210 protein-coding genes, 4 tRNA genes and 2 pseudogenes (2 of these 216 running past the window's edge) are annotated in these 230,686 nt (G+C 70.9%); 128 read left to right on the plus strand and 88 right to left on the minus strand.

The genetic code is table 11. From position 1 onward, the window contains the following. From BJ998_RS20370 to BJ998_RS20385, 4 genes are all read left to right on the plus strand, one after another. Positions 1–528, plus strand: partial view of a hypothetical protein gene (locus tag BJ998_RS20370; protein ID WP_184863913.1) — the 3' portion only. Its footprint begins 186 nt before the window's first position; the window shows 528 of its 714 coding nt (coding positions 187–714); its start codon lies beyond the left edge, outside the window; its stop codon occupies positions 526–528. Between the two features lie 21 nt (positions 529–549). Beyond that, positions 550–1,140: a TetR/AcrR family transcriptional regulator gene (locus BJ998_RS20375; protein ID WP_184863915.1), complete on the plus strand. Its 591-nt coding sequence runs from the start codon at positions 550–552 to the stop codon at positions 1,138–1,140. A 148-nt stretch (positions 1,141–1,288) separates the two neighbouring features. Beyond that, the gene (gene purB, locus BJ998_RS20380) at positions 1,289–2,722 is read left to right on the plus strand and encodes an adenylosuccinate lyase (RefSeq protein WP_184863916.1); all 1,434 of its coding nucleotides are present in this window, start codon (positions 1,289–1,291) and stop codon (positions 2,720–2,722) included. Further along, on the plus strand, positions 2,719–3,561 hold the full coding sequence (locus BJ998_RS20385; protein WP_184863919.1) for an MOSC domain-containing protein: 843 nt from the start codon (positions 2,719–2,721) through the stop codon (positions 3,559–3,561). Before purB ends, BJ998_RS20385 begins: the two co-directional genes overlap by 4 nt. On the opposite strand, the gene BJ998_RS20390 is transcribed toward BJ998_RS20385, so the two are convergent. Then, complete coding sequence (locus BJ998_RS20390) at positions 3,536–3,973, minus strand: hypothetical protein (RefSeq protein WP_184863921.1); 438 nt, start codon at positions 3,971–3,973, stop codon at positions 3,536–3,538. The two genes, BJ998_RS20385 and BJ998_RS20390, sit on opposite strands and share 26 nt — an antisense overlap. A 93-nt stretch (positions 3,974–4,066) precedes the next feature. On the opposite strand from BJ998_RS20390, the gene BJ998_RS20395 reads away from it, so the two are divergent. Continuing rightward, a complete protein-coding gene (locus BJ998_RS20395) occupies positions 4,067–4,933 on the plus strand; it encodes a phosphoribosylaminoimidazolesuccinocarboxamide synthase (RefSeq protein WP_184863923.1) in 867 nt (288 codons plus the stop codon). A 65-nt stretch (positions 4,934–4,998) separates the two neighbouring features. Continuing rightward, a complete protein-coding gene (locus BJ998_RS20400; protein ID WP_184863925.1) occupies positions 4,999–5,712 on the plus strand; it encodes a DUF2334 domain-containing protein in 714 nt (237 codons plus the stop codon). Here BJ998_RS20400 and BJ998_RS20405 read toward each other — a convergent pair. Then, positions 5,683–6,324 (minus strand): MBL fold metallo-hydrolase, encoded by a 642-nt coding sequence (locus BJ998_RS20405; RefSeq protein WP_184863927.1) that lies wholly within the window; start codon positions 6,322–6,324, stop codon positions 5,683–5,685. The two genes, BJ998_RS20400 and BJ998_RS20405, sit on opposite strands and share 30 nt — an antisense overlap. A gap of 31 nt (positions 6,325–6,355) precedes the next feature. Then, positions 6,356–7,354, minus strand: a complete 999-nt coding sequence (locus BJ998_RS20410) for an NAD-dependent epimerase/dehydratase family protein (RefSeq protein WP_184863929.1) — start codon at positions 7,352–7,354, stop codon at positions 6,356–6,358. A gap of 232 nt (positions 7,355–7,586) precedes the next feature. Here BJ998_RS20410 and purS point away from each other — a divergent pair, with 232 nt between their 5' ends. From purS to purL, 3 genes are read left to right on the plus strand one after another with little or no spacing between them, the layout of a single operon-like run. Next, positions 7,587–7,826: a phosphoribosylformylglycinamidine synthase subunit PurS gene (purS, locus tag BJ998_RS20415; RefSeq protein WP_116172073.1), complete on the plus strand. Its 240-nt coding sequence runs from the start codon at positions 7,587–7,589 to the stop codon at positions 7,824–7,826. Then, positions 7,823–8,500 carry a phosphoribosylformylglycinamidine synthase subunit PurQ gene (purQ, locus tag BJ998_RS20420; RefSeq protein ID WP_184863931.1) on the plus strand — a complete coding sequence of 226 codons (678 nt, stop codon included), beginning with the start codon at positions 7,823–7,825 and terminating at the stop codon, positions 8,498–8,500. The genes purS and purQ overlap by 4 nt, the downstream gene beginning before the upstream one ends. After that, entirely contained in the window at positions 8,497–10,788 is a 2,292-nt protein-coding gene (purL, locus tag BJ998_RS20425) for a phosphoribosylformylglycinamidine synthase subunit PurL (protein ID WP_312890238.1), read from the plus strand. Before purQ ends, purL begins: the two co-directional genes overlap by 4 nt. Before the next feature lie 100 nt (positions 10,789–10,888). Here purL and BJ998_RS20430 read toward each other — a convergent pair whose 3' ends face one another. Together BJ998_RS20430 and BJ998_RS20435 are read right to left on the minus strand one after the other, a co-directional pair. After that, positions 10,889–11,746, minus strand: coding sequence for a lysozyme (locus BJ998_RS20430; protein ID WP_184863933.1), 858 nt, complete (start codon positions 11,744–11,746; stop codon positions 10,889–10,891). Between the two features lie 247 nt (positions 11,747–11,993). Beyond that, on the minus strand, positions 11,994–12,803 hold the full coding sequence (locus tag BJ998_RS20435) for a lysozyme (RefSeq protein ID WP_376775879.1): 810 nt from the start codon (positions 12,801–12,803) through the stop codon (positions 11,994–11,996). A gap of 108 nt (positions 12,804–12,911) precedes the next feature. Here BJ998_RS20435 and gad point away from each other — a divergent pair, with 108 nt between their 5' ends. Both gad and BJ998_RS20445 read left to right on the plus strand, forming a co-directional pair. Next, entirely contained in the window at positions 12,912–14,312 is a 1,401-nt protein-coding gene (gene gad / locus BJ998_RS20440; RefSeq protein ID WP_184863935.1) for a glutamate decarboxylase, read from the plus strand. 68 nt (positions 14,313–14,380) lie between these two features. Then, the gene (locus BJ998_RS20445; protein ID WP_184863937.1) at positions 14,381–16,699 is read left to right on the plus strand and encodes a CapA family protein; all 2,319 of its coding nucleotides are present in this window, start codon (positions 14,381–14,383) and stop codon (positions 16,697–16,699) included. Here BJ998_RS20445 and BJ998_RS20450 read toward each other — a convergent pair. Then, positions 16,696–17,556 carry an aldo/keto reductase gene (locus BJ998_RS20450; protein WP_184863939.1) on the minus strand — a complete coding sequence of 287 codons (861 nt, stop codon included), beginning with the start codon at positions 17,554–17,556 and terminating at the stop codon, positions 16,696–16,698. The genes BJ998_RS20445 and BJ998_RS20450 overlap by 4 nt on opposite strands. A 108-nt stretch (positions 17,557–17,664) precedes the next feature. Here BJ998_RS20450 and BJ998_RS20455 point away from each other — a divergent pair, with 108 nt between their 5' ends. From BJ998_RS20455 to BJ998_RS20465, 3 genes are all read left to right on the plus strand, one after another. Continuing rightward, positions 17,665–18,549, plus strand: a complete 885-nt coding sequence (locus BJ998_RS20455; protein ID WP_184863940.1) for a LysR family transcriptional regulator — start codon at positions 17,665–17,667, stop codon at positions 18,547–18,549. Between the two features lie 241 nt (positions 18,550–18,790). Beyond that, positions 18,791–19,579, plus strand: a complete 789-nt coding sequence (locus BJ998_RS20460; RefSeq protein ID WP_184863942.1) for an SAM-dependent methyltransferase — start codon at positions 18,791–18,793, stop codon at positions 19,577–19,579. A gap of 41 nt (positions 19,580–19,620) precedes the next feature. After that, positions 19,621–21,726 carry a putative bifunctional diguanylate cyclase/phosphodiesterase gene (locus tag BJ998_RS20465; RefSeq protein WP_312890240.1) on the plus strand — a complete coding sequence of 702 codons (2,106 nt, stop codon included), beginning with the start codon at positions 19,621–19,623 and terminating at the stop codon, positions 21,724–21,726. A gap of 38 nt (positions 21,727–21,764) precedes the next feature. Here BJ998_RS20465 and BJ998_RS20470 read toward each other — a convergent pair whose 3' ends face one another. The 3 genes from BJ998_RS20470 to BJ998_RS20480 form a co-directional block, all read right to left on the minus strand. Next, a complete protein-coding gene (locus tag BJ998_RS20470) occupies positions 21,765–22,814 on the minus strand; it encodes a glucose 1-dehydrogenase (RefSeq protein ID WP_312890241.1) in 1,050 nt (349 codons plus the stop codon). A gap of 10 nt (positions 22,815–22,824) precedes the next feature. Beyond that, positions 22,825–23,406 carry a type VII secretion system-associated protein gene (locus tag BJ998_RS20475; protein ID WP_184863946.1) on the minus strand — a complete coding sequence of 194 codons (582 nt, stop codon included), beginning with the start codon at positions 23,404–23,406 and terminating at the stop codon, positions 22,825–22,827. Positions 23,407–23,543: 137 nt separating this feature from the next. Further along, complete coding sequence (locus tag BJ998_RS20480; RefSeq protein ID WP_184863948.1) at positions 23,544–26,180, minus strand: glycoside hydrolase family 2 protein; 2,637 nt, start codon at positions 26,178–26,180, stop codon at positions 23,544–23,546. Between the two features lie 108 nt (positions 26,181–26,288). Between BJ998_RS20480 and BJ998_RS20485 the strand changes: the two genes are divergently transcribed. From BJ998_RS20485 to arfB, 5 genes are all read left to right on the plus strand, one after another. Next, entirely contained in the window at positions 26,289–26,669 is a 381-nt protein-coding gene (locus BJ998_RS20485) for a sterol carrier family protein (protein ID WP_312890242.1), read from the plus strand. Between the two features lie 107 nt (positions 26,670–26,776). Next, positions 26,777–27,130 (plus strand): hypothetical protein, encoded by a 354-nt coding sequence (locus BJ998_RS20490; protein ID WP_184863950.1) that lies wholly within the window; start codon positions 26,777–26,779, stop codon positions 27,128–27,130. A gap of 132 nt (positions 27,131–27,262) precedes the next feature. Continuing rightward, on the plus strand, positions 27,263–28,795 hold the full coding sequence (purF, locus tag BJ998_RS20495; RefSeq protein WP_376775880.1) for an amidophosphoribosyltransferase: 1,533 nt from the start codon (positions 27,263–27,265) through the stop codon (positions 28,793–28,795). A gap of 32 nt (positions 28,796–28,827) precedes the next feature. Further along, entirely contained in the window at positions 28,828–29,898 is a 1,071-nt protein-coding gene (purM, locus tag BJ998_RS20500; protein WP_312890243.1) for a phosphoribosylformylglycinamidine cyclo-ligase, read from the plus strand. A gap of 40 nt (positions 29,899–29,938) precedes the next feature. Next, a complete protein-coding gene (gene arfB, locus BJ998_RS20505) occupies positions 29,939–30,367 on the plus strand; it encodes an alternative ribosome rescue aminoacyl-tRNA hydrolase ArfB (RefSeq protein WP_184863954.1) in 429 nt (142 codons plus the stop codon). Positions 30,368–30,416: 49 nt separating this feature from the next. Here the strand turns inward: arfB and BJ998_RS20510 are convergent, their stop codons facing one another. Genes BJ998_RS20510 through BJ998_RS20525 form a run of 4 tightly spaced genes read right to left on the minus strand, consistent with a single transcriptional unit; the run spans position 30,417 to position 35,559 of the window. Then, positions 30,417–31,934, minus strand: coding sequence for a hypothetical protein (locus tag BJ998_RS20510; protein ID WP_184863956.1), 1,518 nt, complete (start codon positions 31,932–31,934; stop codon positions 30,417–30,419). A 23-nt stretch (positions 31,935–31,957) separates the two neighbouring features. Then, positions 31,958–33,016: a hypothetical protein gene (locus tag BJ998_RS20515; RefSeq protein ID WP_184863958.1), complete on the minus strand. Its 1,059-nt coding sequence runs from the start codon at positions 33,014–33,016 to the stop codon at positions 31,958–31,960. A gap of 43 nt (positions 33,017–33,059) precedes the next feature. Beyond that, the gene (locus BJ998_RS20520) at positions 33,060–34,547 is read right to left on the minus strand and encodes a CoA-acylating methylmalonate-semialdehyde dehydrogenase (RefSeq protein WP_184863960.1); all 1,488 of its coding nucleotides are present in this window, start codon (positions 34,545–34,547) and stop codon (positions 33,060–33,062) included. A gap of 16 nt (positions 34,548–34,563) precedes the next feature. After that, positions 34,564–35,559 carry a LacI family DNA-binding transcriptional regulator gene (locus BJ998_RS20525; RefSeq protein WP_184863962.1) on the minus strand — a complete coding sequence of 332 codons (996 nt, stop codon included), beginning with the start codon at positions 35,557–35,559 and terminating at the stop codon, positions 34,564–34,566. 133 nt (positions 35,560–35,692) lie between these two features. Between BJ998_RS20525 and BJ998_RS20530 the strand changes: the two genes are divergently transcribed. The 10 genes from BJ998_RS20530 (at position 35,693) to BJ998_RS20575 (ending at position 45,563) form a co-directional block, all read left to right on the plus strand. Continuing rightward, positions 35,693–36,697, plus strand: coding sequence for a Gfo/Idh/MocA family protein (locus BJ998_RS20530; RefSeq protein ID WP_184863964.1), 1,005 nt, complete (start codon positions 35,693–35,695; stop codon positions 36,695–36,697). After that, positions 36,694–37,581 carry a TIM barrel protein gene (locus BJ998_RS20535; protein ID WP_312890244.1) on the plus strand — a complete coding sequence of 296 codons (888 nt, stop codon included), beginning with the start codon at positions 36,694–36,696 and terminating at the stop codon, positions 37,579–37,581. The genes BJ998_RS20530 and BJ998_RS20535 overlap by 4 nt, the downstream gene beginning before the upstream one ends. A 29-nt stretch (positions 37,582–37,610) precedes the next feature. Further along, positions 37,611–38,606, plus strand: a complete 996-nt coding sequence (locus BJ998_RS20540) for a sugar ABC transporter substrate-binding protein (RefSeq protein WP_184863966.1) — start codon at positions 37,611–37,613, stop codon at positions 38,604–38,606. Further along, complete coding sequence (locus BJ998_RS20545) at positions 38,603–39,649, plus strand: ABC transporter permease (RefSeq protein ID WP_184863969.1); 1,047 nt, start codon at positions 38,603–38,605, stop codon at positions 39,647–39,649. Before BJ998_RS20540 ends, BJ998_RS20545 begins: the two co-directional genes overlap by 4 nt. After that, a complete protein-coding gene (locus BJ998_RS20550; protein WP_184863971.1) occupies positions 39,646–40,425 on the plus strand; it encodes an ATP-binding cassette domain-containing protein in 780 nt (259 codons plus the stop codon). Before BJ998_RS20545 ends, BJ998_RS20550 begins: the two co-directional genes overlap by 4 nt. After that, the gene (gene iolC / locus BJ998_RS20555) at positions 40,422–41,369 is read left to right on the plus strand and encodes a 5-dehydro-2-deoxygluconokinase (protein WP_312890245.1); all 948 of its coding nucleotides are present in this window, start codon (positions 40,422–40,424) and stop codon (positions 41,367–41,369) included. The genes BJ998_RS20550 and iolC overlap by 4 nt, the downstream gene beginning before the upstream one ends. Then, complete coding sequence (locus BJ998_RS20560) at positions 41,359–42,249, plus strand: Cgl0159 family (beta/alpha)8-fold protein (RefSeq protein WP_184863973.1); 891 nt, start codon at positions 41,359–41,361, stop codon at positions 42,247–42,249. Before iolC ends, BJ998_RS20560 begins: the two co-directional genes overlap by 11 nt. Beyond that, the gene (gene iolB, locus BJ998_RS20565; protein WP_184863975.1) at positions 42,246–43,133 is read left to right on the plus strand and encodes a 5-deoxy-glucuronate isomerase; all 888 of its coding nucleotides are present in this window, start codon (positions 42,246–42,248) and stop codon (positions 43,131–43,133) included. Before BJ998_RS20560 ends, iolB begins: the two co-directional genes overlap by 4 nt. Further along, complete coding sequence (iolD, locus tag BJ998_RS20570) at positions 43,130–44,974, plus strand: 3D-(3,5/4)-trihydroxycyclohexane-1,2-dione acylhydrolase (decyclizing) (RefSeq protein ID WP_184863977.1); 1,845 nt, start codon at positions 43,130–43,132, stop codon at positions 44,972–44,974. Before iolB ends, iolD begins: the two co-directional genes overlap by 4 nt. Positions 44,975–45,137: 163 nt before the next feature. Then, on the plus strand, positions 45,138–45,563 hold the full coding sequence (locus BJ998_RS20575; RefSeq protein ID WP_184863979.1) for a hypothetical protein: 426 nt from the start codon (positions 45,138–45,140) through the stop codon (positions 45,561–45,563). Between the two features lie 63 nt (positions 45,564–45,626). On the opposite strand, the gene BJ998_RS20580 is transcribed toward BJ998_RS20575, so the two are convergent. Continuing rightward, positions 45,627–45,815, minus strand: coding sequence for a DUF3073 domain-containing protein (locus tag BJ998_RS20580; protein WP_184863981.1), 189 nt, complete (start codon positions 45,813–45,815; stop codon positions 45,627–45,629). Between the two features lie 184 nt (positions 45,816–45,999). Here BJ998_RS20580 and BJ998_RS20585 point away from each other — a divergent pair, with 184 nt between their 5' ends. Beyond that, a complete protein-coding gene (locus BJ998_RS20585) occupies positions 46,000–46,893 on the plus strand; it encodes a DUF8083 family protein (RefSeq protein ID WP_184863983.1) in 894 nt (297 codons plus the stop codon). Positions 46,894–46,990: 97 nt separating this feature from the next. Here the strand turns inward: BJ998_RS20585 and BJ998_RS20590 are convergent, their stop codons facing one another. The 4 genes from BJ998_RS20590 to BJ998_RS20605 form a co-directional block, all read right to left on the minus strand. Further along, positions 46,991–47,560, minus strand: coding sequence for an RsiG family protein (locus BJ998_RS20590; protein ID WP_184863985.1), 570 nt, complete (start codon positions 47,558–47,560; stop codon positions 46,991–46,993). Between the two features lie 52 nt (positions 47,561–47,612). After that, the gene (locus BJ998_RS20595; protein ID WP_184863987.1) at positions 47,613–48,467 is read right to left on the minus strand and encodes a beta-keto acid cleavage family enzyme; all 855 of its coding nucleotides are present in this window, start codon (positions 48,465–48,467) and stop codon (positions 47,613–47,615) included. Between the two features lie 105 nt (positions 48,468–48,572). Continuing rightward, positions 48,573–49,580 (minus strand): CAF17-like 4Fe-4S cluster assembly/insertion protein YgfZ, encoded by a 1,008-nt coding sequence (gene ygfZ / locus BJ998_RS20600; protein WP_312890246.1) that lies wholly within the window; start codon positions 49,578–49,580, stop codon positions 48,573–48,575. Then, a complete protein-coding gene (locus BJ998_RS20605; protein ID WP_312890247.1) occupies positions 49,577–50,023 on the minus strand; it encodes a Fur family transcriptional regulator in 447 nt (148 codons plus the stop codon). Before BJ998_RS20605 ends, ygfZ begins: the two co-directional genes overlap by 4 nt. Positions 50,024–50,064: 41 nt before the next feature. Between BJ998_RS20605 and BJ998_RS20610 the strand changes: the two genes are divergently transcribed. Beyond that, a complete protein-coding gene (locus BJ998_RS20610; RefSeq protein ID WP_184863989.1) occupies positions 50,065–50,907 on the plus strand; it encodes an aminodeoxychorismate lyase in 843 nt (280 codons plus the stop codon). A 44-nt stretch (positions 50,908–50,951) separates the two neighbouring features. On the opposite strand, the gene BJ998_RS20615 is transcribed toward BJ998_RS20610, so the two are convergent. From BJ998_RS20615 to BJ998_RS20655, 10 genes are all read right to left on the minus strand, one after another. Beyond that, on the minus strand, positions 50,952–53,519 hold the full coding sequence (locus BJ998_RS20615) for a glycosyl hydrolase family 18 protein (RefSeq protein ID WP_184863991.1): 2,568 nt from the start codon (positions 53,517–53,519) through the stop codon (positions 50,952–50,954). 58 nt (positions 53,520–53,577) lie between these two features. Then, a complete protein-coding gene (locus tag BJ998_RS20620; protein WP_184863993.1) occupies positions 53,578–54,444 on the minus strand; it encodes a 5-oxoprolinase subunit C family protein in 867 nt (288 codons plus the stop codon). After that, the gene (gene pxpB / locus BJ998_RS20625; protein ID WP_184863995.1) at positions 54,441–55,055 is read right to left on the minus strand and encodes a 5-oxoprolinase subunit PxpB; all 615 of its coding nucleotides are present in this window, start codon (positions 55,053–55,055) and stop codon (positions 54,441–54,443) included. The genes BJ998_RS20620 and pxpB overlap by 4 nt, the downstream gene beginning before the upstream one ends. 3 nt (positions 55,056–55,058) lie before the next feature. Next, positions 55,059–55,688 carry a heme-binding beta-barrel domain-containing protein gene (locus BJ998_RS20630; RefSeq protein WP_184863997.1) on the minus strand — a complete coding sequence of 210 codons (630 nt, stop codon included), beginning with the start codon at positions 55,686–55,688 and terminating at the stop codon, positions 55,059–55,061. A 296-nt stretch (positions 55,689–55,984) separates the two neighbouring features. After that, positions 55,985–56,296: a DUF1416 domain-containing protein gene (locus BJ998_RS20635; protein ID WP_184863999.1), complete on the minus strand. Its 312-nt coding sequence runs from the start codon at positions 56,294–56,296 to the stop codon at positions 55,985–55,987. Position 56,297: 1 nt separating this feature from the next. After that, positions 56,298–57,140: a sulfurtransferase gene (locus BJ998_RS20640; protein WP_184864001.1), complete on the minus strand. Its 843-nt coding sequence runs from the start codon at positions 57,138–57,140 to the stop codon at positions 56,298–56,300. Between the two features lie 36 nt (positions 57,141–57,176). Next, positions 57,177–57,605 carry a DUF4395 domain-containing protein gene (locus BJ998_RS20645; RefSeq protein WP_184864003.1) on the minus strand — a complete coding sequence of 143 codons (429 nt, stop codon included), beginning with the start codon at positions 57,603–57,605 and terminating at the stop codon, positions 57,177–57,179. Positions 57,606–57,684: 79 nt separating this feature from the next. Further along, on the minus strand, positions 57,685–57,852 hold the full coding sequence (locus BJ998_RS49575) for a putative leader peptide (RefSeq protein WP_376775881.1): 168 nt from the start codon (positions 57,850–57,852) through the stop codon (positions 57,685–57,687). Between the two features lie 4 nt (positions 57,853–57,856). After that, entirely contained in the window at positions 57,857–58,270 is a 414-nt protein-coding gene (locus tag BJ998_RS20650; protein WP_184864005.1) for a thioredoxin family protein, read from the minus strand. Next, positions 58,267–59,127: an LmeA family phospholipid-binding protein gene (locus tag BJ998_RS20655; RefSeq protein ID WP_184864007.1), complete on the minus strand. Its 861-nt coding sequence runs from the start codon at positions 59,125–59,127 to the stop codon at positions 58,267–58,269. The genes BJ998_RS20650 and BJ998_RS20655 overlap by 4 nt, the downstream gene beginning before the upstream one ends. A gap of 174 nt (positions 59,128–59,301) precedes the next feature. Between BJ998_RS20655 and BJ998_RS20660 the strand changes: the two genes are divergently transcribed. From BJ998_RS20660 to pstB, 6 genes are all read left to right on the plus strand, one after another. After that, positions 59,302–60,066, plus strand: a complete 765-nt coding sequence (locus BJ998_RS20660) for a winged helix-turn-helix transcriptional regulator (protein WP_184864009.1) — start codon at positions 59,302–59,304, stop codon at positions 60,064–60,066. An 18-nt stretch (positions 60,067–60,084) separates the two neighbouring features. Next, on the plus strand, positions 60,085–60,966 hold the full coding sequence (mshD, locus tag BJ998_RS20665) for a mycothiol synthase (protein WP_312890248.1): 882 nt from the start codon (positions 60,085–60,087) through the stop codon (positions 60,964–60,966). 222 nt (positions 60,967–61,188) lie between these two features. After that, positions 61,189–62,310: a phosphate ABC transporter substrate-binding protein PstS gene (pstS, locus tag BJ998_RS20670; RefSeq protein WP_184868824.1), complete on the plus strand. Its 1,122-nt coding sequence runs from the start codon at positions 61,189–61,191 to the stop codon at positions 62,308–62,310. A 100-nt stretch (positions 62,311–62,410) separates the two neighbouring features. Continuing rightward, positions 62,411–63,376, plus strand: coding sequence for a phosphate ABC transporter permease subunit PstC (gene pstC, locus BJ998_RS20675; protein WP_184864011.1), 966 nt, complete (start codon positions 62,411–62,413; stop codon positions 63,374–63,376). Beyond that, complete coding sequence (gene pstA, locus BJ998_RS20680) at positions 63,373–64,284, plus strand: phosphate ABC transporter permease PstA (protein WP_184864013.1); 912 nt, start codon at positions 63,373–63,375, stop codon at positions 64,282–64,284. Before pstC ends, pstA begins: the two co-directional genes overlap by 4 nt. Positions 64,285–64,292: 8 nt before the next feature. Continuing rightward, on the plus strand, positions 64,293–65,069 hold the full coding sequence (pstB, locus tag BJ998_RS20685) for a phosphate ABC transporter ATP-binding protein PstB (protein WP_184864015.1): 777 nt from the start codon (positions 64,293–64,295) through the stop codon (positions 65,067–65,069). Positions 65,070–65,181: 112 nt separating this feature from the next. Here pstB and phoU read toward each other — a convergent pair whose 3' ends face one another. The 9 genes from phoU to lysA all read right to left on the minus strand — a co-directional run bounded on the left by phoU (position 65,182) and on the right by lysA (position 74,782). Continuing rightward, complete coding sequence (gene phoU, locus BJ998_RS20690) at positions 65,182–65,850, minus strand: phosphate signaling complex protein PhoU (RefSeq protein ID WP_184864017.1); 669 nt, start codon at positions 65,848–65,850, stop codon at positions 65,182–65,184. Between the two features lie 84 nt (positions 65,851–65,934). Then, on the minus strand, positions 65,935–68,778 hold the full coding sequence (locus BJ998_RS49200; RefSeq protein ID WP_184864019.1) for an LCP family protein: 2,844 nt from the start codon (positions 68,776–68,778) through the stop codon (positions 65,935–65,937). A gap of 220 nt (positions 68,779–68,998) precedes the next feature. Next, a complete protein-coding gene (locus tag BJ998_RS20700) occupies positions 68,999–69,814 on the minus strand; it encodes a GGDEF domain-containing protein (protein ID WP_312890249.1) in 816 nt (271 codons plus the stop codon). Positions 69,815–69,968: 154 nt separating this feature from the next. Beyond that, entirely contained in the window at positions 69,969–70,400 is a 432-nt protein-coding gene (locus BJ998_RS20705; protein WP_184864023.1) for a hypothetical protein, read from the minus strand. Then, positions 70,393–71,526 carry a tRNA dihydrouridine synthase DusB gene (dusB, locus tag BJ998_RS20710; RefSeq protein WP_184864025.1) on the minus strand — a complete coding sequence of 378 codons (1,134 nt, stop codon included), beginning with the start codon at positions 71,524–71,526 and terminating at the stop codon, positions 70,393–70,395. The genes BJ998_RS20705 and dusB overlap by 8 nt, the downstream gene beginning before the upstream one ends. Before the next feature lie 88 nt (positions 71,527–71,614). Further along, positions 71,615–72,103: a toll/interleukin-1 receptor domain-containing protein gene (locus BJ998_RS20715; RefSeq protein ID WP_184864027.1), complete on the minus strand. Its 489-nt coding sequence runs from the start codon at positions 72,101–72,103 to the stop codon at positions 71,615–71,617. 45 nt (positions 72,104–72,148) lie between these two features. Continuing rightward, positions 72,149–72,736: a Pycsar system effector family protein gene (locus BJ998_RS20720; RefSeq protein ID WP_184864029.1), complete on the minus strand. Its 588-nt coding sequence runs from the start codon at positions 72,734–72,736 to the stop codon at positions 72,149–72,151. 159 nt (positions 72,737–72,895) lie between these two features. Further along, on the minus strand, positions 72,896–73,384 hold the full coding sequence (locus BJ998_RS20725) for a macro domain-containing protein (RefSeq protein WP_184864031.1): 489 nt from the start codon (positions 73,382–73,384) through the stop codon (positions 72,896–72,898). A 60-nt stretch (positions 73,385–73,444) separates the two neighbouring features. Beyond that, the gene (gene lysA, locus BJ998_RS20730) at positions 73,445–74,782 is read right to left on the minus strand and encodes a diaminopimelate decarboxylase (protein ID WP_184864033.1); all 1,338 of its coding nucleotides are present in this window, start codon (positions 74,780–74,782) and stop codon (positions 73,445–73,447) included. A gap of 193 nt (positions 74,783–74,975) precedes the next feature. Here lysA and BJ998_RS20735 point away from each other — a divergent pair, with 193 nt between their 5' ends. Both BJ998_RS20735 and BJ998_RS20740 read left to right on the plus strand, forming a co-directional pair. Beyond that, the gene (locus BJ998_RS20735; RefSeq protein ID WP_312890250.1) at positions 74,976–75,569 is read left to right on the plus strand and encodes a PadR family transcriptional regulator; all 594 of its coding nucleotides are present in this window, start codon (positions 74,976–74,978) and stop codon (positions 75,567–75,569) included. Then, positions 75,566–76,753, plus strand: coding sequence for an FAD-dependent oxidoreductase (locus tag BJ998_RS20740; protein WP_184864035.1), 1,188 nt, complete (start codon positions 75,566–75,568; stop codon positions 76,751–76,753). The genes BJ998_RS20735 and BJ998_RS20740 overlap by 4 nt, the downstream gene beginning before the upstream one ends. 57 nt (positions 76,754–76,810) lie before the next feature. Here the strand turns inward: BJ998_RS20740 and BJ998_RS20745 are convergent, their stop codons facing one another. From BJ998_RS20745 to BJ998_RS20790, 10 genes are all read right to left on the minus strand, one after another. Continuing rightward, positions 76,811–79,294, minus strand: a complete 2,484-nt coding sequence (locus tag BJ998_RS20745; protein ID WP_184864037.1) for a DNA gyrase/topoisomerase IV subunit A — start codon at positions 79,292–79,294, stop codon at positions 76,811–76,813. A gap of 35 nt (positions 79,295–79,329) precedes the next feature. Then, a complete protein-coding gene (locus BJ998_RS20750) occupies positions 79,330–81,381 on the minus strand; it encodes a DNA gyrase/topoisomerase IV subunit B (RefSeq protein ID WP_184864038.1) in 2,052 nt (683 codons plus the stop codon). A gap of 72 nt (positions 81,382–81,453) precedes the next feature. After that, positions 81,454–82,380 carry an endonuclease/exonuclease/phosphatase family protein gene (locus tag BJ998_RS47595; RefSeq protein WP_184864040.1) on the minus strand — a complete coding sequence of 309 codons (927 nt, stop codon included), beginning with the start codon at positions 82,378–82,380 and terminating at the stop codon, positions 81,454–81,456. Continuing rightward, entirely contained in the window at positions 82,377–84,113 is a 1,737-nt protein-coding gene (locus BJ998_RS20760; RefSeq protein ID WP_184864042.1) for a helicase-associated domain-containing protein, read from the minus strand. The genes BJ998_RS47595 and BJ998_RS20760 overlap by 4 nt, the downstream gene beginning before the upstream one ends. Before the next feature lie 9 nt (positions 84,114–84,122). After that, positions 84,123–84,959: a carbohydrate ABC transporter permease gene (locus tag BJ998_RS20765; RefSeq protein ID WP_184864044.1), complete on the minus strand. Its 837-nt coding sequence runs from the start codon at positions 84,957–84,959 to the stop codon at positions 84,123–84,125. Next, positions 84,956–85,825: a carbohydrate ABC transporter permease gene (locus tag BJ998_RS20770; RefSeq protein WP_184864046.1), complete on the minus strand. Its 870-nt coding sequence runs from the start codon at positions 85,823–85,825 to the stop codon at positions 84,956–84,958. The genes BJ998_RS20765 and BJ998_RS20770 overlap by 4 nt, the downstream gene beginning before the upstream one ends. Next, positions 85,825–87,117 carry an ABC transporter substrate-binding protein gene (locus tag BJ998_RS20775; protein ID WP_184864048.1) on the minus strand — a complete coding sequence of 431 codons (1,293 nt, stop codon included), beginning with the start codon at positions 87,115–87,117 and terminating at the stop codon, positions 85,825–85,827. The genes BJ998_RS20770 and BJ998_RS20775 overlap by 1 nt, the downstream gene beginning before the upstream one ends. Before the next feature lie 20 nt (positions 87,118–87,137). Continuing rightward, positions 87,138–87,788, minus strand: coding sequence for a ThuA domain-containing protein (locus BJ998_RS20780; protein ID WP_184864050.1), 651 nt, complete (start codon positions 87,786–87,788; stop codon positions 87,138–87,140). Further along, positions 87,785–89,203, minus strand: coding sequence for an aldehyde dehydrogenase family protein (locus tag BJ998_RS20785; RefSeq protein ID WP_184864052.1), 1,419 nt, complete (start codon positions 89,201–89,203; stop codon positions 87,785–87,787). Before BJ998_RS20785 ends, BJ998_RS20780 begins: the two co-directional genes overlap by 4 nt. A gap of 49 nt (positions 89,204–89,252) precedes the next feature. Beyond that, the gene (locus BJ998_RS20790; protein WP_184864054.1) at positions 89,253–90,422 is read right to left on the minus strand and encodes an ROK family protein; all 1,170 of its coding nucleotides are present in this window, start codon (positions 90,420–90,422) and stop codon (positions 89,253–89,255) included. Between the two features lie 83 nt (positions 90,423–90,505). Between BJ998_RS20790 and BJ998_RS20795 the strand changes: the two genes are divergently transcribed. Beyond that, entirely contained in the window at positions 90,506–92,719 is a 2,214-nt protein-coding gene (locus tag BJ998_RS20795) for an ATP-binding protein (protein ID WP_184864056.1), read from the plus strand. A 49-nt stretch (positions 92,720–92,768) separates the two neighbouring features. Here the strand turns inward: BJ998_RS20795 and recD2 are convergent, their stop codons facing one another. Beyond that, entirely contained in the window at positions 92,769–94,961 is a 2,193-nt protein-coding gene (gene recD2 / locus BJ998_RS20800; RefSeq protein WP_184864058.1) for an SF1B family DNA helicase RecD2, read from the minus strand. Between the two features lie 54 nt (positions 94,962–95,015). Here recD2 and BJ998_RS20805 point away from each other — a divergent pair, with 54 nt between their 5' ends. Together BJ998_RS20805 and BJ998_RS49705 are read left to right on the plus strand one after the other, a co-directional pair. Further along, the gene (locus BJ998_RS20805) at positions 95,016–95,234 is read left to right on the plus strand and encodes an RNA polymerase subunit sigma-70 (RefSeq protein ID WP_184864060.1); all 219 of its coding nucleotides are present in this window, start codon (positions 95,016–95,018) and stop codon (positions 95,232–95,234) included. Beyond that, positions 95,234–95,770: a Clp protease N-terminal domain-containing protein gene (locus BJ998_RS49705; RefSeq protein WP_184864062.1), complete on the plus strand. Its 537-nt coding sequence runs from the start codon at positions 95,234–95,236 to the stop codon at positions 95,768–95,770. The genes BJ998_RS20805 and BJ998_RS49705 overlap by 1 nt, the downstream gene beginning before the upstream one ends. Positions 95,771–95,958: 188 nt before the next feature. Here the strand turns inward: BJ998_RS49705 and BJ998_RS20815 are convergent, their stop codons facing one another. Then, on the minus strand, positions 95,959–96,924 hold the full coding sequence (locus BJ998_RS20815; protein ID WP_184864064.1) for a helix-turn-helix transcriptional regulator: 966 nt from the start codon (positions 96,922–96,924) through the stop codon (positions 95,959–95,961). Between the two features lie 274 nt (positions 96,925–97,198). Beyond that, positions 97,199–97,274, minus strand: a tRNA-Lys gene (locus BJ998_RS20820). A gap of 287 nt (positions 97,275–97,561) precedes the next feature. Between BJ998_RS20820 and BJ998_RS20825 the strand changes: the two genes are divergently transcribed. From BJ998_RS20825 to BJ998_RS20860, 8 genes are all read left to right on the plus strand, one after another. Then, on the plus strand, positions 97,562–100,270 hold the full coding sequence (locus tag BJ998_RS20825) for an ATP-binding protein (RefSeq protein ID WP_184864065.1): 2,709 nt from the start codon (positions 97,562–97,564) through the stop codon (positions 100,268–100,270). A gap of 58 nt (positions 100,271–100,328) precedes the next feature. Continuing rightward, a complete protein-coding gene (locus tag BJ998_RS20830; protein ID WP_184864067.1) occupies positions 100,329–101,183 on the plus strand; it encodes an alpha/beta hydrolase family protein in 855 nt (284 codons plus the stop codon). 81 nt (positions 101,184–101,264) lie between these two features. Next, positions 101,265–102,959 carry an MGDG synthase family glycosyltransferase gene (locus tag BJ998_RS20835; RefSeq protein WP_184864069.1) on the plus strand — a complete coding sequence of 565 codons (1,695 nt, stop codon included), beginning with the start codon at positions 101,265–101,267 and terminating at the stop codon, positions 102,957–102,959. Beyond that, entirely contained in the window at positions 102,956–103,666 is a 711-nt protein-coding gene (locus tag BJ998_RS20840) for a polysaccharide deacetylase family protein (RefSeq protein ID WP_184864071.1), read from the plus strand. Before BJ998_RS20835 ends, BJ998_RS20840 begins: the two co-directional genes overlap by 4 nt. Positions 103,667–103,697: 31 nt before the next feature. Continuing rightward, a complete protein-coding gene (locus BJ998_RS20845) occupies positions 103,698–104,612 on the plus strand; it encodes an ornithine cyclodeaminase family protein (protein WP_184864073.1) in 915 nt (304 codons plus the stop codon). 163 nt (positions 104,613–104,775) lie between these two features. After that, positions 104,776–106,278 carry an LCP family protein gene (locus BJ998_RS20850; RefSeq protein ID WP_184864075.1) on the plus strand — a complete coding sequence of 501 codons (1,503 nt, stop codon included), beginning with the start codon at positions 104,776–104,778 and terminating at the stop codon, positions 106,276–106,278. Positions 106,279–106,403: 125 nt separating this feature from the next. Next, positions 106,404–107,621: an MFS transporter gene (locus BJ998_RS20855; protein ID WP_184864077.1), complete on the plus strand. Its 1,218-nt coding sequence runs from the start codon at positions 106,404–106,406 to the stop codon at positions 107,619–107,621. A gap of 52 nt (positions 107,622–107,673) precedes the next feature. Further along, a complete protein-coding gene (locus BJ998_RS20860; protein WP_184864078.1) occupies positions 107,674–108,639 on the plus strand; it encodes an alpha/beta hydrolase in 966 nt (321 codons plus the stop codon). Here BJ998_RS20860 and BJ998_RS20865 read toward each other — a convergent pair. After that, positions 108,636–110,690, minus strand: coding sequence for an EAL domain-containing protein (locus BJ998_RS20865; RefSeq protein WP_184864080.1), 2,055 nt, complete (start codon positions 110,688–110,690; stop codon positions 108,636–108,638). The genes BJ998_RS20860 and BJ998_RS20865 overlap by 4 nt on opposite strands. 175 nt (positions 110,691–110,865) lie before the next feature. After that, the gene (locus BJ998_RS20870; protein WP_184864082.1) at positions 110,866–111,309 is read right to left on the minus strand and encodes an SRPBCC family protein; all 444 of its coding nucleotides are present in this window, start codon (positions 111,307–111,309) and stop codon (positions 110,866–110,868) included. A gap of 233 nt (positions 111,310–111,542) precedes the next feature. Between BJ998_RS20870 and BJ998_RS20875 the strand changes: the two genes are divergently transcribed. Next, positions 111,543–113,393: an AfsR/SARP family transcriptional regulator gene (locus BJ998_RS20875; RefSeq protein WP_184864084.1), complete on the plus strand. Its 1,851-nt coding sequence runs from the start codon at positions 111,543–111,545 to the stop codon at positions 113,391–113,393. Here the strand turns inward: BJ998_RS20875 and BJ998_RS20880 are convergent. The 10 genes from BJ998_RS20880 to BJ998_RS20925 all read right to left on the minus strand — a co-directional run bounded on the left by BJ998_RS20880 (position 113,276) and on the right by BJ998_RS20925 (position 131,818). Next, a complete protein-coding gene (locus BJ998_RS20880; protein ID WP_184864086.1) occupies positions 113,276–114,427 on the minus strand; it encodes a glycosyltransferase in 1,152 nt (383 codons plus the stop codon). The two genes, BJ998_RS20875 and BJ998_RS20880, sit on opposite strands and share 118 nt — an antisense overlap. 64 nt (positions 114,428–114,491) lie before the next feature. Continuing rightward, positions 114,492–115,331 (minus strand): alpha/beta fold hydrolase, encoded by an 840-nt coding sequence (locus tag BJ998_RS20885; protein ID WP_184864088.1) that lies wholly within the window; start codon positions 115,329–115,331, stop codon positions 114,492–114,494. Position 115,332: 1 nt separating this feature from the next. Beyond that, positions 115,333–115,635, minus strand: coding sequence for an acyl carrier protein (locus tag BJ998_RS20890; RefSeq protein WP_184864090.1), 303 nt, complete (start codon positions 115,633–115,635; stop codon positions 115,333–115,335). Next, positions 115,632–119,666, minus strand: a complete 4,035-nt coding sequence (locus tag BJ998_RS20895; RefSeq protein ID WP_184864092.1) for a beta-ketoacyl synthase N-terminal-like domain-containing protein — start codon at positions 119,664–119,666, stop codon at positions 115,632–115,634. Before BJ998_RS20895 ends, BJ998_RS20890 begins: the two co-directional genes overlap by 4 nt. Before the next feature lie 5 nt (positions 119,667–119,671). Beyond that, positions 119,672–126,352, minus strand: a complete 6,681-nt coding sequence (locus BJ998_RS20900) for a type I polyketide synthase (RefSeq protein ID WP_184864094.1) — start codon at positions 126,350–126,352, stop codon at positions 119,672–119,674. A gap of 317 nt (positions 126,353–126,669) precedes the next feature. After that, positions 126,670–127,023 (minus strand): nucleotide pyrophosphohydrolase, encoded by a 354-nt coding sequence (locus BJ998_RS20905; protein ID WP_312890252.1) that lies wholly within the window; start codon positions 127,021–127,023, stop codon positions 126,670–126,672. A 41-nt stretch (positions 127,024–127,064) separates the two neighbouring features. Continuing rightward, complete coding sequence (locus BJ998_RS49205; protein WP_184864096.1) at positions 127,065–128,354, minus strand: DUF2786 domain-containing protein; 1,290 nt, start codon at positions 128,352–128,354, stop codon at positions 127,065–127,067. Positions 128,355–128,394: 40 nt separating this feature from the next. Then, positions 128,395–130,212 carry a glutamine--fructose-6-phosphate transaminase (isomerizing) gene (gene glmS, locus BJ998_RS20915; protein WP_184864098.1) on the minus strand — a complete coding sequence of 606 codons (1,818 nt, stop codon included), beginning with the start codon at positions 130,210–130,212 and terminating at the stop codon, positions 128,395–128,397. Positions 130,213–130,221: 9 nt separating this feature from the next. Then, a complete protein-coding gene (locus BJ998_RS20920) occupies positions 130,222–130,497 on the minus strand; it encodes a hypothetical protein (RefSeq protein ID WP_425558884.1) in 276 nt (91 codons plus the stop codon). A 175-nt stretch (positions 130,498–130,672) separates the two neighbouring features. Continuing rightward, complete coding sequence (locus BJ998_RS20925) at positions 130,673–131,818, minus strand: L,D-transpeptidase (RefSeq protein WP_425558885.1); 1,146 nt, start codon at positions 131,816–131,818, stop codon at positions 130,673–130,675. An 802-nt stretch (positions 131,819–132,620) separates the two neighbouring features. Here BJ998_RS20925 and mihF point away from each other — a divergent pair. Continuing rightward, the gene (gene mihF / locus BJ998_RS20930) at positions 132,621–132,932 is read left to right on the plus strand and encodes an integration host factor, actinobacterial type (RefSeq protein ID WP_184868828.1); all 312 of its coding nucleotides are present in this window, start codon (positions 132,621–132,623) and stop codon (positions 132,930–132,932) included. 99 nt (positions 132,933–133,031) lie between these two features. On the opposite strand, the gene BJ998_RS20935 is transcribed toward mihF, so the two are convergent. The 5 genes from BJ998_RS20935 to BJ998_RS20955 form a co-directional block, all read right to left on the minus strand. Next, positions 133,032–134,297 (minus strand): ADP-ribosylglycohydrolase family protein, encoded by a 1,266-nt coding sequence (locus BJ998_RS20935; protein ID WP_184864102.1) that lies wholly within the window; start codon positions 134,295–134,297, stop codon positions 133,032–133,034. A 1-nt stretch (position 134,298) separates the two neighbouring features. Further along, positions 134,299–135,171 (minus strand): YbaB/EbfC family nucleoid-associated protein, encoded by an 873-nt coding sequence (locus BJ998_RS20940; protein WP_184864104.1) that lies wholly within the window; start codon positions 135,169–135,171, stop codon positions 134,299–134,301. Between the two features lie 180 nt (positions 135,172–135,351). Further along, positions 135,352–136,515, minus strand: a complete 1,164-nt coding sequence (locus BJ998_RS20945) for a L,D-transpeptidase (RefSeq protein ID WP_184864106.1) — start codon at positions 136,513–136,515, stop codon at positions 135,352–135,354. A 233-nt stretch (positions 136,516–136,748) separates the two neighbouring features. Further along, the gene (locus tag BJ998_RS20950) at positions 136,749–138,422 is read right to left on the minus strand and encodes an NAD-binding protein (RefSeq protein WP_184864108.1); all 1,674 of its coding nucleotides are present in this window, start codon (positions 138,420–138,422) and stop codon (positions 136,749–136,751) included. 146 nt (positions 138,423–138,568) lie between these two features. Beyond that, positions 138,569–138,886, minus strand: a complete 318-nt coding sequence (locus tag BJ998_RS20955; protein ID WP_184864110.1) for a hypothetical protein — start codon at positions 138,884–138,886, stop codon at positions 138,569–138,571. 1,234 nt (positions 138,887–140,120) lie between these two features. Between BJ998_RS20955 and BJ998_RS20960 the strand changes: the two genes are divergently transcribed. The 16 genes and pseudogenes from BJ998_RS20960 to BJ998_RS21025 all read left to right on the plus strand — a co-directional run bounded on the left by BJ998_RS20960 (position 140,121) and on the right by BJ998_RS21025 (position 154,754). Next, on the plus strand, positions 140,121–140,360 hold the full coding sequence (locus BJ998_RS20960) for a hypothetical protein (RefSeq protein ID WP_184864112.1): 240 nt from the start codon (positions 140,121–140,123) through the stop codon (positions 140,358–140,360). A gap of 559 nt (positions 140,361–140,919) precedes the next feature. Further along, positions 140,920–140,992 (plus strand) — tRNA-Glu (locus BJ998_RS20965). A gap of 16 nt (positions 140,993–141,008) precedes the next feature. After that, positions 141,009–141,082, plus strand: a tRNA-Asp gene (locus BJ998_RS20970). A gap of 31 nt (positions 141,083–141,113) precedes the next feature. Continuing rightward, positions 141,114–141,187, plus strand: a tRNA-Phe gene (locus BJ998_RS20975). 488 nt (positions 141,188–141,675) lie between these two features. Next, positions 141,676–143,184, plus strand: a complete 1,509-nt coding sequence (locus BJ998_RS20980) for a sugar transferase (RefSeq protein ID WP_184864114.1) — start codon at positions 141,676–141,678, stop codon at positions 143,182–143,184. 34 nt (positions 143,185–143,218) lie between these two features. Beyond that, positions 143,219–143,995, plus strand: a complete 777-nt coding sequence (locus tag BJ998_RS20985; RefSeq protein WP_184864116.1) for a glycosyltransferase family protein — start codon at positions 143,219–143,221, stop codon at positions 143,993–143,995. A gap of 136 nt (positions 143,996–144,131) precedes the next feature. Further along, positions 144,132–145,088: a glycosyltransferase family 2 protein gene (locus tag BJ998_RS20990; RefSeq protein ID WP_184864118.1), complete on the plus strand. Its 957-nt coding sequence runs from the start codon at positions 144,132–144,134 to the stop codon at positions 145,086–145,088. A gap of 59 nt (positions 145,089–145,147) precedes the next feature. Next, positions 145,148–145,927 (plus strand): Wzz/FepE/Etk N-terminal domain-containing protein, encoded by a 780-nt coding sequence (locus BJ998_RS20995; RefSeq protein ID WP_184864120.1) that lies wholly within the window; start codon positions 145,148–145,150, stop codon positions 145,925–145,927. Further along, positions 145,924–147,249 carry an O-antigen ligase family protein gene (locus tag BJ998_RS21000; protein WP_184864122.1) on the plus strand — a complete coding sequence of 442 codons (1,326 nt, stop codon included), beginning with the start codon at positions 145,924–145,926 and terminating at the stop codon, positions 147,247–147,249. The genes BJ998_RS20995 and BJ998_RS21000 overlap by 4 nt, the downstream gene beginning before the upstream one ends. Continuing rightward, a complete protein-coding gene (locus BJ998_RS46610) occupies positions 147,246–148,199 on the plus strand; it encodes a glycosyltransferase family 2 protein (RefSeq protein WP_221338078.1) in 954 nt (317 codons plus the stop codon). Before BJ998_RS21000 ends, BJ998_RS46610 begins: the two co-directional genes overlap by 4 nt. Next, complete coding sequence (locus BJ998_RS21005; RefSeq protein WP_221338079.1) at positions 148,196–149,014, plus strand: glycosyltransferase family 2 protein; 819 nt, start codon at positions 148,196–148,198, stop codon at positions 149,012–149,014. Before BJ998_RS46610 ends, BJ998_RS21005 begins: the two co-directional genes overlap by 4 nt. Continuing rightward, on the plus strand, positions 149,011–150,474 hold the full coding sequence (locus tag BJ998_RS21010) for a lipopolysaccharide biosynthesis protein (protein WP_184864126.1): 1,464 nt from the start codon (positions 149,011–149,013) through the stop codon (positions 150,472–150,474). The genes BJ998_RS21005 and BJ998_RS21010 overlap by 4 nt, the downstream gene beginning before the upstream one ends. A 130-nt stretch (positions 150,475–150,604) precedes the next feature. Further along, positions 150,605–151,360 (plus strand): WecB/TagA/CpsF family glycosyltransferase, encoded by a 756-nt coding sequence (locus BJ998_RS21015; protein WP_246488631.1) that lies wholly within the window; start codon positions 150,605–150,607, stop codon positions 151,358–151,360. Between the two features lie 9 nt (positions 151,361–151,369). After that, complete coding sequence (locus BJ998_RS21020; RefSeq protein ID WP_184864130.1) at positions 151,370–152,500, plus strand: glycosyltransferase; 1,131 nt, start codon at positions 151,370–151,372, stop codon at positions 152,498–152,500. Positions 152,501–152,843: 343 nt separating this feature from the next. Further along, positions 152,844–153,329, plus strand: a pseudogene (locus tag BJ998_RS49590) (GNAT family N-acetyltransferase); the annotation flags it as partial. A 78-nt stretch (positions 153,330–153,407) separates the two neighbouring features. After that, positions 153,408–154,754, plus strand: a complete 1,347-nt coding sequence (locus BJ998_RS21025; protein ID WP_376776004.1) for a glutamate-1-semialdehyde 2,1-aminomutase — start codon at positions 153,408–153,410, stop codon at positions 154,752–154,754. Between the two features lie 375 nt (positions 154,755–155,129). Here the strand turns inward: BJ998_RS21025 and BJ998_RS21030 are convergent, their stop codons facing one another. Then, on the minus strand, positions 155,130–155,948 hold the full coding sequence (locus BJ998_RS21030) for a hypothetical protein (RefSeq protein WP_184864135.1): 819 nt from the start codon (positions 155,946–155,948) through the stop codon (positions 155,130–155,132). A 273-nt stretch (positions 155,949–156,221) separates the two neighbouring features. Between BJ998_RS21030 and BJ998_RS21035 the strand changes: the two genes are divergently transcribed. Further along, positions 156,222–156,803, plus strand: coding sequence for an RNA polymerase sigma factor (locus BJ998_RS21035; RefSeq protein WP_312890254.1), 582 nt, complete (start codon positions 156,222–156,224; stop codon positions 156,801–156,803). A 234-nt stretch (positions 156,804–157,037) separates the two neighbouring features. Here the strand turns inward: BJ998_RS21035 and BJ998_RS21040 are convergent, their stop codons facing one another. Further along, positions 157,038–158,201 carry a pyridoxal phosphate-dependent aminotransferase gene (locus BJ998_RS21040; RefSeq protein ID WP_184864139.1) on the minus strand — a complete coding sequence of 388 codons (1,164 nt, stop codon included), beginning with the start codon at positions 158,199–158,201 and terminating at the stop codon, positions 157,038–157,040. Positions 158,202–158,355: 154 nt separating this feature from the next. Between BJ998_RS21040 and BJ998_RS21045 the strand changes: the two genes are divergently transcribed. Next, complete coding sequence (locus tag BJ998_RS21045) at positions 158,356–159,555, plus strand: DUF445 domain-containing protein (RefSeq protein WP_246489396.1); 1,200 nt, start codon at positions 158,356–158,358, stop codon at positions 159,553–159,555. A 4-nt stretch (positions 159,556–159,559) separates the two neighbouring features. On the opposite strand, the gene BJ998_RS21050 is transcribed toward BJ998_RS21045, so the two are convergent. Then, entirely contained in the window at positions 159,560–160,102 is a 543-nt protein-coding gene (locus BJ998_RS21050; RefSeq protein ID WP_312890255.1) for a CGNR zinc finger domain-containing protein, read from the minus strand. A 105-nt stretch (positions 160,103–160,207) separates the two neighbouring features. Here BJ998_RS21050 and BJ998_RS21055 point away from each other — a divergent pair, with 105 nt between their 5' ends. The 3 genes from BJ998_RS21055 to BJ998_RS21065 are packed head-to-tail and all read left to right on the plus strand — an operon-like array spanning position 160,208 to position 163,751. Beyond that, positions 160,208–160,732 carry a PadR family transcriptional regulator gene (locus tag BJ998_RS21055; protein WP_184864142.1) on the plus strand — a complete coding sequence of 175 codons (525 nt, stop codon included), beginning with the start codon at positions 160,208–160,210 and terminating at the stop codon, positions 160,730–160,732. Further along, complete coding sequence (locus tag BJ998_RS21060) at positions 160,729–161,424, plus strand: ABC transporter ATP-binding protein (RefSeq protein WP_184864144.1); 696 nt, start codon at positions 160,729–160,731, stop codon at positions 161,422–161,424. Before BJ998_RS21055 ends, BJ998_RS21060 begins: the two co-directional genes overlap by 4 nt. Further along, entirely contained in the window at positions 161,421–163,751 is a 2,331-nt protein-coding gene (locus BJ998_RS21065) for an FtsX-like permease family protein (RefSeq protein ID WP_184864146.1), read from the plus strand. The genes BJ998_RS21060 and BJ998_RS21065 overlap by 4 nt, the downstream gene beginning before the upstream one ends. A 28-nt stretch (positions 163,752–163,779) precedes the next feature. Here BJ998_RS21065 and BJ998_RS21070 read toward each other — a convergent pair whose 3' ends face one another. The 3 genes from BJ998_RS21070 to tgmC all read right to left on the minus strand — a co-directional run bounded on the left by BJ998_RS21070 (position 163,780) and on the right by tgmC (position 167,508). After that, on the minus strand, positions 163,780–165,765 hold the full coding sequence (locus BJ998_RS21070) for an NACHT domain-containing protein (RefSeq protein ID WP_184864148.1): 1,986 nt from the start codon (positions 165,763–165,765) through the stop codon (positions 163,780–163,782). A gap of 107 nt (positions 165,766–165,872) precedes the next feature. Then, the gene (locus BJ998_RS21075; RefSeq protein ID WP_184864150.1) at positions 165,873–166,310 is read right to left on the minus strand and encodes an RpiB/LacA/LacB family sugar-phosphate isomerase; all 438 of its coding nucleotides are present in this window, start codon (positions 166,308–166,310) and stop codon (positions 165,873–165,875) included. Between the two features lie 46 nt (positions 166,311–166,356). Further along, positions 166,357–167,508 carry an ATP-grasp peptide maturase system methyltransferase gene (tgmC, locus tag BJ998_RS21080; protein WP_184864152.1) on the minus strand — a complete coding sequence of 384 codons (1,152 nt, stop codon included), beginning with the start codon at positions 167,506–167,508 and terminating at the stop codon, positions 166,357–166,359. Between the two features lie 106 nt (positions 167,509–167,614). Between tgmC and BJ998_RS21085 the strand changes: the two genes are divergently transcribed. The 5 genes from BJ998_RS21085 (at position 167,615) to BJ998_RS21105 (ending at position 170,344) form a co-directional block, all read left to right on the plus strand. Next, a complete protein-coding gene (locus tag BJ998_RS21085; protein ID WP_184864154.1) occupies positions 167,615–168,028 on the plus strand; it encodes a helix-turn-helix domain-containing protein in 414 nt (137 codons plus the stop codon). A gap of 5 nt (positions 168,029–168,033) precedes the next feature. After that, positions 168,034–168,648 (plus strand): hypothetical protein, encoded by a 615-nt coding sequence (locus BJ998_RS21090; RefSeq protein WP_184864156.1) that lies wholly within the window; start codon positions 168,034–168,036, stop codon positions 168,646–168,648. 83 nt (positions 168,649–168,731) lie between these two features. Beyond that, the gene (locus BJ998_RS21095; protein ID WP_312890256.1) at positions 168,732–169,028 is read left to right on the plus strand and encodes a DUF2516 family protein; all 297 of its coding nucleotides are present in this window, start codon (positions 168,732–168,734) and stop codon (positions 169,026–169,028) included. Beyond that, entirely contained in the window at positions 169,025–169,783 is a 759-nt protein-coding gene (locus BJ998_RS21100) for an alpha/beta fold hydrolase (RefSeq protein ID WP_184864158.1), read from the plus strand. The genes BJ998_RS21095 and BJ998_RS21100 overlap by 4 nt, the downstream gene beginning before the upstream one ends. A gap of 9 nt (positions 169,784–169,792) precedes the next feature. After that, positions 169,793–170,344, plus strand: coding sequence for a YbaK/EbsC family protein (locus BJ998_RS21105; protein ID WP_184864159.1), 552 nt, complete (start codon positions 169,793–169,795; stop codon positions 170,342–170,344). A 10-nt stretch (positions 170,345–170,354) separates the two neighbouring features. Here BJ998_RS21105 and purU read toward each other — a convergent pair whose 3' ends face one another. The 3 genes from purU to BJ998_RS21120 all read right to left on the minus strand — a co-directional run bounded on the left by purU (position 170,355) and on the right by BJ998_RS21120 (position 172,631). Then, on the minus strand, positions 170,355–171,230 hold the full coding sequence (purU, locus tag BJ998_RS21110) for a formyltetrahydrofolate deformylase (RefSeq protein WP_184864161.1): 876 nt from the start codon (positions 171,228–171,230) through the stop codon (positions 170,355–170,357). Positions 171,231–171,309: 79 nt separating this feature from the next. Further along, positions 171,310–172,122 carry a class I SAM-dependent methyltransferase gene (locus BJ998_RS21115; RefSeq protein WP_184864163.1) on the minus strand — a complete coding sequence of 271 codons (813 nt, stop codon included), beginning with the start codon at positions 172,120–172,122 and terminating at the stop codon, positions 171,310–171,312. Next, a complete protein-coding gene (locus BJ998_RS21120) occupies positions 172,122–172,631 on the minus strand; it encodes a DUF2505 domain-containing protein (protein WP_184864165.1) in 510 nt (169 codons plus the stop codon). The genes BJ998_RS21115 and BJ998_RS21120 overlap by 1 nt, the downstream gene beginning before the upstream one ends. Between BJ998_RS21120 and BJ998_RS21125 the strand changes: the two genes are divergently transcribed. Together BJ998_RS21125 and BJ998_RS21130 are read left to right on the plus strand one after the other, a co-directional pair. Then, positions 172,618–173,748, plus strand: coding sequence for a UDP-N-acetylmuramate dehydrogenase (locus BJ998_RS21125; protein WP_184864166.1), 1,131 nt, complete (start codon positions 172,618–172,620; stop codon positions 173,746–173,748). The genes BJ998_RS21120 and BJ998_RS21125 overlap by 14 nt on opposite strands. A gap of 109 nt (positions 173,749–173,857) precedes the next feature. After that, the gene (locus tag BJ998_RS21130) at positions 173,858–174,859 is read left to right on the plus strand and encodes a chymotrypsin family serine protease (protein WP_184864168.1); all 1,002 of its coding nucleotides are present in this window, start codon (positions 173,858–173,860) and stop codon (positions 174,857–174,859) included. Positions 174,860–174,867: 8 nt separating this feature from the next. Here BJ998_RS21130 and BJ998_RS21135 read toward each other — a convergent pair. Both BJ998_RS21135 and BJ998_RS21140 read right to left on the minus strand, forming a co-directional pair. After that, positions 174,868–175,775: pseudogene (locus BJ998_RS21135) on the minus strand (IS5 family transposase). A 119-nt stretch (positions 175,776–175,894) separates the two neighbouring features. Further along, entirely contained in the window at positions 175,895–176,632 is a 738-nt protein-coding gene (locus tag BJ998_RS21140; protein ID WP_184864170.1) for an SDR family NAD(P)-dependent oxidoreductase, read from the minus strand. A 137-nt stretch (positions 176,633–176,769) separates the two neighbouring features. On the opposite strand from BJ998_RS21140, the gene BJ998_RS21145 reads away from it, so the two are divergent. From BJ998_RS21145 to BJ998_RS21205, 13 genes are all read left to right on the plus strand, one after another. Then, complete coding sequence (locus tag BJ998_RS21145) at positions 176,770–177,933, plus strand: L,D-transpeptidase (RefSeq protein ID WP_312890257.1); 1,164 nt, start codon at positions 176,770–176,772, stop codon at positions 177,931–177,933. 49 nt (positions 177,934–177,982) lie between these two features. After that, the gene (locus tag BJ998_RS21150; protein ID WP_312890258.1) at positions 177,983–178,792 is read left to right on the plus strand and encodes an alpha/beta fold hydrolase; all 810 of its coding nucleotides are present in this window, start codon (positions 177,983–177,985) and stop codon (positions 178,790–178,792) included. 1 nt (position 178,793) lies between these two features. Next, entirely contained in the window at positions 178,794–180,080 is a 1,287-nt protein-coding gene (gene mshA / locus BJ998_RS21155; protein ID WP_184864176.1) for a D-inositol-3-phosphate glycosyltransferase, read from the plus strand. Between the two features lie 17 nt (positions 180,081–180,097). After that, on the plus strand, positions 180,098–180,604 hold the full coding sequence (locus tag BJ998_RS21160) for a type III secretion system chaperone family protein (protein ID WP_246489401.1): 507 nt from the start codon (positions 180,098–180,100) through the stop codon (positions 180,602–180,604). A gap of 163 nt (positions 180,605–180,767) precedes the next feature. Further along, positions 180,768–181,562 (plus strand): DUF4349 domain-containing protein, encoded by a 795-nt coding sequence (locus tag BJ998_RS21165; RefSeq protein ID WP_184864178.1) that lies wholly within the window; start codon positions 180,768–180,770, stop codon positions 181,560–181,562. A gap of 392 nt (positions 181,563–181,954) precedes the next feature. After that, on the plus strand, positions 181,955–183,520 hold the full coding sequence (locus tag BJ998_RS21170) for an AMP-binding protein (protein WP_184864180.1): 1,566 nt from the start codon (positions 181,955–181,957) through the stop codon (positions 183,518–183,520). 358 nt (positions 183,521–183,878) lie between these two features. Beyond that, the gene (locus BJ998_RS21175) at positions 183,879–184,631 is read left to right on the plus strand and encodes a class I SAM-dependent methyltransferase (RefSeq protein ID WP_184864182.1); all 753 of its coding nucleotides are present in this window, start codon (positions 183,879–183,881) and stop codon (positions 184,629–184,631) included. Positions 184,632–184,805: 174 nt separating this feature from the next. Further along, entirely contained in the window at positions 184,806–186,413 is a 1,608-nt protein-coding gene (locus BJ998_RS49210; RefSeq protein WP_221338081.1) for a PP2C family protein-serine/threonine phosphatase, read from the plus strand. Then, positions 186,410–187,474: a cobalamin B12-binding domain-containing protein gene (locus BJ998_RS21185; RefSeq protein WP_184864184.1), complete on the plus strand. Its 1,065-nt coding sequence runs from the start codon at positions 186,410–186,412 to the stop codon at positions 187,472–187,474. The genes BJ998_RS49210 and BJ998_RS21185 overlap by 4 nt, the downstream gene beginning before the upstream one ends. Before the next feature lie 329 nt (positions 187,475–187,803). Next, positions 187,804–189,231 (plus strand): rifampin monooxygenase, encoded by a 1,428-nt coding sequence (gene rox, locus BJ998_RS21190; protein WP_184864186.1) that lies wholly within the window; start codon positions 187,804–187,806, stop codon positions 189,229–189,231. 90 nt (positions 189,232–189,321) lie between these two features. Continuing rightward, entirely contained in the window at positions 189,322–189,816 is a 495-nt protein-coding gene (locus BJ998_RS21195) for a GNAT family N-acetyltransferase (protein ID WP_246489404.1), read from the plus strand. A gap of 17 nt (positions 189,817–189,833) precedes the next feature. Next, a complete protein-coding gene (locus BJ998_RS21200) occupies positions 189,834–190,127 on the plus strand; it encodes a YciI family protein (protein ID WP_246488633.1) in 294 nt (97 codons plus the stop codon). A 223-nt stretch (positions 190,128–190,350) separates the two neighbouring features. Next, positions 190,351–190,551, plus strand: a complete 201-nt coding sequence (locus BJ998_RS21205; protein ID WP_184864190.1) for a hypothetical protein — start codon at positions 190,351–190,353, stop codon at positions 190,549–190,551. Positions 190,552–190,571: 20 nt separating this feature from the next. Here the strand turns inward: BJ998_RS21205 and BJ998_RS21210 are convergent, their stop codons facing one another. Next, positions 190,572–191,726 carry a hypothetical protein gene (locus BJ998_RS21210; protein ID WP_184864192.1) on the minus strand — a complete coding sequence of 385 codons (1,155 nt, stop codon included), beginning with the start codon at positions 191,724–191,726 and terminating at the stop codon, positions 190,572–190,574. Between the two features lie 72 nt (positions 191,727–191,798). Between BJ998_RS21210 and BJ998_RS21215 the strand changes: the two genes are divergently transcribed. Beyond that, positions 191,799–192,536, plus strand: coding sequence for a phosphoglyceromutase (locus BJ998_RS21215; RefSeq protein WP_184864194.1), 738 nt, complete (start codon positions 191,799–191,801; stop codon positions 192,534–192,536). Between the two features lie 27 nt (positions 192,537–192,563). Here the strand turns inward: BJ998_RS21215 and BJ998_RS21220 are convergent, their stop codons facing one another. Continuing rightward, entirely contained in the window at positions 192,564–193,226 is a 663-nt protein-coding gene (locus tag BJ998_RS21220; RefSeq protein WP_184864196.1) for a helix-turn-helix transcriptional regulator, read from the minus strand. A gap of 58 nt (positions 193,227–193,284) precedes the next feature. Here BJ998_RS21220 and BJ998_RS21225 point away from each other — a divergent pair, with 58 nt between their 5' ends. The 8 genes from BJ998_RS21225 (at position 193,285) to BJ998_RS21260 (ending at position 201,298) form a co-directional block, all read left to right on the plus strand. Beyond that, complete coding sequence (locus tag BJ998_RS21225) at positions 193,285–194,154, plus strand: oxidoreductase (RefSeq protein WP_184864197.1); 870 nt, start codon at positions 193,285–193,287, stop codon at positions 194,152–194,154. A gap of 212 nt (positions 194,155–194,366) precedes the next feature. Beyond that, positions 194,367–195,638: a sensor histidine kinase gene (locus tag BJ998_RS21230; RefSeq protein ID WP_376775885.1), complete on the plus strand. Its 1,272-nt coding sequence runs from the start codon at positions 194,367–194,369 to the stop codon at positions 195,636–195,638. After that, positions 195,635–196,315: a response regulator gene (locus BJ998_RS21235; protein ID WP_043721293.1), complete on the plus strand. Its 681-nt coding sequence runs from the start codon at positions 195,635–195,637 to the stop codon at positions 196,313–196,315. The genes BJ998_RS21230 and BJ998_RS21235 overlap by 4 nt, the downstream gene beginning before the upstream one ends. An 85-nt stretch (positions 196,316–196,400) precedes the next feature. Then, a complete protein-coding gene (locus BJ998_RS21240) occupies positions 196,401–197,387 on the plus strand; it encodes a Ppx/GppA family phosphatase (protein WP_184864198.1) in 987 nt (328 codons plus the stop codon). Further along, the gene (locus BJ998_RS47605; RefSeq protein ID WP_246488634.1) at positions 197,384–198,688 is read left to right on the plus strand and encodes an Rv0497 family membrane protein; all 1,305 of its coding nucleotides are present in this window, start codon (positions 197,384–197,386) and stop codon (positions 198,686–198,688) included. Before BJ998_RS21240 ends, BJ998_RS47605 begins: the two co-directional genes overlap by 4 nt. Further along, the gene (locus tag BJ998_RS21250) at positions 198,689–199,480 is read left to right on the plus strand and encodes a sugar phosphate isomerase/epimerase family protein (RefSeq protein WP_221338084.1); all 792 of its coding nucleotides are present in this window, start codon (positions 198,689–198,691) and stop codon (positions 199,478–199,480) included. Positions 199,481–199,529: 49 nt separating this feature from the next. After that, positions 199,530–200,456 carry a proline dehydrogenase family protein gene (locus tag BJ998_RS21255; protein WP_184864199.1) on the plus strand — a complete coding sequence of 309 codons (927 nt, stop codon included), beginning with the start codon at positions 199,530–199,532 and terminating at the stop codon, positions 200,454–200,456. Continuing rightward, complete coding sequence (locus tag BJ998_RS21260; RefSeq protein ID WP_184864200.1) at positions 200,453–201,298, plus strand: thioesterase family protein; 846 nt, start codon at positions 200,453–200,455, stop codon at positions 201,296–201,298. Before BJ998_RS21255 ends, BJ998_RS21260 begins: the two co-directional genes overlap by 4 nt. Here BJ998_RS21260 and BJ998_RS21265 read toward each other — a convergent pair whose 3' ends face one another. Next, a complete protein-coding gene (locus tag BJ998_RS21265; RefSeq protein ID WP_184864201.1) occupies positions 201,299–202,516 on the minus strand; it encodes an erythromycin esterase family protein in 1,218 nt (405 codons plus the stop codon). A 114-nt stretch (positions 202,517–202,630) separates the two neighbouring features. Between BJ998_RS21265 and BJ998_RS21270 the strand changes: the two genes are divergently transcribed. Further along, a complete protein-coding gene (locus tag BJ998_RS21270) occupies positions 202,631–203,314 on the plus strand; it encodes a TioE family transcriptional regulator (protein WP_184868835.1) in 684 nt (227 codons plus the stop codon). A 2-nt stretch (positions 203,315–203,316) separates the two neighbouring features. On the opposite strand, the gene BJ998_RS21275 is transcribed toward BJ998_RS21270, so the two are convergent. Both BJ998_RS21275 and BJ998_RS21280 read right to left on the minus strand, forming a co-directional pair. Then, positions 203,317–204,456: an RNA polymerase sigma factor gene (locus BJ998_RS21275; protein ID WP_184864202.1), complete on the minus strand. Its 1,140-nt coding sequence runs from the start codon at positions 204,454–204,456 to the stop codon at positions 203,317–203,319. Next, positions 204,453–204,857, minus strand: coding sequence for a YciI family protein (locus BJ998_RS21280; protein ID WP_184864203.1), 405 nt, complete (start codon positions 204,855–204,857; stop codon positions 204,453–204,455). Before BJ998_RS21280 ends, BJ998_RS21275 begins: the two co-directional genes overlap by 4 nt. A 112-nt stretch (positions 204,858–204,969) precedes the next feature. On the opposite strand from BJ998_RS21280, the gene proC reads away from it, so the two are divergent. From proC to BJ998_RS21310, 6 genes are all read left to right on the plus strand, one after another. After that, a complete protein-coding gene (proC, locus tag BJ998_RS21285; RefSeq protein WP_184864205.1) occupies positions 204,970–205,779 on the plus strand; it encodes a pyrroline-5-carboxylate reductase in 810 nt (269 codons plus the stop codon). Between the two features lie 239 nt (positions 205,780–206,018). Beyond that, on the plus strand, positions 206,019–206,237 hold the full coding sequence (locus BJ998_RS21290) for a helix-turn-helix domain-containing protein (protein ID WP_184864206.1): 219 nt from the start codon (positions 206,019–206,021) through the stop codon (positions 206,235–206,237). Positions 206,238–206,417: 180 nt separating this feature from the next. Then, positions 206,418–206,519 carry a 30S ribosomal protein bS22 gene (locus BJ998_RS21295; RefSeq protein WP_015105422.1) on the plus strand — a complete coding sequence of 34 codons (102 nt, stop codon included), beginning with the start codon at positions 206,418–206,420 and terminating at the stop codon, positions 206,517–206,519. Positions 206,520–206,731: 212 nt separating this feature from the next. Continuing rightward, positions 206,732–207,775, plus strand: coding sequence for an NAD-dependent epimerase/dehydratase family protein (locus BJ998_RS21300; RefSeq protein WP_184864207.1), 1,044 nt, complete (start codon positions 206,732–206,734; stop codon positions 207,773–207,775). 17 nt (positions 207,776–207,792) lie between these two features. Next, a complete protein-coding gene (locus BJ998_RS21305; RefSeq protein ID WP_184864208.1) occupies positions 207,793–208,770 on the plus strand; it encodes a lysophospholipid acyltransferase family protein in 978 nt (325 codons plus the stop codon). A 58-nt stretch (positions 208,771–208,828) separates the two neighbouring features. After that, entirely contained in the window at positions 208,829–209,317 is a 489-nt protein-coding gene (locus BJ998_RS21310) for a dirigent protein (protein ID WP_184864209.1), read from the plus strand. Positions 209,318–209,321: 4 nt separating this feature from the next. Here BJ998_RS21310 and BJ998_RS21315 read toward each other — a convergent pair whose 3' ends face one another. Further along, on the minus strand, positions 209,322–210,281 hold the full coding sequence (locus BJ998_RS21315) for an NAD(P)/FAD-dependent oxidoreductase (RefSeq protein WP_312890260.1): 960 nt from the start codon (positions 210,279–210,281) through the stop codon (positions 209,322–209,324). Between the two features lie 72 nt (positions 210,282–210,353). On the opposite strand from BJ998_RS21315, the gene BJ998_RS21320 reads away from it, so the two are divergent. Then, positions 210,354–210,815: a YbjQ family protein gene (locus BJ998_RS21320; protein WP_184864210.1), complete on the plus strand. Its 462-nt coding sequence runs from the start codon at positions 210,354–210,356 to the stop codon at positions 210,813–210,815. Positions 210,816–210,887: 72 nt separating this feature from the next. Here BJ998_RS21320 and BJ998_RS21325 read toward each other — a convergent pair whose 3' ends face one another. The 3 genes from BJ998_RS21325 to BJ998_RS21335 all read right to left on the minus strand — a co-directional run bounded on the left by BJ998_RS21325 (position 210,888) and on the right by BJ998_RS21335 (position 213,563). Then, positions 210,888–211,742 carry an HAD family hydrolase gene (locus BJ998_RS21325; RefSeq protein WP_184868837.1) on the minus strand — a complete coding sequence of 285 codons (855 nt, stop codon included), beginning with the start codon at positions 211,740–211,742 and terminating at the stop codon, positions 210,888–210,890. 101 nt (positions 211,743–211,843) lie between these two features. After that, the gene (locus tag BJ998_RS21330; protein ID WP_184864211.1) at positions 211,844–212,860 is read right to left on the minus strand and encodes a DUF5667 domain-containing protein; all 1,017 of its coding nucleotides are present in this window, start codon (positions 212,858–212,860) and stop codon (positions 211,844–211,846) included. 100 nt (positions 212,861–212,960) lie between these two features. Then, positions 212,961–213,563 carry a sigma-70 family RNA polymerase sigma factor gene (locus BJ998_RS21335; RefSeq protein WP_184864213.1) on the minus strand — a complete coding sequence of 201 codons (603 nt, stop codon included), beginning with the start codon at positions 213,561–213,563 and terminating at the stop codon, positions 212,961–212,963. Positions 213,564–213,730: 167 nt separating this feature from the next. Here BJ998_RS21335 and BJ998_RS21340 point away from each other — a divergent pair, with 167 nt between their 5' ends. The 14 genes from BJ998_RS21340 (at position 213,731) to BJ998_RS21405 (ending at position 226,543) form a co-directional block, all read left to right on the plus strand. After that, a complete protein-coding gene (locus BJ998_RS21340; RefSeq protein ID WP_184864216.1) occupies positions 213,731–215,215 on the plus strand; it encodes an AMP-binding protein in 1,485 nt (494 codons plus the stop codon). Between the two features lie 35 nt (positions 215,216–215,250). Then, complete coding sequence (locus BJ998_RS21345) at positions 215,251–215,469, plus strand: glutaredoxin family protein (protein ID WP_184868838.1); 219 nt, start codon at positions 215,251–215,253, stop codon at positions 215,467–215,469. Further along, on the plus strand, positions 215,469–215,936 hold the full coding sequence (locus BJ998_RS21350) for a hypothetical protein (RefSeq protein WP_184864218.1): 468 nt from the start codon (positions 215,469–215,471) through the stop codon (positions 215,934–215,936). The genes BJ998_RS21345 and BJ998_RS21350 overlap by 1 nt, the downstream gene beginning before the upstream one ends. Positions 215,937–215,993: 57 nt before the next feature. Then, entirely contained in the window at positions 215,994–217,205 is a 1,212-nt protein-coding gene (locus BJ998_RS48650) for a cytochrome P450 family protein (RefSeq protein ID WP_184864220.1), read from the plus strand. Positions 217,206–217,329: 124 nt separating this feature from the next. Then, positions 217,330–218,847: a molybdopterin-dependent oxidoreductase gene (locus BJ998_RS21360; RefSeq protein WP_184868839.1), complete on the plus strand. Its 1,518-nt coding sequence runs from the start codon at positions 217,330–217,332 to the stop codon at positions 218,845–218,847. A 150-nt stretch (positions 218,848–218,997) separates the two neighbouring features. Continuing rightward, a complete protein-coding gene (locus BJ998_RS21365) occupies positions 218,998–219,720 on the plus strand; it encodes a redox-sensing transcriptional repressor Rex (protein ID WP_376776005.1) in 723 nt (240 codons plus the stop codon). A 43-nt stretch (positions 219,721–219,763) separates the two neighbouring features. Continuing rightward, on the plus strand, positions 219,764–221,092 hold the full coding sequence (locus tag BJ998_RS21370; RefSeq protein ID WP_184864222.1) for a glutamyl-tRNA reductase: 1,329 nt from the start codon (positions 219,764–219,766) through the stop codon (positions 221,090–221,092). Continuing rightward, the gene (gene hemC / locus BJ998_RS21375) at positions 221,089–222,027 is read left to right on the plus strand and encodes a hydroxymethylbilane synthase (RefSeq protein ID WP_184864224.1); all 939 of its coding nucleotides are present in this window, start codon (positions 221,089–221,091) and stop codon (positions 222,025–222,027) included. The genes BJ998_RS21370 and hemC overlap by 4 nt, the downstream gene beginning before the upstream one ends. Before the next feature lie 14 nt (positions 222,028–222,041). Further along, on the plus strand, positions 222,042–223,574 hold the full coding sequence (locus BJ998_RS21380; protein WP_184864226.1) for a bifunctional uroporphyrinogen-III C-methyltransferase/uroporphyrinogen-III synthase: 1,533 nt from the start codon (positions 222,042–222,044) through the stop codon (positions 223,572–223,574). A gap of 90 nt (positions 223,575–223,664) precedes the next feature. Next, positions 223,665–224,639: a porphobilinogen synthase gene (gene hemB / locus BJ998_RS21385; protein WP_184864228.1), complete on the plus strand. Its 975-nt coding sequence runs from the start codon at positions 223,665–223,667 to the stop codon at positions 224,637–224,639. Beyond that, positions 224,636–225,148: a hypothetical protein gene (locus BJ998_RS21390; protein ID WP_184864230.1), complete on the plus strand. Its 513-nt coding sequence runs from the start codon at positions 224,636–224,638 to the stop codon at positions 225,146–225,148. Before hemB ends, BJ998_RS21390 begins: the two co-directional genes overlap by 4 nt. A gap of 174 nt (positions 225,149–225,322) precedes the next feature. Next, entirely contained in the window at positions 225,323–225,775 is a 453-nt protein-coding gene (locus BJ998_RS21395) for a hypothetical protein (protein WP_184864232.1), read from the plus strand. Next, positions 225,772–226,194: a transport-regulating membrane protein Mce1N gene (gene mce1N / locus BJ998_RS21400; RefSeq protein ID WP_184864234.1), complete on the plus strand. Its 423-nt coding sequence runs from the start codon at positions 225,772–225,774 to the stop codon at positions 226,192–226,194. Before BJ998_RS21395 ends, mce1N begins: the two co-directional genes overlap by 4 nt. Before the next feature lie 13 nt (positions 226,195–226,207). Then, positions 226,208–226,543, plus strand: coding sequence for a hypothetical protein (locus tag BJ998_RS21405; RefSeq protein ID WP_184864236.1), 336 nt, complete (start codon positions 226,208–226,210; stop codon positions 226,541–226,543). On the opposite strand, the gene BJ998_RS21410 is transcribed toward BJ998_RS21405, so the two are convergent. Continuing rightward, entirely contained in the window at positions 226,540–227,166 is a 627-nt protein-coding gene (locus BJ998_RS21410) for a TetR/AcrR family transcriptional regulator (protein WP_184864238.1), read from the minus strand. The genes BJ998_RS21405 and BJ998_RS21410 overlap by 4 nt on opposite strands. Positions 227,167–227,265: 99 nt before the next feature. Between BJ998_RS21410 and BJ998_RS21415 the strand changes: the two genes are divergently transcribed. The 4 genes from BJ998_RS21415 to BJ998_RS21430 form a co-directional block, all read left to right on the plus strand. Continuing rightward, the gene (locus BJ998_RS21415) at positions 227,266–228,426 is read left to right on the plus strand and encodes a substrate-binding domain-containing protein (RefSeq protein WP_184864240.1); all 1,161 of its coding nucleotides are present in this window, start codon (positions 227,266–227,268) and stop codon (positions 228,424–228,426) included. 141 nt (positions 228,427–228,567) lie between these two features. Then, positions 228,568–229,872, plus strand: coding sequence for an efflux RND transporter periplasmic adaptor subunit (locus BJ998_RS21420; protein WP_221338085.1), 1,305 nt, complete (start codon positions 228,568–228,570; stop codon positions 229,870–229,872). 15 nt (positions 229,873–229,887) lie between these two features. Continuing rightward, a complete protein-coding gene (locus tag BJ998_RS21425; protein WP_184864244.1) occupies positions 229,888–230,619 on the plus strand; it encodes an ABC transporter ATP-binding protein in 732 nt (243 codons plus the stop codon). Further along, positions 230,619–230,686, plus strand: partial view of an ABC transporter permease gene (locus tag BJ998_RS21430; RefSeq protein ID WP_184864246.1) — the 5' portion only. Its footprint extends 1,162 nt past the window's final position; only the first 68 of its 1,230 coding nucleotides appear in the window; it begins with the start codon at positions 230,619–230,621; the stop codon falls past the right edge of the window. Before BJ998_RS21425 ends, BJ998_RS21430 begins: the two co-directional genes overlap by 1 nt.

The raw sequence follows: 230,686 nt of genomic DNA on the forward strand, positions 1-230,686 counted from the left end.
AGGCCGTTCGGTGGCAGCGAGTCGAGCACGGTGTCCGCGGACGGACCGGCGTCGCCGAACGCGACCTCGCCGATGTCGTTGAACCCGAACTTCAACACCAACGACGCCGGCCCCGGCGGCGGCAAGGCCGCGCCGAACAGCCCGGACGTCGGAGGCGGGGTCACCTGCGGGCCGCCCGACCAGGGCCTGGCCGCCGCGCTGGTGACGGAGCTGCCGATCATCACCGGCACCGAGCCGATGGCCGCCGACGTCGGCTGCCCGACCGGCTCGACCGGCGTGTTGTTCCAGCTCACCGACGGCTCCAACTCGGGCAAGCTCGAACTGGTGCTGGTGCCGCCGTCCGTGCCGAACGACCCGGGCACCGGCGCCAAGCCGGCGGTCCGCGTGGCCAAGGGCAACTCGGTGACGGTGAAGACCCGCAACGGCGGCGCGCTGACCCTGGCCAGCCTGCCGATGAACGGCTCGCCGACCGGCCCGTACGTGAACCAGCTGGGCGACATCGCGGCCCGGCTCGCGGCGCGCTACTGAGCACTGGCACCATCGCTGGGCATGACCGCCGCCAGCACCCCCAAGGGGGAGCGCCGCCGCCAGGAACTGGTCGCCGCGGCCGCGGCACTGCTCACCGAGGGCGGCTTCGACGCCGTCCGGCACCGGGCCGTGGCCGAGCGGGCCGGCCTGCCGCTGGCCTCGACCACGTACTACTTCGACTCGCTGGACGAGCTGGTCGAGGCGGCCGTGGAGTACAACGGCCGGGCCGAGCTGGACGCCGGCCGGGAGCGGCTGGCCAAGCTGCTGGCCGGCGAGCCGATGGACGTCATCGAGTTCGCGCTGGACCTGTTGGTCAAGGACAGTGACAGCCAGGCCGTGATGCTGCGCTACGAGCGGCTGGTCGGCACCGGCCGCCGGCCCTACCTGCGGCCGCTGATGCGCCGGCTGGGCACGGAGCTGCAGCAGCTGCTGCTGGACATCCTCACCGCGGGCGGCTTCCGGATGGACGCCGAGCGGGTCAACCAGCTGATCTCGGTGGTGGACGGGGCCGTGGTGAACGCCCTGATCGAGTTGCACCCCGACCCCCGGGCGGCGGCCCGGCGCATGTTGTTGTCGGTCATGCCGGACCTTCGGCAACCGGGCAGCGATTGATCGCCGGATATCGCGAGGCTGCGCCGGTCTCTGGAGCCGCGGGCCGGGAAAATCGCGTCTGTTCAGCGATTTTTCCGGCCAAGGCGAAGAGACCGGCTTTGGAGCAGCCTCGCCCCGCCCGGAACGGGCGGCATTAAACTCAGTCCACGTGACGTCGAAGCCGCTCATCCCCAACGTGCTCGCCGGCCGCTACGCGTCGGCCCAGCTGGTCGGCCTCTGGTCGCCGGAACACAAGGTCGTGCTGGAGCGGCGGCTGTGGCTGGCCGTGCTCAAGGCGCAGGCGGAGCTGGGCATCGACGTGCCCGCGGGCGCGGTCGCCGACTACGAGCGGGTGCTGGAGCAGGTGGACCTGGCCTCCATCGCCGAGCGCGAGCGGGTCACCCGGCACGACGTGAAGGCCCGCATCGAGGAGTTCAACGCCCTGGCCGGCCACGAGCAGGTGCACAAGGGCATGACCTCCCGCGACCTCACCGAGAACGTCGAGCAGCTGCAGATCCGGCAGTCGCTGGAGTTCATCCGGGGCAAGGTGGCCGCCGTGCTGTCCCGGCTGGCCCGGCTCGCGGTCGAGCACGCCGACCTGGTGATGGCCGGCCGCTCGCACAACGTGGCCGCGCAGGCCACCACCCTGGGCAAGCGGTTCGCGACGGCGGCCGACGAGCTGCACGTGGCGTTCGGGCGGCTGGAGGACCTGGTCGAGCGGTACCCGCTGCGCGGCGTGAAGGGCCCGGTCGGCACCGCCCAGGACATGCTGGACCTGCTCGGCGGGGACGCGGCGAAGCTGTCCGAGCTGGAGCACCGGGTGGCCGAGTTCCTGGGCTTCCGCCGGGTGCTGACCAGCGTCGGCCAGGTGTATCCGCGGTCGCTGGACTTCGACGTGCTGTCCGCGCTGGTGCAGCTGGCGGCGGCGCCGTCGAGCCTGGCCAAGACGATCCGGCTGATGGCCGGGCACGAGCTGGTCACCGAGGGCTTCAAGCCGGGCCAGGTCGGCTCCAGCGCGATGCCGCACAAGATGAACACCCGGTCCTGCGAGCGGGTCAACGGCCTGGCCGTGATCCTGCGCGGCTACCTGTCGATGACCGGCGAGCTGGCCGGCGACCAGTGGAACGAGGGCGACGTGTCCTGCTCGGTGGTGCGCCGGGTCGCCCTGCCGGACGCGTTCTTCGCGCTGGACGGCCTGCTGGAGACGATGCTGACGGTGCTGGACGAGTTCGGCGCCTACCCGGCGGTGGTGGCCCGCGAGCTGGACCGCTACCTGCCGTTCCTGGCCACGACCAAGGTGCTGATGGCGTCGGTGCGGGCCGGCGTCGGTCGGGAGACCGCGCACGAGGCGATCAAGGAGAACGCCGTCGCGGTGGCGCTGGCCATGCGGGAGCAGGGCGCGGAGCGCAACGACCTGCTGGACCGGCTGGCCGCCGACGAGCGCATCCCGCTGGACCGGGCCCAGCTCGACGAGCTGCTCGCGGACCGGCTGTCGTTCACCGGCGTGGCCGGGGCCCAGGTCGACGCGGTGGCCGCGGAGATCGCGAAGACGCTGGAGCGGTTCCCGGACGCCGCCGGCTACGTGCCGGAGCCGATCCTGTGAGCGTCCAGGTCTCGACCCTGGTCAGCTACCCGATCAAGGGCTGCGCCGGCACGACGACGCCGACCACCGAGGTGACGCCGACGGGACTGCGGCACGACCGGGCGTGGATGGTCGTCGACGGCGACGGTGTGTTCCGCAGCCAACGCAACGAGCCGAAGCTGGCCGTGGTGCGGCCCTCGGTCGTCGACGGCCGACTGCGGGTGTCGGCCCCGGACATCGAGGACCTGGTGCTCGACGTCGTGCCGGACGGTCAGCGCCGGCCGGTTCGCGTGCACAACTGGGACGGCGTCGGCGTCGACCAGGGGCAGGCGGCCGCGGACTGGTTCAGCGAGGTCCTCGGCGAGCCGTCCCGACTGGTCGGCCTGCCGCCGGAGCACGTCCGGCCGTCCACCGGCGAGCACGAGGGGCTGACCGGTTTCGCCGACGCGCACGCGCTGCTGGTGACCTCGCTGGCGTCCCTGGACGGCCTGAACGGGCGGATCCTGGACAAGGGCGCGGAGCCGGTGCCGATGAACCGGTTCCGGCCGAACATCGTGATCAGCGGCTGGCCGGAGCCGCACACCGAGGACCGGGTGCGCCGGATGGCCATCGGCGACGCCGAGTTCGGCTACGCCAAGATCTGCGTGCGCTGCGCGGTGCCGATGGTCGACCAGGCCACCGGCCGCCGCGCCGGCCCGGAGCCGATCCGCTCGCTGGCCCAGTACCGGCGCGACCCCGGCGGCGGGGTCACGTTCGGCATGAAGGCGGTCGTGCTGCGGCCCGGCACGATCTCCGTCGGCGACGCCGTGACGGTCGGCCGCTGGGCGGACGTGTCTAGCTTCGCAGGCGAACCCGCCTGACCCGGTAGTCCGGCGACAGCGTCAGCTCGCGGCCGCCGCGCAGCGAGACGTGCAGCAGGTCGTCCGGGGCCGGCCGCGTCTCGGCGACCTGCGCGGCCGGCCCGATGCCGCCGTACGGGCGAAACCAGTCACCGGGTCGGAGGTCCGAAGCGGGCACGGAATCCAGGTTCACGGCCGGTGAAGACGGCTGCACGTAACGGATCCACACCTGCCACAGCGCGAAACCCGCTGCGGCGCACGGAAACGGCAGCCACGGCACGTCGAACGGCAGCGCCATCAGGCCGAAGGCCGCCGCCGGCCAGATCCCGGTGCTGATCGGGACGCGGCCGACCTGGAGCCAGCCGGTCGTGCGGACCATGCCGTCGGGACGGAAACCACGCGGCACCCTGCCGTCCGGGAGTCGCGCGGTCATGCGGGGTGAATACGCCATCGCCGGAGGGCCGTTTCGCCGCTCTCGCCGGGTTCACTCGAACGGCCGGGTGACCGAACACGTAGGCTGCCCGTCGTGCCCGCTCTCACTGACTACGCGCAGATCGCCGCCGGCAAGGTCCGCGAGCTCTACCGGGTTGACGACGAGCTGCTGCTGCTGGTCGCGTCCGACCGGATCTCCGCCTACGACTGGGTGCTGCCCACCGAGATCCCGGACAAGGGCGCGGTGCTCACGGCGATGAGCGTGTTCTGGTTCGAGGCGCTGGGCGACATCGTGCCCAACCATCTCGTCTCCGACGACGACCCCCGGATCCCCGCCGAGGTGCGTGGCCGGGCGCTGCTGGTGCGCAGCCTGAAGATGATCGAGTTCGAGTGCGTGGCCCGGGGCTACCTCACCGGCTCGGGGTTGATCGACTACAACAACACCGGCGCGGTCTGCGGTGTGCGGCTGCCGGCCGGCCTGGTCGAGTCGTCCCGGCTGGCCGAGCCGATCTTCACGCCGGCCACCAAGGCGCCGCTGGGCGAGCACGACGAGAACATCACCTTCGAGCAGATGGCCGCCGGCGGCGCGGAAACCGCCGCCGAGCTGCGGGACCTCACGCTCGCCGTGTACAAGCGCGGCGCGGAGATCGCGGAGAAGGCGGGTCTCATCCTCGCTGACACCAAGCTGGAGTTCGGCCGCGACGCGAACGGCCGGATCGTGCTGGGCGACGAGGTCCTCACGCCGGACTCGTCCCGCTACTGGCCGTTGGACGGCTATCAGGCCGGCCGCGTGCAGCCCTCGTACGACAAGCAGTACGTGCGGGACTGGCTGACCTCGCCGGAGTCGGGCTGGGACCGCAAGTCCAACACGCCGCCCCCGCCGCTGCCCGACGACGTCGTCGCGGCCACCCGCGCCAAGTACGTGGAAGCGTACGAAAAGGTCACCGGCCGACGGTTCTGACAGGGTTCGCCGACGCGTCACCTCACCGTCAGGCCGGGGCCATGCCGGTGCGGCGCACTTAGTGGGTGAGCTCCCGGCTGGTCGTCTCGCTGTCCGGCATCAACGCCCGAACGCTCGCGCAGGCCACCGGGCTGGCCGCCGAGCTGGATTCGCGCGGGGTGCCGCTGTCGCTGCTGGTCGCCCCGAGGGTGGGCCGGCACTCGGCGGACTCGCCCGCACTGCGGTGGGTCCGCAGCCGAGCCGCCGGCGGCGACGCCGTCGTGCTGCACGGCATCGACCACGACCTCGACCCGTGCCGCCGGCCCCGCATCATCCGCCGGCAGGCCGAGTTCGCCGCGCTGCCCGCGCACGAGGCGAACCTGCGCCTGGTCGCGGCCCGGGCCCTGCTCGAACGGCTGGACCTGCGCACCGACTACTTCGCCCCACCGCGCTGGCTGGCGTCCAACGGCACGCTGATCGCCTTGCGCCGCCACGGTTTCCGGCTGTGCGCGGACGTGACGGCGGTGCGGGACCTGTTCAGCGGCGCCGTGATACCCGGTCGCGTGCACGGGCTGGCCCGCACCGAGCGCGGCGAGCAGTGGCTGTGCTGGGCGCTGGTGCTCGGCGTCGCGCGGGCGGCCCGCCGCGGCGGGCTGGTGCGCGTCGCGGCGGACGCCAACGACCTGCACCGGCCCGGGCCGCGGCAGGCGGTGCTCGACGCGATCGACATCGCCCTGCACCACGGCGCCGAACCGATGACCTACGCGGGGCTACACCTTCGTCGCCTCGCCGTGAGCTAGCCGCACGATCTCGGTGCCCTCGGGCTTGGTCTGGTTGAGCCAGTTCTCCGCGAGCATGTGGCCGAGGTCGTTGTGCAGCCCCTCGTGGATCGGCACGCCCACGCGCGGCTTGACCGCCTTGACGTAGTCGAGTACCTCGGCCAGCTTCAGCCACGGCGCCGACTCCGGCACGCCCAGCACGTCCACGTCCCCCGCCGGCCGCGCGAACGAGTCGCCGGGGTGCAGGAACGCGCCGCCGTCGACCAGGTAGCCGACGTTGGTGATGCCGGGCAGGTCGCCGTAGATGCTGGCGTGCTGGCCGCCGATCACGTCGACGGTGGCGCCGGCCAGCGTCAGCTTGTCGCCGGCGTTCGCGACGGTGTGCTCGAGGCCCAACTCCTTGACGATGCCCGCGGAGTCCGGGTCCACCACGAGTTTCGCGCCCGGATTGGCCGCGAGCAGCGCCGGCAGCCGGTCCCGGTCGAGGTGGTCGAAGTGCTGGTGGGTGATCAGCACCGCGTCCAGGCCCTCGGTCTGCTCGAAGCCGGTGGCGAGCGTGCCCGGGTCGATCAGCAGCCGCGCCGAGCCCGTGTCGAGCAGCACGCATGCGTGTCCGAAGTGGACGATTTGCATCGATGGCTCCTTCGCTACGTGTGCCTCCACCCTATGCCTGGAGCCGGTCCAGCACCTCGGTTTCCTGTGCGGCGGTGAGGCCAGCCCTGCGTTCCCGGTCGAAGCCCAGCTCGTCCTCCACCGCCAGCGCGCCGCGCACCGCGTCGGCGAACGACCGGATCTTCAGCCCCGCCGCGATGGCCGGCTCCGCGTCGTGCGCCGTGAAGCCGTAGTCCTCCGGCGGCACCCACAGCGGCAGCGACTTCGGGCCCGCCCAGTAGCCGACCTCGTTGTCCCGCAACTGTTCCTCGCTCGCCCACACGATCTCGGTGTCGGCCGGCGCGACGACTTCCCTGATCTCGTCGAGGAGTTCGGTGAGCGGCCGGGCCGGCCCGATGCCGTCGTACACGCCGGCGATGCCCTGCTCGCCCGCGTCCACGAACCACGACGCCAGGTCGCGGACGTCCACGTGCTGGGTGAGCTGCCCCTCGGCCGCCGGCGCCAGCACCCGGCCGCCCCGCGCGAACCGCCCCGGCCAGTACCCGAACCGGTCGCTGCGGTCACCCGGGCCGGTGATCAGACCCGACCGCACGACCAGCGCCCGGTCGGCCAGGTGCGCCAGCACCTCGTTCTCGCTGGCCACCTTCACCGCGCCGTACAGGTCCGGGTCCGCCGCCGGCGTCGACCCGTCCTCCTGCCTCGGCTCCAGCAGCGGCGCCCCCACCGTCTGCCCCGGCGTCTTCGTGTCGGCATACACGTTGATCGAGGACACGAACGTCCAGTGGCCCGCGTTCGGCCCCAGCACCCGCACCGCGTCGCGGACCCACGGGTAGGAGATGGTCGCCACGTCCACCACCGCGTCGAACCGCTCGTCCGCCAGCGGCGCCAGCGCCTCCGGGTCGTCGCGGTCCAGCTTCAGCAGCCGCGCCCCCGCCGGCACGTCCCCGCTCGTTCCCCGGGCCACACAGACCACCTCGTGACCCCTGCCCAGCGCCTCCGCCGCCACCGCGTGGCCGAGGAACACCGTCCCACCCAGAACCAGTAGTCGCATGGCTCACACCCTCGACCGGCCGCCGGCCCGCCGCCACCGCTCTCGCGCTGGGCGAACGCCCGAGGCGGGCCGGGCCGGGCGTGACGGAAATCATCGACCTGGACAAACCCGGTCACGACGGCGTGAAACCGGTGCTCGCGTTCACCCGGCGTTCGGCGGGTGTCCATCGACTTCACCCAGGTCAGGTAGGCTTTGGCGGTACCGCGACCCTTCCACACCGGGAGCATCCTCAGTGGCCCGAGTCGTCGTCGACGTCATGCCCAAGCCCGAAATCCTCGACCCGCAGGGTCAGGCGGTGGCCAACGCGCTGCCCCGTCTCGGTTTCGACGGCATCGGCAGCGTCCGCCAAGGCAAGCACTTCGAACTGGACGTCGACGACTCGGTCGACGACGCCACCCTCGCCAAGATCGCCGAGACCTTCCTCGCCAACCCGGTCGTCGAGGACTGGGTCGTGCGGCGGGTGGAGTCGTGACCGCGCGCATCGGGGTCATCACCTTCCCCGGCACGCTGGACGACGTGGACGCGGCCCGGGCGGTGGACCGGTCGGGCGCGCAGTCGGTGGCGCTGTGGCACGCGGACGCCGACCTCAAGGGCGTGGACGCGGTGGTGGTGCCGGGCGGCTTCTCCTACGGCGACTACCTGCGGGCGGGCGCGATCGCCCGGTTCGCGCCGGTGATGTCGGAGGTCATCGCGGCCGCCGCCAAGGGGCTGCCGGTGCTGGGCATCTGCAACGGCTTCCAGATCCTGTGCGAGGCGGGCCTGCTGCCGGGCGTGCTGATCCGCAACAAGGGCCTGCACTTCGTCTGCCGCGACCAGTGGCTGCGGGTGGACAACACGTCCTCGGCCTGGACCAGCCGGTTCGACCAGGGCGCGGAGATCCTCATCCCGCTGAAGTCGGGCGAGGGCTGCTACGTGGCCGACCAGCACGTCATCGACGAGCTGGAGGGCGAGGGCCGGGTGGCATTCCGCTACGTCGGCGGCAACCCCAACGGCGCGCTCAACGACATCGCCGGCATCACCAGCGCCAACGGGCGCGTGGTGGGCCTGATGCCGCACCCGGAGCACGCGATCGACGCGCTGACCGGCCCGTCGGACGACGGCCTCGGCCTGTTCCTGTCCGCTCTCGACTCCCTGGTGGCGGCGTGACGACGACTGAGCATCTGATCGACACGGTCGAGCACGCGACGGCGACGCCGGACAACGCGCAGCCGTACCGTGAGCTGGGCCTGAAGGACGACGAGTACCAGCGCATCCGCGACATCCTCGGTCGCCGGCCGACGGACGCCGAGCTGGCCATGTACTCGGTGATGTGGAGCGAGCACTGCTCGTACAAGTCGTCCAAGATCCACCTCGCCTACTTCGGCAGGACCACGACCGACGAGATGCGGGCCAAGATGCTGGCCGGCATCGGCGAGAACGCCGGCGTGGTCGACATCGGCGACGGCTGGGCGGTCACCTTCAAGGTGGAGAGCCACAACCACCCGTCCTACGTGGAGCCCTACCAGGGCGCGGCCACCGGCGTCGGCGGCATCGTCCGCGACATCATGGCGATGGGCGCCCGCCCGATCGCGGTGGTGGACCCGCTGCGCTTCGGCCCGGCCGACGCCCCGGACACCCGCCGCGTGCTGCACGGCGTGGTGGCCGGCGTCGGCGGCTACGGCAACTGCCTCGGCCTGCCCAACATCGGCGGCGAGCTGGTCTTCGACGCTTCCTACGCCGGCAACCCGCTGCTCAACGCGGGCTGCATCGGCGCGCTGCGGGTGGAGGACCTGCACCTGGCGCATGCCTCGGGCACCGGCAACAAGGTCATCCTGTTCGGCGCGCGCACCGGCCTCGACGGCATCGGCGGCGTCTCGGTGCTGGCCAGCGACACGTTCTCCGGCGACGAGGGCGGCTCCGGCCGCAAGAAGCTGCCGAGCGTGCAGGTGGGCGACCCGTTCACCGAGAAGGTGCTCATCGAGTGCTGCCTGGAGCTGTACCGCGAGGGCATCGTGGTCGGCATCCAGGACCTCGGCGGCGCCGGCCTGTCCTGCGCCACCAGCGAGCTGGCCAGCGCCGGCGACGGCGGCATGCACGTCTGGCTGGATCGGGTTCCGTTGCGCGCCAAGGGAATGACGCCGGCCGAGGTGCTGTCCTCGGAGTCCCAGGAGCGCATGATGGCCGTGGTGAAGCCGTCCGATGTGGACGCCTTCATGCGGGTGTGCAAGAAGTGGGACGTCATCGCCACCGAGATCGGCGAGGTCACCGACGGCGACCGGCTGGTCATCACCTGGCACGACCAGGTCGTGGTGGACGTGCCGCCGCGCACCGTCGCGCACGAGGGCCCGGTCTACCACCGGCCGATCGAGCGGCCCGCGGACCAGGATGCCTTGCAGGCCAACGGTCCCGAGTCGCTGCCGCGGCCCACGACGGCCGAGGACCTGCGGGCGCTGCTGCTGCGGATGATCTCCTCGCCGAACCTGGCGTCCAAGCGCTGGGTGACCGAGCAGTACGACCGCTACGTGCGCGGCAACACCGTGCTGGCCCAGCCGTCCGACTCGGGCATGGTCCGCGTCGACGAGCAGACCAACCGTGGCGTGGCCCTGGCCACCGACTGCAACGGCCGGTTCTGCAAGCTCGACCCGTACCAGGGCGCGCAGTTAGCGCTGGCCGAGGCGTACCGGAACGTGGCCTCGACCGGCGCGACGCCGCTGGCGGTCACCGACTGCCTGAACTTCGGCTCGCCCGAGGACCCGGCGGTGATGTGGCAGTTCGAGCAGGCCATCAAGGGCCTGGCCGACGGCTGCGCCCAGCTGGGCATTCCGGTCACCGGCGGCAACGTCAGCTTCTACAACCAGACCGGCAGCACGGCGATCCTGCCGACGCCCGTGGTCGGCGTGCTCGGCGTCATCGACGACGTCACGCGGCGCATCCCGACCGGCTTCGGCACCGAGCCCGGCGAGACGCTGCTGCTGCTCGGCGACACCCGGGACGAGTTCGGCGGCTCCGAGTGGGCGCACGTCGAGCACGGCCACCTCGGCGGCCGGCCGCCGCAGGTCGACCTGGAGCGGGAGCGGCTGCTGGCCGAGGTGCTGGTCGCCGGCTCGCGGGACGGCATGCTGTCCGCGGCGCACGACCTGTCCGACGGCGGCCTTGCGCAGGCGATCGTCGAGTCCTGCCTGATCGGCGAGACCGGCGCGCGGATCATCCTGCCCGAGGGCGTGGACCCGTTCGTGCAGCTGTTCTCCGAGTCCGCCGGCCGGGTCGTGGTCGCGGTGCCGCGCAGCGAGGAGCTGCGGTTCACCGAGATGTGCACGGCGCGTGAGCTGCCGTGGGTGCGCATCGGCGTGGTGGACAAGGAGTCGACCGAGCTGGAGTTCCAGGGCGTGGCGACCTACTCCCTGGACGAGCTGCGCACGGCCTGGGAAGGCACCTTGCCCGCCCTGTTCGACTGAGTTTGTGCCTTGCGCTCTCCGGGACTGAGGGCTCTCAGTCCCGGAGAGCGCAAGGCTTAGAGAGGCCGAGCCCCGCACGGAACGCGCGGCATGGGCGCTGTCAGCCGTTGGCCAGGGCCTGTAGGCGGTCGTAGCTGCCGTTGAACTCGTCCTGGTCGCCGGGGAAGGTGCCGGAGTCGGCGTACTGCCAGAAGGTGTAGACGGTCCAGGCGTACGGCAGGACGCCGACGCTGCTGGCGTAGCGGGCGACCCACAGCGGGTTGGTGGAGGTGAAGTCGCCGCGGTTGCCGGTGCAGTCCTGCCACCACTGCTGCGCGGTGTAGATCACCGGCCACACCCCGGCGCGGGCGTGGTAGGTGTTGCTGAAGTCCAGGATCCACTGCACCATCCCGGCCTGGGACAGGCCGTAGCACTCGGCGCCGGACGGGTTCCACTCGATGTCCAGCGCACCGGGCAGGGTCTTGCCGTCGCGGGACCAGCCGCCGCCGTGGTCGACGAAGTAGTTGGCCTGGGTGGTGCCGTTGGTGGTGTTGGGTGTGGCGAAGTGGTAGGCGCCGCGGATCATGCCGACGTTGTAGGAACCGTTGTACTGCTGGGCGAAGTACCCGTTGATGTAGTACGTGCCCTCGGTGGCCTTGACGTAGGCGAACCGGCCGCCGTTGTTCCACGCGGTCTGCCAGTCGACGTTGCCTTGATAGGAGCTCACATCCATGCCGTACACGACGGCGGCCGGCCCGAACGCGGTCGGCTTCTCGGCGGTGCGGTGGCCGAGGTGCCGGGCGACCTGCGAGCCCATGGTGTGGTTGTGCTGCGCGTCCTGCACGGAGTCGGGGGGATTTCCGCCCGAAGTGGCGGCGCCGGCAGGGGTGGTGGCGCCGAAGGCTACGGACAGGATCATGGCGGTCAGTGCCGCCGCCAGCCGGCGGCCGCGGCCCGCCGGACGTAACCGAGTGTTCATGGTGGAACCTCTCGATCTGCTCGCAGGGAAGCGGATCACGTGGAACTTCCACGTTGCGTGAAGTGTGAACGAGGATTCACGCTTCGGCTAGATTGACGGTGATTTTCTCACGTATACGGAGTAGCGGTATTACGTCGTAGGGGTGAATATCGTTGGCCTGGCGGCCATGTGGCTCGGCCGCTCGTGGTTAGTCTGCGCCTCCTGTCAACTCTGACACCACACAACTAGTTGGTGGGTAACGAGTTGATCAGCCAAGTGTGAATGCGTGAAGCCGGTCGGCGTTGCCGTTGAAGCGGTTCTGGTCGCCGGGGAACACGCCCTTGTCCGCGAACTGCCAGATCGCCTGTGTCGTCCAGCCGCCGGGCAGCGTGCCGACATCGGTGCCGTAGCGCGGAATCCACAACGGATTCCCCCGCAGCAGGGTGGTGTTGCCGGTGCACTTCGTCCACCACGTGTAGCTGGTGTAGATCGTCGGCGGAATGCCGGTGCGGCGCCACATCTGGTCGCTGAAGGCCTTGATCCAGGCGGTCATCTGCTCCGGCGTGAGCTTGTAGCAGGTGTCGCCGTACGGGTTGTACTCGATGTCCAGCGCGGGCGGCAGCGTGCGGCCGTCCTTGGACCAGCCGCCGCCGTGGTCGACGAAGTAGTTGGCCTGGGTGGCGCCGTCGGAGACGTCCGGCAACGCGAAGTGGTACGCGCCGTGGGCGAGGCCGGCGGCGTAGGAGCCGTTGTACTGCTGGGCGAAGTTCGGATTGGTGTAGGTGATGCCCTCGGTCGCCTTGGCGTACGAGAACTTGCCGCCGTTGCGCGCGACGGTCGCCCAGTCCACGTCACCCTGATGGCTGCTCACGTCCAGGCCCAGGGCGTCGTCGTCGGCCTTGACGTCGAGCAGCGGCGTGCCGCCGGTGCCCTCGTGCCTGGCGATCTGTGACCCGGCGTAGTCGTCCTGGGGGTGGGCCAGCGGCTGCGCGGACGCGGGCGTCGGGGCGGTGATCATCGCCGTGACGAGCACGCCGGCCAGCAACGCCCGCACGCCTGTTCGTGTCTTCGACTCCATGGGCGAATTCCTTCCCCGCTGGGGATCGAACGGAGTATCACACTAGACCGATCGGCCTAACTTCTCGCGTTGAGCGGGCCCGCGTGTCCGGGACTAGCGTTGGCTGCCATGGGTCTCAGGCATCCGGCCGACGACAGGGGCCGGCACTCCGACGTCACGGTCAATCCCGTGTTCACCCGCGAGCCGGTGCGCATCCCGCGCGATGTGCTGCCGGCCGATGGCCTCGATCCGGAGCTGGCCTACCAGGTCGTGCACGACGAGCTGATGCTCGACGGCAACGCCCGGCTCAACCTGGCCACGTTCGTGACGACGTGGATGGAGCCGCAGGCGGCGCGGCTGATGTCCGAGACGTTCGACAAGAACATGATCGACAAGGACGAGTACCCGCGCACCGCCGACCTGGAGTCGCGCTGCGTGCGCATGCTGGCCGACCTGTGGCACGCGGAGGATCCGGCGCGGGCGGTCGGCTGCTCGACCACCGGCTCCAGCGAGGCGTGCATGCTGGCCGGCCTCGCCCTCAAGCGCCGCTGGCAGCATCGCCGCCGGGCCGAGGGAAAGCCGACGGACCGCCCGAACGTCGTCATGGGCATCAACGTCCAGATCTGCTGGGAGAAGTTCGCCAACTACTGGGACGTCGAGGCGCGGCTGGTGCCGATGGAGGGCGACCGGTTCACGCTGTCCGCGGCCGAGGCGGTGGCCCGCTGCGACGAGAACACCATCGGCGTCGTCGCCATCCTGGGGTCCACCTTCGACGGCTCGTACGAGCCGGTGGCCGAGATCTGCGCGGCGCTGGACGAGTTCCAGCAGCGCACCGGCCACGACATCCCGGTGCACGTGGACGGCGCCTCCGGCGCGATGGTCGCCCCGTTCTGCGACCCCGAGCTGGAGTGGGACTTCCGGCTGCCGCGGGTGGCGTCGATCAACACCTCAGGTCACAAGTACGGGCTGGTCTACCCCGGTGTCGGCTGGGCGGTCTGGCGGGACGCCGACGCGCTGCCCGAGGACCTGGTGTTCCGGGTGAACTACCTGGGCGGCGACATGCCGACGTTCGCGCTGAACTTCTCCCGTCCCGGCTCCCAGGTGATCGCCCAGTACTACAACTTCCTGCGGCTGGGGTTCGACGGCTACCGGCGGGTGCAGCTGTCCTGCCGGGAGGTGGCCACCTGGCTGGCCGGGGAGATCGGCAAGCTGGGGCCGTTCCAGCTGCTGACCAGCGGCGACCAGCTGCCGGTGTTCGCGTTCACGCTGTCCGAGGAGATCACCCGCTACTCGGTGTTCGACGTCTCGGCGGCGCTGCGGCAGGCGGGCTGGCTGGTGCCGGCCTACACGTTCCCGGACAACCGGACGGACCTGGTCGCTTTGCGCATCGTGGTGCGCAACGGCTTCGGCCGCGACCTCGCGGAGTTGCTGCTGGACGACCTGCGTCGGGCGCTGCCGGTGCTGGAGCGGCTGGACCGGCCGCTGCACGGCCCGGAGTCCGCGGGCTTCGAGCACGGGCAGCATCGCTGACGGCGTCTTGACGAATCGCCGAGAGCGCTCTCAATATTAGGAAAGTTTCCTAACTAACGGGAGCGTCCGTGGCGGCTGTCGGCAAGCGGTTGAGCCTGTTCCTGATCGTCGTTCTGGTCGTCGGCGGCGTGGCGATCGTGCCCAACCTGGTCGGCGGCTGCTTATGGCGCTGCCCACCCGACGGCGAGGTCACCGCCGCCGGGGCTGTGCCGGCGGTGACCGTCAGAGTCGTGGACGAGGTCGGCAAGCCGCTGGCCGAGCCGCAGAAGGTGCAGCTCGGCAACGGTCCGGTCATGACGGTCGCCGCCGCGCCGGGGCACATCGCCGAGCCGGTGATCCTCGGCCTTGAGGACGCCGGCCGGACGATCGACGTCCGGCTGCTCTCCGACAACGGCGGTAAGCGGTTCGTGGTGAACGCCGCCGGCGACGTGATGTTCGGCCGCCGCTATCAGAGCGGTGCTCTCATTCCGGCCAACGACGCCGCCGCTGGTGCCCGCTCCGTGGTGGACGCGGTGGCGCCGGCATTCCGGTTGGCCGACCTGAGCACCGTGAACCTGGAGACGGTGGTCAGCAGCGCGGCGTCGACCAACGCGTACCCGAAGAAGCGGTTCATCCTGGAGTCCCCGCCGGCCAGTGTCGACGGCCTGAAGGCGCTTGGCGTCACCGTGCCGCTGCTGGCCAACAACCACACCCGAGACTTCCTCGACGGCGGCGTCGCCGACACGGAGAAAGCGCTCTCCGCGGCCGGTTTCCCCGTGGTCGGCACGACCGTCGGCGACGAGCCGGAGAAGCCGTTCCAGGCCAAGGTGCACGGCACCGACGTCGCCGTCCTGGCCTACACCAGCGTGGACGGCTCCTACGTCAACGACTCGTACCCCAAGACGGGCGCGCCGACCAGCGACGACGACGCCTGGCAGTACCAGCCCCGTTCCTGGGGCTACGGCAGGATCCCGACCGAGGACCGGACCATCGGCCAGGCCTGGACGTTGTACGAGAAGCTGGCCCGGGCCGACCAGGCCGCCGCCTGGGACTCGCTGACCCGGGTCTACCCGGAGATCCAGGACTGGGTGGCCCGCCGCGGCCACGGCGGCGCGGCCCGCTGGGACGACACCGCGTCCCCGGCGCAGATCAACGCCGTCGCCAAGCAGTCGCAGCTGACGATCGTCGAGATGCACACCGGCTTCCAGTTCCAGTCCGCCTCGGCCAAGGACACGCGGGCGATGGCACGGGCGGCCATCGACGCCGGCGCGGACATCGTGATCTGCCACCATCCGCACGTGCTGCAGGGCTTCGAGTTCTACAAGGGCCACCTGATCGCCTACAGCATGGGCAACTTCGTGTTCGACCAGGACTTCATGTCCACGTTCTCGTCGGCCTTCCTGCGCACGGTCTGGGACGGCGACCGGCTCGTGGAGGCCCGGCTGGTGCCGGTGGAGATCGACGGCTACCGGCCGGAGCTGGCGTCCGGCGCCGCGGCGCGCAGGACCGTGCTGGGCGTGTGGGCGGACAGCCGGCGGCCGGTGCAGACGCAGCGCGGTCCCGGCGGCGCGGTGCTGACCGTGCCGACCCCTCGGGACGCCGACACGCAGCCGGCGCAGTTCCAGGCCGACCACGGCACGGCGTTGATCACCGCCGACGCGCCGAAGCCGACACCGGTCAAGGTCGAGGCCGGCCCGCACGCCGTCACGAAGATCGGCTTCGACGGCCTGATCGATCCTCGGCAACCGGTGAAAGACCTCGACCTCGGACGGGACCTGTTCGGCTGGGGCAGCTTCGAGGACAACACCGTGAACGGCCGTCCCGACGGCGACACGCACTGGTCGAGCGACGTGGTCGGCAACGGCGCCCTGGGCCAGGCCGGGTATCTCCGGGTGGAGGGAGCCGGCGGCGCGGAGAAGCTGGACCGCCCGGTGGCGAGGATCCCGCTGCCCCGCCATCGCGAGGAGAACGCCGACGGCACGCCGCTGGATCCGGAGCCGACGTACACCCTGCGGGCCAAGGTCCGAGCCGTGAACGGCGCGACCCCGCTGATCAGGTTGACGCCGTACCACTTCGACGACTCCGACCCCACCGAGGATCCGGAGTCGACGCCGCTACGGGACGTGAACCGGCCGTTGTCCGTGCCCTCGGACGGCCAGTGGCACGAGGTGTCGGTCGACCTGAAGCCGGCCGACCTGGGCGAGAAGGGCAACATGGTGCTGCTGCGCCTCGGCCTGGCGGCCACCCGCGCGGGATCGGTGGCCGGCCAGGCCGTCGACTTCGACGATGTGTCCTTTGTGGAGTGGCGACCGGCCGCCACCGTGCCGGACGAGGCCAGCGCCTACGACTTCGTCCGCAACGGCGGCAACGAGCCGGTCGCCCTCACCTTCAACGGCTACGCCTACTAGGCGGCGTCCAGCCGGGCCATCTCCTCGGCCGTCAGCTTGACGTCGACGGCGGTGGCGGAGTCCTGGATCGTCTCCGGCCGGCTGGCGCCGGGGATCGGCACGACCACCGGCGACTTGGCCAGCATCCAGGCCAGCGTCAGCACGTGGGGGCTGACGCCCTTGTCGGCGGCGATCTCGGCGAACGGAGCGAACCGGTTGCCCAGCTCGGCGGCGCGCTGGATGCCGCCGAAGGGGCTCCACGGCAGGAAGGCGATGCCCATCTCGTCGCACAGCTCCAGCTCCGGCTCGCTGGACCGGAAGGCCGGCGAGAACTGGTTCTGCACGGACACCAGCCGGCCGCCGAGGATCTCGTCGGCCAGCTTGATCTGCTCCGGGTTGGCGTTGGAGATGCCGGCGTAGCGGATCTTGCCGGCGTCCAGCAGGTCCCGGATGGCGCCGACGGAGTCGGCGTAGTCGACCTGGGGGTCGGGCCGGTGGAACTGGTAGAGCCCGATGACGTCGACGCCGAGCCGCTTGAGCGAGGCGTCGGCGGCCTGCTTGAGGTACTCGGGGCGGCCGTCCAGCGTCCAGCTGCCGTCGCCGGGGCGCAGGTGCCCGCCCTTGGTGGCGATCAGCACGTCGGACGTGTCGCCGCCCCAGCTGGCGACGGCCCGCGCGATCAGCGTCTCGTTGTGCCCGACCTCGGGGCCGCCCAGCGAGTAGGCGTCGGCGGTGTCGAAGAAGGTGATGCCGGCGTCGAGGGCGGCGTGCACGGTGGCGATGCTGCGCGCCTCGTCCGGCCGCCCCTCGATGGACATCGGCATGCCGCCGAGTCCGATCGCGCTGACCTGGGCGTCGCCGATGCGGCGAGTCTGCATCGTGGTCCTTTCGTCGGTGCGGTGTTGACCTGGCTCTACCCTGCTGACACGGTATTAAGCTGTCCAACAGAAGAAAGTGATTCGCTCGATCACCCGGGATGCTCAATCGTGGAACTGCGTCAGCTCGAGTACTTCGTCGCGGTCGCCGAGGAGTGCCACTTCACCCGCGCCGCCCAGCGCATGCACGTGGCCCAGTCCGGCCTGTCGGCGTCCATCCGCTCGCTGGAACGGGAGCTCGGCGCGACGCTGTTCCTGCGCAGCACCCGGCAGGTGGAGCTGACCGAGGCGGGCCGGGCGCTGCTGGTCGAGGCCCGGCGCGCGCTGACCAACGTGGCCGCGGCCAAGGACGCCGTCGCCGCGGTGCAGGGCCTGCTGCGCGGCCGGCTGGCCGTCGGCACCATCCAGTGTCTGTGCACAGTGGACCTGCCCGGCGTACTTGCTCGATTCAGCCGAGCCCATCCCGGCGTGGACATCCAGCTCCGCCACGACAGCTCCGGCGCGCTGGTCGAGCAGGTCCGCGCCGGCCGGCTCGACGTCGCCTTCGTGACGAGGCCGCCGCGCATTCCGGACGAGGTCATGGTGACCCCGCTCGACACCCTGCCGATGATGCTGGCCTGCGGACCTGAGCACCCCTTCGCCGAGCGCGACAGCGTCGACCTGCGGGAACTCGACGGCCTGCCGTTCGTGGACTACCACCCCGACTGGGGCACCCGGGACACCGTGGACCGGCTGCTCGCCGCCAACTGCCTGGACCGGCACGTGGCGCTGGAGGTCAACGACGTGCACTCGCTGCTCGACCTGGTCGGCAACGGTCTGGGCGTGGCCATCCTGCCCGGCAACTTCGTGCACAAGGGATCGCGGGCCCGCTTCGTGCCGCTGACCGGCCCGGCCCCCACCTGGGAGACCGCGATCGTCACGCCGGCGTCGCACAGTGCAGCGGCCAGCGTGCTGTTGGACATGGTTGCCCCGCGGAGCCGGCTGCAGCCTGTGTGATTGGCCTCAAGCTGACACCATGTCCGCCGAACGAGTGGTCCACTGGAGCGCTGCGGTCGCGGCACCGGGGGGAGGAACGCGTGACGCCTGGTTTTCACTGTGAAGGCGGCCAGTGCGCCTGGCACCGGGTGTCGGCCGGTAGCAGGGAGAAAACGTGACGTTAGACGCCCGGCCTGCCCGGTCGTATGCTCGCCACCGGTCCTACTCGGGTGGAGAGACGCCGAGGACGAGAGGTGGCCGCGTGGAGCGCCCGGAGATCGACCTGCGCAGCGCGAGCGTGGCCAGGATCTTTGACTACTACCTGGGTGGCGCGCACAACTTCGCCGTCGACCGCGTCCTCGCCGACGCCGCCGCGAAGCTGATGCCCGAGCTGCCGCAGATGATGCAGTTGCACCGCCGCTTCCTCGCGCGCGCCATGCGGTACCTGGTCGGCCAGGGCGTCACGCAGTTCCTCGACCTCGGCTCGGGCCTGCCCACCGCCGGCGGCTCGGCCGAGTTGGCCCGCCGGCTGGAGCCGTCCAGCCGGGTGGTGCTGGTGGACAACGATCCGGCGGTCATCGCGCACGGCAAGCACCTGCTCGACTCGGCCAACACCGCCGTGGTGCTGGGCGACATCTGCGAGCCGGACGTGGTGCTCGACCATCCCGAAACCCGTCGGCTGCTCGACTTCGACCAGCCGGTCGGCCTGCTTCTGGTGGGAGTCCTCGACTTCGTCGGCGACGTCGACCTGCCCGCGGTGATCGCCCGCTACCGGGACCGGGTCACGGCCGGCAGTCACATCGCGCTCACCAACTTCTCCGTGGAGGGCGGTCTCGAGGACTACCAGCGCACCGAGCAGCTCTACCGGGACAACACGACCATCGATTTCCACCCCAGGAGCGCGGCGGAGGTGACCGAGTTGTTAGCCGGCTTCGACCTGGCGGAACCTGGAGTGGTGGACATTTCGTTGTGGCGTCCAGAGGCGGTGGAGGACCTGGATGAGCATCCCGAGCGCAGCGCGGCCTACGTGGCGGTGGGGCGTAAGCCATGACGGGATGGACCAGGCAGGACATTCCCCGGGCGCGGTCGGCCGTGACTGAGCCCGTCGCGGCCGGCATGGAGGCCTTCGCGCAGTCGTGGGCCTCGGCGATCATCGGCACCAGCTACGTGCCGATGACCAAGGCCGAGGTCGTCGACCACCTGCGCGGGCTGACCGAGCTGCTGGTCGAGGCGCTGCTCGCGGACACGTTCCGCACGTCCGCGGCGCACGAGGTCGGCATCCGGCTGGTGGAGGCCCACTTCACCGGCACCGAGACGCTGGACCGCACCGTCCAGCTGATGGGCGACGATCTGCTCACCGAGCTGGGCCGGGACAGCGAGCCGCACCTGCGGGCCCGCGTCGCCGCGTTGCAGGGCGCGCTGTCCGCGGGGTACGCGCAGAGCCTGCGGGAGCGGACGTTGGACGAGCAGGAGGCGATCCGGGAGGCCGTGCTGGACGCCCGCGACCACGCCGAGGCGGCGCTGCGGGCCAGCGAGGCCCGGTTCCGCGCGGTGTTCGCGGAGGCCGCGATCGGCATGGGCATCTCCGACACCGACGGCAACATCCTGGAGGTCAACCAGTCGCTGCAGGACATGCTCGGCTACCCGGCCTCGGAGCTGCGGCAGCGCAACCTGCGCTCGCTGATGCACCCGGCCGACGCGGAGAGCGTGTGGGTCTACTACGAGCAGCTGCTGCACGGCGAGCGTGACCACTTCCGGGTGGAGAAGCGGTTCAACCGGCGCGACGGCGAGGCGGTGTGGACGCACCTGACCATCTCGCTGGTCCGTGACGACGACGGGCAGCCGGCCTACCAGGTGGCGATGGTCGAGGACGTGACCGACCGGCACCTGCTGCAGAACCGCCTGCGCTACCAGGCGCTGCACGACCCGCTGACCACGCTGCCGAACCGGGCGCTGTTCCTGGAGCGGCTGAGCAAAGCCTTCGACGGGGCGTCGGGCACCCGGATCGGGCTGTGCTACCTGGACCTCGACGGCTTCAAGGTGATCAACGACAGCCTCGGCCACGACATCGGCGACCAGCTGCTGGTCGCGGTGGCCAACCGGCTGGACGAGTCGGTGGCCGGCGACGGCCGGCTGGTGGCCCGGATGGGCGGCGACGAGTTCGTCATCCTGATCGAGGGCTCCACCGGCACCCAGTCCATTGTGGACATCGCCGACCGGGTGCTGGACTCGCTGACCGGGCCGATCCGGATCGACGGGCACGAGCTGTCGGTGTCGGCCAGCATCGGGTTGGTCGAACGGGAGATCAACGGGACCACCTCCGCGGACCTCATGCGGGACGCGGACATCACGCTGTACTGGGCCAAGGCCGACGGCAAGAGCCGGTGGGCGCTCTACGACCCGGAGCGCAACGCCCGCGAGGTCGCGCGGTTCACGCTGTCCGCGACCATGCCGGCGGCGCTGGAGCGGGACGAGTTCTACGTCGACTACCAGCCGCTGGTTCGCCTGGACGACAGCAAGGTTCTCGGCGTCGAGGCGCTGGTTCGCTGGCAGCACCCGGAGTTCGGGCGGCTGGCGCCGGACCGGTTCATCGAGCTGGCCGAGGAGACCGGGCTGATCGTGCCGCTGGGCCGGTGGGTGCTGCGCAAGGCCTGCCAGCAGGCCCGGTGGTGGCTGGACGCGTTCGGCGACGCGACGCCGTTCGTCAGCGTCAACCTGGCCGTGCGGCAGTCCCGGGACCCGGCGCTGGTCTCGGACGTGAAGTCGATCCTGGAGGAGTTCGCCCTGCCGCCGCACCTGCTGCAGCTGGAGCTGACCGAGAGCGCGATCATGGGCACCGCCGACGAGCCGCTGGAGGCGCTGCGCCAGCTGTCCGGCATGGGTGTGCGCATCGCCATCGACGACTTCGGCACCGGGTACTCGAACCTGGCCTACCTCAAGCACCTTCCGGTGCACGAGCTGAAGATCGCCGGCTCGTTCATGGAGGGCATGCGGGCCGCCGACGGGGCCGACCCGGTCGACGCCAAGATCGTCAGCACCCTGGTCTCGCTGGCCCACGCGCTCGGGCTGACCGTGACCGCCGAGGGCGTGGAGACGCCGTCGCAGGCCGAGCGGCTGCGCAAGATCGGCTGCGACGCCGGGCAGGGCTGGCTGTTCGCCCGGCCGGGGACGCCGGACCAGATCGAGGTTCTGTTCTAGACCCGGGTTTCGCGGCCGGCGACCGCCGGCCGCGACGGCTACTTGTCCAGCTCCACAACGACTTTGATGTCGTCCCCGCGCTCCAGCGCCTGCGGCCAGGCGGACAGCGGCACGCGGCGGGTGATCAGGCGGCGCAGCCACTCCTGGTCGGCCTTGGCCAGCGCCTCCGCCGCCGTGCGGAAATGCGCCGGCGCGGAGTTCACGCTGCCCACCACGGCGGCGTTGCCGAACACCAGCGTGTCGTTCAACCGTGACGGCGCAAGGGGAATCTCGGCGTCCGAAGTGGACAGACCGACCAGCACGGCCACCGCGTTGCGGCCCAGCTTCAGCACCGAGTCGAACACCAGCGGGCCGACGCCGGTGCACTCGATCACCACGTCCACCACGGGAACCGTGTCCAGGCCGAGGTGGTACGCCGCGCCCAGGGCCCGGACCAGCTCGGGCTTCACGCCCTTCTCGACCCGGTCCAACACGTGCACGTCGAGGCCGCGCTGCACACCCAGCATCGCCGCCAGCAGACCGATCGGCCCCGCCCCGGTGACCAGAACCCGTTGCGGGGCATGGAAGGTCCGCCCGCCGACGATGTCGACCTGGTCCCAGGCCTTGGCCACGACCGACGTCGGCTCGGCCAGCACGCCGCAGTCGCCGACCTCGGGCGCCAGCTTCACCGCGTACTCGGCCGGGACGGCCCAGCGCTCCGACCCGTACCCGTCCAGCGCGCTGACCCCGCGCTCGGTGTAGTCGCCGTTCAGACAGAAGTCCGAGCGGCCGGCGGCACAGGGCCCGCAGGGCAACGGATCCGGCCGCCGCACCACACCCGCCACCAGGTCCCCGGGGGCGAACCCGCTGCCCGACGGCGCCGACAGCACGCGGCCGAGCGACTCGTGGAACAGCACCATCCGGTCCTGCCCCGGCGGCAGCGAGTCGATCCGGCCGTTGATGATCTCCAGGTCGGTGTGGCACAGCCCGACGAGCAGCCCCTCGACGAGCAGTTCCCCGTCCAGGGCAACGGGATCCGGCCACTCCGACACGCGGAGGTCGTCCGGGCGGCCCGGCGTCACGGTCGCCGCTCTCATCGTGTTGACCACACGATCGAGCCTAGCCCTGGGGGACCCCCGCGGCGGCCAGCAATGCCTCCGCCGGGATCAGCGCGCCGGGCTTGCTGCCGGGATTGAGCAGCAGCGGGCAGCCGGCCAGCTTGGTCACCAGCTCGCGGCCGGCGATGGCCCGCGCGTGCGGCCAGGCGTCCGGCACGAACCGGCTCGACGTGCAGGCCGCCACCAGGATCTGGCCGCTGGCCTGGTCCTGGAAGCCGGCGAGCTCCCGGTCCTCCGGGCCTCTCGCGTACACCAGCAGCGTCGCGTTGAGCACGCCGTCGAGCACGGAGGACTCCGGCTCGTAGCCGGTGCGGGCCTGCTGCATGGCCCGCTCCAGGCGGGTCTCCGGCGCCGGCATGTCGGCCGCGACCGGGGACGGCCGCCAGTTCGGGTTGGGTTCGAAGCGCTCGTCGATCCGGCCGTCCCCGTCGACCCGGAACGAGCCGATGACGCCCCACGGCGGCACCTCGTCGCCCGGCCGGAACGCCGGATCCAGGATGTGCAGCCAGGTGTTCGGGTTGGCCTTCGCGTTGTCGCGCATCTCCTGCGTGATGGTCAGCAGGTGGGTGTTCGGTGTCGCCACGGTAGTCGCGCCCCTCGAAAGTGTCGTTCGGGCGCTTCACCCTCTCATAACACCGAGGGCGCTTCGAACCACCGTTTGTAACCAACATGGGTGAGCTTTCCCCGTGTCGCTCGACCGGGGAAAGCCCACCCACGCGCCTACCTCGGGGCCGCGGCCACCGTCTTCGCGGCCACGTTCACGCCCGCGACCTGCACGTTCGGCTGCGCGCCGCCCAGTTCGGCGGTCCGGTAGTCGGCCTGCAACGTCACGGACTCGCCGGGCCAGATCGTGACGTAGTCGTCACTCCAGGTGACTGGCGCGAGCTCGCCGCCCGACGCCCCCTTGCGGATGGTCGCCCGCAGGAAGAACGCCACCTTGCTGCCGCTGTTGGTCAGCTTCACCGCCGTCGTCGAGCGGTCGCCGCTGGTTGTGGTGGACGCGCTGACATCGACCTTGCCCGCGCCCAGATTCTGCAGGCCGGACAGGTCCGCGTAGGCGCTCTGCGGCGTGTCGTACCAGGTGGAGCTGTCCCACTTCAGCGTGTCCGCCTTGGTGGACAGCCAGTACACGTTGCGGTCGATGACGTTGCCGCTGGAGTCCTTCAGCAGCAGCCGCACGAAGTACGTCGTCGACAGCCCGCTCGGCGTGGCCACCTTGTTCAGCGTGGTGGAGCCGTTGCCCTTGGCGGTGACGTCCGACTGCGTGGTGTCCGACTTGACGCTGCCGTCCGTGTTGAAGATCGTCGTCTGCACGGACAGCCCCGACTTCGCCGCCAGCCCGGTGTTCACCAGCGCCACCGACCGGTCGTCGTAGGAGAACTGGACGTGCAGCGGCCGCAGCGCCGCCTTGGCCCCGAAGTACGAGCCCGACGGCTGCATCGAGTAGTCGAACAGGTGCCAGTACAGGGTCGGCCACGGGTTGTTCAGCATCCAGTAGATGACGCCGGTCGCCGGCTTGCTGCTCTTGGACTGGTTGCGCCCGAACGCCTCGAACTGGGCCCGGTTGACCTCGTAGTTGGTCAGCTGCGACTTGGACACGAAGTCGTCCAGGCTCTTCGGCGCGCCGTAGCGCTTGCCCAGCGCGGTCAGGAACGACCCCAGCTTGGAGAACTCACCGCTGGGCGAGAGGTGGTACTGCGCCTTGGATCCGTTCTGCCACAGGTCGGAAAGCTCCTGCGGGGACAGGTACTTCTTCAGCGCGTCGCTGTCCGGGATGGTCGGGCCGGGGCCCACCTCGGAGGCGAAGCCGAACGCGCCGCCGTACTGGGTGCCGTACCAGTAGTTCGGCGGCACCCACCAGTACGGGCCGTCCATCTTGTTGCCGGAGGCGCCGGTCTGCGGGCTGCTCGCCTTCGCCGCGGACGAGATGATCGGGGCCTGCCAGTCGGAGACCTTCAGCCCGTCCAGGTAGTCCTTCTCCACCGCGGCCGTCGGCGCGGTGTCGCTGCCGATGTAGAAGCCCAGGATGCTCGGGTGGTTGCGCAGCCGCAGGCCCTCGGTGACCGCGGACTCCTTGGCCACGGTGTGGTCGGCGGCCGTCCACTTGCTGTAGCTCTGCCAGTACGAGCAGCACTCCCAGCCCGGCATCAGCATGATGCCCAGCCGGTCGGCGATCTCGTACAGCTCGTCGTTCTCCTCCTTGCCCTCCAGGCGAACCGTGTTCAGCCCGAGGTCGCGGACGTAGCTCATCTGGTCGGTCAGCTTCTGCCGGTCGTAGCGGAGGAACAGGTCCGACGACCAGCCGCCGCCGCGCACCAGGAGCGGCTTGCCGTTCACGGTGAACTGCATGCCGCCGTCCTTGATCGACGACTTCACGTCGCGCACGCCGAAGTCGGTGGCGGCGCTGTCGGAGACCGTGCCGTCCACGGAGGCGTTGAGCGCCAGGTGGTAGAGCGGCTGGTCGCCCATCTCGTACGGCCACCAGAGCTTGGGATCGGTCAGGTGTTGCGCGATGCTGACGGTCTTGGTCTGGTTGGCGCCCAACGTCACCTGCTGGCTGAACGCCGCCTTGTCGACCGTGCCGGCGACCGTGGTCGTCACCGATGCGCCGGTGTTGTTGGTGACCTCGGCCTTGATCGTCAGATCCGCGCTCTTGAGATCGCCCGCGACCGACGTGACGACCCGGGTGTTGCGGACCGTCACCGCGCCGGTCTCGGCCAGCTGCACGTCCCGCCAGATGCCCATGTTGTTGTCCGGCGGGGTCTGCGTCCAGTCCACCCAGAAGATCGACAGCTGCTTCTTCGGGTCGGCCGGCGAGGCCTTGATGGCCAGCGCGTTCGTGCCCGACTTCACGGTGTCGGTGACGTCGAACTCGTGCGACGGGTACGCGCCGGTGTCGGTGGTGCCGATCTTCTTGCCGTTGAGCCAGATCTCCGAGCCGCCGATGATGCCGTTGTTCAGCCGCAGGAAGGTGTGCGTGCCGGCGGCCGGGCTGGCGGTGAACGTCTCCCGGTACCACCACGGCACCGTGAAGTCGGACTTGTCGACGTTCTTCAGGTTCGTCGAGTAGTTGAGGTCCCCGTACTTCCCGGCCGAGATCAGGCCGCCCATGACGGTGGAGCGGGCCGGCACCGACGTCCATGAGCTGTCGTCATATGTCGGTGAGGACAGGGTCGCGCCGCCCTGTGTGGCGGTCTTGCTCGTCTGGAGCTTCCAGCCGGGAACCGTCACCACCTGTCCCGGGGCGGCCGGCGCCGCGACTCTGGGCTGCGCACTTGCGTCGGACACGCCGGCCGGCACGACGAGCGCCAGGCCGAGCGCGGTGACCAGCCAGGGAACCTGGCTTCTGCGGAGCATGGACCGCCTCCTCACAGGAGTTCTGGCGGCGGCGGAATAGTAAAGAAGGTTTCCTTATGGAACGTTTACCCGCAATGCTCCAAACGGTCGTAACGCTACGGTGGCAGCGTGCCGTCGACGGTTGATCCACATGACCTGATGGCCGCCGTGCAGGCGGTGCTGCCTTGGCTCGACGGCGCGGAAGACGCCCCTGAGCGGTCGAAACTCGCCGCCGCCGTGCGGCTGAGCCTGCGCACGCTGGCGCAGGACGCGCCCGGCAAGAGCGTGGAGGTGCGCGTGCCGCCGTTCGCCGCGGTGCAGTGCATCGAGGGCGTGCGCCACACCCGGGGCACGCCGCCCAACGTGATCGAGATGGACGCACGCGCCTGGCTCGAACTCGCCACCGGCCGGCTGACCTGGGCCGATGCCGTCGCCGGTGATCGGGTCACCGCCTCGGGCAGCCGCGCGGACCTGTCCGCCCAGCTGCCCCTGCTGCGTGTGGTCTCGTGACCGCCCCTTTACCATCGGCTGGGCGGCAAGTAACATTCTCACGTGTCCGTTTTCGCACGTACGAACGATCTCGGACGAATTGTCCGGGTCGAGGACCGGTGACGAGGATGCGCAGGCTCGCGCTCATCGGCACCGGCATCGTGGCGTGCCTCGGACTCGTCGCCGTCGCCACTGCCTTCGTCTGGGGCGTCACCCCACGCGAATGGGACGGCAACCTCGACTTCACCGTCGCCCAGTTCTGCCAGGCCGAGGACGGCCGGCCTACCTGCGCCCTGCTCGAACAGGAGCCCGCCAGCCCCGGCCACGCGCCACTGGCCAACGTCGACAAGATCAGTGTCGACGCCTGGAACCTGCCCGCCGGCATCCACGTGGGTGATCTTGTGCTGTGTCACGTGCACCAGCAGGACGCGGCCATCGACAGCTCCGACACGGTCACGCGGGTCGACGGCTGCCACAGCTGACCGAGATCGCGCCTGCGCCCGGGCGCAGGAGCACTGTGTTGTGTGACACGGTCGTGGGGCACGGACACCCCTTGTTGGCCTTTTCGCCACCTACACTGAAGGTGGTCCGACGCCGTCACTAGGGAGTTCTCGGTGCCCACCGACCGGTCTGTGCCCGACTCTGTGTCCGACGAATCCGAGCGCGAACCGCGTGAGGAGTGTGGCGTCTTCGGGGTCTGGGCCCCAGGCGAAGACGTGGCCAAGCTCACCTACTACGGGCTTTACGCCCTCCAGCACCGCGGCCAGGAAGCGGCCGGCATCTCGGTCGCCGACGGCAAGCAGATCGTGGTGTTCAAGGATCTCGGCCTGGTCAGCCAGGTGTTCGACGAGCAGATCCTGTCCTCGCTGCACGGCTACCTCGCCGTCGGGCACTGCCGCTACTCCACGACCGGCTCCACCACGTGGGAGAACGCCCAGCCGGTGTTCCGCACCACCGCCACCGGCAGCGGCATGTCGCTGGGCCACAACGGCAACCTGGTCAACACCGCCGAACTCCTGGCCCGCGCCAAGGAGGCCGGCGTGGACATGCGCGGCGGCGCCACCACCGACTCGGACCTGATGTCCGGCCTGCTCGCCGCGGCCGCCGCGGACAAGGGCCTTGAGCAGGCGGCGATGGAGTTACTGCCGACCCTGCGCGGCGCGTTCTGCCTCGTCTGGTCCGACGAGAACACCCTGTACGCGGCCCGCGACCCGCAGGGCGTGCGGCCGCTGGTGCTCGGCCGGCTGGAGCGCGGCTGGGTGGTCGCCAGCGAGACCGCGGCGCTGGACATCGTCGGCGCGTCCTTCGTCCGCGAGGTCGAGCCCGGCGAGCTGCTGGCCATCGACGCCGACGGCCTGAGGTCCGCTCGCTTCGCCAACCCCGAGCCCAAGGGCTGCATCTTCGAGTACGTCTACCTGGCCCGGCCCGACACCACCATCGGCGGCCGGTCCGTGCACGCCACCCGGGTCGACATCGGCCGCCGGCTGGCCGCCGAGCACCCCGTCGAGGCCGATCTGGTCATCCCGGTGCCGGAGTCCGGCACCCCCGCCGCCATCGGCTACGCCCAGGCGTCCGGCATCCCGTACGGGTCCGGCCTGGTCAAGAACGCCTACGTCGGCCGCACCTTCATCCAGCCGTCGCAGACCATCCGGCAGCTGGGCATCCGGCTCAAGCTCAACCCGCTGCGGGACGTGATCCGCGGCAAGCGGCTCGTCGTCGTCGACGACTCCATCGTGCGCGGCAACACGCAGCGGGCGCTGGTGCGGATGCTGCGCGAGGCCGGCGCGATCGAGGTGCACGTCCGGATCGCGTCACCGCCCGTGCGCTGGCCCTGCTTCTACGGCATCGACTTCGCCTCCCGGGCCGAGCTGATCGCCAACGGGCTGGACTTCGACGGCATCCGCCGCTCCATCGGCGCCGACTCGCTCGGCTACGTGTCGCTGGAGGCGCTGGTCGCCGCCAGCGAGCAGCCGAAGAGCCGGCTGTGCAGCGCCTGCTTCGACGGCGACTACCCGATCCCGCTGCCCGACGACGCCATGATCGGCAAGCATCTGCTCGAGGGCATCGAGGAGAAGGCCGTCTCGGGCTCCGCCGCACCCGTGCTCGCCAACGGGTACGGTGCCGAGGACGCGCTGCGTCGACCCTGAACGATCCCCTACGAGTACGGAGCTTCTCGACCGTGAGCACGGAAACCAACAGCCCGAAGGCCACCTACGCGGCGGCCGGCGTCAGCATCGCCGCGGGCGACGAGGCGGTCGAGAAGCTCAAGCCGTGGGCCACCAAGGCCACCCGGCCCGAGGTGCTCGGCGGCATCGGCGGCTTCGCCGGCCTGTTCAAGCTGAAGCTGGACCGGTGGCGGGAGCCCGTGCTGGCGTCGTCCACCGACGGCGTCGGCACCAAGATCGCCGTCGCGCAGGCGATGGACGTGCACGACACCATCGGCGTCGACCTGGTCGCCATGGTCGTGGACGACCTGGTGGTGTGCGGCGCCGAGCCGCTGCTGCTGCAGGACTACATCGCCGTCGGCAAGGTGGTGCCGGACCGGATCGCCGCCATCGTCAAGGGCATCGCCGAGGGCTGCGTGCAGGCCGGCTGCGCGCTGCTCGGCGGCGAGACCGCCGAGCACCCGGGGCTGATGGCCGACGGCGCGTACGACGTGTCGGCCACCGGCGTCGGCGTCGTCGAAGCCGACAAGATCCTCGGCCCGGAGCGGGTGCAGGACGGCGACGTCGTGATCGGCATGGGGTCCACCGGCCTGCACTCCAACGGCTACTCGCTGGCCCGACACGTGCTGCTGGACATCGCCCGGATGCCGCTGGAGGGGCACGTCGAGGAGTTCGGCCGGACCCTCGGCGAGGAGCTGCTGGAGCCGACCAAGATCTACGCCAAGGACTGCCTGGCGCTGGCCGCCGAGGCCGACGCCAGGACGTTCGCGCACATCACCGGCGGCGGCCTGGTGGCCAACCTGGCCCGGGTCATCCCCGACGGTCTCACCGCGACGCTGGACCGCGGCACCTGGACCCCGGCCCCCGTGTTCGCCCTGATCGCCCAGCGCGGCCGGGTCGAGCGGGAGGAGATGGAGAAGACGTTCAACATGGGCGTCGGCATGGTCGCCGTCGTCTCTGCCGAGGACGCCGACCGGGCGCTGGCCGTGCTCACCGCCCGACACGTGCCCGCGTGGGTGCTCGGCGAGATCGGCCCCGCCGGCGACGAGCGGGTCGTGCTGCGGGGCGACCACCCCCGCTTCTGACACCGGTTACTCGGTGGACGCCCCACGTAATCTTGGGGCCATGGCCGACGAACTCCAGGTGACGCCGTCGCTGGTGATCGCCGGCGCGGAACTGCGCGAACGGTTCTCCCGGTCCTCCGGACCGGGAGGCCAGGGCGTGAACACCACCGACAGCCGGGTCGAGCTGTCCTTCGACGTGGCCGGCTCGCCGTCGATCCCGGACCACCTCCGCCCGCGCATCCTCGCGCGGCTGGCCAACCGCCTCGTCGACGGCGTGCTCACCATCGCCGCCAGCGAGTACCGGTCCCAGCTGGCCAACCGCAACGCCGCCCGGGAACGCCTGGTGTCGGTGCTCCGGGCCGCGGCGACCCCGCCGCCGCCCAAGCGCCGCCCCACCAAGCCCTCCCGGGGCGCCAAGGAACGCCGCCTGGAGGCCAAGCACCAGCGCAGCGAGGTCAAGCGCAACCGCCGCAGCGTCAGCGACGACTGACCCCGGCGAGTCACGCTCTCCGGCACACCGAATGTCGGTTTCCGGCAGATCAACTCACCCGCGGGTACTTGCCTTCCCGCTTCTGCACCCGCACGACCTCGATCCGCGCCTCGACGGTGTCCAGCGCGCCGACGGCGTAGCCGAAGTGCAGGCCCTCGATGCCGACCTCGGCGACGATCACCTCGGACTCCGGGCCGATGAGCCCGCCGGCGGCGGTGACGAAGTCCCACGCGGGGTCGGGCTCCAGCTCGAAGGCCTCCTGGATCACGGCGCTGAGCTCGTCCAGCGAGGTGGTCGACTCGACCTCGACCTGCTTCTCCCGGTCGGGGAACACGATCTTCAGCACGTGCGCGGTCTGCTCGACGTCCTCGGGCACGGGCAGCAGCTCGTCGTAGTCGGCCTCCAGGGCCTCCTCGATGTCCCGCAGCGCCACGAGCTCGTCGCTGTCGGCGCGGAACTCGACCAGCTCGGGGTCGTGGTAGGCCTCGGCGAAGCGCTCCAGGATCTCGGGCAGCCGCTCCTCCCACACGGGGAGCTGCGCCGGCGTGGCGGTGAAGTGCACCCAGGCGGTGACGATCTCCGGCAGCAGCGCCAGGTCCTCGTCGGAGATCTCGATGTTGGCCGGCACGCTCACGCTCAGCAGGTAGTCCAGCGACGCCGGACCGATCTGCCGGACGCGGCGGCCGTTGGACGACGCGGAGCTGGCCGCCAGCACGGCCCACGACCGAGCCAGCTCGGCGTCGGCGAAGGTCCGCGAGGCCAGGAACTCCTCGACCACCGGCTCGAAGTCCTCGATCTCCGGCAGGTCGTCGGACAGCGCCGCCACCCGGGCCTGCAGCAGCGCGAACTCCATCGCCGGATTGGTGTCGTCCGGCAGCTCCAGCATCTCGCCGTGCGCCTCCGGACCGTCCACCAGGAACAGCCCCAGCGGCCCGTCGATCCGCTCCAGCGCCTCCACCGCGGTCAGCCGGACCGGCTGCGGCGACGGCTGGATGTTCACGCCCAGTTCCCGTGCCAGCGCCTGCGCGTCCGTCTCGGTCCGTTGCACCACGGCGATCTGCACGATGTGCAACGCCTGCGCGTGGTCGACCAGCACGCCGATGACGATGTCGGCGTAGCCCAACGTGATCAGCTCGACGTCGCCGAACTGGTCGGCCACCGACCACGCGTCCTCCAGCGCCGGCTGCTCCTGCCGGTACCAGTCCGGCGCCGACACGCCGGCCGAGGTCAGCTCGGTTGCGGCGTCGAGGAAGAAGTCCCGCTCCTCGTCGTAGCCGACGGAGCCCAGCGCCAGCAGCGCCGCCAGCGTCGCCGGGCTGCCCTGCTCCACCAGCGCCTCGACCAGCCGCTCCACCGAGCGGTCCATGGTCTCGTCCGGGTCGCCGTCCCGCTGCCACGCCGACCGCCAGAAACTGCCGACCAGCCCGGCCGCCCACAGCTGCGCCTCGTACAGCGACTTCATGCCCAGCAGGTCGTTCGCGGCGGCCACCGCCGCCTGGACCGGGGACTGCGGACGTGGGCGCTGCCCCTTGCGCTTGGGCTTGCGGCTACGGCTGACCGGGCTCATGCGGCGAATCGTCGCACGTGGCGTCAGGAACGGGTCACCCGGGCGTTGAGGATCGCGTACCCCTCCAGCAGCACCGACAGGTCGTCCGTCCAGTCGGCGTTGGTGAAGCGGGCCCAAGCGCGGATGGCCTCGGTCAGCGCCGGCACGTCCGCCTCCGGCATCGCCACCTCCCGCGCCAGTTTGAGGATCTGCGCGTGGCCGAAGTGCAGGCCGAAGTCGGTCACGGCGCGGCCGGTCTCCTCGGCGCTGCGGACCACGAAGCCGGCCCACCAGCGCGACCATTTCTCGTCAGTGTCACAGGTGGCCATGAACTGCTCGATCACGCCCTCGTCGGCCGGCGCGGGGGGCAGGTCGGTCAGCACCGCCTCCATCAGCGCCGTCCGCCCGATGACCTTCCTGACCTGCGCGGCCGGAAGGTCGGCGGCGAAGTCCGGTCCCTCGTCCACGAACATGGTCACCGGGCCGAACAGGCGGTACGACACCTCGGTCGGGCTCAGCGCGACGGGTTCCCCGTGGGCCGAGATCGCCCGGGCCAGCTCGCGGACGAACGCGACACCGTCCTGCGGGCCCCGCACGACGACGCTGAGCAGGCGCATCAGGCCGACGTGCTCGACGATCACGCCCAGCGTGTGGTCGTGGTACTCCAGGACGATCGCCTCGTAGTCCCGGTTGGCGTCGGTGATCGAACGGGCGGCGAGCAGCCGCAGCTTCAGGTCGCCGGCGTACCAGGCCGGCATCGACCCGGTGGCGAGCGCGAGTTCCTCGCCCAGCGCGGCGAATTCGGCCCGCCGCTTGCGCCGGCCGACCAGGCTCAGCGCCAGCGCCGCCGCCGTACCGGCGGCCCCGCCCACGTCGGCGATCTCGAACCGCAGCTGCCCGATGGCGATGTCCGGGTCGTCTCCCGTATCCCAGGCGACGGCGCGGTAGTGGCCGATCAGGTCGGACGCCCAGGTCCGAGCCTGCACCAGCGACGTGATCTCCAGCGCCTGCTCGACCGTCTCGGCCAGCGGCGACACCCGCGGCGGACGCGGCCTACCGGCGTTGTTCCTCTTGGGCTTGCGCTTGCGGCTGGCCGGGCTCATGCCACCGATCGTGGCACGGGCCCGGCCAGCGCCTCCAGCAACGTCAGCCGTTGGTGGGGAAGCCCAGATCGATGCCGGACTGGCGGGGCCAGCGGGCGGTGACGGCCTTGGCCCTGGTGTAGAAGCGGACGCCCTCGGCCCCGTGCACGTGGGTGTCGCCGAACAGGGAGTCCTTCCACCCGCCGAACGAGTAGTACGCCATCGGCACGGGGATGGGCACGTTGATGCCGACCATGCCGACGTGCACCCGCCGCTGGTACTCCCGCGCGGCGAGGCCGTCGCCGGTGTAGACGGCTGTGCCGTTGCCGTACGGGTTGGCGTTGACCAGCCGGACGGCGTCCTCGAAGGTCTCCACCCGGACGACCGACAGGACCGGGCCGAAGATCTCGTCACGGTAGATGGACATCTCCGGCGTGACGTGGTCGAACAGGGTCGGCGCGACCCAGAAGCCGTTCTCGAAGCCGGCGGGGGCGTAGCCGCGGCCGTCGACCACGAGCGTCGCGCCCTCGGCGACTCCGGCGTCCACATAGGACGCAACCTTGTCCCGGTGCGCGCCGGTGACCAGCGGCCCCATCTGGGACGACGAGTCGTCGCCGGGCCCGGTGACCAGCTGCCGGGTGCGAACGGCGATGGCCTCGACCAGGCGGTCGGCGACGTCCCCGACGGCGACGATCACGGAGATGGCCATGCACCGCTCGCCGGCGCTGCCGTAGCCGGCGGACACGGCCGCGTCGGCGGCGACGTCGATGTCGGCGTCGGGCAGCACGACCATGTGGTTCTTGGCGCCGCCGAGCGCCTGCACCCGCTTGCCGTTGGCGGTGCCCCGGGCGTAGACGTGCTTGGCGATCGGCGTGGAGCCGACGAAGGAAACCCCGGCCACGTCGGGGTGATCGAGCAGCGCGTTCACCGCGGTGGCGTCGCCCTGCACGACGTTCAAGACGCCATCGGGCAGGCCGGCTTCGCCGAACAGCTCCGCCAGCCGCACGGATGCGGACGGATCGCGCTCGGAAGGCTTGAGCACGAAGGCGTTCCCGGCCGCGATGGCGACGGGGAACATCCACATCGGGACCATCACGGGGAAGTTGAACGGAGTGATGCCGGCGACCACGCCGAGCGGCTCACGCACCGAGTACGCGTCCACGCCGCGGGAAACCTGCTCGGAGTGCTCGCCCTTGAGCAGATGCGGGATGCCGCAGGCGAATTCGACGACCTCCAGCCCGCGCTGCACCTCGCCGGCGGCGTCGGACACCACCTTGCCGTGCTCGGAGCTGATGATCTCGGCCAGCTCGTCGGCGTGGTCGTGCACCAGCTGCCGGAACGCGAACAGCACCCGGCTGCGGGTGGACAGCGACGAGTCGGCCCACGACTGCGCGGCCTTGACCGCCGACGACACGGCGAGGTCCACATCGGACTGGTCGGCGAGCGCCACCTGGCGCGCCACCTCGCCGGTGCTGGGCCGGAACACGTCACCGGTGCGGGTCGACGAGCCGGTGGTGCGGGCCCCGTCGATCCAGTGCGGTGTCACACTCACGTCGAAATCCTCCTGCTCATGGTGGTGGCGGCGCGGTGGTCGCGCGGACCACCAGGGACGGGTGCAGCAGCCGGTGGACCGCGTCGGTCCGGCCGCGCACCCGGTCGATCAGGGCCTGTGCGGCCAGCCGGCCCATCTCGTGCCGAGGCTGGTCCACAGTGGTCAGTGACACGTGCCGCAGCGCGGCCAGCGACGTGTTGTCGTAGCCGATGACGGAGATGTCCTGCGGCACGCGCAGTCCGGCGTCCTCCAGCGCGGAGATCGCCCCGACGGCGTTGTAGTCGTTCGCGGCCACGATCGCGGTGGGCATCGGGCCGCCGGCGGAGACCAGGCCGCGCACGGCCCGGGCGCCAGCAGTATCGGTGTACTCGCTCGCCACCACAAGGGGTTCCAGCCCGTGCCGCTGCATCGCGGCGACATATCCCTTGCGGCGCAACGAGGCCTGCGAACCGCCGCCGCCGTCCAGGTGGACGATGTGCCGGTGGCCGAGCTCGACGAGGTGGTCGACGGCCAGCCCGGAGCCGACCTCGCCGTCGTCGTTTATCGTGTCCACACTGGACAATCGTGACGCCCGGGACACCAGCACGAGCGGCGACTGCTCCGCCGCCTTGGCGATGGTGGACGCGGGAACGACGGGCCCGAGCAGCGCGATCCCGGCCGGCCGGAACGACAAGAGGCTGTCGACGGCGCGACGCTCGCGGGTCGGGCTGCGGCCGCCGGTGTTGATGATGAGGTCGAAGCCCTGCTCGGTGACGGCGGCGTCGAAGCCGTCCACCACCTCGGCGAAGAAGGCGTTGTTCAGGTCGGACACCATCGCGCCGAGCACCGTCGAGGTGGCGCTGGCCAGCGACCGGGCCATGAGGTGCGGGGAGTAGCCGAGCTCTTCGGCGGCCTGCAGCACGGCGCTGCGCCGCTGCTCGCTGACCTTGGGCGAGCCCCGCATGACCAGCGAGACCAGCGCGCGCGACACCCCGGCCCTCGCGGCCACGTCCTCCATGGTCGGACGACCCATCCGCACCTCCCGGCTTGACCGATACAAGGTCACAAGGGTGAAACCGCCCCTTGACATCCGTGTGACGCACCCTACAGGGTTGGAGCGCTCCAACCAATAGAGCGCTCTAACGGACCGGATGGAGATCCCGCACATGCGCATCGGAGTTGCCGGCGTCGGGCGGATCGGCGCCATGCACGCCGCCAACCTCGCCTCCCTGGACCAGGTGGACGAGGTCGTCCTGTTCGACCCGGTGCCGGGCCGCGCCGAGCAGGCCGCCGCCGAGCTCGGCGCCGACACCAGTCACGTCGACGACCTCGACGCGCTGCTCACCGCGGACGGCGTGCTGCTGGCCACCCCGACCGACACCCATCCGGAGATGCTGCGCCGCAGCATCGGCGCCGGCATCCCCGTGCTCTGCGAGAAGCCCATTGCCAGCGACCTGGCGACCATGCAGGCCCTGGTGGACGAGGTGGAGGCGGCCGGCGCCACCGTGCTGGTCGGCTTCCAGCGCCGGTTCGACCCGGCGATCGTCGAGTTGCACCGCCGGCTGCGGGCCGGTGAGGTGGGCAAGGTGTACCTGGTACGCGCCCTGGGCAACGACGCCCAGCCGCCGGACTTCGGCTACCTGCCGGCGTCCGGGGGCATCTTCCGCGATCTTTTCGTGCACGATCTGGACGCCGTTCCGTGGCTGGTCGGCGAGCCGGTCGTCGAGGTGTACGCGTCCGGCTCGGTCCTGGTCGACCAGGCCTTCGCCGACGCCGACGACGTGGACAACGCGGTGATCACGCTCAAGTTCGCCGGTGGCGCGCATGCGCTGATCGCCGGCGGCCGGCACGACCCGCTCGGCTACGACCACCGGATCGAGGTCCTCGGCAGCAGGGATGCCCTCACGGTTGGTCTAGACCCTCGCACCCCGCTGACCTCGCTCGAACCGGACGGCCCCAAGGTGTCCATTGACGCCTACCCCGGGTTCCCGGAACGATTCCGCAACGCGTACCTCAACGAGATGGCGGTGTTCGTCGACGTGGTGGCCGGTCGTGCCGACAATCCGTCCCCGGTTCGGGACAGCCTGGTCAGCCTGCGTCTGGCGGAGGCGTGCGAGGCGTCCCGCCGCTCGGGCAACCCGGTCCGGCTGCTGTCGGAGGTGGGCGCGTGAGCACCGTGAAGATCGCCGGCGCGCCGATCTCCTGGGGCGTGTGCGAGGTGCCCGGCTGGGGCCGGGTGCTGCCGCCGCGGACCGTGTTGTCGCAGATGAGCGAGCTGGGGCTGCGCGCGACCGAGCTCGGTCCGCCGGCCTACCTGCCCGAGGACCCGGCCGTTCTGCGTGAGACGCTTGCCGGACACCAGTTGACTCTGGTCGGCGGATTCCTGGCCGTCGTCCTGCACGACGCGTCGCGCACCGAGCAAACTCTGCGCGAGGCCGAGCACTCCGCCGAGGTGCTCGCCGCGGGCGGCGCCGAGGTGCTGGTGCTCGCCGCCGCAACGGGTCTCGACGGTTACGACGAACGTCCACAGTTGACGGATGAACAGTGGGCGACCCTGATCTCCACCTGTGCCGCGATCCGGGATGTCGCTGCCCGGCACGGCCTGTCGACGGTGTTGCACCCGCACGTGGGCACGCACGTCGAACGCGGCGCCGAGGTCGAGCGCTTCCTGGCCGACTCGGACCTGCCGCTGTGCCTGGACACCGGGCACCTGCTGATCGGTGGCGCGGACCCGGTCGAGCTGGCCAAGCGCCATGCCGCCAGGATCAGCCACGTGCACCTCAAGGATGTCCGGGCCGAGATCGCCGACGAGGTTCGGTCGGGTCGGCTCGGGTACGCCGACGCGGTCGCCAAGGGCATGTACGTGCCGCTGGGCGACGGCGATGTGGAAGTGGGCGCGATCGTGCGCTTCCTCCACGAGGCGGGTTACGCCGGGTGGTACGTCCTGGAGCAGGACACCGCCCTGACCGAGGATGGCACCGAGGGGGACTCAAAGCCCCTGCGTGACACCGCTCGGAGCATCGCTTACCTCGACACGGTCGTCCGGGACCTGTAACCGGCGGCCGCACTTCCCCAGGAGCGACAATGTTGTCCAAGAAGTCCAAGAGGATCCTGCTTGGCATGGCGGCCGCGGCCGGCGCGATCGCGCTGGCCGCGTGCAGCGGGCCCGCCTCCTCGTCCTCGAGCGGCGGCTCCGCGGCGAACGGCTCCGCGACCAGCGGCGGCCCGATCAACGTCGCCGTGGTCACGCACGGCTCGGCCGGCGACTCGTTCTGGAACGTGGTGAAGAACGGCGCCACCGACGCCGGCAAGCAGCTGGGCGTGAACGTCACCTACAACTCCGACGGCGATCCTGGGGCGCAGTCGAAGTTGATCGACAACGCGGTCGCTCAGCACGTCGACGGCCTGGTCGTGTCCATGGCCAACCCGGACGCGCTCAAGACCTCCATCCAGGCCGCGGTCAAGGCCGGCATCCCGGTCATCACCATCAACTCCGGCCAGTCGCAGAGCGCCGCCTTCGGCGCGCTGGCCCACGTCGGCCAGGACGAGGGCATCGCCGGCCAGCAGGCCGGGGCCAAGCTCAAGTCGGCCGGCAAGACCAACCTGCTGTGCGTGATCCACGAGGCCGGCAACGTCGGCCTGTCGCAGCGTTGCGACGGCGCCAAGCAGGGCTTCGGCAAGACCACCAACCTGCAGGTCGACATCAACAACCCGACCGACGTCGAGGCCAAGATCAAGGGCGCGCTGCAGACCGACTCGTCGATCGACGCGGTGCTCACCCTCAACCCGCAGATCGCGCTGTCCGCGGTGAACGCGGCCAAGGAGGCCAACTCCAAGGCCACCGTGGCCACCTTCGACCTCAACTCGGACGTGGTCAGCGCCATCAAGTCCGGCCAGATCGCCTTCGCGGTCGACCAGCAGCAGTACGAGCAGGGCTACCTGCCGATCGTGATGCTCAAGCTCTACCACGACAACGCGAACACCGTCGGCGGCGGCCAGCCCGTGCTCACCGGGCCCGGCTTCGTCGACAAGTCCAATGTGGACAAGGTGGCGCAGTACGCCGCACGGGGAACCCGATGAGTGATTTCTCGGGCACGCTGACGACCGACGAGCGCATCGCCAGTCCCAGCCTGCTCAACCGACTGGCCGTCCGGCCGGAGATCGGCGCGCTGATCGGCGCGCTGGTGGTGTTCGTCTTCTTCACGGTGATCACCAGTCAGTTCGTCACGCCGGCCGGGATCTCGACGTGGCTGGACACCTCGGCCACGATCGGCATCGTCTCGGTCGCCGTGGCGCTGCTGATGATCGGCGGCGAGTTCGACCTGTCCGCCGGTGTCATGACCGCGTCCACGTCGCTGGTGACGGCGATGCTGGCCACCAAGCTGGGCGTGAACGTATGGCTCGCCATCCTGGTGTCGCTGGTGTTCGCGCTGGCGGTCGGCGCCTTCAACGGCTGGCTGGTGATGCGCACGAAGCTGCCCAGCTTCATCGTCACGCTGGGCACCTTCTTCGCGCTGCAGGGCATCAACCTCGGCGTGACCACGCTGGTGACCGGCACCGTCCAGGTGTCGGGCATCGCCACCGCGCCGGGCTACGCCTCGGCCGGCTACCTGTTCGCGTCCACGTTCTCGCTGGCCGGCACGTCGTTCCCGATCTCCATCGTGTGGTGGATCGTGGTGACGGCGCTGGCGGCCTGGGTGCTGGTGCGGACCCGCTTCGGCAACTGGATCTTCGCCGTCGGCGGCTCCGCGGCCAGCTCCCGCGCGGTCGGCGTGCCGGTGGGCCGCAGCAAGATCGTCCTGTTCATGACCACCGCGGGCGCGGCCTGGCTGGTCGGGACGATCAACATCCTGCGGTTCACCACCGTGCAGGCCAACCAGGGCATCGGCCTGGAGTTCGAGTACATCATCGCGGCGGTCATCGGCGGCTGCCTGCTGACCGGCGGCTTCGGCTCGGCGGTCGGCGCCGCCATCGGCGCGCTGATCTTCGGCATGGCCAACCAGGGCATCGTCTACGCGCACTGGAACAGCGACTGGTTCAAGCTGTTCCTGGGCATCATGCTGCTGGCCGCGGTGCTGGTGAACAACGGCTTCCGGGCCAGGGCGGAAAGGGTGCGGCGATGAGCTCACTGCTGGAGGTCCGCGGCGTCGGCAAGACGTACGGCAGCGTGATCGCGCTGCGGGACGTGTCCACCGTGGTCAACGCGGGCGAGGTCACCTGCGTGCTCGGCGACAACGGCGCCGGCAAGTCCACCCTGATCAAGATCCTGGCCGGGCTGCACCAGCACGATGCCGGCGAGTTCCTGGTCGAGGGCGAGCCGGTGCAGCTGTCCTCGCCGCGCGAGGCGCTGGACCGGGGCATCGCGACCGTGTACCAGGACCTGGCCGTGGTGCCGCTGATGTCGGTGTGGCGCAACTTCTTCCTCGGCTCCGAGCCGACGAAGGGCTTCGGGCCGTTCCGGATCCTGGACCGGCGCAAGGCCAAGGACGAGACCCGGTGGGCGCTGGCCGACATGGGCATCGACCTGCGGGACGCGGAGCAGCCGGTGGGCACGCTGTCCGGCGGCGAGCGGCAGTGCGTGGCCATCGCCCGCGCGGTGCACTTCGGCGCCAAGGTGCTCATCCTGGACGAGCCGACCGCGGCGCTGGGCGTGAAGCAGGCCGGCGTGGTGCTCAAGTACGTCGCCCAGGCCCGCGACCGCGGCCTCGGCGTCGTGCTGATCACGCACAACCCGCACCACGCCTACCCGGTGGGCAACCGGTTCCTGCTGCTCAAGCGGGGCCGCAGCCTGGGGTGCTTCGACAAGAAGGACATCAGCCTGGAGGAGTTGACCAGGCAGATGGCCGGCGGCGCGGAGTTGGAGGCGCTGCAGCACGAACTTCGTGGTGCGGCATCGTGAACACGCGGTTGGAGGCGCTCACGGTCGGCCGGGTCGGGGTCGATCTGTACCCGGAGCAGAGCGGCGTGCCGCTCGCCGGCGTGAGCACCTTCGCCAAGTCCCTGGGCGGCACGGCCACCAACGTCGCGGTGGCCGCCGCCCGGCTCGGCCGGCGCACGGCCGTGCTGACCAAGGTCGGGCCGGACGGCTTCGGCGACTACGTCCGGCAGGCGCTGGCGGGCTTCGGCGTGTCGCCGGAGTTCGTCGGCACCGCGCCGGACCTGCTGACGCCGGTGGTGTTCTGCGAGCTGAACCCGCCGGCCGATCCGCCGCTGCTGTTCTACCGGCTGCCGATCGCGCCGGACCTCACGCTGACCGAGGCCGACGTGCCGTGGGACGTCGTCGAGGACGTGCCGCTGCTGTGGGTCACCGGAACCGGCGTGTGCACCGAACCGGCCCGCTCGACCCAGCGCAAGATCCTCCAGCGGCGGGCTCGTCGCGGGCACACGGTGCTGGACCTGGACTACCGGCCGATGTTCTGGTCCGATGTGGACACCGCGCGGGCGGAGATCGGCTGGATGCTCGACCACGTCACGGTCGCCGTCGGCAACCGCGCCGAGGTCGAGGTGGCGGTCGGCACCGCGGACCCGGACGAGGCCGCGGACCGGCTGCTGGCCCGGGGGATTTCCCTCGCCCTGGTGAAGAAGGGGGCGGACGGCGTCCTCGTCGCCACCCCCGAGCACCGGGAAACCGTGACGCCGCAACGGGTCGAGGTGGTCTGCGGGCTGGGGGCCGGCGACGCGTTCGGCGGCTCGGTGATCAACGGCCTGCTCGCCGGCTGGGACCCGGCGACGATCGCCCGGCACGCCAACGCCGCCGGCGCGATCGTCGCGTCCCGGCTGGCCTGCGCCGACGCGATGCCCGACGCGGGCGAGATCGAGGAGTTGCTTTCCCTTGTTGACTGACGAGCAGTGGGCCGGCCTGCTGCACACCAGGGCGACCGACCCGCATGCGGTGGCGGTCGCGTATGCGACCAGGCGGCGCCGGCCGGCACTGCTGTCCGACAAGGGCACGCTGTTCCTCGTCGCGGCCGATCACCCGGCACGAGGGGCGCTGGGTGTCGGCGGCGATCCGCTGGCCATGTCCGACCGCCGTGAGCTGCTGGACCGGCTGCTCACGGCGCTGGCCAACCCGGCGGTGGACGGCCTGCTGGCCACCCCGGACATCGTCGAGGAGCTGCTGCTGCTCGACGCGCTGCACGACAAGATCGTCATCGGCTCGATGAACCGCGGCGGCCTGGCCGGCGCCGACTGGGAGATCGAGGACCGGTTCACCGGTTACGACGGTCAGTCCATTTCGGACTGTCGGCTGGACGGCGGCAAGATGCTGCTGCGCATCGTGGATTCCGACGCCGGCACCATCCCGACGCTCCAGGGCTGTGCGGACGCCGTGACGGACCTGGCCGGGCAGGGCCTGATGGCGATGGTCGAGCCGCTGCCGTACACCCGGGACTCCTCGGGAAAGCTGGTGCTGCAGAAGGATGCCCAGTCGCTGGCGCGGGCCATCACGGTCGCGTCCGCGCTGGGCGTCACCTCGGCGTACACCTGGCTGAAGCTGCCGGCGCCGTCGGAGGAGAAGGTGCTGGACACCACCACGCTGCCGGTGGTCGTGCTCGGTGGCGTGCCGTCCGGCAATCCCGCCGACGACCTCGCCGCCTGGGGTAGCGCCTTGTCGCATCCGGTGGTGCGCGGGCTGGTTGTCGGCCGTGCCCTGCTCTACCCGCCCGACGGCGATGTCGCCGCCGCCGTGTCAGCCGCCGCGAAGGTTCTGGAGGTCGCGTCGTGAGCCTGCACCGTCCACTCGGGACACTGTCGGACGGCGAGGACCCGGTCCGGCTCGCGCCGGAGGACGCCGGCTGGTCGTGGACCGGCCTGCGGGTGCTGCTGCTGCATCCGGGCACCTCCCGGGTGATCGAGACCGGCGAGTTCGAGGCGTTCGTGCTGCCGCTGTCCGGCGGCTGCGTGGTCGAGGTCGACGGTCTCCGCTTCGAGCTTTCCGGGCGCGACTCCGTGTTCACGCGCGTCACCGACTTTGCCTACGTGCCAAGGGATGCCACCGTCACGCTGTCCACTCGGGACGGTGTCGAGGTCGCGCTGCCGATGGCCCGCTGCAGCCGCCGGCTGGAGCCGAAGTACGGGCCGGCCGAGGACGTGCCGGTCGAGGTCCGTGGCGCCGGCAACGCCACCCGGCAGGTCACCAACTTCGGCGTGCCCGGCGTGTGGGACCACGCCGACAAGCTCAACGCGTGCGAGCTGATCACGCCCGACGGCAACTGGTCCTCGTACCCGCCGCACAAGCACGACGAGGCGACCGAGTGCGAGGTCGTCAACGAGGAGATCTACTACTTCCGGATCGCCGGCCGGGACGGCGTGAACACCTCGCGGGACGGCTTCGGGCTGCACCGCACCTACACCGCCGACGGTGAGATCGACGAGGACGTCGCCGTCCGCGACGGCGACGTGTTCCTGATCCCGCGCGGCTATCACGGCCCGTGCGTGGCCGCGCCCGGCTATCCCATGTACTACCTGAACGTGCTGGCCGGGCCGGCCGACGACCGCTCGATGGCGTTCTGCGACGACCCCACCCACGGCTGGGTGCGCGACACCTGGGCCGCCACGCCCCCGGACCCGCGCTGCCCGGTGACCTCCGCGAAGGGACGCGTGCGATGAAGCTGACCACCGCCCAGGCCCTGGTCCGCTGGATGATCGCCCAGCGGACGGAACTGCACGACCTCACCGAGGTGCCGCTGTTCCCCGGCGTGTTCGCGATCTTCGGGCACGGCAACGTGCTCGGGCTCGGCACCGCGCTGGAGGAGCACCGGGACGAGTTGCCGGTGTGGCGCGGGCACAACGAGCAGGGCATGGCCCTGGCCGCCGTCGGCTACGCCAAGGCCACCGATCGCCGGCAGGTCGGCGTCGCCACCACGTCCATCGGCCCCGGCGCCCTGAACCTGGTCACCGCCGCCGGTGTCGCGCACGCCAACCGGTTGCCGCTGCTCCTGCTGCCCGGCGACACCTTCACCAGCCGCGCGCCGGATCCCGTTCTCCAGCAGATCGAGCCGTTCCATGACGGCACCGCCAGCGTCAACGACGCGTTCCGGGCGGTGAGCCGGTACTTCGACCGGATCACCCGTCCCGAGCAGCTGCTGGCCGCGCTGCCGCAGGTCGCCCGCGTGCTCACCGACCCGGCCGACTGCGGGCCCGCGACCCTGGCCCTGCCGCAGGACGTGCAAGCCGAGTCCTTCGACTTCCCCGAGTCGCTGTTCGAACCCGTCGTGCACCGCGTCCTGCGGCCGCAGCCGGACGCCCGGTCGGTGCGGGACGCCGTGGAGATCATGAAGGAGTCCTCGCGGCCGCTGCTGGTGCTCGGCGGCGGCGTCCGCTACTCCGGGGCCGTCGAGCACGCCATCGGCTTCGCCGAGCGCTACGGGATACCCATCACCGAGACCACCGCCGGCCGGACCCTGGTCGCCCACGACCACCCCCTGCACGCCGGCCCCCTCGGTGTCACCGGCTCCACCTCCGGCAACGAGCTGGCCGCCGAGGCCGACCTGGTCATCGCCGTCGGCACCCGCCTCCAGGACTTCACCACCGCCTCGTGGTCCGTCTTCTCCCCGGACGTCCGGCTGATCAGCGTCAACGCCGCCCGCTTCGACGCCGTGAAGCACGGCGCCGTGGCCCTCGTCGGCGATGCTCGCGCCACCCTCTCCACCTTCTTCGGGCTCGACGGCTGGTCCGTTCCCGCCGAGTGGACCGCCCGCGCCCAGGCCGCCCGCGCCGGCTGGGACTCCCACATCGACAAGCTCCGGGCCCCGTCCGGCGAGCTCACCTATGCCCAGGTCGTCGGCATGGTCAACGACCAGTCCGGCCCCGACGACTACGTGATGACCGCCTCCGGCGGTCTCCCCGGCGAGCTCATCGGCGGCTGGCGGGCCACCGGGCCGGCCACCATGGACGTCGAGTACGGCTTCTCCTGCATGGGCTACGAGATCGCCGGCGCGTGGGGCGCCGCCATGGCCCGCACCTCCGGCGTCGTCACCACTCTTCTGGGTGACGGTTCCTATCTCATGCTCAACTCCGAGCTGTTCAGCGCCGCCTTCGCCGGCCACGGCTTCGTGGCGGTCGTCTGCGACAACGACGGCTACGCCGTCATCCACCGCCTCCAAACGGGCCAAGGGGCCGCCGGCTACAACAACATGTACGCCGACTGCCGCAGCTCCCTCGCCGAGCCGCCTCGTGTCGACTTCGCCGCCCATGCCGCCGCCCTGGGCTGCTCCGTCTTCGAGGCCGACGCCGGTTCCTTCCCCGCCCAGTACGCGGCCGCCCGCTCGGCTGCTTCGGAGGGCAAGGTCGCCGTGGTGACCGTCAAGACCCACCCGGCGTCGTGGACCGAAGCCGGCGCGTGGTGGGAGGTCGGCGTCCCCCAGACCTCGCACCGCCCGGAGGTCCAGGCCGCCCGCGCCGAGCTGGACGAGGCCAAGGCCAAGCAGGTCCGCTACCTGTCGCACTGATCGTCGGCTGCACCCGGCCAGGGCGGCGCGCATCGACGAGCCGATGTGCACCGTGACGGCCTGGATGACGATGCCGGCGATCCGCCCGCTCACGGTGTCGCGCGTGTCCGCCATGGGGTGACTATCCGGCGGGGCTGATCGACTACGGCTATCGTCCGAGGGGATGCACTCCCAGCGTGTCCCGGTGCTCTGCCCGGACCACTTGCCGGACGGCCTGTGCCGGATGGTGGCGCAGATCGTCGACGACATCACGGTGGCGCTGCCCACCGTGCACCCGAAGCTCCGGGTGGAGGTGGGCGATCCGGCCGGACGTCCGCTGTTGACCTTCACGGTGTGGTTCGACCACGTCCGCCGCACGGCGTTCGGGGTGCCGGTGCGCATGCTGCGGGCAAGCGTGGAGCAGCTGCGCGGCGACCTGGCCGCGAAGCTCCAGAACGCGTTCGTCGAGGAGTACGGCAAGCCGCTGCCACCGTGCCCGGGACACGAGCATTCGCTGGCGCCGGAGGTGCGCGACGTCGCTGTGTGGCTATGCCCGTACGACCCGGGTCACTGGTCCTGCCGGATCGGTGACTACCGGGCCGAGGGGTAGGCAAAAGGGAGGGCTGAGCGGCCGGTCGCCCGGCAGCTCAACCCTCGCCACGTCGCAGACGCGTCAACGACGGTAGTCGTCGTCGTAATCGTCGTACGGGTCTTCCGCGTGCTCATCGTCATGCGTGCCCACACCGGACTGGTTCTGACCCGACAGCTCGCGCTGAAGGGCGTCGAAGTCCGTGTTGTGGGAGCTGTACTTGAGCTCTCGGGCCACCTTCGTTTGCTTGGCCTTCGCTCGGCCGCGCCCCATGGCTCGACCCCCTCGCACAGGGACGGGGGCGGCCGGGGGATCGGCGGCCCCACTCGTCACGACAACTGGTTCCTGGTAACTACCGTACCGTGTCGATGGGGTTCGATGCGACGCGGCTTGCTTGTGGACCGCACGACACCTCGCCGACGCCCGGTCGGGCCCGCGGTCGTGGCACGATTCGGGTGTGCCGCGCCCGTTCTCCGCTTACCTCCGAGTGTACGAACCGTTGTCGGCCTTCGACGCTCCGTTGGCCGCCAGGCTGCGCCAGGCCGTCGAGGACGGCCCGCTGACCCGGGCGGAGGTCGGCGACCGAGAACGAGAACTGTGGCTCCGCTCACAGTTGGCGTCGCCGCCCCGGCTGCTGCCCGGCGAGCTCTCCGACGGCCGCCCGGCCCCCAACGCGCCGCTGGACGTGCTGGTGCTGGATCCGGCGGAGGTGCCGACCAGCGAGAGCGCCACCGTGGGCCCCGGACCCCTCGTCTGCCCGCTGGACATGCGGCCCCGGTCCGCGGCGGCCCTGGTGGGCTTCCTGAGCACCTCCTCGGGGGTGCTGAAGGCCGCCGCCCTGACCATCCCGGCCGACATCGCCCGCACCCGGGCCGGAGCCGTGATGGCGGAGCTGGCCGGCGGTGCGGTGCATGTGGTGTCCACCACGTGGACGGTGCCGCTGCCGTGGTTCTCGCTCGTCGACCCGGAGAGCAGGCACATCATCCTGGCGCCCCGTGAGGACGGCGAGCGGCAGGTCGCCTGGCGCATCGCCATGGCCGACGCCCGCCGGCGGGTGGCGCGGGCGCATTCCGTGGTCCGCGAGTCGCTCGGCGACAACGGCCCGGCCCGGGTGCTCAAGGACACCGGCCGCTGGCTGGAGCACTTCCACCCGCACTCGGCCGTCGAGCTCGACTACGGCGGCCTCGTCCAGCTGCTCGACGACGACGAGCTGCTGGAGGACACCTCGGCCCAGGACGTGCACGCCATCGTCGACGCCATGGAGTCCGGCGACGCCGACGAGGTCGCCAGCCGCTACGAGCAGCTCCGTGACTTCTGGGGCGAACTCGCCGGCAAGGAACGCCTCGGCTGACCCCACCTGACCGCTTGGAAAGGACCATTCCACTCGTTCAACGCCAGGAAAGGGCGCTTTCACGGCATCTGGGGGTGGACGGCTGGCGCGGTGCGTGCTATTCCGCTTCGCGTGGGGTCCGCTCGTTGGCCAGCAGGTCGTCCACGGAGGCGCTGCCGCGCTGGTAGCGGCCCGCGATCTCGGCGTTGAGACGATCCATCACGTTCTGAACCTCGCGCCGGCGAGCGGAGACCGAGGCCTCCTCGGCCACGAAGGCCTGGCGGGCCTGGTCCAGCTTCTCGTCGGACAGGGACGCCACGTCGGACAGGTCGACGTCGGAGACGAGGGCCTCGACGTGCCGGCGGTGCGCCTCGGCGCGGGACGGCTCCATCGTCTGGTAGCGGCCCAGGCCGGTGGCCGGCCCGACCGCGTTCTCGGACAGGATCGAGACCAGGCGGTCCACCACGGAGGCGCCGCCGCCCTCGACTCTGCGCTGCTGCTCCGCCTTCACGATGTCGATGCGGGCGTGGAGCAGCCGACGCAGGTAGGACAGGTCGGTCTCCTCCTGCGCCGCCTCATCGCGCAGCGCGCGGACCTCATCGAGCGGACGCTGCTCGACACCGGCCGTGTAGTCCGGCGCGAGCACCCGGTCGATGCGCCGCCGCCCGCCAGGACGGACCTCGATCACACCGCCATCCTGAAGCACACTGCCGTCACCCGCCAACACCTGAGGGTCGGTTTCAACCGGACCGTTGCACTCCGAGCAGCTTGCGCACCTCGTCCGCCGCCAGCGGCGGCCGCTGGGCTATCCGGGCGAGGCCACTGGCCCTGGCCACCAGCTGAGCGTTGTCCCGGACCCGCTCGCCCCGCGCGTAGGAGATGGTGTCCTCCATGCCGACGCGCAGATGACCGCCCGCCGACAGCGCCGCGAACATCACCGGTATGGAGGAGCGGCCGATCCCGGTGGCCGAGAACGTGGCGCCGTCCGGGATCATCCGCAGCGCCGCCGCGAGCGTCTCCGTGTCGCCCGGCATGCCGCCCGGCACCCCCATCACCAGGTCCACGTGCACGTGCCCGCCCGCGGGCAGGCCGTGCTGGTCGAGCAGCCGGTGCAGGCTCGTCAGCTGGCCCAGGTCGAAGATCTCGTACTCCGGCACGATGCCCCGGTCCTGCATCCGCTTGTGCAGCTCGACGATGAACTCCCAGCGGTTCATGAACACGTCGTCGCCGAAGTTGACCGTGCCCATCGTGCAGGAGGCCGAGTCCGGACCCGCCTCCAGCACGCGCAGCCGGTTCTCCTCCGGATCCGTGACCGCGCCGCCGGTGGACAGCTGGACCACCAGCTCCGTCTCGGCCCGCAGCGCCGACACCGTCGCCTTCAGCAGTCCCAGGTCCAGTGTCGGCTTCGTGTCCGTGCCGCGGATGTGCACGTGGATCATCGACGCACCCACCCGCTCGCAGTCCTTGGCCGTGCTGACCAGCTCGTCCAGGGTCACCGGCAGGTTCGGGACGTCCGCCTTGGCGTGTTCGGCGCCGGTCGGGGCGACCGTGATCAGGGTGCCGTGCGAACCGGGGCGCGGAGTCGACGCTGACATGCGCCGATCCTCGCACGTCCGACGAGTCAGACGGAAGATTTCTCGCCCGAACCCCAATGTCGCGGAAATTCGACAGCAGGCCCGGTCGTCGGGGCTGTGGGCGGGTCAGCGGCCGAGGTTGCGGACGGCTTCGCGGCCGAGGGCGGCGTTGTCCGGGGGGACGGAGTCGGGGTCGATGGAGGCGGCGACGGGTTCCTCCGCCGAACCGGCGACGAGCTGGGCGTCCAACGGAACCGAGCGCTTGATCAGGGCCAGGGCGACGGGGCCGAGCTCGTGGTGGCGGACGGCGGAGCCGACGCGACCGACGACCTTGCCGTCCATGAGCACGGGGTCGCCGGTCTCGGGCAGGGCGTCCAGGGAACCGTCGAGGTGCAGGAGCAGCATCCGGCGCGGCGGCCGGCCGACGTTCTCGACCTTGGAGACGGTCTCCTGCCCCCGGTAGCAGCCCTTGTTGAGGTGCACGGCGGTGCCGATCCAGCGGACCTCGTGCGGAATGGTGCGGTCGTCGGTGTCGACGCCGAGCCGGGGGCGCAGAAGCTCGACGCGGAGGGCCTCGAAGGCGAGGGTGCCGGCGGGGCGGGCCCCGGCCTCGACCAATCGAGTGAACTCGGCGTCCTTCGACGCGCGGGGCACGAGCAGGTCGGCGCCCCAAGGCATGGGGCGGACCAGGCCGCCGAAGGTCACGAGCGACGGCGCAGCGGGTCCGACGAGGGACAGCACGGCGATCTCGGAGGTGGCGTCCCGCGGCTCGACCTTGGACCAGAACTTCATCGACTCCAGGTACGCCAGCAGCGCCTTGCCGGTGCCGGGCTCGACGTCCAGCCAGGCGGTGCCTTCGAAGTCGGTGAGCACGGCATGGTGCTCGACCCGGCCCTGCACGTCCAGCACCAACAACTCGGTGGTCTCGCCGTCACGGAGGTCGAGCACGTGCTGACTGGTCAGCGAGTGCAGCCAGGTCAGACGGTCCTCGCCGGGGATGGCGATGACCTCGCGGTTGGAGCGGTCGACCACGACCACCGAACGAGCGGCGAAGCGCTGCTCGGCGAAGGGGTCGCCGTAGTGCCACGGCACACCGGCATCGGGCGAACCGGCGGGGGCATCGACGGCGGTCACGAAGTCTCCTCTGAAGCGGCGCAGTCACGGCAGGTGCCGGACAGCGCGAGATGGCTGGCGTCCAGCCGGAAGCCCCGACCCCGGTTGAGCCGGGTGGCGAGCTCGTCGAGCAGGTCGCACGGCACCTCGTCGACCCGCCCGCAGCTGTGGCACACGAGGTGCACGTGCTCGTGCTCCTCGACCGAGTAGGACGGCGCGCCGTGGCCGAGGTGGGTGTGCCGGACCAGGCCCAGCTTCTCCAGCAGCTCCAGGGTCCGGTAGACGGTGGTGATGTTGACGGTCGGCGTCACCCGCTGCACCCGCTGGCAGATCTGCTCCGGCGTGGCGTGCTCGAGTTCACGGACGGCGTCCAGCACCAGCTGACGCTGAGGGGTCATCCGCAGCCCGCGCTCGTGCAGCGTGCGGCGCAGCCGCGCGGCCTCCTCGGGGCTCACGGTCTCCACACCCCCAGGATAGGACGCGGAGGCGTGAGTAGGCTCGCCCCATGCGCGTGCTCGCTTTCCTGGACGGAACGACCGCGGACCCCGAGGCCCCGCTGCTGCGGGTCGACGACCTGGGGCTGCTCCGCGGCGACGGTGTGTTCGAGACGATCCTCGTGGTCGACGGCAAGCCGAGGGAGCTGGGTCCGCACCTGGACCGGCTGGACCGCTCGGCGGCCATGCTCGAGCTGCCCGAGCCGGACCGGGCCGGCTGGGAGCGCGCGGTCGACGCCGTGATCAACAACTGGACCGGCGGCAGGGACATGGCCCTCAAGCTGGTCCTGACCCGCGGCAACGAGTTCGGCGACGGCACGCCGACGGCGTTCGCGATGGGCCTGCCGATCGCGGACAAGGTGCTCAAGCAGCGGGCCGAGGGCATCGCCGCGGTCACGCTGGAGCGCGGCTTCGAGCCGGGCCTGGCCCAGCGCGCCCCGTGGCTGCTGCTCGGCGCCAAGTCGCTGTCGTACGCGGTGAACATGGCGGCGGTCCGCTACGCCGCCCGCGAGGGCGCGGACGACGTGATCTTCACGGCCGCCGACGGCTCGGTGCTGGAGGGCCCGACCTCGACGCTGGTCCTGGTCCGCGACCGCACGCTGGTGACGCCGCCGTCGAACATCGGCATCCTGCCCGGCACCACGCAGGCGGCCCTGTTCCGCGCGGCCGAGCGCGCCGGCTGGTCGGTGAAGGTGGAGCCGATCGCGGCCGCCGAGCTGCCCGACGCCGAGGCGCTGTTCCTGGTGTCCAGCGTCCGCTGCGTGACCCGCATCCACACCCTGGACGGCAAGCAGCTCAACGACTCCAGCGCGCTGCTGCGTGAACTGACCGCGCTGTACGAGTCCGAGTACTGACGCCAGTCGGGGCGGCTTCCACCACGGAAACCGCCCCGACCCGGCTACTTCAGGCCACCGTCCACCGCGGACATCAGCGTCCCGGTGTCGCCGGACATTTCCCAGATCATCGCGCCGAGCAGGCCCTTGTTCTTGATGTAGGCCATCTTCTGCCCGATGGACCAGGTGTCGTCGAACGACCACCACTGGTTGCCGTCGTACCCGTACGTCGCAACGGCTTGCGTGTTGTGGTAGACGGTCATCCCGGGCACGGCGCTGATCAGATTGCTGTAGCCCCGGGTTCCCGCCTCCTCGGCGAACTGCCCCGGCGCGGCCCCGTGCGCGACCTGCCACTCACCGTGGGCGCCGCCGTCAGCGACGCCCTGCCAACCTCGGCCGTAGAACGGGATGCCCACCGTCATCTTGCGTGGATTCACCCCGGCCGACAGGTAGGTCTGCACGGCCCCGTCCACGCTGAAGTGGAACGAGTACGGGTCGTTGCCGGCCGGGTACAGGTTGGCCTGGTCGCCGGTCTGGTTCGGCTCCCACGAGTTGTCGCTGCCGGAGCCGTGGAAGTCGTAGCCCTGCACGTTGAAGATGTCCAGGGACTTGGCGGTCTGCGGCAGGTCCCAGCCCTCGCTGACCTTGGTCGGATCGGCCGGGGTGAACGCGGTCAGCTGGTACCGCTTGCCGTTCGTCGCGCCCAGGGCGTCCAGCTCGGTCCGGAACTCGGCCAGCAGCGCGGTCAGATTGGCCTTGTCGGACGGGCTGTAGTGGTTTCCGGGGTGGCCTCCTGCGTCGCCGGGCCACTCCCAGTCGACGTCGATGCCGTCGAAGATGCCGGCGGCCACGCCCTGGCCGCCCGCGCCGCCGGTGACCGGCAGGTTGCCCTTGATCCAGGTGTCGATGCAGGAGCTGACGAACTTCTTCCGCGACGCGTCGGTCTTGGCCACGTCGGAGAAGTACTTCGAGTACGTCCAGCCGCCGAGGGACACCAGGATCTTCAGGTTCGGGTACAGCGCCTTGAGTTCCTTGAGCTGGTTGAGGTTTCCGCGCAGCGGCGCGAAACCGTCGTCGGCGACGCCGTTGACGGCCTGCGCCGCGGAGAACGGCCGGCCGTAGTCCGCGTCGGCGTCGCCGGCGCCGTCACCCTGGTTGGGGTCCTCGGGGTCGGCGGTGGTGCCCCTGGTGACGCCCGACAGGCAGGTCAGGTTGACCGGGTCGATGTTCTCGAACGCGTACAGCAGATGCGTCAGCTTGGCCGCCGCGCCGGTGGTGACCAGGTTCTTCACGAAGTACTGGCGGCCGTAGATGCCCCACTGCACGAAGTAGCCGACCTTCGCGTAGCCGCTGCCGATCACGTCGGTGGTGCTCGCGGTGACGGCATTGCTGGCCGCGGACACGTTGTCGTAGCCGTCGCGGGCGCGAACGGTGAACGTGTACTGAGTGGACGGACTGAGGCCGGTGACCTTTGCCGTGGTGCCGGTGACCGTGGTGGCAACGGAAGTTCCGTTGTACACGTCGTAGGACACCACGCCCGTGTTGTCGGTGGACGCCGACCAGCTCAGGGAGATCGACGTGGAGTCCTTGCCCGTCACGGCCAGACCCGTTGGTGCTGAAGGAGGTTGGGTGTCAGCGGACGGATCGTTCGTCATCACGGTCACCGGCGCGCTCGCCGGGGACGACGTGCCGTGGGTGTCCTTCGCCTTGACGGTGAAGGTGTACGACGTCTTCGGCGTCAGGCCGCTGATCGACGCCGACGTGCCGGTGACGGACGCAGCCGGCGCGGACCCGTTGTACACGTCATAGCCGGCGATGGGCAGATCCCCGGCCGTGGCGGCATTCCACGCCAGCAGCACGGTCTTCGTGGTCTTCGCGGTGGCGTGCAGGTTCGTCGGCGCACCCGGCGGCGCGTCGGCGGTTCCGTCGCACTTGAGATCGTTCACCCGGCAGTTCTGCGGGCTCCCCGAGCCGCTGACCGTGAACGTCAGGCTGTACGGCTCGGTGGTGCCGTGGGCCTTCACCGCGGTGTTGTAGTAGGCCGGAGTCGCCACCACATGGGTGCCGGTCTGCGTGACGGTGCCGTTCTGGCCGTTGCTGACCGTGGTGCCGCTGGGCAGGTCGAAGGCGATCGACCACGACTTCAGGTCGGTGTCGGAGTTGTTCGACACCACGTACTTCCCGGTCGATCCGGCCTGCGAGTACTGCGCCGTCACGGCGGCCGTCACCGGCGGCGGGGTCGTTCCGCCCGACCCGTCGCAGTTGACGCCGTTGAGCAGGCAGTTGGCCGGGGTCGCCGCCGAACTGAGCGAGAAGCTCAGGCTGTATGGCTCCGTGGTGCCGTGCGCGGCAACGGTGTTGATGTAGTACGCAGGGGTGGCGACCACGTGGGTGCCGGTCTGGGTGAGGCTGCCGTTCTGCGGATTGCTCGCGGTGACGCCGGCGGGCAGGTCGAAGGCGATCGACCAGCCGGTGATCGCCGCGGCCGTCGAGTTGGCCACGACGTACTTGCCGCCGCCCGCCGACGCGGTGAACGTGGCGGTGAGACCGGTCGTCGCGGCCGCCTGGGGGGCGAGCGCGACGGCGGCGCCCAACGTCAGCAGGGTTGCCGAGAGCAGTGCAAGCTTGCGCATGGTGCTCCTACGGTCCAGGGCGGCCGTTCTGAACAGTAAAGTGGCCTAGACCACTGCGTCAACGGAGCGGGTGCAGCCGAACGGGTGTTCCCGGCCGGGCCTGGGCCAGCAGGGGCAGCGCCTCGGCGGTCACTACGCCGATCACCGGATAGCCGCCGGTCACGGGATGATCGGCCAGGAACAGCACCGGCCGGCCGTTGGCCGGCACCTGAACCGATCCGGTCATCACGCCCTCGCTCGGCAGTTCCCGTGACTCGAATTCGGCGGCCCGGCGCAAGGCGTCGCCGTCCAGGCGGAGCCCGACCCGGTTGCTCTGCTCGGAAACCGTCCACCGGCCGGCCGCCAACTGCCCGGCGGGGTCGTCGAACCAGTCCTCACGGGGACCGAGCAGCACCGGCACGACCAGCTCGGCCGGCGCCGACGAAGGCGACAACACGTCGCTGCCGACTGGCAAGCCAACCGGCTCACCAAGCGGCAGAACGTCGTTGGCACGCAACGGATCCGGCCCGATGCCGGAGAGGATGTCCGTGGCCCGGCTGGAAAGCTGCGGAGGAACGTCGATGCCGCCGGAAACCGCGACATAGCAACGGAGTCCGCCGGACGGGACGCCGAGCGTCAAAACATCGCCATCAGCAAGATGAACCGGGGCATGCGAGTCGACGGGGCGCGAGCCGACGGACAGCGGCACGCTCGGACCCGTGACGGCAACAGTGCAGGAACAGTTGGCGCGCAACTGAATCCGCCCCAGCAGCGCCTCGATACCCGCCGCCGACTCAGGGTTTCCCGCGAGCCGGTTGGCCAGCGTCAACGCCGGCACATCCAACGCGCCCGACGGGGGCACGCCCAGGTGCGCGTTGCCGGGCCGCCCCAGGTCCTGGATCAGTGTCTGCGGCCCAACCTGGACCACGGTCAGCGAGCGCGTCACTCGGCCACCTCGAACCGGACGTGGTCGCCGGGCGCCAGCAGCGCCGGGCCCGAGGAACGCTTGGCGTCGAAGAGAATCGCCGTCGTGCTGCCGATCAGCCGCCAGCCGCCGGGCGAGGACCGCGGATAGGCGCCGGTGAATTCTCCCGCGATGCCGACGGATCCGGCCGGCACCTTGGTGCGGGGATTCTCCAACCTGGCCTGCCGCAACGGTTCCGGCAGTCCGACCAGGTAACCGAAGCCGGGGGCGAAGCCGCAGAACGCCACCGTGTACTCCGCGCCGCTGTGCAGCGCGATGACCTCGTCCACGCTCAGGCCTGCGGTCGAGGCCACCAGCTCGAGGTCGGGGCCGTCATACACGATCGGCAGCCGGACCTGCCGGGGCGTTCGGTCCGGTGGACGCGAAAGGTCCGCCGCCTCGACGACGGCCTGGGCACGAGCCAACCCGTCCGAGCCGGGGCGCACGGCGATCAGCACGGTGGTGGCCGCCGGCACCAGCTCGACGACGTCCGGCAGGTCGGCGACCAGCAGCGCGCCGTGCAGCGCCTCCACCTCGGCCAGCGACGCCAGCTCGACCAGCATCGCGTGCCGGCCACACCGCCGCAGCCGCACGTGTCAGCCGACGACGCGGGTGAGCTGCGCCGAGACGTGCGGCTGCAGCGGCTCGCCCACCATCGCCCGCTCCTCCACGTAGGCCAGGTCGCCGCCCGGAACCAGCCCGTACAGGCGCTTGGCCGCGACGACCTCCTTGGCGCTGGAGGTGCGCATCACGATGTCGGTGCCCAGCTCCCAGGACGTCTGGGTGCGCGGCTCGCCGTAGTAGATCTCCACGATGCCGGTGGCGTGGGTGAGCAGCACCTCGATGGTGTCGTCGGCCTGCGGCCGCCAGAAGCCGGTCTCGCGGGCCGCCGGGCGGATCACCTTGCCGTCGGCGTCCAGCAGCCAGGACCGGGCCTCGTAGGTGAGGAAGGGCCGGCCGTCGTGCGCGAACGTGATCTGCTGGCCGAACCGGAACGGGCCGTCGATCGTCGGGTAGACGATCTGACCCTCGCCGCGCCACACGCCGACCAGCGGCAGTAGCGCCAGGCAGGCGTCGTTGAGGTTCGGGCCGAGCCGCAGGTTCGCGGTGTCGCCCGGGATCGGCAGGTCGTCGAACTGCGGCAGGTTGCGGTCGCGCGTGGACTCCGCGCGCTGCTCGGCGGCGCGGACCGCGGCGTCGCCGCTACCGAACTCTGGCTTCGTCATGGCTCAGCGGTGGTCCTGCAGCAGGCGGTACACCACGTACACCGAGAACCAGGCGATGGCCACGCAGACCAGCACCATCAGGATCGTGAAGAAGAGTTCCACGGGCCCAGAATAGACGGTGCTACCGGCCCCCGGCCTGGTGGGCTCGCGCCGGGGCCTGGACCGCGGGCTCAGGAAAACCGCGTCTTTCCAGCGGTTTTCCTGAGCCAAGGGAAGGCACCGGCTTAGAGCGAGCCCACCCGCCGCGGAACGCGGCGAGACAAGCACAGTGACTGGGGCCTCGATCAGGCCGTGTTTCAGGCCACCGCGACCTGGAGCTGGTGCAGGCCCGGCCCGTCGGCGGTCACCTGCGTCTCGCCGGTGCCGGAGCGGTGCAGCGCGCGCACCGTCCAGGCGCCCGGCGCCGCGAAGAAGCGGAAGTCACCCTGCTCCGAGGAGACGACCTCGGCGGTGAACTCGCCGGAGGAGTCGAGGAGCCGGACGAAGGCCCCGCCGACCGGCTGGCCGCCCGCGGAGACCGTGCCCGACAGCACGACCTCCTTGCCCGGGTCGACGTTGGCCGGCAGCGCCGCCCCCTGCTCCGGAGCACCACACCCTGCTGCGGTCATGTCAGTCCCTTCCACTGCCGAGCTCGACCGGCACGCCGACCAGCGAGCCGTATTCGGTCCAGGAGCCGTCGTAGTTCTTCACGTCCGAGTGGCCGAGCAGCTCGCGCAGCACGAACCAGGTGTGCGAGGAACGCTCGCCGATGCGGCAGTAGGCGATGGTGGCCTTGGAGCCGTCCAGGCCGGCCTCGCCGTAGATCTCGCGCAGCTCGTCGTCGGAGCGGAACGTGCCGTCCTCGTTCGCGGCCTTGCTCCACGGCACGTTGATCGCGCTGGGGATGTGGCCGGCGCGCTGGGCCTGCTCCTGCGGGAGGTGGGCCGGCGCGAGCAGCTTGCCGCTGAACTCGTCGGGCGAGCGCACGTCGACCAGGTTCTTGGTGTTGATCGCGTCGACGACCTCGTCGCGGAACGCCCGCAGCGTCAGGTCCTGCTCCTGGGCCTGGTAGTTGGTGGCCTCACGGGTCACCTCGTCCTTGACCAGCGGGCGGCCGTCCAGCTCCCACTTCTTGCGGCCGCCGTCGAGCAGCTGCACCTTGTCGTGGCCGTACAGCTTGAAGTACCAGTACGCGTACGCGGCGAACCAGTTGTTGTTGCCGCCGTAGAGCACGACCTGGTCGTCGTTGCCGATGCCCTTGGCCGACAGCAGCTTCTCGAAGCCCGCGCGGTCCACGAAGTCGCGGCGCACCGGGTCCTGCAGCTCGGTCTTCCAGTCGATCTTGACGGCGCCGGGGATGTGGCCGCCGTCGTAGGCGCTGGTGTCCTCGTCCACCTCCACGAACACCACGCCCGGGGTCTCGAGGTTGTCCTCGGCCCACTGCGCCGAGACCAGCACGTTCTCGCGACTCATCGATCGGCTCCTTCGCCGGATTGGGGTTTGTCTGGCTTACTTGCCGGTGGCCGGCGCGAACCGGCGGATGATCAGGTACATCTCGCAGCCCAGGCAGAAGCCGAAGGCCGCGTTGAGGAAGGCGGCGACCAGCGCGAGCGCGGTCGCCACGGCGCCGAGCACGGTCAGCCCCGACAGGTAGCCGACGGTGCCGACGATGGCGAAGACGAAGCCGACGGTCTGCGCGAACTGCGGCGGGGCCGCGTCCTCGCGCTCGTCGGTCGGGCCCAGCCGCGGCGCGACGAAGCGCCGGTAGAGCACGCCGTACGGGGCGTGCTGCAGTCCGAGGAAGCCGCCGATGGCGAACACGATGGTCTGCAACGCGAGCAGCGGCCACCAGCCGGTGGCCAGCACGACCGCGAGCACGACCGTCGTGATCCAGGCGCCGAAGCGCGGACCTCGGGGATCGATCTGGGGTGCGGACATGGAAAGACCTCCTGACCATTGAGGACCTGCGGACACGACGGGTCCAGGAAGACGTCGGGCGTCGGGCCCGGGCGTCCGGTCAGAAAGTCCGACACAGGCTGCTGCGCACGCGGCAGAGATCCACCGCGCGTCGCTTCGTCAGCAGCTGGGCCATACGGCGGAGACTACCCGTTGCTCCCTCCTGGTGGGAGGGCTGTCCACCAGATGGAATGGCCGGTGAATCGATAAAGCTCGGTCGGCCGAGCATTCGATCACGCCAGGTGTGGGCGCAGGGCCTCGACCAGCACGTCGCGCTTGGGCACGCCGCCCACGCGCAGCAGTTCGGCGCCGTCCGGGGCGTAGGCGACGGTGGTCGGCGTGCGCAGCACCTTCAGCGACGCCGCCACCTCGGGCAGGTCCGTCAGGTCCAGCTCGCGATGCCGCACACCGTCGGTCCTGGACGCGAGGTCGGACAGGATGACGCGGGTGTGCCGGCACGGGGCGCAGAACGTCGTCGACAGCTGGACGAGCGTCACCGGGGACGACGGGTCGATCAGGTCCCTGACCTGCGCCGGCAGGGCGGCGGCGGGCTTGCTGGCGCGCACTCGTCCGTCCCGTCCGCGGAGCAGGAAGCCGAGCACGGTGGCGACGGCCAGCACCGCCAGCAACACCCACACCCCGGTCATCCCAGTCCGCTCCTCCCACTGCCCAGCTGCACGTTCGTGGCCTTGCCGCTCACCGAGAACGCGTTGCTGTCCACGCCGACCTTGGTCGGCACCACCGTGAACGGCAGCGCCTTGCCCAGGTCCAGCTCCGTGGACAGCGCCGCGAAGATCGGCTGCTGCAGAGCCTCAGGAACCTTCAACGTCGTGACCCCGTCCACCAATTCCAGCCGCGTCGGCTGGACCTGGATCTTCGTGCCGGACAGGCCGAGCAGGCCGTAGGCGTTGATCTTCAGCGGACGGCCGGCGACGGTGATGGAGAACGACAGCCGGACCCCGACGCTGGTGTCGGTGTACGGGCTGGTCGTGGGGGTCGGCGTCGGCGTCGGGGTGTCGTAGAGGGTGTCCGGCGAGGTGGGGCCGATGGTCAGGTTCGACACGCCCAGCGCCTGGCCGACGCCGGTGGCGTTGAACGCCCGGTTCACGTCGGCGGCGCTGATCTTGACCTGACCCTCGACCTGGTTGATCAGCACCGAGTGGGCCGATCCGGAGACCAGTTCCGACAGCGGCACCTTCACGTCGTAGAGATGGGCGTTGACCTGCAGGTCGCGCAGCGTGTCGCCGATCGGGATGCCGTTGGCCTCGATCTCGATGTCCTGGTAGTCGCCGCGGGCGGCCTGCAGCATGAACGGGAAGCCGTGGATGATCACCGACGGGTCGTCGGCCAGCTTCAGCTCGGTGCGCATCTTCTTGGACACCTGGTACTCGGCGATCGCGGCGAAGGTGAAGTCGGCCGCCACCAGCAGCGCCGCCAGCACCAGCAGCACCGCGACCAGGACTTTCCACCGGCGACCGCGGCGCGGTCGGGTCGCAGTGGTCATCGCCGATTCTCCCCACCTGTGTTAATTCGTGTGACGCGCGTGTTTCGGCCGGCCTCGGGGCTGGTCACGACAGGTATTCTCCCGGACATCCGCAGGCAACGGGGCCTGGCCACCGTACGCCGCTGTCCCGCCCGCTGGTGGCCGGGCCGCGGCGCGAGAGGAGGCGGCTTGCCCATGGGTGTCGATCTGCTGCTGTTGACCGGGGATCCGGACCCGTCGTCGGTGCTGCCGGCGCTGTCCCTGCTCCCGCACGTGGTGCGGCCGCTCGCGCCGGAGGTGTCCGCGCTGCTGGAGGCCGGTCCGCACGACGCCGTGCTGGTCGACGCGCGTGGCGACCTGGCGGGCGCCCGCTCGCTGTGCCGGCTGCTGTCCAGCAGCGGCATCGAGGTGCCCGTTGTGGCGATCGTCACTGAGGGCGGTCTCGTGGCCGTCACCGCCGACTGGGGCGTGGACGAGATCCTGCTGCCCACCGCCGGCCCGGCCGAGGTGGACGCCCGGCTCCGGCTCGTCAGCTCCCGCCGCAAGCCGGACCAGTCCGGCGCCGCCGGCGCGATCCAGCTCGGCGAGCTGGTCATCGACGACGCCACCTACACCGCCCGCCTCAAGGGCCGGCCGCTCGAGCTCACGTACAAGGAGTTCGAGCTGCTCAAGTACCTCGCCCAGCACGCGGGCCGGGTGTTCACCCGGGCCCAGCTGCTGCAGGAGGTCTGGGGCTACGACTTCTTCGGCGGCACCCGCACGGTGGACGTGCACGTCCGGCGGCTGCGCGCCAAGCTCGGCCCCGAGCACGAGCTGATGATCGGCACCGTGCGCAACGTGGGCTACAAGTTCGTCCGCCCGTCCCGGCCCGGCGCCCGCACCGGCGGCCACGTCGAACACGACGCGCACGACGATTCGGAGTCCGACGCCTTCCGTGCGCTGGCCAACCAGTTCCGCTGACCGCTAGCGTCGGACGACGTGGCAGAGCTGACTGGGCGGGAGCGGCTGACCGCGGTCGAGGTGGACGCGGTGGCCGGCATCTTCGAGGCGGCTCGCCTCGCCGACGAGCGGACGGGCGCCGGCGAGCTGCCGTCGTTCGTCGCCAAGCCGGGCACGCACGTGCTGGCCGAGGACAACGGGCGCGTGGTCGGCTACGCCCATCTCGACACCGACGGCGATGCCAACGGCCACCCGGTCGGTGAGGCGCTCGTGCACCCGGCCGCCCGCAACCGCGGCGTCGGCACGCAGCTGGTCGAGCGGCTGCTGACGCTGGCCGGGGACCGGGAGCCGCGCCTGTGGTCGCACGGGGACCACCCGGCGGCGGCCGCGATCGCCGCCAAGCTGGGCCTGCACCGGGTGCGGGAGATGCGCCGGATGCGGTGGATGGTCGGCGACGTGCCGCAGCCGCAGTTGCGCGAGGGCGTCCGCGTCCGCACGTTCGTTCCCGGGCAGGACGAGGCGGCGGTGATCGCCGTCAACCGGAAGGCCTTCTCCTGGCACCCCGAGCAGGGGGCGCTGACCGTCGAGGATCTTCTCGCCACGGAGCGGGAGAGCTGGTTCGATCCGGCGGGCTTCTTCCTCGCCGTCGACGCCGCGGACCGGGTGCTCGGATTCCACTGGACGAAAATCCACCCGGGGCCGCCGGAGGCCATCGGCGAGGTCTACGTCGTCGGTGTGGACCCCGATGCGCAGGGTGGCGGACTCGGCAAGGCGCTCACCGTCATCGGGATGGAGCACCTGCGGGCGGCGGGACTACGCAGCGTGATGCTCTATGTGGAGTCCGACAACGCCCCCGCGGTGGCGGTCTACAGCAAGCTCGGCTTCACTGTCTGGGACGCGGACGTGCAGTACGGACGCTGATTGGCGTTACGCAGCGGTGCGTCACGAACTCCCATCGACAGGGTCACGCTGGGGTCGCGATACCACTCCAATGGAGTAGTTGTCGTCACATCGTGTGTCCTGTTCATCTGCCGTTCATCCAGCTAAGGGTTGTCGTCCACCCTGGCTGCTTACGGTCGGCAAACGAGCGGCGGGACCCGTCGCGCTCGAAGTCGAGTCTCCAAACGGAGGATCCAGGTGAACATGAAGCGGCACGGCGTCGCGCTGGGCATCATGGCGGCAGGCGCCCTCCTGCTCACCGCCTGTGGCAGCGACAACAACGCAGGCGCGACGGGTGGCTCCTCGAACACCACTTCCACCTCGGCAGGCCCCAAGGTCGACTGCTCCGGCAAGAAGACGCTGAAGGCCAGCGGCTCCACTGCGCAGAAGAACGCGATGGACCTGTTCGTCAAGGCCTACAACGACGCCTGCGACGGCTCGGACGTCAACTACACCGCCAACGGCTCCGGCGCCGGCGTCTCCGACTTCACCGGCAAGCAGACCGACTTCGCCGGCTCGGACTCCGCCCTGGACCCGAAGAAGGGCGAGCCGGACAAGGCCGCCGCCTCCTGCGGCAGCCCGGCCTGGGACCTCCCGGTCGTGTTCGGCCCGATCACCCTGGTCTACAACGTCAAGGGCGTGTCCGACCTCAACCTGGACGCCGCCACCACCGCCAAGATCTTCGACGGTGAGATCAAGACCTGGGACGACGCCGCGATCAAGAAGCTCAACCCGAGCGCGACGCTGCCCAGCACGAAGATCAGCGTGGTCTACCGGTCCGACCAGTCCGGCACCACCGACAACTTCCAGCAGTACCTGACCAGCGCGGGCGGCTGGACCAAGGGCGCCGGCAAGACCTTCAACGGCGGCGTGGGCTCCGGCGCGTCCGGCAACCCGGCCGTGGCCACCGCGCTCGGCCAGACCGACGGCGGCATCGCCTACGTCGAGTGGTCCTTCGCGCAGAGCAACAAGCTGAACATCGCCTCCATCGTCACCACCGACGGCGGCACCCCGGTCAAGGTCAGCGCGGACAGCGTCGGCAAGGCCATCTCCAGCGCCAAGTTCAAGAACCCGAGCGGCAACGACCTCTCGCTGGACCTGAGCTCGATCCACAAGACCACCGCCGCGGGCGCCTACCCGCTGCTGCTGGCCACCTACGAGATCGTCTGCTCCAAGTACGCGGACGCGGCCACCGGCAAGGCGGTCAAGGCGTTCCTGACCACGGCCATCAACCAGGGGCAGGCGGACCTCGCCAGCAACGGCTACGCGCCGCTGCCCGACTCGCTGAAGGCCAAGCTGACCACCGCCATCGACGCCATCAGCTGATCCGTCGCACCCGATGAGCGAAACCCGACCGACGCGCGTCCGCCCCGATCGTCCGGAGTCCCCTCTGGACGATCGGGGCGGTAGCCGCATGATTGGTGCCATGACCTCCGACAGCGGTCAACCAGGTGCTCGGACGGCGGCGGTCCGCCGCCCCGGCGACACGATCTTCCGCACGCTGACGACCGGCGCCGGCCTCGCGATCGTGATCGCGATCGCGCTGATCGGGATCTTCCTGCTGATCAAGGCCGTCCCGTCGCTGCTCGCCGACAAGGACAACTTCCTCGTCAGCGCCAACTTCATCACCCTCGACTCGAACAACCTGCGGTTCGGCATCAGGGACCTGCTCATCGTCACCGTGCTCAGCTCGCTGGTGGCGCTGGTCATCGCGATGCCGGTCGCGCTGGGCATCGCCCTGTTCCTCACCCAGTACTCGCCGCCCCGGCTCAGCCGGCCGTTCGCGTACCTGGTCGACCTGCTGGCCGCCGTGCCGTCGATCGTCTACGGCCTGTGGGGCATCCTCGTGCTCGGCCCGGCCCTCGAACCGTTCGAGACCTGGCTGAACACGGTGTTCGGCTGGTTCCCGCTGTTCGCCACCGGCAACATCCCGCTCGCCGGCGCCGGCACCATCTTCACCGTGGGCGTCGTGCTCGCGGTGATGCTGCTGCCGATCGTCACCTCGGTCACCCGCGAGGTGTTCCGGCAGACCCCGGTGATGCAGATCGAGGGCGCGCTGGCGCTCGGCGCCACCAAGTGGGAGGTCATCCGGACCACGGTGCTGCCGTTCGGCCGCAGCGGCTACATCGCCGCGTCCATGCTCGGCCTCGGCCGTGCCCTCGGTGAGACCGTCGCCGTGCTGCTCATCCTGCACGCGTCGCCGAAACCGTCCGGGTTCAGCCTGTTCGACGGCGGCTACACGTTCGCGTCCAAGATCGCGTCGGCCGCGTCCGAGTTCAGCCAGCCGCTGCCCACCGGCGCCTACATCGCGGCCGGCCTCGTGCTGTTCGTACTGACCTTCGTGGTCAACGCGGTGGCCCGGTCCATCGCGGGCGGGAAGGCGGCGAAATGACCACCACTGCGTCCACTCTGGACCGGCCGGCCACGCCGCCGGCGTTCCAGGCGATCAGCGGCGGCCGCAAGTTCAAGAACGCCCTCGCCACCGTGCTGGTGACGCTGGCGTTCCTGGTCGCGCTCGTGCCCCTGGTGTGGCTGCTGGTCACCGTCATCGCGCGCGGCTACCAGGCCGTGCTGTCCAGCGACTGGTGGAGCCACTCGCTCAAGGGCGTGCTGCCCAAGGAGTTCGCCGGCGGCGCGTACCACGCGATCGTCGGCACCCTGCTGCAGACGCTGGTGTGCGCCGTGATCGCCGTGCCGATCGGCGTGCTGGCCGCGATCTACCTCGTGGAGTACGGCCGGGGGCGGCTGGCCCGGACCACCACCTTCATGGTGGACATCCTCTCCGGCGTGCCGTCCATCGTGGCGGCGCTGTTCATCTTCGCGCTGTGGATCGGCACCATCGGGCTGGACCAGAGCGCCTTCGCCGTGTCGCTGGCGCTGGTGCTGCTGATGCTGCCCGTGGTCGTCCGGTCCACCGAGGAGATGCTGCGGCTGGTGCCGCAGGAGCTGCGCGAGGCCTCGTACGCGCTGGGCGTGCCGAAGTGGAAGACCATCGTGCGGATCGTGCTGCCGACGGCGCTGTCCGGCGTGGTCACCGGCGTGATGCTGGCGATGGCCAGGGTGATGGGCGAGACCGCCCCGGTGCTGGTGCTGGTCGGCTACTCGAAGTCGATCAACTTCAACATCTTCGACGGCAACATGACCTCGCTGCCGCTGCTGATCTACAACGAGCTGAACAACCCCAACCCCGCGGGTCAGCTGCGGGTGTGGGGAGCGGCGCTCACCCTGATCATCCTGATCATGCTGTTCAACCTCGTGGCCGCCCTCGTGTCGCGGTTCTCGGCCATCAAGACGAAGTGAGCTGAAAAATGGCCAAGCGGATCGACGTCAAGGACCTGAACATCTTCTACGGCAAGTTCCACGCCGTGGACCGGGTCACCCTCGCCGTGCCGCCGCGCAGCGTGACCGCGTTCATCGGGCCCTCGGGTTGCGGCAAGTCCACCGTGCTGCGCTCGCTGAACCGGATGCACGAGGTCACCCCCGGCGCCCGGGTCGAGGGCAAGGTGCTGCTGGACGGCGAGGACATCTACGCGTCCACTGTGGACCCGGTGGAGGTGCGGCGGACCATCGGCATGGTGTTCCAGCGGCCCAACCCGTTCCCCACCATGTCCATTCGGGACAACGTGGTCGCCGGCCTTCGGCTGGCCGGCGTGCGCAGCAAGAAGCAGCTCGACGAGGTGGCCGAGCGGTCGCTGCGCGGGGCCAACCTCTGGGCCGAGGTCTCCGACCGCCTCGACAAGCCCGGCGGCAGCCTCTCCGGCGGCCAGCAGCAGCGTCTGTGCATCGCCCGGGCCATCGCCGTGCAGCCCGACGTGCTGCTGATGGACGAGCCCTGCTCCGCCCTGGACCCCATCTCCACGCTGGCCATCGAGGACCTCATCGGCGAACTGAAGAAGGACTACACGATCGTCATCGTCACCCACAACATGCAGCAGGCCGCCCGGGTGAGCGACCAGACGGCGTTCTTCAACCTCGCCGGGGTCGGCCAGCCCGGCCGGCTGGTCGAGATCGACGACACCGAGAAGATCTTCTCCAACCCCGGTCAGCAGGCCACCGAGGACTACATCTCGGGTCGCTTCGGCTGATCGAACCCCCGGTGCGGCGCCGGTCGGCGGCAGGGGTCGACCGCGCGTCGCATCGTCCACACAAGACAGTGGGCTCGCCGGATTCTCCGGCGAGCCCACTGTTTTCGGACGTCTACAGGTCGTCGCCGCCACTGGCGTAGCCGGGCATGCGGCCGGTGACCACAAAAACGGTGCGCTTGGCCACCGAGACGGCGTGGTCGCCGAACCGCTCGTAGAAGCGGCCGAGCAGAGTGATGTCGACGGCGGAGGGCACGCCGTGCGTCCACTCCTTGTCCATGATCACGGAGAACAGGTGCCGGTGCAGGTCGTCCATGGCGTCGTCCTCGTCGTCGAGGCGACGGGCCAGCTCCACGTCCTGGGTGCGGATCACCTCCTGGGCCTTGCGGGCCAGGTCGACGGCGATCCGGCCCATCTCGCTGAAGTAGCCGCGCACCTCCTCGGGCAGCACGGCGGCCGGGTGCCGGCGCCGCGCGGCCTTGGCCACGTGCAGGGCCAGATCGCCCATCCGCTCCAGGCTTTCCGCTGCGTGGATGACGGACAGCACCGTGCGCAGGTCCGTCGCGACCGGAGCCTGCAGCGCGAGTAGCGAGTAGGCGTCCTCCTCGCACTTGGCCCGCGCGTCGTCGATCTTCGCGTCGCCGCTGATCACCCGCTCCGCGACGGCGAGATCCGCGTCCAGCAACGCCTTGGTCGCCTGCTCCATGGCGTCGCCGACCATGGCGCACATGCTCGCCAGCTGGTCAGCGAGCTCGCCGAGCTGGTCATGGTAAGCCTCACGCATGCCCGACAGCCTACGGGCACGGAGTCGCGCCAGCGGCATCGCCGGGTGAACCCGACGTGAACCACGGGCGACAAAAGGGCATTGTCACTGGCAGGAGCCGTCGGCCCCGCTGATCGTGGACACGTCCGACGACTGCTGGCCGCTCTGCTGCTGTTGCGGCGCCACGACGTCACCGGTGAACTCGGGCCCGGTCACCAGCTGCACGGCCCCGGCCAGCGACGAGTCCTCGACCAGCTTGGAGCCCGGCACGGCGGCGGACAGCGTGCGCGCCTGCGCCTCCCGGCCCGGCGCGTAGCGAACGGTGGTGTGGTCGACCGGCTCGGCCGCCTTGTTCACCGAGACGACCTGGAACCCCAGGTGCCCCAAGGCGTTGGACGTGTTGGTCGGCAGCTGGCCCTGGCCGCTGCCGTTGACCACCTGGATCTTCATCGACTTCGGGTCGACGAGCGGGCCGCTCGCGGTCGCGCCCTCGGACGGCAGCGGCGTCCCGTTGATCACCGCGTTGAACAACGATTTCGTGGCCTCCGGAGTGCCGCCGGTCGGGACGCTGGTGAACACCACCTGGTCCGGCCCGACGCCCTGCACCGACTGCGCCAGCGAGGCCAGCTGGTCCACGCCCACGTTGTCGCCGGTCGCGTTCTTGGACACCGCGGACAGCAGGCCGTTGAGCTTGTTCGGGTCGAGGATCACCTGGCCCTGCACCGCCGCCCGCAGGATCGCGCCCATCAGCCGCTGCTGCCGCTGGATCTGGCCGAGATCCGGCGACGGGTCGCCGGCCACGTTGCGTGCCTTCACGATCTTCACGGCGGTGTCGCCGTCCACCGGCTGCGGCCCGGTGCCGGACAGCAGCGTGCCCAACTGCCCGTCCTGCAACGGCTGCTTCACGCACAGCTCGACGTTGCCGATGGCGTCGACGATGCCGGCCAGGCCGTCCGAGCTCATCGTCATGAAGTGGTTGATCAGCAGCCCGGAGATCTTCTGCACGTCCTGCGTCACGCACTGCGGGCCGCCCGCGGCCAGCGCCCCGGACAGCTTGGCCGGGCCGCACGGCGGCTGGCTCAGCTGCAGGCTGCTGGGGAAGGACACGAACACGACCCGCTTGCGGTCGGCCGGCACGTGCGCGACGAGCACCGTGTCCGCGCCGGCGAGCAGGAAGTTGTCGGCGCCGCGCTGCTTGTCCGCGGCCTGGATCGCCGGCGAGCTGGTGTCCAGCGCGTCGACCTGCTTGATGTCCGAGCCGGTCCACTGCTTGACCGAGCCCCACGCGATGCCGCAGACGATCAGCACTATCGCGGCGGCGGCGATGGCCACCACCTTGATCGCCAGCCCGATCATCCGGCGCTTCTCGCGGGCCCGCTCGATCTCGGCCGGGTCCATGTCGAACTCGGGGTCGTCCTCCGGCTCGGGGGCCGCGGCGGGCGGCGGCTCCGACGGCGCGTCGTCGTCGGTGTCGATCCACGGCATGTACTTCTTCTGCCGGCTGCGCCGCTTGGCCTCCTCGGCCGCCATCTCGTCGTGCACGGCGGAGAAGCGGGCCAGCGTCTGGTCCACCTTGCGGCGGCGCTGCACCTCCTCGCCGATCGGCTCCATCTCGGTGGTCAGCGCGGACAGCTCGATGTCCTCGCGGCGCTCCGGCTGCGGCGGCGCCTCCGGCTCGTCGGCGGGCGCGTCGACCAGCGGCTCCTCCGGCACGGCGATCGTGGTCTGCTCCACGTCCGCGTCGGGCTCCAGCCGGGTGCGCAGGCTGTCCTGGGACGGCGACGGCCGCTGCGGGCGGCCGTTGGGCGGCAGCACGGGCCGTGGGCCGCTGCTCTCGATCTGGCGGTCCGGCACGGGGCGTGCGCCGGTGGCCTCGCCGGGACGGGGCATCGGGCGGCGGACGCTGGCCTCGCCCGGGCGCGGGGCGCCGGGCGGCGGCGGGGGCACGACCGGACGGCGTCCGGTGGCCTCTCCCGGCGGCGGCACGGGGGCCCGACCGCCCGGCGGCATCGGCCGGCGCATGTTGGACAGGCTCGACTCGCCCGGACGCGGTCCGGGGCCGGCGGGCGGCATGGTGCGGAGTCCGTTGGGCTCGCCCGGAGGCGGCACGGCGGCTCGACGGCCGGTCGACTCACCGGGCGGCGTGACGGCGGCTCGGCGGCCGGTGGCCTCGCCCGGGGGCGGGGACACCATGGCGCGGCGTCCGGCAGCCTCAGCAGGCGGCGTGACGGCGGCTCTACGCCCCGTGGCCTCACCGGGGGGCGTGCGGTGGCCGGCGGCTTCCTCAGGGGCGGCTCGACGGCCCGTCGTCTCTCCCGGCGGCGCGACCGCCGCGCGGCGGCCAGTGGCCTCGCCAGGGGGCGTAACGGCGGCCCGGCGACCCGTCGCCTCCGCGGCCCGGCGGCGCGCGGCCGCTCCGGGGCGGAGGGTGGTGGTCTCCTCGTCGTCATCCTCGACGGGCGGCGGAGGCTCCACCTTCGCGCGGCGACCGGTGGACTCCCCGGGGCGCACCTCGTCGAGGGCGGCGCGGCGACCCGAGGCCGCGGCGGCGATCGGGTCCGGCTCGCGCAGCGCCCGCCGACCGGTGGGCTGGTCGTTCTGCGGCACGACCGGGGACAGACGTTGACCCGTTCCGGGGTTGGACCTGGACGCCCGAGACGTGGGCGGAACGGGCGGCTGCGGGGCGGCCTGCGGCGGCTCGGGCTGTGCCGCGCGGCGGCGCGGCGGCTGCGCGGGTGGCGGCGGCTCGGCATCGGGCGGGGTCGGGCGCGGCAGGTTCGGCCGCGAGCCCGTGTGCCGCTGGACCAGATCGGACACGCTCAGGCCGCCCGAGGCCTCCATCGACCTGCGCCTGCGGCTTCGGCGTCCGGTGGGCTCCTGGTCGGGCGCCTCGTACGAGTCCGCGGCACCATCGGGACCGGTGCCGCCGAAGCGGGGATCGTCGGGCACCCAGGCTCCCTTCCGGCTCACGGCCCATACGGGCTGTTCATCACGAGTTGACGTCAGTGCGGCCACAGTGGTTGCACATCGCGGCGCGTCACCCAGCGCACGCGATAGTACGGACGACCGCTAGTTCTAGCGACAGGCAGCCGGAATTCTGACACGGTTCGTACTCGAAACCGCCCATGGCGTTAGGCCGAACGGGCACTTGAGCTGGGCGACGTTGCCGTCAGTAGTGCTCGGCCACCCGAACATCGGCGATCGCCCGGCGCCCGGCGGCCGGCCCGGCCAACCGCACCCGGCCGTCCTCGCGGTAGGCGACCGCGTTCCGTCCCGACTGCTTGGCCGAATAGAGCAGGCTGTCGGCCTGCAGCAGCTGGTGCTCGGCCCCGTTCTCGCAGGTGCCGCCCACCTCGTGGGCGACGCCGGCGCTGACCGTGACCCGCAGGCCCGGCGCCATCGCCGACCAGTCGTGCCGCTCGACCCGCGCCCGGGCCGCCTCGGCGATCTCGATCGCCGTCGCGTGGTCGGTGTCGGGCAGCACCAGCACGAACTCCTCGCCGCCGTAGCGGGCACAGAAGGCCGGCTCCGGCAGTTCCACCTGCAGAAGTTCCACGACTTGTTGGAGGACCCGGTCCCCCACCAGGTGCCCGTAGCGGTCGTTTACCTGCTTGAACCAGTCCAGGTCGACCAGCGCGACCGCGAGCGCGCCGGTCTGCTCGCTCAACATCGCGACCAGGCGTTGGTCCAGGTAGCGGCGGTTGTAGCTGGCGGTGAGGCTGTCGCGGATGCTCTGCTCGTGCGCCTCGGCGTGTTCGCGGCGCAGCCGGTCCACCTCGCGGCGCAACTGCTCCGGCACCGGCGGCGCGTGACCGGCGCTGTCCTGGTAGATCAGGTCGAGCGCGGACCGCAGGTGGTCGTAGGCCTCGCGCCACTGGCCGCGGGAGGCGAGCAGGCCCGCGAGCTTCTCGTGCAGGTTCACCAGTCCGCCGTCGGCCTGTTGGCCGCTCGGTTCGGAGACGTCGGGCTGTGATGACGCGGTCACCGCGCTCACCTCCTCACGAAGGTGGTGTCGTCTTCGCGGCGGCGCGGCTTGAGTCACGGAACCTAGGCCGGGGCGCTTTTCCCTCTACTGGCTGACCGCGCTGTGGCCCGAATCGCTGACCCTACGTAACACGGATGGGCGTATGTGAGTACCGTCACTGCGCCGGACAGGGGGCGAAGCTGTACGCGTGGCCGTGGTCGATCACCACGCGCTGCGAACCGATCTGCGTGCCGACCACGGAGTTCCCCTGGCGGATGGTGAGCGTGACCGCCACCACGTAGACCTGGCCGCTCAGCCGCTTGTCCGAGCCCGGCGGCGACCAGCCCGGATCCGCGCGGAGCGTGGACAGCGTCGGCATGGCCGTGATCGTCACGCCGTTCAGGTCGCACACCCGGTCCGCGAAGGCCGGGACCTGGGTGGCCGTCAGGAACTTCTGCTCCTGCTGCTCGCCCTGGGCCGCCGCCGAGTCCAGGTCGTTGAAGTACGCCGCGACCAGGCCCGGGTCCGGCGACGGCTGGGCCGTGCCGGCCACCGTGCAGCCGGTCAGGGCCAGCGCCGCGAGGGCGATGAGCCTTCCGTCAGCCACCGCTGTGCATCATCTCGGCGCCCGCCGGCACGCTCGCGTCCTCCGGGTCGTCCAGCCAGCCCTCCGGCAGCACCACCTTGGCCGCCGAGCCCTGGCGGCCGCGGGGACCCTCCGCCTCGACCGGGAACGGCACGTCGTGGTCCAGCTGCCCGATCAGCTCGTCCAGCTCGGCCAGGCTCGACACCATCGCGAAGGCCCGGCGCAGCGTCGAGCCCACCGGGAAGCCGTGCAGGTACCAGGCCATGTGTTTGCGCAGGTCGCGCAGGCCCTTGTGCTCGTCGTAGTGCTCCGTCAGCAGTTCCGCGTGCCGGCGCAGCACCTTCGCCACCTCGCCCAGGTTCGGGCCCGCCGGCAGCGGCTCGCCTCGGAAGGCCGCCTGCAGCTCCCCGAACAGCCACGGCCGCCCCAGGCAGCCCCGGCCCACCACCACGCCGTCGCAGCCCGTCGCCGCCACCATGTCCAGCGCGTCCTGGGCCTTGAAGATGTCCCCGTTGCCCAGCACCGGGATCGTCGTCACGGCTTCCTTCAGCCGGGCGATCGCCGTCCAGTCCGCCTTGCCCGAGTACCGCTGCGATGCCGTCCGGGCGTGCAGCGCAACCGCTTGCGCCCCCTCCGCCTCCGCGATGCGGCCCGCGTCCAGGTACGTCAGGTTCTCGTCGTCGATGCCGATGCGGAACTTCACCGTCACCGGAATCCCCGCCGGCTCCGCCGCTCTGACCGCCGCCGCCACGATGTCCCCGAACAGCCGCCGCTTGTACGGCAGCGCCGCGCCCCCGCCCTTGCGGGTCACCTTCGGCACCGGGCAGCCGAAGTTCATGTCGATGTGGTCGGCCAGGTCCTCGTCCACGATCATCTGCACCGCTTTGCCCATGGTCACCGGGTCCACCCCGTACAGCTGCAGCGACCTGGGCTGCTCGTCCGGGTGGAAGGTGATCATGTGCATCGTCGTGGCATCGCGCTCCACCAACGCCCGGCTGGTGATCATCTCGCAGACGTACAGCCCCGCCCCGTACTGCCGGCACAGCTGACGGAACGCGGTGTTGGTGATTCCCGCCATCGGCGCGAGCACCACCGGCGGGTCGACCGTGTGTGGGCCGATCCGCAGGGTCCTCGCCGAAGTGCTCATACCTCCATTGTCGCCCGTGACGGCCGCCACGTGCAGACGGCTCTCGGCTCGGCGGCATGGCGAGGAACCTGCCGTGCCCGTAGCGCCGTCATCGACCCTTCTTGCGGAACCGCCATCTACGGCGCGGCGGCGGTGGGGAAACCGATCCGGCCAGTTCTTGCGCGATCTTCTCGGCGTCCTGGTCGAGGTTGCGGTAGTCGAAGCGCAGATACTGCACCCGGGCGAGTTTCGCCAGCTCGGTCGGCACCTCCTCGGCGCGGAGCCGGTCGACCTTGGAGAGCAGGACCGGGATGATCGGAATCGTGAGCGCCATAGCCTTCGTGATCTCCTGCAGCACCCAGTCCGTGTCGGCCCCCTTGGTGAAGTGCTGTGACCAGTTGGGTCCGACGATCACGAGCATTGCCGCGCATTGCTCGATCGCTCTTGTTATCGCCAGCTCGTAGTCCTCGCCGGCGTCGATCGAGCGACTTGCGCGGAAGACCTGGTTCGAGCCGAATCGCTTCGACAGCCTTTCGTCCAGCAGCGCGGCGGCGTACGCCTCGCTCTGACTACGGTAGTTGATGAAGATCGCCGCCAAGGCGGGGCCTTTCTTTGGGTGGTGCGTGGTTCGGGTGCCCGCTCTTCACAGGATGGCGAGCAGGGTCAGCGTCGCGAATATCAGGAAGGCCGGGACGTCGAACCGGAACAGGCTGACTCCCTGTCGAAGGTGACGATGTCGCCGCCTGTGCTGCAGGATGTCGGTCCACAGCTCCGCGGTCGCGTGCCCGAGGATCGCGTTCGTCTCGAGCGAGGCGACCTTCGTCGAGAAGCTGGTGAATCCGTCGACCGTTCGTATGGTGTCGCCCCAGTTGAACAGAAATCGGTCCGGGATCTCTTCCCTGTGCAGAGAGCGCGTCGTCTTGCGTGCCGCGATCGCGTTCACACAAGACGTGATGGATGCCGCGTTCAACACGACCGCGACCACCAGGGTCGCCGCGACCGCGAGATCGAGTCCGCCTATCGGATGCGTCGCCTGCTGCTGAAGTCGGTAGTTCGCCAACAGGATCATGCCGGTCAACAGCACCGTGTTCGCGCTCAACAGGATCGACGCGCGGGTGGAGGTGGACGAGCGCAGGCGGTCGTACCTGTCGATGTGCCATTTGAGCAGCTCAAGCAGTTGCGTCGCGTCGACGCGCGAGTCGGCGACAGGTTGCGCGATCGGCACCGGCATGGCCGGTCGGGTGGTCGGACGCCTTCTGGAGAAAGACCAGTTGACCACGTATGACCTCGCAGCCGCGCACAGGGTGATCCCGGCAGGACCCGTCCACGGTAGTACGGGAGATGTCCGCCGTGCGGCGGTTCTGTGCGTTGCCGCGGCTCAAGTGCCAGGTCAGCCGGACAGTGCCTGGTAGGTCTCATCGTCGAAGGCGACGAGGCGGATGAGCTCCACTGCGGTCGGCGTGGCGGCGAGGGTGGCGCGGGCGATCCGCGCGGCCTGGGTGGTGGGGAAGCCGTAGAGGCCGGTGGCGATGGAGGGGAAGGCGATGCTGCGAACGCGGAGGTCGTCGGCGACTTCGAGGCATCGGCGGTAGCAGGAGGTGAGGACGTCGGCCTCGCCGTACGAGCCGCCCTCCCAGACGGGGCCGACGGTGTGGATCACGTACCGGACGGGCGCCAGGTCGAAGGCGGGGGTGGCCTTGGCGTCGCCGGGATCGCAGGGACCGATGGCACCGCCGGCCTCGGCCAGACGCGGGCCGGCGGCGCGGTGGATGGCGCCGTCGACCCCGCCGCCACCGAGCAGCGACTCGTTGGCGGCGGTGACGATGGCGTCCACGTCCTGGTCGACGATGTCCCCCAGCACAACTTCGATCACGGCCATGGCGAAATGGTGCCGGCGACGACGGAGCCGCCACGGGGATTCGCCTGCCGGCGAACGAAGTCAGCCCAGGTCCCGGGCCAGGAGGTCGTCTTCGGTTTCGCGGCGGACGAGGAGACGGGCGTTGCCGTCACGGACCGAGACCACGGGTGGGCGGCCGACCATGTTGTAGTTGGAGGCGAGGGAGTGGTGGTAGGCGCCGGTGCAGGGGACGGCGAGGAGGTCGCCGCAGCGGAGGTCGACGGGAAGGGCAACGTCCTCGGCGAGGAGGTCGCCGGCTTCGCAGTGGCGGCCGACGACGGTGCACGGGCGGGTGGCGGGAGAGAAACGGCGGCCGAAGGGACGCACGGAGTAGCGGGCGCCGTAGAGGGACGGGCGGGGGTTGTCGCTCATGCCGCCGTCGACGGCGACGAAAGTGCGGGAAAGGCCATGTTTGACGGTGATGACCCGGTAGAGGGTGACGCCCGCCGAGGCGACGATGGCACGGCCGGGTTCGATGGTGAGGCGGGGCAAGGGAAGCCGGTATGAGGAGCACTCGTAGTTGACGGCGCGGAGCAGGCGGTCGGCGTAGCCGCGGAGGTCGAAGTCGGGGTCGCCGGGGCGGTAAGGGACGGCATGGCCACCGCCGAGGTCGAGCTGGGGCAAGGTGATGCCGTACTTGATCTGCAGAGCGGCCAGGAGGCCGATCATGCGCCGGGTGGCTTCCTCGAAGCTGGCGACCCGGGAAACCTGAGAGCCGATGTGGCAGTGCAGGCCGACGAGCCGGAGGCTGGGCTGGGCCAGGACACGGCCGACGGCCGCCAAGGCGGCGCCGGAAGCCAGGGAGAAGCCGAACTTCTGGTCCTCGACGCCGGTGGCGATGGCCTTGTGGGTATGGCCGTCGACGCCGGGGGTGACGCGGATCAGGACGTTCTGGGGGTAGCGGGCCAGGGAGCCGAGTTGCTCGATCTCGTCGAGGGAGTCGACGACGATCCGGTCGACGCCGTAGCCGATGGCGGCCTTGAGGTCCTCGGGGGTCTTCACATTGCCGTGGAACAGGATCCGGGCGGCGGGGAAGCCGATCGAGCGGGCGACGGCGAGTTCGCCTGCGGAGCAGACGTCGAGCGACAGGCCCTCCTCGGCGATCCAGCGGAGAACGCCACGGCTGATCATGGACTTGCCGGCGTAGGCGATCTCGACGTCGGGCAGCGCGGACCGGTAGTCGCGGCAGTGCTGCCGCACGGTGAGCTCGTCGAGCAGGTAGCACGGGGTCCCGAAGCGGGCGGCGAACTGGGTGAGCGGCACGCCGCCGAGCAGCAGGTCGCCGTCGACGCCGTGCGCGGTGGACCGCGGCCAGATCCCGGGCTCCAGGTGTCCGCGCAGCGACTCACCCAGCGTGGGTATCAGCTCGGCGAGGGTCATCGTGTCCTCCGGGGTCGATCGGTCGTTCGACCCAAGAAGACTCCGAAACCCGCAGGTGGGGAGGGTTGTGTACGCGGTCATGACGCCGGCGGCGAGCACGTTGGCGCGATGGTGACGCCCGCGTGGTGGCGACCACATAGTTGACACTGACTAGTCAGACATGGATAGTTGAAGCTGACCAATTGGAGAGACGGTGAAACGACGCAAGGTGTCCAATCCGCTGGCGCTGGCCGTGCTGGCGGAGCTGTTCGCGGAGCCGATGCACCCGTACGAGATGGGGCGCCGGCTCAAGGAGCAGGGCAAGGACCGGGACATCAAGTACAACCGCGGCTCGCTCTACATGGTCGTGGAGCAGCTGACCAAGGCGGGTTTCATCGCCGAGCACGAGACGGTCCGCGACACCCAGCGGCCCGAGCGCACGGTCTACGCGATCACCGAGGCCGGGCGGACCGAGCTGTACGACTGGATGCGCGAGCTGGTGGCTACGCCGGTGCACGAGTACCCCAACTTCGGGGTGGCGCTGTCGCTGCTGGTCGTGCTGCCGCCGGAAGAGACGGTGGAACTGCTCGGAAAGCGGCTGGAAACACTGACGGCACAGGTGGGGGAGATCCGCGACACCATGCGCCAGGCCCAGGAGGAGGGCGTGGACTGGTGGTTCCTGATCGAGGAGGAGTACCGGCTCGCGCAACGCGAGGCGGAACGCGACTACGTCGCCGGCCTGGCCGAGCGGCTCACAGACCCGCAGTACCAGCGGATGTGGCACGAATACTTCAGGGGGAGGACATGAAGGCACTGATCATCGGGGGTGGCATCACCGGACCGGTGGCGGCCCTCGCGCTGCACAAGGCCGGCATCGACGCCGAGATCTTCGAGGCGTACGAGCAGAGCGCGGACGGCGTCGGCGGCTGGCTCATGATCGCGCCGAACGGGATCAACGCGCTCGGCGTGATCGGCGCGGCCGACGACATCCGCACCATCGGCCGGCCGAACCGCCGCATGGTGATGACCGACGGGCGCGGCAAGCGGTTCGGCGCGTTCGAGGAGCTGGACGCGGACAACCCGAGCCAGCTGGTGATGCGCCCGGACCTGTACCAACTGCTGGCCGAGCGGGCGGCCGCCGCCGGCATCAAGATCCACCACGGCAAGCGGCTGGTGGACGCCGCGGAGACGGCCGACGGCGTCACGGCGCACTTCGCCGACGGCAGCACCGCCACCGGCGACGTGCTGATCGGCGCGGACGGCGTCCACTCGACGGTCCGCACGCTGATCGACCCGAACACGCCGGGGCCGCGCTACACCGGCCTGCTCGGCTTCGGCGGCGTCGTGCCGGGCAACGAACTCGGCCTGCCCGAGGGCGAGTTCTACTTCGCCCAGGGCAAGCGAGGTTTCCTCGGCTACGCCCTCACCGACGAGGGCGACACCGGCTGGTTCACCAACGTGCCCAGTCGCGAGCCGCTCGACGGGGAGGAGGCGCGACGTATCGGGGCGCCGGAGTGGCTGCGCCGCATGCGTGAGCTCTACGGCGACGACTACCCGGCGCGCGACATTCTCGCCAAGGCCACGCCGGACCACATGGTCGTGGTGGGCGCGATGCACATCATGCCCAGCGCACCGCGCTGGCACAGCGACCGCATGGTGATCGTCGGCGACGCGGCGCACGTGCCGTCCAACAGCACCGGCCAGGGCGCGTCGCTGTCCATCGAGAGCGCGATCGAGCTGGCCCGCTGCCTGCGGGACCTGCCGGTGCCGCAGGCGTTCCAGGCGTACGAGAAGCTGCGCCGGTCGCGCGTGGAGAAGGTCGCCGAGCAGGGCGAGAAGGTCAACCAGGACAAGGTGAACGGCCGGATCACCCAGGCGGTCGCCAGCGCGCTGGCGCCGATCGCGATGAAGCTGTTCATGAAGCCGGAGAAGATGTTCGGCTGGCTGCACCGCTACCGGATCGAATGGGACGAGCAGGTGCGGGCCGCCTAGAAGCCCGGGGGAGGGGTGGGGGCGCGTCGGTCACGGCCGGCGCGCCCCGACAAAAAACTAGCCCCGCTCCACCAGGTGCCCCACGACATCCGGGCCCGGATGCGGGTGACCGGAGCCGTCGCGGCGGATGTCCACCTCCGGCAGCTCGACCGACGAACCGGTGTCGGTGGAGCCGGCGGGACGGGGGCCGATCCACGCCAGGCGCAAGGCGTTCTCGCCCTTGAGGAAACGGTGCGCCCGCACGCCGCCGGTGGCGCGGCCCTTGGCCGGGTACTCGGAGAACGGCGTGACCTTCACGGTATTGCCGGTGGCGGTGACGACCATCGGCTCGCCGTGCTCCTCGTCGTCGGTGCGCACGGCGCCGAAGAACACGGTGTGCGCGTCGGCGGCGAGCTTGATGCCGGCCATGCCGCCGCCCTTGAGCCCCTGCGGCCGCACCAGCGAAGCGTCGTAGCGCAGCAGGGACGAGTCCGACGACACGAACACCAGGGTCTCGCTGCCGTCGGTGAGCCAGGTGGCGCCGGCGATCTCGTCGCCGTCCTTGAGGGTGATCACCTCGAACTCGTCCGACCGCACCGGCCACTCCGGCGCGCACACCTTCACCACGCCCTGCCGGGTGCCGAGAGCCAAGCCCGGGGACGAGGTGTCGGTCAGCGGCGCGATGGTGACGACACGTTCGCCCTTCTCCAACGGGACGAGCTCGCTGGCGGCCATGCCGCCGCTCAACGACACCGTGCCCACCTGCTCCGGCAGCACCGGCAGCGGCAGCACATCCGTCTTGAACGCGCGCCCCTTGCTGGTGACCAACAGGATCTGCCCACGGGCGGTGGTGTGCACGACCGCGGCGACGGCGTCGTTGCGGGCCCGACCGTTGCGTCGCCGTGCCTCGGACGCCTCCTCCGACTCGGCGGCGGTGCGCGCCACGAGACCCGTGGCCGACAGCAGCACCTGGCACGGGTCGTCGGCGACCTCCAGCGGCCCGGCCGGCTTGGACGCGGCCAGCACCTCCTTGAGGTCGCCGTCGATCAGCGCGGTCCGGCGCTCCCAGGTCAGGTCCTTGGACACCTTGGCCAGCTCGGTCGACACGACCTTGCGCAGCACCGCGGGGTCGTCGAGGATCTTCGAGAGCTCGGCGATCTCCTCGGTGAGCTTGTCCTGCTCCGACTCCAGCTCGATCTTGTCGTACTTGGTCAGCCGGCGCAGCGGCGTGTCCAGGATGTACGAGGCCTGGATCTCGGACAGCTTGAACTGCTTCATCAGGCCGTCGCGGGCGGCCTGCGCGTTGTCGCTGTTGCGGATCAGCCGGATCACCTTGTCGATGTCCAGCAGCGCCTTCAGCAGGCCCTCGACCAGGTGCAGCCGCTCCTCGCGCTTGCGCTTGCGGTAGCGGGTCCGCCGGGTGATCACCTCGTAGCGGTGCTTGAGGAACACCTCCAGCAGCGCCTTCAGGCCCAGCGTCTGCGGCTGCCCGTCGACGAGCACCAGGTTGTTGATGCCGAACGACTGCTCCAGCGGCGTCAGCCGGTACAGGTCGGCCAGCAATGCCTGCGGGTTCACGCCGACCTTGCACTCGATCACCAGCCGGGTGCCGTTCTCCCGGTCGGTCAGGTCCTTGACGTCGGCGATGCCGGTGAGGCGCTTGGACTTCGTCACCTCGTCGGTGATCTTCTCGATGATCTTCTCCGGGCCGACGCCGTACGGCAGCTCGGTCACGGTGATGGCCTGCCGGCCCCGGCTGCCCTCCAGCGGCCCGGTCTCGGCCCGCGCCCGCATCCGCACCACGCCGCGGCCGGTCTCGTACGCCTTGCGCACCTCGTCCAGGCCCAGCAGCATGCCGCCGGTCGGCAGGTCCGGCCCCGGCACGAACTCCATCAGCTTGTCCAGCGAGGCGTCCGGGTGGTTGATCAGCCACCGGGCCGCCGCCACGACCTCGCCCAGGTTGTGCGGGATCATGTTGGTGGCCATCCCGACCGCGATCCCGGACGTGCCGTTGACCAGCAGGTTCGGGAAGGCGGCCGGCAACACCGACGGCTCGAGCAGCGAACCGTCGTAGTTGGGCCGGAAGTCGACCGTCTCCTCGCCCAGCTCGCCGACCAGCAACATCGCCTCGTCGGACATCCGCGCCTCGGTGTATCGCGAGGCGGCCGGTCCGTCGTCCGGGGAACCGAAGTTGCCGTGCCCGTCGATCAGCGGCGCGTTCAGCGAGAAGTCCTGCGCCATCCGGACCATGGCGTCGTAAATGGCCAGGTCACCGTGCGGGTGGTACTTGCCCATGCAGTCGCCGACGACGCGGGAGGACTTCACGTACGCGTGCGTCGGCCGGTACCCCTGCTCGTGCATGGAGTACAGGATTCGGCGGTGGACCGGCTTGAGGCCGTCCCGCGCGTCCGGCAGCGCCCGGGAGTGGATCACCGAGTAGGCGTACTCCAGGTACGAGTCCTCGATCTCGGTCTGGATCGAGTTGTCCAGCACGGTGGCGCCCGCGCGGTCGAAGGCCGACGGGTCCACCTTGGTCACGGAGCCCTTGCTGCGGCGTGCCATGTCTTGCCTGTCTCCTACTTCGTCAAGCGGACCGGTCAGATGTCGATCGCGGACTGGTCGACGCGGGCGGCCGAGGCGACCAGCCAGTTGCGTCGCGGCTCCACCTTCTCGCCCATCAGCAGTTCCAGCGTCTGCTCGGCGATCTCGGCGTCGTTCAGCGTGATCCGGCGCACCGACCGCGTGGCCGGGTTCATCGTGGTCTGCCACAGCTCGTCGGCGTCCATCTCGCCGAGGCCCTTGAACCGGGGCACCGGCGTGACGACCTGCTTGCCGGCCTTCTCCAGGGCGGCCAGCTTGGTCTCCATCTCACGCTGGGTGAAGGTGAAGATGGTCTCCGGGTTGCGGCCCTTGGTGGTGATCTTGTGTAGCGGCGGCATCGCGGCGTACAGCCGGCCGTCCTCGATCACCGGCCGCATGTACTTGGCGAACAGGGTGATCAGCAGGGTCCGGATGTGCGAGCCGTCGACGTCGGCGTCGGCCATCAGGATCACCCGGCCGTAGCGCATCGCCGACAGGTCGAAGGTGCGCCCGGTGCCGGCGCCGAGCACCTGCACGATGGACGCGATCTCGGCGTTGCGCAGGGTGTCGGCCAGGTTGGCCTTCTGCACGTTGAGGATCTTGCCCCGCAGCGGCAGCAGCGCCTGGTACTCCGAGACCCGGGCCATCCGGGCCGAACCGAGCGCGCTGTCGCCCTCGACCAGGAACAGCTCGCTGCGGGCGACGCCGGTGGTGCGGCAGTCGACCAGCTTGGGCGGCATCGCCGCGCCCTCGAGCGCGGTCTTGCGCCGGGCGGCGTCCTTCTGCTGCTTCTGGGTCAGCCGCACGCGTGCGGCGTCGACCACCTTCTGCAGCACGGTCTTGGCCTCGGTCTTGGTGCGCCGGTCCTCGGTCCAGGCCTTCACCTGCCGCTCCACGACGCCCTGGATCACCTTGGTGATGCCGGCGGTGGACAGCTCGTCCTTGGTCTGCGAGGTGAACTGCGGCTCCGGGATGCGCACGTGGATCACGGCGGTCATGCCCTCGAGCACGTCCTCCAGCGTCGGCATGTCCTCCTTGGGCTTGAGCAGCCCGCGGGTCTTGGAGATGGCGTCCTGCACGGCCTTGGTGACGGCCCGGTCGAAGCCCTTGCGGTGGGTGCCGCCGTGCATGTTGCGGATGGTGTTGGTGAAGCATTCCACGGTGCGCTCGTAGCCGGTGCCCCAGCGCAGCGCCACCTCCACCTCGGCGCGACGCTCCACTTTGGACCGCATCACGCCGTTCTCGTCGGCGGCGTTCTCGAAGTAGGTTCCCTCGCCGTTGACCAGGATGGTGCCGGAGACCGGCTTGTCACCGGACGGGGTCAGGAAGTCCACCATGTCCGACAGCCCGTTGGGGAAGTGGAACGACTCCTCGGCGATCGAGCCCTCGGTGGCGTCACGCAGCACGTAGGTCACGCCCGGCACCAGGAAGGCGGTGTTGCGCAGCTTGGCCCGCACCGCCTCGCGGTCCAGGGCGGCGCCGTTCTCGAAGTAGCGCGCGTCGTACCAGTACCGGATGGAGGTTCCGCTGGACTCGCCGCGCTTCATCTTGCCGATGACCTGGAGCCCGGACTGCTGGGTGAACTTGGCCTTCGGCCCCGGCCCGTCGAAGACGCCCGGCACGCCGTGCGCGAACGACATCTGGTGCACCTTGCCGTCCTGCTTGACCGTCACGTCGAACCGGTGCGACAGGGCGTTCACCGCGGACGCGCCGACGCCGTGCAGGCCGCCGGAGGTCTTGTAGCCGGAGCCGCCGAACTTGCCGCCGGCGTGCAGCCGGGTCAGCACCAGCTCGACGCCGGACAGGCCGGACTTGGTGTGCACCCCGGTCGGGATGCCGCGGCCGTCGTCGTCGACCTGCACGCTGCCGTCGGCGTGCAGGGTGACCACGATGCGGGTGGCGAAACCGGCGATGCCCTCGTCGGTGGAGTTGTCGACCACCTCGGTGAACAGGTGGTTGATGCCCCGGCTGTCGGTGGACCCGATGTACATGCCGGGTCGCTTGCGGACCGCCTCCAGACCCTCCAGGTGCGTCAGGTCGTCGGCCCCGTAAAGAGTCTCAGCGGTCACAGGGTCTTTCTCCCAGATCGTCTCTAGCCCGATGCCCGAACAACGCCGAGGGTAGCCCTCACCCCCGACAGATCAGCCCAGCAGCGCCAACTCGGCCACGACCGCCCGGTGATCCGTGCCCGGCAGCAGGTGTTCGCTCGCGGACACCGCGGCCAGGCCGGGACCGTGCAGCACGTGGTCGATCTGGACCAGCGGGAATGCCGCCGGCCACGTCGGCGCCCAGCCCCGGCCCAGCTCGGCGTGCGTGTCGACCAGCCCGGCCGCCAGCAGCGAGCGCAGCGGCGAGTGATCGACGGTGGCGTTGAAGTCGCCGAGCACGATCGCGTCCCGGCCGGCCACGGCCCGCAGCGCCGACATGTCCTGGGCCCAGAGCCCCGGGCCACCGACAGGATAGTACGTGTGCACGCCGACCACCGGGATCTCGTGGCCGGACACGGACACTGTGACCTGGGTCTGGGGCCAGGTGGTCGGCAGGTCGGTCGGGCCGCCGCGGACGATCGGCAGCCGGGAGAAGATGGAGGTGTCGTTCTCCGGGTGCAGCTCGCGGTACGGCATCAGCTTGGCCATCCCGGCGGCGTCCAGCGCCTTGATCGCCGGCGCGTCCAGCTCCTCGGTGACCAGCACGTCCAGGTTCTGGTCGTGGGTCAGCGACACCAGCGCCAGCGGGTCGACCTGGCCGCGGTGGGTGTTGCAGGTGCCGACCCGGATGCGCGGCGCGCCGGCCGGCACGGGCTGGTGGTCCCGCACGAACCGCGGCACGAACCAGGCGATCTGCAGCACGAGCAGCGCGGCCGCGGCCACCGTCAGCCACCGGCCGCGCAGTGCGAGCAGCGTCACCAGCAGCGCGGCGGTGAGCAGGCCGACGTACGGCAGCAGCGCGATCGGCAGCGCCAGGTAGGTGCCGTCGTCGAAACCGAAGATCCGGGTGACGGCGAGCACGAAGACGCAGCTCAGCAGGGCGGCGCAGGCGATCAGCGCCGCTTTGCGACCACGGTTCACCTGGCGGCCTCGACGCACTCGATGTTGGCGACGGCGAAGTACCGGTCGTCCTCGCGCAGGTAGCACCACGAGTCCAGCCAGTCGTCGACCAGCTGTTCCGGACGAATGCGGCGAACCGTACGGCTGCCCTTGCGGTCCCGATACCCGATCACCACGTCCGACCCGGTGTCCAGCGCCTCGGCCAGCCACGCCAGCTCCGGCTCGGACAGGTCCCGGTTGAGTCGAGCGAGCCGCCGGAAGGTGGGTCCGCGCTTGATCGGCACGTGCGGCTCGGCGATCAGCCGCGCGGCCAGTTCCTCGGCGGTGAGGGTGTTCTTGTCCACCATCGCGGGCGGCTCGGCGCGGTGCTGCGGCCTGCGCTCCACCACGACCGCGCCCGCGGGGTTCTCGCCGACCGGTGCGTAGCCGGCCTTTCGTAGCAGCGCCAACACGTTCGCCGGACTGTCCGAACTGGACAAGACGGTCGGGGCGAGCCGGGTGAAGCCGGGCAGCCGGTGTTCGATCTCGGCGGCGGTCGCCTCGTCGGCGAGCACGCAGCAGCGGACCTCACGCACCCGCACGTGCCCGTGCCGGCGCTCGACGTCATTGATCAAGTACGCCAGCGGCTGCGGCACCGCGCTCAGTTCGCCCAGCTCGCGCAGCAGATCCTCGGCCCGCCAGCCGGCGTCCAGCGCGGACCGGACGCTCGCCGCCGAGAACCGCCACACCGCACCGCCCTCGCGCACGGCCGCCGCGGCCAGCACGGGCGCCGGCACGCCGGACACGACCGCCGTGAGATCGGACTGCAGGACCACGCCGGCGGCCTGTTCGGGCAGCACCACGTCGTCGCGCCGGCCGACAAGGAATTCGCCCAGCTCGGTCAGGGTGTCGGCGGCGACCGCGCCGAGCAGCTCCGCCTCCCGCAGCGGCACGGCGATGTCCTCGTCGTCCCGGTCCGGGCAGAACCAGTCGATCTCCGCCGCGACGGCCCGCACGGACACCCCGCCCGCCGCGGCCGTCAGCAGGGCTCGCCGCACCGGACCGCCCTCGGGCCACGAATACCACGCCACGGCGAGCTGCGCCCACCGCTGGGCCGGACGGCCTTGCCGCCACTCCGGGTAGTCCGTGGTGGGCGCGAAGCCCGCGTCGACCTCACCGAGCAGCCCCGACGCGCCGGCGAGGTCGAGCCACAGCGCGACCGACCCCGGCTCGGCCGACAGCTCGCGGGCCAGCCGGGACAGCTCCCTGGAACCGATGCCACCCTTTTTCAACGCTGCGATCGGCCGCTCGGTTGCCTTGTCCAGCAGCGAAGTGACGCCGTCGAGCAGCGCCGCCGCGGCGGCCTGGGCGGCACGGCTCACGGTGGCCGCGTCCGCGCTGGTCAGCGGCAGTTCCGGACGGCCGGTCAGCTCCGGGCCGTGATCGGAGTCGAACGACCAGTGCTGGGCCAGCAGCGGCGGCAACCGCAGGTCCGTGCCCCAGACCAGGCCGAGCGCCTGGAGCTGGGGCAGCACCTCCCGGAACAGCCGCCGGTCGAGCAGGTGCTGGGTGCCGGCGGTGATCGCCTCGCCGGCCACCAGCTGGTCCCGGTTCAGCGTCTGCAGCACGGCGACCAGCGACGATGCGCTGGACAGCCGCTGCGCCAACTCGGCGAAACCGCGCGGCGCCGGCTCGACCAGCACGTCCGGCCGCGCCCGCAGCAGCGCGGCCAGCGCCGGCTCGTCCAGGCCGGCCAGGTACTCGTCGAACTCCACCCGGCCAACCTACTTCAGGGCACCGGTCACCAAGTCAAGCCGCCAGTAGCGTTGCAATGAAAGGAACAGTGCGATCACCGGCAACACCGACAGCAGCGTGCCGGTGATCACCAGCGAGTACAGCGACGCCTCCGCCGCCCCGTGGCGCAGCAGGCTGTACAGGCCGACCGTCAGCGGGAACTTGTCGTCGGAGTTCACCATCACGAACGGCAGCAGGAAGTTGTTCCAGATGGCGATGAACTGCAACAGGAACACAGTGATTAGGCCGGGCCCCATCAGCCGCAGCCCGACCGAGTGGAACAGCTTCCACTCCGTCGCCCCGTCGATCCGGCCGGCCTCCAGCAGCGACTGCGGCACCGAGGAGGCGGCGTAGATCCGGCACAGGTAGATGCCGTACGGGTTGAACAGCTGCGGCAGCAGCACCCCGAGATAGCTGTCGGTCAGGCCGACGTTGGACAGCAGCAGGTACTGCGGGATGGCCAGCACGATCTGCGGCAGCAGCACGCAGGCGAGGATGACGTTGAACACGACCTTGCGGCCGCGGAAGGAGTACATCGCGATCGCGTAGCCGCAGGCGGCCGACACCAGTGACGCCACGACGCCACCGATCAGGGCGTAGCCGAAGCTGTTCAGCATCCAGCGCCAGAAGATCCCGTCCTGGTACGTGGACAGGTCCACGATGTTGTGCAGGATCCCGGCGCCGAACGACGGCAGGTAGGTGGCCGTCGAGAACAGGTCGGTCTTGGACTTCGTGGCCGCGATGAGGATCCACAGCGTCGGCACGACACAGTAGATCGCGCCGAGCACGAGCGCGGCGGTCGGCAGCAGCCTGACGCGTGCCCTCACCGGTTCACCCTCGACACGGTCCGGGAGGCCACGAACGACACCGCCAGCGCGGCGATGACGAACAGCACCGAGGTGGCGGCCGCCTTGTTCACGTCCGAGTCGACGAAGGCGTCCTGGTAGATCTTCATCAGCGGCACCCACGTGGAGGAGACGGCGTTGGACAGCGGCCGCAGCGTGTTGGGCTCATTGAACAGCTGCAGCGAGGCCAGCGCCGTGAACAGCGTGCACATCGCGATCGCCGGCAGCACCAGCGGAACCTTGATGCGCAGCGCCATCCGCAGCTCCGAGCAGCCGTCGATGCGCGCCGCCTCGTACAGCTCGGACGGCAGCGCCCGCAGCGCCGTGAAGATGACGATCATGTTGAAGCCGACCGAGCCCCACACCGCCACGTTGGCCACCGAGAAGAACACCGTCACGGAGCCGAAGAAGTCGATGTGGTCGCCGCCGATCGGGCTGGTCGCCGGCAGGTACATGAAGCCCCACATCAGCGAGGCGATCACGCCCGGCACCGCGTACGGCAGGAAGATCGCCAACCGGGTGCTGCGGGCCAGCCGGACCCGCGGCACGTCCAGCAGCAGGGCGAACAGCAGCGCGAAGCCGACGGTGGCCGGGATGAACAGCAGCGCCACCAGCAGCATCCGCACGATGCTCGACCACAGCTCCGGATCGGCCAGCGCCGTGCCGTAGTTGTCGAAGCCGACGAAGACCAGCCTGCTGCCGCCGCCCAGCAGCCCGCCCACGACCTTGCGCGCCTGGAAGCTGAGCACGAGGGCGTAGACGCCGGGCGCCACCACGAACAGCGTGAGCAGCGCGACCGCCGGGGCGACGAGCAGGTAGGGCAGCTTGGCCCGGTTGCGCGCGGCCATCAGCTGACCGTGAACCCGAGCTTCTTCATGTCCGCCACGGTCGCGTTCTGGATGTCGTCCAGCGCGGCGGCGAACGAGGTGTTGTTCTGCAGCGCCGCGCCGAACTTGTCGGTGTAGCCGCTGAAGGTCACCGTCACGTTCGGGCCCCACATGGAGAAGCTGTGCGAGCTCGGCGCCACCTGCTTGACCAGGTCGTAGTAGTTGGCCTGGTTGGGGAAGAACGCCGGCGGCGAGGACAGGATCGGCAGCGACCGGCCGGAGGTGGCCGCCGGGTAGACGTTGATGTTCTGGATCTGCGCGGTGACGGCCTTGTCGTCGGTGTTGAGCCAGGACGCGAACTGCGCGGCCTGCGCGGCGTGCTTGGAGTCGGCGGTGACCGTGGTGGCCGAGCCGCCCCAGATGCCGGTGGTCTTGTCGCCCGCGGTCCACGCCGGCAGCGGCGCCACCGCCCACTTGCCCTTGGTGTTCGGCGCGATGCCGCCCAGCTGCGCGGGGGCCCAGGCGCCGGAGATCCAGGTGGCGATCTGGCCCTCGTTCATCTGTTTGTTCCACTGCGGCGAGAACGACGGGTTCTTGGCCACCGTGCCGGCGGTGACCAGGCCCTGCCAGTAGTCGGCGACCTTCTTGGACGCGGCGCTGTTGATCGCCACCTTCCAGGTGGTGCCGCTGGCCGACCACCAGTCCGCGCCGCCCTGCTGCATCAGGCCGGTGAACCAGCCCGGGTCGGCGGCGTCGAAGTTGGTCATCGCCACCGACGGGGCCTTGTCATGCAGCTGCTGGGCGGTCTGCGCGAACTCGTCCCACGTGGTCGGCGGCTTCAGGCCGTACTGGTCGAAGATGTCGGTGCGGTAGAACAACATCAGTGGCGCCACGTCCTGCGGCACGCCGTACACCTTGCCCTCGAACTTCGTCGCCTTCAGCGTGTTGTCGTCGAAGTCCTTGACCGCGTCGCCGGTGTACTGGGTGATGTCGGTGACGACGCCCTTGGCCACCAGCGCCGGCAGCGACTGGTACTCCACCTTGGCGATGTCCGGGCCGTTGCCGGCCTCGTGCGCGGTGATCATCTTGCTGACCAGCTGGTCGCCACCGGCCGGATTGGACAGTGTGACGTGGATGTCGGGGTGGGCCTGGTTCCAGATGGCCACCACCTTGTCCATGTTGGGATCCCAGTCCCAGAAGGTGAGGTTCACCTTGCCGTCGGACGCGGCCTGGTCGCCCCCGCCGCCACCACAGCCGGTCACAAGCAGAGCGCCGGCAACCAACGCGCCGGCGAGTCGCCACTGACTCCGCATAGCCCTGTCTCCGATCGATCTCACTGAACTACCTGTCGGCTCGCCCAGACCAGACCGCGATGGGTCAATGTGTACACCGCCGGATCCCAGAGATCCTCGGTGCGGTGCCCGATCGCGGAGAAGAAGATCCTTCCCGCGCCCCAGTTCCTGGTCCACGCCACCGGCATCGTCGCGGGCTGCTCCGGCGGCCCGAACTCGGTGGTGGCCAGAACGTTGTTCAGCGAATCGCTGAGCATCCAGTACTGCTCGGTGTGCACGGTGAAGTCCGGCAGCCCCGCCACGATCGGGTGATCGGACTGCGACCGGACGATCCGCACCTCGTAGTCCAGGAACTCCGGCGGGTGGTAGAGGAAAACACCGCCGACCATCCGCAGGTACTCCGGGCTGTCCTGGAAGGTGGCCACGACGCCGCCGTGCCAGCCGGCGAAGCCGGTGCCGGCGCGCACCGCCGACACCAGGCCGTCGCACTGCTCCGGCGTCAGCTTGCCCATCGACCAGCACTGCACGATCAGGTCGGTGGCGGCGAGCTTCCCGGCATCGGTGTAGACGTCCAGATCCTCGGCGATCTCCACGTCGAAGCCGGCGTCGGACAGTCCGGGCCGGAACATCTCCGTCGTCTCGACGGGACTGTGTCCCGCCCAGCCGCCGCGGACGATCAGCGCCCTTCTCATCGGCGGCCCGCCCAGTCCGGAATGGACAGCGGCGTGCGCTGCACGCCGATCCACTGCCGCTTGGTGAAGCCGGGCATCTGGTTCTCCGCGCCGTGCCGGGCGTGCGCGTCGTTCACGTGCACCTCGCCGGCGTGCAGCTGCTCGGCCACGTCCATGCCGCGGATGAGGTCGGAGGAGAAGACGGAGTTCATCAGCATCGGGTAGCCGTTGGTGAGGGCGATGGCCTCTTCCTCGGTGTCCACGACCGTCACCGGGACGACCGGGCCGAAGATCTCCTCGGTGAACGCCGGCATCTCGGGTGTGACGTCGGTGAGCACGGTCGGCCGGTAGAACAGGCCGTCGTACTCGGCGCCGGTCAACACCTTCGCGCCCATCTCGATGGACGGCTGCACGATCTTGCGATGCACCCGGTCCCGCTGCCGCTCGCTGATCAGCGGGCCGAGGTCGGTGGCCAGATCCATCGGGTCGCCGACGTTCAGCTTGGCGGCCCGGGCCACCAGGGCCTCCAGATAGGCGTCGGCGACGGCGCGCTGCACGATGTGCCGGCTGGCACTGATGCAGGTCTGGCCCTGGAACTCGTACGAGGCGATCATGGCGCAGGACGCGGCCAGCTCGACGTCGGCATCGTCCAGCACGACAAAGGCGTTGCTGCCGCCCAGTTCCAGCCGGATCGGGCGCAGGTCCACCGCGGCCGCGGCGGCGATCTCCAGGCCCACCTCGCGGGAGCCGGTGAAGTCCATCAGGTCGAGACCGCGGTGCTCGGCCAGTGGCTTGCCGGCGTCCAGGCCGTCGCCGGTGACCACGTTGAACACGCCGGGCGGGAAGCCGGCAGCGTCGGCCGCCTGGGCCAGTGCGAGGCCGCCGATGAACGGGGTCAGCTCGGCCGGCTTGAGCACCACGGTGTTGCCGAAGGCCAGCGCGGGCGCGACCGCCCGCATGGCCAGGTTCATCGGGTAGTTCCACGGCGTGATCAGGCCGACCACGCCCAGCGGCACCGCCCGGGACAGCGACAGCTTGCCCGCCTTGTACGGCTGGAGGATGTCGCCGGCGGTCTGCGTCGCCTGCACGGCCGAGATGGCCAGCTGGCGGATGCTGGTGCCGACCTCGTCCTCGGCCTTGTAGCGGACGCCACCGGTCTCGCGGATGCTCTGCTCGACCAGGTCGTCGTAGTTGGCCTGGAGGTAGTCGGCGAACTTGCGCAGGTAGGCGGCGCGTTCGGCGCCGGCCAGCGCCGCCCAGGCCGGCTGGGCCGCGCGGGCGGCGGCCACGGCCTTGTCCACGTCCGCGGCGGCGCCCAGCGCGTAGCGGCCGATCTCGGCGCCCGTCGCCTTCTCGTGCACCGGCGCGGTTCTGCCGGACTCGGCCGGAACGAAGGAGCCACCGAGGTACAACCGGCCGTCCGCGACTTTATCCATGTCTTAAGGTAAGTCGCGGACGAACGGAGGGTCAAGAGGCTGTTCCGGGTCACCCGCCGTTCGCGAGGAAGCGCATCACGGGCAGCGTGGCAGCGCCCAGGGCGACTGCCTCCGGGCCGAGCTGGCCCAGCTCGATGCGAGTGCCGTCACGCAGGTAGCTCAGGGTGTGCCGGCGCGCCGCGTCCTGCACCGCGTCCAGGATGGTGTGCCCGATGGACAGGCTCACCCAACCCGACAGCACCACGCAGTCCGGGGTCACCAGGTTGATCAGGTTCGCGATGCCGATGCCCAGGTACTCGGCGGTGGCGGCCATGGTGTCCGCCGCCGGCCCCGGCTGCTGCGCGCGGTCGGCCAGCTCCCGCATCCGCGCCTCGGTGTCCTGCGCCGTGAACGGCTCGCTGCCCGGCAGCGCCAGGTAGCGGTCCAGGATGCCCTCGGCCCCGATGTACGCCTCCAGGCAGCCGCGCGACCCGCAGCGGCAGGCCAGCCCGCCCGCGTGCACGACGGTGTGGCCCCACTCCGTGGTCGTGCTGGAAACGCCCTGGCTGGAGTCGGATTCCACGGCCAGCGCCGCCCCCACGCCCACACCGAGCAGCGCGATCACCGACCGCGTCGAGCCACGGCCGGCGCCCCGCCACATCTCCGCCTGGCCCAGCGTGCGGGCGCAGTTGTCGACGTACAGGGGAGCGCTCACGCCGTCGGCGAGCATCTTCGTCAGCGGCACACCCCGCCACCCGAACGTGGGCGCGTGCACCAGCTCGTCGCCGTCCACCGAGCCCGGCACACCCACACCGATGCCCAGGATGGTCACCGGGGACGTGCTCACCTCGGCGATGCCGGCCAGGATCAACTCGGCGACGTGCGAGGGCTCCAGGTTGCCGTCCATCGGGTACGTCGCCGTCGCCACCGTGTTCAGCGCGCAGTCGAACAGACCGACCTCGATGTGCGTCTCCCCGATGTCCACGCCGATCACGTGGCCGTAGTCCCGGCGGACCTGCAGCACCGTGCGCGGCCGGCCGCCCTCGGACTCCGCCGAGCCGGCCTCCTCGACCACGCCGTCCGCGATCAGATCGGAGATCACGTTGCTCACCGTCGACGAGCTCAGCCCGGACGAGTCGACCAGTTCGAGCCGGCTGCCCCGGCCCTGGAGATACAGCCGCGACAGCAGCGCCGACCGGTTGCGTCGGCGCAGCTCACGGGTGGTCTGTTTCGCTGCCACAGTGGGATCTTGCCAAACTTCTGGTCGATAGCGTTCACATCGCACCTGTTGGGCGCAACCAAACCATGAGAGAGAGTGGACGGATGGGTACCCGGGAGCAGGTCGGCGAGGGCTTCGGCCACGCCGTGCGCACCCGTCGCGAGGCGCTGGGCTGGTCGTTGACCGACCTCGCGGCCGTCGTCCGCTACGACAAGTCGCTGCTGTCCCGGCTGGAGAACGGCCGGCGCAAACCGACCGAGCAGCATGCACGTGCACTGGACAGTGCACTCGGGGCCGAGGGGCAGCTGATCCACCTGGCCCGTCGGGCGCTGCCGCGGTCGCCGGCCCAGCTGCCGGCCGCCCCGGCCCGGTTCGTCGGCCGGGACCTCGAGCTGGCGGCGCTGGCCGCGGCGGTGCGGGAGTTCGGCGACACCGGCGGCCCGACCGTGGTGACGATCGACGGGCCGCCCGGGGCCGGCAAGACCGCCCTGGCGCTGCGCTTCGCCCACTCCATCGCCCACGACTACCCCGGCGGCCAGCTCTACACCGACCTGCGCGGGCACTCCCTGTTCGACCCCGCCGATCCTGCCGACGTGCTGGAGGAGCTGCTCACGTCGCTGGGCGTGGAGAGCGAGAGCGTGCCGGCCCGGCTGGAGCAGCGCGCCAGCCTGCTGCGCTCGGCGCTGGCCCCGACCAGGACGCTGCTCGTGCTGGACAACGCGTCCGATTCCGACCAGCTGCTGCACCTGCTACCCGGGGCCGGCGGCTGCGCGGTCATCGTCACCAGCCGGGACCGGCTGTCCGGCCTGGCCATGCGCACCGGGGCCGCCCGCGTCACCGTCGCGCCGATGGCCGCCGCCGAGTCGGTGCGGCTGCTGTCCACGATCATCGGCAACCGCGGGTCGGTGGATGAGGACGCCCTGGGCGAGCTGGCCCGGCGCTGCGGGCACCTGCCGCTGGCGCTGCGGATCGCCGCCGAGCGGGTGGCGGTGTCCGAACTCGACGACCTGGTCGCCGAGCTGGACGACTCCCGGCTGGACGCGCTGGACGTCGCCGACGCCACGCCGGCGCGGACGATCATCTCCTGGTCGTACGGGCGGCTGGATGCCGGCAGTGCGCGGATGTTCCGGCTGCTCGGGCTGCACCGGGGGCCGTACCTGAGCGTGGCGGCCGCCGCCGCGCTGGCCGGCGTCCGCGTCGGCGCCGCCCGGCGCTTCCTCGACCGGCTCGCCGGCGCGCACCTCATCCACAACCCCCGGCGCGGACACTGGCGGTTCCACGACCTCGTCGCCGACTACGCCGCCGAGCTGGCGTCGTCCGACCCGGAGGCGGACGCCGCGGTGGCCCGGCTGGCCAGCTGGTACCTGCACGGGTACTCCTCGGCCGGCAAGGTGCTCGCGCCGTACCGGGACAACCCGCTGCGGATCGCCCCCGTGCTGCCGGACGTGGAGCCGCCGACGTTCGGGTCCGAACGGGACGCCATCGCCTGGTGCAAGGACGAGCTGCCGAACGTGCTGCCCGTGCTGCGGCTGGCGCTCGGCTACGGGCAGCGCGAAGCCGCCTGGCACCTGCCACTGGAGCTGTGGAGCTACCTGCTGCTGGCCCAGCCGTGGGGTGTGTGGATCGCCAGCCACCAGTTGGCGCTGGAGGCGTCTCGTGGGGACGACTACGCCCACGGCTGGGTCGCCACCAACCTCGGCGAGGCCTACCGGCGGATGGGCTCCCTCGCTGATGCCGGCGAGTACTACGCGCTGGGACGGGAGCTGCGGGAACGCTGCGGCGACCGGGCCGGGCTGGCGTGGTCGCTGGCCGGCTCCGCGCTGCTGGCCATCGACCGCGGCGAGGTCGCCGAGGCCCGCGACTTCTCCGAGGCCGCGGTCGAGTTGTTCGCGGAGACCGACAACTCCGAGGGGCGGGCGCTGCTGCTCGGCGTGCTCGGCGACATGCAGGACGCCCTCGGCGACCACCGCTCCGCTCTGGCGGCGTTCGTCGAAGCGGCCTCGCTGATGACCGCCCTGGGCAGCCTGCAGGGCGTCGCCCAGATGCTCACCCGCTCCGCCGAGGTGCACGTGGCCCTCGGCGAGCACTCGGAGGCCCTCGCCGACTTCGTCGGCGCCACCAACGCCGCCCGGCAGGTCGGGGACCTCGTCGCCGAGGTCGCCGCTCTCCGGTCCTACGCGCAGTTGCTGGCCGACGTGGGCCGGGTCGACGAGGCGCGGCAGGCGTGGACGCAGGCGCTGACCATCCTCGAATCCCGCGGCGAGGACGAGGACACCCAGGCGGCCGAGATCCGCGCCAAGCTGGCAACCCACCCCTGACCCCGGCGAGTCACGCTCTCGGGCACACCGAATGTAAGGTTCCGGCAGATCAGAACGCGGCCACCTGGCCGTGATCCTCCCTGAGTGGCGGCAGCACGCCGGCAGCCAGGTCCTCCCCGGTGAACCGCCAGGTCAACGCCGTGTTCCTGCGGTCGCCCGTCTGCTCGACCGCCATCCGCAGCGCCCGCGGCTGACCGACCAGCACCACCATCGCCTTCGCCCGGGTGATCGCCGTGTACAGCAGGTTCCGGCGTAGCAACAACATCCCGGCGCTCGTGCTCAGCGGCACCACGACGTACGGGTACTCGCTGCCCTGCGAGCGGTGCACGGTGATCGCGTAGCCGTGCGCTAGCTCCTCCAGTTCGTCGAAGTCGTACTCGACGGCCTCGCCGTCCTCCAGTGTGACCTCCAGCAACCGGTCTTCGAGGGACAGCGCCGTCACGGTTCCGGCGGTGCCGTTGAAGACCCCGTTCTTGCCCTTGTCGTAGTTGTTCCGGATCGGCATCACCCGGTCGCCGACGCGGAACGCCCGGTCGTCGGACCAGTACTGTGGCTCGCCCTCCTGATGCGGGTTCAGCACGTCCTGCAACAACCGTCCGATGTGGAGCGCGCCGACCTCCCTCGCCCGGCCGGGGCACAACACCTGCACCTTGTTCGGCTCGATGCCGTACGCGGCCGGCAGCCGCCGGGTGGCGATATCCACCACCGTCTCCGCGATGTCCTTCGGGTCCTCCGCCGGCACGAACCAGAACTCCGGGTTGTTCACCGGAAGCACGCCGTCCCGCACGCTCACCGCGTTCGCGGTGATGCCGCTGCCCGCGCCCTGGCGGTACACCCGGCTCAGATGCGTGCGCGGAATGTCCGGCACGTCAAGGAGATCCCGCAACACCGAGCCCGGGCCGACACTGGGCAGCTGATCGACGTCACCGACGAGGAGCAGGTGCGCGCCCGCCGGGACCTTGTCCATCAGCGCGTCCGCGAGGCCGACGTCCAGCATCGAACTCTCGTCCACGACGATGAGATCCGCCGACAACGGATCGTTCACGTCGAACAGGCCGCCGTCGTCGTCCTCCGGCTCGGCGTTGCGGCCCAGCATCCGGTGCACGGTCATCGCCGGCATCCCGGTCAGCTCGGACAGCCGCCGTGCCGCGCGGCCCGTCGGCGCGGCCAGGGTGATCTTCGCACCGGCGGCCTTGGCCGTCTTCGCGATGTGCCGCACGGTGAAGCTCTTGCCGCAGCCGGGACCGCCGGTCAGGATCGACACCGTGTTCGTCAGCGCCATGTGCAGCGCCTGACGCTGGGTGTCGTCCAGTTCGGGGCTGTCGAGCTTCGGCTTGCCCGGCAACGACGACGGTGTGCCCAGCAGCCGCATCACGTTGTCCGCCAACATGGTTTCCTGCTGGTGCAGGTACGCCTGGAAGACCACCTCACGGCCGCCGATCCGCTCCTGCACGACCTTTCGCTTGCGCCGCAGGGCATGCAGCGCCGCCCGGATCAGCTCCTCGTCCTGCTCCACCATCGCCGTGGTGTGCGTGAGGACCTCGTTCACCGGCAGGAAGCAGTGGCCGCCCATGGTTCGGGCTTGGAGGAGCGTGTGCAGCACCGCCGCCTGCATCCGTTCCGGGCTCTGCTCCGGGATGCCGGCCGCCAACGCGATCGTGTCCGCGGTGGCGAAGCCGATGCCCCAGACCTCCTCCACCAGCCGGTACGGCTCGTTGCGCACCACCTGCAGCGAGTGTTCGCCCAGCTTGCGGTGGATCCGCACGGCCAGCGCCGGGCTCACGCCGACGCCCTGGAGGAACACCATCACCTCGCGGACCGCGCGCTGGTCGGCCCAGGCCGCGATGATCTTCGCCATTCGGTCGCGGCCGATCTGGTGCACCTCGAGCAGGCGCTTCGGGTCGCGGTCGATCACGTCGAGGGTGTCCGCGCCGAACGTGTCCACGATGGCGTCCGCCAGCTTGCGGCCGATGCCCCGGACCAGGCCGGAGCCGAGGTAGCGGCGGATCGCGTGCACCGTCGCCGGCAGCACCCGCTCGCACTCGTGGACCTTGAGCGTTCCGCTGTTCGTCCAGTCACCGTCGACGCGGACCGTCTCGCCGGGCTGCAGGCCGTGCAGGACGGTGCCGGCGATCTTGGTTTCGCTGCGTTCGCCCGTGGTCAGGACCGCGACCGTGTAGCCGTCCGCCCCCACGTACATGAGGCGGTCGACCACACCCTCCGCGACGGTCACGTTCCTCATCGTAGGTGTCAACCTTGGTTGACGGCCTTGTTGTCGTCAACTAAGGTTGACGATATGACCGACGTGAACGACCTCGCGGCCGCCGCCAGCGGCGCCGACGTGCGCACCGGCCTGCGGGCCGCGCTCGCGCTGCGCCGGCTAGCAGAGACGTTGGAGGCGCTGCAAGTCGGCAATGCGCGGCGGCAGGGGTGGTCCTGGCAGGAGATCGCCGACGCGCTGGAGGTCACCAAGCAGGCCGTGCACAAGAAGTACGCCAACCGTCAGGAGGAGTGATGTTCGAACGGTTCAGCCGCGCCGCGCGGGAGGTTGTCGTGCAGGCCCGGCAGGAGGCGCAGGCGTTGGGGCACCGGCATCTGGGCACCGAACACCTGCTGCTCGCCATGGTTTCTCGACCAGGCGGCGCCCATGACGCCCTTGTCGCCGCCGGTCTGTCGCGCGAACGGGTCGCTGCCGTCATCGCCGACACCACCGTGCTCGGCGCCGCCGATGCCGACGCCTTGAAAACCGTCGGCATCGACCTGGACGCCGTGCTCTCGCGCATCACCGAGACCTTCGGCCCCGACGCCCTGCGGCGGGCCGTTCCCGGACGACGTCGTCGCGTCGGCGTCACGCCCCGGGTGAAGAAGGTGCTGGCCCTTGCCCTGCGCGAGGCCGTTCACCTGGGCAGCAACACGATTGGCACCGAGCATGTCCTGCTCGGCATCCTCCGTGACGGCAACGGCCGTGCTTCGAGGATCATCACCGGTGCCGGTATCGACCCGGCCTCGCTGCGGCGCGCCGTCGTCGACGGCTTGAGCAAAGCCGCTTGACCCCTTCTCTCTCTTTCCTTCTTGCCCCTCCGCCTTCCTTACGCCCTCCGCGTTCCCTTGTCCTTCTCCTCTGCGTCGTCTTCTCCCTCCGTCCCTCCCCCCGCAGCCCTCAGCCGCGCGCCGCGAAGGCGGACTTCGTGGCCTGTGACGGGAACAAGGCCGCCTTCGTTGGGTTGGTCGGGCTCCGGCTATCGGTGGCGCTCCGCCATTCGCCGCACGATCTCGGCGAAGGCGGTGCGGACGGCGGGCGGGGCGAGCACCTCCACCTCGCCGCCGAGGGCGATCAGTTGGCTGGCGGCGATGCGTGGCTCCTCCAGTTCGACCGTGACCTGCGTCCAGCCGTCGGCTTCGGGCGGGCCGGCCTGGTCCAGAGCCTTGATCGCGGCGTCGGGGTCCAGGATCGCCGGCAGGGCGCGGACTCCGGCCGGGCTCAGGCGGATCTGCACGGCGACGGTCCACAGCGACCGCTCGAACTGTGCCGACGACTGCTTCCACCAGGAGACGAGGTCAAAGGCTGCCGGCCGCTCGAAGCTTTCGCCGGTCTCCTTGACCGCGTCGATCCGCGCTACGCGGTAGGTGCGGAAGTCGCCGTCGACTTCGGCGATCAGGTACCAGACGCCAGCCTTGAGCACGATGCCCAGCGGCTGCAGCGTTCGGCGCACGGTCCTGCCGTGCCGGCCATAGGTGATCTCGATGCGTCGCTGCTCCCAGACCGCCTTGGCGATCGCGGCGAGATGCTCGGCGTCGTCGGCACGACTGAACCAGCCGGGGGCGTCCAGGTGGAAGCGCTGCGCCATCGCCTGCGCCTGCTCGCGGAGGGTGGGCGGCAGTGTCGCGACGAGCTTCGCGTGCGCCGCCGACATCGCGGTGCCCAGGCCCAGTTCCGCCAATGCCTGCGGCACGCCCATCGCGAAGATGGCCACTGCTTCCCGGGACGTCAGGCCGTCCAGGTGGGTGCGCCAGCCGTCCACGAGTCGCACGCCGCCGTGCCGTCCGGGCTCCGTCCACAGTGGAACCCCCGCGTCCCGCAGCGCGGCGATGTCCCGGTGCATTGTCCGCTCCGAGACGTCCAGGGCCTTCGCCAGCTCGGCCACCGTCGCGCTTCGCTTGCTGTACAACGTGAACAGCAATGCGACCAGCCGCTCGGCGCGCATCAGTCCCCGTTCCGGAGCAGCCTGTGGAGCCTGCTCACCAGCCGTTTCGGGCCCGCGCGGGCCACCGCGCGTACGTCGTCGGCGGTGACCATCAGGCTATCCGTTAGGGATGATCGCGCCGTCGCTGAGGCGGACGACCTTGACGCGGTCCTCGGACCTGCCGAGGAGGGGATCGACGAGTCCGTTGCGGAGCAGGTAGGTGGGGGCGAAAAGTGCGGCAAAGGCGCGGCGGGGATCCTGGACGCGAAACGCCCAGGCCGATGACCTGGGCGTTTGGTGGGCCGCCTGGGGCTCGAACCCAGAACCTACGGATTAAAAGTCCGCAGCTCTACCAATTGAGCTAACGGCCCGTGGCCACACGATAGCGCCTCCGGGTGGAGGGCTGCCGGCGCATCGGGATGTCAGCCCGGCCACAGTGGGTACGCGATCGGGTGATCAGCGGCGATGCGAGGGGCGATGCGAGGAGTAACATTGGTGTAGCGGAGAGTGGCCGATGTGGTCGGCGTTGTTCTTCTGGGCTGGGCGGACCATCCTGGACGGCGTGCATATGCACGGGCATCCGCGGCTCGGTATCCAGGGGGCCGCGGAGGGCTCTTGAGCGGAGAGAGGACCTACCAGGCGGCGGACGGGGGTTGGCGTGGACAGCCTCGAGGCCCGGGCGCAAGGCCGCCCGCTGGTGGGGAGGGCGACGGAGCTGGCGCGGCTGGAGGAAGCGGCGGCGAGGGGGCGCGGGGCCTTCACGCTGGTGGAAGTGGTGGGGGAGCCGGGAGCGGGCAAGACGAGGCTGCTGGCGGAGTTCACGGCGAAGCGGCTGGTCCTGAAGGGCCGGGCGGAGGAGTCGGAGCGGGACGTGCCGTTCGCGCCGCTGGTGGACGCGCTGGTGGACAGGGTGGACGCGACGCTGGCGGAAAGGCTGAGCGAGCCGGAGACGCAGCTGCTGGCGACGGCGTTCCCGGTGCTGTCGAAGAAGCCGGCGACGGAAGTGGTCAAGCCCCGCCTGTATCGGGCGATGAGGTCGCTGCTGAGGGAGCTGGCGCCGGCGGTGGTGGTCCTCGACGACGTGCACTGGGCGGACGAGTCGACGATCGAACTGGTCGATTACCTGGTACGCCACCCGCTGCCGGCGCCGATGCTGCTGGTGCTGGCCTACCGCCCGCACCAGGTGTCGTTCCGGCTGTCGAAGGCGCTGGCGGAGCACGCGGTCCGCATCGACCTGGGCCCGCTGTCGAAAGCCGACGCGGAGCAGCTGCTGGGACCGGCGATGAGCCCGCACACCAGGGATCGCCTGTACGAGGCGAGCGGCGGGAACCCGTTCTACCTGGACACGCTGGCCCGCACCCGCGCGACGGGCGACCGGACGGAGTTGCCGGAGTCGGCCCGCGCGACACTGTCGGCGGAGCTGGCGGGCCTGGCGGCGCAGGAGGCCCTGGTGGCCAGGTCAGCGGCGGTGGCGGGTGACACCTTCGAGCCGTCGGTGATCGCGCACGTCGCCGAGGTGCCGGAACACGTTGTCCTGCAGGCATTCGACGACCTGGTGGCGAGGGACGTCCTGCGCGAGGTGGAGGGCTCGGGGCGGTTCCGGTTCCGGCACTGCGTGGTGCGCCACGTGGCCTACAACTCGGCGGCCGCGGGGTGGCGCCATGGCGCCCACGCCCGCATCGCGTCGTACCTGGCGAAGGTCGGGGCGCCGGCGGTCAGAAGGGCGGAACACGTTCTGCGGTCGGCGAAATACGGCGACCAACAAGCAGTGGACACTCTGGTCACGGCGGCCCGGGCGATAGCGACGAACCAGCCGGAGACGGCGGCCGCCTGGTACGAGGCGGCCCGGCAGCTGGCGGTCGACGACGACGCCAGGGTCCGCACGGAACTGGCCTTCTGCCAAGGAATCAGCGGCCGGATCATGCCGGCGCTGGAGACGTTCGGCGCCGTCCTGAAGACGCTGGACGACCCCACCGAACGGGCGTCGGCGGCGGCCTTCGCGGCGCTGCTGGCGCACCTGCGCGGCGAGCACGACTGGGCCAGGCTGCTGCTGACCTCGGAGCTGAATCGCCAACCGGACCTGGATTCCGAGGCCGCGGCCCCACTGCGCCTGCAACTCGTGCTGGACGCGGCGCTGCGGGGTGAAGCCCGTACGGCCAAGCCGTTCCTGGACACGGCCCCGGACGACGACCGCAACCGCTGGGCGGTCCCGTTCGCGGCGCTGCACGCGTACGTGAAAACGGTGGACGGCAACCGCTTCGACGCGACAAGGGCGGTTCTCACCGCGGCCCGCATGGTGGACGCCAGCGACGACGACGAGTTCCTGCGCTGGCTGCCGGCGATCCACATGCTGTGCTGGGCGGAGGTGCTGATCGGCGAGCACCGCCTCGCGCTGCGCCACTTCACCAAGTCGGTCGAGCTGGCCCGGGACAACGGCCACCACTACTTCATGCCCCAGCTGCTGCACGGCCTGTCCTTCGCGTACGTCATCGCGGGCCGCCTCAACGACGGCCTGGCCGCCGTCGAGGAGGCGCTGGAGTCGATGCACCCGCAGGCCGGCGTCCGGGGCGCGCTGCTCGGCGTCTGGTGTCAGCTGCACAGTTGGCGGGGCCAGCACGCGACGGCGATCCGGGGCGGCAAGAGGGCCATCGCGGCGATCGGCGACGCGCACCCGTCGCTGGCCTCGCTGGCCCGCAACCAGCTGCTGCTGGCCCAGGTGCACGCCGGCGACCACGCCAAGGCGGTCGAGGAGATGCTGCCGCAGCTACCGAAGATCGACCCGTACACGAGGCTGATCAGCTGCTGCCTGCTGGCCAGGGCGGACGCCCCGAGGGCCCGGCAGTGGGCCGAGCAGGCCGAGGGCCTGGCCGACGGGCGGCTCGACGTCGACGTCGTCTTCCGCGACCTGGCCTGGGCGTACGCGAAGAACGACGCCGACCGGGCGCTGACCGCGGCCGCCGCGGCGGAGCGCATCGGCATGCCGCTGTGGGAGGCCACGGCCAGGCTCCACGCCGGCGCCTGCCTGGCCCGTGACGGCCGCCGCGACGAGGCGCTACGGGAGCTTCAGGCGGCGGCGGCCATCTTCAACGTCTGCGAGGCGACGGAGCTGCACGCCACGGCCGTACGGGAGCAGCGCCGCCTCGGCGTCCGCGTTCCGCACACCGGGGCCCTGGCCAACACGCTGTCGCCGCGTGAGCTGGACGTCGCCGAGCTGGTCTGCGCCGGCAGCACCAACCAGCAGATCGCCGAGAAGCTGGTGCTCAGCGTGCGAACCGTGGAGACCCACCTGACGCACATCTTCGCCAAGCTGGGCGTCACCAACCGGGCCGGCGTCGCCCGGGTCCTCGCCAGCCAGAACGACGATTGAACTCCTCGCCGCCGTCAGCGGTATCTACCGGCACGACGACGCGAGGAGGAGGTGGGCGGTGCGCCACGCAGAACCCGATCCCGGCTCGTTGGCCGACGACCCGGGCGCCGTGCTGTGGCTGGGCTCACCGGAGCAACCCCGCGTGCTGTTGCTGCACGACATCGCGATGACCGGGTCGACCAGCTGGCTCGGCCAGCTCCAGCTCGCCGACGACATGTGCCTGGGCATCGTGGACCGCCCGGGCTACGCCATCACCGACCGGGCCTCCACGGCCGGCTGGACCTCGGACGCCCGGATGCTGCTGGACGTGCTGGACCGCAACGGTCCCGCCCATCTGGTGGCGCACGGCTGCTCGGCGGCGGGCGTGCTGCTGGCGGCGCAGCTGGCGCCGACGCTCGTGTCGTCGATCGTCCTGGTGGAACCGCCCTTGTTCCAACTGGTCGAAGGGAGTTCGCTGACCGAGGATCTTGCCGGCAAGCTCGGCGAGCTGCACGACCGGAGCTGTCTGATGGACGGCGAGGAGTTCCTGCGGGAGTACCAGTTGACGCTGGGCTATCTCGAGCCGCCGCCGCTGGACGTGCCGGAGCGCTGCGCGGAGGCGGCCCGCAAGGAGACGCCGGCCTGCCATGCGCCGCTGGACCTGGCCTCGATCGCCGCGCTGCAGACGATGATGACAGTTGTGGTCGGCGGCCGGGAGGGGCCGGAGCACGATCCCGGTGAGCGCACGGTGTTCGGGGGTGCGCTCTGGCAGACGGCCGAGGTGCTGGTGGAGGCCGCGGACGGCTGGCTGGTGCCGGTCGAGCCGGCCGGTCACGCCGTGCAGCGGTGCACCGGCCTGTTCAACGGCGTGCTCAGGCGGCATCTCGACACGTGGTGGAGCAACATGGACCACAGCCACGCCGCCGCCGGGTAGTCGAGTGCGGCTCGATCGACTTCGCTAGTCTCCTCGGGTCCGGTCAGTCGTGGCCGGGATTCCTTGTGAGGCTGGAGATAGGTGAACCGGGTCGTCATCGTGTCCGCCAGCGTCGGCGCCGGCCATGACGGCGCGGCGCGGGAACTCGCGCGCCGGCTGACCGATCGCGGTCACAGTGTGGACATCCACGACTACCTGGACATGCTGCCGGGTTCGATGGGCAAGGCGCTCGGCGCGGCCTACCTGCGCCAACTGTTGGCCGTGCCGCGCAGCTGGGACGTTCTGCTCCACATGCTGCAGCGCTCCCGCGCGTTCGCCGCACTGGTGTGCCTGCTGTTCAGCGTCACGAGCCGGCGGATGCGGCGGGTGGTCGAATCGGCCGATCTCGTGGTGTCCACGCATCCCTTGCCCAGCCAGACGTTGAGCCGCCTGCGGCGCAAGGGTCGCGTGACCGCGCCGGTGGTCACCTACCTCACCGACATGTCCGTGCACCGCCTCTGGGTGGCGCCCCATGTGGACCTGCACATCGCGCTGCACGAGGTCGCCGCGGAGCAGGCCCGCCGGCTGGGCGCGCGTCGCATCGTCGTGACCGGCCCGGCGGTCGGCCCCGCCTTCCGGCCGGCCGCGAACGCCGCGGAACGCCTGCGGGCGCGGGAGAAGTTCGGGCTGCCGGCCGAGGGCCGCCTCGCGCTCGTCGCGGCGGGCTCCTGGGGGGTCGGTGACATCGCCGACACCGCAAGGGATATCGCCGAGACGGGCGTGGCCACACCGGTCATCCTCTGTGGTCAGAACGAGACGCTGCGCCGCAGCCTCGGCCACGGCATCGCGTTGGGCTGGATCGACGACATGCCGACGCTGATGCGCGCGTGCGACGTCGTCGTGCAGAACGCCGGCGGGCTCAGCTCGTTGGAGGCGCTGGCCACCGGGCTGCCGGTGCTCACGTACCGCTGCCTGGCCGGTCACGGCCGCACCAACGCCGCCGCGCTCGACGAAGCCGGCCTGGTGCCGTGGATCCGTGACGAGGACGGTCTCGCGGCGGCGCTGACCGCCGAGCCGACGGCGGCGCTGTTGTCGTCGACGTGCCCGAGCGTGGCGCTGGACGCCGAGATGTCCCGCGGCGAGCCGGTGCGGGCGCGCCGTCCGCGCCGCCGGGTCGCGCTGGCCGCCGCGTCCACGGTGGCTGTGCTGTGGCTGGCGACGGTCGGCGTCAGCCTCGCGGTCGCCGGTGGCTTCCAGTCGGTCGGGCCGGCCAGCCGGCGCGGCGGCGCGGTGTACGTCCTGGTCGCTGTGGACAGCACGAAGCCGATGTCGCAGCGGACCATCAATAAGCTGGCCGCCGCCAACGGCGCCGCCGCCGTGAGCACGACTGTGCTGCGTGCCCAGCCGGAAACCGTGCGTGCGCTGGCCAAGGCCGGCGTGACCATCGTCAACGCGGCCGACGGCGCGCCGTACGAGACGGGCGTGTTCACCGGCCGCGCCTCCATCGGACAGGTCGCCACCGGCGTCGCGGCGGTCACCGGTCGGTCGCCACGGCTGATGGTCAGCAACGGCGAACTGGACGCCATCGATGTCGGAATCGTTGCCATGCACCGGGAACGCATCATCGTGCCGGCGGCGACGGTGCACTGCGGCGCGGCGATGGGGCGTGGCATGAAGGGCGTGATCCTGGTCGAGTCGACCGGCGACTGCGACCTGGACGCGACGCTGGATGCCCTGGCGGCCATGGCCCACCGGCACTCGGTGCGGGAGGCGTCGATCGAGGAGCTGTCGGCATGATCCGTCCCCTGCTCGCCGGCGCGGCCGCCGTGCTGGCCGCGCACGCGCTGCCCGCGGTCCTGGCGTCCGCCCCGCTACGGCAACGGATCGCGCCCCGGCTGAGCGGCGTCGGCGAGCAGACGAGGGTCGCGCTCACCATCGACGACGGCCCGCATCCCGTTGCCACGCCACGGTTTCTTGACGTGTTGGCCAAGCAGAACGTGCAGGCCACGTTCTTCCTGCTCGGCCAGGAACTGGTGCGGAATCCGCAGCTGGGCAAGGAGATCGTCGCCGCCGGGCACGAGATCGCGGTGCACGGGTGGGAACATCGGATGTTGGTGCTGCGCGGCCCGCTCGGCACCCGCGACGACATCACCCGCGCCCACGACTACATCGCCGAGGTCACGGGCGTGAAGCCCCGGTGGTACCGACCGCCCTACGGCGTGCTGTCCACGGCCGCGGCGCTGACCGCTCGCCGGCTCGGCATGACGCCGGTGCTGTGGACCTCCTGGGGTCGTGACTGGGAGAAACGGGCCAATCCCGACTTCGTCTACGAGACGGTGACGAAGAACCTGCACGGCGGCGGGACTGTCCTGTTGCACGACTCCGACTGCACGTCCGTGCCGGGTTCGTGGGCGGCGACGCTGGGTGCGTTGCCGCGCATCCTCGCCGAGTGCGACCATCGGGGCCTGAAGGTCGGGCCGCTGCGGTCACACCAGGTGAACTGACGACGCCCGGAACCGGGGGGTCACCAACACGGTGCTGACCGTTGACGCGGCAAGGATCGGCGAGCTGCTGTCGTTCGACGTGCTCGTGCCGACCCTGCGTAACGCGTTCGCCCACGGGCAGCGGGCCACCGTCGCGCCGCAGCGGCACCGGCACCGGGTGGACAACGAGCTCGACGCCACCATGCTGATCGGCGCCTCGTGGACCCGGAACTACCTCGGCGTCAAGGTGAGCACCGTCTTCCCCCGCAACGTGCTCGCCGACCTGGAGTCGTACTCCTCGACGTATCTGCTGTCGCACGGCCGAACCGGGCATCCGCTGGCGGTGCTGGACGGCGGCGAGCTCACCCGGCGCGCCACGGCCGGTGTCTCCGCGCTCGCCGCGAGTTACCTGGCGCGGCCGGACACCAGGACGCTGCTGGTGATCGGCGAGGACCGGTACGCGCGTGCCGCCGCGCAGGCGTACCAGGCGGTGTTCGAACTCGACCGGCTGCTGGTTCTCGGTGAGACGCCCGGCTTCGTCTGCGACGGCGTGATGGTGGCGGCCGTCACGGACCTGGAGGCGGCACTGACCGCCGCGGACGCAGTGGTGTGCGCCACAGTGGCCACCTCGAAGCCGGTTCTGCCCGGGGCGTGGGTGAAACCCGGCACTTTCGTGCACCTCGCGGGGAGCTTCACGCCGTACACAAGGGAAGGCGACAACGACCTCATTGCCGACGCGTCGGTGTTCCTCGACACGTCGACCGCGCTGACCGAGTCCGGTGACCTGGCCCAGCCGGCCGCGGCCGGCATCGCGCCGAAGATCCGCGGCACCCTGTTCGACCTGTGCGCCGGCGCCGTCTTGGGCCGACAGGACGAAGGGGAGATCACGCTGCTCAAGTCGGTCGGCACGGCCATCGCCGACCTCGCCACCGCGGCCGTGGTCCACACGTCTGTACCCTCGGGGTGAGAGTCAGTTCACACCGTCCTCGTCGACGGGCAGGGCGCGTCCTGCCCGCATGTAGCCTGGCCCATTGCAACCAGCCTGGTCCGGACGGCGTCTGAACAGCATTCGGGGACCGGAAGAGTTCCGGTGGTGCGGGCGTGGGTTCGACGGGAGGTGGGTTGGTCGCATGGCGGGCACAGGCGCGCGGATAGCCCTCATCGGCGGCAAGAGCGTGGTCGCGGCGGTGTCGCTGCTGGTGTTGGGCACCACGTACTACGGCTGGTCGACGATCTCCAACGCGGAGGCCGGAGTCCAGCACGCCGACGTGATCGACACCAAGACCACCCCGAAGACGCCGGGGCAGGACATGAACATCCTGCTCGTCGGGATGGACAGCCGCACCGACGCACACGGCGACCCGCTGCCCAAGAACCTGCTCGACTCGCTGCACGCCGGCCCCGACGAGGGCGAGATCGAGGCCGACACGCTGATCGTCGTGCACGTGCCGGGCGACGGCACCGCCGCGTCGGCGTTCTCCATCCCCCGTGACTCGTGGGTCACCATCGACGGCGAGAACGGCAAGGACAAGATCAACGCGGCCTTCGGCTACGGCTTCAACGAGGCCAAGGCCGACGCGCAGCGGCGCGGCGAGACCGACCAGAAGAAGCTCACGCTGGCCGCGATGGACGGCGGCCGGTCGAAGACCATCCGGACCGTCGAGCAGCTCACCGGCGTGTCCATCGACCACTACGCCGAGGTCAACCTGTACGGCTTCGCGCAGATCAGCGACGCCGTCGGCGGCGTGCCGGTGTGCCTGCTGAAGGACACCTACGACGACATGACGGGCGCCCGGTTCAAGGCCGGCCAGCAGACCGTGCAGGGCGTGACCGCGCTGCAGTTCGTGCGGCAGCGGCACGGCCTGATCAACGAGCTCGACCGCGAGCACCGGCAGCAGGCGTTCCTCGCCTCGCTCGCCCACCAGATGCTGTCCACCGGTGTGCTCACCAATCCGAGCCGGCTCAACACCATCATCAAGGCGGTGCAGAACGCCGTTGTCGTCGACTCCGGCTGGCAGCTGCTGGAGTTCGCCGGCCAGATGCAGGGCCTGAGCGGCGGCAGCATCACCTTCAACACCATGCCGGTGACCAACGTCGACGGCAAGGTCGGCGGGGCCGACGTCGTGATCGTGACGCCGAGCGACGTGCAGGCGTGGGTGAAGGCCCTGTTCAGCAAGGTCGGCAAGCAGGCGACGACCAGCGCCGCGCCCACCACGACCTCGGCCGCCCCCAACTCCAACGCGGCGATCACCGTCGACGTGAGCAACGCCAGCTCCATGGGCGGGCTGGCCGGCCGGGTGTCGACGTTCCTCGTCGGCCAGGGCTACGGCAAGGGCGATGTCCTGACGGCGAACGCGAAGCGCGCGACCTCGCTGGTCGAGTACGCGTCCGGGGACAAGGCCGCCGCGCAGAAGGTCGCGACCGCGCTCGGCGACCTGCCGATGGCCGTCAGCTCCTCGGTGTCCCCCGGGCACGTGCTGGTGCTGCTGGGCAACGCGTACCACGGTCCCGGATACGGGGCGACGCAAGGCGTTGGCGGCACCCCGCAGCTGAAGCTCGCGCCCACCGCCACCACGACCGCGACGCCGGACCGGCCGCAGATCGACGCCAGCGGCGTCACCTGCATCCCTTAATCGGTGGCGCCGCTCGGGCGGCGGCGGTCACCATGAGCGGCTGTGACCGAGCTTGCGAGGGAACCATTCAGCACTGCGACCTCGGTCGCGGACCTTCGTGTTCCGAGCGTTAGCGAGGAAGGTCCGTGACCGTTCTTGATCTGAGTCCCTGGCGGACCTCGCGCGACTACCGGCTGCTGTGGTCGTCGGGCGCGATCTCGCTGATGGGCAGCCTCGTCACGTACGTGACGGTGCCGTTGCAGATCAAGCAACTCACCGGCTCGTACGTGGCCGTCGGCGCCATGGGCGTGGTCGAGCTGGTGCCGATGATCGTGTTCGGGCTGTACGGCGGCGCGCTGGCGGATGCCGTCGACCGCGGCAGGATCGTGCTGCTGGCGGAGGCCGGGCTCGGCGTGTTGTCGTTGCTGCTGCTGGCCAATTCCCTGCTGCCGCACCCGATGCTGTGGCTGATCTACGTTGTGGTCGCGCTGGCGGCGGCGCTCGACGGGCTGCAACGGCCGTCGCTGGACGCGTTGATGCCACGGGTCGTGCCGCGTGAGCAGTTGACCGCCGCGATCGCGCTGAGTTCCTTGCGCTTCAACGTGGGCGCGATCGTCGGTCCTGCGATCGGCGGCCTGATCGCCGCGACCTTCGGCGTGTCCGTCGCCTACTCGTGCGACCTTGTGTCGTTCCTGATCGCGATTTCCTTGCTGGCGCGGCTGAAGGCGGTGCCACCACCGTCCGATGCGGACAAACCATCGGTGCGCGGCATCCTGGAAGGCCTGCGCTACGCGGGAAGCCGCCCGGAGCTGCTCGGCACGTACCTGGTGGACATCGCGGCCATGCTGCTGGCCATGCCCAACGCCGTTTTCCCTTTCCTGGCCGACGAACTCGGCGCGCCCTGGGCGCTGGGCCTGATGTACGCGGCGACTTCCGTCGGCGCGCTGGCCGTCACCCTGACGAGCGGCTGGACGTCGAAGGTCCACCGGCACGGGCTGATGGTCGCCCTCGCCGCCGGCGCGTGGGGGCTGGCGATGGCGGGCGCCGGATGGTCGGGACCGGTCTGGCTCGTGCTGTTCTTCCTCGTGGCCGCCGGCGCCGCCGACTGCGTCAGCGGACTTTTCCGCAGCACCATCTGGAACCAGACCATCCCCGACAACCTGCGCGGCCGGCTCGCCGGCATCGAGCTGCTCAGCTACACCGCCGGGCCGCAGCTGTCCCAGATTCGCGCCGGCGGCGTGGCCAGCCTGATCGGCGTCCGTGCCTCGATCTGGACCGGCGGTCTGGCCTGCGTCGCCGCCGTGCTGTGTTCGGCCCGGTTGCGGGGGTTCATCCGCTACGACGATCGTCAGCTGATGGGGTGAAGTCGCCGCCGCACCGGTCGAACCGGTGCGGCGGCGACCCTAGACTCCGCCCGTGCTCACAGCTGCGGCTCTGGCGGTCCTCCTGTCCGCGGCAACGCTCACGCCCGCCTCGACCGCGCCGACCTGCCGGGACGTCGCCGTCCCCGTGACGATGCCGTTGGCCGGCACGCAGACCGTCGCCGGCTCCCTGTGCTGGGCCGGGGCCAAGCCGTCGCCCACCGTGCAGATCCTGCTCGCCGGCGCCACGTACAACCGGTCCTACTGGGACTTCCCGTACCGGCCCGACACCTACTCGTACGTGCGGCGTGCCACCGCCGCCGGCTACACCACCCTGGCCCTCGACCGTCCCGGCACCGGCGCCAGCTCCCACCCCGTCGGCGCGTTGCTCACCAACGCCACCGAAGCCAGTGCTGTGCATCAGGTCGTCAATGCCGCACGGCTGGGCAAGCTCGGCTCGGCTTTCACCCGAGTCCTGCTCGCCGGCCACTCCTACGGCTCCGTCGTCGCCTGGTACGAGGCCGCCACCTACGCCGACGTCGACGCCCTGCTCACCACCGGCATGGCCCACGAGGTCCAACCTGCCGCCGCCATCCCGGTTGCCACGTCGCTGATCCCGGCGCCGCCCGACCCGACGTATCTGACGACCCGTCCCGGCAGCCGAAACGTGTTCTGGCACGGTCCGCACGACGACCCCGCCGTCATCGCCGCCGACGAGGCCGCCAAGGACACCGTCACCACGTCCGAGCTGGCAGACACCCTTGTCGCCCAAGGCAATGACACGACGGCGGGCATAACGGTCCCGGTGCTTGTGGCCGAGGGGCAGCAGGATCTCGCCTACGCCGCCGCGCTGCCGCACGAGGCCGGGCACTACCCGAAGTCGCCGTGCGTCGACACGTACCAGCTGCCCGACGCCGGCCACGACCTCAACCTCGCGCCGCACGCCCCCGACTGGTTCGCCAAGGCCCTGAACTGGGCCGATCGCGTGCTGGGAACCGCGGGAGCGCCACCGCGCTGCTAGTCGTAGAACCGGCCGGCGGCGACGTCGCAGCCGAGCTCGCGCCACCAGTCGGCCTGCTCCGCCGAGTCGATCCCGTCCACGGCCACGGTGGCGCCGGACTCGTGCGCCATCTCCACGAGCTGGGCCAGCGACCGCTGCACGATCGAGCCGGGACCCTCAGGCCGGGCCTGCCGCTCGACGAGCCAGCGGGCGATCCGCACCCCGCGGAGTCCCAAGTCCTGGAGGTACGCCAGGTCCTGCGCCCCGACACCGAACTCCTCGACGACCACGCCGACGCCCTCCTCGATCAGGAAGGCGAGGTTGTCGGCGGCGGTGCCGCCGAGGGAGCCGGCCGGCAGGCCGAGTCGCAGCCGTGAAGCCGGCAGCCCGCTCTGGTCCAGCTCCCGAAGCACCCGGGAGCCGAGGTCCTCGTCGTTGGCCAGGCAGGCCGGCAGGCTGATCTCGACCGTCGGCGCGCCGACCAACCCGGTGGCCTGCTCGCACGCGCCGCGCAGCAGCCAGCGGGCCATCGGCAGCATGAGTCCGGTCCGCTCGGCCAGCTCGACGCACTGCCGATGGTCGACCACGCCGTGCCCCGGCCGATCCCACCGCAGCATCGCCCGGACGGCGTGCGTGCGGCCGGTCGCCATCTCGACCTGGCGGCCGAACGCCAGCCGGATCTCGCCGGTCTCCCAGGCGCCGGGCAGCACCGCGGCCATGCCGCAGCGCGCCCGGTCATCGACGTCGAGACGGGCGTCGTGCAGCTCCCACTGGGTGCCCTTGCGCTGGGCTCGGCGCAGCGTCAGCTCGGCGGTCCGGAGCACGTCCTCCATCGACATCTCGGCCGGCAGCCGGTGCACCACGCCGATGGTCGCGGACGCCGCGACACCCTGCCCGTCGGTCAGGTAGATCGGCTCGGCCAGTTCCTCGTTGATCCGGTCGATCATCGTCACGACGTCGCACGAGGCCGGCGAGTTCTCGACCAGCACCGCGAACTCGTCGTTGCCGAGCCGCGCGATCATCGCCCGCTCGCTGAGGAACGCGGCGCGCAGCCGGTCGGCGACACTGCGCAGCACCTGGTCACCGGCCTGTCGCCCGAGCCCGTCGGTGATCACCGAGAATCCGTCCAGGTCGAGCTGGTACAGCGTGGCGCCGGTGTCCCGGTCCACCTGGTTGAGCACCGCCTCCAGCCGGGTGCTCAGGAACTGCCGGTTGGGCAGGCCGGTCAGCACGTCGTGCAGCGACTGGTGCTTGAGCTGGTTGCGCAGCAGCGCCAGCTCGGAGTCGTCGTCGACCACGACGACCAGTTCCCGCCCACCGCGCACCGGCGCGATCGACAGCAGCGGCCGCACGTGCTCCTCGCCGGTCAGCAGAATGGTGCGTCGGTGCCGCACCCGGTCCAGCCGGCCGTCGGCGATCTCGGTGCACACGGTCCGCAGCCGCATCGCCTCTTCGGCGGGCATGAGCTCGAACAGGGTCAGGTCGGACAGCTCGTTCTCGGTGCGGTCCAGGATCGTCCGCAGCGGCTCGTTGCTGCGCAGGAATCGGCCGGCGCGGTTGATGACGCCGATGCCGCTGGCCGAGGCGGCGGCCACCTCGTCGAACCGGGCCAGCGACGCGGTGAGGCTCTGCTGGGTCTCGTTGGCCGCGGCGAACAGCGACTTGGTCAGGTTCTGCTGCTGCTCGAAGATCGACTGCTTGGTCGCGTCCGCGTAGCCGGCGGCCAGCGCGCCGAGCACGGTCACCACGCGCTCCGCCGCCTTGGGGCGGCCGCGCAGCTCGGGCTGGAGCAGCAGCCCGCCGCCGAGCACCTCCACGGTGCAGGTCAGGCTGTCCTCGGCGACGCAGTTGAGGGCGACCAGCTGCCGGCCGACCCGGGCGGCGGCCGCGGTGTCCATCGGCTCCGCCTCGGTGGCCCGGACCAGCTGGTCGAGCATCGTGCCGAAGCGTTCCTCGATCTCGCCGTGGGTGAGCGGCAGATAGTTGGACTGCGACACGAGGTAGGCCCACTTCTTGGTGAGCCTGATCCGCTCGCGCGGGCTGATCGGTTGACGCGGCTGCGGGACGCTCATGCCGACCGGCCCACGCCTGCGCCGCCACCGTGATGGACTACCGACAGCACTCGGGTTCACCTCGCCGTTGCCATGTCCGCGGTGGCGGAAGCGTACCGGCTGTCCGAACCCGTCCATGATCTCTCGACCTTGTTCACTCGAACGAGCGAACAAGGTCGAGGGGGGTCTACTCACCCTAGCTGCGAACGGTTGCAGCCAGCCTGTCCAGCGTCGCTTCGTGGATACGGCGCAGTCCTAGCGGCGCGAACGTGCTCTCGAAGAAGCCGGCCACGCCGCCGGCCCCCTGCCAGGTCGTCTGCACGTGCACGGCGCTGGCGCCCTCGCCCTGCGGCTTGACCGTCCAGGTCGTCACCATGGTCGAGTTCTGGTCCGACTCGACCAGCGTGCCCGGCGCCGGCTCGGTCACCCGCAGCAGGCAGTCCCGGACCCGCTTCTTGGTGGCCTGCAACTTCCAGTGCACCTTGGTGCCCGCGCCCGTGCCACCCTCGAGCACCTCGTACTCGCTGTAGTTCTCGGGCAGGATCCCCGCCCGGGTGCCGGCGTAGTCCGCCAGCGCCGCGTAGACCGCGTCCGAGGGCTTGTCGATGACCCGCTCGGCGGTTGCCTTCACCTCTGCCATGCCCCCGATTCTCGCAGCGTCACTCCGGGTGGGCGCGTTCGCCCGACCGTGAACATCGATCAACGAGATGCGTCACACACATCACGGCCAGTGAGCGGCGCCCATCGATAGCCCCGACCGATGGGAACCGTTCGGGCACAGTGCGTGACTGTCCGTTCACTCATGCTGGACGCGACCGCGACGGCGCGATAGGACTGCGCTCTGGGGTCGACCTCTGGCGGGAGGTGGTGCACATGCGGGTACGGGTGCTCGGCCAGTTCGAGGTCACCCGCGGCGAGGAGCGGATCACCCCGTCGCAGCCGAAACTGCGCCAGCTGTTCGCCCTGCTCGCCCTCAACGCCAACAACGTCGTCCGGGTCGAGCAGCTCATCGAGGAGGTGTGGGGCCCGGAGCCGCCGACCAAGGCGATGGGCACGCTCCAGACGTACATGTCACACCTGCGCCGGCTGCTCGCCTCCCACGACTCCACGGTGTCGGTGCTGCACACCCGGCACGTCGGCTACGCCCTCACGCTGCCGGAACAGGACGTCGACGCCGGTCGGTTCGCCCGCCTCGTCGCACGTGGACGGTCCGAGCTGGACAGTGGCCACATCGAGGCGGCGGCGGAGACCTTCCGCGCGGCGCTGGCGGAGTGGCGCGGCTCCGCGCTCAGCGACGTCGACGCCGGCCCGGTGCTGGCGCACCACATCCGCAGCCTGGAGGAGACCAAGGTCGGCGTCATCGACCAGCGGATGGAGGTCGAGCTCATGCTCGGCCACCACCACGAGGTCATCAACGACCTGAGCACGCTGGTCCGCGACTACCCGGCCCACGAGGGCCTGCACGTCAAGCTGATGATGGCGCTGCACCTGCTGGGTCGCCGCTCCGAGGCGCTGCACGTCTTCCAGCGCATCCGGTCCACGCTGGTCGACGATCTCGGCCTCGAACCGGGGCAGCAGTTGCAGCAGGTCCACCGGGGCCTGCTGGTCGGCAACCCCCAGCTCGACGCCTTGACGCCGACCGGCGCGCTGCGCACCGGCAGCTGGGTGGAGCCGCCCGCGCAGTTGCCGGGCGACCTGCCGGTGTTTGTCGGACGGACGGTCGAGCTGGCCGCCGCGGAGAGCCAGCTGCAGCAACCGGCCCGCTCCGCGCCGGCCGTCGTGTCGGTGGTCGGGCCGCCGGGATCGGGCAAGTCCGCCTTCTGCACGCACCTCGCGCACCGCGTCCGGGCCCGGTTCCCGCACGGCCAGTTGCACGCCGACCTGGCCGAACAGACCCCGGTCGAGGCGCTCACCGGCTTCCTCCGGGCGATCCGAGGCACCGGGGCGCAGCTGCCCGACAGTATTGAGGAGCGCAGCCACCTGCTCCGGGGCTGGACCGCCGAGCGCCGGGTCCTGATCCTGATCGACAACGCGGTGAGCACGGTCGAGCTGACGCCGCTGATGCCCAGCGGCGGCGGGTGCGCGGTGATCGTGGGCTGCCGGACGCGGCTGCCGCTGCGGGGCACGAGCCTGGCCGTCGACCTGCAGCCGCCGGCCGAGGACGAGGCCCTCGAACTGCTCGGATCCGTGATCGGCTGGCGTCGCCTGCGGGCCGAGCTGCCCCAGGCCCGCAAGCTGATCCGGCTGTTCGACGCGTCGCCGATGGCGTTGGTCGCCGCGGCCAACCGGCTGGCCATCCGCCCGCACTGGACCATCGCCGTGCTGCTCGACCGCCTCCGCCATCAGCGCGACTGGCTCGACGAGCTGGTCAACGCCCGGGTCGACCTGCTCAACAGCATCGAGCTGAGCTGCCGGTCGCTCTCCCCGGCGCACCGCGACGCCTTCTTCCGGCTCGCCGCCGCCGCGGACGAGCCGCTGACCACTCGTGGCGCGTCGACGGTGCTCGGCTGCGACCAGCGCACCGCGGAGGCGATCCTCGAGTCGATCGTCGAGCACCAGCTCGCCACCGTCGACCGGGCGCCCGACTCCTTCGCCGGCCAGTTCCACTACCGCTTCAGCCCGCTCGTACGGGTGGCGGCCAGCTCGCTCAGCCAGTTCGCGGCGGCGTCGGTGCCGCCGGCCGAGGCGAACGACCTCTGGATCCGTCGCGCCCCTTCGGCGTAGCCCAGCGCCTCGGTGATGGCGGCCCGCAGCTGCTCGGCGGTGACGCGGCCGAACCGCACCCGCACGCCGGCGCCGGCGTCGACCACCTGCTGGGCGACGATGGGCTGGTCGTCCCGGATCGGGGCGACGACCAGCGGCACCCCGTGGCTCAGCGCCTCGCACACCGTGTTGTGGCCCGCGTGGCAGACGACCACCGCGCACCTCGGCAGCAGCGCCAACTGCGGAACCCGTTGCACGACAAGGACATCGTCACTGCTCAACTGACCCGTGGGATCGACGACGACGCCCTGGTGGTCGGTGAGGCCGGCGAGTGCCTCCGCGGCGGCCTTGAGGAACGGCCCGCCGGCATCGGCGTTGGCCGTGCCCAGTGAGACCAGGACGACCGGGCGGCCGTCCAATGCCGGGAACGGCGTGTCATCCGGCCGGTCCGCGATCGACGGCCCGACGAAGACGACGCCGTCACCGACCGGGCCCACCAACTCCGCCGTGCTGAAGGCCAGCACACCGTACGGCGAAAACCGCAGGTCATAGGGGGCGTGCGGAGAGCCATGCCGGTGCCGCAAGCCGGCGAGGAGGTTGTCGAGCCACGCCGCCACCTTCGGCATCTCCGCCAGCGGCTGTACCAACTCCGCCGAGGTCGTCGCCGAGGTCGCCCACGGTATGCCCCGGCGCTCGGCGACCAGCGCGCCGGCCAACGCCTGTTGGTCGACCACCATCGCATCGGGCGCGAACTCGTCGACGGCGGCGTCCACCAGCGACACCATCCCGTCCGCGAGCGGGACCAGGAATTCCTCCCAGAGGAACTTCAGCGACGCGAAACCCCGCAGCTGCGGCGGCCGCCCGGCCACGGCGAACTCCGGCAGCGGACGATTCGACGGATGGAACGCCGCTCGCGGACCGACGAGCGGGGCCAGCGCGGCGGTCGGCCCGACCCAGCCGACCTCGTGCCCGGCGGCGACCAGCCGCGCCGCCACCCCGACCGTCGGATTGATGTGCCCGACCAGCGGAGGGACGACGAACAAGAACCTGCTCACGCCGCCTCCTTCGTCGGCCGCGCGAGCGCCGCTCCTGTGTTCAATGGCTCGCTCGCAAGCTCGCTCACGCGATCAGCGCCCGCGCCTCGGCCGCCGCGTTGATCCACGGCACGTCGGTGTGGATCCCGCGCACCCACGGGATCAGCAGCTCACGCACCGTGCGATGGGCGTCGACCAGCACCGAGTGGTCCTGCCCCGGAATCACGACCGTGCGGCAGTGCGACAACGCCCGCTCAAGGGCACGCGGATCCTCGCCCTGCAACCCGTCGCCGCCCAGGATGTGCAGCACCGGCGTCGGCAGCGCGCGCAGCTCCTCGGCCGACATCAGCCGACCCTTCGGCAGGTCCGTCACCATCGTCGTCGCGTACAGCTTGGCTGCGGCCTTCCGTGCCAGCTTGGCGTGGTGCGCCCCGTTCTGCGCCTCCAGATCGAGGAACGTCTGCTCGCTGGACAGCTGCTCGGCCATGTAGTCCATGGCCTGCACCATCCGGTCCGACCACGGCTGCGTCGGCGGTTCCGACTCGATCGACACGATGCTCGCCACCTGCCAGGGCCGGGCGAAGGCGTGTCCAAACGCGACGGTGCCGCCGAAGCTGTTGCCCACCAGGTGAACCGGCCCCTGGATCTCCAGTGCGTCGAGCAGCGCGCAGAGATCGGAGACGAAGTGCTGGAACGTGTAGCCGGTGTCCGGGCAGTCGCTGCGGCCGTGGCCGCGCAGGTCGTAGGCGAGCACGTTGATCCCGGCCGCGGCGACCGGCGCGGCCAGCGTCAGGTAGAAGCTGGCCAGGCTGTCGGTGCCGAGGCCGTGAATGAACACCACCGTCGGGGCCGTCGACGGGTCGACGCCCTTGGCCGCCATCCGCTGGTAGTGCGTGTCGATGCCGTTGGCCAGGATCTTGCCCACGTCAGCCTCCCGCGCGGGCCAGCGCCCCGGCGACGAAGTCGACCAGGTCGCCGACCTTGAGCGCGATCACCTCGTCGAGGTCCTTGTCGGCCAGGAACTCGGCCAGGTTGACCGGCTCGCCCCAGCGCTCGGAGATCAGCGCGGTCAGCGTGACCAGGTCGATGCTCTCCAGTTCCAGGTCCTCGTTGAACGAGGTCCGTTCGGTGATCTCCACGTCGTCGACACCCAGCTCGGCGAGCACCTTCCGCAGCATGCCGGCGATCTCGGTGAACACGACGTCGCGCGACGCCTCGGTGGTGGTCATGCTTCCTCCTGATCGGCGGGACCGGCGGTCCACGCGACGACGTACTGCCGGGCCGGCAGGTCGGCTGGATTGCTGACGGCGACACGATGTCGGCCGTCATCGGCGGGCACACCCGGATCCTCGATGGCGATGCTCACCGGTTCGCGGCCGAAGCGGGCGATCGACACCCCGAGTTCGTCCTTGTGGGCCAGGGAAACGGTGACCTCCGGCAGCAGGAAGCCGTTGTGCCCGGACACCATCACCTGGCCGTTGTTGTCGCTGACGAGGATCTCGGCCGGGAAGATGGGCCCGGAACCGTTTTCCCACAACAGGGTCCGCACCGCGTCCTTGACGGCGATCCGGCCGAGCAGCCAGTGCCGGCGGTTGCGCGGCGGCAGCTGGTCGTAGCAGGCCCGCTCACGGCCGCTGAGGTACTTGCTCAGGTACAGCTCCCGCGAGGCCAGGTCGGGCCAGCGCTCGGCGACCGCTACCCAGCCGCCGGGTTGCCGCTGCGACAACGCATTCCGCTCCGGGAACCGCCACGCCTCGTCCAGATCCATGTGGCTGTCGAACCTGCGGTCCCGCCAATCGGTGATCTCCGCCCACACCGCGCCGTTCACGGTCAGCTGGGCGTCGACCTGATAGAGCCGGTCGCTGACGTCGACAACCTTGATCAGGCAGTCGACCGGCGTGCCGGCCGCCGGGTGCGGGCCGAAGAACTCGATGCGCCCCATCTGGATCGGGAAGGCGATGCGTTTTGTCGTCTGCGTGACCCAGATCCAGTACCCCAGCAGCTGGCCGACGTTGTCGAGCAGGCCGCCGGGCACGTCCGGGGTGGTGATCACGCCGCCGACGTGGTCGGCCCCGACGCTGGTCAGCGCCGTGATTCCCTGCAGCGCCGGGCCGTGGAACATCACGCGCCGCTCGTAGAACTCGCGGGCGGTCATGTCCGGGGTGGTCCGCTCGGCCACCGACCAGCTCCGGTGCGGCCTGGGGGCCCATTCCGGCGCTAGTTCGACAACGGCCTGTGAGTGGTCACCGATCGCGACGCGCACCCGGTCGGGGCTGATCGGCTCGACGGTGATGGTGACGTCCGTGGCCGGCGCTCCGATGAGCCACCGCAACAACTTCACGTCGTGCACCCTGACGGCGCGGAGTCCCGGCGCGGCCTCCTCGGCGGCGTCCGTCATCATCTGGATCAGGGTGGTGCCGGGGACGACGGGACGCCGGTCGGCCAGGTCGGGCCAGCCTTCGCGTTGTGGCGCAAAGCAATGGTCCAGCAGGAACGGCATCGAGTCGGTCGAGATGGTGACGCGCTTGGTCAGCGGGCGGATCCTCGGCGCCCGGCGGGTGGCGATCACCTGTGCGGCCGACTCGGCGGTCTCCCGTAACAGCGCCTCCAACTCGGCCGCGATCGGGAAGTCGGCCGTCAGCGAGTCCAAACGGGACGGACCGGTGCTGATCGTCGTGTCCACCGAGACCAACGGCGATCCCAGCTGCAGCGTCACCGGCTGCCGGGTCGGCTCCAGCAACGAGAAGTCCGGCGACGCGCCCTCGACCCACAGCGCGGCGGCGACCAGGCGCAGTTGGTCCACGCCACCGCGATGGGACGAATTCGCCGCCACGGTCAGATGATCGACGCCCTTCAGCGTGTCGTCGATCAACGACCCCAGTTGGCCGGCGCCGACCTGGATGAACACCTTGATGCCGGCGGCGTGCATCGCCTGCACCGTCGCACGGAACCTCACCGGTTCGATCAGGTGCCGGACGTAGAGGTCCCGCACCCCGTCCGGGTCGGTCGGGTACGGCGATGCCGTTGTCGCCGACCAGATCGGCAACGTCGCCGTGCCCATCTCCAGACGATCGGCCAGGTCGACGAACGGCTGGAGGAAGGGCTTGAGCATCGGCGTGTGGAAGCCGGACCGGAACGGCAGCACCTGGCTGATCACGGCCCGCCGGCGGAACTCGGCGACCAACTCGGCGATCTCCGCCGGCGGACCGCACACGATGGTCTGGTTCGGCGAGTTGTCGTGGGACAGAACGATGTTCGGCCGGTCGGCGATCGCCTCCACGACCCGGTCGACGCCGCAGCCCAGGGTGGCGAACTCGACGCCGGGAACCTCGACACTGGTGGGGTCGAACGTGGCCAGGGAATCCTCCACCGCCCGATCGGAGAACATGCCGCTGACCGACATCGCCGTCCACTCGCCGATGCTGTGCCCGGCCAGGGCCGTCGGCGTGATGCCGATCCGGCGCAGCGCGGTGTCCAGCAGCCGACCGACGCCGAGGACGCTCATGCCGTGCCGGCCGAGGTCACCGTTGCCGATTGTTCGCCGCAGCAGCCCGAAATGGTCGGCGACATCGTCGACTCGGGGATCGAAGTCCGTCTCCAGCCCGGGAAACACGAAGGCGATGCCGGCGTCGCCCCGCAGCAGCGGTTCGGCGCTGAACCAGACGTTGCTACGGCCGCGCCACGGCACGCCCTTCGCGACGACCTTCTCCGCCAACGCGATCCGCTTCGCCGTCGGCTCCACAATGGCCAGTCGCAGCTGGCCGGCCTCGTGGTTCTCGCCTTGGCGCAGCCGGCGCAGCAGCTCATCGGGCGTGTCCGCCGCGATGCGCAGGACCTTGGCCGGTTCGTTGACGACGATCGCCGTCGGCGCCGGCTTCGGCGAGGGCGCCTGCTCCAACACCACGTGCGCATTGATGCCGCCGAACCCGAAGGCGTTGACGCCGGCCCGACGCACGTCGTCGACCCACACCTCGGGCTTGTCGATGGGCCGGAACCTGGTGGCGTTCAAGGCGGGGTTCGGGTCGTCGCAGTGCAACGTCGGCAGCAGAACGCCGTGGTGCACGGCCAACGCCGCCTTGATCAGGCCGGCGATGCCGGCGGCCGGCATGGTGTGGCCGATCATCGACTTGACCGAGCCGATCACCGCCGGCTTGGCCTGCGGGCCGCCGAACACGGTCGCCAGGGTGGAGAGCTCCGCCGAGTCGCCGGCCGGGGTCGCCGTGCCGTGCGCTTCGAGAAGGCCGATGGAGCCCGCCGCCGACGGATCCAATCCGGCCGCGTCCCAAGCCTTTCGCACCGCGAGCACCTGGCCGCCGGGATCCGGGTTGAACAGGCTGGCGCTGCGCCCGTCGCTGGCGACGCCGGTGCCCCGGACCACGGCGTAGATCCGGTCGCCGTCTCGTTCGGCGTCGGCGAGCCGCTTGAGCACCACCACTCCGGTGCCCTCGCCGATCAGGATGCCGTCCGCATCGCGGTGGAACGGCCGGATCCGCTGGCTCGTCGACAGCGCCCTGAGCTGCGTGAACACGCTCCAGAACGTGATGTCGTGGCAGTGGTGCACGCCGCCGGCCAGCACCGCGTCGCAGCGCCCGCTGCTCAACTCGTGCACCGCGTGATCGACGGCAATCAGCGAAGACGCACACGCCGCGTCCACCGTGTACGCCGGACCACGAAGATCGAGCCGGTTCGCCACCCGTGACGCGGCCAGATTCGGCACCAGTCCGATCGCCGACTCCGGCTGCTCCGGGCCGAGTTGCTCGGTGAACGCCGCCCGCACCCGTTCCAGCTCGGCGGCACCGATGCCCGGAACCAACTCGCCGAGCGTGCGCACCAGTTGCACTGCCGTCCGGACACGTTGGTCGAGCCTCACGACACCAGGCGTCAGATAGCCGCCCCGGCCGAGAATCACGCCGATCCGATCGCGTGCGGGCAACCGATCGTCCCCGCCGGCATCGGCAATCGCCGACGCGGCGACCCGCATCGCAATCAGCTGGTCCGGCTCGGCGCCGGCCACCGAGTTCGGCATGATCCCGAACCGGGTCGGATCGACGTCCGCGAACTCGTCGACGAAGCCGCCGCGCCGGCAGTACAGCCGGTCCGCCCGCGCCGAGCCTGCCGGGTCGTAGTAGGCGGGATCCCAGCGGTGCCCGGGCACGTCGGTGATCGCGTCCACGCCGTTGACCAGGTTCCGCCAGTACGTCCGGAGATCCGGTGCGCCCGGCAGCAGGACGGACATGCCGACGATCGCGACATCGGACATCCGCGTCACCAACCGGACGCCGTGTAGACCACGGCGCGGGTGTTGTGGTCGCCGAACGCGAGTTCCCGCAGCAGGGCCATCGTGCCCTCCTCGGGGTCGATCAGCTCGATGCCGCGTCGGCCGTACTCCTGCTGCAGGTCGGGCGTCACCATGCCGCCGTGCCGCGGATCCGGCACCCACGGTCCCCAGTGGACGGTCAGCGCCCGGTTGCCCGTCCGCGCGGCCCAGAGCGCTCCCAGGGTCTGCAACGCGTCGTTGGCCGCCGAGTAGTCGATCTGACCGCGGTTGCCCAGCGCCGCCGCGATGCTGCCGAACAGCGTCACGAACCGCGGCGGGGCGGGCAGTTCCTCGATCGCCGACAGCAGGGCCCGAGCGCCGTCGACCTTCGTGTCGAAGACCCGTCGGAACGAGTCCGCGTCCTTGTCCGCGATCAGCTTGTCCTCGATCACGCCGGCCGCGTAGCAGACCCCGTCGATCCGACCGTGATCCGTGTAGATCTCCTTGACGATCCGGTGCAGCACCTCTTGATCACGGACATCCGCCGAGTGATAGCCCACCGTGCTGCCCAGCGCCCGCAGCTCGTCCAGCGTCGCCCGCACCTCGCGGGCCGCGAGGATCTTGGCCGACATGCGCTCGATCTCCGCCGGCGACCGGTGCCCCCGCGCGATCAGCGCCGCCCGGAGCGCCGCCTTGTCCTTCGCCCCGACCGTCGCCGGATCCTCCGGCTCCGCCGGCAGCTGCGTGCGCCCGATCAGCTCGATCCGGCACCCACTGGTCGCCGCCAGCTTGGTGGCGAACTGCGCCGTGATGCCCCGGGCACCGCCGACCAGCAGCACCACCGAATCCCGGTCGAGACCGATCGCCTGTGCCTCGGCCGTGCCGTCGCCGGCCGGCCCGGCGCCGGTCGTACCCAGCGAGCCGAGCTCCACCGGCACCATGTCGATCGTCCTGCGGCTTCCCTCGCCTCGGACGACCACCGGGTGCCGGTCGTCGGCCAACAGCTCGGTGAGCAGGCCGTCAATCACTGCCGCGGCATCCACCTCGATCAGCTTCGCCACGGTCTCCGGGTACTCGCGGGAGATGGTCCGGAAGAAGCCTCGCAGGCCCACGACGCGGTCATCGGCCTGCTCCGCCACTGGCGACACCGCCACCACCCATTGCGGACCCCGTGCCAGCGCCGCCTTGAACTCGGTGAAGGCACCCGGCAGGACCGGATCATCGCTGGGCGACAGCGCGCCGAGGTAAAGCAGGTTGTCGGCGTTGTCGGTCACGGACGCCTCGTGCTCGCCAAGAGCGGCGGTGACCTCGTTGACGAGTTCCGGCTGCCCGCCGATGATGCGGAACTCCTTGCCGGACAAGATGGTTGGCTCAAGCTGCCGCGCCGCGCCGACTTCGGTGGGGATCATCTCGAAGCGACGGGGTGCTCGGCCACCGCCACCCACAACCGCCGCGCCGCCGACCGTGACCGCTCCGGCCGCGCTTGCGACTGCCGCCGCCGTGATCGACGCGTCGCCCGCATCGACGCCGACCAGCGTGCCGCTGAACCCGGACGATGCGCCGTCGGCCTCAGCCGCGATCGGCTCGGCGGTGGCCACGGATTCTCCGCCACCGAACAGGTCCGCTATCTGCTGCGCGGTCCTGGCCTTCGTCAGCTCCTCCACGTCCGAGGTGGCCGCCGCCCCGAGCCTGGTGACCAGGGTGCCGGCGATCTCGGTGCGCTTGATCGAGTCGATCGAGAGGTCGGCTTCGAGGTCGAGGGTGGGGTCGATCATGTCGGTGGGGTAGCCGGTCTGCTGGCTGATGACGTCCAGAACCGTGGTCAGCACGTCGGCGGTGGCCACCGGCTCGGGCTCCGCGATCGGCGTCGGGGCGGCGACCGCCTGCGGGATCTCCACGACCGGCGGGGCCACGTGCTCGACGATGCGGGCGGGGGCGTTGGCGGTGCCGCCGAAGTAGGCCAGCAGAACGTCCCGTTGCGCGGCGACCATCTCCCGGCTGGTGCGGAGGTACTCGCTGATCAGCGCGTCCTGACCGGCGCTCGGCTGGAACATCGACAACTCCACTCGTCGGGCGGGCGTGAGCCCGCCGGCCAGGTACTGCCCGTCGGCGGTGCGGACCAGCTGACCGTCGATCGTCCAACCGGGACGCTTCGGCGGGGTGGCAGTGCTGACGTCCAAGGCGTCGCGACCGTGGAACAACCAGCTGGTGCGGACGTTCGCACCGGAGACGGCGAGCTGGGCGGCGGCGGTGAGGAAACCGTGCACGCCGCCGTCGGTGGTGACGCGGACGTGCGGACGGTCGCCGAGGATGGCCTCCACCAGGCGGGTCAGCACCTTGCCGGGGCCGACCTCGACGAACACCCGGGCGCCGGCCTCGTACATCGACTCGATCTCGTCGACGAACCGCACGGGCGAACCGATCTGCGCCGCCAACTCCTCCCGAACGTCACCGTTGTAAGCGGTGGCGGTTCGGTTCGACCACACGGGGAGTTCCGGTTCACGGATGTCCTGTGTGGACAGATACTCGCCGAAGGTCTTGCCGGCGCCGGCCACCAGCGGGCTGTGGAAGGCGCAGGCGACCGGGATCTGCCTGCCGGAGACGCCCGTCGCCCGCAGCGTCTCGACGGCCCGGCGGACCTGCTCGGTCGGCCCGGAGATCACGGCCTGCTTGGGGGTGTTGTGGTTGGCCAGCACCAACTCGTCGGTGAGGACCGACGCGATGTCCTCGGCGGAGGCGGTGATCGCGGCCATGGCACCGGGATCCTCACCGGCGGCGGCGAGGATGCTGTCGGCGCGCGCCCGGCTGAGGGACAAGAGCGTCGCGGGACCGAAGGATCCGGCGGCGCTCAGCGCGACCAGCTCGCCGTAGCTGTGGCCGGCCAGCAGATCCGGCTTGACGCCGAGACGAGTCAGCAGCTGGTTGACGGCCAGCCCGGCGATGCCGAGTGTCGGCTGCGCCGCCCGGGTGTCGGTGATCCCGGCCTTGTGCTGCCGCTCGGTGTCCTGGTCGAACGCGGCCGGCGGGAACAGCGCGTCCGCCCAGTCCCGGCCGAGGTGCAGCAGGTGCTGGATCTCCGGGAACGCGACGAACAGCTCGGCGAGCATGCCGGGCCGCTGGCTGCCTTGCCCGGGGAACAGGAATGCGACCTTGCCGCCGATATCCCGCTGCGCGACAAAAACACCACGCTTGGGGTCGTGCTGACCCGAAGCGCCGGCACGGAGAAGCTGCGGCAGCTCGTCCAGGCTCCGTGCCACGACCGCGATCTGCGTCGGCTCGCTGCGTTGTTCGGCCCGGCGTGACGCCGTCCTGGCCAGATCCCGCAGTCGCCACGTGCGGCCATGCGCCTCGTTCTTGGCGACGAGTTCGAGCAGCCACTCCACGGAACGCGCCGCCGACGCGTGGTCCGCGCCGCGGAAGGTGAACAGCTCGGCGGCCCACTGATCGTTGCTGTGCCGAGGAGTCGGTGCCTTGTCGTACGCGGCGAGCACGATGTGGAAGTTGGTGCCGCCGAACCCGAACGCGCTGACCGCCGCGATCCGCTCGGTGGCCGGTGCCGCCCACGGAGCCGCCTCCGCGTGCAACGCGAACGGGTTGCCCTCGACGTCCCACGCCGAGTTCGGCTGCGTGACGTGGAGCGTCGGCGGCTTGATCCCGTTGTGCAGGGCCAAGGTCGTCTTGATCAGGCCGGCCAGTCCGGCCGCGCACTTGGTGTGCCCGATCTGCGACTTCACCGACCCGATCGCGCAGCTCCTCGGCCGCGCCCCGTGCTCGGTGAACACCTTCGCCAGGGTGCCGAGCTCGGTCCGGTCGCCGACCACCGTGCCCGTGCCGTGCGCCTCGACCAGGCCGACCTCCGCCGGTGAGATCCCGGCGTTGCGGTACGCCCGCTCCACCGCACTGCGCTGGCCCTCCGGCCTCGGTGCCGTCAGGCCGAGCGACTTGCCGTCGCTGGCGCTGCCGATGCCCTTGATCACCGCGTAGATCTTGTCGCCGTCCCGCTCCGCGTCCGCCAGCCGCTTGAGCACGACGCAGGCGACGCCCTCGCCGAGGGTCGTGCCGTCGGCGCTGCTGTCGAACGTCTTGCAGCGGCCGGACGGCGACAGCGCGCCGACCGAGCTGAACATCAGGTAGTCGTTGATGCCGTTGTGCAGGTCGGCCGCGCCGCACAGCACCATGTCGCTGGTCCCGGTGACGAGTTCCTTGCACGCCACGTCCACCGCGGCCATCGAGGACGCACAAGCGGCGTCGACGGTGTAGTTCGCGCCGCCGAGATCCAGGCGGTTGGCGATCCGGCCGGCGATGACGTTGGCCAGCACGCCGGGGAACGTGTCCTCGGTGAGGCGAGGCAGCTGACGCTCCAGCTCCTCCGGCAGCGTGCCGAGGTAGGACGGCAGCACCGTGCGGAGGGTGGTCGCGCTGGCCATGTCGCTGCCCGACTCCGCGCCGAACACCACGCTGGTCCTGGCCCGATCGAAGGGGCGGTCGCCGTAGCCGGCATGCACCAGCGACCGGTACGCGGCCTCCAGGGCCAACAACTGCACCGGCTCGATGCTGGCCAGCGACGCCGGCGGGATGCCGTAGCGCAGTGGGTCGAACGGAATCTCCGGCAGGAAGCCGCCCCACTTCGACGGTGTCCGGTCCGCCGCCCCGGCCGCCGAGTAGTAGACGTCCGTGTCCCACCGTTCCGGCGGAACCTCCGTGACGGCATCCACGCCCGCGAGCACGTTCGCCCAGAACGTCGGCAGGTCCGGCGCCTGCGGGAACATGCAGGCCATGCCGATGATCGCCACGTCCAGTGGCTCGGGCTCCGGCTCCTCGGCGACGTCGCCGCCGATGCCAAGCGCTTGCGCCCGGGCGGCGTGGTAGCGCACCGCGCCGGAGCTCACGCTCTCGTGCAACGCCGCCACCGTGGTCACGGCGTCGCGCAGGACGGCAACCTGCCCGGCCATGAACATGCCCTCGGCCAGCTGTCGGTCCTCGTCGACGTCGAGCAACTCGGAGCCGTTGCGCTCCACGCCCTTGCTGGCGATCCGCAGCCGGCCGATGTTGAGCTGCTCCAGCTCCTCCCAGACCTCGCGGTCCGGCACCCCACGGCCGCGCAGGTCGTCCCGCCGGGCCAGGAACTCCTCGGCGAACGGGCTCGTCACGCACCGGGTCGAGTGACCGGGCGCCGTCTCCAGCAGCGCCGTCGCCTCGGCGTCGATCACCTGCCGCTGGAACAGCGGCCGCACCGCCCCGTCGCGGACGGCTTCCTCGGTGAACAGGTACGCGGTTCCCATCAGCACGCCGACGGTGCCGCGATACGTCCGCAACGGGGCTGCGAGGGCGGAAACCATGGCCGCCGACCGCTCGTCGTGGATGCCGCCGGCGAAGAGCACGTCCACCTCGGCGTCCGGGTTCGCGCCGAGGAAGTCGAGCAGCACGCCGAGCTGCGCCTCCCACAGCGGGAAACTCGACCGCGGGCCGACGTGACCGCCGCACTCGGAGCCTTCGAAGATGAATCGCCGCGCCCCGGCGTCGAGGAACTGCTTGAGCAGGCCCGGCGACGGCACGTGCAGGAAGGTGGTGATGCCGAGCCGCTCCAGCGCGGCGGCCTGCGCCGGCCGGCCACCGGCGATGATCGCGTACCGCGGCCGCAGCTCCTCGATGACTTCCAGTTGCCCGGCCCGGATTTCCTCGGCCGCGAACCCCAGAATGCCCGCGCCCCAAGGACGGTCGCCGAGCAGGTCCATTGTCTCCCGGAGCAAAGCTCGGGTCTGTTCCTTGGTCGCGAGCGCCAACGCGACGAACGGCAAACCTCCGTTCTCCGCAACGGACGCCGCGAAACCCGCGCGGTCACTCACCCGAGTCATCGGTCCCTGCGCGATCAGGCTCGGCGCCGCCGGCTCCTGCTCCAGCGCCGCGACGACGCTGTCCTTGACCGCCCGCACGACCCGGTCGACGCTGCCGTACTCGTCGGCGAACCGAGCGGCGAGGAAGCCGTCCTGTCCCACGAGAATCCGGGCCTGACCAGCGCCGCGGCGGACGAGCAGCCGGGCACCGTCCACGATGGTCGTCTCGGAACCATCCATCGGGCGGATTGCGACGGCGATCTCGTCGTCCAAATCGGACTCCGGGAGCAGGGCCAATTGTGAGTCAAGGACAACGCCCGCGGCGCCGCCGACCACGGCCGCCGCCGCGGTGCGCACGCCGACGCCGCCCCACACCCACACCGGCAGGTCGACGACGTCGACAAGCTGCTGTAGCAGGACAAACGAGCTCAGCTCGCCCACCGGACCGCCGGCTTCGTTCCCCCGCGCGACGATCCCGTGTGCGCCCTGCTCGACCGCACGCAGCGCCTCGGCCTTGCTCGACACCTCGACCAGAACCCGGTGCTGCGAGGCCAGTTCCGGAACAGACCACTTCGCGTCGTGTCCGAGCAGGACGGTGTGCACCTGACCGCGGGGGAGATCGCCGGGTTGCAGCGCGCACGCGCCGGTCACGCGCACGCCGAACGGGCCGCCGGCCCAGCTCAGCAGCAGGTCGAGTGCCTCCCGGCTGTGCCGGTCGCCGACGCCGAGATCGAGGATGCCGACACCGCCCGCGCGACAGACCGCGGAAACCAATCGCGCGTCGGGAACGGTGAAGGGGCTGACTCCGAGCACGAGATTCTCAGTGAATCCGGAGCCGGAGGTGTGCGCAGCCATCGAGCCTCCGCGGGGATACGAGACCTAGGGGTGCGCACATCGGTGTAGCCACACCCTAATGGGTGGATCCGAGCGGAAAGGCTATGGCTGAACCTGCCATTTCGTCAATTGAGGTACTGAGTAGTTCAGGAAAGTTTGCGTGGGAGTTCAGCGCGGCTCAAGCGTTCCCGTGGGCCTTGAACTCCGGTGACAACCCTGCTGACCTGCCCAACTGGGCCGATCGGGCCGCGACCGATCGAGGTGGCCGGCGCCAGGTTCGGCGGATGTCGGCCCCGTTGCCCGCCCGTATAGGGAAGATGAATTCGCTGGTCAGAAACTCAAAGCTGGTCGTACTTGCTCGAATTTCCCCGTGACTTGTCGACCGGGTACCTCAATTCGTTGCGAGCCAACTTGTCCAACGTCGCCTGGGCCAGATCGATGCCGGTCACATCGGCGAAACGGAGCAGATACATGAACACGTCGGCGACTTCCATCCGAACCCGCTCCCGCAGGTCCGCCTCGGACATCCCGGCGGTGATCTCCTCGTCGGTCAGCCACTGCAGCTCGGCCAGCAGCTCCCCGGCCTCGCCGGCCAGCGCCATCGCGAGGTTCTTCGGGGTGTGGAACCGCTCCCACGACCGCGCGTCGGAGAAGGCGCGAATCCGGGCCGTGAGGTCCTCGATGTCGGTCACGGCCCGTACGGTAGTCGCTGATCCCTCGCCATTGGCCACAATTACCGAGTAGGCGTCAACTTCTGGCGGTTCAACCCGATGTCGGCCTGATCCGCGGCCGCCGTGCCGGCCTCCCAACCCGCCGCACTGCCCACCGTGTACGACTTCTTCACCGTGGTCGGATAGAGCTCCTCGAACAGCTCCTCGACCGCCTGCTCACGGTCGGCGAGCACCGGCAGCAGCCGGTCGTCGGCGGTGTGGTCGTCGCTCTCCTCGGCCGCCGCACGCAGCCGCTGGCCGATCCGCGTGGCGTACGCGAGCAGGAACGACTGCCGGTAGGTGCGGCTGCGTGTGTCCACACCGGCGCCGGCGGCGACCATCGCCCGGGTTGCCTGCAACAACAGCGACGTCGACAGCAGTTCGGTGATCTCGAGGTCGAGATCGGCCCCGATCAGCGCGATGAAGCCGATCTTCTCGTACACCACGCCCCGGGACCGGTTGGCCGCCGCGACCGCGGCCACCAACTGCGCCTTCGCCCCCACGTACGGCGTGTCCAGCCACACCCGCCGAGAACTTGCCGTCTGCGGCACGTGATCGTCGGCGTCGAGCAGCGCCCGCTCGAACGCGTGCCGGCTCATCAGCTCCTGTGCCTTGGCGGACAACGCCTCCGCCTCTTCGGGGAACTCCGTCGACTCCGCTTTCGCGAGCAATCCTCGGACCTTGGCCAGCACCTTCTGGTCGACGCCCACGCCCGCCGGCGCGTCCGTGCCGGTCGAGGCGCCCGGCAGCGGCAGGATCAACGGCAGTTTGGGCAGCGCCATCAGCGTCGCCAGCGCGACGATGGCGACCTCCAGTCCCTCCTCCCTGGTGAGGATGTGCCGGGCCAGCCACTGCTCGAAGTGCTGCCGGTCGTGCCGCCACCACGACCGCGCCTCGATCTGCCGGAGCTGGTCCCGCCAGCGCTCGTGGATCGTCGCCTCGGCGTATCGGGTCATGTCCGCCGCGATCACGTCGACGACCAGTCCGGTGGCGAAGTCGTCGCACTCCCGGCGGACCACCTGGACCAGGTCGTAGGGCAGCCAGCCGCTCGGCCACAGGAAGTTCAGCGCCCGGTCGAACACGCCGGCCACGGCCAGGCCGAGCTGCCGGTCGTCGGCGTCGGCGAGGAACGCCGCCTCGCCGGCCGCGACCTTCTTCTGGCCGTACGAGTAGTCGGTGGCGGTCGCCCACAACCGCGCCGCGACGCCGTTGGCGTCGAGCGACCGTGCGTCGACGCCGTCGGCCATCCGCTGCGCGTGTCGGGCGCGGGCGTGCTGCTTGGCGGCGCGCCGGGCCCGGTCCGAACTCCCCACGAGCACGAGGTTAGCGACCGAACCCGGCGTCACCTCCGGTTCACTCCACTGTCACGCTTTTCGCCAGGTTCCTGGGGTGATCGACATCGTGTCCGAGCAGGACCGCGGCATGGTAGGCGAGCATTTGCAAGGGGATGCCCAGCAAGATCGGGTCCAGCTCCGGCTCGGCCCGCGGCACGACGATCGTGTGGTCGGCCAGCGCGGTCGGCAGCTCCCGGTGGGCCAGCGCGAGGATGCGGCCGCCGCGCGCCTTGATCTCGCCGAGGGTGGTGAGGTTCTTGTCGTACAGCTCATCGTCCGGGACGATCGCGACGGTCGGCGTCTCCGGGCTGATCAGGGCGAGCGGGCCGTGCTTGAGCTCCGAGGCCGGGTACGCCTCGGCGTGCACGTACGAGACCTCCTTGAGCTTCAACGCACCCTCGCGCGCCACCGGCCACCCCCGCACGCGGCCGATGAACATCACGTTGGGGCACGTGCCGTACTCCCGCGCCAGCCCGGCGATCTGGTCCTCCAGCTTGAGGATTTCCCCGATCTGGGCCGGCAGGGCACGCAGCCCGCGGACGAGCCGCTGGCCGTCGGCCGGCGACAGGTCACGCACCCGGGCGAGATGCAGCGCCAGCAAGGCGAAGTCGACCGTCGTCACGGTGAACGCCTTCGTCGACGTCACCGAGATCTCCGGGCCGGCGTGCAGGTAGATGCCGCCGTCGCACTGCCGCGCGATCGAGCTGCCGACGGCGTTGACCACGCCGAGCACACGGCCGCCCTTGCGCTGGATCTCCTGCACCGTCGCCAGCGTGTCGTAGGTTTCGCCGGACTGGCTCACCGCCACGTACAGCGTGTCCGGGTCGATCAGTGGGTTGCGGTAGCGGAACTCCGACGCCGGCTCGGAGTCGGCCGGCACCCGGGCGAGCTCCTCGATCAGCTGCGCGCCGATCTGGCCGGCGTAGTGCGCCGAGCCGCAGCCGAGGATCTTGACCCGCTTGAACTCCCGGGACTCGCGCGGCGTCAGGTTGAGGCCGCCGAGGTGCGCGGTGCCGAAGCGGTCGTCGAGCCGGCCGCGCAGGGTCCGCTCGACGGCGGTCGGCTGGTCGTGGATCTCCTTGCGCATGAAGTGGCCGTAGCCCTCGGCCTGGTAGTCGTCGTCCTCGACGTCCACGGTCGTCGGTGGCCGGGTGGTGACCGTCGCGTCCAGGGTCCGCGTGCTGAACCCGTCGGCGGTGAGCACCGCGACCTCGCCGTCCTCCAGGTGGACGACCTGGGACGTGTGGCGGACCAGCGCCATCACGTCGGAGGCGACGAACAGCTCCTTGTCGCCGACGCCGAGGATCACCGGGCTGCCGTTGCGGGCGGCGACGATACGGTCCGGCTGGCGGGTGTCGACGACGGCGATGCCGTACGTGCCGACGATGTCCGGCAGCACCCGCCGGACCGCCTCCTCGATGTCGTCGACCTCGACGGCGGCGATCAGGTGCGCCAGCACCTCGGTGTCCGTCTCCGAGGCGAACACGACCCCGTCGGCGGTCAGCTTGGCCCGCAGCTCCTCGGCGTTCTCGATGACGCCGTTGTGCACGACCGCGACCCGGCCGCTGCCGTCGACGTGCGGATGCGCGTTCTGCTCACTCGGCACGCCGTGCGTGGCCCACCGGGTGTGGCCGATCCCCACCGGCCCGGACAGCCGGGCCGGCACATCCTGGGCGAGCTGGCCGACGCGGCCCTTGACCTTGCGCACCCGGAGCTTGCCCCGCCCGACGACCGCGACCCCGGCCGAGTCGTAGCCGCGGTACTCCAGCCGGGCCAGGCCCTCCAGCAGGATCGGGACGCAGTCCCGCGATCCCACGTATCCCACGATTCCGCACATGGTCGTTCCTCACCCGTAGACGATGCGGCGCAGCTGCCGAAGGGACAGCTCGGGTGCGGCGACCCGGCGCTGTGGCAGCTCGGCGGCGATGCGCTCGAAGATCTGGTCGTTGGTCAGCCCGGCCGACTTGAGCTCGGCGTGCCGGCGGCGCACGACCGCCTCCACCGACTCGTCGAAGTAGGCGAGCACGTCGGCGACCACCCGCGCCGCCTCGCCCGGACCAAGCGCGGTGGTGCGCATCAGGTGCGAAACGAGGTCCCCGAACGGGTGACTGGTGGCCGACACGAGCAGCGATGCTGCCTTCCGCGGGAACCAAAGGCAACGATCCTGCCCGAAATCGGGCAGGATCACGTGACCGGAGGCGAGCGAGGGGACGCGGGCCGCGGAGCGGCATCCCCACGACACAGCACGAGGGCCGCGCCCCGGTGCGGAGCGCGGCCCTCGTGGTGGAAGCGGGGGATCAGCCCTTGGTCGCGCTGCCCTTCTGCCACTCCGCCCAGCTCAGCTCCCAGTCGCCGTAGGTGTCCCACAGCGGCAGCTTGCCGCCGCCGGAGTTGGTCACCTCGACCACGTCACCGAGGTTGAAGTGGTTGAAGAACCACTGGGCGTTCTCCGGGCTGAGGTTGACGCAGCCGTGCGAGACGTTGGAGTTGCCCTGCTGGTTGACGGTGTTCGGGTTCTCGTGCACGAACTCGCCGTCGTTGGAGATGCGCAGGTCCCAGTACTCGGTGGACTTGTAGTAGCCGGGCTGGCCGGGCATCACGCCGTAGGTCGCCGAGTCCATCACGACCTGCTGCTGCTTGTCGGAGATCACGTGCGGGCCGACCTGCGTCGGCGTCGAGTCCTTGCCGAGGCTGATCGGCATGGTGTTCACGACGGCGCCGTTGTGCAGGATCTGCATCTGCTTGGTGTTGCCGTCGGCCTTGGCGATCCAGGAGTCGTGGATCGTGTACGTGACCGAGCGGTCGGTCTTGCCGAACACGCCGCCGCCCAGGTCGACGCCGTAGAGGTTGGCGTCGAGCTTGATCGTGGTGCCGGCCTGCCAGTACTCCGCCGCCCGGTAGTGCGCGGTCTTGGCGTCGATCCAGTACCAGGAGCCCTGCTGCGCCGGGGTCGTGGTGACGACCAGCGCCTTCTCGGCCGCGGCCTTGTCGGTGATCGGCTGGTCGAAGGAGACGCCGATGATCTGGCCGACGCCGAAGGTCTGGCCCGAGCCCGGCGGCGCCGGGATGAGCGCCGGATACGCCTGCGCCTTGGGCGTGAGCGTGGTGACGGTGCTCTTCTGCTCGGTCTGCTTGCCGTCGGCGTTGGTGGCGTCGGCGACCACGTTGTAGGTGGAGCCGTAGCCGAGGGGCTCGCTGGACGTCCAGGTCAGCCCGTCGGCCGACAGGTCGCCCTTGACCGAGTTGCCCTTGGCCGCGTTCTTCACGTCCACGTTGGTGATCTTGCCGCCGGACGCCTTGACCACGATCGGCGTCTTCGGGCTGATCTGGTCGCCGCCGGAGATCGTCACCTGGGCCGCGGGCGCGGGAGGTTTGGTTGATGTGGTCGCGGCGGCCGAGCCGTCCGTGCTCGACGAGCAGGCGCTCAGCGCCAGTGCCGCCACGGCGATTCCGACGACTCCCGCGGAACCCAGGCGCCGACGGCGCCCCGTGCTTCCTCCGACAAGCATGCAACCCTCTTTACTCACGGCCCGTGTCCCGGATCAGCCCAGACCCATTCGTGGCCGACCTCGCCCCACCAAAGAGTAGGCGGCGGCCTCACAACGGATAAGACGTGGTGGGGGGCCCGACGTTGCCTCCGGCCTTGGGGTGACCCGCGATTCGGTGACGTTTGGTCCGCGCAGCCCAGGCGACGGACCCGTTCCACCGTGCTGCATGTCCCCGGAACGGGCGGTATTGCGCTGTTCGGGTGTTCACCGTGCGTGCTAATGGCGGCTTTGCTGAAAGTTGGCTCAGAGACGGGTTTCGACACCCGATCGGTCCCGCCTGGTCAGCGGGATGAAGTCGATCAGGTGGCATACGACACTCTCGTGATCGCCGGATGGGGTGTTCTCGCCCGGTTGGCCGCTGGACAAGGCGGTGACCGGGAGTCGCCGCGCTGGATCGGTTCCGTTTCATGCCGCTGACCTGGACCGATACCGCCGTCCGCGGCGTTTCCGCAGTACAGATGGGGTGCAGCGGAGGAATCCGGCCTCGACCGGTGGGCGCGGTGGGCGTGAACTCCGTGTGAGCCCCGGTTCACCTGGATGAACTTCCCGCGCTCGAACGGTGTCACTGGAAAGGCTGGCGTAGCGTCACCCACGGGGTTGCCGCGACGCGCCAGCAGGCGCGAACGCTGACGAAAGTCGTGGTCAGCGTGCATGATGGCGGTCGAGCAACCCCTCGTCGCAAGAAAGGACCATGAAGTTGGCTCTGCCCACACTGACCCCTGAGCAGCGTGCGGAAGCGCTGGCGAAGGCTGCGGAGGCCCGTAAGGCCCGCACCGCGCTGCTTGCTTCGATCAAGTCCGGTGAGACGACCTTCGGTGAGGTGCTCAAGCGGGCCAAGGACGACAAGACCGTCGGCAAGACCAAGGTCGCCCAGCTGTTGAAGGCCGTGCCGGGCCTCGGTGCCGTCAAGGTCGCCAAGCTGCTCGAGGAGACCGGCATCGACGCCGACCGCCGCGCCGCCGGCCTCGGTGACCGGCAGCGTCAGGCGCTGCTCGACGCGATCGGCTGAGCACGGCCATGTGCTCGAAGACCGATAAAGGTCCGGTCGACCGATATCGAGTCAGTCCGACCCGGCGCAGCTGTCGCGCCGGGTCGGACCGCAACTAGCTCACCAGCCCGGATAGCGCTGCAGCCAGGCGTCGTCGGCCGGCGGGTTCGGCCCGAACTCGGCCAGCGCGTCCCCGGTCAGCGCCGTGATCGCGGCGCGCAGCTCCAGCCGCTCCAGCCAGTCGGCCGGGATCGCGGCCACGCCGTACCACGCCCCGGCGAGATTGCCGCAGACCGCGCCGGTGGAGTCGCTGTCCCCGGAGTGGTTCACCGCGAGCCGCAGTGCCTCGGGCAGGCTGTCGGTGACCAGCATCGCGTACACCGCGATCGCCAGCGCCTCCTCGCCGACCCAGCCCCCGCCGAGTTCGTCGGCCATCCGCTCGGCGCTGACCAGCCCCTCGTCCGCCAGCCGGACCGCCGTGGTCAACCGGGCCAGCTGCTCCTCGTGCCCCTGCCACCTGGTCAACACCGGGGTCAGCGCCGCGATGCAGTCCGGCAGCGACGTTCCCCTGAGCAGCCCGTGCACGAGGAACGCCAGCGACGCCGCCGACAGGTAGCCGCTCGGATGTCCGTGCGTCAGTGCGGCGGTCGCGGCGCCGAGGGCGAAGACCACCTCGGCATCCGTCGACCAGAGTGCGACCGGCGCGGCCCGCATGACGCCGCCGCAGCCCTTCGAGTCGTTCAACGGGTTGGCCATCGAGCCGGCCGGGTTGCCGGCGGCGAACACCCGCAGCGCCGTCACGCACGTGTTGCCCGGCGCCCGGCGGACGAACAGGCCGTGCTCGGTCACCAGCCAGCCGTCGGGCTGCGCCCGGCCCTCCGCGAACGGGCCGCCGGCCTGCGGCCAGTCGAAACCCTGGGTGTGCAGCCAGCGCTGGTAGGCGTGCTGGACGACCGGCACCGGATCGCCGGCGCCCGAGACGCGATCCCGCACATGGGCCCGGATCAGGCCTTCCAACGTGAACAGCGTCATCTGGGTGTCGTCGGTGATGGTTCCGTCCGGCCCACCCGGCCCGAACCCGGTGACGCCCTGCTCGCCGTGCTGCCGCCGGATCATGTCGATCGGCAGGAACTCGATCGACGCACCCAGCGCGTCGCCGACCGCCCCGGCGAGCACGCAGCCCAGCACCCGGTCGGCCCAGCTCGGCGGCACCGGGAACTTGCGGCCGTTCTCGTCCAGGCCGATCGGGAAGTCGTGCCGGCCGGGGTCGGACGGCCGCAGCCGCTGCTCGACCGGCACGGCCAGGCTGTCCAGGTGGAACCGGGTGATCCGGTCGATGTGCTCCTGGCCGGTGCCGGGGGCCCACTCCCACTCGCTCATCGCCATGTCAGCCCAGCTCCTCCAGCGCGATGTCCCAGCCCTTGATGCTCGGGTAGTACCGCTTCCCGGTGACGCGGAACCGCGCCCCCGGCCCGAACACCACCTCCCCGAACTGCTCGCCGTCCTCGGAGATCGCTCCGATCAGCTTGCCGCCGTGGCGGGCGTCGATGGTGTACCGGACCAGGCCGTCGCCGGTGTAGGCCGGATTGGCCGAGGTGCTCAGGAAGGTCCGCTCGATGATCGTGTCGCCGAGCTGGTACTCGGCCGCGATGGCGGCCGCCCGCTCGGGATCGCGCACGCCCAGCACCCGGGTCACGATCCCGGTGTACGACTGCAGCTTGCTCAGCGCACTCATGACGTGCTCGATCTGGCTGCCGCTGTCGGTCGCCTGATCGACGGCCGGCGGGGCCGGGTCCTGGATCGCCACCGGCACCGGAACGGGCTCCGGTTCCAGCACGGGCTCCGGGTCGAGGACGGGTTCCGGGGCGGCCGCCGCGATCTCCGGTTCGGCCGGGGTCGGCTGCTCCTCCGGCTCGACGGACTCGGCGGAATCCGCCTCGAGAACCGGCGCCGGGTCGTCGGAATGCTGCCGCGTCGCCTCGCGTACGGCATGAGTCACGGCGTCGGCGAGGCTGGCCGGCGTGTGGTGCTCGAACGCGTCGCGGTCGAACGAGAGCTGCTGCAACCCGCCGACGCCGTCGACGACCACCGTCACCATCCGGTCCGGCGACTGCGCCATGCAGGTGCGCGCCCGCAGATCACGGTTGAGCTGCCGCGCATGGGCCAGCTGCTGCTGCGCGCTGGCGAGCAGCTGGCTCATCGAGTCCAACATCGCGGCGTTGCGCGCCAGCAGCTCCGCCATCTGCTCCGAATCGGTCATCCTCGCCCCTCTGATCGGCAGACAGGACGGTACCCAGCGCGGTCGCGAACCACAGCGAAGTTGACGTAACGACCGTTGCCACAGCGGGCTGATCTGCCCGAATCGGCCCCGTGACGTGCACCACGACACCGAAGCCCCCGGAGCGTCGGCTCCGGGGGCTTCGGTGTCAGCGAAGGAAGGTCAGCCGTGCAGCGCCGACTTGGCCAGCCACTGGTCCCAGGGGACGGTCCAGTCGTAGTAGTCGCCGTCCTTCGCGCCCAGCTGCTGCGTGGAGCCGGTGATCTCCACCGGGTCGCCGGGCAGCACCTCGTTGTAGACGACCTGCGCGTTGGCCGGCGAGAGGTTCGCGCAGCCGTGCGAGACGTTGGTGTTGCCCTGCGCCCAGATGCTGGGCGCGTAGCCGTGCACGAACTCGCCGTTGTTGGAGATCCGCACCGCCCACGGCACCACCACGTTCTCGTAGTGGTACTTCGGGTTGGTCATGGCGAAGGTCGCGCTCTTGGACATCACGATGTGCGTGCCGCTGTTGGTGACCCGGCCCGGGTCGGAGTCCAGCCCGTAGCTGGCCGGGTAGTCGGCGATCTGGTTGCCGTCCTGGAAGACCTGCAGGCGGTGGGTCTGCGTGTTGCCGCGCAGGATCAGGCTGCGGCCGACGGTGAAGGACGTGGACATGTCCTCCGCGCCGAACGCCCCGCCGCCGAACGACGTGCCGTACAGCTTGGCCAGCAGCGTCACCTTGGTGTTGGCCGGCCAGTAGTCCTTGGTGCGGTAGTGCACAGTCTTGTCGTCGAGCCACGCCCACGAGCCGGTGGTCGGGTTGGACGTCTGCACGGTCAGCGCCCGCTCGACCGCCGCCTTGTCCTGGACCGGCGAGCTGAAGGTCAGCACGATCGGCTCGCCGACGCCCACGGTGTCGTTGTCGCCGACGTTGATCTGCGCGCTGATCTGCCGCGCGGGGCGCAGCGTGTGGAACGAACCGCCCAGCGGCACCTGCTTGCCGTCGGAGCCGACGGCCGAACCGGACCACGTGTAGGTCCGGTCGTAGCCGAGCGACTCGGTCGCGGTCCAGTTGTGCTTGTCCGTCGACAGCAGGCCGGTGACCTCGCGGCCCTGGTCGTTGACGAGGTGCACGTCGGTGAGGGCGCCGTCGGCGACCGTGACCCGCACGGGGTCGGCCGGGGAGACGTTCTGCGCGGTGTCACCGGGGATCTGCGAGACCTTGGCCGGCTTGGAGACCGCCGCCGGCGAGACCTTCTCGGTCTGCGTCGGCTTGCTCGACTCCTGCGGGGCGGTCGACCCGCACGCGGCCAGGCCGAGGACGGTGGCGACCGCGCCTAACGCCATGACCCAGCGGGCCCCTCCAACCGATCGGCGCACGGCCAACCCCTTCCCCCGAAAGCCCCTCTTGTGTCCCTGCACCTCAATCGACGTCGCAGGTACAACCCACGTTGACCGCCGCAAACGTGATTCATGTCACACGACTGGGTGATGTTGTCGACCGGGTGCTTGAACGGTACCGCCGGACACCGCCGGGAACGTTCTCAATTCGATCAAGATGATCGGCGTGGGCGCAGGACCTACTGCCCCGGCGAAATGCTGCCGGCCAGGATCTGTCCCAGGCCGCTCCTGGTCGCCACCACCATCAACCGGTCCCGCGGCACCAGCTGATGCTCCGGCGACGGCTGCCAGTCCAGGCGCTGCTCGGTCCGCCGCTGCAGGCCGATCACGCGGACCTCGAACCGCTGCTCGACCTCACGGACGGTCAGGCGATCGAGGCCGGTTCCGTCGCCGACCGGCACCTCGGCGATCAGCAGCACCCGCCGGCCGACCGGGATCGTGCCGACGACCTGCCGTTCCACCATGGCGGCGGCGAAGGCCGGCGCCGCCAGGAAGGACACGCTCCGCGACACGTCGATGTTGAAGCGCCGCTCCACCAGTCGCGCGAAGTCGTTGTCGAACAGGCGCAGGACCACCAGCAGGTCTTCGCGCACGGCACGAGCGGTGAGCGCCGCTTCGAGGTTGACGACGTCGTGCGAACTCAGCGTGACCAGCGCCCGGCTGGTGCCGATGTAGGCGGCCCGCAGCGTGTCGTCCCGGCTGGCGTCGCCGATGATCACCGGCAGGCCGAGCCGCTTGGCCAGCGGGATGCCGCGGGCGTTCTCGTTGCGGTCGATGCCGACGACCGGCACGCCCAGGTCGTGGAGCTGGGCGATGACCCGCACGCCGACCTGGCCCAGTCCGATGACCACGACGTGGTCGCGGAACGGGCCCTGCGGTCCGGCGGCGGCCGCCAGACGCGCGCTGACCACGGCGTCGAGGGCGACGGCCGTGATGATCGGAATGATCGAGATGCCGACGATCGTCACCATCACCTGGGTGATCTTGTTGATCACCGGCAGGCTGTCCAGCGGCTGGGCCGCGCCGGCGACGTCCAACGCCGTCTCGTAGATGGCGTTCCACCAGGTGTAGCCGCCGAACGTGGCGAACATCGTGGTCCCGATGGCCAGCAGCACGAACAGCGACAGGGCGGCGACGCCGACCTTGCGGTTGAACACCGAGCCGAAGTTGCGCCGGACCGCCGCCACCCACCGGCCGCGTTTGTGGCCCACCGCCCGCTCCACGCCCGAGCCGTTGGTGAAGGCCAGCACCAGGTCGCTCGAGTGCTCCTCCACCGGCAGCAGGTCCGCATTCGTATGGTCGGTGGTGTCGGCGAGGCCGCAGATGATCCGGTCCGCGTCGACCTCGTCGCGGCGCACCACATATAAGGTGCGGCCCGATACGCGGATGTGCGTCGGGCCCTCGCGGCCGAGGGCGGCCGCGACGAACGACGGGGCCGCCATCGCCGCGTCCGAGAGCACCGCGCAGTCCGCGAACAGGGTGCGGACCCGGTGCCCCAGGCTCATGTTGAACAGGCGCAGCACGAGCCGCAGGTCCGGGTTGATGTCCTGGGCCAGCAACGCGGCATGGATGTTGCCGGCGTCGTCCGAGCCCAGCACCGCCAGCGCCCGCGCGGTCGACACCTTCGCCTGCTGGAACGCGTTGTTGTCCGGCGCCGCCGCCTCGATCACCTTGACCCGGCTGAGCGCGGCGATCCGCGGCCCGTAGTTCTCCTGCTTCGACCGCAGGATGACGGTGACGTCCTCGTCGTACCGGTTGATCAGCTCGTCGACCAGGCGGAAGGCGAGCGGGGAGTCACCGCACACCACCAGATGACGACGCCGGTCGTTCCTGCGGAGCGGGAGCGTCGGCACATCTTGATCGTATGCGAGCGGCGCCGGCCGGAGGGCCGGGTTGGAACGGAAAGGCGAGCGGCGACTTGGGAGCGGGAGGCGTGCGGCGGGGCGGGCGGGAAAGGGGCCGCCGGCACGTCAGCCGTGGAGCGCGGGACCTTCGGCGGTCAGTAGCGCCCGTGCTGCTGGTTCTGGGACTCCCAGGCCAGCCGCTGCGTGATCCACTCCTGGGCCAGCGCCAGCGGGGAGGTCTGGTGGATGGCCGCGAGCTCGCGGAGCTGCTCGTTCGCGGTCAGCGACAGCCGCAGCTGGTAGACCTGCGCGTTGCCGAAGCGGCGGCCGGAGCCGGTGGTCTCGACGTCGCCCTCCGGGGCGAGCGCCGCCAGGTAGTTCTCCAGCTCGTGGTCCGGAGCGGCTTCCTGCTGCTCACGGGCCGGCTCGCGGTGTCTACCGTCTTTTTTCCGTCCAAGCGAGGGAAGAGGCACGCCGAAGAGGATAACGGTTCGGTTGCGGGCGGGTGACGGGTGTGTCCGCCGCCACACCCGGCGGGCCTGGAGAGGCCCCCGCGCCAGGGGGAGGAACGCGGGGGCCGGAGGGGATCTCCACAGGCGCTGACCGGGGGTATGTCAGCAATGTTGATTGTGGCATGGGTCGTTCCCGCGTGCGAGGGTTTCGCTCCGGATTGATGCCCGAATTTCCCACTTGAAAACCAAGTAGCCCGGGTCGGCCCCGATGATCATTGCTCGGCACGGCTGAGTGGGGCTGCTCCGGTCAGCGCTTGCGTCCGACGATGTTCGACCGCTAGGACCGGCGTTGAAACGGTGAAAGTGTGAAACCGTCCTGAGTGCACGGAGTGTGACCGCATCGGTCAGTGGTTACTCTTCGTCGCATTCGCGGGGTGTAGCGACTATGTGTAACTGGATTGGCCGGAGGCGTCCTGGCCTGCGGAGACGTGCACGATGATGCGTCTCGGTCCGGTCGTGTCGGATCTCGATACGTTGTTGTCTTCCCCGTGGCCACGTGATCGGGAGTGGAGCACTCCGTGCCCGCTGCCGTCCCGGGTCCGCCGTTCTTCCGCGCACCTCACAACCCGCTGGTTCTTGGTGAGCGTCGCCGCGTCGCGGCCATTGGCATTCGTCCAGCGGCTTCTTCCCGAAGGGGATGGGTCGGCTCGCAGACGTCCGGGCGGTCTTCCGAACTGTGGAAGGTTCCGGTTTCCGCAATGCGGACCATGGGGTTGACAACTCCCGGCGATCGCCCATTCAACGTTGTTTCGATCCGGCTTTGCGGCGGCCCGCGCCACCCGGTGCCGCTGCGGTGGCGCGACCGACCGGCTCCTCCGCGTCGAGGACAACGGGTAGTCGGTGGCCGACGGCGCGCCTGCGTCGACACCACTGACAGACGTGTGGTCGTCCGCCGCCGCCGGCCTGACTGGCCGGTGGGTGCCTCCCGGCCGGTACCAATGGGCAAGGTGATGTACCGGGCCACCATGGAGCGCGCAAGATCAACTACCCCTACCGGGTAGTCGTATGGTCCGCGCATCTCGGCCGCGAGCAGCGGGCTGGACCGGTGCAGAACCCGTTGCTGTTGATCAGTAATCGGCCCGGTGCATAACTCACGGTCACTCTCCGTCCGATGGGAATCACTCTCCGGGGGGCTGCAAGGCGCGGCACGGCTCGCTTAGCCTCGCCGCCGAGAGCCGAGTCGGGGAGGCACCACATGAGCGGATCCCTTGAAGTCCGGAAGTTCCTCTGGCAGCACGACGACTCGATGCCACGTGGCTCGGGCAACGTGCCGGCCCAGCGCAGCGACGAACCGTCCAAGATCTCGGCCGAACAGGTGCACCGCGCCCGTCTCGCGGTGGCCCGCGGCGCCCTGGACGTCGACGACTGCCGACAGCTGCTCGACATGCTCGGGCTCGCGCCGGGTGACGACGGCGTGCCGCCGGTGCGCCGCTGACGACAACAGGAACCGTCATCGACCGGACCGGTCGTCGGGACCAAGGGCGTTCGGGGCGCCGCCCGGCGGTCGGTCATCTTTCTCGGGCTTACGTGAGACTTCGTCGCCTCCGACTTTCGTGAGATCTCCTCGCGAGCCAATCGCCGTGAACCGGCCGGGCAATGCCGGCCAATGCTCGGCGTTGGCGACAACCGGACGTGCGCATGGTCCGTTCGGTCGATTGCGGACCAGAATTCGTCCGGCCATGAATGTGGGCCGGCGGACGCCGTGGGAAGAATCCGCGAAATTGTCGACGGCGATGCGCGGACCGGTCGGGAGCGGGTGTGGCGCAGCACACTTCAACTGCTCCGGCGGCGTCCGGCCGCCGGTATGGGCTCTGATCAGGGCTTGATCGACCGGCTCGGCCGGCGGTGCGCGGTGAAAGCGCTGGTAGGGGCGTTCCGGGACCCCGGATTTGGAAGTTGCCCCCGACCCGTTCTATGCTACTCGTGCTTCCAGCGGACGGCCGTTGGAGGGCCCGGATGCCAAGGTCCCTCGTAGGAGGTCCAAGGAAGCCGGAGTCCTCATCGTCTAGCGGCCTAGGACCCCGCCCTTTCAAGGCGGTAGCACGGGTTCGAATCCCGTTGGGGGCACGAAACACAACAGCAAGGCCCAGTGGCGCAGTTGGTTAGCGCGTCGCCCTGTCACGGCGAAGGTCGCGGGTTCAAGTCCCGTCTGGGTCGCAGGAGTACGATCGGGCTTCCGGTCTTCTCTGGCCAGGTAGCTCAGTTGGTACGAGCGACCGCCTGAAAAGCGGTAGGTCGGCGGTTCGACCCCGCCCCTGGCCACTCGCTCGGAGGACGTCTGTCCACGGAAAGCGTGGACCATGTCGCTCGTCGTTTGTTCTGGGGGCCGACCCCCAGACCCCCGAGGCCGGGCTACGCCCGGCGAGCGCTCGAAGCTCGCAAAGGGCACGGAACATCTCTGATGTTCCGTGCCCTTTGTGCTATTCGGGGTGTTCCCCGGCTAAACCCGTAACCGGCTACTCGTCCGGGTGGTGGATCGCCGTCAGGCCCACGGATCGGCGTCACGTTCGGTTCAACAAACGCCGTAACTTTCCCGTATCGACATCCCTAACGGGTTACTTGTCACTCAAGCGGGGGATATTCGGTCATGCCGGTGGAACCGTTCGGCGGTGTACGCAATAACCTTGCTGCCGAATCGTCGTGGTCGAGGTTCGGATATCGTCCACGCCGACCCCGGCCCGCCCTTCGAGCACGGCCGTGGGTCATCGGTGGCTCTTCACGCCCCGAATCAGTTGATCTTGGGAGACGGGATGCGGGTTCGGGTGAGACAGCTCAGACGGGGCGACGCGGCGGGTGCGGTGTCCATCCCGGCACCGCTGCGCTTCGAGCCGCGGCCCCCGGTCGAGGACCGCCCCGCCCCGCGCCCGGTGGCGACCTGGGAGGTCAAGTACCGCCGCGTGGTCATCGCCAGCGACCTCGGCTCGATCCTCGCCGTCGTGATCCTGGTCGGGAGTCTGGTCGCGAACTCCGCCACGGTGGGCGACTTTCCGCCGGCGCTCGTCGCGGCGGCCACGGTTGTCACCGTTCTCGCCTCGTTGACGGCCTGTCGGGCCTGGAGCACCGCCGTGCTCGGCCAGGAGGCCGAAGAATTCCGCCGGCTCGGCAAGGCCGTTGTGGCGGCGGCCGTGGTGCTGGCCGTGGTGAGCCTCGGCCTGGGCGTGCCCGGTGTGCGCGGCTGGATCTTCCTTGTGGTGCCGGCGATCGCGCTGGTCGCCTTCCCGTTGCGGTACATCCTCCGCCAGCTTCTGCACCGTCGCCGCCGCGCCGGCCGCTGCCTGCTCCCCGTGCTGGTCGCCGGCAGCGTCGACACCGCAACGGACTTGATCGCCCGAACTCGCCGCGAGCCGCACAACGGATGGCGCGTCGAGGCGGTGTGCGCCGGCGGCACCGCGCACGGCGACATCGAGGGCGTGCCCGTCGTGGGACACCTGGACGAACTCGCCGACCACGTCCGCCGCGGCGGCTACCGCGTCGTCGCCATCACCCCGGACCCGTACTGGACCCCGCTTCGCTTGCAGCGCCTGGCCTGGCAGCTCGAGGGCACGCCCGCCGAGATGGTGGTGGCGCCGGTCCTCATGGAGGTCGCCGGCCCCCGCGTGCACATCACCGGCGTGCTGGGCCTGCCGTTGCTCCGCGTGAGCGCGCCGACCTTCACCGGCGCCCGCCGGGTCGTGAAGGAGATCGTCGACAAGATCGGCGCGCTGCTGCTGCTGACGATCCTTTCGCCGGTCCTGCTGGGCATCGCCGCCGCGATCAGCCTCGGCGACCGGGGCCCCGCCCTCTACCGCCAGCAGCGCGTAGGCAAGGACGGCAAGCCGTTCACCATCCTGAAGTTCCGGACCATGGTCGTCGACGCCGACCGGCACCGGGCCGACCTGCTGGCCGGCAACGAGGCCGCCGGGCCGCTGTTCAAGATGCGCCGCGACCCGCGGGTGACGCCCATCGGCGCGGTGCTGCGGCGGTTCTCCATCGACGAGCTGCCCCAGCTCGTCAACGTCCTGCGCGGAACCATGTCGCTGGTCGGGCCGCGGCCGCCGCTGCCCGAGGAGGTCGAGGCGTACGGGCCGGACATGCTGCGGCGGCTGCTGGTGAAGCCGGGCCTGACCGGGCTGTGGCAGGTGAGCGGGCGCAGCGACCTGCCGTGGGACGAGGCCGTCCGCCTCGACCTGCGCTACGTCGAGGACTGGTCGCTCGCCCTGGACGCGCTGATCCTCTGGAAGACGGTGCGCGCGGTGGTGCGCGGCCAAGGGGCGTACTGATCTTGTCCAGACGGGAACGGACCGAGGTGTCCTCGTGAAGGTCGTGCTGTTCTGTGGCGGTTACGGGATGCGCATGCGGGACGGCGCCGCCGACGACATCCCGAAGCCGATGCAGCTCGTCGGGCCGCGACCGCTGCTGTGGCACGTGATGCGCTACTACGCCCATTTCGGACACACCGAGTTCGTGCTGTGCCTGGGCTACGGCGGCCACCACATCAAGGACTTCTTCCTCGACTACCGCGAGACGGCCTCCAACGACTTCGTGCTGCGGGGCGGCCGGGTCGAGCTGCTCTCCTCGGACATCTCCGACTGGACGATCACCTTCGCCCACACCGGCATCGACGCGCCGATCGGCGAACGACTCCGCCGGGTGCGGCATCTGCTCGACGGCGACGAGGTTTTCCTCGCCAACTACGCGGACGTGCTCACCGACGCCCCGCTGGGCGACATGGTCGACCGGTTCCTCGAGTCGACCGCCGCCGCGTCGCTGATGGTTGTGCCGCCGCAATCGTCGTTTCACTGCGTGGAACTCGGCGAGCACGGCGACGCAACGGGAATCACGCCCGTCAGCCAGCTGCCGCTGTGGGAGAACGGCGGATATTTCGTGCTGCGGCAGGAAATTTTCGATCACCTGCCGCCGGGCAGCGACCTGGTCGAGGACGCGTGCGGCGATCTCGCCAAGCGCGGCCGGCTCCGTGCCTATCCGTACCGGGGTTTCTGGCAGCCCGCCGACACCGTGAAGGAACGCGTCGCGCTGGAGCAGGCCTACCGCTGCGGTGATCGGCCGTGGATGCTCTGGGAGCGCGCGTGAGACGCGCGTCGTGTCCGAATTGGTCGGCGCGGGTCCGGCTGGGAAACTGCTGTTCGGGTACCTCGTCGGGCCTTGCCGATCGGTGGGTGGTGGTCGACCCTGTACCGGTGATGCCGCCGTCAGCACTGGAGGTCAGGTGAACAGGAAGGCCGCGGCCGCGAAGGCGCCGGCCCTGATCGGCGCCGCGAGTGCGCCGATCGCGGTCGGGTTGCCGGTGTACAACGGCGAGCCCTACCTGACGACGGCGCTGGCCAGCCTCCAGCAGCAGCGGGACGTCGACTTCGAGCTGTGGATCGGCGACAACTGCTCGACGGACGGCACCGAGGAGATCTGCCGCGAGGCGGCCCGCCAGGACGAGCGCATCCGGTACCGCCGGCGCGAGCGCAACCTCGGTTCCACCGGCAACCACAACCGCCTGGTGCACGAGTCGAGCGCCCGCTACTTCACCTGGGCGGCCGCGGACGACGCGTACGAACCGGACCGGCTGCGCAAGATGTTCGACGCGCTGGCGGACCGCCCCGACGCGGTGCTGGCGTTCACCTCGGCCCGGCAGATCGACGCCGCCGGCGAGACGGTCGGGCACTGGAACAACCCGTGCCGCACCGACCACGCCGACCCGGTCGTGCGCATCCGTGACCTGATCGGCCTGGAGCACGAGAACTACCAGTGCTACGGCCTGTTCCTGCGGGACGTGCTGACCAGGACCCACCTGCTGCCCCCGGTGAAGAACAACGACCGGATCCTGATCGCCGAACTGGCGCTGTACGGCCGGTTCGTGGAGATCCGCGAGGAGTTGCTGCTGCATCGCCTGCACGACCAGCGGCTCACCCAGTCCGTCTCGTCGCGGGACTGGTACCGGACCCAGCGCACCGACGGAAAGCGCCTGGTCATGCCCAACGTCGAGGAGGCGGGCTGGTACCTCCGGGCCGTCGCGGGGGCTCCGCTGAGTCGGCAGCAGCGGGTGCTGGCACTGTTGGCGCTGCGGCCCTGGATGCGCGAGAACGCGGCGCCGATGGCCCGCAACCTGGCGCGGGCGGCCGTCGACGGGGCACGGATCGCGGCGTCGGCTTCCGGCCGGTTGCTGGGCAAGTGAGACTTCGGCCGCGGGCGAGCAGCCCGCGGCGGCCGGATGAGGCGAAGGGGAACACGGACGTGGACGCGTTGGACATCCTGCGAGTGCTGCGACGGCGGTGGAAGATCACCGCAGTGGCCGCCGCTGTGCTCGTCGTGCTGGTCGGCGCGGTGTTGTTCCTGGTGCCCAAGCAGTACAAGGTCACGGCGATCAGCCTGGTCACGCCGGCCCTCAGCCAGGACGTGCAGAACCCGTACACGGTCGCGGACCGGGTCCAGTCCCAGATGGCGGCGCTGCTGGTGACCGTGCTGACCTCGCCGGCCGTCACCGACTGGTACACCGCCCAGGGGGCGAACGGCACGATCGAGGTCACCAACGCCAACGGCGTCACCGACACCTCGCAGACCGACAGCCCGTTCATCACGATCATCGTCACCGACAAGTCGGCCGACGGCGCCGTGCACGGCGCGCAGCTGGTGCGGCAGCGGGCCCTCGACGAGCTGAAGAACCGCCAGGACGCCGCGAAGGTCACCGCCGCGCAGCGGTTGATCCTCACCGACGTGCTGCCGCCGGCGGACCCGACCACGACGCGCGCCTCCCAGTACCGGGCCGTCGGCCTGGTCGCCGCGCTCGGGTTGGTGCTCGGCGTGCTCGGAGTGGTCATCGCGGACCGCGTGCTCACGGCCCGGAGCAGGCGGGAGCCGGCTCCGGAGCAGCCCGTCGCGAAGGTCAACGGCGATCACCGCCAGGGCGTGCTGCCCGACCTCCGGCCGGTCGCGGCGCCCAAGGACGAGTCGCCGACGATCAAGTTCTCCCCGGTGCGCAGCGAGGAGAAGCAAGGCGGGGGTAGCCGCCGATGACGGTGGCCGCGGCCGGCAGACGCACGCCGGCCACCGCTGTCGCCGCCCAGGCGCTGTTCCGGGTCTCCCCGCACGTCATCCTGTCCTGCTACCTGCTGTTGCTGGCGCTGCCCCAGAACAACGTGCTCGCCGGCGGTGGTGGTGGCATCACGCCGGCCCGTGTCGTGGCCGGCGGTTGCCTGCTGTGGTGGCTGGTCGCCCGCTTCGCCGGTGGTTTCAAGCTCGCGGTCGGGCCGAATCCGGTCCGCCGGGTGATGTTGCTGGCGCTGGGGTTGTTCGCCGCCGCCGACGCCGTGGCGTTCATCGTCGGCGTGCCGGATTCGCGGATCTCCAACGCCGACCGCGGCGCGATGCTGTTCACGCTGGCGGTCGGCGCCGGGCTGCTGGTGTGCGACGGGCTGAGCAGCACCCGCGCCCTGCGGGCCGTTCTCGCCGGCGCCGTGGTCGGGTTCACCTGCTCGGCGGTGGCGGCGATCCTGCAGTTCGGCACCAGCCTCGACCTCCGGAAGCTGACCGTCTTTCCCGGACTGGCCCTGCAGCCGCTCGGTGATCTCGCCCTGTCGCGCGGCGGTCTCGAACGGTCCATCGGGTTCGCCGGCCATCCGATCGAGCTGGCCGCGACCTCCGTGGCGATGCTGCCGCTGGCCCTGCACCTCGCCCGGTACGGGCGGTTCAAGCTGTTCTGGTGGGCGTGCGCGGTGCTGCTCATCGGCGGCCCGCTGGTGTCGATCTCGCGCACCGGGCTGCTGGGCATCGCCGTGGTCGGTCTCTTTCTGCTGCCCCGGTACGGCCTGGTGCGCTGGCTGCTCGTCGGCGGCCTGCTCAGCAGCGTGGTGCTCGCCGCCGGCGTCATCTACCCCAAGCTGATCGACGTCCTGATCGCGACGGTCGCCGGGTCCAGCAAGGACAGCAGCATCTGGTCGCGGCTGACGAAGTACGACTACGTGTGGGCGCACTTCCTGGCCAAGCCGATCGGCGGCCAGGGCCTCGGCACCTACGTCGCCCCCATCCAGCCGTACCTCGACAACCAGTACCTGCTCACCACCGTGGAGTCGGGGTTGCCGGGACTGGTCGGCTTCGTTCTGCTGCTCGGGGTTCCGCTGTGGTGGACCTTCCGGACCTGGCGTTCCAAGAAGATCGATTCGCCGCCGCAGGTGCGCGACGCGGCGTGGGCCATCGCGGTGTCCCTGCTGGTGTGCGCGCTGAGCTTCGGCACCTACGACGGGCTCACCTTCCCCCAGTTCGCCGGTGTCTCGGTGCTGCTCGTCGGCTGCGCCGGGGCGCTGTACCGGATTGCCCACCGAACCGAGGTGTCCGGATGACCCGGGTGATGGTCGCGGTCGTGACCTACAACTCCGCTGCCGACCTGCCACGGCTCGTCGCGAGCCTGCCCGCCGGCCTGGAGGGCGTCGACTGGCGGCTTGTCGTGGCGGACAACGGATCCAGCGACGACACCGTCGAGGTGATCCGACGCGTCGCGCCGCAGGCGACGGTGGTCGAGACCGGCGCGAACCTGGGGTACGCGGCCGGCGTCAACGCGTGCGCCGAGCTGGCCGAGCCCGACGAGGCGCTGTTCGTCCTGAACGCCGACGTCGTGCTGGAACGCGGCTGCGTTCGGGCACTGCTGCGGACGTGTTCGAGCGGCGCGGTCGGTATCGCCGTCCCGCTTGTCACCCGATCGGATGGAGTTGTCGAGCCGACCCTGCGCCGTCGTCCGACCGCGGCGCGCGTGCTGGCCGAGACCGTGCTGGGCGCACACGCCGGTCCGCTGGGCGAACGCGTCGCCGTGCCGGTGCCGCCGCGGGCGATCGACGTCGACTGGGCGAACGGCGCCGTGCTGCTGATCCCCGCGGACGTCCGGCTGCGTATCGGCAAGTGGCAGGAGGACCTGTTCCTGTACTCGGAGGAGGTGGACTACTGCCGGCGGGTCGTCGACGCCGGCTGGCGGGTGCGGCAATGCCCGGCCGCGCGGGCGGTTCACCGCGGCGGGGACGTCACCACATCGCCGTTGCTCTGGGCCCAGCTGATCACCAACAAGGTCGTGCACGTGGCCCGCTGGGAGGGCCGCGGGGCCGCCGAGCTGGTGTGGGCCACCCTGCTGCTGGCCCAGCTCGTCCGACTACCGTTGCGCCGCGGCATTCACCGTCGCGCGCTGCTCGAACTGTGGCGCGGCCGGCGAGTGCTGCTCACCGGCGTGCCGACCAATCCGGCCGCGCCGCCGGAGTTCCGCCGCCGCATCCCGGTGACCGGGGCGATTGGAGGCCGTGCTTGAAGGACTACGCCCTGCTGCCGAGGCCGGTGAAGGACCTGCTCCGGCAGTCGGTCGGCAAGAACGTCGTGGGCGAGAACTGGTGGCGCCTGCGGTTCGCGGCCGAGCGGTTCGACGCCGAACGGGCCGAGCGCACCGAGGTCGTCGCGCTCGCGGCCGGCCTGGAGCGGGCGCCGTCCGCGACGGTCGCCGTTGTCACGCCGACCTACCGCCGGCCGGAACGCCTGGCCGCCGCGGTGAACAGCGCGCTGAACCAGACCGTGAGCGACGTCAAGGTGATCGTCGTCGACGACGGCGGTGGCCAGGTCGACGGCCTGCCGGACGATCCGCGGGTCGTCGTGCTCCGGTTGTCGCGCAACCACGGCAGTCCCGGACTCGCCCGCAACGTCGCGCTCAGGCTGAGCCGGTCGCCGTACGTGGCCTTCCTCGACGACGACAACACCTGGCGGCCGGACCACCTGGAACGGTCGCTCGCCGCGCTGAAATCCGGCGCGGGCATGGTCTACACGGCGCTGCGGCGGCTCCGCGAGGACGGCACCGAGCTGGACGTGCTCAGCCGGCCCTTCAACCGGGCGGCGCACCGGGACGGCGAGTGGGTCGACATCAACGCCGTGGTGCTGCGGCGGTTCGCGGGCGTCCGGTTCGATCCGTGGGCCCGGCCGCGCTGGGTGCATCCCCGTGAGGACTGGGAGTTCGTGCACCGCGTCTCCGCCAAGTTACGGGTCCGGCACGTTCCAGTGGCCACTGTGGACTATTCGGTGCACAGTGGCAGCTACTTCACCGACTGGGACGCGACGGCGATCGGAGCTGGTACGTGAGCGAGGTCGTCGAGGACTCGCCGGGAGCCGAGGGCGCGCTGTCCGGGCGGTTCAAGGTCGGCCTGCGCTTCAGCCTGATCAACACGGTGTTCTCCCGGCTGGCGACCTTCGCCGTCGGCGTGCTGCTGGCCCGGCTGCTCGCGCCCGAGCAGTTCGGCCTCTACACGACGGCGCTCGTCGTGCAGACGCTGCTGCTCACGTTCAACGACTTCGGCACCGCGACCGCGCTCGTCCGGCACAAGGGCGACGTGCGACCGATGTTGCCGACGGTCTGGACGATCTCCGTCGGCGGCGCGAGCATCGTGTACCTGCTGTGCCTGGTCACGGCGCCGGCGCTGGCCGCCGGCCTGGGCTCGCCGCAGGCCGCCGACCTGGTCCGGATCCTGTCGATCAACGTGCTGCTCGACGGCTTCGCGGCCGTGCCGGGCGCGCTGCTGACCAGGAACCTGCGGCAGGCCAGGCGGTTGGTCGCGGACATCGCCGGGCTGGTGATCAACCTCGTGCTGACCGCCACGCTCGCCGCGACCGGGTTCGGCGCGTGGGCGTTGGTGATCGGCCACGTCAGCGGCACGGCGGTGGTCACCCTGCTGCTGCTGATCGTCACCAAGCAGCTGCCGAGGTTCGGCCTGAAGCGCCGGCACGTCGTCGAGGTCGCCAAGTACGGCGGCGCGGTCGTGGTGTCGTCGGTGGTGATGGTGCTGCTGCAGTACGCCCCGCAGACGATCACCGGGCGGATGCTCGGCGCGACCGCGCTCGGCTTCTTCTACCTCGCGTCGAACGTGTCGAGCTGGCCGGCCTCGGTCATCACGACCACCGTGGAACGCGTTGGCCTGGCGACGTTCTCCCGCGCCCGGGACTCGGGCGTCGACCTCGACCGCGCCGCCTCGGCGGTGATCGGCATGGTGGCGATGGCGGTGCTGCCCGGCGGCGCCGCGCTGGCGCTGCTGGCGCCGCAGATCGTCGAACTGGTCTACGGGGACAAGTGGGCGCCGGCCGCGCCGGTGCTGGCCGGTCTCGCCGTCGCCACCATCGCCCGGGTGCTGGCCGACCTCGTCTTCAACCTGATGATCACGGCCGGTTCCGCGCTGTCCTCGGTGCTCGTCCAGGTGATCTGGTTGGTCGCGCTGGTGCCGACGGCGATCTTCGCGACGGCGAGGTGGGGGCTGGTCGGCATGGGCTGGGCGGTCGCCGCCGTCGCCTGTCTGGTCGCGCTTCCCGTGCACGCCTGGGGTTTGTGGCGGGCCGGGGTGCACGTGCCGGCCCTGCTGCGCGGACTGGCGGTCCCGCTGCTGGCGACCGTCGTGGTCGTCGCCGCCCTGCTGGCCACTGCCCTGGTGCTCAGTCATTCGCTGCTGTACCTGGTCGCCGGCCTGCTGATCACCGCCGCCGTGGTGGCCGCGGGCTGGGTCGGCGGCCGGGACCGGTTGTCCGCGGCGCTGGACGCGCCCGCGGAGATCTAGATCTGTGCCAAGTGGACAAACTGACGGACCAGAATTGCTGCTGCGTATGACAACAACGGCGAGGAGCTCGATGGAACGGCCGGCGGGGTCCTACTGCGACACTCATGATCAACGGATAGCATCTCGCCCCATGTGTGCGGGTGTTCCCACCATTACCGTTCTCGGCGTGCCGGTGGCCGCGCTGACCGTGCGGCAGGCCGTCGCCGAGGTGTCCCGGTTGGTCGACGAGCCCGGGCCGCGGACGCTGGTCTACGCCAACGCGCATTCGGTGAACCTGTCGCGCTCCGACGCCCGGTACCGCGCCTGCCTGGCCAAGGCCGACCTCGTGCTCAACGACGGGTCGGGGCTCGCGCTGGCGGCCCGCGTGGGTGGCCGGCGGTTCCCGGCCAACCTCAACGGCACCGACTTCACCCCCGAGGTGCTGCGGCTGGCCGCCCGACGCGGCCTCGGCGTCTATCTGCTCGGCGGCCGTGCGGGAGTGGCGGCCGCGGCCGCGGAGCGGCTGTCCCGCACCGTGCCCGGGCTCCGCGTGGTGGGCCACCACCACGGTTATCTCACCACCGGCCAGAGCCGCGAGGTCGCGCGGCAGATCTGGGAGACCGGGGCCGACATCGTGTTGGTGGCGATGGGCAATCCACGGCAGGAGCTGTGGCTGGCCGAGCACCTGCCCGCCACCGGGGCCGCGCTGGGCGTCGCGGTCGGGGCGTTCCTCGACTTCGCCGCCGAACGGGTGCCGCGCGCTCCGAAGTGGATGCGGCAGGCCGGGATCGAGTGGCTGTACCGGCTCGGCCGGGAGCCGCGCCGCCTCTTCGCCCGCTACGTGGTCGGCAATCCCCTGTTCGTGGCGCGGGTGCTGCTCGACAGTGTCGCGGCGACCGGTCGCTAGTCTGTCGCCATGTCCGGGCCAAGGATCTGCTTCGTGACCAGCTACCCGTTGTCCCGTCAGGACCTCGGGGGCAGCGGCTGGGTGGATCGGCGGCTGGTGCCGATGCTCGCCGGCTGGGCTGACGAGCTGGAGATGCTGTGTGTGACCGGTCCCGAGGGGGACTGGTCGGAGCGTGTCGGCGAGCACGAGGTGCCGGCCCGTGCCGCCGGTGCGGTTCCGCTGGAGCTGCGTGGCGATCGGCGGGCGCTGGCCCGGATCGCCGCCGGCATGTTGGTGAGCCCGGAGCCCTATCTGGCCCGCAAGTTCTCGGTGTTTCCCGGCTGGCGCACAGCGGTCGCGCTGCTGCGCGAGCGGGCGGCCGGCCGGCGGGTGCTGGTCAGCGGCTGGCCGGGGCTGGTGCTCGCGGCCGCCGCCGGGGTGCCGGTGGCCGCGTACGTGGCGCACAACGTGGAGTCGACGATCGCCGTCGAGCACTCGCCGCGGGCGCTGCGGATGCTCGGTGAGATCCCGCGCCTGCGCCGGATGGAACGACGGCTGCTCGGGATTCCCGACCATGTCTTCACGCTGTCCCACCGGGACGCCGCCGAACTGCGCGGCGAAGGGGTCGCCGCCACCGCGCTTCCGGTGCCGCTGTCCCCCTCCGGCGCCTCGGCCGGCCGCGCTGTCGGGTTCATCGGCAAGGCCAGCTGGCCGCCCAACGAGCGGGCGCTGCAGGTGCTGCTGGGCCCGGTGCACGACCGTTTGTCCACTATGGATGTCGATGTGGAGTTTGTCCTGGCGGGCAAGGGAACCGAGCAGTACGCCGAGCACCCTCGGGTCGTCGGCGCCGGGCCGGTGGCCGATGTCGCCGACTTCTACGCGCGGGTCGGCGTCGCCGTGGTGCCGCGGTTCGGCTCCAGCACGGGTGTGAGCGTGAAGGTCCTGGAGGCGGCCGAGTTCGGTGTCCCGTCGGTGCTGCCCCGGTCCCTGGCCGAGGCGATCGATCCGGACGGCCCCTGGCTGGTCGCGGAGGACGCCGACGAGGCAGCCGAGGCGATCCGACGGTGGCACCGGGGCGAGTTGTCCCCCGACGCCGCGGATTGGGCCTGCAAGCAGGACGCGGCCCGCACAACCGCCCTGCTGCGCAACGCCTTCGCCTGACCTCGCGCCGCTACCCCGGTCTCCGTTGGCCGCCCCTGCTGTGCAAACCCCTCGCCCCGCCGCCGGCCGCGCCTCGGCCGCCAGCGAGCGGAGCCTTGCTCACCTCGGTGCTCACTTCGCGGTAGCGTTTCTCACGGAACGTGTAACAAAATCACCCAAAAGGGGCATATCCCCTGTGTGTTGGCCGACGCGGGTTGGCCCAGCGGCGCTGCCGGTACGAGGATGTGCGGCACGGTGGTCGCGTCGACGGTGAGGAGGTCAGGTGCCCGGTCTGATCCGTCAGGCGTTGCGCTTCCGTGCGGGAACACCGAATTCGACCGGGCTCGTCACGCTCGGGCCGGTCGTGACCAGGGGAAAGGTCGTCGAACTGCGGCCGCCCGCCGCGTCCGACGCGGCCGAGTGGTCGCGGCTGGTGCGGCCGGAGCGTGATCGGCTGGAACCCCGATGGGCGGACAGTGACCTCGATTGGGTGGCGCGCACCGACCAGGCCGCCTGGCGGGAGCGATGCGGCGAGCTGCGCCGGCTGGCCCGACGCGGCGAGGCGCTGCCGTTTCTGATCACCGTCGACGGCGGCATCGCCGGCGAGCTGGTGCTGGACCGTGTCGACCGGGACCGCGGTTGCGCCGAAGTCGAGGTGTGGATCTCCGAGGCACGCGAGAGCGCCGCGATCACGGCGTCGGTGCTGCGTTTGCTGCTGCACCACGCATTCGGCGAGTACGAGCTGCGCCGGCTGACGGCGGCGGTCCCCGTCGGCGACCGCAGCGCGGCGGCGCTGTTCAGCCGCGCGGGTTTCCGGCGTGAGGGACTGCTGCGTGGATACCGGCGCACCGGCGACCACGAGCTGTGGTCCCTGCTGGCCACCGACCGCCCTGAAGAGTCCATTTCGGACTTACCTATAGTGTCGGCGATGGATGTTCCCGGTAGCGGCAGGGGTTTCGAGCGTTCCAACGCGTTGCAGCGTCGGCTGCACGAGTTGGTGCCCGGCGGCGCGCACACCTACGCCCGCGGCTCCGACCAGTACCCGGAGGGCATGGCGCCGATCCTGGTCCGCGGCGACGGCTGCCGGGTCTGGGACGCGGACGGCAACTGTTTCATCGAGTACGGGATGGGGCTGCGTTCGGTCACCCTCGGCCACGGCTACCGGCCGGTGCTGGACGCCGTGCACCAGGCCCTGGCCGACGGCGTCAACTTCTCGCGGCCGACGCAGCTCGAAGTGGCCGCCGCCGAGGACTTCCTGAGCCTGGTGCCCGGCGCGGACATGGTGAAGTTCGCCAAGAACGGCTCGGACACCACGACCGCGGCGATCCGGCTGGCCCGCGCGGCCACCGGCCGGGACATGGTCGCCGTCTGCGACCAACCGTTCTTCTCCGCGGACGACTGGTTCATCGGGGCCGTCGAGATGAACTCCGGCGTGCCGGAGGCGACGCGGAACCAGACGGTTCGCTTCCAGTTCAACGATCTCGACTCGCTGCGGCTGCGGTTCGCCGAGCGCGGTGGCCAGATCGCGTGCGTGGTGATGGAGGCGGCGACCGCGCTGGCCGAGCCGGAACCGGGTTTCCTCGAAGGGGTTCGCGCCCTGTGCGACGCTCACGGGGCGCTGCTGGTCTTCGACGAGATGATCACTGGCTTCCGCTGGTCGGCCAGCGGCGCGCAGTCCGTGTACGGGGTGCGGCCCGACTTGTCGTGCTGGGGCAAGGCGATGGGCAACGGGTTCCCGATCTCCGCGCTGGCCGGCCGCCGGGACCTGATGGAGCTGGGTGGGCTGCGCACGGATTCGCCGCGGGTGTTCCTGCTCTCGACCACTCACGGGCCGGAAACCGTGTCGCTGGCCGCGTTCCGAGCCGTCGTGCGGGCGTACACCGAGGGCGATCCGATCGGCGTCATGGAGCGCCGGGGCACGGAGTTGGCCGACGGCGTCAACACGGCCGCCCGGGAACTGGGCGTCGAGGAGTTCGTCGCCGCGATCGGCCGGCCGTCGTGCATGGTGTTCACCACGCGCGACACGGACGGTCGGCCGTCTCAGCCGTATCGCACGCTGTTCCTGCAGGAGATGCTCCGCCGCGGAGTGCTGGGGCAGTCGTTCGTCATCTCGGCGGCGCACACGGTCGCCGACGTCGAGCACACCGTCCAGGCAACCCGCGAGGCCCTGGTCGTCTACCGCCGTGCGCTCGAAGACGGTGGCGTAGAACGGTTTCTGGCCGGGCGGCCGGTCGCACCGGCGCTGCGCTCACTCGCCTCGCCCCGCCAAATCTGACCGTACACAAGGAAATGAGGGCGCTGGTCGGGTGGACCAGCGCCCTCGGTTGGCCACTGCTGACGGTCCTTCCGGCTCTGCCCCTCGTAGTGCCGGGAGAGACGATCACCGGTGGCCAAGTTTTGGAGCCCCGACGCCACGGGGGCAACGCGACGCCGGGGCCAGCCCCCGACCTGACCGGGCGCGGTCGGCAGGTCGGGAAGATCCGGGACGTCGGGGGAGGATCGTCGCCCGCGGCATGACACAACCGGGAGGACGTGCTCGACGTGATCGCCATGCGCGGCGGTGACCCACTGTTTGGGGGCATCCCCGGGCCCGGATCAGCTCGGCGCGGCCGCAAAAGGGCACACGGGTGCCTTGCGACCGTGGGCGCGGTCAGTCGGGTGAGGTGCTGGGCAGCCCGGGAGCGCCGTCGCTGACGCGCTTGGGGCTGTGTTCGTCGGTCGTGGAACCGGGGCTGGGCCGGAAGCCGGCGCCCGGCGGCACGATGCCGGCGATGCCGTTGGCGCCGCCGAGATCATGGCTGGCGGTGCCGCCCGTGGACGGGGTGGAGATCGGCTGCGAGGCCGGCTGCTGGAGCGGCAGGTCGATGGGGTGCTGCGGCAGGTCGGGCACGACGCCGGCGGGTGCGCCCATGGACGGCTCGGACGAGGTCGTGGCTTGGTCGACCTTGTGGTTCACCGGCGGCGGGGGTGCCTGGACGTGCACCGGAGGCGGCGCGACCGGCGGGGCCGGCGGCGGGGGCGTCTCGGGCGTGGTCCTGGTCGGGACGGTGACGGTCGTCGAACCCGTCCAGACGTCGCCGGAGTCGGAGGAGCCGGACGAGCCCGGCCAGCTGGAGGTGGCGCCGCCGCCCGTGGAGGACGACTGCGGCCCGCCCGGGTTCACGGTGGCCGTGCCGCTGCTGGCGCCGTCGTCGGCGGGCGGCTGGAGGGCGGACACCCCGCCCGGCAGGCCGAGGCGGTGGTGCTGGCCGCCGAGGCTGGTGAGCAGGCCGTTGACCAGGTCGGACAGGTCGGAGTGGAGGGTGTCGGCGACGACGTCCGCCTGCGGCGCGTCCGACGAGGTCGCGGCGTTCGCGACGGCGGAGCCGAACACGCAGGCCAGCAGCGTCAGACCGCCGGTGACGGCGATGCGGATGACGGCAGCGCGCAGCGCGGTGCCGGCGCACCGCACCGCACTCGTGCTGGCCACTGTCACCACCACCGTCCGCCCTGCCGGGACAAAATCGTGAAGTTGTCGGATCCGGCGATGGGACATGTTTAGCACCGCGATGTCGATTTGCACATGTTCTCGTCGCCGACCGCCCGGATTGGCGGCTGTCCGCGTTCAGTCTCGCACAACGTGGCAACTGTGCGCCGCCATCTGCGGGCCGCCACTCGTTTGAGGGTTTTCGCCCGTGCGGCGGATCCGGTCGGTGATCCCTCGCTTCTAACCCGGGACCAACTCGCCCACGGGGAGGATCGAGTGGAAGTCGACACAAGACCGGGGACGTCGGGCCCGGCCGAACTGCTGAGGGCGGCGGAACAAGGGGACCGGGTCGCATGGCGTGAACTCGTCGCCCGGCACACGCACACCGTCTGGGCCGTTGCCAGAGCGCATGGCCTGGATCGGTCCGATGCCGGCGACGTCGTGCAGAACACCTGGCTGTCATTGCTGGAAAATATGAATGGAATTCACGATCCGGACCGGCTCGCCGCCTGGCTGGCCACCACGGCCCGGCGGCACGCACTGCGCCTGCTCGCGGCTCGCCGCCGTGAGACACCCGTTGACGAGGCACGATTGGACGTCGCGCCGGCCGAGGCCGCCGACGCCGTCGTGCTGCGGGACACCGTGAACGCCTCGTTGTGGCGGGCGTTCACCCAGCTGTCCGATCACTGCCAGCGGGTGTTGCGGGTGTTGGTGCACGCGCCGGAACTGTCGTACCAGCAGGTCGCCGCGGCACTCGGCATCCCGATCGGCAGCATTGGGCCGACAAGGGGAAGATGCCTTGCCGAACTCCGCCGAAAGGCGGCGTTGGCCGGCCTGTTCCGGGAGGATGCGCGGTGACGCATGTGTCGGTGTGGGAGCGGCTCGGCTCGGCCGATCGTGCTCTTGTGAACCAACTCAGGGTGCTGCTGAGCGGAATCGACCCCGTTCCACGAGAGGTCCTGGCGGCCGCCGCTTCACTCGGACAGCGCATTGCGTCGTGTCGGAGCGTAATGGCAAACGTGTGTTTGCTGGGCTAATCGCGACAATGGGGTCTCGAAACCGCTCGAGACCCCATTGTTACGTTCTGTGCGCTCAGCCGAGCTTGCGCAGCCGCGCGATCGCCTCGTCGATTACGTCGTCACGCTTGCAGAACGCAAAGCGCACGAGGTGCTGCCACTGCTCGGGATGATCGGTGAACACCTGCACCGGCACGCCGGCCACGCCGATGCGCTCCGGCAGCTGGCGGCACAGCTCGGCGCCGTCGGCGAAGCCGAGCGGCCGCACGTCCGCGCAGACGAAGTAGGTGCCGGCGGCCTGCCGGACGCCGAAACCGGCGTCGGACAGGCCGGCGGACAGCCGGTCGCGCTTGCGCTGCAGGTCGTCACGCAGCTGGTCGACCCACGCCATCTCGTTCCGCAGCGCATACGCGACCGCCGGCTGGAACGGCGCGCCGCCGACGAACGTGAGGAACTGCTTGGCCGCGCGCACGGCGGCGACCAGCTCGGCCGGGCCGCACACCCAGCCGATCTTCCAGCCGGTGCTGTTGAACGTCTTGCCCGAGCTGGAGATGGCCAGCGTGCGCTCGTACATGCCGGGCAGCGCCGACAGCGTGACGTGCTCGCGGCCGTCGAAGATGAGGTGCTCGTACACCTCGTCGGTGATCGCGATCAGGTCGTGCTCCTGGCACAGCTTCGCGACCTCGCTGAGCTCCTCGCGGGTGAACACCGTGCCGGACGGGTTGTGCGGCGAGTTGATCAGCAGCGCCTTCGTCCGTGGCGTCACCGCCGCCCGCAGCGCGTCGACGTCGAGCGCGAAGCGGTCACCGTCCTCGACCAGCGACACCACCTTGCGCGTGGCGCCGGCCAGCGCGACCGACGCCGCGTACGAGTCGTAGTACGGCTCGATGAGCAGCACCTCGTCGCCGGGCTCGACCAGCGCCAGCAGCGACGCCGCGATCGCCTCGGTGGCGCCGACCGTGACCAGCACCTGGCTGTCCGGGTCGTACTCGGTGCCGTAGCGCCGGCGGTGTTCGGCGATCGCCTGCCGCAGCTCCGGCCGGCCGGGGCCGGGCGGGTACTGGTTGATGCCGTCGGCGATGGCGCGCTGGGCGGTCGCGAGCATCTCGGCGGGCCCGTCGGTGTCCGGGAAGCCCTGGCCGAGATTGACGGCGCCGGTCCGGGTGGCCAGCGCGGTCATCTCCGCGAAGATCGTCGAGGTGAACGGCTGTAGCCGGGGCACGAGAGCAGGTGTACGCACATCCGGATCCTCGCCGATCCGTCCCCGAGATGTCATCCGGCCGCTCCCCGGTCTCCGCCGCCGAACCCGGCGGCCGCCCCTGTGCGCGGGGAGAATGACGGTTGTGGAGCGACTCACCGCGGCCGAGACGGTCAAGCGCCGTGCGCTACGTCGGATGAAAACCGTGGCCGCCGGGCTGCTCGTACTCGCGGCCGTGATCTACGTGCTCTCCGGCATCTTCGCCGGGCCCGTGTGGCTCGGCTACGTGCACGCCGCCGCCGAGGCCAGCATGGTCGGCGCCCTGGCCGACTGGTTCGCCGTCACGGCCCTGTTCCGGCACCCGCTCGGGCTGCCCATCCCGCACACCGCGCTGATCCCGAACCGGAAGAACCTGCTCGGCGCCAGCCTCGGCGACTTCGTCGGCAACAACTTCCTGTCCGAGCAGGTGGTGCGGGACCGGCTGCACCGGGCGGAGATCAGCAAGCGGGTCGGGGTGTGGCTGTCGCAGCGGGACAACGCCCAGCGGATCACCTCCGAGCTGTCCAACGTGGCCCGTGGGCTGGTGACCGTGCTGCGGGACGAGGACGTGCAGGCCGTGGTCGAGCACGCCATCGTGCAGCGGCTGATGGCCATCCCGTGGGGTCCGCCGCTGGGCAAGCTCCTGGGCCAGGTGCTGGCGGACGGCTCCCACCACAAGCTCGTCGACCTGCTGGCCGACCGGGCCTACGAGTGGGTCCGCGACAACCACGAGGCCATCAAGCGCATCGTCTCGGACCGGTCCCCGGCGTGGTCCCCGAAGTTCGTCGACTCCCTGCTGGGCGAGCGGGTCTACAACGAGATCCTCGGGTTCGCGTGGTCGATGAAGACCGACGTCAACCACCCCATGCGCGCCGCCGTCGACCGCTTCCTGATCGACTTCGCCGACGACCTGCAGACCGACCCCCTCACCATGGAACGGGCCGAGCAGGTCAAGCACCAGGTGCTGACGCATCCCGAGATTCAGCACCTCATCGGCACCACGTGGACCAATGCCAAGCGGATGCTCCTCGACGCCGCCGAGGACCCGTCGAGCGAGCTGCGCAAGCGGGTGCTCGAAGGCCTCGTCACCCTCGGCATACGCCTGGAGACCGACGACACGACGCGGGAGAAGGTCGAAGGCTGGATCGAGGGCGGCGCCGCCTACGTCGTCACCCACTACCGCGCCGAGATCCTCACCCTGATCACCGACACCATCGAGCGCTGGGACGCCGACGAGACCTCCCGCAAGATCGAGCTCCAGGTCGGCCGGGACCTCCAGTTCATCCGCATCAACGGCACGGTGGTCGGCGCGCTGGCCGGCCTCGTCATCTACGCCTGCTCGCAGTTCCTGTTCTGAGCCGTCAGGAAGCCGTGCTGCGGGCGCGTTCCCGCCAGTTGCGGGCCTTCTCGCGGTTGCCGCAGACGCGCATCGAGCACCAGGTGCGCGAGCGGTTGCGGGACCGGTCGTGGAAGGCCCAGCGGCAGTCGTCGGCCGGACAGATCTTGATCCGTTCCCAGTAGCCGAGCACGGCCAGCCGCGCGGCGGCGGCGAGGACGGCGCCGAGGGCGTCGCCGGCGGTGAGGACGGGGACGCCGGAGCTCAGCGAGATCCGGATCGTCCCGTGCGGCAAGCCGGCGGAGGGGGACATCGGAGCCTGCTCGCCGTGGTGGGCCAGTGCGACGGCCCGAAGGGCGTCTCTGCTGGCCCGGGCCTTGTGGATGGCGCCGGCGGTCCCCAGTCCCCGCTCGGCGGCCCACTGTCGCCAGGTGTGCTCGTCGTCCAGCACGTCCGTGGCCTCATTGACGTTCACGGTGTTCAGGAAGGCGAGCAGCAGTTCGACGTCCCGCTCGGCGTCCCAACCGGTTTCCTGCACGGCGCGGGCGCCGGCGGCCGTACCAGTCACCACTCCACTGTAAGCGGCGGATCCAGCGCCCAAGATCACCGCAGGTCAGGCCATATACTCTGGGTGTATAGACCAAGGGTATACACCCGAGGTACAGTTGCCGGCATGTCGATCGGACTCACCCTGCTGGGCCTGTTGGAGACGGGGCCGCGCCACGGCTACGACCTCAAGCGGGCCTACGACGAGCACTTCGGACAGGACCGGCCGCTGCACTACGGCCAGGTGTACTCGACCCTGTCCCGCCTGCTGCGCGACGGCCTGGTCGAGGTGGACGGGGTGGAGGCCGGCGAAGGGCCCGAGCGCAAGCGCTACGCGATCACGTCGGCGGGCGTCACGGACGTCCGCGACTGGCTGGTCACGCCGGAGCGCCCGGAGCCGTACCTGCACAGCACCCTGTACACGAAGGTGGTGCTGGCGCTGATGTCCGGCCGCAGCGCCGCCGAGGTCCTCGACGTCCAGCGCTCGGCCCACCTGGAGACGATGCGGGCCCTGACCCGTCGCAAGCTGGCCGGTGATCTCGCGGACCAGCTCATCTGCGACCACGCTTTGTTCCATCTGGAAGCCGACCTGCGCTGGCTCGAACTCACCGCGGCCCGGCTCGACCAGCTCACGGAGGAGGTTCGGCGATGAGCGCGGACACCGGGGGCGCGCCGCTGCTGGAAGCGGTGGACCTGCACAAGTCGTTCGGGCCGACGCCGGCGCTGGACGGCGCCGGCATCAGCATCTGGCCGGGCGAGGTGGTCGCCGTGATGGGGCCGTCCGGCTCGGGCAAGTCGACGCTGCTGCACTGCCTGGCCGGCATTCTCCGTCCGGACAGCGGCACGGTGTCCTACCGCGGCGCCGAGCTGAGTTCGCTGCCCGACGTCGAACGGAGCGAGCTTCGCCGCACCGAGTTCGGTTTCGTCTTCCAGTTCGGCCAGCTCGTCCCGGAGCTGACGTGCTTGGAGAACGTGGCGCTGCCGCTGCGGCTGGGCGGGATCCGCCGCCGCGAGGCCGAGAAGGCCGCGACGGAGTGGCTGGAACGGCTGCAGGTCGCCGACGTCGCCGGCAAGCGGCCGGGCGAGACCTCCGGCGGCCAGGGGCAGCGCGTCGCGGTGGCACGGGCCCTGGTCACCGGGCCGAAGGTGGTCTTCGCCGACGAGCCGACCGGCGCCCTGGACTCCCTCAACGGTGAGCGCGTGATGAAGCTGCTGGTCAGCGCGGCCAAGGAGACGACGGCCGCGGTGGTCCTGGTGACGCACGAGGCGCGCGTCGCGGCCTACTCGGACCGTGAGGTCGTCGTGCGGGACGGCAAGTCCCGTCAGGTGGAGCTGGCTCGGTGACCGAACTGCGACCGCGGCCCCAACGAAGTCTGATCAACCGGGCGTTCCGCTGGTGGGGCGACCTGATGTTGGGCGTACGCCTGGCGATCGGCGGCGGCCGCGCGGGCTGGGGTCGGCTGGCGCTGACCGCGATCGGCGTCGGCATGGGTGTGACCGTGCTGCTGGCCGCGACCTCGGTGAGCCACATCCTGCAGGCGCGGGACGATCGCGGCTACGAGCGAGGCATTCCCCGTGACGACACGGAGAAACAGCCGGCCGTGCCGGGCACCGACCCGGTCTACGCAGCCTCGCGCTACAGCATGTTCGCCGACCACGACCTCGCCGGGGTCATCGTGCAGAAGACCGGTCCGAACGCGCCGCTGCCGCCCGGTGTCGACCGGCTGCCCGATGTCGGCGAGGTTGTGCTTTCACCGGCGCTGTCGGAGTTGCTGAACTCCAAAGCCGGTGAACTGCTGCGGCCCCGGTTCCCCGAACGCGTCGTCGGGACCATAGGTCCGTCGGGGCTGGAAGGTCCGCACGAGCTGTTCTTCTACGTCGGCGTGCCGAACGTGTCGGGGCAGTCCGGAGCGGTCGAGGTGCAGCGGTTCGGCCGGCCCAGCTCGCCGCGGACCCTGGACGGGTTGCTGTGGCTGCTGATCGTGCTCGGCTCGGCCGCGCTGCTCGTCCCGGTGGTCGTGTTCATCGCGACCAGCACCAGACTTGCCGCCGCGGCAAGGGATCGCCGGCTGGCGGCGCTGCGACTGGTCGGCGCGGACAGCGAACAGGTGCGGCGGATCGCGGCGGGTGAGGCCTTCGTCGGCGCACTGGTCGGGCTCGGTGTCGGTGTGGGACTCTTCCTGGCCGGTCGAGCGCTCGTGCCGGGCATCAGCGCCCCGGCGTTGAACGGCGGCATGTACGCCGAGGACATCCGTCCCGATTGGACACTCGCCGCGCTGGTCGTCGTCGCGGTGCCGGTGTTCGCGGTCGCGATCGCGGTGTTCTCCTTGCGGCGCATCGTGATCGAGCCGTTGGGTGTGGTGCGACGGGCCCGCAACCAGCGCCGCCGGCTGTGGTGGCGGTTGGCGCCGCCGGTGCTCGGGATCGCGTTGCTGGCCAGTCAGGGTGGCCGGCTCGGCGAGGCGCTGGACGGCAACTCACAGCTGCCGGTCATGGCCGGCATCGTGCTGCTGCTCTGCTCGGTTCCGTTGGTGCTGCCCTGGATCGTCGAACGCGTGGTGTCGAAGCTGGGCGGCGGGTCGCCCGCGTGGCAGCTGGCGATCAGGCGGCTGCAGCTGGACAGCGGCACGGCGGCCCGGGTGGTCGGCGGCGTCGCGGTGGTGCTCGCCGGCGCGATCGCGTTGCAGACGTTGTTCATCCCCGCCGAGAACCGCTATCAGCCGGACAATGTGCCGCCGCCGTCGGTGTCCGTGAGCATGCAGGACACCGACCTCACCCGTGCGCTGGCCATCGCGCCCGCGTTGCGCAAGCTGAACGGCACGGCCAAGGTCGACTCGGATGTCACCACCAGCGTGGAGAGGGCCGACGGCGGTCACATCACCATGTACATCGGCGGTTGTGACGATCTGCGGCAGCGAGCCGCGGTCGGGCCGTGTCAGGACGGCGATGTCTTCGTCACTTCCGGCGATCACGGTGTCGCGCTGGCCGCCGGGCAGCGCGTCACTCTCACGTCGTACGCACCTGGGCAGCCACCGACGTTGGTGCCTTGGACAGCGCCGGCATCCGTGCGCCCGGTGCAGGGGCTGGCCGGCTTCGGTGACGCCGTCTTCGCCACGCCCGCGGCGCTGGCCGGTGTCGGCGCGCCGGTGGTCGACGTGAACGCATATGTGCAACCGCGGCGGCAGGACGACACGTTCGTCGAGTACGTGCGCAATGCCCTGGTGCCGTTCGGGTGGAACGCGAACGCGTATGCGGCGGTGTCCGCGTCGACCAGCACCTTCCTGTTGATCGGACGGGTGGTGCTGATCGGCTCGGTGATCACGTTGCTGATGGCGGCGGGCAGCCTGCTGGTGGTGGCGCTGGAGCAGATCCGCGAACGGCGCCGGGCGCTGGCCGTGCTCACCGCCAACGGCGTCCAGCGGTTCGTGCTGGCGAGGTCGCTGCTGTGGCAGACGACCGTGCCGATCGCGGTCGCGGTGGTCGTCGCCGTGGTGTCGGGTCTGGTGCTGGCCGGCCTGCTGCTCTACGTCACGCGGCAACCGATCGCGTTCGACTGGGGCACCATCGCGGTGTTCGTGGCCACGGCCGTGGTCGCGGTCCTGGTGAGCACCGGGTGCACGCTGCCGTCGCTGTGGCGCGCCGCCAACGCCGAGGGCCTGCGCGACGAGTGAAGCCTGAAGGGGGCCGTCCGCGGCCCCTTCAGGGCTTGTGCGCCGAGTCCTTGGCCAGGTGGTCCTGGATCCGGGCATGCCGGAACTGGTAGCGGGCGCCGACCTGGCGCAGGATGCCCAGCTTGTGCGCGTCCTCAAGGAATTCGAGCAGTCGGTACGGCACTCGACCACGCATGGCCAGCCACGTCCGCGCGACCGTGAACCACCACCAGTTGCGTGACATCACCGCGAGCACGAAGCCGAGGATCGCGCCGGAACTGAAGCCCAGCCACACCATGCCGGTCCGGCCGGCGCCGAACAGCAGCGCCGCGGCGGAACCGACGCCGACGCCGAACACGAGGCAGATCAGGCCGACCAGCGCGCGATCCCGCGCCATCGTCGCCTCCGGGCTCGGCGGCCGGCTCAGCTCCACCGGGCTGCCGAGGGAGAACCGCAGCGCCGTCGCGATCGCCACGCTCAGCCCGGAGATCAGACCGGGATCCGCGCCGAACATCGCGCCGAAGACCAGGCCGACCGCGGTGCCGCTGACCAGGCTCACCACCAGCATGCTGCGCGCGGCGCCGAACCGCATCGACGCCGAGGCGTTGCGGCCCTTGGACGTCGCGTTGACCAACGTCCCCACGCTGACCAGGCAGCCGGCGCTGGCCCCGGTCCAGGAGGCGACGTCCAACACGTTCAACTTGTTCACCAGCGCGACCATCATGCCGACGCTCAGCGCCGTGAGCAGCCCCAACGAGATGGCGCCGAGAACGGTCAGCCAGTAGCGGTGCACCAGCCGGCGCAATTCCCACCACGGCAGTTCCCGCTGCTGCATGCGTGCGGCGAGGAACTCCAGCCACTGCTTGGCCTGCTCCGGCTGCCAGTGGTCCGACGTCATCGGCAGGTGTTCGGCGTCCTCCTCCGGGAAGAGCGTCGGCACCAGCTCGTCGAGCAGGAACTCCTCGATCGTCGCGCGGTCGGGAAAGCGGTTGGGGTCGAGCAGTTCGGTCGGATTGGTGGCGACGTCCGCGTACTTGGTCCGGGTCAGCCACACCATCAGCGGACTGCTCAGCGCCGCCGCCAGCGGCCCGTTCGGGTCGTGCCGGAGCTGCAGCAGCAGCGGCTCCCAGCGCGATGCCCCGACCCGGCTCGAACTGCCGCGGATCACCTCCGCCAGCGTCTCCTCGGCGACGGGCTCCAGCTCGACGACGTGCGCGTTGCGCAGGGGGCCGGTCTTCGCCACGGTCGACGTGTACGCGCGCCGGCGAGACGTCAACACCACCGGCGTGGCCGGCGGCATCGCGCGGTCGATGCCTTGCAGCGCCGAGATCCGGAGGTTGGCCGGGACCTCGTCGAAGGCGTCCAGGATCGGCAGGATGCGGCGCTGCTCGATGAGCAGGTCGGCGGCGTAGCTGCCGTACAGCTCGATGTTGCGCAGCGCCGGGTAGTCGTCGCGCAGCCGCTGCGTCATCCAGGTGCGCAGATCGACCCGCGGATTCCACGCTCCCAACGGAAGCACGAGCGGCAGCGGGTCGTTCAGCGCCGCGTCGTCGAGCAGGCCGAGCGCCAGCAGCGTCGCCAGCGAGGTCTTGCCCGAGCCGGCCGGGCCGAGCACGACCAGGCGCCGGCTCGGCAGGCGCCGGTACCACGGCACCAGCTCGTCGATGGAGCCGGACAACTCGGCCGGCTGGCACTTCGGGTCGGCCAGCTCCGGCGCCGCCGCCGACCACGTCACGTTCAGCTGGCAGGGCCGGAGCAGTTCGCGCTGCTCCGCCTCGACCCTGAGCTGGCTGGTCGTCGCGGTGGCCAGCGCCCGCGTGGCCGCCGTCAGCTGGGCGGTGGTGCTCGGCGCGGTCGCGCCGGAATGCCGCAGCCACGGGTCGAGCAGTCCGATCAACACGATGAACAGCACGACCACCGCGCCCAACCAGGTGGTGGGGTTGACGCCGTCCTGCGTCCACACCAGGCCGACCGTCGCCAGCACGGCGATCAGCACACAGGCGACGACGACGGCACGCTGCCGGTAGATGGACACACCTGCATCATGGCCGACCGGCCGTTACCGCGCGTCGGGAAGCCGTGGCGCGTCGTCACCTCGCATGCCGAATCGTTAGGCACGCCCGAGTTGTCGGCCCGGTGTTCTCAGCGAATCTTGGCCACGTGGTCGATGCTGGCCAGGTCGTCCTCGTCGTCGGTGACGTCGGCGGCGAACCACGCGTCGAGGATCTCGTCGAGCAGTGGCAGCGACGTCATCCGCAGGCTCAGCGCCAACACGTTGGCGTCGTTCCAGCGCCGCGCGCCCTGTGCCGTGTACGCGTCGGTGCACAGCGCCGCCCGCACGCCGGCGACCTTGTTCGCCGCGATGGACGCGCCGGTGCCGGTCCAGCAGCACACCACGCCCTGGTCCGCGCGACCCTCGGCGACGTCGCGGGCCGCGGCCTCGCTGGCCCGGGCCCAGTCGTTGGACTCGTCGTCGCTGAGCGCACCGTGCACGAGGACCTCGTGACCACGCTTGCGCAGCTCCTCGGCGATGTCGGCGCCGATCCCGTCGAGCATGTCCGCGGAAACCGAAATCTTCACCGGACACACGCTACTCATCCCACCGCACGGCGGTAACCGATATGCGTCAGTCCAACGGCCACCTGTCCGGCGACTCCGGGCTGTCCAGCCAGAACTCCTGCCCGTCCGGCCCGACCGTGAGCCCGAAGCGCTCGCGAGGCGGCCGGCCGAGCGCCAACCACTGCTCGTGCGTGGCTTCCGCGATGCTCCACAGCCGACGCGGTCCACCCTCGCGCACGCTGTGCCGCGCGTAGCATGCCCACGAGCCGTCGGCATGCGCCAGCCACGTCTCGCCGCGCGCGCCCGACCACGCGACCACGTGCGGCAGCGACAAGCCCGCGAAGAACTCGAACCGGTCCGACGGCCGCAGCAGCTTCGTCGAGGACAACTCGGTAGGCCGCGCGGGTGCTTGGCTGCCGCGCACGCTGTCGACGAGTTCGCTCACGCGTGGGCCGCGATGCGCCCGCAGCGGCATGAACCGCCCGTCGTCGGCGAGCACTCGGCCCGTCGCACGGCGTTCGCCGTCCGGTGTGAGCTTGACCAGGCCGGCGCCGATCGGCCGGTTCAACGTCGTCACGATGTACCCGCCGGGCGCGGTTTGTTCCACCCACGCCAACGGAATCGTCGACACGGAACAGGTGCACAGCACCCGGTCGTACGGCGCGTTGGCCGGATAGCCCTTCGCGCCGTCGGTGGCGACGCAGGTCGGGTGGAATCCGCACGCCGCAAGGTGTTCCGCCGCTCGGGCGGCGATCGCCGGGTCGACGTCGACGGTGGTGACGCGGTTGTCGCCGAGCCGGTGGCACATCAGCGCGGCGTTGTAGCCGGTGCCGGCGCCGATCTCCAGCACCGTGTCGCCGTCGCGCACCTCCAGCGCGGCCAGCATGATCGCCATGATCGCCGGCTCGCTGGAGGAGCAGGTCGGCACGCCGCGCACCGGCCCGGCCAGCGCGGCCTCGCGCCGCGACTCGTCGCCGTCGAGCTGGGTGATCGCGACCCGGTTGCGGTAGACGGTCCGCAGCCAGTCCTTGTCGGCGTCGGTGAGCAGCGTCCACGCGCCGTCGGGCCGCTGTTCGAACAGCCACGGCAGGAACGCGTGCCGCGGCACCTCCTCGAACGCGGCGCGCCAGCCGGGATCGAGCGGCAGGCCCTCGTCGACCAGCTCGTTCACCAGGTGGCCGCGGAGCCTGCGCGCCTGGCGTTCGAGTTCGGGGCGCACAACTCACCACGGTAGTCCGGTGTGACAGCAAGCACGCGAGAAGTGCAAGCACTGCGCTTGCAGCAGCTAGCACGCGGACGTACTGTGGAGAGCGAAAGGAGGCGGGATGGACAAGAAGAGCAGCGTCGACCAGGCCGTGGAAGCGGTCGCCGACCTGGGGCGGGACATCGGCGACTACATCCGCGAGCAGCGCAACAACGCGCAGATCTCGCTGCGCCAGCTGGCCAAGCTCGCCGGCGTGTCCAACCCGTACCTGAGCCAGATCGAACGGGGCCTGCGCAAGCCCAGCGCGGAGATCCTGCAACAGATCGCCAAGGGGCTGCGGATCTCGGCCGAGGCACTGTACGTGCAGGCCGGAATCCTGGAGCAACGCGTCGGCGGCGCGGTGGTGGACGCCGTGCTGGCCGACCCCGAGCTCACCGAGCGGCAGAAACAGGTGCTGCTCGACGTCTACGAGACCTTTCGGCGGGAGAACGCCAGCAAGCGCCCCGCCGACGCAACCGAGGACACCGAGGAGTGATCCAGATGCCGACCCTTCCCACCACCGAGGACGTCCGCAAGGCGGGCGAGCAGGTCTCCGCCGCCCTGACCGCCGTCCTGGAGCAGGCCAAGACGCCGCTGCTGGCCGCGCTCGGCGCCGGCGACCTCGCCGGCAAGGCGCTGACCGAGGCGCTGACCAAGGCCCGCACCCAGGTCAACGAGCGCGCCGAGGCCGCCCGCGGCGCCGTCGAGGACCTGCCGGGCCTGCGCGAGAAGCTGGACCCGTCCGAGCTGCGCAAGCTGCTCGACACCTACACCACCGCCGCCTCCAACCTGTACAGCTACCTGGCCGAGCACGGCGAGGAGACGCTGGAGAAGCTGCGTGAGCAGCCGCAGGTCAAGGTCGTGCTGGAGCAGGTCGGCGACCTGCAGCACCGCGCCGACGACGTGCTGGGCAACATCGCCCGCCGCACCCGCTCGGCCGGCGAGAAGGCCGCCGAGGACATCGAGGACGCGGCCGAGAACATCGCCGAGGCCGTCGTCGACGCCGGTGGCGAGGTCGCCGCGGAGACCCGCAGCGTGACCCGCAAGGCCGCCAACAAGGCCTCCGCGCCGCGCAAGCCGGCCGCCGAGAAGCCGGCCGAGACCACCGAGAGCTGATTCACCGAGGACTGCCGGGGCACGCCCACGACGGGTGCGCCCCGGCATTCCCGTGTGTCGCCTCCGGGACGTAGGGTGGGTTCGTGACGTACGGGCTCGACTACTGGATCCTGTTCGCGATCTGGTGCGCAGGCATGCCGGTCGGCGCCTTCGCGTTCCTGCATGCGCTGGTCCAGCGCGCGGACGCCTACACGGCGGCGGACCGCATGACCAAGCTGGCCTGGTCGCTGATCACCGGCGGCGGCCTGGCCGCGCTCTACCTGTTCCGCCCGCAGGGCAGCACCTTCATCCTGTGGATGGCGGCGCTGGTCGCGGTGCTGGTCTACATCGTCGACGTGCGGCCGAAGCTGAACGAGGTCCAGCGCGGCAACCGGTGGTGACCGGTTCGCTGCCGAGTGGTCTGCGCTGGCAGGGCCACGGCCGGGATGTGCCGGTCACGCTGGTGGCGCCCGGTCTCGGCGCGACTCCCGGCGAGGCGCGCATCCCCGCATCCGGATTGTCCGGCACGAGAGTTGTCGTCACGTTCCCCTCGCACGGGGACGCGGCGGACGCGCCCGCCGGCTACTGGACGTACCGGACGATCAGCGCGGATCTGGAGCGCGTCGCCGACGAGGTCGATGCCACGCGCGCGGTCGGCGTGTCGATGGGAGCCGGCGGCCTGACCGCGTTGCTGACCCGGCGGCCCGATCGCTTCGATCGCATCGCCCTGCTGTTGCCAGCTGCGTTGGACAAGCCGCGCGCGACGCCGGCGATGTGGGCGTTCGAGCAGCTCGCCGACGCCGTCGAGGCCGGTGACGTGGACGGCTTGCGTCGGTTGGTCGCCGCCGAGGTACCGGACGGCGTTGCCGTCGGGGAGCACATTTCCAGCCGGGTCGACGCGTTGCTCCGACTCGGCGGCGCTCTCCGGACGCTGCCGGAACAGGTGCCGACGAACGACGCGGCTTTGCTGCGAAACGTCGGCGCGTCGGTGCTGGTGATCGGCGCCGTCGGCGATCCGCTGCATCCCGAGCAGGTCGCCCGCGATGTCGCGGCGGCGCTGCCGAACGGCCGGCTGGAGCTCATCGACTCGCCCGCGCCGCTGCTCACGCATCGTCGCGAGGTCAGGTCCCTGCTCGTCGACTTCTTCGCTGGCTAATGTGACGCCATGGCGCAGTGGAGCATTGCCGGCACCTTGCACGTGGAACCCGTCCTGTCCCGGCCGGAACTGGTGGCCGAGCCGGTGCTGGCCGCGATCCGGGCGATGGACGCCGCCGACGTCGACCGCATCGGCGTGACGGAGATCGACCCCGAACTGGCCGACACGGCGGCGTTCTGCGAGCACTACGGCTCGCCGCTGGAGGCGTCGGCGAACTGCGTGGTCGTCGCCGGCAAACGCGCCGGCGAGCTGCGCCACGCCGCGTGCATGGTGCTGGCGACGACGCGGGCCGACGTGAACGGCGTGGTCAAGCGCCGCCTCGACGTCCGCAAGGCGTCGTTCGCGCCGATGGACGACGCCGTCGGCCTGACCGGCATGCAGTACGGCGGCATCACGCCGATCGGACTCCCCGCCGGCTGGCCGCTGCTGCTGGACGCCCGCGTGGCCGCCGCGCCCGAGCTGGTCATCGGCAGCGGCATTCGCGGCGGCAAGCTGCTCGTGCCCGGCGACCTGCTGGCCAAGCTGGCCGGCGCCGAGGTGATCGAGGGCCTCGCCGGCTAGCCCGCGCCGATCAAAAAACGACCGTGCGGTTGCCGTGCACCAGGACCCGGTCCTCCAGGTGCCAGCGCAGCCCGCGGGCCAGCACGATCTTCTCGATGTCCCGGCCCTTGCGGACCATGTCCCGGTCGGAGTCGCTGTGGCTGACCCGGATCACGTCCTGCTCGATGATCGGCCCCGCGTCCAGCTCGGCGGTCACGTAGTGGCAGGTCGCGCCGACCAGCTTCACGCCGCGGGCGTGGGCCTGGTGGTACGGCCGCGCGCCGACGAAGGACGGCAGGAAACTGTGGTGGATGTTCACCGCGCGGCCCGCCCACGCCATGCACAGCTCGTTCGGCAGGACCTGCATGAACCGGGCCAGCACGATGGCGTGCGGCTGGTGGCCGTCCACCAGCTGGCGCAGCTGGGCGAACGCCCCCGCCTTGCTCTCCGGGTCGCCGACCGGGAACGGAACGTGGTGGAACGGGATGCCGTGCGCCTCCGTGATGCCGGCGAGGTCCTTGTGGTTGCCGATCACCGACGTGACGTCCACGTCCAGCTCGCCGGAGGCCACCCGGCCGAGCAGGTCGTACAGGCAGTGGCCCTCCTTCGACACGAGGATCACCGCGCGCTTGCGTTCACCCGTGTCGGTGACCCGCCAGTCCGCCCTCGGCCCCAGCTCCCGCGCCACTCCCGCGAACCGCGCGGACAACTCCCGCACGTCGAACGGCAGCGACGAGGCCAGCACCTCCTGCCGGGTGAAGAACCAGTTCGTGGTCGGATCCGTGTGGTAGGCGGCCTCCACGATCCATCCGCCGAACTCCGTCAGGAAGCCGGCGATCTTGGCGACGATGCCGGTGCGGTCGGGGCAGCCGAGGCTGATCACGTAGCGGCGTTCGGTGGAGGACACAGCCCGTGATTCTGACAGAGATCACGGGGCTGTGAAGGAGGCCAGAAGCGACCGGCCGGCGGCCGGCGCCGGCAGGACGTCAGCCCGCCGGCGCCACCGCCGACCAGGGCAGGGTGATCTCACCGAGCCGCCAGCGCCGGCGGTCGTCCAGCACCGGCCAGCCACGCCCGGCCAGCAGCCGGCATGTCTCGACCCAGCGGGCCCGAGGCCCGAACGGCGCGTACGGCGCGGCGGTCGCCCAGCAGTCGTCCAGGGCAGTGAGCAGGTCGTGCACCCGTTCGCCCGGCACGTTGCGGTGGATCAGGGCCTTGGGCAGGCGCTCGGCGACGTCCGAGGGGGTCGCGATGTCGGATGGCTTGCACGCGATCGTGAACGTCAGCGGGCCGGACTCGTCGAGCAGCACCCAGCAGCACCGCCGGCCGATCTCGTCGCACGTGCCCTCGACCAGCAGCCCGCCGGGCGCGAGCCGGCCGCGCAGGCCGTCCCACGCCTGCGACGCGTCGGCCTCCGAGTACTGCCGCAGCACGTTGAACGCCCGCACCAGCGCCGGGCGGAGACCGGCGAGCTCGAAGCCGCCGCGTCGGAACGTCAGCAGCGGCGGATCGGCGGCGTGCTCGGCGGCCGCGACCCGTTCCTGATCCAGCTCAAGGCCGACCATGCAAAGGTCGGGGCGCACGGCCCGGAGCCGCGCCGCCATCTCGACGGTCGTCACCGGCGTCGCCCCGTAGCCGAGGTCCACCACCAGAGCTCCGGGCCCCAGCGCTTCCCTGACGGCGGCGTTGCCGACCATCCAGCGGTCGACGCGGCGCAGCCGGTTCGGGTTGGTGGTGCCGCGGGTCGGCAGCCCGAGTGCGCGGGCGCGGCCGGCCGCCAGCCGTGGTTGCTTGGCCATCAGTTCTGGTGCGTGTCCAGCCACTCGGTGGTGTGCTCGAACTCCCGGGTCAGCAGCTTCACGATCTGGCCGGAGACGACCTCCTCGACCTTGCCGCCGACGAACGGGATGTTCACCGCCACCTCGCCGCGCATCAGCATGGTGCTGCCGCCGCCGGCCTCGTCGGACAGCCGCATCGCGCCCTTGATGTGACCTGGGACACCCGGGATGCCGGCCTGGACGCGGCCCAGCCAGCCGCCGTCGCCGTTGCGGTCCCACTCCTCCGTGCGCTCGATCACGAGGTCGCCCTTGAGGAAGGCTCGGACCGCCGACGGCAGCTCGCTGGCCGGCACGCCGTGCCGCAGTCGCAGGCTCACTTTCTCCCCGTCGACCTGGTGCTCCAGCAGGGTGGCGTCGGTGCCGCCGAGCTTGCTCAAGCGGTCGCGCAGGTAGGTCGGATCCACCAGGGCGGCGTGGACCTCGTCGGCGGTCCACCGGGTAGTCGCCTGGTGCTCAATGCGGCGTGCCATGTCGCGGAGGCTACCGTTGACGTCCGTGACCACCCCCCTGTCCAGCACCGAGGTTCGCACGTCCGTCCCGCTGAGCGGGCACACGACGCTGCGACTGGGCGGTCCGGCTGCCCGTTTCCTGCCGGCCACCAGCGCATCCGACGTCGTCGACGCGGTGCGGGCCGCCGACCAGGCCGGCGAGCCGCTGCTGGTGCTCGGCGGCGGCTCCAACCTGGTGATCGCGGACGAGGGCTTCGGGGGCCTGGTCGTGCACATCGCGACCGAGGGGCGGTCGTTCGACCGGCTGGCCGACGGGCGGGTCGAGCTGACCATCGAGGCCGGCGAGGACTGGGACCGCACGGTCGCGTTCTCCGTCGAGCAGGGCCTCGGCGGGCTGGAGTGCCTGTCCGGCATCCCCGGCCAGGTCGGCGCGACGCCGGTGCAGAACGTCGGCGCGTACGGCGTGGAGATCGCCGACCTGCTGACCTCCGTCGACCTGCTCGACCGCCGCAGCGGCCGGGTGCACCAGGTGCAGGCCGAGGACCTGGGACTGACCTACCGGTCGAGCGTGCTGAAGGGCACCGACTCCGCCGTGGTGCTGCGCGCGCGCTTCGCCCTGCAGGACGGCGGCCGGTCGGCCCCGATCCGGTACGCCGAACTGGCCCGCGTTCTCGGCGTCGAGCTGGGGGCCCGGGTGCCCGTGGCGGACGCCCGCCAGGCCGTGCTGGAGCTGCGTCGCGGCAAGGGCATGGTGCTGGACGCCGACGACCACGACACGTGGAGCGCGGGGTCGTTCTTCACCAACCCGATCGTCGACGACGCGGAGCTGCCGGGCGTGCTGGCCAAGATCGGGGAGCGGGTCGGCGCGGACGCGGTGGTGCCGCAGTACCCGGGCGGTCCGGGGCGGACCAAGCTGTCGGCGGCGTGGCTGATCGAACGGGCCGGCTTCGGCCGGGGCCACCTGGCCGCCGACGGCCGGGTGTCGCTGTCCGGCAAGCACACGCTGGCCCTGACCAACCGCGGCGAGGCCTCCACCGCCGACCTGCTGGAACTCGCCCGCGAGGTGCGCGACGGCGTGCTGGCGGCGTTCGGCGTGCGGCTGCAGGCCGAGCCCGTGATGGTCGGCTGCCGGCTCTGACCAGGAACAACCCGTTCGGCCGCCGCTGAACGAGTGACAATGAGTCATCTGACACTCACCCCGCGTGTTTTCATGTGTGGTAGGGGGAACGCGCGCGGAGGAGGTCGCCATGACCAGCGCGGACGAGTTGATTCGGGCCGGGATACGTCCGGTCAAGCGGCGCGTCGAGGTCGATCTGCTGTCCCGGCGGGGAGTTGTCGGCGTCGACATCGGGGAGAAGGTCACCGCGGGCCGACGGACCGGTCAGATCGGCATCGTCGTGTACGTCCGGCACAAGTACCTGGCGGCCCGGCTGCGGCCGGCCGACCTGGTGCCGGCGGAGATCGACGGCATCGCGACGGACGTCGTCGCCGATGACATCGTGCTGCACCGCGCCCTGCTGGATGCGGACTTTCCGCCGGCTCGTGGTGCGGAGCGACATCGTCAAGTGCTCGGCGGCATCAGCATGGGGCCATGGCGGACGGTTGTGCTCGCGCCGCCGGATGCGCCGCGTGCCGGCGAGTACGCCATCGTCGGGACCCTGGGCGCGTTGGTGACCGACCGCGCCGGCAACGGGCATGTCATGGGGCTGACCACGTTTCACGCCGCGTGCGTGGACGACGCGTGGTCCGTCGGCGACGAGATGGTGCATCCGTCCCGTGTGGACAGCGGTGCCAGTCCGGACGACGTCGTGGGAACCCTGTGCCGGGCGGCGCTGTCCGGTTCCGTCGACGGGGCGGCGGTGTTGCTGGCGGCTGGGCGCTCGTACCGTCCATCCATTGTGGACGTTGGCGCGGTGACGGGAACGTCACCCGCCGCGCGGGGAACCGTTGTGCGCAAACGCGGTCGTACCACCGGATTGACGACGGGCCGCATCACGTCCGTCGACGCCACGATCGTGCTGGACTACCGCGACGGGCTCGGCGTGCGGGTGCTGCGCGACCAGGTGCGGATCGAGGCCGTCGGCGGCAGGGTGATGGGCGACTACGGCGATTCCGGCGCCGCCGTAGTCGATCCCGACAACCGGGTGGTCGGCCTCTACGTGGCCGGCAACACCCTGGGCACGGTCGCTTTCGCCAGCCCCATCGGGAAGGTCCTCGACGAGCTGGACGTCGACCTGATCACCGACTAGGTCGTGTTTCAGATGCGGCGTAGCCAGACGTTGATCGCTGCGATGGTGACCGTGGCCTGATATCGCACAGCCAGCTTGTCATAGCGCGTGGCCACCGCCCGATGCTGTTTGAGCAGGCTGATCCCGCACTCCACGGCATGACGCTGCTTGTAGACCTCCGCATCAAACGCCGGCGGCCGCCCACCCCGTGACCCCTTGGCACGGCGGTGGGCGGCCTGGTCACGAGGCTGGGCGATGGTCGCCTTGATCCCACGCCGACGCAGATAACCCCGGTTCGCCCGCGAGCTGTAGGCCTTGTCCGCTAACACCCGATCCGGCCGACACCGCGCCCGTCCCGCCCCCAGCCGGGGCACCCGAATCTGCCCGAGCACCACCGTGAACTGCGGGCTGTCCCCACGCTGGCCCGCGGTCACCACCAGCGCCAACGGCTTACGCCGCTGCTCGCAGGCCAGGTGCAGCTTGGTGGTCCACCCGCCCCGGGACCGGCCCAGCCCGTGATCGTCCAGCTCGACACCGCCCGTCTCGCTACTCGGCGGTTCGACCTGCAGATCCCCCTTTTCCGCGCACCCGCCGCATGCTGATGCGCCCGCGCGATCGTGGAATCCACGCTCACATCCCAACTGATCAGCCCCGCGGCGTCGGCGTGGGTCTGCAACACGGTCAGGATGCGCTGCCAGATCCCGGCCCGCTGCCAGCGGCGGAACAACCCGTACACGGTCTGCCAAGGACCGTAGACCGGCGGCACGTCCCGCCACGGCGCGCCGACCCGGACCCGCCAGCGGATCCCGTCGATGAGTTGTCGCTTGGTCCATTTCGGCGGGCGGCCCGGCTTCACACCGACGGGCAGCAGCGGTTGCAGCACCGCCCACTGCGCGTCGGTCAGATCGAACCGCCCCGTGGCCGCTACGCTGGGCACGAGGTCTCCGGTGTTTCAGGTTTGCTTGGTCGCTAACCCGTCTACCGGAGACCTCCCTTATCTGATCACCGACACGCCGACGTGATCATCTGTATGGCCCCTGACCTTTGAAACACGACCTAGTCCCGGTGCGCCCGCGTGGCCGAGGCCTGTGCCCGCGGCTTCATGACGATCTGGTCGAGGTTGACGTGCGGCGGCCGGGTCACCGCGAACGCGATGACGTCCGCGACGTCGTCGGCCACCAACGGCTGCAGGCCCTGGTAGACGTTCGCGGCCCGCTCGGCGTCGCCGTCGAAGCGCACGACCGAGAACTCCGTCTCGACCATGCCGGGCAGGATCTCGGTGAACCGGACCGGTTGGCCCAGTTCCTCGGTGCGCAACGTGCGGTGCAGCGCCGACTGCGCGTGCTTGGCCGAGGTGTAGCCGGCGCCGCCGTCGTAGACCTCCTGCGCCGCGATCGACGTGACCGTCACCACGTGGCCGTTGCCGGAAGCGATCAGCTTGGGCAGCAAGGCTTTCGTCAGCCGCAGCGTGCCGATCACGTTGGTTTCCCACATGCGGCGCCAGTTGTCCTCGTCGGCGGCGTCGATCCGTTCCAGGCCGAACGCCCCGCCCGCGTTGTTCACCAGGACGTTGGCCGCGGCGATCTGGTCGGTGAACGCCGTCACGGACTCGATGTCCGTCACGTCCAGCGCGAGCGGCGTACCGTCGATCTCGGCGGCGATCGCCTTGATCCGTTCGAACCGCCGCGCGCCGAGCACGACGTGGAAGCCCTCGGCGGCAAGGCGGCGGGCGGTTGCCTCGCCGATGCCGGAGCTCGCTCCGGTGACAACTGCGATGGGGGACTGGGTGCTCACGGCACCGATCCTTCCCCCTGTCCGCGGTGGGCCGCCACCGGTGGCCGGTGAGCAACCTCACAGGCTCTGATTCACCTGGTCAGACGTCGTCAAGAAGGGGAGCAACGTAGGAGGCAATGGTGGTTACGGGGACTCGAGTGAAGGCGGGGTTGGTGGTCGCGGCGGCGCTGGTGCTGGCGGGCTGTTCCGGCGGCGGCGGTTTGTCGGCCATCGGCTCGACGTCGACCAAGCCGCCCGCACCCGCCGCCAAGCTGGCCGGCGCGCCGGCCAACGGGGCCAAGGACGTCACCGTGAACACGCCGGTGACCCTCACCGCCGACGGCGGCACCATCAAGGACGTCAAGCTGGTCGACGCCACCGGCAAGGCCGTCGAGGGCAAGCCCTCCGCCGACAACAAGACCTGGACCAACACCGGCCACCTGGACTTCGGGCAGACGTACACGTACGACGCGCAGGCGGTCAACGCCGACGGCAAGCCCACCCCGCTGCACGGCAGCTTCAGCACCGTCGCCCCGGGCACCCTGATGCGCGGCTCGCTCAACCTCGACGACGGCGCGCAGGTCGGCGTCGCGGCGCCGATCATCCTGCAGTTCGCCGGGCACGTCGACGACAAGGCCCGGGCCGCGGTGGAGAAGGCGCTGACCGTGCAGTCCGACCAGCCCAACACCGGCTCGTGGGGCTGGCTGCCCGACAACGACCAGGGCTCCCGGATCCACTACCGCACCAAGGAGTACTGGAAGCCCGGCAGCAAGATCAACGTCAGCGCCCACCTGTACGGCGTGCCCTACGGCAACAACAACTACGGCAAGGCGGACCTGACCCTGGGCTTCACCATCGGCCGGTCGCAGATCGTCAAGGCCGACGTGAACTCGCACAAGATGACCGTGATCCGGGACGGCAACGTCGTCGCCACCTACGACGCCAGCATGGGCTCCGGCGCCAGCCAGGACCGGGTGACCCGGTCCGGCACCCACGTGGTGACGGAGAAGTGGCAGGACAAGGACATGTCCAACCCGCCGTACTACGAGCACGCCCACGAGCGCTGGGCGGTGCGGATCTCCAACAACGGCGAGTTCATCCACGCCAACCCCAACACCGTCGGCGACCAGGGCAACAACAACGTCACCCACGGCTGCGTCAACCTGTCGACCGCCGACGCCCAGGCCTACTTCGGCACCGCCATGTACGGGGACCCCGTCGAGGTCACCGGCTCCGACGTGGCCCTGTCGGCCGCCGACGGCGACCTCTACGACTGGGCCATGAGCTGGGAGCAGTGGCAGGGCCTGTCCGCGCTGCGCTGAGCGTTCGGGAAGAACTCGCCGCACCCGGGACGTTGACCCCGTTGTGAGGGTGACGGCTGCGGACGGGACCGAACTCGCCTGTTACGTGTCGGGGCCGGCGGACGCGCCACCTGTGGTGCTGATCCACGGCTGGTCGGCGGCGGCGAGTAGCTGGGGCGATGTCGGGGCCGGCCGGTTGCGAACGTTTGCCGTGGACCTTCGCGGTCACGGCGACTCCGACCGGCCGGCCGCCGGCTATCACGACGCGGAAACCTGGGCCGGCGACGTCGCCGCGGTCCTCGACGTCGTCGGCGCCCCGGCGGTGCTCGTGGGCTGGTCGTACGGCGGGCTCGTCATCACCGACTACCTGCGTCGGCACGGGACCGCCGGGGTGGCCGGGATCGTGCTCGTCGGCGCCATCACCGAGATCGGGCGTGGCCACCCCGGCGGCCGCGTCGGGCCGGCCATGCGGGCCGCCCTGCCGGCGGCGCTGTCCGAGGACGCCGACGTCGCCGTGCCGGCTCTGCTGGAGCTGACCCGTCACATGACCGGGACTCCGCTGACCGGTGCGGCGCTGCAAGCCGGGCTTTCCGTGCCGCTGAGCGTGCCCCCGCACGTGCGGGCGGCGATGTTCCAGCGCGACGTCGACAACGCCGAGCTGCTGCGCTCGATCGACGTCCCGACTCTGCTGGTCCACGGCACCGCCGACGCCGTCGTGGACCCGCGTGCCACCGAGTACGCCGCCGGCCTCATCCCCGGGGCCCGGACCCGCTGGTACGAGGGCATCGGGCATATGCCCTTCGTGGAATGTGTCGAGGATTTCACCGCCGACCTGGTCACTTTCGCGCAGTCCGTGATGACGACGAAGGCAGGATCCTGACGTGACTCCGAAGCGTTCCCCGCGCCGGGTGGCGGTGCTGTCCGTGCACACGTCGCCGCTGGAACAGCCGGGCACCGGCGACGCCGGCGGCATGAACGTCTACATCGCCCAGACGGCCAAGCGGATGGCCGACCGGGGCATCGCCGTCGAGGTGTTCACCCGCGCCACCTCCTCCGACCTGCCGCCCGTCGCCGAGCTGGCGCCCGGGGTCACCGTCCGGCACATCGTCGCCGGGCCCTTCGAGGGCCTGGCCAAGGACGAGCTGCCCGGCCAGCTCTGCGCCTTCACCGCCGGTGTCCTGCGGGCCGAGGCCCACCACGAGCCCGGCTACTACGACGTCGTCCACTCCCACTACTGGCTGTCCGGCCAGGTCGGCTGGCTCGCCCGTGAACGCTGGGGCGTGCCGCTGGTGCACACCGCCCACACCCTGGCCAAGGTCAAGAACGCCGCGCTGGCCGAGGGTGACACCCCCGAGCCGCGGATGCGGGTCATCGGCGAGGAACAGGTGGTCGCCGAGGCGGACCGGCTGGTTGCCAACACCGACGTCGAGGCCGGCGAGCTGGTGTCGCTCTACGACGCCGATCCGACCAAGGTGCTGACCGTGCCGCCGGGGGTCGACCTCGGCCGGTTCGCCCCCGGCAGCCAGGCCGCCGCTCGGGTGGCGCTCGACCTGCCGTTGGACGCCATCGTGCTGACCTTCGTCGGCCGGATCCAGCCGTTGAAGGCCCCCGATGTGCTGCTTCGCGCCGCCGCCTCGTTGCTCGTCTCGCAGCCCGAACTGCGCTCGCGGCTGGTAGTCGTCGTGGTCGGCGGCCCCTCCGGTTCGGGCCTTGAGCAGCCGAAGGCTTTGCAGGAGTTGGCCGTCGAACTGGGCATCCTCGACGTCGTTCGCTTCATGCCGCCGCAGCGGGGCGAGGCGTTGGCCCAGGTGTACCGGGCCGCCGACGTCGTCGCCGTGCCCAGCCACAACGAGTCCTTCGGCCTCGTCGCCCTTGAGGCCCAGGCTTGCGGCACCCCCGTCGTCGCCGCTGCCGTCGGCGGCCTGCCCATCGCCGTCGTCGACGACGTCACCGGCCGTCTCGTCGGCGACCACAACCCCGCGAACTGGGCTCGTGTGCTCGGCGACGTCGCCCTGCATCCCTCGTTACGCGAGGAGTTCGCGCGCAACGCCGTCGGCCATGCCCGGCGGTTCTCGTGGGACCGCACCACCGATGCGCTCCTGGACGGGTACGCCGACGCTCGACGTGATTTCCTGTCGGAGGTGCGACGACGGGAGGTGACGGTGTGACCGCCACGCTGGACGAGCTGGACGGCCTGATCGCCGGGGCGCTGCGGGACAGCGAGATCAAGTACGACCGGCGGGGCCCCGGCCGGTACTTCCTGACGCTGCCCGGCACCAAGAAGCTGCAGACCAACTGCTGGCTGATCGTCACCGACCACGCCCTGCTCGTCGAGGCCTTCGTCTGCCGCAAACCCGACGAGGCCTTCGAGGACGTCTACCGATTCCTGTTGCGCCGCAACGCCCGTCTCTACGGCGTGCACTACACGCTCGATGATCGGGGCGACATCTACCTCGTCGGCCGGATCGGCCTGCACGCCGTCACCCCCGACGAACTCGACCGCCTCCTCGGCCAGGTCCTCGAAGCCGCCGACGGCGACTTCAACCCGTTGCTGGAGATCGGCTTTGCCGGCGCCATCCGGCGGGAATGGGACTGGCGGGTCTCCCGCGGCGAGTCCCTGGCCAACCTCAGCGCCTTCCAACACCTGGTCGGCTCCGCCGGCGACAAGCCGGCCGTGGCGGACGAGTCCTGATCGTGACGTTCTGACCGCAACGTCCCGCCTGCCTTCTCCCGTCCTCCGGGCGAATCCGAGAAGGGGAGGCGCAGGGATGTCACGTACCCGAAGAACACTGGCCGTTGTCGCCGTCGCGGGCGCATTGCTCGCGGGATGCTCGTCCGGAGCGAACAGCGCCGGGATGTCCGCCGCTGTCCCGGGCGCTGCCGCTCCCGGCGGCTCGGGCAACTCGAACAGCGCCGACTCGGCCAAGGCGCCGCAGGCCACCGGTTCCCAGACCGGCGGCCAGTCCAAACCGATACCCGCCGACAACGGCCGGCAGATCGTCCGCACCGCGACGATCAATCTCACGGCGAAGACCGTCAGCGACGCCGTCACCGGCATTCGCAAGGCCGCCACCGACGCCGGCGGCTACTCCAGCGACGAGAACTCCGGCGCCGACCACGGCACCCTCACCTTGAAGGTGCCGGCCGACAAGCTGGAGTCGGTGCTCGACAAGATCGGCTCTTACGGCACCGTCACCTCGCGGGCCGAGCACGCCGAGGACGTCACCGACGAGATGGTCGACGTCACCAGCCGGTTGGCCACGCAGCGTGCCAGCGTCGACCGGGTGCGGGCCCTGATGGACAAGGCGACGTCACTCAGCGACATCACCCAACTCGAGAGCGAGCTGACCAAGCGCGAGGCCGACCTCGAATCCCTCGAACAGCGCCATGACGCCCTCGCCGCGCAGGTCGCGATGTCCACCATCACCGTCGACGTGAGCAAGACGGACGCGCCGGCGCCACCGCCCGAGGACCAGGCGAGCTTCCTCAGCGCCCTCGGGGCCGGTTGGCACGCATTGCTCGCCACCCTCAACGGAATCGGCGTCGGCTTGGGCGCTTTGTTGCCGTTCCTGCTGGTGATCGGCATTCCCGCCGCCGCGGTGTATGTGTATTTCCGGCGTCGAAAGGCCCGGCCGCAGGCCGCGCCCTGAGTGGTGAACCGTGGGACGGTCCCGGGTCGAAGGGGAGTCGAGGCCCCGGGCCGTCCCACGTCAATTCACCCGCCGCGGCGGCGGTCCTGGGCGAGGGGGTGCCGCAGGGGGCCGAAGCGGGTCGGCGGTTCGACGGGGGGACGAACCGCTCTGGACTCGCCGGATCGGGGAGTGTGAGAGCCGATCCGGTGGGCGAAGACAACTTCGCAGACCGATAATGCCCACCACAAGTAGATTTGCTACTCCATAAGAGTGAATCACGATGGGGTGTCGTAACGGCAGTCCTTGCGGGAACAACATGCCTGGCGACTCGCGTGTGGACTCGCTCACCCCCCTTGCGGCGTGGTTAGGTCCACTGGGTCGCAGGTACCGAGCGAGCAAGGCAGGTCGCCATGGTCTTTCGTAGTTCCTACCCCGAGGTCGAGATCCCCGATCAGCCGGTGCACGAGCTGATCTTCCGGGGCCTGTCCGAGAAGGCCGACCGACCCGCGCTCATCGACGGCATCAGCGGCCTGACCATCACCTACGCCGAGTTCGCCGCCGCCGTCGACCGCCTCGCCGCCGCCCTCGCCGAACGGGGTGTGCGCAAGGGCGACGTCATCGGCGTTTTCGCCCCCAACACGCCCGCGTACGCCATCACCCTGCACGGCATCCTCCGCGCCGGCGCCGTCGCCACCACCGCGAACGCCCTCTACACCGCCGAGGAAGTCGCCGGCCAGCTCACCGATGCCGGCGCGAAGATGCTGTTCACCGTCTCCGCCTTCCTCGACCGGGCCGGTGCCGCCGCCAAGCTCGCCGGCATCACCGACGTGTTCGTGTTCGACAAGGCCGACGGCCACACCAGCCTCTCCGACCTGCTCGCCAGCACCGCCCCCGCGCCGTCGATCTCCTTCGACACCGCCGAAGACCTCGCCGTGCTGCCGTATTCCTCCGGCACCACCGGGCGGGCCAAGGGCGTCATGCTCACCCACCGCGCTCTGGTCGCCAACATCGTGCAGACCGACGCCATGATGGACACCGCGAACGTCAACCGGGTGCTGGCCGTGCTGCCGTTCTTCCACATCTACGGCATGCAGGTCACCCTCAACCACGCGCTCGCCATCGGCGCCACCGTCGTCACCATGCTCAAGTTCGATCTGGCCGAGTTCCTCCGGGTCATCGCCGAACACCGCACCGACCGCGTCTACATCGCGCCGCCCGTTGCCGTCGCCCTCGCCAAGCACCCCATGGTCGACTCCTATGACCTGTCCGCCATGAAGGTCCTCTTCTCCGGCGCCGCACCCCTGGACGAGGAGCTGGCCGAGGCCGTGCACAAGCGCCTCGGCTGCAAGGTCAAGCAGGGCTACGGCATGACCGAGATGAGCCCCGTCAGCCACACCATTCCCGACGAGCGCGACGACATCGCCATCGGCACCGTCGGCCTGATCGTGCCCAACATGGAGAACAAGATCGTCGACCTGGCCACCGGCGAGGAACTCGGCGTCGGCGAGCGGGGCGAGCTCTGGTGCAAGGGGCCCAACGTCATGAAGGGCTACCTGAACAATCCCGAGGCCACCGCCGCCACCCTCGACTCCGACGGCTTCCTCCACACCGGCGACGTCGCCGTCATCGACGAGCACGGCGTCGTCAGCATCGTCGACCGGGTCAAGGAACTCATCAAGTACAAGGGCTATCAGGTTCCTCCCGCCGAACTCGAGGCCCTTTTGCTCACCCACCCCCAGATCGCCGACGCCGCCGTCATCGGCGTCCGTGACGACGAGGGCGAGGAGGTCCCCAAGGCCTTCGTCGTCCCCCAACCCTCCTCTTCCCTCACCGCCGACGACGTCATGACCTTCGTCGCCGATCGCGTGGCCCCCCACAAGAAGGTCCGTGTGGTCGAATTCCTCGACGCCATCCCCAAATCCGCCTCCGGCAAGATCCTCCGCAAGGACCTTCGCGCCCGCGAAGCCGTCAGGTAAAACCCGTGCCTGCTCCACCCAATGGCCCTCGGCTCACCGTCGAGGGCCGTTCTCTTGCGCGCCACGAAGTAGTTCCGGCTACTGTTTTTTGGGCAATTCTTGTTCCTTTCCAAGGGAATCCGATAGTTGCCCCCCGCCCCCGCCCCCGCCCCCGCCCCCGCCCCCGCCCCGCCCCCCGCCCACGCCTGCGCGGCACGGTGATTCTGTTCGCGTCGATGGAAGTCCCGCCCGGTGCGCCGTGGTCCTGGCCGGCGCCGCCGTGCCACCAAACCCGACATAGGTAACGGTTAGGTCAAGCGGGGCATCCGTTTCGAACGGGTGCACGTCCTAGGAGCCACAGAGGGCAAGGGGGAATAACGTGAGCAAGCGAGCCGATTTCTACGACGCTCCGGCGCACGACTATCTGCGTTACTGGGACGGCCGTGACTACGAGAACGCGGCGGAGCAGGCCGCGATCCGCCGGCTGCTGCACGGCCGGCGTTTCGGTCACGCGGCCGATGTCGGTGGCGGCTATGGCCGGCTGTGCGTGCTGTTGCAGGAGTTCGCCGATCACGTGACCCTGGCCGAGCCGAGCAGCCGGCAGTTGGACATCGCCGAGACCTTCCTGGCCGACCACCCCCGCATCGAGCGCCGCCAGATGCAGGCCGACGGGCTGGCGTTCGAGGACGGTTCGCTGGACCTGCTGACGATGATCCGGGTGATGCACCACATCCCCGAACCCGGCGCCGAGTTCGCCGAGATCGCCCGCGTGCTGCGGCCCGGCGGCGTCGCCGTGATCGAAGTGGCCAACCTGGCGCACGCCCGCAACCGCGTGCGGTATCTGCTGAAGGGGCAACGGATCCCGCACCTGCCGGTGGACATTCGGTCACCGCAGAACCGGCACGACGAGGAGATCGCCTTCGTCAACCACAACCCGTACACGGTCATCGAGCAGTTGGCCCGGGCCGGCCTCCGGACCGAACGCATGCTCTCGGTGTCCAACCTGCGCAGCGCCGCCCTGAAGAAGGTGCTGTCGCACCGGGTTCACGTGGCGGCCGAGGTCGCCTGCCAGCGGGTGCTGGCCCGGACCTTCTTCGGCCCGAGCGTGTTCCTGTTGCTGCGCAAGGACTGATCCCGCCGCATCGGCGTTCGGGGAGCCGTGCCGGGACACGTTCGCTGCTTCCTCTGGTCATGATGGCCAACTTTGGCCATTGGCCTACTTTGAGGCTTACGTCCGGTTCTGGAATGGGTAGCGTGCGGCTGGTTGCGTGACCAACCGGCTGGCAAGGGAATCGCGGGCGCTGTTGTGAGCACATCGGAAGAGCGTTCGAGGCGACTGGCCGACGGCGAATACGGCTCGCCGATGCTGGATGCGCCATCCCCGGTCATAGTCCCCTCCCCGATCATTGCCGCGGGCTCGAACGGAAATCTGCTGGAGCTGGACGAGGTCGCTGACCTGGTGGCCTCCGCCGCCCGCACGGGTCTACCCCTGGACGACGGGGTGGCGTCTTGGCTTGCGGAGGCACGTCGGGCGGTCGCACGGCGGTCGGTCCGCGGGCGGATTGCCGGGCGCGGTTTCCCGGTGCACACGACCACGCGGGGCGACACCGTGGCTTGGTGGCTGCTCGACGAAACCGCAGAGCAGCCGACCAAGCGACTGCTCGAGGTGGAGCGGGAACGCACGGCGTTCCTGGCCCGCGCGTCCAACCTGCTGTCGTCGATGAACCTCGACCGCTGTATGGAGGTGACGGCGCAGCTGGCGGCGGAGTGCCTTGGCGATGCCGCTGTGGTCATCCACCCGTCGGACGGAACCACGCTGGCCACGGTCAAGTGCGTTCGTGGCGGGCAAGTGGTTCGGGAGACGGTCGACGCCGACCCGACGTCGGTACCCGGCCTGGACGTCGCGCTGACGTGGTTCCCGCCGGTGACCTTGCGCTGGATCGAGGCCGCCGACGTGCCGGAGTGGATCGTGCCTGCTGGACTCGGCCCGATCGGGTCCGCCGTGGTGGTGCCGTTGCCCGGCCAGGGCATGCCTTCGGGCGCGTTGGTACTGCTCCGGAAGTCCACCCGCGCGGTGTTCAGTGAGAACGCGGAAGTGTTCGTCCGGTTGTTCGCCGGCCGGGTGGGCACGGCGATGGCGGTGGCTCGGCTTTACGCCGAGCAGGCGAGCATCACCCAGATCCTCGCGCGGGACCTGGTGCCGCCACAGCTGCACCACGTGGACGGCATCGAGTTCGCCGGCGGTTACCAGCCGTCCGCCGCGACCGATCGGGTCGGCGGCGACTTCTACGACCTGCACCCGGCGGATACGGCCGGTTGCGAGTCCTTCCTCGTCCTCGGTGACGTGTGTGGGAAAGGGCTCGAGGCCGCGGTCGTGACCGGGAAGATCCGCAACACGCTGCGCGCGTTGCTGCCGTTGGCGCACGATCATCAGCGGATCCTGGCGATGCTGAACAGTGCCCTGCTGAGTTCGCACGACACGCGGTTCGCGACGCTCGTGTTCGCCTCGGCCGTACGGGAGGGGCCTGACGTCCGGCTACGACTGACCAACGCCGGTCACCTGCCGCCGTTGATCGTGTGCAACGACGGGACGGTGACGGAAGCTCGTACCCGAGGCTGTCTCGTCGGCGTGTTGCCGGCGGTTCAAGCGAACACCGCTGTCGTCCGGCTGGCGCCTGGAGAGTCGTGCCTGCTGTACACCGACGGCATCACGGAGGCGAAAGGCGGCCCGCTGGGCGACGCGTACTTCGGTGAGCGACGGTTGAAGGACGCGTTGGCCGAATGTGCCGGCCTGCCCAGTGAAGCGATCGTGGAACGCGTGCACATGCTTGCCGCGGAATGGATCGGTGACAACCAGCACGACGACATAGCTGTCGTCGCCATCACGGCGCCCAGGCAGCAGGGCACGCGATGACACCCGCCGATCGGCTCGACCGGTTGTGGCAGACGGTCCTGGCTGGTGACGAGCGCGCCGCGGTCGGTGCCGCCTTCGCCGCGCTGGACGACGGCCTTGGCCTCGAGGACGTGCTGCTTGAGGTGATCGCCCCGATCCAGGCCAAGGTCGGGCTGGAGTGGGCGGCCAACCAGATCAGCGTGGCGCAAGAGCACGCGGCGACCGCGATCAACGGCCGAGTGATCGCCGCGCTGACCCGTCACTCGGCCGCTCGCGTCGAGCCACGACACGGCCGGATCACCGTGGCCTGCATCGATGGCGAGTGGCACGCGCTGCCCGCGCGGCTGCTTTCGGAAGTGTTGCGGCTACGGGGATGGCAGGTGGACTTTCTCGGTGCCACGGTCCCGACCCAGCACCTGATCGCCCACCTGCGCCTGGCCGGGCCGGACGCGGTGGCCCTGTCCAGCTCGGTCGCGACCCGGTTGCCCACCGCGCACGCGACCATCATCGCCTGCCAGGCCGCGGGCATCCCGGTCTTCGCCGGTGGTGCGGCGTTCGGCGGCGACGGCCGGTACGCGCACATGTTCGGCGCCAACGTGTGGGCGCCGAACGCGCGCCGAGCCGCCGACCTGCTGGCCGGTGGACTGCCGCGGCCGAAGCTTGCTCAGCCCCGCCAGCCGGTCGACGACCTGCCGCACCTGGCCGACCATGAGTACACGCTGGTCGCCCGGACTGCTCGGTCCCTGGTCAGGCAGACCATGGCTGACCTGATGGAACGGTTGCCGGCGATGAAGCGGTACACCAGCCAGCAACTCGATCACACGGCCGCGGACATCGCCCACATCGTCGACTTCCTGGCCACCGCGCTCTACACGAACTCGCCGGAGCTGTTCGCCGGTTTCCTGCGCTGGACCGCCGAGATCCTGATGGCGCGTGGCGTGCCCGGCCAGGTCCTGCTCCCGACCCTCGACGTCCTGGCCGCAGGACTCAAGGACGCCACCCGAGCGAGCCGGCTGCTCAAAGAGGTGCGTGCCGACCTCGACGACCGCTATCCCAACTGGTCGCGGCAACGGTTCAGGTAGGCCAGGAGCCGCGCACGTAGCGCAAGCTCCACTTCGAATTCGATGCGCTCGTCCGCGAGCGGGACAGGCGTGTCCGCCGAGTTTCTCCCCCGTAAGCCGATCCGTCCACGAGTGGTCCGCGGTGAATAGAAGGAGAGCATTCACTCCCTCCACTTTCAACGTATAACGCACTGGGGGTCTTGCGGCAAGACCCCGGTCTTCCCGCAGAATCTCCGGCCGAAGCCAGTTCCTGCGGAAATCAGGGATTCGTGAACTACGTGCGCTCGCGGATGTTCGCCGCCGGACCGCGCGCAGCAGCTGGCCGAAATACAACCTTTGAACGGGGCTTCATGTTCGACGTGATCGTTGCTGGCGGCGGACCGACCGGCTTGATGCTGGCCTGTGAGTTGCGGCTGCACGGTGTGCGCGTGCTCGTGCTGGAGAAGGAGGCGGAGCCGAACAAGGTGGTTCGTGCGCTCGGCCTGCACGTGCGCAGCATCGAGGTGATGGACCAGCGGGGTCTGCTCGAACAGCTCCTCGCGCAGGGCACGCAGTCCCCACTCGGCGGCTTCTTCGCCGGCATTTCCAAGCCGGCGCCGGACCGGCTGGACACCGCACATCCCTACGTCCTCAGCGTCTCGCAGCCCACCGTCGAGCGACTGCTGACCGAGCACGCCGCCGCGCTCGGCACTGAGATCCGGCGTGGCAGCGAACTGGTCGGGCTGAGCCAGGACGACCATGGGGTGACCGTCGAGCTGGCTGACGGCACACAGCTGCGCTCGCGTTACCTTGCGGGCTGCGACGGCGGCCGCAGCACTGTGCGCAAGCTGCTCGGCGTCGGCTTCCCCGGGGAGCCCGCCAGACACGAGTGGCTGCTGGGCGAGATGGAGGTGGCCGTGCCGCCGGAGACGGTGGCCGCCGTGATGGCCGAAGTCCGCAAGACCGAGAGGCGGTTCGGCATCGGGCCCTTCGGGGAAGAAGGGGTGTACCGCGTCGTCGTGCCCGCCAAGGGAGTGGCCGAGGACCGCAGGCCGCCGACCCTCGAGGAGATCAAGCACCAGCTGCGGATGGTCACCGGCGCCGACTTCGGCGTGCACTCACCGCGCTGGCTGTCCCGCGTCGGTGACGGCACTCGGCAGGCTGAGCGCTACCGGGTCGGCCGGGTGCTGCTGGCCGGCGACGCGGCGCACATCCACCCGCCGATGGGCGGGCAGGGCCTCAACCTCGGTATCCAGGACGCGTTCAACCTGGGCTGGAAACTGGCCGCCGAGGTCGGCGGCTGGGCCCCGGAGGGGCTGCTGGACAGCTACCACGCCGAACGGCACCCGGTGGCCGCCGCCGTGCTGGACCACACCCGCGCGCAGAGCGAGCTGACGTCCCCGGAGCCGGGCCCGCAGGCGGTGCGCCGGCTGATCGCGGAGCTGATGGACTTCGAGGACGTGAACCGGCGCCTGATCGAGAAGCTCACCGCGATCGGGGTCCGCTACGACTTCGGCGAGGGGCATGAACTGCTCGGTCGGCGGCTGCGGGACGTGGGGCTGAAGCGGGGGCGCCTCTACGAGCTGATGCACGGCGGCCGCGGGCTGCTGCTCGACCAGACCGGCCGGCTCTCGGTGGCGGGCTGGGCGGATCGGGTCGACCACGTCGTCGACGTCAGCGAGGAACTGGACGTGCCCGCGGCGCTGTTGCGGCCGGACGGCCACGTGGCGTGGGTCGGTGAAGACCAGCAGGACTTGCTTGCCCAGCTGCCACGGTGGTTCGGCGCCGCCACCAGCTGAACGCGCAGTTGTGGCTCGGCGGGGCCGGGGCTGTCTCCGGCCGAGTTCGACACGGCCGCACAGGGTGGTGTGTACCGTGCTCCGGTGCCCATGATCGAACGCATGCGGCTTGACCATGCCGCTGCCGTACTCGTGTTCGAGCGGGAGAACCGCGCCTATTTCGCGGCGTCGGTGTCCGACCGGGGTGACGACTACTTCACGGGATTCCAGCAGCGGTTTCGCCTCCTGCTCGCGGAGCAGGACGCCGGCGTGTGCCATTTTCATGTGGTGGTCGGAGACGACGGTCAGGTGCTGGGCCGGGTGAACCTGGTCGACGTGGCCGATGGCTCCGCTGAGCTGGGATTCCGGGTCGCGCAGAAGGCCGCGGGCCAGGGGGTGGCCACCGCCGCTGTGCGCCAGGTGTGCGCGACGGCGGCGCGGGATTACGGGCTGCGGAGCCTGCGGGCTTCCGCGGCAGCCGACAACGCCGGCTCCCGGGCAGTGCTCAGCCGCGTCGGGTTCGTCCCGACAGGCGAGGAGATCCTCCTGGCCGGCCGTCCCGGGCATCGTTACCTCCTGTCGCTGGCCGGTCCCACGCCGCACTGAGCGGCTTCATCGAGTGCGTGGTGGAGACTGCGGGCCGCACCATGTGGGAGTTCTCCGGCGGTCGGACCGGCGGCAACCGGTACCTGGTGCTGGGCCTCGGCGCGGGGCCGGCCGCCGACCTCGCCGTGCCGTCCGACCAGGACGAGCTGATCGCGTACGGGCCGTTGCTGTCCGACGACGGCGCCAGTTGGCTGGGTACGGCGGTGCTGGTCCGGGCATCGGACCCGGCCACGGCGCGCGCCGTCCTGACCGCGGGTCGGTACGCCGACATCGAGGTGCACAACTGGCAGTTCGGCGGGCGGCCGTCCTGAGGATTCGACCCGTCTGACTGTCCACAGTGGATAAGGGACTGCCCCGGACCAGGGGGGTGGGTGCCGGGGCAGTCGGTGCTCGCCTCCGTCATGGGGGGAGGGACGGGGCGTGCGGTACAAGGGTACGTCCACCGCGCCAGTTTCACCGGATCGGCGCTCGATTGCCGGTATCGCTGCTGATCAACGCGATGTACGGTGCCGTGCATGGGGTCTGCGACCTGACATGGGCGGCGACGAGGACGACGAGGAGCTGCCGGACTACCGCGAGCCGAGGACGGTGTGCCACCTGTGCGGCGGAGTGGGCGAGATCGCCCACCCGGTGCTGGGGGTCCTGGGCGGCGTGCCGAGAACGGTGAACGCGGGCAGGGTCTGCTACCTGTGCGAGGGCGATTCGGCGTTGCCGGGGCAGTGCCCGCCGCTCTGAGCCGGCCGACACCCGCCGATCTACCGGACGTCGGCGGAGAACAGGCGCGGGGCGTACTCGGGGAGGGCGGGGCCGATCCGGACCGGCACGCCACTACCGAGGTCCAAGGCCTGGAGCTGGGTGGTGACGGGCTGGTGGATGCTGATCGGGTGGCTGTGGCGCAGGAGGTACAGCCGGCCGGGGTGGCGCACTGAGAAAGCCAGGCCGGCGACGGCCGGCAGGGTGGCGTCGAGCAGGGAGTACACCCGTCGGGCGCCGGAGGACAGGTCGACGGTGACGACCTGGGTGGGGTCGGTCGGCCGAGCGGCGGAGATGCCGAAGGCGAGGGAGCGGCCGCCGGGGGACAGGGCGCTGTCGGCCAGCGTGACACCGGAGAACCAGGCGTCGGGGAGCAGGGTGAACTGGCCACGCCTGACCAGCCAGTAGCCGGCGAAGGTGTGCACCAACGCGACGCCGTCGGCGCTGAGCTGGAAGCCGTCGGCGATGCTGCCGTCGGGGGCCTGCACGGGGGAGAACTGGCCGCCGCGGGAGGCCGAGACGATGGTGCCGGACTCGGTGACGGAGTAGAGGCGGTCGTCGCCGTAGGCCAGGGGGAACCGGATGTCCTTGGCGCCGAAGCGAAGGGCCCCCTCGTACTGCAGAGCCGGCAACCCACCCGGGCCGCCGAGGGCGGCGGGGTAGGTGCCGAGGACATGCGGCCGGGTGAAGGGCAACGCTGGGTAACCGCGGAGGACATAGCCGCCGTCGACGGGCTCCATGGTGACGATCTCGGTCCCGGCCGGCGTGAGGTCGATGGGCACCTCGGAGTGGTGCACGGTGAGCCGCAGAGGCGCCACCCACGAAGCCTGAGCGGCACCGATGCCGAGGGTGAGAGTCCTTGTGCCGTCGGCATTGTCGACGTCGAGGTCGACGGCGTCGAAGAGGAAGCGGAAGCCGGCGCGGGAAGCGCCGCTGACCATGGTGCCGGTGCTGACGGCGGTCCCGAAGCGCAGAGTGCGGGGCACACGGTTGTCCTCGACGGCGACGCTGCCGTCGGCGCCGTAGACACGGAGCGTGGTGCCGCCGACCTCGTAGTGCTCGGCGGTGCCCAGCACGTGTTCGTCCAGGACGGGCGTGGCCTGGGCGACGCCCGACCCCACCAGCAGCAGCGCGGCCACGACCGGCACAAGCCTCACGATTGCCCCCATCTTCCCAGTTCCGAGGTGACCGTAGCGGATCACCGAACCCCGTCTGGCAGGCTTGCCGCCATGAGCCTTGTCCTGCTGCGTCACGGTGAGAGCGTCTGGAACGCCGAGAACCTGTTCACCGGTTGGGTGGACGTCCCCCTGTCCGACAAGGGCCTCGCGGAGGCGAAGCGCGGCGGTGAGCTGCTGAAGGACGCGGGCCTGCTGCCTGACGTCCTGCACACCTCGCTGCTGCGCCGCGCGATCTCCACGGCCAACATCGCGCTGGACACCGCCGACCGGCACTGGATCCCGGTCCGCCGCGACTGGCGCCTCAACGAGCGCCACTACGGCGCCCTCCAGGGCAAGAACAAGAAGCAGACCCTGGAGGAGTACGGCGAGGAGCAGTTCATGCTCTGGCGTCGCTCGTACGACACCCCGCCGCCGGAGATCGAGCTGGGCAGCGAGTTCAGCCAGGACGCCGACCCGCGCTACGCCGACCTCGGCCCGACGGCGCCGCGCACGGAGTGCCTGAAGGACGTCGTCACCCGGCTGCTGCCGTACTGGGAGTCGGCGATCGTGCCGGACCTCAGGGCGGGCAAGACCGTCCTGGTCGCGGCGCACGGCAACTCGCTTCGTGCCCTGGTCAAGCACCTGGACGGCGTCTCCGACGAGGCGATCGCCAAGCTGAACATCCCCACCGGCATCCCGCTGCGCTACGACCTGGACGAGAACCTGAAGCCGGTCACGCCGGGCGGCACCTACCTCGACCCGGACGCGGCCGCGGACGCCATCCAGGCCGTCGCCAACCAGGGACGCTGAGCCGACGGGCCGCCAACGGCGTCGGCCCTACCGAACCCCGAGGTCGCGTGCCCGCAGCCCGGCCTGGAAGCGGGAGTCGGCCTCCAGCAGCTCCATCAGCTCGGCCACGCGCCGCCGGTAGGTCCGCAGCGACAGGCCGAGCTTGCGCGCCGAGGCCTCGTCGGTGAGCCCGGAGCCGAGCATCTTGGCCACCTCACGGTTGCGCTCGTCCAGCGTCGGCTCGTCGAAGTCGGCGAGGTCCACGCCCGAGTCCCAGGTGACCTCGAACAGCATGGCCAGGCCGGCGACCACGTCCGGGGCCTGCACGATCGCGTAGTTGCGCACGCCGTCGACCGGCGGGCCGGCGGTGATCGCGATCCTGCGGTCGATGATGATCGTCTCGTGCGGCAGCGGCGTGCGGCAGATCCGCACCCCGACGCCGACACCAACGAGCTCGGTCAACTCCGCGGCGTACGCCGTGTCGGCGAACACCTCCGGGTTGTAGACCTTGCGCATGCGCACACCCGACGCGATGCGCCGACGCACCCGCTCGACGATGCCGTCGCGCATTTCCATCATGGCCCAGGTGGACAGGTCGCGAGCCGCGCAGGTGAACTCGTGCTTGGCCTCGAACAGGTGCTGCGCCCTCGCGCAAAGCTCGCGCTCGCCATGAAGGACGACGACGTGGTCCACGGGTTCAGTCTCCGCCATCGTGGACACTTCTGGCCAACAGCGAGCGTTCGCCCGGCGCGAAGACGAGGCTGGGCTCATGACATCGAACATCTCCGCGACGAAGGCGGGGCACTGGGACCTCGGCGGACGGCAGGTGGCGCGCCTCGGCTACGGCACGATGCAGCTCACCGGCCCGGGCGTGATGGGCCCGCCCAGGGACCGCGCCGAGGCGGTCGCCGTGCTGCGCCGGGCCGTCGAGCTGGGCGTCAACCACATCGACACCAGCGACTACTACGGCCCGTACGTGGCCAACGAGATCCTCCGCGAGGCGCTGCACCCGTACACCGACGACCTGGTCCTGGTGACGAAGGTCGGCGCGCGCCGCACCCCGGACGGCGGGTGGCCGGAGGCGCTGAGCCCGGACGAGCTGCGCGAGGCCGTGCACGACAACCTCAGGCGGCTGGGCGTCGAGCAGATCGGCGTGGTCAACCTGCGCATGCCCGGCTTCGCCGAGCCGGAGGACCGCTCCGTGGAGGAGCCGTTCACGGTGCTGGCCGAGCTCCGTGAGCAGGGCCTGATCGGGCAGCTCGGCGTGAGCAACGTCACGCCGGCCCAGCTCGCGGAGGCGCAGAAGATCGCGCCGGTCGTCTGCGTGCAGAACCTCTACAACATCGTCCAGCGCCGGGACGAGGAGCTGGTCCGCATCTGCGCCGACCAGGGCATCGCCTACGTGCCGTTCTTCCCGCTCGGCGGCTTCGAGCTGGTCTCCGACCCGCGGGTGAAGGCGGTCGCCGACCGCCACAACGCGACCGTGCCGCAGGTGGCGCTGGCCTGGCTGTTCCAGCGCTCGCCGAACCTGCTGGCGATCCCGGGCACCTCCTCGGTCGCGCACCTGGAGGAGAACATCGCCGGGGCGTCGCTGCGGCTGTCCGAGGAGGACGTCGCGGCGCTCGACGGCATCGCCTGACGTTCACCCCGCCGAGCGACCGCGTTGTCACATGAGCCACTCATGTGGGCTCCGGAAGCCACGTGAGTGGCTCATGTGACACCCCAAGGACACGGTTGGGTGAACGGCAGCTGACGCGGGGTGGAACACTGCCGCGCCCAGGTGTAGCCGGTGTCACGGTTGCGCCCTGAGGGGTAGGCCGGCAGGCCCCTGACCTGCTTACGATGCGTGCCGTGACCGCATCGGGCTATCTCGCCCTGTCGATCGGCCTACTGGTGATCGGCTTGCTGGTTGGTTCCCTCATCGGCCGCGCCGCGGCCAGACGGACCGCATCGCAGCCGGTCGTCCTCACCGTTTCCGATCTCGTGCAGCGCGTGGTGCACTCCGCGCACAACGGCGTCGTCGTGCTCAACCACTTCGGCGACGTCGTGCTGCACAACCCGCGCGCCGCCGCGCTGGGCGTGGTCCGGGGCAGCCAGGTCGACGACCGCGCCCGCAAGGCCGCGGAGCTGGTCGCCGCCTCCGGCGAGGTGATGGAGGTCGACCTGTCGCCGCTGCAGGCGCGCGGCGGCCGGCAGCCCGAGGCGGTCCGCGGCGAGGTCCGGCCGCTCGGCGACGGCTTCACCGTGGTCGACGCGAGCGACGAGTCCGAGGCCGTCCGGCTGGAGGCGATCCGCCGCGACTTCGTCGCCAACGTCAGCCACGAGCTCAAGACCCCCGTCGGCGCGCTGGCGCTGCTGGCCGAGGCGGTCCTGGACGCCGCCGACGACCAGGCCGAGGTGCGCCGGTTCAGCAGCAAGATCCTGCACGAGGCGACCCGGCTGGGCCGCCTGGTCACCGAGCTGATCGCGCTGTCCCGGCTGCAGGGCGCCGAGCAGCTGCCGGAGATGACCCCGGTCGGGGTGGACGAGGTCGTGCGCGAGGCGCTCGGCCGCAGCCGGCTGGCCGCCGAGTCCGCCGGCATCGAGATCACCACCGACGACAACAGCGAGCTCGTCGTGGACGGCGACCGGACGCTGCTGGTCACGGCGCTGAGCAACCTGCTGGACAACGCCATCGCCTACTCGCAGCCGGGCAGCCCGGTGTCGGTCAGCCGCCGCACCGAGGACGGCTTCGTCGAGATCGCGGTCACCGACCGCGGCATGGGCATCGCCCCCGACCAGCAGCACCGGGTGTTCGAGCGGTTCTACCGGGCCGACCCGGCGCGCTCGCGGATGACCGGCGGCACCGGGCTGGGGCTGGCCATCGTCAAGCATGTCGCCGCCAACCACGGCGGCGAGGTGAAGCTGTGGAGTCTGCCCGGCACCGGGTCGACCTTCACGCTGCGGATCCCGGCCCACGGCGCGCCCGCGCCGCGGGCCGGCGACGAACCGGAAGGAACGCGGCCCGAACCGGCCGTGACCGACAGGAACAACGGGCACGTCCCGACCGGAGACACCAGGCTCGTCCCGACCGGGGCGGACGGTGCGGACGCCGTCGACGGCGATCATGGAGGAAAGCTGTGACCAGGGTGCTCATCGTCGAGGACGAGGAGTCCTTCGCCGATCCGCTCGCCTTCCTGCTGCGCAAGGAGGGCTTCACCGCCGCGCTGGCCGGCACCGGCCAGGAGGCGCTCGAGGAGTTCGACCGCAACGGCGCCGACATCGTGCTGCTCGACCTGATGCTGCCCGGCATGAGCGGCACGGACGTGTGCAAGGCGCTGCGCCAGCGCTCGGCCGTGCCGGTGATCATGGTCACGGCGCGGGACAGCGAGATCGACAAGGTGGTCGGCCTCGAACTGGGCGCCGACGACTACGTCACCAAGCCGTACTCGGCCCGGGAGCTGATCGCCCGCATCCGCGCCGTGCTGCGTCGCGGCGGCGAGTCCGAGGAGCTGTTGCCGCAGGTCCTGGAGGCCGGCCCGGTCCGGATGGACGTGGAACGGCACGTGGTCACCGTGGACGGCGCCGAGGTGTCGCTGCCGCTCAAGGAGTTCGACCTGCTGGAGTACCTGCTGCGCAACGTGGGCCGGGTGCTGACCCGGGGCCAGCTGATCGACCGGGTGTGGGGCGCGGACTACGTCGGCGACACCAAGACGCTGGACGTGCACGTCAAGCGGCTGCGCTCCAAGATCGAGCCGGACCCGTCCGCCCCGCAGCACCTGGTGACCGTGCGCGGGCTCGGCTACAAGTTCGAGTCCTGATCCCGCCGCGTGCCCCATCCGGTGGAAGCGCTTCACCGGATGGGGGATTACGGGATTGTCACGCCCGCCAGGTACGGTGCTCCGCGTGCGCCTAGGGGTGCTTGATGTCGGGTCGAACACTGTCCACCTGCTGGTGGTGGACGCGCATCGTGGTGCCCATCCGACGCCGATGAGCTCGGAGAAGTCGGTGCTGCGGCTGGCCGAGCAGCTCACCGGCAGCGGCACGCTGTCCAAGCACGGGGCCGACACGCTGGTCAAGGCGGTCGCCGACGGCAAGGCGTCGGCCGCCCAGTTCGGCTGCGAGGACCTGATGGCGTTCGCCACCTCGGCGGTGCGCGAGGCCGGCAACTCCGCGACCGTGCTGGAGCGCGTGCGCAAGGAGACGGGCGTCGACCTGCAGGTGCTCACCGGTGAGGACGAGGCCCGCTACACCTTCCTGGCGGTGCGCCGCTGGTACGGCTGGTCCGCCGGCCGGCTGCTGAACCTGGACATCGGCGGCGGCTCGCTGGAGATCGCCGTCGGCCGCGACGAGAGCCCGGACCTGGCCTGCTCGATCCCGCTGGGCGCGGGCCGGGTCACCCGGACCCGGTTCAAGCACGACCCGCCGAGCCGGCACGAGCTGCGCGACACGGTCGAATGGATCGACGAGCAGCTCGCCCCGGTGGCCAAGCGGGTGCTCCGGCTGGGCGAGCCGGACCTGGTCGCCGCCACCTCGAAGACGTTCCGCACGCTGGCCCGGCTGACCGGCGCCGCCCCGTCCGGCCAGGGGCCGCGGGTGCGGCGGGTGCTCACCCACTCGGGGCTGCGCCAGCTGATCGCGTTCATCTCCCGGATGTCCGCCGCGGACCTGGCCGAGCTGGAGGGCGTCAGCGCCGGCCGGTCGGCGCAGCTGGTCGCCGGCGCACTCGTGGCGGAGGCCACCATGCGAGCGTTGTCACTCACAGAACTCGAGATCTGCCCCTGGGCGCTGCGCGAAGGTGTCATCCTTCGGCGACTGGACCACACGGACGGCGCTGCGCCGCCCGGCGAGACTGGACGGACGGCGCACTTCGGGGCACGGTGGAATCAATGAGTCGAGAAAGCGGTTCCGAGCGCAGTCAGCGCACGGTCGCGGAGTTGCTCGCCCAGTACGGGGCCAACTCCGACGACGGTGCGCCCAGACGTCGTCGGCGCCGGGCCGACGAGCCGTCCGACACGTCGCCCCAGACGATCATCGACCGGGTGCTGTCGGACAGCGGCAACCTGATGGCCATCCGTGACGACGCGGAGGAGACCACCGTCGGCACGCAGCCGCCGGTGCGCCAGCAGCAGCCGCCGACGCCGCCCGCGGCGACGTCGCAGCAGCTGCCCAAGCGGCCGGTGCAGCAGCCGCCGCAGGCCGGGCCGCAGCAGTCCCCGCCGCCGCCCATGCCGCCGGCGGGCCCCCAACAGCAGCAGCCGCCCGCGGCCGCTCCGCAGCAGACTTCCACGGGCATGCGCCCGCCGGTGCGCCCCGGCGCGCCCGCCGCGCCGGCGGCCGGTCGCACGCCTCCGCCGCCACCGCCGCGCATCGAGTCGTCACGGACCAACCTGTCGCGCGCCGACCTGATGCGGCAGGGGCCCCAGCAGGCGCCGCAACAGCCGTCGGGGCAGCAGCAGGCACCCCAGCAGCCGTCGCAGCAGCCGCCCACCGGCTACTTCCGGCCGACGCCGCCCGGCACGCCACCGCCGGTGGACGCCACCGCGGACACCACGCACCTGCGCCCGATCACCCCGGACACGCCGCCGCCGAACCCGTTGGCGAACCGGCTGGCCGGCGCGCCGCCGCAGGAGGGCGTCACCGAGCAGCTGCCGCGCATCCCGGCGGCGGTCGGCGAGAGCACGCAGGCGCATCCGGGGCCGCTCGTCGACGACGATGACGACCCCTTCGCCGGCGTTGGCACGCAGACGCCGATGGAGAGCACGCAGGCGCACGCCGGCCCGTACGTCGACGAGGGCGACGAGGACTACGAGTACGACTACGAGCAGGAAAACGCCTTCTCGTACGCCGTGGACCACGACGCCGCGCCCGCCGGTGTCGGCGGCTCGCTGGCCGTCGAGGACGAGGAGGACGGCGAGGAGGCCGAGGGCTCCCCGGCCAAGCAGTGGCTGATGATGATCGCCCAGCTGGCCATCGGCGTCGTCGGCGGCGCCGCGCTCTGGCTCGGCTTCCAGTGGCTGTGGAACGCGCTGCCGGCGGCGGCGCTGGCCGCCGCGGTCGCGGTGATCGTCGCGCTGGTGATCGTCGTGCGGCGCATCCGCAAGGCCGACGACCTGCAGACCATGGTGCTCGCCGTGCTCGTCGGGTTGATCGTGACGGTGTCGCCGGCCGCGCTGCGGCTGATCGGGCACTAGTTGTCCGGTCGACACATCCCGATCGGGCTGTCCACCGCGTCGGTGTACCCGGAGCCGGTGGGCGCGGCCTTCGAGCTGGCCGGCGACCTCGGCTACGACGGTGTCGAGGTCATGGTCTGGGCCGACCCGGTCAGCCAGGACATGGACGCGCTGCTGGACCTGTCCGACCGGCACGGCGTGCCGGTGCTGGCCGTGCACGCGCCGTGCCTGCTGATCAGCCAGCGGGTGTGGTCCCCGGACCCGGTGATCCGGCTGCGTCGCGCGGTGACCGCCGCGCAGGTGCTGGACGCGCCGACCGTGGTCGTGCACCCGCCGTTCCGCTGGCAGCGTCGCTACGCCGACCGCTTCACCGAGCTGGTCGAGGAGCTGAACGAGACCAGCGGCATCGCGATCGCCGTGGAGAACATGTTCCCGGTGCGGCTGCGCGGCACCGAGCTGTCGGCGTTCAAGCCGTCCGTGGACCCGACCGACGTCGGGCACCGGCACTACACGCTCGACCTCTCGCACACCGCCGCCGCGCAGATGGACCCGCTGGCGATGGCGCAGCGCATGGGCAAGGGCCTGGTGCACGTCCACCTCGCCGACGGCAGCGGCGCCGCCCGCGACGAACACCTCGTGCCCGGTCGTGGCATAGCGCCCTGCGCGACGCTCTGTGAACAGCTCGCCGCCTCGGACTTCTCCGGGCAGGTCGTGCTGGAGGTGAACACCCGAAAGGCCCGTGGTCCGGGCGAGCGGGCGGCGGAACTGGCCGAGGCGCTGCTCTTCGCACGGCTGAATCTCGGGCAGAACTGATCGGTAACTTCGGTAACCGTGATCGTCCGATGGGACGTAGAGTCACGCCGTGCATCCGCTGCGAACCCTGATTCTCGCGGCCGGCGCCAACGATGCCGTCCGCAGGCTCGTGGCGACGGCGCCGGTGAGCCGGGACGTCGTGCGCCGGTTCGTCGCGGGTGAGAGCACGGACGACGTCGTCGACGTCACCGCACGCCTGGTGGCCGACGGGCTGTCCGTGTCGCTGGACTACCTGGGCGAGGACACCACTGACGAGCGGCTCGCCGAGCAGACCGTGCAGGCGTACCTGCGGCTGCTCGACCGCCTGCACGTCGACGGGCTGTCCGCGCGTGCCGAGGTGAGCGTGAAGCTGTCGGCCGTGGGCCAGGCGCTGGACGAGCGCCTCGCCCTCGACAACGCCTCGCGCATCGCCGCGGCGGCGGAGCAGTGCGGCACCACGATCACGTTGGACATGGAAGACCACACGACCACCGACTCCACGCTGCGCGTGCTGGCCGAACTGCGGCGGCAGTGGCCGTGGGTCGGCGCCGTGTTGCAGGCGTACCTGCGCCGCACCCTCGACGACTGTGTGGCGCTCGCCGGCAGCGGGTCCCGCGTTCGGCTGTGCAAAGGGGCATATGCGGAGCCGTCGTCGGTGGCGTTCGCGCACCCGCACGAGGTCGATCTCAGCTACGTACGCTGCGCCAACGCGCTGCTGGCCGGTCGCGGCTACCCGATGTTCGCGACCCACGATCCGAGACTTGTCGCCGTGATCGCCGAACGCGCGCTGTGGTACGGCCGTAAACCAGGTAGCTACGAATATCAGATGCTGTACGGAATCCGACCCGACGAGCAGCGACGGCTCGTCAACTCAGGTGAGGCGGTGCGTGTCTACGTGCCCTACGGCGAACAGTGGTACGGCTACCTGATGCGGCGGCTGGCCGAACGCCCCGCGAACACGGCGTTCTTCCTCCGGTCCCTGGTCGGGCGGTCATGAGCGCCGGACAGGCGGCGGCGATCCGGCCCTTCTCGGCCGCGTCCGCCGTCCGCCCGCTCGGCGACGGCACCGCCACCGCGACCCTGCCCGCGGACTGGACCGTCGGCACCAAGCCGCACGGTGGCTTCCTGCTCGCGCTGCTGGCCCGGGCCGGTGTGCAGGTGTTGGAGGGTTCCGGCAGCGAGCTGCTCGACCCGCTCGCGGTCAGCGCCCAGTTCCTGCGCGCCCCGTCGGTCGGGCCGGTCATGCTGCGCACCGAGATCCGCAAGACCGGGCGGACCGTGGTGGTCGTGCGGGTCAGCCTTGAACAGCGTGGTTCGGCGTGTGTCGAGGCCATGGTCACGATCGGCCGGCTGCCCGAGGAGCGGCCGGCGTGGCGGGATCTCCCCGAGCTGCCCGTGCTGCCGCCGGCCAACGCCATCGACCTGGGCTCCCTGCCCAACGCCGTCGGCGTGTTCAAGCTGGCCCGGGCGTGCGAGGTGGTCGTCGACCCCATCGGGGCCGGCTTCCTCGAACGCCGCACCGGCGACCCGCTGCGCCTGCGCATGTGGGTCCGTCCCCGCGGCGGCGAGCAGCCCGACCCGTTCTTCGCGCTGGTGGCCGGTGACATCGCGATGCCGCTGACGTTCAACCTCGGCCGTTTCGGCTGGTCGCCGACCGTGCAGCTGACCGGCCTGGTGCGGGCCCGCCCCGAGCCCGGCTGGCTGCGGGCCCAGGTCGAGTGCCGCGCCGTCCACGGGCAGTGGTTCGACCAGGACGCCACCATTCTCGACGCCTCCGGCCGGCTGGTCTGCCAGGCCCGTCAGCTGGCCCTGAGCCCGCAGGAGACCAACAGCTCCTGATCACCAGTACTGGACCCGTTTCCCGTCGGTGTCGGCGATGTAGATGACCGCGTCGGCGCCGTCGAGGTCGGCCGGGTTGAGCGGGAGGTGGCCGGGCACGATCGGTGTGCCCGTGCCGATGGCCGGCGGAAGCGCGGCGCGCAGGGCGTCGATCGGGAACAGGGCACGGCGGTTGGTCGCCTCGGCCAGCGCGCCCTGGAGCGTGCCCGGTTCGCTGTCGGGGCGGCCGTCGGTGGCCACGAACGCGTAGCGCTCGCCGAGGGCGAGCGCTACGAGCGCGCCGGCGCTGCCCCAGTGCGCCTCGTGGTCGCCGAACTGCATCTGCGACTGCCGGCGCTGCAGGTGCATGTTGTGCGCGAAGACCAGGCTCGGCCCGCGGTGTCGCTCCTGGGCGACGATGTCGAGCAGGTTGTCGGCCATCATCTCGGCGCGCAGGCTGAGCAGGGTCGAGACGCGGTCGGGCGCGGGGCTGGCCATGGCCGCGTGATAGCGCAGCAGGCTCTGGGCGGTACGCGCGTGCGCGAGGGCGTGGTCGTAGCCGGTCGGGTCGGCGGGGCGTAGAGCGGGGGCCGAGCGGCGCAGTGCGCTGGCGAGGTCGTCGGCGACGATGCGCAGGGCGCGTGCGCGGTCGGAGTCGCCGATGGACGCCGTGGGGTCGTACATGACCGCCGGGTTCGCCCAGTCAGCGTCGTCGCCGAGCAGTGCGTCGAGGTCGTGGGCCGATGCGGGGCGCAGCGCCGCCGGCAGGTAGCCGTCGACCGCGGACAGCGCGTGTCGCGGGCTTGGCGCAGTGGCGGTCTCCGTCGGCGCGTCGAAGCCGTAGAAGCGAATTCGGTCCTGTGGCGCGCGGTCGGTGTTGTGAGTGCGGAGCCATTCGACGAGTTCACGGTTGCCCGGCACGTTGCCGAACCCGTGGCTGAATCCGGTCGCCAGCACGGTGTCGATCTCCGCCGTGGCCCCGTTCACGTAGTCGTCGACGACGGCCGCGGCGAAGAAATCGATCTCCAGCGCGATCGACCGGTAGCCGCGCTCGACGAGGTGGGCGAGGAGTTCGTTGCGTAGCAACGGGAAAGCCTTGATCCCGTGGGTCGGCTCGCCGAGGGCGAGCAGGACCGGCGGCTCGGCCCGCGCGGCGAGCAGGTCGTCGACGGCACGGCCCAGGCCGGCCGAGTCGTCGAGTTGGCGGCCGATCGCACGCAGGGCGGTGGCAGTGGACATGGAGCACCCCTCTTCGGAAGGAACTCCCCTCAACCGTATCGTTGAAGAATCGAGTGAAGTTCGCTCGACGCCGACCTGCGTTCGATAGCTTGAAACCTCAAACGGAGGTGCAAGCTGCGACCCATCGACCTGGCCCGGGAGCACGGGCTGTCCGCGCAGGCGATCCGCAACTACGACGACGCCGGCGTCCTCCCGCCGGCCGAGCGCAGCGACATCGGCCACCGGCGCTACACGCCCCTGCACGCCCAGGCCCTGCGCGCCTTCCTCGCGCTGCGCGGCGGCCACGGGCACCAGCAGGCACTGGAGATCATGCGCGCGGTCAACCGGGGCGACACCGAGTCCGCCTACCGGCTCATCGACGCCGCGCACGTCGCGCTGCAGGCCGAACGCGACACCCGCGCCGAGGTCGCCGCGGCACTGGACAGCCTGTCCAGCGCTCCCGCCCCGGTCCGCGGGCGTCCGCTGACCGTGGGCGAGCTGGCGCGCCGGCTCGGCGTGCACCCGGCGACGCTGCGGACCTGGGAGGCCGAGGGCATCCTGCACCCCGACCGCGACCGGGCAACGGGCTACCGCGAATACGGACCGGACTGCGTGCGCGACGCCGAGATCGCCCGGCAGCTGCGCCGCGGTGGCTACCCGCTGCATCAGGTCGCGCGGTTCGTCGAGTCGCTGCGCGAGGCGGGTGGGGCCGACGCGCTGAGCACCTTCCTCGACTCCTGGCGGGATCGCCTGGCCGCGCGCAGCCGGAACCTGCTCGCCGGCGCGGCCCAGCTCGACGCCTACCTCGTCCTGCTCTGAGCTCAGAGCAGTTGCCGCACCCGGGCGGCCTCCCTCGTGAGGTGGTCGCGCTCGGGCACGCTGGTGGCGGCGCGGGAAGCCTCGGCGTACAGGTCGGCGGCCCGTTCCAGGTCGCCGGCGCGTTCGTGCAGGTACGCGGTCGCGGCGGCGTAGCGCGGCAGGCGCGGGTCGAGGTCGGCCAGGGCCTTGAGTCCGGCCTGCGGCCCGTCGGCCTCGCCGATGGCCACCGCCCGGTTCAGCCGCACCACCGGGCTGTCGGTGATGGCCAGCAGCTCGTCGTACCACTCGACGATCTGCACCCAGTCGGTCTCGGCCGTGCTCCGGGCGTCGGCGTGCAGGGCGGCGATCGCGGCCTGCGCCTGGTACTCGCCGAGCCGGTCGCGGGCCAGCGCGGCCTGGAGGACGGTCACGCCCTCAGCGATCAGACCCGTGTCCCAGAGCGACCGGTCCTGCTCGGCCAGCGGGACCAGCCGACCACCCGGGCCGGTGCGGGACGCACGGCGCGCGTGGTGCAGCAGCATGAGCGCGAGCAGGCCGGCGACCTCGGGTTCGTCGGTCAGGGCGGCGAGCTGCCGGGTCAGGCGGATCGCCTCGGCCGCCAGGTCGACGTCGCCGCCGTAGCCCTCGTTGAACACGAGATAGAGCACCCGCAGCACGGTCCCCAGGTCGCCGGGCTGGTCCAGCCGCTGCCCGGCGATCTTCCGCTTGGCCCGGCTGATCCGTTGGGCCATCGTCGCCTCGGGAACCAGGTAGGCGTCCGCGATCTGACGGGTGGTCAGGCCACCCACCGCCCGTAGCGTCAGGGCGACGGCCGCGGCCGGCGGCAGGGTCGGGTTGGCGCACAGGAAGAACAGCCGCAGCGTGTCGTCCGTGGCCGGCACCGGGCCGGCCGGGGGCTCCACCTCCACCGCGAGCTCCCGGCCCCGCCGCGACGACTCGGCCCGGACGGCGTCGAGGAACTTGCGCCACGACGCCGCCACCAGCCAGGCCTTCGGGTCTCGCGGCGGATCCGCCGGCCAGGCCTCCAGGGCCCGGATCAGCGCCTCCTGCACCGCGTCCTCGGCCGACGCGAAGTCCGCTCCGCGCCGGACGAGGACACCGATCACCGCGGGCACCAGCTCCCGCAGCAGGGATTCGTTCACTCCGTCACCGTAGGCGTCTCGCTCATCAGCGGACGGACCTCCAGCCACTCGTGGATCGGCGTCCCGCCCTTGCCCGGCGCCGCCGACAGCTCGCCGGCCAGCTCCACCGCCCGCTCCCAGGAGTCCACGTCGATGATCATCCAGCCCGCGATCAGGTCCTTCGTCTCCGCGAACGGCCCGTCCGTCACCGCCGGCTTGCCCTCGCCGCCGTACTGCACCCACGCCCCGTCCGGCGCCAGCGCCCGCTCGTCCACGAACTCCCCGGTCTTCCTCAGCTTGTCCGCGAAGTCCCGCATGTACTGGATGTGCGCGTCCACCTCGGCCGGCGTCCACCTGTCCATCGGCTCGAAGCCCACCGGCTCCGGGGCGCCGCGGTAGTGCTTGAGCAGCAGGTACTTCATGGTCGTTCTCCTTCGTTCGGTCCGTCTCGTGCCCCTGGGACGGAGCCGTCGCCCCATTCTCGACAACCGGGGCAGAAATTTTTCGGTGGCGGCGGCTGGCACGCTGTTCGGCATGACGACGATCGCGGTGCTGGGGGCAGGCAAGATCGGTGAGGCGCTGCTGTCCGGGCTGCTCGACGCCGGCTGGGGGGCGGGCGACCTGCTGTTCACGGAGCGCTACGAGCAGCGCTGCCGGGAGCTGACGGAGCGCTACGGCGTGCGGGCGGTCACGGTCGCGGAGGCGGCCGGCGAGGCCGAGGTGCTGGTGGTGGCGGTCAAGCCGCAGGACATCGACCCGCTGCTGACCGAGCTGAACCCGCTGCTCAAGCCGGGCACCCTGGTCGTGTCGCTGTGCGCGGGCCTGCCGACCGCGCTGTACGAGCGCGAGCTGCCCGAGGGCACGCCGGTCGTCCGGGTGATGCCGAACACGCCGATGCTGGTCGGCCAGGCCATGAGCGCGATCTCGGCCGGCGCGCACGCCACCCAGGAGCACATGGACCTGGTGGAGAAGCTGCTCGGCAGCGTGGGCAAGGTGCTGCGGGTGCCGGAGGCGCAGCAGGACGCCGTGACGGCGCTGTCCGGTTCCGGGCCGGCGTACTTCTTCTTCCTGGTCGAGGCCATGATCGACGCCGGCATCCTGCTCGGCCTGCCGCGGGCGACGGCGGCGCAGCTGATCATCCAGTCGGCGGTCGGCGCGGCGACGATGCTGGCGGATTCCGGGGAGCACCCGGTGACGCTGCGTGAGGCCGTGACGTCGCCGGCCGGCACCACGATCATGGCGATCCGCGAGCTGGAGAAGCACGGCGTGCGGGCCGCGCTGCTGGCGGCGATCGAGGCGGCGCGAGACCGGTCCGCCGAGCTCGGCCGGGCCCACGACGCCTGACCGGCCGTATTCACGAGCGCCCGGTCCGATCGGTGAGCGACGCCGTCCGTGTGCCGAATGGTCGAACCGCGCGGGTGGGGTGGTGCGTACGGGTGGATCCCGACACCACTGGGCGCACAGCGCGGCTCGGACGTCGCAGCAGCCCCATGCGTCCCGCTACGCTCGGGTGAGCACGTGCGTGTCGATACCGCCGGTGGGGAAGCCGACGGCGCGACACGTGTTTAAGGACGCGGTGACACATGCCGGCGCAGCAGAAGGAGACAACGCATCCCGGGCTCGCACAGGTCCAGTTCCTCACCATCGCCGAGGTGGCGAAGGTGATGCGGGTCTCGAAGATGACCGTGTACCGCCTGGTGCACTCGGGCGAACTGCCTGCCGTGAGGGTGGGCAAGTCGTTCCGGGTGACCGAAACCGCGGTGCAGGACTACCTGGAGAACGCCTACTACGACGCGGGATGAGACAGCCGATCGAGCGCCCGGCTGGTACCTGTGCCAGCCGGGCTCGGCCCTGCGGGTAAAGTGATAGGTCGTTCGTGCTCGGTGCCATGGCCGCGACCCGCGGCGGCAGGGGCTCGGCAGCCCTTCTCGCAGCACTAGGGCACCACCAACGACCACACCGTCGACAGCGAAGGATCCCGCATGGGCTCGGTCATCAAGAAGCGCCGCAAGCGCATGTCGAAGAAGAAGCACCGCAAGCTGCTTCGCAAGACCAGGGTGCAGCGACGCAAGCGCGGCAAGTGAGGCGCTCGGCCTGAAGCCCGTCGGCACCCGCCCGGTCGTCACGCGATCGCGCGGGTGCCGTCCTTCGTTACGGCTGCGCCGTCAGATCCCGCCGATCGGGTGAGGTCGGGCAAATACCCGCGTGACCTGCGTCAATGCGACGTACCTGGCCCCTGTTCTGGGCCGTCACGACGAGTAGCATCGCTCGGGTCGCCGCCTATGCAGGGAGTCGCATGGCGCCCAATGTCGTCCTCGTCACCGGAGTGAGCCGCTTCCTCGGCGGCCATCTCGCCGCGCGCCTGGCCGCCGACCCGTCGATCGAGCGGATCCTCGGCGTGGACACCGTGCCGCCGCCGCGCGACCTGCTCCGGCGGATGGGCCGGGCGGAGTTCGTCCGTGCCGACATCCGCAACCCGCTTATCACCAAGGTCATCGCCAGCGCCCGGGTGGACACCGTGGTGCACGCCTCCGTCACCGCCAACCCGGCCGGACCCACCGGCCGCACGGCGATGAAGGAGATGAACGTCATCGGCACCATGCAGCTGCTGGCGGCCTGCCAGCGGTCGGCCGTGGTCCGCCGGCTCGTGGTCAAGTCCACCAGTGCCGTGTACGGCGCCAGCTCGCGCGACCCGGCGATGTTCACCGAGGACATGGCGCCCAAGGAACTGCCGTCCAGCGGCTACGCCAAGGACGCCGTCGAGGTCGAGGGCTACGTCCGCGGCTTCGCCCGGCGCCGGCCCGACGTCGCGGTGACCACCCTGCGCTTCACCAACTTCATCGGTCCGCGCATCGACACCGTGCTGACCAGGTACTTCGCCCTGCCGGTTGTGCCCACGGTGCTCGGCTACGACGCCCGGATGCAGTTACTGCACTCCGAGGACGCGCTGGCCGTGATGGAGCGGGCCACGCTGCACGACCTGCCCGGCGTGTTCAACGTCGGCGGCGACGGCGTGCTGATGCTCTCCCAGGCCATCCGCCGGGCCGGCCGGATCGCGCTGCCGGTGCCGAGCATGGCCGTGCCCACCGTCGGCCGACTGGTGCGCAGCGCCCGGCTGGTCGACTTCTCGCCGGACCAGATGCGGTTCCTGAACTTCGGCCGTGTCGTGGACACCACGCTGCTGCAGCGTGACTTCGGCTTCACGCCGCGGTGGACCACCACGCAGGCGTTCGACGACTACGTCAGCGGGCGGGCCCTGCGCCCGGCGATCGACGCTGAGACATTGGCGGCGGCGGAGCGGGGCATCCTCGACTTCGCCGCCCGTATTCCGATCAGGTGAGTGAGGAGGTGGAACCCATGCCCGACGCGCGCGTGATCCCGTTGCACGGCGCCGACCGACCGGCGCCCCGGACGGCGCCGCCGTCGCGACCCCGGATGGAGCAGGTGCCGCCACCCGCGGACTCCGCCGGCCAGCCGGCCGCCGACGCCACCCCCGAGTGGGAGCGCCGACTGGCCGACACGCTGGCGTTCCTGCGTCGGCGGATCACCGGCGACTACCAGGTCGACGAGTTCGGCTTCGACCGGGAGCTGACCGACAACGTGATGATGCCGCTGCTGCGGCCGCTGTACGAGAAGTGGTTCCGGGTGGAGACGATCGGCCTGCACAACGTGCCGGCCGACAGTGGGGCGCTGCTGGTCGCCAACCATTCCGGCACGCTGCCGATGGACTCGGTGATGACGGCCGTGGCCGTGCACGAGCACCATCCGGCCAACCGGCACCTGCGCATGCTCGGCGCGGACCTGGTGTTCCGGCTGCCGATGATCAGCTCCATCGCCCGCAAGACCGGGCAGACCCTGGCCTGTAACCCCGACGCGGAGCGGCTGCTGCGCGGCGGCGAGCTGGTCGGCGTGTGGCCGGAGGGCTTCAAGGGCGTCGGCAAGCCGTACAAGGACCGGTACAAGTTGCAGCGGTTCGGCCGCGGCGGCTTCGTGTCCGCGGCGCTGCGCACCCGGACGCCGATCATCCCGGTGTCCATCGTCGGCGCCGAGGAGATCTATCCCAAGATCGGCGAGATCAAGCTGCTCGCCCGGCTGTTCGGGCTGCCGTACTTCCCGGTCACGCCGACCTGGCCGCTGCTCGGGCCGCTGGGCGCGGTCCCGCTGCCGTCCAAGTGGTACATCGAGTTCGGCGAGCCGATCCGGACCGACCAGTACGAGCCCGGGGCCGCCGAGGACCCGATGCTGGTGTTCAACCTGACCGACCAGGTGCGGGAGACCATCCAGCAGACGCTGTACCGACTGCTCACCCAGCGTCGCAACGTCTGGCTCGGCTGACTTCACTCGAACGTGGCGCTGACCTGCGCCGACGGGTCGCGGTGCTTACCGTGGTCGGATGGCGCTGTGGTCGCGGAGATCCGCATTGCTCGCGGCGCCGGCGATGGCCGCCGGAGGGTTGGTCGTCGCCGGCGCGTGCCCCGCGTCGGCGGCGACGGCCGACGCGCTGACCTTCGTCGCGTCGCGGGCCACCAGCTCGCCGCTGGACAAGCCCGTCGTCGGCACCACCTTCGGCTCGCTGCTCACCCTGTTCGACTCGAACTCCGCCGCCGCCGGTGACGGCTCGATGATCGGCACCGTGGTCAACGTGACCGTGGACAGCCCGCCGAAGCTCATCGTGCAGATGAAGCTGGTGCTGCGGTTGACCGCCGGCGCCAAGGGCGAGCTGCACCTCAGCTCCATGCACGCCATGGTCGTGCCGTCGCCCGTGCAGAATCCGATGGCGATCGTCGGCGGGACCGGAAAGTACGCGAATGCGCGGGGCGAGGGCACCATCACCTACCCCACGCCCGACCGCATCAACATCACGCTGAACGTGGCGAACTGAGGAATCAGATCAGGCCCCTGGCCAGGTCCGCGGCTTCGCGGCCGGACCCCCAGGACAGGGTGACGCCGAGGCCGCCGTGGCCGTAGCAGTGGACGATGGGACGGCCGGCGATCTCGCGGGCTTCGAGGCGGATGGGGGTGCGCCCGGGGCGTAGGCCGACGCGGTGTTCGAGGATGGGCGCGCCGGCCAGCAGGGGTTCGACGGAGGCGCAGCGGTCGAGGATGCCCTCGGCGATGCCGGGATCGGGGTCGAGGCGCCAGTCGCCGACGGTGGACACGCCGCCGAGCACGACCTGGTCGCCGTGCGGGAAGTAGTGCACGAACTCGGCCTCGGTGCTGATCTCGACGAAGAACTCCTCGATCCCGGGATTGGCCACGACGACGAGCTGGCCGCGGACGGCGCGGACAGTCAGGTCCGGCACGAGGCGGCGGGCGCCGACGCCGCTGCAGTTGACCAGCACGGGGGCCTCGTCGACGGTCTCGCTGAGGCGGGAGACGGTGCGGATGTCCAGCCGGCCACCGGCGGCGGTCAGGCGGCCGGTGAGGTAACCGAGGTAGCGGGGCATGTCGATCAGCGGCACGCGGCCCCACTGCCCGGTGGCGAAGCCGGCCGGCAACTCGTCGGGGCCGCAGTTGACCAGGCCGGGGACCATGGTGACCTGCGGCGGCAGGTTGTCCAGGGGGATCGCGGCGCGACTGGCCATCCGGCCCCGGGTGAGCCGGACGCCGGTGGCGGGATCGCGGGCCAGCTCGGTGAACTCGTCGAGGCTGACGCGGCTCCAGCGCAGGGCCTGTTCGGCCGGTTCGGCGAAGGCAGGGCCCCACATGGCGCCGGCCATCGCGGAGGTGGTCTGCCGCGGCAGGTCGGTGCTCACCACCCGGGTCCGCACGCCGGCCTCCGCCAGACATACCGCGGTGGTCAGGCCGATCACGCCGGCCCCGATGACGAGCACGTCGTCACTCACCCTCGTCACGGTAGGGCATCGGGCACCGAATACCGAGTCCGAAAGGGACAGTGGCGGCTACGATTCGCGGACATGTCCCAGCCAAGCGCACCCCCGCAGTTCCCCATCCTGATCTCGACCATGAACGACGTGCCCGGCTGCCGCGTCACGCACGTGTTCGGCGAGGTCTTCGGCCTCACCGTGCGCAGCCGCGCGATCGGCGTGAACTTCATGGCCGGCATCAAGTCCCTGGGCGGCGGCGAGGTGACCCAGTACACCCAGATGCTCACCGACTCCCGCAACGAGGCGGTCGGCCGGCTCTGCCAGATGGCGATGGGCTACGGCGCGAACGCCGTGCTGGCCATGCGCTTCGACTGCAACGAGATCGCGCAGACGATGAGCGAGGTCGCGGCGTACGGCACGGCCGTCTACATCGTGCCGAACGACCAGCCGGCGCAGCAGCACGCGGCCCAGGCGCACCAGCCGCCGGCCCCACAGCAACAGCAGTACCAGCAGGCCCCGCAGCAGCCGCAGATGCAGCAGCCGCAGCGCTGACCCGAAGCTTGGAACGGACCATTCCTCAACTCCGAGTTGAGGAATGGTCCGTTCCGAACACTCGGGCCTTGACTAGGAGGAGCGGCGGCGGTAGGCGATGCCGGCGGCTACGGCGCCGGCCAGGGCGCCGGCGCCGAGGACGGTGGGGACGCCGATGCGGGCGGCCTTGCGGCCGGTGCGGAAGTCGCGGATCTCCCAGCCGCGGCGGCGGGCCAGCTCCCGCAGGGCGGGGTCGGGGTTGACGGCGACGGCGGTGCCGGCGGTGGAGAGCATCGGCACGTCGTTGATCGAATCCGAGTACGCGGTGCAGCGGCGCAGGTCGAGACCCTCACGGGCGGCCAGCGCCCGGACGGCGTGGGCCTTGGCCTTGCCGTGCAGCAGATCACCGACGAGCCGGCCGGTGTAGACGCCGTCCCTGGACTCGGCGACGGTGCCGAGCGCCCCGGTGAGCCCGAGCCGCCGCGCGATGATGGACGCCAGCTCGACGGGGGTGGCGGTGACGAGCCAGACCCGCTGCCCGGCGTCCTGGTGCATCTGGGCCAGGGCCCGGGTGCCGGACCAGATCTTGGCGGCCATCAGCTCGTCGTAGATCTCCTCGCCGAGGTCGACTAGCTCCTGCACGCTGCGCCCGGCGACGAAGCCGAGCGCCTGCTCACGGCTGGCCCGGACGCTGTCGGGGTTCTCCTTGCCGCCGAGCCGGAACCGCAGCTGCCGCCAGGCGAAGCTGGCCAGGTCGGCGGTGGTGAAGTACTTCCGGCTGGCCAGGCCGCGGGCGAAGTGGAAGATCGACGCGCCCATCATCATCGTGTTGTCGACGTCGAAGAACGCGGCGGCGGTCAGGTCCGGCGGCACCGCGAGCGCGGCCTCCAGGTCGGCGGCGGCCGCCACCGCCGCGTCGGCCGACGCCTCGCCAGCCAGCTCGGCCATCCGGTCGAGTTCCGCGTGCTCCGCCCCGTCACGCCAGCGTGGCACCGCCGCGCCTCCCGATCCACCGCTCCTGCCGGTTCCTCATCGTGCAAGGGTAGCGATCAACCACCGAGCACAATGCTCGGCAGTCCGGGCAGCAGCGGCGGCAGGGTGCCCACCGGCAGCGGCAGCGGCACGGTGACGCCGGTGGGCTTGCCGCTGGTCGTGGTGGGTGGCGGTCCCTTGGACCCGGTCGTCACGGGCGGCGCGACGGTGGGGGTGGTGAAGGTGACCGTCGGCGTCGTGGTCTGGGTGGTCGGCGCGCTGCCGCCGCCGGGTCCGTTGGTGAGCACGGACGCGCCGGGCTGGGACGTCGGCGTCGGGGCGTTGCTCCCGCTCTGCGACGCCGGTGGGCGCGTGGTGCAGGTCCCCGTGGCGGGAATCGCGCCGACGTCGTCGGTGGCGCCGGTGGTGATCGTGTAGCAGTTCAGCCGTGCGATCAGGGCGTCGGCCCGCTCGGTGATGGCGGTCAGCAGGTCGGCGCTGGTGTCGGCGCGCTCGGGCAGCGACGGCCGCAGCGTCTTGAGCCGCTGCGACTGCGACTTGGCCCAGTCGCGCAGGTAGGTCAGGCCGGAGCCGTCGCCGTTGGTGCTGAGCACGGTGAGCAGCCGTGAGCCGGCGGCGGCGTCGGTGTCGAAGTCGGTGAGCGCGGTCAGGTACGAGCCGATGGGCGTGCCACCGCGGGCGGCCATGCCCTCCATCTCGTCGATACGGGCGGAGGCGAACTCGAGGTGCTTGCGGGCCTTGGCGGCGTCGTCGAAGGCCAGGCCGAAGGACGCCGACTCGGCGGAGCGCTTGATCGCGTACAGCGGGTCGCCGGGCAGCGCGTCGCGGCTGAGCAGCAGGCTCATCGCGCCGAGGCTGAGGATCAGGCACAGCGCGGCGGCCAGCGCCACCATCAGCCGGCCGGGCGCGGTGGACCGGCCGGCTAAGTCCCGGACCGGCGCCGGCGGGGCGTCGAACTCCATGGCCTTGAACTCGGCGAGCACCCGCAGCCGCATGCGCTCCCGCTCCCGCGGGGTCGGCGCCAACGCGTCGGCCGAGCGCCGCAGCAGATCCGCGACGCGTTCGTGCTCCATCCGGGTCTCCACCTCACCACCTGTTCGTTCCCAATCCAGGAAACGACGGCGGCACTGCATCGGTTACGCGTAGAAGCATTGCGTCAGCACTTGAGCACAGCTAGCGCAGTTCGGCCGGCAGCAGTTGGGCCAGCCGGCGTACGGCGCGATGCTGCAAAGCCTTGATCGCGCCCTCGTTCCGGCCCATCTGCTCCGCCGTCTCGGCCACCGACAGGCCCTGCAGGAAGCGCAACACGATGCACTCCCGCTGGTCGTCGTTGAGCTCGCTCACGCAGCGCAACAGCTCGTTCGTGGTCGCCTCGTCCAGCACTGCCTGCTCGGGACCGGCCGTGACCTGGCGATTGTCGTCCAACTCGGCGGTGGTGACCTCCAGCCGGTACCGGCTCGACTTCACGTGGTCGAGCACGAGGTTGCGGGCGATGGTGACGAACCAGGCCCCGACGTCACGACCCTGGTAACTGACCGTGGTGATGCGGCGCAGGGCGCGCAGGAACGTCTCGGAGGTGACGTCCTCGGCCAGCGTGCGGTCGCCGACGCGGAACAGGACGTAGCGGAAGACCTGGTCCACGTACCGGTCGTAGAGCAGGCCGAACGCCGCCACGTCGCCGCTCTGCGCCTGGTCGACGAGCTGCCACGCCTCGGCGTGCTCGTCGGCGGTCGGGGGCGGGCCACTGGGCTGTTCGGAGCGGGCAGGGCTGCTCATAGGTCCAGCAGCACCTCCCTTGGTCGGCGTAGCGGCAGCATACGTGTTGTTACTTGCAAGTAGGTAGCGCTCACGGGCGGACCCTGGTGAGACGTCGGGACCAGGTCCTGCGTTACGCCGTAGCAGCGTGACAAAATCCTGCGATCGGCTCTATGGGGAGGTCGCGCATGACCGGTGTCAGCAACGTGGCGGATCTGGTCCGGACCGCCGCGGTCCGGGGAGCGGATCACCCCGCGTTCATCGACGCGACCACCGGGGACGTGCTGACCTGGGCCGAGGTGGACGCGGCGACCGACGTGGAGGCCCGCCGCCTGCGCGACGCCGGCCTGCAGCCCGGTGACCGGGTCGCGGTGCGGCTGCCCACGTCCATGGAGTTCGCGGTGTCCGTGTTCGGCGCGCTGCGTGCCGGCGGTGTCGTCGTGCCGGTCAGCACCGGCGGCCCCGTCCGTGAGCTGACCCGCGTGCTGGACGACAGCGGCGCGTCGCTGCTCGTCGGTGACGGTGACGGCGTCTCGACCAAGGCGCTGCCCGCGCCGGTGCTGCGGGTCGACGGTGGCCTCACCGGCGAGTCGGTGCGCGGCGGCGAGGACGTGGCGGTGCTCGCGTACACGTCGGGTACCTCCGGTGTGCCGCGCGGGGCGATGCTGTCGCACCGCGCATTGCTGGCGAACGTGGCGCAGTGCGCGGCGCTGCGCCCGGCGCCGGTGACCGCCGCCGACCGCGTGCTGCTCGCCTTGCCGCTGTTCCACTCCTACGGGCTTGGACCAGGACTGTTCCAGGTCGCGGCCGCCGGCGCGACCGCTGTTCTGCTGCAACGTTTCGACGCGGAGGCAGCAGTTGACGCCATCGAGCAGCACCGGGTGACGACGTTGGTCGGCGTGCCCCCGATGTACCAGGCGCTGTTGCACGTGGACGCCGCGCGGCTGCGCGACGCGCTGGTGACGGTGCGCCTGCTCACCTCGGGCGCCGCGCCGCTGAGCCCGTCGCTGTTGGAGGCGGTGCAGAAGGCCACGAGCCTGCCGGTGTTCGAGGGCTACGGCCTCACCGAGACGGCCCCGGTGCTCACCTCCACGCTCGTCGGCGGCCAGGTGAAGCCGGGCTCGGTCGGCCGTCCGCTGCCGGGCATCGAGCTGCGGCTGGTGGACACCGACGGGCAGCCGTTCGCCGACGACGAGGAGTTCGTGCTGCCGGACGACGACGCCGGCCTGGTGTCGGTGCGCGGCGAGAACCTGTTCAGCGGCTACTGGCCGGACGGCGAGCACGGCCCGGACGCCGAGGGCTGGTTCCGCACCGGCGACGTGGGCTACCTGGACGACGACGGCGACCTGCACCTGGTCGACCGCGCAGGCGACCTGATCATCGTGAACGGCTTCAACGTGTACCCGCACGAGGTGGAGCAGGTCATCACCGAGCTGCCGCAGGTCGCGGAGGCGGCCGTGGTGGGCGTGCCGAGCGACACGACCGGCGAGGCGGTGAAGGCCGTGCTGGTGCTGGGCCAGGGCGCGGAGCTCACGCAGGACGCCGTGGTGGAGCACTGCGCGGAGCGGCTGGCCAAGTTCAAGGTGCCGGTGAGCGTGGAGTTCGCCGACGTGCTGCCGCACTCGCCGACGGGCAAGCTGGTGCGCAGCCGGCTGCGCCTGCCGCAGGCGTGACTAGGGTGGGCCCCGTGAGCCACACCGTGACCGTGATGACGAGGGTCGGCTGCGAGCACTGCGTGCAGGCCGAGGCCGACGTCCGGCGCATCTGCGACGAGCTGGGCGTGCCGTGGTCGGCCTCGGACGTGGACACCGATCCGGAGCTGCGCGCGGAGTACGGCGACCGGGTGCCGGTGATCCTGGTCGACGGCCGCGAGCACGGCTACTGGAAGGTCGAGGAACCCCGCCTGCGGGCGGCGCTGGGGCGCTGATGCGGGAGCGAGTGCTCAGGCGCCGGTGCCGGCGGCTGCTGCGGGACCTGGACGTGCGGCCGCCGCTGGACGTGCGCGACCTGTGCGACCGGCTGGCGGTCCGTCGCGGCAAGCCGATCCGGCTGGTGCCGTATCCGATCGAGATCCCCGGGCCGTTCGGGCTGTGGTTCGCCACCGACAGCGCGGACTTCATCGTCTACCAGCAGGAAACCACCAAGCCGCACCAGAACCACATCATCCTGCACGAGCTCGGGCACATGATCGCCGATCATCCCAGCGACGACGAGTCGACCGCGTTCGTGCAGCGCCGCACCTGCTACGACTCCGAGCACGAGCGGGAGGCGGAGCTGATCGCCACGATCATCCTGGAGTGGGCGAGCGTGCTGGACACCGTGCACGGCGGCCGGCAGGAGCCGGCGGTCGACCGGCTCGGTGACTCGCTGTCGCATCACCACGGCTGGGTCTGACTGCCTTTTTGTGCAATTGGCAAGCATTGCAACGCCGTTCAGTGCTTCCGTAGAGGCATGACCCGCGAGATGTTCACCGAGCACTACTTCGCGCACGTGCACGAGTTCATGGCCACCGCCCGCGCCGAGGAGCCGGTGTTCCTGACCACGTCGGTGAGCGGCGTGCCGACCTGGGTGGTGACGCGCTACGACGACGTGCGCGCGCTGCTCACCGACGACCGGCTGAGCAAGGACTCGGAGCGGCTGACGGAGCTGCTGCGGGCGAAGATGATCGAGGCCGGCCGGGAGCCGCAGCTGCACGCCGGGTTCGGCAAGAGCATGCTGAATGCCGACCCGCCCGACCACACCCGGCTGCGGCTGTTGCTGGCCAAGGACTTCACCGCCCGGCGGGTGGCCCGGTTGCGCCCGTTCACCGAGCAGCTGACCGACAACCTGCTGGCCGCGCTGGCCACCGAGGACGGGCCGGTGGACGTGGTCGACGGCTTCGCCGTCGCGCTGCCGGCGATGGTGATCAGCGAGCTGCTGGGCGTGCCGGCCGCGGACCGGCACGAGTTCCAGGCCTGGACGGGTGCGCTGCTGACCGGCGACCCCGCCGAGTACATGCCGGCCAACGACGCGGTCGTCGCCTACCTGAACAGGCTGATCGCGGCGAAGACGGCCGAGCCGGGCGACGACCTGCTGTCGGCGATGACCAAGGCGGAGGAGGGCGACCGGCTCTCGCCGGACGAGGTGCTCGCGATGGCGTTGCTGCTGCTGATCGCCGGGCACGAGACGACGGCCAACCTGATCAGCGCCGGCATCCGGCGGCTGCTCACCGAGCCGGAACTGGCCGAGAAGCTGCTGGCCGACCCGGCGGCGGTGGTCGAGGAGCTGCTGCGCATCGACTCCCCGGTGATGCTGGCGACCTCGCGGTTCACCACCTCCGACGTCGAGGTCGGCGGCGTGACCATCCCGGCCGGTGAGCTCGTGGCGCTGTCGGTGGGGTCGGCCAACCGCGACGAGGAGCGCTTCCCGAACAGCGCCGAGTTCGACCTGGAGCGGGGCGCACGCGGGCACGTCGGGTTCGGGCACGGCCTGCACCACTGCCTCGGCGCACCGTTGGCCCGCCTGGAGGCCGAGGTCGCGCTGACGGCGTTCGCGCGCCAGTTCCCGGACGCGCGGTTGGCGGTGCCGGCCGAGGAGCTGCCGCACCGCCGGGCGACGATCATGAACGGTTATTCGGAAATGCCGCTTGTGCTGGGCGCACGGGCGGTCGTCACGAATTCGTAAGGCCGCATCGCTTGAACCTTCGGCCGCCGCGGCACGAACTTGTGGTGTGGGTGCACCAACGACTACCGACACGCCCGGGTCCGCGCCGCAGGCGGCGCAGGCGAGGATCCCGGCCGGCGTCGCGATGCTGGTCGGCCTGCTCGGCGTCGCCGCCGCGCTGGCCGCCGGCCACCTCGTCGCGGCGTTCATCGACCCGAACGCGTCGCCGTTCCTGGCCGTCGGCAACGCGGCGATCGACCTGACGCCGCCGGCGCTCAAGGAGTTCGCCGTCGCCGCGTTCGGCACCGCCGACAAGCTGGTGCTGCTCACCGGCATGGCGGTGTTCCTACTGCTGGTCGCGTGCGCCGCCGGCGCGCTGTCGCGGCGCAGCCCGATCCCGGGCACGGTGCTGGCGGTGGTGCTCGGCGGCGCGGCGGTCGCCGCCGTGTACAGCCGCTCCGACCTCGGCCAGCTGGCGAGCCTCGCACCGCTCGCCAGCCTGGTCGCCGGGGTGATGACCTTCCGGCGCCTGCACGCGGCCGCCCTGCGCGCCCAGGAGGCCGGCAACGGCCCCCGCGGCGCCGGATCTCGGGGCCTCGAGCGGCGCGCGTTCCTGCGCGGCTCGGTGGGAGTCGCGGCCGGGGCCGGCATCGCCGGTCTGGCCGGCCAGCTGATCGGCACGCGCGTGGACGTCGAGGGCTCCCGCGCGGCGGTGACGCGGCGGCTGGCCAAGTACCGGGACCCCACCACGGTCCCCGGCGCGGACTTCGCCCAGGACGGCACGCCGACGTACCTGACGAAGAACGAAAATTTCTACCGGATCGACACGGCCCTGTCGGTGCCCCGGCTGCGCGCCGAGGACTGGTCGCTGCGCATCCACGGCATGGTCGACCGGGAACTCACGCTGACCTTCGACGACGTGATGGACATGGACCTGATCACCCGGACCGTCACCATGACCTGCGTGTCCGACGAGGTCGGCGGCCCGTACATCTCCACCGCGCAGTTCACCGGCGTCCTGCTGCGCGACCTGCTGGCCAAGGTCGGCGTGCATCCCGGCGCCGACCAGGTCTTCTCCACCAGCACGGACGGCTACACCGCCGGCAGCCCGATCGAGGCGATCACCGACCCGGGCCGCAACGCGATGCTCGCCGTCGGCATGAACGGCGAGGCCCTGCCGCCCGAGCACGGCTTCCCGGCCCGGCTGGTGGTGCCCGGCCTGTACGGCTACGTGTCGGCCACGAAGTGGGTCACCGACATCGAGCTGACGACGTTCGCCGCCAAGACCCAGTACTGGGTGCCGCGCGGCTACTCGGAGAAGGCGCCGATCAAGACGGAGTCCCGGATCGACAGCCCGCGGGGGCGGTCCTCGGTGCCGGCCGGCAAGGTCGTCGTCGCCGGCATCGCCTGGGCGCAGACCAAGGGCATCGCCAAGGTCGAGCTGCAGATGGACGGCGGTCCGTGGCAGGAGGCCGACCTCGCCGCGCAGCCGACGAAGGAGGCCTGGCGGATGTGGCGGCGCAGCTACGACCTGCGGCCCGGCACCCACACCGTGGTGGTGCGGGCCACCGACGCGACCGGCTACACGCAGACCGTGGACGTGGCCGACGCGGTGCCGGACGGGGCCACCGGCCTGCACTCCGTCGTGTTCACCACGGCCTGAGCGGGGGCGTGTCGCCCGAACGGGCGAGGGCGTTCCGCACGCCGAGCTGTCGACTTTGTGCACACGTTCACAAGCGCTACGGTTGACCCCATCACACCAATCGAGGGAGCAACCAGCGTGGGTGCACGGCGGGGTGAGGACGTCGAGATCGTGACTGCCCCCGGCCGGCTTCCCGGTGGCGACGAGCCGGCGGTGCGCGAACGCGCCCGGGCCATTCCCGAGGCCGCCGTCGCCCGCCTCGCGGTCTACCTGCGGGTGCTGTCGGGCCTGGCCGAGCAGGACGTGACGACCATCTCCAGCGAGGAGCTGTCGGCCGCGGCCGGGGTGAACTCGGCCAAGCTGCGCAAGGACCTGTCCTACATCGGCTCGTACGGCACGCGGGGCGTCGGGTACGAGGTCGAGGTCCTCGTCGACCAGATCGAACGCATCCTCGGGCTGACCCGTAAACACTCAGTTTGTGTAGTCGGCATCGGTAATCTTGGTCACGCCCTGGCCAACTACGCGGGCTTCCCGGGCCGGGGTTTCCCGGTCTCCGCGCTGTTCGACGTGGACGAGGACCTGATCGGCGTGCCGGTCGGCGGGATCCTGGTCAGCCACGTCGACGACATCCCCCGGGTGTGCGCCGAGCGGGAGGTCTCGATCGGGGTCATCGCCACGCCGCCACCCGCCGCGCAGGGGGTCTGCGACCGTTTGGTATCCGCGGGCGTGCAATGCATCCTGAACTTCGCACCCGTCGTGCTCCAGGTTCCCGACCACGTCGAGGTGCGCAAGGTCGACTTGGCGGTGGAGATGCAGATCCTGTCGTTCCACGTGGCACGGCGCGCGGACGAGGCGGCGAACGCGGACGAGAGCGGAATGGTGGTGCCCGGGTGAACTCGAAGGCCGGGTCGACCGTTCTAGCTGGGGGGTGGTCGGAATGAGTCTGCTCGCGGTGGGTGTGTCGCACCGCACGGCCGACGTGCGCCTGCTGGAGCGGCTGGCGGTGTCCGCGGACGGCATGGCCAAGCTGCTCGACGAGCTGCTCGGCCAGGAGAACGTGACCGAGGCGCTGCTGCTGTCCACGTGCAACCGGATCGAGGTGTACGCGGTCGTCGACGCCTTCCACGGCGGTCTGGCCGACGTCACCTCCGTGCTCTCGCGGCACTCCGGCATCGAGGTCAACGAGCTGTGCGAGCACTTCTACGTGCACTACGCCGCGGCGGCGGTGGAGCACCTGTTCTCGGTGTCCGCCGGCCTGGACTCGATGGTCGTGGGCGAGGCCCAGATCCTCGGCCAGCTGCGCGGCGCGTACGCCGACGCCGATGACGCCGGCACCGTCGGCAAGACCCTGCACGAGGTCGTGCAGCAGGCGCTGCGGGTCGGCAAGCGGGTGCACAGCGAGACCGGCATCGACCACGCCGGCGCGTCGGTGGTGTCCGAGGCGCTGGCCGACGCCGAGCGGGTGCTCGACGGCCTGGCCGGGCGCCGGGCGCTGCTGGTCGGCGCCGGCTCGATGGGCGGGCTGGCCGCCGCGCACCTGCGCCGCGCCGGCATCGGCGAGATCGTCATCGCCAACCGCACCCCGGCCAACGGGGACCGGCTGGCCGCGGCGCTGACCGGCGAGGGCGTGCCCGCCCGCGCGGTCGGCCTGGACCGCCTCGACGATGAGATCTCCGCCACGGACGTGCTGCTCGCCTGCACCGGCGCGATGGACGTGGTGGTCGACGTGGACCGGTTCCGGCCGGGCGTCCGCCGCGGCCCGCTGGTCGTCTGCGACCTGGGCCTGCCGCGCGACGTGGACCCCGCGGTCGGCGACCTGGACGGCGTCACGCTGGTCGATCTGGAGACGTTGCAGCAGCGGCTGGCCGCCGCGCCGGCGGCCCTGGACACCGAGCGGGCCCGGCGCATCGTCGCCGACGGCGTGCGCGACTACCTGGCCGGTCAGCGCTCGGCCGCGGTCACCCCGACGGTGACCGCGCTGCGCCGTCGCGCGGCCGAGGTGGTGGACGCCGAACTGTTGCGATTGGACTCGCGGCTCCCGGACCTGGATGATTCCATCCGTGCGGAGCTGGCCCGGACGGTCCGCAGGGTGGTGGACAAGCTGCTGCACACCCCGACCGTCCGCGTCAAGGAACTGGCTTCGTCGCCCGGCGGGGCCGGCTACGCGGACGCGTTGCGGGAGCTCTTCGAGCTCGACCCGCAGGCGCCGAGGGTGGTCAGCTCGCCACGCACTGTAGAGACCGAGCACGGCGGTGGAGACCGGTGAACCGGACGTTGAGGATCGGAACCCGAGGCAGTGCCCTCGCACTGGCGCAGACCGGCATGATGGCCGAGCGGCTGGAGCGCGCGGGCGCCACGGTGGAGATCGTCACCGTGACCACCCCGGGCGACCGCTCGCACGCGCCGATCGCCGAGATCGGCGTCGGCGTGTTCACGTCGGCCCTGCGGGACGCGCTGGCCAACGACGAGGTGGACGTGGCCGTCCACTCGTACAAGGACCTGCCGACGGCTCCCGACCCGCGGCTGGTGCTGGCCGCCGTGCCCACCCGCGAGGACCCCAGGGACGCCCTGGTCGCGCGGGACGGCATGGTGCTCGGCGAGCTGCCGGCCGGCTCCCGGGTCGGCACCGGCGCGGCCCGGCGGGTCGCCCAGCTCGAGGCCCTGGGCCTCGGCCTGGAGCTCGTGCCGATCCGCGGCAACGTGGACACCCGGATCCGCAAGGTGCTCGACGGCGAGCTCGACGCCGTCGTGGTGGCCGCGGCGGGCCTGTCCCGGCTCGGCCGGCTCGACGTGGTGACCGAGTTGCTCGACCCGATCCAGATGCTGCCCGCCCCCGCGCAGGGGGCGCTGGCGGTGGAGTGCCGGGTCGACGACGTCGACACCGAGCACCTGCTCCGCTCCTGCCTGGATGATCAGGCCAGTAGGGCCGCTGTCACCGCCGAGCGCGCGATGCTTGCCGCGCTGGAGGCCGGGTGCAGCGCGCCCGTCGGCGCACTGGCCGATGTGGTGGAAGACCTCGACGACGACGGCCGGACGGTGCTCCGCCTGTCGTTGCGCGGGGTCGCCGCGACGCCGCAGAACGAGCTGCTGCGGGCGTCGGCCACCGGTGACTTGACCACAGCAGAGCAGTTGGGCCGGGCGCTCGCGGCCGAACTGCTTGATCTCGGCGCCACCGTGCTCAGTGGCCCGGGGAGCAAGTGATGGGGAGTGCCCTGATGACGACCCGCGCACGTAAGACCCCCGGACGCGTCGCGTTCGTGGGTTCCGGCCCCGGCGACGCCGGGCTGCTGACGGTCCGGGCCACGGAGTTGCTAGCCAGGGCAGAGCTGGTGGTGACCGACCCGGACGTGCCGAAAGAGGTGGTCGGCCTCGCCGAGGGCGCCGAGGTGCGGCCCGCGGTCGGCGAGGCCGCGGACGTGGCCAAGGACCTGGTCAACGAGGCCCGCAACGGGCGCAGCGTGGTCCGGCTGGTCTCGGGTGACCCGCTTACGCTGGACGCGGTCGTGACCGAGGCGCAGTGCGTGGCCAAGTCCACTGTGGACTTCGACGTGGTGCCCGGGGTTCCCGGCGGCACCGCGGTTCCCGCGTACGCCGGCGTCGCGCTCGGCGCCGTGCACACCGAGGCCGACGTCCGGTCCACTGTGGACTGGGCCGGGCTGGCCGCCGCGCCGGGCACGCTTGTCTTGCACGCCACCGGTTCCCACCTCGCCGAGGCCGCGTCCTCGTTGGTGGAGAACGGTTTGGCCCCGCAGACCCCGGTCGCGGTGACCGCCGGCGGCACCGCCTTCGGGCAGAAGACCGTGGACACCTCGCTGGCCTCGCTCGCCGCCGACGCCGGCGACCTGAGCGGCCAGCTGGTCGTCACCGTCGGCAGCTCCGTCGCCGGCCGGTCGAAGCTGTCCTGGTGGGAGTCGCGGGCGCTGTACGGCTGGCGGGTGCTGGTGCCCCGCACCAAGGAGCAGGCCGGCGCCATGAGCGAGCGGCTGCGTGAGCACGGCGCGATCCCGGTCGAGGTGCCGACGATCTCCGTCGAGCCGCCGCGCAGCCCGGCCCAGATGGAGCGCTCGGTCAAGGGCCTGGTCGACGGCCGCTACCAGTGGGTCATCTTCACCTCCACCAACGCGGTGCGCGCGGTGTGGGAGAAGTTCCGCGAGTTCGGCCTGGACGCCCGCGCGTTCTCCGGCGTGAAGATCGCCTGCGTCGGCGAGAGCACCGCCGCCAAGGTGCGGTCCTTCGGGATCATCCCCGAGCTGATCCCGTCCGGCGAGCAGTCCAGCGAGGGCCTGCTGGCCGACTTCCCGCCCTACGACGACATCCTGGACCCGGTGGACCGGGTGCTGCTGCCGCGGGCCGACATCGCCACCGAGACGCTGGCGGCCGGGCTGCGCGAGCGCGGCTGGGAGATCGACGACGTGACGGCGTACCGCACCGTGCGGGCCGCGCCGCCGCCCGCCGACACCCGCGAGATGATCAAGTCCGGTGGCTTCGACGCGGTCTGCTTCACGTCCTCGTCCACGGTGCGCAACCTCGTCGGCATCGCCGGCAAGCCGCACACCCGGACGCTGGTGGCGTGCATCGGTCCGCAGACCGCCGAAACCGCCCGCGAGTTCGGCCTGCGCGTTGACGTGCAGCCCGAGTTCGCCACCGTGCCGGCCCTGGTGGACGCGCTGGCCCAGCACGCCGCCCGGCTGCGTGCCGAGGGCGCGCTGCCGCCGCCGCGCAAGACCAAGCGCCTGCGCCGGTCGTGACAACCGAGAAGATCTGACGCTGTGAACGGACCATTCCCAAACTCCGAGTTGAGGAATGGTCCGTTCCGAGCTTTATAGGGAGTACTCGTCGTGTTCCCCACCCATCGTCCCCGCCGGCTGCGCCGCACCCCGGCGATGCGCCGCCTGGTCAGCGAGACCAGCGTCCAGCCGCGCCAGCTGATCCTGCCGATGTTCGTCAAGGAGGGCGCGACCGAGCCGATTCCGGTCGCCTCCATGCCCGGCGTCGTCCAGCACACCCGCGACACCCTGCGCAAGGCAGCCGTGGAGGCCGTGCAGGCCGGCGTCGGCGGCCTGATGGTGTACGGCGTGCCGCTGACCCACGACGCGGTCGGCTCCGGCGCGACCGACCCCAACGGCATCCTCAACGTGGTCCTGCGGGACCTGCGCAGCGAGCTCGGCGACGACACCGTGCTGATGTCCGACCTGTGCCTGGACGAGTTCACCGACCACGGCCACTGCGGCGTGCTCGACCCGGACGGCGCCGTGGACAACGACGCCACCCTGCGCATCTACGCCGACATGGCCATCGAGCAGGCCCGCTCCGGCGCCCACCTGGTCGGCACCAGCGGCATGATGGACGGCCAGGTCGGCGTCATCCGCGAGGCGCTGGACGAGGCCGGCTACCTGGACACCGGAATCCTGGCCTACACCGCCAAGTACGCGTCGGCCTTCTACGGCCCGTTCCGCGAGGCCGTCGGGTCCCAGCTCAAGGGCGATCGCAAGACGTACCAACAGGATCCGGCCAACGCGCGGGAGGCGCTGCGCGAGCTGTCGCTGGACCTGGCCGAGGGCGCGGACATCGTGATGGTCAAGCCGGGGCTGCCGTACCTGGACATTCTGCGGGTCATCGCCGACAACTCGGAGGTGCCGGTCGCGTCCTACCAGGTGTCCGGCGAGTACGCGATGGTGGAGGCGGCGGCCGCGAACGGCTGGCTGGACCGGCAGCGCACCATCCTGGAGACGCTGACCTCGATCCGCCGGGCCGGCGCCGACATGATCCTCACCTACTGGGCCGTCGAGGCCGCGCACTGGCTGTCCTCGTGACCCCACCCCGTGCGGTCGACGTGGCGCGCTGGCTGTGGGTGGCCGGCGCGCTGCTGTCGGCGGTGCGGTCCTTTCTGGTGCTGGCCGACCGGCAGGGCCTGCGGGACCAGGTCCGGCAGGTGGACCCGTCGCTGACCATGCAGCAGATCGAGGCCGCCGTGAACGGCGAGATCATCCTCGGTGTGCTGTTCAGCGCGGCGGTCGTCGCGCTGTACGTGTTGGTGGCCAACAAGATGCGCGCCGGCCGGGCGTGGGCCCGAGTGTTGCTCACCTTCTTCGGCGTGATCTTCGTGGTGCTCGGCGGGCTGGGCCTGATCGGCCTCGCGGACGGGTTGGCCACGGCGCAGGGGCTCAGCGTCGACCCGGTGGAGGTGGCGCTGTCCGCGGTCGGACTGGTGGTGGACGTGGCCGCGTTGGTGGCGATGTGGCTGCGGCCGTCCAACGACTACTTCCGGGCGTCGTCGGTGCGCTTTGCCATGCCACCGCGGCAGGAGCAGTTCCCGCGGTGACAGGGCCCTTGCCGCACGTTCCGCGCGGGGCGAGGCCGCTCGTGACCGGTGCCTTCCCTCGCCACATTTCGATCGCCCGCGTCGGCTCGTGCGGTGGGAGCGTCGCGTGGCGGGCGATCGAAATGTGGCAACGGTCCAGGCACCGGCGCGGCCTCGCGCGTGTACCGTGCGGCCGTGACCATTGACGAATCGGACGAGCAGGACGTGGTCGTCCGACCCAAGCTCGTCACCACCGCCATCGTGCTGTGGGCGCTGGACGCGATCGCCTACCTCGGCGGGGCCACGCTGGTGATGACCAGTCACAGCGCCATCGTCGACTCGCTGCTCAGGACGGCGCCGAAGACCGTCACCCGGGACCAGATCAACGGGCAGCTCACCTTCGAGGAGTTCACCGGGCTCGGCGTCGGCCTCCTGGCCGTGGTGTTCGTGTACCTGCTGATGAAGGGCAACCGCTGGGCGCGGATCGCGCTGGTGGTGCTGGCCTTCGTGCAGCTGGCCTGCCAGTTGGCGTTCGGCATCGGCATCGTCCCGATCTCCGCCGGCACCCTGCTCGGCCTCGTCGGCCTCGCCCTCCTGTACTTCCCGTCCTCCAACGCGTACTTCGCCGGACTCAAGCGACTGGCGTGACCGTTCGCTACGCCGAGCCGGGCTCGTCGTTCTGGCCCGTGCTGTGGGCCCCGGGCTTCGCGCTGCTGGGCGCGGGCGTCGAGGCGCTGAGCGGCTCGGTGCACTTCCTCGGCTGGGCCCTGGCCGCCCTGGTGTTGGCCGGCGTCTGGGCCCTGTGGGTGGCCGCGCGGCGCCGGCTGCGCTCCGTGTCGCTCACGGACGAGGTGCTGCGCCTGGGTGAGGAGGAGCTGCCGGTCGCCGACATCGCCGCCGTCGAGGAGGACGAGCCCGAGGCGGCGAAGGTGCTGGGCGGCGGCTGGACGACCCCGAAGGGCACCGGCGCCGTCCCGTTGCGGCTGCGTGACGGCAAGGTCGTGCTGGCGTGGGCCCGTCGCCCGGACGCGCTGGCGACCGCGCTGAGGGCATTGCTGGCGACGTGAGAGGCTGGAGGGCATGAGCAGCCCCCGGTTGAACCAGCCGTGGCGCGCCGCGGTGGCGGGCGGCCTGGTGGTCGTCGCCGTGCTCGCGGTTTTCGCCGCCGTGTGGAGCTGGCAGAACGGCATCATCCGGTACGACATCCCGGCCGGCAACGGCACCCCGGAGCTGGTGTCGACGCGCTTCGTCGGCAGCTGGATGGCGACCGCGGTGGGCCTGGGCACGCTGGCGGCGCTGCTGCTGGTGAGCGCGGGCCGGCAGGTGCTGCTGGCCCTGCGCACCCGGGACAGCAACCCGCTGCCGCCGGTGCAGACCGCCGAGCCGCCGGTGGAGACCGCGGAGCCGTCCGCCTAGACCTCCGGCAGCACCGGCCACTTTCGCGGGGTCGAGGGGCCGCCGGCCATGCGCAGCGCCAGCTCGATGTAGCGGCGGTGCATCTCGGTGGCCGTGAGCACGCCGTCGTCCCGGAACCACTCGCTGATCAGTCCGCACATGTCCAGCACGGCCCGGGCGGTCGTGGCGGCGGAGCCGTCGACGAGATGGAACACGCCGGCCTGCTGACCGGCTTCGAGCACGTCGGCGAGCTGGTCCCGGAGGCGGCGGCGGATGACCAGGACGTCTTCGAGACGGGCACTGGTGAGGTAGCGGTACTCGTGGTTGCCGACCCGCGAGCGTTCACGGAACTGGGCGTGGGCGGCGACATGCACGGCGACCAGGGCGGCGTACTGGTCCACGGGATCGTCGCCGGCGGCGTCGCGGGCCTGCCGGGTGTGCCGTTCCAGCTCGGCGTGGATGTCCAGGACCAGTTCGTAGAGCAGCTGGTCCTTGGACGGGAAGTGGTTGTACAGCGCGCCCTGGGTGAAGCCGCAGGCTTGCGTGATCTCCTTCACCGAGGTGGCGAGGAAGCCCCGTTCGTAGAACAGCGTGGTGGCCGCCGCCAGCAGTCTGTCCCGGGACCGGACCTCCACGCTCGTCATCGGTCAATAGTCGCCCACTTGACCGCGGCGGCGGACAGGCGGTAGGACCTCACGGGGTATATGAACGGTCATTTACCGTACGAACGTGAAAGGCCCGCGTTGTCCTCCTCCCGACTCGCCGTCCTGACCGCCGTGCTCGCCCTCGCGCTGACCGCCTGCTCCGGCCTGTCGGCCGCGCCCAAGCCGACGAAGTCCTCGGTGGACTACGGCGCGCAGGCCATGCAGGCGACCCAGGCCGCGATCAGCGGCACGTACCACGAGCCGTCGGCGCAGCCCCGGCCGGCGGCGCCGGGCAAGAAGCTGGCGGTGATCTCGTCCGGCCAGAACGCGATCAGCTCGCTCGTGCCGGCCAACTCGGTGATGGAGGCGGCGCACGCGATCGGCTGGGACGCCCAGCTCTACGACGGCAAGCTCGACCCGAAGTCGTGGCCGGCGCTGGTGTCGCAGGCGGTGGCCAGCGGCGTGCAGGGCATCGTGCTGGTCGCCGTGGACTGCCCGGCGGTGGCCAAGCCGCTGGCCGAGGCCAAGGCCAAGGGCATCAAGATCGTCGGGATCTTCGCCTTCGACTGCAACGACCCGCTGTTCGGCGGCAACGGCCCGGCGCTGTTCAGCTCGTACGTCGACTTCGGCCCGCCGGTGAACCGCAACATCGACGACTTCTCCGACCTCTACGGCGCCGACCAGGCCAACACCACCATCGCGCAGACCAACGGCGCGGCCAAGGTGGTGTTGGTGACGGACAACGAGTTCACCTCGATCCGGCACGTCGTCGAGGGCTTTCGAAACACCATCGCCAAGTGCGCCACCTGTTCCGTCGTCGGCGAGGTGGACATCAAGGCGGCCGACCTGACCACGCCGAACGCCGAGGCGGCGGTGGAGAAGGCGTTGCGGGAGCATCCGAACGCCAATGCCGTGAAGAGCCCGTACACCGCCGCGACGCTGGCCGCGGTCAGCCCGGCGGTGCTGAAGGTCAACCGGGCGGCGTCGCTGTACGTCATGGGCGGCGAGGGATTCGAGCCGGAGCTGGACCTGATCCGCAAGCACCAGGGCGTCTCCGCGGTCACGATCATCCCGTCCGACTGGTACGGCTGGGCCGCGGTCGACACGGTCAACAGCCTCTTCATCGGGCAGGAGCCGGCCGACTCGGGACTGGGCTGGCAGCTCATCGACGACGAGGTGAATCCGCCGTCGAACAACGCCTACAAGCCGACAATCGACTTCCGCGGGGCATATCGGGCGGCCTGGGGAAAGACCGGATGAGCCACCTTCAGGTAACTCACAGGCAGCGTCCAGTCTGGTGACAGGCTGAGCACAGAGGATCGGGGTGTAACCAACCGCCCTGGGGCCTTTCAGCTGCCGCGCTCCCCCGGGCAGGGATGCGAGCAGAGTGAGGAACCCGTGTTGTCGAGAATTCGACTGCGCCTGACCAGACGGCGGGTGATCATCATCGTGGCCGCGGTCGTGGTGGCCACCGGCGGCGGTGTCGCGTGGGCCGCGACCCGACCGACCGCCGACGCCACGACGACGTCCTTCGCCACGGCGACGACCGCGACGCTCAAGCAGACCGTCTCCTCGTCCGGGACGATCCAGCCGGCGCAGCAGCAGAACCTGAACTTCGCGGTGTCCGGCCAGGTCACCGGCGTCACCGCGACGGTGGGGCAGCAGGTGACCGCCGGGCAGGCGCTGGCGACGGTGAACTCCGCCGCGCTGGCGGCCAACGTCGCCGAGGCGCAGGCGACCGTGTCCACCGACCAGGCGCGGCTGAGCTCCGACCAGACGGCCGGCGCGTCGAGCGCGCAGATCGCCGCCGACCAGGCCGCGGTCACCGCCGCGCAGAACTCCTTGAGCAACGCCCAGAACGCCTTGAGTGAGGCGACGCTGACCTCGCCGATCGACGGCACGGTCGCATCCGTGAACCTGACCGTGGGGCAGCAGGTTTCCGGCGGCAGCACGTCTTCCACGAGCGGTGGCGGATCCGGTGGGGCCGGCGGCTCCGGCGGCGGTGGCGGACAGGGCGCGGCCGGCGGTGGGTCCTCGAGTTCGTCGGGTTCGAGTGCCAGCACCGCGCAGGTGGTGGTCATCTCCACCAACTCGTACATCGTCAACGCCAGCGTGGACGACACCGAGGTGGGCTTGATCAAGGACGGCGAGCAGGCGACGATCACCGCCAACGGCAGCACCCAGCCGGTGTACGGCACGGTCACCTCGGTGGCGATGCTGGCCAGCTCCTCGTCCACGGTGCCGAGCTACCCGGTGACGATCGGCGTCACCGGCACGCCGACCGGCCTGCACCCGGGGGCCAGCGCGACCGTGGCGATCACGGTCAAGCAGGTGACCGACGCCGTGGTGGTGCCGACGGCCGCGATCCACTACGAGAACGGCAACGCCGTCGTCTACCAGATGTCCGACGGCAAGCAGGTGTCCAAGCAGGTCACCACCGGCATGACCTCCGGCGGCCAGACGCAGATCGTCAGCGGCCTGAACGAGGGCGACCAGGTGGTCGTCCCCAGCCGCGGCACTGGCGGCACGACCGGCACCACGCGCGGCGGCGCAGGCACCGGAACGGGAACCGGCCGTGGCGGCTTCGGTGGCGGCACGGGCGGCTTCGGCGGTGGATTTGGCGGCGGCGCAGGCGGTTTCGGCGGTGGCGGCGGTTTCCGTGGCGGCGGTGGTGGGGCCGGCGGCGGCCAGCGGAACGGCGGCTGAGCCATGAGCCTCGACATGACCACCCCGATCCCACCCGTGATCGGCGGGCCGAAGACGGTCATCGGCATCCAGGACGTCACCAAGATCTACCGGACCGGCTCGGTGGAAGTCGCCGCGCTCGGCGGCGTCTCGCTGCGCATCGACGAGGGCGAGTACGTGGCGATCATGGGGCCGTCCGGCTCCGGCAAGTCCACGCTGATGCACATCATCGGCTGCCTGGACGTCGCCACCTCCGGCAGCTACTTCCTGGCCGGCGAGGACGTCAGCGGGCTGTCCGAGAACGAGCTTGCGGTCATCCGCAACAAGCGGATCGGCTTCGTGTTCCAGCAGTTCAACCTGCTCACGTCGCTGACCGCCTGGCGCAACGTCGAGTTGCCGCTGAGCTACGCGGGCGTGCCGAAGGCGGAGCGCAAGCGCCGTGCCGTCGCGGAGCTGGAGCGCGTCGGCCTCGGCGACCGCGTGGAACACAAGCCCACCGAGCTCTCCGGCGGCCAGCAGTCCCGCGTGGCGTTGGCCCGGGCGCTGGTCAACGCGCCGGCGCTGATCCTGGCCGACGAGCCGACCGGCGCGCTGGACTCCAAAGCCACCGCGGACGTCCTCAACGTCTTCTCCGAGCTGCACCGCGCCGGCCACACCATCGTGCTCATCACGCACGAGGAGGAGGTCGCCGCCCGCGCGCAGCGGGTCGTGCGGCTGCGCGACGGGCTCATCGAGTCGGACACCATGAACCTCGTCGGGGGTGCGTGATGGGGTGGCTCGAAACGCTGCGGACCAGTTGGGACGCGATCAGATCGCACCGGCTGCGGTCCGGGCT

Origin of the sequence: Kutzneria kofuensis (assembly GCF_014203355.1) — a bacterium.
In the GTDB taxonomy this organism is placed as follows: domain Bacteria; phylum Actinomycetota; class Actinomycetes; order Mycobacteriales; family Pseudonocardiaceae; genus Kutzneria; species Kutzneria kofuensis.

Excerpts from the sequence above, each read along its gene's own strand:
- BJ998_RS20875 (WP_184864084.1), top strand. The coding sequence starts at position 111,543 with ATGCGGGTACGGGTGCTCGGCCAGTTCGAGGTCACCCGCGGCGAGGAG.
- BJ998_RS20635 (WP_184863999.1), bottom strand. The coding sequence starts at position 56,296 with ATGACCGCAGCAGGGTGTGGTGCTCCGGAGCAGGGGGCGGCGCTGCCG.
- BJ998_RS21055 (WP_184864142.1), top strand. The coding sequence starts at position 160,208 with ATGTCGATCGGACTCACCCTGCTGGGCCTGTTGGAGACGGGGCCGCGC.
- BJ998_RS21370 (WP_184864222.1), top strand. The coding sequence starts at position 219,764 with ATGAGTCTGCTCGCGGTGGGTGTGTCGCACCGCACGGCCGACGTGCGC.
- pstB (WP_184864015.1), top strand. The coding sequence starts at position 64,293 with ATGGCCAAGCGGATCGACGTCAAGGACCTGAACATCTTCTACGGCAAG.
- BJ998_RS20980 (WP_184864114.1), top strand. The coding sequence starts at position 141,676 with ATGCGGGTTCGGGTGAGACAGCTCAGACGGGGCGACGCGGCGGGTGCG.
- BJ998_RS20935 (WP_184864102.1), bottom strand. The coding sequence starts at position 134,297 with ATGGCGATGAGCGAGTGGGAGTGGGCCCCCGGCACCGGCCAGGAGCAC.
- BJ998_RS20410 (WP_184863929.1), bottom strand. The coding sequence starts at position 7,354 with ATGCGACTACTGGTTCTGGGTGGGACGGTGTTCCTCGGCCACGCGGTG.
- BJ998_RS20540 (WP_184863966.1), top strand. The coding sequence starts at position 37,611 with ATGTTGTCCAAGAAGTCCAAGAGGATCCTGCTTGGCATGGCGGCCGCG.
- BJ998_RS21025 (WP_376776004.1), top strand. The coding sequence starts at position 153,408 with ATGGATGTTCCCGGTAGCGGCAGGGGTTTCGAGCGTTCCAACGCGTTG.
- BJ998_RS21290 (WP_184864206.1), top strand. The coding sequence starts at position 206,019 with ATGCCGGCGCAGCAGAAGGAGACAACGCATCCCGGGCTCGCACAGGTC.
- BJ998_RS21345 (WP_184868838.1), top strand. The coding sequence starts at position 215,251 with ATGACGAGGGTCGGCTGCGAGCACTGCGTGCAGGCCGAGGCCGACGTC.
- BJ998_RS20940 (WP_184864104.1), bottom strand. The coding sequence starts at position 135,171 with ATGACCGATTCGGAGCAGATGGCGGAGCTGCTGGCGCGCAACGCCGCG.
- BJ998_RS20770 (WP_184864046.1), bottom strand. The coding sequence starts at position 85,825 with ATGGCCGCGCGCAACCGGGCCAAGCTGCCCTACCTGCTCGTCGCCCCG.
- BJ998_RS21170 (WP_184864180.1), top strand. The coding sequence starts at position 181,955 with ATGGTCTTTCGTAGTTCCTACCCCGAGGTCGAGATCCCCGATCAGCCG.
- BJ998_RS21360 (WP_184868839.1), top strand. The coding sequence starts at position 217,330 with ATGCTGGTCGGCCTGCTCGGCGTCGCCGCCGCGCTGGCCGCCGGCCAC.
- BJ998_RS20545 (WP_184863969.1), top strand. The coding sequence starts at position 38,603 with ATGAGTGATTTCTCGGGCACGCTGACGACCGACGAGCGCATCGCCAGT.
- BJ998_RS20450 (WP_184863939.1), bottom strand. The coding sequence starts at position 17,556 with ATGCAGACTCGCCGCATCGGCGACGCCCAGGTCAGCGCGATCGGACTC.
- BJ998_RS46610 (WP_221338078.1), top strand. The coding sequence starts at position 147,246 with ATGACCCGGGTGATGGTCGCGGTCGTGACCTACAACTCCGCTGCCGAC.
- BJ998_RS20960 (WP_184864112.1), top strand. The coding sequence starts at position 140,121 with ATGAGCGGATCCCTTGAAGTCCGGAAGTTCCTCTGGCAGCACGACGAC.
- BJ998_RS20655 (WP_184864007.1), bottom strand. The coding sequence starts at position 59,127 with ATGACCACTGCGACCCGACCGCGCCGCGGTCGCCGGTGGAAAGTCCTG.
- BJ998_RS20865 (WP_184864080.1), bottom strand. The coding sequence starts at position 110,690 with ATGAGCGTCCCGCAGCCGCGTCAACCGATCAGCCCGCGCGAGCGGATC.
- BJ998_RS20850 (WP_184864075.1), top strand. The coding sequence starts at position 104,776 with ATGGCGGGCACAGGCGCGCGGATAGCCCTCATCGGCGGCAAGAGCGTG.
- BJ998_RS21350 (WP_184864218.1), top strand. The coding sequence starts at position 215,469 with ATGCGGGAGCGAGTGCTCAGGCGCCGGTGCCGGCGGCTGCTGCGGGAC.
- BJ998_RS21300 (WP_184864207.1), top strand. The coding sequence starts at position 206,732 with ATGGCGCCCAATGTCGTCCTCGTCACCGGAGTGAGCCGCTTCCTCGGC.
- BJ998_RS20615 (WP_184863991.1), bottom strand. The coding sequence starts at position 53,519 with ATGCGCAAGCTTGCACTGCTCTCGGCAACCCTGCTGACGTTGGGCGCC.
- BJ998_RS21090 (WP_184864156.1), top strand. The coding sequence starts at position 168,034 with ATGCCGACCCTTCCCACCACCGAGGACGTCCGCAAGGCGGGCGAGCAG.
- BJ998_RS21330 (WP_184864211.1), bottom strand. The coding sequence starts at position 212,860 with ATGGAGCACGAACGCGTCGCGGATCTGCTGCGGCGCTCGGCCGACGCG.
- pstS (WP_184868824.1), top strand. The coding sequence starts at position 61,189 with ATGAAGCGGCACGGCGTCGCGCTGGGCATCATGGCGGCAGGCGCCCTC.
- BJ998_RS20405 (WP_184863927.1), bottom strand. The coding sequence starts at position 6,324 with ATGCAAATCGTCCACTTCGGACACGCATGCGTGCTGCTCGACACGGGC.
- pstC (WP_184864011.1), top strand. The coding sequence starts at position 62,411 with ATGACCTCCGACAGCGGTCAACCAGGTGCTCGGACGGCGGCGGTCCGC.
- BJ998_RS21295 (WP_015105422.1), top strand. The coding sequence starts at position 206,418 with ATGGGCTCGGTCATCAAGAAGCGCCGCAAGCGCATGTCGAAGAAGAAG.
- BJ998_RS21125 (WP_184864166.1), top strand. The coding sequence starts at position 172,618 with ATGCGGCGTGCCATGTCGCGGAGGCTACCGTTGACGTCCGTGACCACC.
- BJ998_RS21045 (WP_246489396.1), top strand. The coding sequence starts at position 158,356 with ATGAAAACCGTGGCCGCCGGGCTGCTCGTACTCGCGGCCGTGATCTAC.
- BJ998_RS21325 (WP_184868837.1), bottom strand. The coding sequence starts at position 211,742 with ATGGCCGAGCTGGCTGGCGAGGCGTCGGCCGACGCGGCGGTGGCGGCC.
- BJ998_RS20725 (WP_184864031.1), bottom strand. The coding sequence starts at position 73,384 with ATGGCCGTGATCGAAGTTGTGCTGGGGGACATCGTCGACCAGGACGTG.
- BJ998_RS21305 (WP_184864208.1), top strand. The coding sequence starts at position 207,793 with ATGCCCGACGCGCGCGTGATCCCGTTGCACGGCGCCGACCGACCGGCG.
- iolD (WP_184863977.1), top strand. The coding sequence starts at position 43,130 with ATGAAGCTGACCACCGCCCAGGCCCTGGTCCGCTGGATGATCGCCCAG.
- BJ998_RS20785 (WP_184864052.1), bottom strand. The coding sequence starts at position 89,203 with ATGGATAAAGTCGCGGACGGCCGGTTGTACCTCGGTGGCTCCTTCGTT.
- BJ998_RS20525 (WP_184863962.1), bottom strand. The coding sequence starts at position 35,559 with ATGGGTCGTCCGACCATGGAGGACGTGGCCGCGAGGGCCGGGGTGTCG.
- lysA (WP_184864033.1), bottom strand. The coding sequence starts at position 74,782 with ATGACCCTCGCCGAGCTGATACCCACGCTGGGTGAGTCGCTGCGCGGA.
- BJ998_RS21000 (WP_184864122.1), top strand. The coding sequence starts at position 145,924 with ATGACGGTGGCCGCGGCCGGCAGACGCACGCCGGCCACCGCTGTCGCC.
- glmS (WP_184864098.1), bottom strand. The coding sequence starts at position 130,212 with ATGTGCGGAATCGTGGGATACGTGGGATCGCGGGACTGCGTCCCGATC.
- BJ998_RS21380 (WP_184864226.1), top strand. The coding sequence starts at position 222,042 with ATGACGACCCGCGCACGTAAGACCCCCGGACGCGTCGCGTTCGTGGGT.
- BJ998_RS48650 (WP_184864220.1), top strand. The coding sequence starts at position 215,994 with ATGACCCGCGAGATGTTCACCGAGCACTACTTCGCGCACGTGCACGAG.
- BJ998_RS20430 (WP_184863933.1), bottom strand. The coding sequence starts at position 11,746 with ATGAACACTCGGTTACGTCCGGCGGGCCGCGGCCGCCGGCTGGCGGCG.
- BJ998_RS21020 (WP_184864130.1), top strand. The coding sequence starts at position 151,370 with ATGTCCGGGCCAAGGATCTGCTTCGTGACCAGCTACCCGTTGTCCCGT.
- pstA (WP_184864013.1), top strand. The coding sequence starts at position 63,373 with ATGACCACCACTGCGTCCACTCTGGACCGGCCGGCCACGCCGCCGGCG.
- BJ998_RS21340 (WP_184864216.1), top strand. The coding sequence starts at position 213,731 with ATGACCGGTGTCAGCAACGTGGCGGATCTGGTCCGGACCGCCGCGGTC.
- BJ998_RS20390 (WP_184863921.1), bottom strand. The coding sequence starts at position 3,973 with ATGACCGCGCGACTCCCGGACGGCAGGGTGCCGCGTGGTTTCCGTCCC.
- BJ998_RS20550 (WP_184863971.1), top strand. The coding sequence starts at position 39,646 with ATGAGCTCACTGCTGGAGGTCCGCGGCGTCGGCAAGACGTACGGCAGC.
- BJ998_RS20720 (WP_184864029.1), bottom strand. The coding sequence starts at position 72,736 with ATGCCGGTGCCGATCGCGCAACCTGTCGCCGACTCGCGCGTCGACGCG.
- BJ998_RS20900 (WP_184864094.1), bottom strand. The coding sequence starts at position 126,352 with ATGGCTGCGCACACCTCCGGCTCCGGATTCACTGAGAATCTCGTGCTC.
- BJ998_RS20660 (WP_184864009.1), top strand. The coding sequence starts at position 59,302 with ATGGGTGTCGATCTGCTGCTGTTGACCGGGGATCCGGACCCGTCGTCG.
- BJ998_RS21060 (WP_184864144.1), top strand. The coding sequence starts at position 160,729 with ATGAGCGCGGACACCGGGGGCGCGCCGCTGCTGGAAGCGGTGGACCTG.
- BJ998_RS21015 (WP_246488631.1), top strand. The coding sequence starts at position 150,605 with ATGTGTGCGGGTGTTCCCACCATTACCGTTCTCGGCGTGCCGGTGGCC.
- BJ998_RS20375 (WP_184863915.1), top strand. The coding sequence starts at position 550 with ATGACCGCCGCCAGCACCCCCAAGGGGGAGCGCCGCCGCCAGGAACTG.
- BJ998_RS21425 (WP_184864244.1), top strand. The coding sequence starts at position 229,888 with ATGACCACCCCGATCCCACCCGTGATCGGCGGGCCGAAGACGGTCATC.
- BJ998_RS20580 (WP_184863981.1), bottom strand. The coding sequence starts at position 45,815 with ATGGGGCGCGGCCGAGCGAAGGCCAAGCAAACGAAGGTGGCCCGAGAG.
- BJ998_RS20945 (WP_184864106.1), bottom strand. The coding sequence starts at position 136,515 with ATGGCGTTAGGCGCGGTCGCCACCGTCCTCGGCCTGGCCGCGTGCGGG.
- BJ998_RS20530 (WP_184863964.1), top strand. The coding sequence starts at position 35,693 with ATGCGCATCGGAGTTGCCGGCGTCGGGCGGATCGGCGCCATGCACGCC.
- BJ998_RS20795 (WP_184864056.1), top strand. The coding sequence starts at position 90,506 with ATGGGTACCCGGGAGCAGGTCGGCGAGGGCTTCGGCCACGCCGTGCGC.
- recD2 (WP_184864058.1), bottom strand. The coding sequence starts at position 94,961 with ATGAGGAACGTGACCGTCGCGGAGGGTGTGGTCGACCGCCTCATGTAC.
- BJ998_RS20510 (WP_184863956.1), bottom strand. The coding sequence starts at position 31,934 with ATGAGCCCGGTCAGCCGTAGCCGCAAGCCCAAGCGCAAGGGGCAGCGC.
- BJ998_RS20630 (WP_184863997.1), bottom strand. The coding sequence starts at position 55,688 with ATGACGAAGCCAGAGTTCGGTAGCGGCGACGCCGCGGTCCGCGCCGCC.
- BJ998_RS20515 (WP_184863958.1), bottom strand. The coding sequence starts at position 33,016 with ATGAGCCCGGCCAGCCGCAAGCGCAAGCCCAAGAGGAACAACGCCGGT.
- BJ998_RS20650 (WP_184864005.1), bottom strand. The coding sequence starts at position 58,270 with ATGACCGGGGTGTGGGTGTTGCTGGCGGTGCTGGCCGTCGCCACCGTG.
- proC (WP_184864205.1), top strand. The coding sequence starts at position 204,970 with ATGACGACGATCGCGGTGCTGGGGGCAGGCAAGATCGGTGAGGCGCTG.
- BJ998_RS20805 (WP_184864060.1), top strand. The coding sequence starts at position 95,016 with ATGACCGACGTGAACGACCTCGCGGCCGCCGCCAGCGGCGCCGACGTG.
- BJ998_RS21165 (WP_184864178.1), top strand. The coding sequence starts at position 180,768 with ATGTCCGCCGCTGTCCCGGGCGCTGCCGCTCCCGGCGGCTCGGGCAAC.
- gad (WP_184863935.1), top strand. The coding sequence starts at position 12,912 with ATGGGTCTCAGGCATCCGGCCGACGACAGGGGCCGGCACTCCGACGTC.
- BJ998_RS20480 (WP_184863948.1), bottom strand. The coding sequence starts at position 26,180 with ATGCTCCGCAGAAGCCAGGTTCCCTGGCTGGTCACCGCGCTCGGCCTG.
- BJ998_RS21220 (WP_184864196.1), bottom strand. The coding sequence starts at position 193,226 with ATGGCGGAGACTGAACCCGTGGACCACGTCGTCGTCCTTCATGGCGAG.
- rox (WP_184864186.1), top strand. The coding sequence starts at position 187,804 with ATGTTCGACGTGATCGTTGCTGGCGGCGGACCGACCGGCTTGATGCTG.
- BJ998_RS21335 (WP_184864213.1), bottom strand. The coding sequence starts at position 213,563 with ATGAGCAGCCCTGCCCGCTCCGAACAGCCCAGTGGCCCGCCCCCGACC.
- BJ998_RS21405 (WP_184864236.1), top strand. The coding sequence starts at position 226,208 with ATGAGCAGCCCCCGGTTGAACCAGCCGTGGCGCGCCGCGGTGGCGGGC.
- BJ998_RS21280 (WP_184864203.1), bottom strand. The coding sequence starts at position 204,857 with ATGAAGTACCTGCTGCTCAAGCACTACCGCGGCGCCCCGGAGCCGGTG.
- BJ998_RS20895 (WP_184864092.1), bottom strand. The coding sequence starts at position 119,666 with ATGTCCGATGTCGCGATCGTCGGCATGTCCGTCCTGCTGCCGGGCGCA.
- BJ998_RS21225 (WP_184864197.1), top strand. The coding sequence starts at position 193,285 with ATGACATCGAACATCTCCGCGACGAAGGCGGGGCACTGGGACCTCGGC.
- phoU (WP_184864017.1), bottom strand. The coding sequence starts at position 65,850 with ATGCGTGAGGCTTACCATGACCAGCTCGGCGAGCTCGCTGACCAGCTG.
- BJ998_RS21215 (WP_184864194.1), top strand. The coding sequence starts at position 191,799 with ATGAGCCTTGTCCTGCTGCGTCACGGTGAGAGCGTCTGGAACGCCGAG.
- BJ998_RS20745 (WP_184864037.1), bottom strand. The coding sequence starts at position 79,294 with ATGGCACGCCGCAGCAAGGGCTCCGTGACCAAGGTGGACCCGTCGGCC.
- BJ998_RS21260 (WP_184864200.1), top strand. The coding sequence starts at position 200,453 with ATGAGCGCCGGACAGGCGGCGGCGATCCGGCCCTTCTCGGCCGCGTCC.
- BJ998_RS21320 (WP_184864210.1), top strand. The coding sequence starts at position 210,354 with ATGTCCCAGCCAAGCGCACCCCCGCAGTTCCCCATCCTGATCTCGACC.
- BJ998_RS20840 (WP_184864071.1), top strand. The coding sequence starts at position 102,956 with ATGATCCGTCCCCTGCTCGCCGGCGCGGCCGCCGTGCTGGCCGCGCAC.
- BJ998_RS21265 (WP_184864201.1), bottom strand. The coding sequence starts at position 202,516 with ATGTCCACTGCCACCGCCCTGCGTGCGATCGGCCGCCAACTCGACGAC.
- BJ998_RS20595 (WP_184863987.1), bottom strand. The coding sequence starts at position 48,467 with ATGTCAGCGTCGACTCCGCGCCCCGGTTCGCACGGCACCCTGATCACG.
- BJ998_RS21205 (WP_184864190.1), top strand. The coding sequence starts at position 190,351 with ATGGGCGGCGACGAGGACGACGAGGAGCTGCCGGACTACCGCGAGCCG.
- BJ998_RS49705 (WP_184864062.1), top strand. The coding sequence starts at position 95,234 with ATGTTCGAACGGTTCAGCCGCGCCGCGCGGGAGGTTGTCGTGCAGGCC.
- BJ998_RS47605 (WP_246488634.1), top strand. The coding sequence starts at position 197,384 with ATGAGTCGAGAAAGCGGTTCCGAGCGCAGTCAGCGCACGGTCGCGGAG.
- BJ998_RS21085 (WP_184864154.1), top strand. The coding sequence starts at position 167,615 with ATGGACAAGAAGAGCAGCGTCGACCAGGCCGTGGAAGCGGTCGCCGAC.
- BJ998_RS20640 (WP_184864001.1), bottom strand. The coding sequence starts at position 57,140 with ATGAGTCGCGAGAACGTGCTGGTCTCGGCGCAGTGGGCCGAGGACAAC.
- dusB (WP_184864025.1), bottom strand. The coding sequence starts at position 71,526 with ATGAGCACTTCGGCGAGGACCCTGCGGATCGGCCCACACACGGTCGAC.
- BJ998_RS21115 (WP_184864163.1), bottom strand. The coding sequence starts at position 172,122 with ATGGCCAAGCAACCACGGCTGGCGGCCGGCCGCGCCCGCGCACTCGGG.
- BJ998_RS20775 (WP_184864048.1), bottom strand. The coding sequence starts at position 87,117 with ATGCGGAGTCAGTGGCGACTCGCCGGCGCGTTGGTTGCCGGCGCTCTG.
- BJ998_RS20575 (WP_184863979.1), top strand. The coding sequence starts at position 45,138 with ATGCACTCCCAGCGTGTCCCGGTGCTCTGCCCGGACCACTTGCCGGAC.
- BJ998_RS21130 (WP_184864168.1), top strand. The coding sequence starts at position 173,858 with ATGACCAGCGCGGACGAGTTGATTCGGGCCGGGATACGTCCGGTCAAG.
- BJ998_RS20435 (WP_376775879.1), bottom strand. The coding sequence starts at position 12,803 with ATGGAGTCGAAGACACGAACAGGCGTGCGGGCGTTGCTGGCCGGCGTG.
- BJ998_RS21185 (WP_184864184.1), top strand. The coding sequence starts at position 186,410 with ATGACACCCGCCGATCGGCTCGACCGGTTGTGGCAGACGGTCCTGGCT.
- BJ998_RS20645 (WP_184864003.1), bottom strand. The coding sequence starts at position 57,605 with ATGTCCGCACCCCAGATCGATCCCCGAGGTCCGCGCTTCGGCGCCTGG.
- BJ998_RS21310 (WP_184864209.1), top strand. The coding sequence starts at position 208,829 with ATGGCGCTGTGGTCGCGGAGATCCGCATTGCTCGCGGCGCCGGCGATG.
- BJ998_RS20890 (WP_184864090.1), bottom strand. The coding sequence starts at position 115,635 with ATGACCACCACCGAGGCGTCGCGCGACGTCGTGTTCACCGAGATCGCC.
- BJ998_RS20815 (WP_184864064.1), bottom strand. The coding sequence starts at position 96,924 with ATGCGCGCCGAGCGGCTGGTCGCATTGCTGTTCACGTTGTACAGCAAG.
- BJ998_RS21195 (WP_246489404.1), top strand. The coding sequence starts at position 189,322 with ATGATCGAACGCATGCGGCTTGACCATGCCGCTGCCGTACTCGTGTTC.
- BJ998_RS21410 (WP_184864238.1), bottom strand. The coding sequence starts at position 227,166 with ATGACGAGCGTGGAGGTCCGGTCCCGGGACAGACTGCTGGCGGCGGCC.
- BJ998_RS21105 (WP_184864159.1), top strand. The coding sequence starts at position 169,793 with ATGGCGCAGTGGAGCATTGCCGGCACCTTGCACGTGGAACCCGTCCTG.
- BJ998_RS20740 (WP_184864035.1), top strand. The coding sequence starts at position 75,566 with ATGAAGGCACTGATCATCGGGGGTGGCATCACCGGACCGGTGGCGGCC.
- BJ998_RS20490 (WP_184863950.1), top strand. The coding sequence starts at position 26,777 with ATGCGCAGGCTCGCGCTCATCGGCACCGGCATCGTGGCGTGCCTCGGA.
- BJ998_RS20610 (WP_184863989.1), top strand. The coding sequence starts at position 50,065 with ATGCGCGTGCTCGCTTTCCTGGACGGAACGACCGCGGACCCCGAGGCC.
- BJ998_RS20780 (WP_184864050.1), bottom strand. The coding sequence starts at position 87,788 with ATGAGAAGGGCGCTGATCGTCCGCGGCGGCTGGGCGGGACACAGTCCC.
- arfB (WP_184863954.1), top strand. The coding sequence starts at position 29,939 with ATGGCCGACGAACTCCAGGTGACGCCGTCGCTGGTGATCGCCGGCGCG.
- BJ998_RS21120 (WP_184864165.1), bottom strand. The coding sequence starts at position 172,631 with ATGGCACGCCGCATTGAGCACCAGGCGACTACCCGGTGGACCGCCGAC.
- BJ998_RS49575 (WP_376775881.1), bottom strand. The coding sequence starts at position 57,852 with ATGCTCGGCCGACCGAGCTTTATCGATTCACCGGCCATTCCATCTGGT.
- BJ998_RS20870 (WP_184864082.1), bottom strand. The coding sequence starts at position 111,309 with ATGGCAGAGGTGAAGGCAACCGCCGAGCGGGTCATCGACAAGCCCTCG.